Annotated in this window: 180 protein-coding genes and 9 pseudogenes (1 of these 189 only partly in view); 96 read left to right on the top strand and 93 right to left on the bottom strand. The window is 65.9% G+C overall.

Annotated elements, in window-relative coordinates:
• Positions 1 to 691: 691 nt before the first annotated feature.
• From QF040_RS08085 to QF040_RS08060, 6 genes are all read right to left on the bottom strand, one after another.
• Positions 692 to 1,951 (bottom strand): sensor histidine kinase, encoded by a 1,260-nt coding sequence (locus QF040_RS08085; protein WP_429610615.1) that lies wholly within the window; start codon positions 1,949 to 1,951, stop codon positions 692 to 694.
• Positions 1,948 to 3,513: an ATPase domain-containing protein gene (locus QF040_RS08080; RefSeq protein ID WP_429610614.1), complete on the bottom strand. Its 1,566-nt coding sequence runs from the start codon at positions 3,511 to 3,513 to the stop codon at positions 1,948 to 1,950. The genes QF040_RS08085 and QF040_RS08080 overlap by 4 nt, the downstream gene beginning before the upstream one ends.
• Positions 3,514 to 3,979: 466 nt before the next feature.
• Complete coding sequence (locus tag QF040_RS08075) at positions 3,980 to 4,357, bottom strand: response regulator (protein ID WP_429610613.1); 378 nt, start codon at positions 4,355 to 4,357, stop codon at positions 3,980 to 3,982.
• A 502-nt stretch (positions 4,358 to 4,859) separates the two neighbouring features.
• The gene (locus QF040_RS08070; RefSeq protein ID WP_429610612.1) at positions 4,860 to 5,132 is read right to left on the bottom strand and encodes a hypothetical protein; all 273 of its coding nucleotides are present in this window, start codon (positions 5,130 to 5,132) and stop codon (positions 4,860 to 4,862) included.
• Between the two features lie 263 nt (positions 5,133 to 5,395).
• A complete protein-coding gene (locus tag QF040_RS08065; protein ID WP_429610611.1) occupies positions 5,396 to 6,493 on the bottom strand; it encodes an extracellular catalytic domain type 1 short-chain-length polyhydroxyalkanoate depolymerase in 1,098 nt (365 codons plus the stop codon).
• Between the two features lie 24 nt (positions 6,494 to 6,517).
• On the bottom strand, positions 6,518 to 6,943 hold the full coding sequence (locus QF040_RS08060; protein WP_429610610.1) for a CopG family transcriptional regulator: 426 nt from the start codon (positions 6,941 to 6,943) through the stop codon (positions 6,518 to 6,520).
• Between the two features lie 975 nt (positions 6,944 to 7,918).
• Here QF040_RS08060 and QF040_RS08055 point away from each other — a divergent pair.
• The 8 genes from QF040_RS08055 to QF040_RS08020 all read left to right on the top strand — a co-directional run bounded on the left by QF040_RS08055 (position 7,919) and on the right by QF040_RS08020 (position 15,786).
• Positions 7,919 to 8,275: an H-NS family nucleoid-associated regulatory protein gene (locus QF040_RS08055; protein ID WP_429610609.1), complete on the top strand. Its 357-nt coding sequence runs from the start codon at positions 7,919 to 7,921 to the stop codon at positions 8,273 to 8,275.
• A 610-nt stretch (positions 8,276 to 8,885) separates the two neighbouring features.
• Positions 8,886 to 9,341, top strand: coding sequence for a hypothetical protein (locus tag QF040_RS08050; protein ID WP_429610608.1), 456 nt, complete (start codon positions 8,886 to 8,888; stop codon positions 9,339 to 9,341).
• Between the two features lie 694 nt (positions 9,342 to 10,035).
• The gene (locus tag QF040_RS08045; RefSeq protein WP_429610607.1) at positions 10,036 to 10,518 is read left to right on the top strand and encodes an Hcp family type VI secretion system effector; all 483 of its coding nucleotides are present in this window, start codon (positions 10,036 to 10,038) and stop codon (positions 10,516 to 10,518) included.
• A gap of 102 nt (positions 10,519 to 10,620) precedes the next feature.
• Positions 10,621 to 12,942: a type VI secretion system Vgr family protein gene (locus QF040_RS08040; protein WP_429610606.1), complete on the top strand. Its 2,322-nt coding sequence runs from the start codon at positions 10,621 to 10,623 to the stop codon at positions 12,940 to 12,942.
• The gene (locus tag QF040_RS08035; RefSeq protein ID WP_429610605.1) at positions 12,939 to 14,114 is read left to right on the top strand and encodes a DUF2169 family type VI secretion system accessory protein; all 1,176 of its coding nucleotides are present in this window, start codon (positions 12,939 to 12,941) and stop codon (positions 14,112 to 14,114) included. Before QF040_RS08040 ends, QF040_RS08035 begins: the two co-directional genes overlap by 4 nt.
• Positions 14,111 to 14,458 (top strand): PAAR-like domain-containing protein, encoded by a 348-nt coding sequence (locus tag QF040_RS08030; RefSeq protein ID WP_429610604.1) that lies wholly within the window; start codon positions 14,111 to 14,113, stop codon positions 14,456 to 14,458. Before QF040_RS08035 ends, QF040_RS08030 begins: the two co-directional genes overlap by 4 nt.
• Positions 14,458 to 15,477 (top strand): EndoU domain-containing protein, encoded by a 1,020-nt coding sequence (locus QF040_RS08025; RefSeq protein ID WP_429610603.1) that lies wholly within the window; start codon positions 14,458 to 14,460, stop codon positions 15,475 to 15,477. Before QF040_RS08030 ends, QF040_RS08025 begins: the two co-directional genes overlap by 1 nt.
• A 12-nt stretch (positions 15,478 to 15,489) precedes the next feature.
• Complete coding sequence (locus QF040_RS08020) at positions 15,490 to 15,786, top strand: hypothetical protein (RefSeq protein ID WP_429610602.1); 297 nt, start codon at positions 15,490 to 15,492, stop codon at positions 15,784 to 15,786.
• A 389-nt stretch (positions 15,787 to 16,175) separates the two neighbouring features.
• Here the strand turns inward: QF040_RS08020 and QF040_RS08015 are convergent, their stop codons facing one another.
• Entirely contained in the window at positions 16,176 to 16,439 is a 264-nt protein-coding gene (locus QF040_RS08015) for a hypothetical protein (protein ID WP_429610601.1), read from the bottom strand.
• Positions 16,440 to 16,736: 297 nt separating this feature from the next.
• Between QF040_RS08015 and QF040_RS08010 the strand changes: the two genes are divergently transcribed.
• Both QF040_RS08010 and QF040_RS08005 read left to right on the top strand, forming a co-directional pair.
• Complete coding sequence (locus tag QF040_RS08010; protein WP_429610600.1) at positions 16,737 to 17,108, top strand: DDE-type integrase/transposase/recombinase; 372 nt, start codon at positions 16,737 to 16,739, stop codon at positions 17,106 to 17,108.
• Complete coding sequence (locus tag QF040_RS08005; RefSeq protein ID WP_429610599.1) at positions 17,105 to 17,335, top strand: integrase core domain-containing protein; 231 nt, start codon at positions 17,105 to 17,107, stop codon at positions 17,333 to 17,335. The genes QF040_RS08010 and QF040_RS08005 overlap by 4 nt, the downstream gene beginning before the upstream one ends.
• Positions 17,336 to 17,423: 88 nt before the next feature.
• Here QF040_RS08005 and QF040_RS08000 read toward each other — a convergent pair whose 3' ends face one another.
• From QF040_RS08000 to QF040_RS07980, 5 genes are read right to left on the bottom strand one after another with little or no spacing between them, the layout of a single operon-like run.
• A complete protein-coding gene (locus QF040_RS08000; RefSeq protein ID WP_429610598.1) occupies positions 17,424 to 19,604 on the bottom strand; it encodes an SWIM zinc finger family protein in 2,181 nt (726 codons plus the stop codon).
• Complete coding sequence (locus tag QF040_RS07995) at positions 19,601 to 20,725, bottom strand: VWA domain-containing protein (RefSeq protein ID WP_429610597.1); 1,125 nt, start codon at positions 20,723 to 20,725, stop codon at positions 19,601 to 19,603. The genes QF040_RS08000 and QF040_RS07995 overlap by 4 nt, the downstream gene beginning before the upstream one ends.
• Positions 20,722 to 23,175, bottom strand: a complete 2,454-nt coding sequence (locus tag QF040_RS07990; RefSeq protein WP_429610596.1) for a DUF5682 family protein — start codon at positions 23,173 to 23,175, stop codon at positions 20,722 to 20,724. The genes QF040_RS07995 and QF040_RS07990 overlap by 4 nt, the downstream gene beginning before the upstream one ends.
• Positions 23,176 to 23,185: 10 nt before the next feature.
• On the bottom strand, positions 23,186 to 24,334 hold the full coding sequence (locus tag QF040_RS07985; protein ID WP_429610595.1) for an ATP-binding protein: 1,149 nt from the start codon (positions 24,332 to 24,334) through the stop codon (positions 23,186 to 23,188).
• An 8-nt stretch (positions 24,335 to 24,342) separates the two neighbouring features.
• Entirely contained in the window at positions 24,343 to 28,506 is a 4,164-nt protein-coding gene (locus tag QF040_RS07980; RefSeq protein ID WP_429610594.1) for a WGR and DUF4132 domain-containing protein, read from the bottom strand.
• Positions 28,507 to 29,185: 679 nt separating this feature from the next.
• Between QF040_RS07980 and QF040_RS07975 the strand changes: the two genes are divergently transcribed.
• The 5 genes from QF040_RS07975 to QF040_RS07955 all read left to right on the top strand — a co-directional run bounded on the left by QF040_RS07975 (position 29,186) and on the right by QF040_RS07955 (position 45,346).
• Positions 29,186 to 29,923 carry an STN domain-containing protein gene (locus QF040_RS07975; protein WP_429610593.1) on the top strand — a complete coding sequence of 246 codons (738 nt, stop codon included), beginning with the start codon at positions 29,186 to 29,188 and terminating at the stop codon, positions 29,921 to 29,923.
• Positions 29,924 to 29,925: 2 nt separating this feature from the next.
• The gene (locus QF040_RS07970) at positions 29,926 to 30,444 is read left to right on the top strand and encodes an RNA polymerase sigma factor (RefSeq protein WP_429610592.1); all 519 of its coding nucleotides are present in this window, start codon (positions 29,926 to 29,928) and stop codon (positions 30,442 to 30,444) included.
• A 133-nt stretch (positions 30,445 to 30,577) separates the two neighbouring features.
• Positions 30,578 to 31,570, top strand: coding sequence for a FecR family protein (locus QF040_RS07965; protein WP_429610591.1), 993 nt, complete (start codon positions 30,578 to 30,580; stop codon positions 31,568 to 31,570).
• A gap of 346 nt (positions 31,571 to 31,916) precedes the next feature.
• Entirely contained in the window at positions 31,917 to 44,438 is a 12,522-nt protein-coding gene (locus QF040_RS07960; protein ID WP_429614630.1) for a filamentous haemagglutinin family protein, read from the top strand.
• Positions 44,439 to 44,518: 80 nt separating this feature from the next.
• Positions 44,519 to 45,346 carry an RNA polymerase sigma factor gene (locus QF040_RS07955; RefSeq protein WP_429610590.1) on the top strand — a complete coding sequence of 276 codons (828 nt, stop codon included), beginning with the start codon at positions 44,519 to 44,521 and terminating at the stop codon, positions 45,344 to 45,346.
• Here QF040_RS07955 and QF040_RS07950 read toward each other — a convergent pair.
• Positions 45,267 to 45,556: pseudogene (locus QF040_RS07950) on the bottom strand (IS3 family transposase); the annotation flags it as partial. The gene QF040_RS07955 and the pseudogene QF040_RS07950 overlap by 80 nt on opposite strands.
• 377 nt (positions 45,557 to 45,933) lie before the next feature.
• Between QF040_RS07950 and QF040_RS07945 the strand changes: the two are divergent.
• The 9 genes from QF040_RS07945 to tnpC (QF040_RS07905) all read left to right on the top strand — a co-directional run bounded on the left by QF040_RS07945 (position 45,934) and on the right by tnpC (QF040_RS07905) (position 64,878).
• On the top strand, positions 45,934 to 46,560 hold the full coding sequence (locus QF040_RS07945; protein WP_429610589.1) for a TonB family protein: 627 nt from the start codon (positions 45,934 to 45,936) through the stop codon (positions 46,558 to 46,560).
• A gap of 2 nt (positions 46,561 to 46,562) precedes the next feature.
• The gene (locus QF040_RS07940) at positions 46,563 to 47,075 is read left to right on the top strand and encodes an RNA polymerase sigma factor (protein WP_429610588.1); all 513 of its coding nucleotides are present in this window, start codon (positions 46,563 to 46,565) and stop codon (positions 47,073 to 47,075) included.
• 99 nt (positions 47,076 to 47,174) lie between these two features.
• Positions 47,175 to 48,176, top strand: coding sequence for a FecR family protein (locus QF040_RS07935; RefSeq protein ID WP_429610587.1), 1,002 nt, complete (start codon positions 47,175 to 47,177; stop codon positions 48,174 to 48,176).
• 374 nt (positions 48,177 to 48,550) lie between these two features.
• Positions 48,551 to 60,427, top strand: a complete 11,877-nt coding sequence (locus QF040_RS07930; protein ID WP_429610586.1) for a filamentous haemagglutinin family protein — start codon at positions 48,551 to 48,553, stop codon at positions 60,425 to 60,427.
• Positions 60,428 to 60,512: 85 nt separating this feature from the next.
• The gene (locus QF040_RS07925) at positions 60,513 to 61,286 is read left to right on the top strand and encodes an RNA polymerase sigma factor (RefSeq protein ID WP_429610585.1); all 774 of its coding nucleotides are present in this window, start codon (positions 60,513 to 60,515) and stop codon (positions 61,284 to 61,286) included.
• A 201-nt stretch (positions 61,287 to 61,487) separates the two neighbouring features.
• Positions 61,488 to 62,165, top strand: coding sequence for a response regulator (locus QF040_RS07920; protein ID WP_429610584.1), 678 nt, complete (start codon positions 61,488 to 61,490; stop codon positions 62,163 to 62,165).
• Positions 62,166 to 62,572: 407 nt separating this feature from the next.
• A complete protein-coding gene (gene tnpA / locus QF040_RS07915; protein WP_429610583.1) occupies positions 62,573 to 62,920 on the top strand; it encodes an IS66-like element accessory protein TnpA in 348 nt (115 codons plus the stop codon).
• Positions 62,917 to 63,249: an IS66 family insertion sequence element accessory protein TnpB gene (gene tnpB / locus QF040_RS07910; RefSeq protein WP_429610582.1), complete on the top strand. Its 333-nt coding sequence runs from the start codon at positions 62,917 to 62,919 to the stop codon at positions 63,247 to 63,249. Before tnpA ends, tnpB (QF040_RS07910) begins: the two co-directional genes overlap by 4 nt.
• Before the next feature lie 108 nt (positions 63,250 to 63,357).
• Positions 63,358 to 64,878: an IS66 family transposase gene (gene tnpC, locus QF040_RS07905; RefSeq protein ID WP_429614629.1), complete on the top strand. Its 1,521-nt coding sequence runs from the start codon at positions 63,358 to 63,360 to the stop codon at positions 64,876 to 64,878.
• 73 nt (positions 64,879 to 64,951) lie between these two features.
• Here tnpC (QF040_RS07905) and QF040_RS07900 read toward each other — a convergent pair whose 3' ends face one another.
• From QF040_RS07900 to QF040_RS07890, 3 genes and pseudogenes are all read right to left on the bottom strand, one after another.
• Positions 64,952 to 65,845 carry a CsgG/HfaB family protein gene (locus tag QF040_RS07900; protein WP_429610581.1) on the bottom strand — a complete coding sequence of 298 codons (894 nt, stop codon included), beginning with the start codon at positions 65,843 to 65,845 and terminating at the stop codon, positions 64,952 to 64,954.
• A 151-nt stretch (positions 65,846 to 65,996) separates the two neighbouring features.
• A complete protein-coding gene (locus tag QF040_RS07895; RefSeq protein ID WP_429610580.1) occupies positions 65,997 to 67,238 on the bottom strand; it encodes a hypothetical protein in 1,242 nt (413 codons plus the stop codon).
• Between the two features lie 649 nt (positions 67,239 to 67,887).
• Positions 67,888 to 68,043, bottom strand: a pseudogene (locus tag QF040_RS07890) (IS5/IS1182 family transposase); the annotation flags it as partial.
• An 89-nt stretch (positions 68,044 to 68,132) separates the two neighbouring features.
• Here QF040_RS07890 and QF040_RS07885 point away from each other — a divergent pair.
• The 10 genes from QF040_RS07885 (at position 68,133) to QF040_RS07840 (ending at position 87,207) form a co-directional block, all read left to right on the top strand.
• Complete coding sequence (locus QF040_RS07885) at positions 68,133 to 69,044, top strand: class I SAM-dependent methyltransferase (protein ID WP_429610579.1); 912 nt, start codon at positions 68,133 to 68,135, stop codon at positions 69,042 to 69,044.
• Positions 69,045 to 69,206: 162 nt separating this feature from the next.
• On the top strand, positions 69,207 to 69,941 hold the full coding sequence (locus tag QF040_RS07880; RefSeq protein WP_429610578.1) for a hypothetical protein: 735 nt from the start codon (positions 69,207 to 69,209) through the stop codon (positions 69,939 to 69,941).
• A 2-nt stretch (positions 69,942 to 69,943) separates the two neighbouring features.
• Positions 69,944 to 70,459 carry an RNA polymerase sigma factor gene (locus QF040_RS07875; protein ID WP_429610577.1) on the top strand — a complete coding sequence of 172 codons (516 nt, stop codon included), beginning with the start codon at positions 69,944 to 69,946 and terminating at the stop codon, positions 70,457 to 70,459.
• A 99-nt stretch (positions 70,460 to 70,558) separates the two neighbouring features.
• Positions 70,559 to 71,545 (top strand): FecR family protein, encoded by a 987-nt coding sequence (locus QF040_RS07870; RefSeq protein ID WP_429610576.1) that lies wholly within the window; start codon positions 70,559 to 70,561, stop codon positions 71,543 to 71,545.
• Positions 71,546 to 71,659: 114 nt separating this feature from the next.
• Positions 71,660 to 83,095 carry a filamentous haemagglutinin family protein gene (locus QF040_RS07865; RefSeq protein WP_429610575.1) on the top strand — a complete coding sequence of 3,812 codons (11,436 nt, stop codon included), beginning with the start codon at positions 71,660 to 71,662 and terminating at the stop codon, positions 83,093 to 83,095.
• Between the two features lie 21 nt (positions 83,096 to 83,116).
• Positions 83,117 to 83,749: an RNA polymerase sigma factor gene (locus QF040_RS07860; protein ID WP_429610574.1), complete on the top strand. Its 633-nt coding sequence runs from the start codon at positions 83,117 to 83,119 to the stop codon at positions 83,747 to 83,749.
• 113 nt (positions 83,750 to 83,862) lie between these two features.
• Positions 83,863 to 84,588 carry a S1 family peptidase gene (locus QF040_RS07855; RefSeq protein WP_429610573.1) on the top strand — a complete coding sequence of 242 codons (726 nt, stop codon included), beginning with the start codon at positions 83,863 to 83,865 and terminating at the stop codon, positions 84,586 to 84,588.
• A 21-nt stretch (positions 84,589 to 84,609) separates the two neighbouring features.
• Positions 84,610 to 85,083 carry a YbaB/EbfC family DNA-binding protein gene (locus QF040_RS07850; protein WP_429610572.1) on the top strand — a complete coding sequence of 158 codons (474 nt, stop codon included), beginning with the start codon at positions 84,610 to 84,612 and terminating at the stop codon, positions 85,081 to 85,083.
• 4 nt (positions 85,084 to 85,087) lie between these two features.
• Positions 85,088 to 86,464 carry a trypsin-like peptidase domain-containing protein gene (locus QF040_RS07845; protein ID WP_429610571.1) on the top strand — a complete coding sequence of 459 codons (1,377 nt, stop codon included), beginning with the start codon at positions 85,088 to 85,090 and terminating at the stop codon, positions 86,462 to 86,464.
• Positions 86,465 to 86,682: 218 nt separating this feature from the next.
• Entirely contained in the window at positions 86,683 to 87,207 is a 525-nt protein-coding gene (locus QF040_RS07840; protein WP_429610569.1) for an SET domain-containing protein, read from the top strand.
• A 384-nt stretch (positions 87,208 to 87,591) separates the two neighbouring features.
• On the opposite strand, the gene QF040_RS07835 is transcribed toward QF040_RS07840, so the two are convergent.
• A complete protein-coding gene (locus QF040_RS07835) occupies positions 87,592 to 88,089 on the bottom strand; it encodes an arsenate reductase ArsC (RefSeq protein ID WP_429610568.1) in 498 nt (165 codons plus the stop codon).
• An 11-nt stretch (positions 88,090 to 88,100) separates the two neighbouring features.
• On the opposite strand from QF040_RS07835, the gene QF040_RS07830 reads away from it, so the two are divergent.
• Both QF040_RS07830 and QF040_RS07825 read left to right on the top strand, forming a co-directional pair.
• On the top strand, positions 88,101 to 88,664 hold the full coding sequence (locus QF040_RS07830; RefSeq protein ID WP_429610567.1) for a protein tyrosine phosphatase: 564 nt from the start codon (positions 88,101 to 88,103) through the stop codon (positions 88,662 to 88,664).
• A 625-nt stretch (positions 88,665 to 89,289) separates the two neighbouring features.
• The gene (locus QF040_RS07825) at positions 89,290 to 89,544 is read left to right on the top strand and encodes a hypothetical protein (RefSeq protein ID WP_429610566.1); all 255 of its coding nucleotides are present in this window, start codon (positions 89,290 to 89,292) and stop codon (positions 89,542 to 89,544) included.
• 334 nt (positions 89,545 to 89,878) lie between these two features.
• Here QF040_RS07825 and QF040_RS07820 read toward each other — a convergent pair whose 3' ends face one another.
• Positions 89,879 to 90,160: an HU family DNA-binding protein gene (locus QF040_RS07820; protein ID WP_429610565.1), complete on the bottom strand. Its 282-nt coding sequence runs from the start codon at positions 90,158 to 90,160 to the stop codon at positions 89,879 to 89,881.
• An 83-nt stretch (positions 90,161 to 90,243) separates the two neighbouring features.
• Here QF040_RS07820 and QF040_RS07815 point away from each other — a divergent pair, with 83 nt between their 5' ends.
• A complete protein-coding gene (locus QF040_RS07815; protein WP_429610564.1) occupies positions 90,244 to 90,891 on the top strand; it encodes a Crp/Fnr family transcriptional regulator in 648 nt (215 codons plus the stop codon).
• Positions 90,892 to 91,374: 483 nt separating this feature from the next.
• On the opposite strand, the pseudogene QF040_RS07810 reads toward QF040_RS07815, so the two are convergent.
• From QF040_RS07810 to QF040_RS07765, 10 genes and pseudogenes are all read right to left on the bottom strand, one after another.
• Positions 91,375 to 91,689: pseudogene (locus QF040_RS07810) on the bottom strand (LysR substrate-binding domain-containing protein); the annotation flags it as partial.
• A 170-nt stretch (positions 91,690 to 91,859) separates the two neighbouring features.
• Positions 91,860 to 92,828: a PDR/VanB family oxidoreductase gene (locus QF040_RS07805; protein WP_429610563.1), complete on the bottom strand. Its 969-nt coding sequence runs from the start codon at positions 92,826 to 92,828 to the stop codon at positions 91,860 to 91,862.
• A gap of 47 nt (positions 92,829 to 92,875) precedes the next feature.
• On the bottom strand, positions 92,876 to 93,901 hold the full coding sequence (locus tag QF040_RS07800; RefSeq protein WP_429610562.1) for a Bug family tripartite tricarboxylate transporter substrate binding protein: 1,026 nt from the start codon (positions 93,899 to 93,901) through the stop codon (positions 92,876 to 92,878).
• A gap of 66 nt (positions 93,902 to 93,967) precedes the next feature.
• Complete coding sequence (locus QF040_RS07795; RefSeq protein ID WP_429610561.1) at positions 93,968 to 95,245, bottom strand: Rieske 2Fe-2S domain-containing protein; 1,278 nt, start codon at positions 95,243 to 95,245, stop codon at positions 93,968 to 93,970.
• A 36-nt stretch (positions 95,246 to 95,281) separates the two neighbouring features.
• Positions 95,282 to 95,851 (bottom strand): MarR family transcriptional regulator, encoded by a 570-nt coding sequence (locus QF040_RS07790; RefSeq protein ID WP_429610560.1) that lies wholly within the window; start codon positions 95,849 to 95,851, stop codon positions 95,282 to 95,284.
• 186 nt (positions 95,852 to 96,037) lie between these two features.
• Positions 96,038 to 97,051, bottom strand: a complete 1,014-nt coding sequence (locus QF040_RS07785; RefSeq protein WP_429610559.1) for an FAD-binding oxidoreductase — start codon at positions 97,049 to 97,051, stop codon at positions 96,038 to 96,040.
• Positions 97,048 to 97,998 carry a PdxA family dehydrogenase gene (locus QF040_RS07780; RefSeq protein ID WP_429610558.1) on the bottom strand — a complete coding sequence of 317 codons (951 nt, stop codon included), beginning with the start codon at positions 97,996 to 97,998 and terminating at the stop codon, positions 97,048 to 97,050. The genes QF040_RS07785 and QF040_RS07780 overlap by 4 nt, the downstream gene beginning before the upstream one ends.
• A 2-nt stretch (positions 97,999 to 98,000) precedes the next feature.
• Positions 98,001 to 98,465 carry an aromatic-ring-hydroxylating dioxygenase subunit beta gene (locus tag QF040_RS07775; RefSeq protein WP_429610557.1) on the bottom strand — a complete coding sequence of 155 codons (465 nt, stop codon included), beginning with the start codon at positions 98,463 to 98,465 and terminating at the stop codon, positions 98,001 to 98,003.
• 32 nt (positions 98,466 to 98,497) lie between these two features.
• Positions 98,498 to 99,742 carry an aromatic ring-hydroxylating dioxygenase subunit alpha gene (locus QF040_RS07770; RefSeq protein ID WP_429610556.1) on the bottom strand — a complete coding sequence of 415 codons (1,245 nt, stop codon included), beginning with the start codon at positions 99,740 to 99,742 and terminating at the stop codon, positions 98,498 to 98,500.
• Between the two features lie 21 nt (positions 99,743 to 99,763).
• A complete protein-coding gene (locus QF040_RS07765; protein WP_429610555.1) occupies positions 99,764 to 100,744 on the bottom strand; it encodes a Bug family tripartite tricarboxylate transporter substrate binding protein in 981 nt (326 codons plus the stop codon).
• 82 nt (positions 100,745 to 100,826) lie between these two features.
• Between QF040_RS07765 and QF040_RS07760 the strand changes: the two genes are divergently transcribed.
• Positions 100,827 to 101,627, top strand: a complete 801-nt coding sequence (locus QF040_RS07760; protein ID WP_429610554.1) for an IclR family transcriptional regulator domain-containing protein — start codon at positions 100,827 to 100,829, stop codon at positions 101,625 to 101,627.
• Positions 101,628 to 101,669: 42 nt separating this feature from the next.
• Here QF040_RS07760 and QF040_RS07755 read toward each other — a convergent pair whose 3' ends face one another.
• The 3 genes from QF040_RS07755 to leuC are packed head-to-tail and all read right to left on the bottom strand — an operon-like array spanning position 101,670 to position 104,673.
• On the bottom strand, positions 101,670 to 102,662 hold the full coding sequence (locus tag QF040_RS07755) for a Bug family tripartite tricarboxylate transporter substrate binding protein (RefSeq protein ID WP_429610553.1): 993 nt from the start codon (positions 102,660 to 102,662) through the stop codon (positions 101,670 to 101,672).
• Positions 102,659 to 103,291 (bottom strand): 3-isopropylmalate dehydratase small subunit, encoded by a 633-nt coding sequence (gene leuD, locus QF040_RS07750; RefSeq protein WP_429610552.1) that lies wholly within the window; start codon positions 103,289 to 103,291, stop codon positions 102,659 to 102,661. The genes QF040_RS07755 and leuD overlap by 4 nt, the downstream gene beginning before the upstream one ends.
• A complete protein-coding gene (gene leuC / locus QF040_RS07745) occupies positions 103,288 to 104,673 on the bottom strand; it encodes a 3-isopropylmalate dehydratase large subunit (protein WP_429610551.1) in 1,386 nt (461 codons plus the stop codon). Before leuC ends, leuD begins: the two co-directional genes overlap by 4 nt.
• Positions 104,674 to 104,777: 104 nt before the next feature.
• On the opposite strand from leuC, the gene QF040_RS07740 reads away from it, so the two are divergent.
• Positions 104,778 to 105,506 (top strand): GntR family transcriptional regulator, encoded by a 729-nt coding sequence (locus QF040_RS07740; protein ID WP_429610550.1) that lies wholly within the window; start codon positions 104,778 to 104,780, stop codon positions 105,504 to 105,506.
• A 585-nt stretch (positions 105,507 to 106,091) separates the two neighbouring features.
• A complete protein-coding gene (locus tag QF040_RS07735; protein ID WP_429610549.1) occupies positions 106,092 to 106,952 on the top strand; it encodes a prephenate dehydratase in 861 nt (286 codons plus the stop codon).
• Positions 106,953 to 107,086: 134 nt separating this feature from the next.
• On the opposite strand, the gene QF040_RS07730 is transcribed toward QF040_RS07735, so the two are convergent.
• From QF040_RS07730 to QF040_RS07715, 4 genes are all read right to left on the bottom strand, one after another.
• Complete coding sequence (locus tag QF040_RS07730; RefSeq protein ID WP_429610548.1) at positions 107,087 to 107,380, bottom strand: type II toxin-antitoxin system RelE/ParE family toxin; 294 nt, start codon at positions 107,378 to 107,380, stop codon at positions 107,087 to 107,089.
• Positions 107,381 to 107,387: 7 nt separating this feature from the next.
• On the bottom strand, positions 107,388 to 107,672 hold the full coding sequence (locus QF040_RS07725) for a CopG family ribbon-helix-helix protein (protein ID WP_307506323.1): 285 nt from the start codon (positions 107,670 to 107,672) through the stop codon (positions 107,388 to 107,390).
• A 288-nt stretch (positions 107,673 to 107,960) separates the two neighbouring features.
• The gene (locus QF040_RS07720) at positions 107,961 to 108,587 is read right to left on the bottom strand and encodes a hypothetical protein (RefSeq protein WP_429610547.1); all 627 of its coding nucleotides are present in this window, start codon (positions 108,585 to 108,587) and stop codon (positions 107,961 to 107,963) included.
• A 38-nt stretch (positions 108,588 to 108,625) separates the two neighbouring features.
• On the bottom strand, positions 108,626 to 116,842 hold the full coding sequence (locus QF040_RS07715) for a GH36-type glycosyl hydrolase domain-containing protein (RefSeq protein WP_429610546.1): 8,217 nt from the start codon (positions 116,840 to 116,842) through the stop codon (positions 108,626 to 108,628).
• Between the two features lie 736 nt (positions 116,843 to 117,578).
• On the opposite strand from QF040_RS07715, the pseudogene QF040_RS07710 reads away from it, so the two are divergent.
• The 4 genes and pseudogenes from QF040_RS07710 to QF040_RS07695 all read left to right on the top strand — a co-directional run.
• A pseudogene (locus QF040_RS07710) lies at positions 117,579 to 118,107 on the top strand (IS3 family transposase); the annotation flags it as partial.
• Between the two features lie 278 nt (positions 118,108 to 118,385).
• Positions 118,386 to 120,614 carry a hypothetical protein gene (locus QF040_RS07705; RefSeq protein WP_429610545.1) on the top strand — a complete coding sequence of 743 codons (2,229 nt, stop codon included), beginning with the start codon at positions 118,386 to 118,388 and terminating at the stop codon, positions 120,612 to 120,614.
• A gap of 189 nt (positions 120,615 to 120,803) precedes the next feature.
• Positions 120,804 to 121,838, top strand: coding sequence for an IS110 family transposase (locus QF040_RS07700; protein WP_429614628.1), 1,035 nt, complete (start codon positions 120,804 to 120,806; stop codon positions 121,836 to 121,838).
• Between the two features lie 579 nt (positions 121,839 to 122,417).
• A complete protein-coding gene (locus tag QF040_RS07695; protein ID WP_429610544.1) occupies positions 122,418 to 122,579 on the top strand; it encodes a hypothetical protein in 162 nt (53 codons plus the stop codon).
• A gap of 49 nt (positions 122,580 to 122,628) precedes the next feature.
• On the opposite strand, the gene tnpC (QF040_RS07690) is transcribed toward QF040_RS07695, so the two are convergent.
• The 4 genes from tnpC (QF040_RS07690) to QF040_RS07675 all read right to left on the bottom strand — a co-directional run bounded on the left by tnpC (QF040_RS07690) (position 122,629) and on the right by QF040_RS07675 (position 125,651).
• Positions 122,629 to 124,185: an IS66 family transposase gene (gene tnpC / locus QF040_RS07690; protein WP_429610543.1), complete on the bottom strand. Its 1,557-nt coding sequence runs from the start codon at positions 124,183 to 124,185 to the stop codon at positions 122,629 to 122,631.
• Between the two features lie 75 nt (positions 124,186 to 124,260).
• A complete protein-coding gene (tnpB, locus tag QF040_RS07685; RefSeq protein WP_429610542.1) occupies positions 124,261 to 124,596 on the bottom strand; it encodes an IS66 family insertion sequence element accessory protein TnpB in 336 nt (111 codons plus the stop codon).
• A complete protein-coding gene (locus QF040_RS07680) occupies positions 124,593 to 124,958 on the bottom strand; it encodes a transposase (RefSeq protein ID WP_429610541.1) in 366 nt (121 codons plus the stop codon). The genes tnpB (QF040_RS07685) and QF040_RS07680 overlap by 4 nt, the downstream gene beginning before the upstream one ends.
• A 420-nt stretch (positions 124,959 to 125,378) precedes the next feature.
• On the bottom strand, positions 125,379 to 125,651 hold the full coding sequence (locus QF040_RS07675; protein WP_429610540.1) for a helix-turn-helix domain-containing protein: 273 nt from the start codon (positions 125,649 to 125,651) through the stop codon (positions 125,379 to 125,381).
• 228 nt (positions 125,652 to 125,879) lie between these two features.
• Between QF040_RS07675 and QF040_RS07670 the strand changes: the two genes are divergently transcribed.
• Entirely contained in the window at positions 125,880 to 126,452 is a 573-nt protein-coding gene (locus tag QF040_RS07670; protein WP_429610539.1) for a helix-turn-helix domain-containing protein, read from the top strand.
• A gap of 46 nt (positions 126,453 to 126,498) precedes the next feature.
• On the opposite strand, the gene QF040_RS07665 is transcribed toward QF040_RS07670, so the two are convergent.
• From QF040_RS07665 to QF040_RS07630, 8 genes are all read right to left on the bottom strand, one after another.
• Positions 126,499 to 127,296, bottom strand: a complete 798-nt coding sequence (locus tag QF040_RS07665; protein WP_307645586.1) for an HpcH/HpaI aldolase family protein — start codon at positions 127,294 to 127,296, stop codon at positions 126,499 to 126,501.
• A gap of 49 nt (positions 127,297 to 127,345) precedes the next feature.
• Positions 127,346 to 128,344, bottom strand: coding sequence for a Bug family tripartite tricarboxylate transporter substrate binding protein (locus QF040_RS07660; RefSeq protein WP_429610538.1), 999 nt, complete (start codon positions 128,342 to 128,344; stop codon positions 127,346 to 127,348).
• A 10-nt stretch (positions 128,345 to 128,354) separates the two neighbouring features.
• The gene (locus QF040_RS07655) at positions 128,355 to 129,371 is read right to left on the bottom strand and encodes a Bug family tripartite tricarboxylate transporter substrate binding protein (RefSeq protein WP_429610537.1); all 1,017 of its coding nucleotides are present in this window, start codon (positions 129,369 to 129,371) and stop codon (positions 128,355 to 128,357) included.
• Between the two features lie 46 nt (positions 129,372 to 129,417).
• Entirely contained in the window at positions 129,418 to 130,497 is a 1,080-nt protein-coding gene (locus QF040_RS07650) for a LacI family DNA-binding transcriptional regulator (RefSeq protein WP_429610536.1), read from the bottom strand.
• A complete protein-coding gene (locus tag QF040_RS07645) occupies positions 130,494 to 131,261 on the bottom strand; it encodes an SDR family NAD(P)-dependent oxidoreductase (protein WP_429610535.1) in 768 nt (255 codons plus the stop codon). Before QF040_RS07645 ends, QF040_RS07650 begins: the two co-directional genes overlap by 4 nt.
• A complete protein-coding gene (gene hisD, locus QF040_RS07640; RefSeq protein ID WP_429610534.1) occupies positions 131,261 to 132,580 on the bottom strand; it encodes a histidinol dehydrogenase in 1,320 nt (439 codons plus the stop codon). Before hisD ends, QF040_RS07645 begins: the two co-directional genes overlap by 1 nt.
• 284 nt (positions 132,581 to 132,864) lie before the next feature.
• Positions 132,865 to 133,824 (bottom strand): WG repeat-containing protein, encoded by a 960-nt coding sequence (locus tag QF040_RS07635; protein WP_429610533.1) that lies wholly within the window; start codon positions 133,822 to 133,824, stop codon positions 132,865 to 132,867.
• A gap of 430 nt (positions 133,825 to 134,254) precedes the next feature.
• Positions 134,255 to 134,638, bottom strand: coding sequence for a hypothetical protein (locus QF040_RS07630; RefSeq protein WP_429610532.1), 384 nt, complete (start codon positions 134,636 to 134,638; stop codon positions 134,255 to 134,257).
• Between the two features lie 17 nt (positions 134,639 to 134,655).
• Here QF040_RS07630 and QF040_RS07625 point away from each other — a divergent pair, with 17 nt between their 5' ends.
• Positions 134,656 to 137,178, top strand: a complete 2,523-nt coding sequence (locus QF040_RS07625; protein ID WP_429610531.1) for an RICIN domain-containing protein — start codon at positions 134,656 to 134,658, stop codon at positions 137,176 to 137,178.
• 42 nt (positions 137,179 to 137,220) lie between these two features.
• On the opposite strand, the gene QF040_RS07620 is transcribed toward QF040_RS07625, so the two are convergent.
• Positions 137,221 to 137,700: a DUF5071 domain-containing protein gene (locus tag QF040_RS07620; protein ID WP_429610530.1), complete on the bottom strand. Its 480-nt coding sequence runs from the start codon at positions 137,698 to 137,700 to the stop codon at positions 137,221 to 137,223.
• Positions 137,701 to 137,904: 204 nt separating this feature from the next.
• Between QF040_RS07620 and QF040_RS07615 the strand changes: the two genes are divergently transcribed.
• The 10 genes and pseudogenes from QF040_RS07615 to QF040_RS07570 all read left to right on the top strand — a co-directional run bounded on the left by QF040_RS07615 (position 137,905) and on the right by QF040_RS07570 (position 148,152).
• Positions 137,905 to 138,423, top strand: coding sequence for a hypothetical protein (locus QF040_RS07615; RefSeq protein ID WP_429610529.1), 519 nt, complete (start codon positions 137,905 to 137,907; stop codon positions 138,421 to 138,423).
• An 18-nt stretch (positions 138,424 to 138,441) separates the two neighbouring features.
• Positions 138,442 to 138,904: pseudogene (locus QF040_RS07610) on the top strand (transposase); the annotation flags it as partial.
• 327 nt (positions 138,905 to 139,231) lie between these two features.
• Positions 139,232 to 139,585, top strand: coding sequence for a hypothetical protein (locus QF040_RS07605; RefSeq protein WP_429610528.1), 354 nt, complete (start codon positions 139,232 to 139,234; stop codon positions 139,583 to 139,585).
• Between the two features lie 248 nt (positions 139,586 to 139,833).
• Positions 139,834 to 140,979 carry a TolC family protein gene (locus tag QF040_RS07600; RefSeq protein WP_429610527.1) on the top strand — a complete coding sequence of 382 codons (1,146 nt, stop codon included), beginning with the start codon at positions 139,834 to 139,836 and terminating at the stop codon, positions 140,977 to 140,979.
• Positions 140,976 to 141,602, top strand: a complete 627-nt coding sequence (locus QF040_RS07595) for a hypothetical protein (RefSeq protein ID WP_429610526.1) — start codon at positions 140,976 to 140,978, stop codon at positions 141,600 to 141,602. Before QF040_RS07600 ends, QF040_RS07595 begins: the two co-directional genes overlap by 4 nt.
• Positions 141,599 to 142,735, top strand: a complete 1,137-nt coding sequence (locus tag QF040_RS07590; protein WP_429610525.1) for an efflux RND transporter periplasmic adaptor subunit — start codon at positions 141,599 to 141,601, stop codon at positions 142,733 to 142,735. Before QF040_RS07595 ends, QF040_RS07590 begins: the two co-directional genes overlap by 4 nt.
• Before the next feature lie 15 nt (positions 142,736 to 142,750).
• On the top strand, positions 142,751 to 145,894 hold the full coding sequence (locus QF040_RS07585; RefSeq protein WP_429610524.1) for an efflux RND transporter permease subunit: 3,144 nt from the start codon (positions 142,751 to 142,753) through the stop codon (positions 145,892 to 145,894).
• A gap of 77 nt (positions 145,895 to 145,971) precedes the next feature.
• Positions 145,972 to 146,358 (top strand): hypothetical protein, encoded by a 387-nt coding sequence (locus tag QF040_RS07580; protein ID WP_429610523.1) that lies wholly within the window; start codon positions 145,972 to 145,974, stop codon positions 146,356 to 146,358.
• 150 nt (positions 146,359 to 146,508) lie between these two features.
• Complete coding sequence (locus tag QF040_RS07575) at positions 146,509 to 147,066, top strand: hypothetical protein (RefSeq protein ID WP_429610522.1); 558 nt, start codon at positions 146,509 to 146,511, stop codon at positions 147,064 to 147,066.
• A gap of 30 nt (positions 147,067 to 147,096) precedes the next feature.
• Complete coding sequence (locus tag QF040_RS07570; protein ID WP_429610521.1) at positions 147,097 to 148,152, top strand: DMT family transporter; 1,056 nt, start codon at positions 147,097 to 147,099, stop codon at positions 148,150 to 148,152.
• 8 nt (positions 148,153 to 148,160) lie between these two features.
• Here QF040_RS07570 and QF040_RS07565 read toward each other — a convergent pair whose 3' ends face one another.
• From QF040_RS07565 to QF040_RS07525, 9 genes are all read right to left on the bottom strand, one after another.
• Complete coding sequence (locus QF040_RS07565; protein ID WP_429610520.1) at positions 148,161 to 149,423, bottom strand: MFS transporter; 1,263 nt, start codon at positions 149,421 to 149,423, stop codon at positions 148,161 to 148,163.
• Entirely contained in the window at positions 149,420 to 150,373 is a 954-nt protein-coding gene (locus QF040_RS07560) for a Fe-Mn family superoxide dismutase (protein ID WP_429610519.1), read from the bottom strand. Before QF040_RS07560 ends, QF040_RS07565 begins: the two co-directional genes overlap by 4 nt.
• Positions 150,374 to 150,383: 10 nt before the next feature.
• Positions 150,384 to 151,769, bottom strand: coding sequence for a chromate efflux transporter (gene chrA, locus QF040_RS07555; protein ID WP_429610518.1), 1,386 nt, complete (start codon positions 151,767 to 151,769; stop codon positions 150,384 to 150,386).
• Between the two features lie 396 nt (positions 151,770 to 152,165).
• A complete protein-coding gene (locus QF040_RS07550; protein WP_429610517.1) occupies positions 152,166 to 153,578 on the bottom strand; it encodes a DUF3526 domain-containing protein in 1,413 nt (470 codons plus the stop codon).
• On the bottom strand, positions 153,575 to 154,993 hold the full coding sequence (locus QF040_RS07545; RefSeq protein ID WP_429610516.1) for a DUF3526 domain-containing protein: 1,419 nt from the start codon (positions 154,991 to 154,993) through the stop codon (positions 153,575 to 153,577). The genes QF040_RS07550 and QF040_RS07545 overlap by 4 nt, the downstream gene beginning before the upstream one ends.
• Complete coding sequence (locus QF040_RS07540; RefSeq protein WP_429610515.1) at positions 154,990 to 155,736, bottom strand: ABC transporter ATP-binding protein; 747 nt, start codon at positions 155,734 to 155,736, stop codon at positions 154,990 to 154,992. Before QF040_RS07540 ends, QF040_RS07545 begins: the two co-directional genes overlap by 4 nt.
• 8 nt (positions 155,737 to 155,744) lie before the next feature.
• Positions 155,745 to 157,874, bottom strand: coding sequence for a TonB-dependent receptor (locus tag QF040_RS07535; protein WP_429610514.1), 2,130 nt, complete (start codon positions 157,872 to 157,874; stop codon positions 155,745 to 155,747).
• 123 nt (positions 157,875 to 157,997) lie between these two features.
• On the bottom strand, positions 157,998 to 158,348 hold the full coding sequence (locus tag QF040_RS07530; protein WP_429610513.1) for a DUF2946 family protein: 351 nt from the start codon (positions 158,346 to 158,348) through the stop codon (positions 157,998 to 158,000).
• A 300-nt stretch (positions 158,349 to 158,648) separates the two neighbouring features.
• The gene (locus QF040_RS07525) at positions 158,649 to 159,206 is read right to left on the bottom strand and encodes a hypothetical protein (RefSeq protein WP_429610512.1); all 558 of its coding nucleotides are present in this window, start codon (positions 159,204 to 159,206) and stop codon (positions 158,649 to 158,651) included.
• A 279-nt stretch (positions 159,207 to 159,485) separates the two neighbouring features.
• Between QF040_RS07525 and QF040_RS07520 the strand changes: the two genes are divergently transcribed.
• Positions 159,486 to 159,782 (top strand): hypothetical protein, encoded by a 297-nt coding sequence (locus QF040_RS07520; RefSeq protein WP_429610511.1) that lies wholly within the window; start codon positions 159,486 to 159,488, stop codon positions 159,780 to 159,782.
• A gap of 164 nt (positions 159,783 to 159,946) precedes the next feature.
• Positions 159,947 to 160,480 (top strand): H-NS family nucleoid-associated regulatory protein, encoded by a 534-nt coding sequence (locus QF040_RS07515; protein ID WP_429610510.1) that lies wholly within the window; start codon positions 159,947 to 159,949, stop codon positions 160,478 to 160,480.
• A gap of 248 nt (positions 160,481 to 160,728) precedes the next feature.
• On the opposite strand, the gene QF040_RS07510 is transcribed toward QF040_RS07515, so the two are convergent.
• Complete coding sequence (locus QF040_RS07510; protein ID WP_429610509.1) at positions 160,729 to 160,896, bottom strand: hypothetical protein; 168 nt, start codon at positions 160,894 to 160,896, stop codon at positions 160,729 to 160,731.
• A gap of 115 nt (positions 160,897 to 161,011) precedes the next feature.
• The gene (locus QF040_RS07505; RefSeq protein WP_429610508.1) at positions 161,012 to 161,704 is read right to left on the bottom strand and encodes a type IV toxin-antitoxin system AbiEi family antitoxin domain-containing protein; all 693 of its coding nucleotides are present in this window, start codon (positions 161,702 to 161,704) and stop codon (positions 161,012 to 161,014) included.
• Positions 161,705 to 161,734: 30 nt separating this feature from the next.
• Between QF040_RS07505 and QF040_RS07500 the strand changes: the two genes are divergently transcribed.
• Positions 161,735 to 162,097 carry a DUF2958 domain-containing protein gene (locus tag QF040_RS07500; protein WP_429610507.1) on the top strand — a complete coding sequence of 121 codons (363 nt, stop codon included), beginning with the start codon at positions 161,735 to 161,737 and terminating at the stop codon, positions 162,095 to 162,097.
• Between the two features lie 752 nt (positions 162,098 to 162,849).
• A complete protein-coding gene (locus QF040_RS07495) occupies positions 162,850 to 163,794 on the top strand; it encodes an ArdC family protein (protein WP_429610506.1) in 945 nt (314 codons plus the stop codon).
• 205 nt (positions 163,795 to 163,999) lie between these two features.
• Here QF040_RS07495 and QF040_RS07490 read toward each other — a convergent pair whose 3' ends face one another.
• The gene (locus tag QF040_RS07490; protein ID WP_429610505.1) at positions 164,000 to 164,287 is read right to left on the bottom strand and encodes a hypothetical protein; all 288 of its coding nucleotides are present in this window, start codon (positions 164,285 to 164,287) and stop codon (positions 164,000 to 164,002) included.
• Positions 164,288 to 164,747: 460 nt separating this feature from the next.
• Here QF040_RS07490 and QF040_RS07485 point away from each other — a divergent pair, with 460 nt between their 5' ends.
• From QF040_RS07485 to QF040_RS07475, 3 genes and pseudogenes are all read left to right on the top strand, one after another.
• Positions 164,748 to 164,972: a hypothetical protein gene (locus tag QF040_RS07485; RefSeq protein WP_429610504.1), complete on the top strand. Its 225-nt coding sequence runs from the start codon at positions 164,748 to 164,750 to the stop codon at positions 164,970 to 164,972.
• A 102-nt stretch (positions 164,973 to 165,074) separates the two neighbouring features.
• A complete protein-coding gene (locus tag QF040_RS07480; RefSeq protein ID WP_307506465.1) occupies positions 165,075 to 165,425 on the top strand; it encodes an RNA recognition motif domain-containing protein in 351 nt (116 codons plus the stop codon).
• Between the two features lie 282 nt (positions 165,426 to 165,707).
• Positions 165,708 to 165,848: pseudogene (locus tag QF040_RS07475) on the top strand (short-chain dehydrogenase); the annotation flags it as partial.
• Positions 165,849 to 166,173: 325 nt separating this feature from the next.
• On the opposite strand, the gene QF040_RS07470 reads toward QF040_RS07475, so the two are convergent.
• Positions 166,174 to 166,590 (bottom strand): type II toxin-antitoxin system VapC family toxin, encoded by a 417-nt coding sequence (locus tag QF040_RS07470; RefSeq protein WP_429610503.1) that lies wholly within the window; start codon positions 166,588 to 166,590, stop codon positions 166,174 to 166,176.
• The gene (locus QF040_RS07465; RefSeq protein ID WP_429610502.1) at positions 166,587 to 166,853 is read right to left on the bottom strand and encodes an antitoxin; all 267 of its coding nucleotides are present in this window, start codon (positions 166,851 to 166,853) and stop codon (positions 166,587 to 166,589) included. The genes QF040_RS07470 and QF040_RS07465 overlap by 4 nt, the downstream gene beginning before the upstream one ends.
• A gap of 343 nt (positions 166,854 to 167,196) precedes the next feature.
• On the opposite strand from QF040_RS07465, the gene QF040_RS07460 reads away from it, so the two are divergent.
• From QF040_RS07460 to QF040_RS07450, 3 genes are all read left to right on the top strand, one after another.
• Positions 167,197 to 167,484 carry a hypothetical protein gene (locus QF040_RS07460; RefSeq protein ID WP_429610501.1) on the top strand — a complete coding sequence of 96 codons (288 nt, stop codon included), beginning with the start codon at positions 167,197 to 167,199 and terminating at the stop codon, positions 167,482 to 167,484.
• 296 nt (positions 167,485 to 167,780) lie between these two features.
• Complete coding sequence (locus QF040_RS07455; protein ID WP_429610500.1) at positions 167,781 to 168,083, top strand: YlcI/YnfO family protein; 303 nt, start codon at positions 167,781 to 167,783, stop codon at positions 168,081 to 168,083.
• Complete coding sequence (locus tag QF040_RS07450; protein ID WP_429610499.1) at positions 168,080 to 168,358, top strand: type II toxin-antitoxin system RelE/ParE family toxin; 279 nt, start codon at positions 168,080 to 168,082, stop codon at positions 168,356 to 168,358. Before QF040_RS07455 ends, QF040_RS07450 begins: the two co-directional genes overlap by 4 nt.
• On the opposite strand, the gene QF040_RS07445 is transcribed toward QF040_RS07450, so the two are convergent.
• Positions 168,328 to 169,571, bottom strand: a protein-coding gene (locus QF040_RS07445) for an IS3 family transposase (RefSeq protein WP_429614627.1) whose coding sequence is annotated in 2 segments (ribosomal slippage) — positions 168,328 to 169,274 and positions 169,274 to 169,571 — 1,245 coding nt in all. Because the reading frame shifts where the segments join, the coding sequence is not laid out codon by codon here. The genes QF040_RS07450 and QF040_RS07445 overlap by 31 nt on opposite strands.
• Before the next feature lie 820 nt (positions 169,572 to 170,391).
• Here QF040_RS07445 and radC point away from each other — a divergent pair.
• A complete protein-coding gene (radC, locus tag QF040_RS07440; protein WP_429610498.1) occupies positions 170,392 to 171,051 on the top strand; it encodes a RadC family protein in 660 nt (219 codons plus the stop codon).
• Between the two features lie 175 nt (positions 171,052 to 171,226).
• Here the strand turns inward: radC and QF040_RS07435 are convergent, their stop codons facing one another.
• Both QF040_RS07435 and QF040_RS07430 read right to left on the bottom strand, forming a co-directional pair.
• Positions 171,227 to 171,484, bottom strand: a complete 258-nt coding sequence (locus QF040_RS07435) for a type II toxin-antitoxin system RelE/ParE family toxin (RefSeq protein ID WP_429610497.1) — start codon at positions 171,482 to 171,484, stop codon at positions 171,227 to 171,229.
• 85 nt (positions 171,485 to 171,569) lie between these two features.
• Positions 171,570 to 171,887 (bottom strand): type II toxin-antitoxin system ParD family antitoxin, encoded by a 318-nt coding sequence (locus tag QF040_RS07430; protein WP_429610496.1) that lies wholly within the window; start codon positions 171,885 to 171,887, stop codon positions 171,570 to 171,572.
• A gap of 936 nt (positions 171,888 to 172,823) precedes the next feature.
• Here QF040_RS07430 and QF040_RS07425 point away from each other — a divergent pair.
• From QF040_RS07425 to QF040_RS07390, 8 genes and pseudogenes are all read left to right on the top strand, one after another.
• Positions 172,824 to 174,911, top strand: a complete 2,088-nt coding sequence (locus tag QF040_RS07425; protein WP_429610495.1) for a ParB/RepB/Spo0J family partition protein — start codon at positions 172,824 to 172,826, stop codon at positions 174,909 to 174,911.
• Between the two features lie 413 nt (positions 174,912 to 175,324).
• Positions 175,325 to 175,906, top strand: coding sequence for a hypothetical protein (locus tag QF040_RS07420; protein WP_429610494.1), 582 nt, complete (start codon positions 175,325 to 175,327; stop codon positions 175,904 to 175,906).
• A gap of 55 nt (positions 175,907 to 175,961) precedes the next feature.
• A complete protein-coding gene (locus tag QF040_RS07415) occupies positions 175,962 to 177,005 on the top strand; it encodes a relaxase/mobilization nuclease domain-containing protein (protein WP_429610493.1) in 1,044 nt (347 codons plus the stop codon).
• Between the two features lie 108 nt (positions 177,006 to 177,113).
• The gene (locus QF040_RS07410) at positions 177,114 to 178,202 is read left to right on the top strand and encodes a mandelate racemase/muconate lactonizing enzyme family protein (RefSeq protein WP_429610492.1); all 1,089 of its coding nucleotides are present in this window, start codon (positions 177,114 to 177,116) and stop codon (positions 178,200 to 178,202) included.
• Positions 178,203 to 178,227: 25 nt separating this feature from the next.
• Positions 178,228 to 178,372: pseudogene (locus QF040_RS07405) on the top strand (IS3 family transposase); the annotation flags it as partial.
• A gap of 179 nt (positions 178,373 to 178,551) precedes the next feature.
• Positions 178,552 to 179,361: a hypothetical protein gene (locus QF040_RS07400; RefSeq protein WP_429610491.1), complete on the top strand. Its 810-nt coding sequence runs from the start codon at positions 178,552 to 178,554 to the stop codon at positions 179,359 to 179,361.
• Positions 179,361 to 179,552 carry a hypothetical protein gene (locus QF040_RS07395; protein ID WP_429610490.1) on the top strand — a complete coding sequence of 64 codons (192 nt, stop codon included), beginning with the start codon at positions 179,361 to 179,363 and terminating at the stop codon, positions 179,550 to 179,552. Before QF040_RS07400 ends, QF040_RS07395 begins: the two co-directional genes overlap by 1 nt.
• Before the next feature lie 637 nt (positions 179,553 to 180,189).
• On the top strand, positions 180,190 to 186,045 hold the full coding sequence (locus QF040_RS07390; RefSeq protein WP_429610489.1) for an autotransporter outer membrane beta-barrel domain-containing protein: 5,856 nt from the start codon (positions 180,190 to 180,192) through the stop codon (positions 186,043 to 186,045).
• A gap of 131 nt (positions 186,046 to 186,176) precedes the next feature.
• Here QF040_RS07390 and QF040_RS07385 read toward each other — a convergent pair.
• Positions 186,177 to 186,379: pseudogene (locus QF040_RS07385) on the bottom strand (PHP domain-containing protein); the annotation flags it as partial.
• 70 nt (positions 186,380 to 186,449) lie between these two features.
• Here QF040_RS07385 and QF040_RS07380 point away from each other — a divergent pair.
• The 5 genes from QF040_RS07380 to QF040_RS07360 all read left to right on the top strand — a co-directional run bounded on the left by QF040_RS07380 (position 186,450) and on the right by QF040_RS07360 (position 190,741).
• Positions 186,450 to 186,851: a hypothetical protein gene (locus QF040_RS07380; RefSeq protein WP_429610488.1), complete on the top strand. Its 402-nt coding sequence runs from the start codon at positions 186,450 to 186,452 to the stop codon at positions 186,849 to 186,851.
• A gap of 308 nt (positions 186,852 to 187,159) precedes the next feature.
• Positions 187,160 to 187,819 (top strand): diguanylate cyclase, encoded by a 660-nt coding sequence (locus QF040_RS07375; RefSeq protein WP_429610487.1) that lies wholly within the window; start codon positions 187,160 to 187,162, stop codon positions 187,817 to 187,819.
• A gap of 172 nt (positions 187,820 to 187,991) precedes the next feature.
• Entirely contained in the window at positions 187,992 to 188,312 is a 321-nt protein-coding gene (locus tag QF040_RS07370; RefSeq protein ID WP_307613184.1) for a co-chaperone GroES, read from the top strand.
• Between the two features lie 65 nt (positions 188,313 to 188,377).
• The gene (gene groL, locus QF040_RS07365) at positions 188,378 to 190,003 is read left to right on the top strand and encodes a chaperonin GroEL (protein WP_429610486.1); all 1,626 of its coding nucleotides are present in this window, start codon (positions 188,378 to 188,380) and stop codon (positions 190,001 to 190,003) included.
• A 450-nt stretch (positions 190,004 to 190,453) separates the two neighbouring features.
• A complete protein-coding gene (locus QF040_RS07360) occupies positions 190,454 to 190,741 on the top strand; it encodes a hypothetical protein (RefSeq protein ID WP_429610485.1) in 288 nt (95 codons plus the stop codon).
• A gap of 46 nt (positions 190,742 to 190,787) precedes the next feature.
• Here the strand turns inward: QF040_RS07360 and QF040_RS07355 are convergent, their stop codons facing one another.
• Positions 190,788 to 191,381, bottom strand: coding sequence for a hypothetical protein (locus QF040_RS07355; protein WP_429610484.1), 594 nt, complete (start codon positions 191,379 to 191,381; stop codon positions 190,788 to 190,790).
• A gap of 155 nt (positions 191,382 to 191,536) precedes the next feature.
• Between QF040_RS07355 and QF040_RS07350 the strand changes: the two genes are divergently transcribed.
• From QF040_RS07350 to QF040_RS07325, 6 genes are all read left to right on the top strand, one after another.
• Positions 191,537 to 191,917 carry a hypothetical protein gene (locus tag QF040_RS07350; protein WP_429610483.1) on the top strand — a complete coding sequence of 127 codons (381 nt, stop codon included), beginning with the start codon at positions 191,537 to 191,539 and terminating at the stop codon, positions 191,915 to 191,917.
• 140 nt (positions 191,918 to 192,057) lie between these two features.
• Positions 192,058 to 192,990 (top strand): Ku protein, encoded by a 933-nt coding sequence (locus QF040_RS07345; RefSeq protein WP_429610482.1) that lies wholly within the window; start codon positions 192,058 to 192,060, stop codon positions 192,988 to 192,990.
• Positions 192,991 to 193,053: 63 nt separating this feature from the next.
• Positions 193,054 to 195,597: a DNA ligase D gene (ligD, locus tag QF040_RS07340; protein WP_429610481.1), complete on the top strand. Its 2,544-nt coding sequence runs from the start codon at positions 193,054 to 193,056 to the stop codon at positions 195,595 to 195,597.
• A gap of 20 nt (positions 195,598 to 195,617) precedes the next feature.
• Positions 195,618 to 195,854: a hypothetical protein gene (locus QF040_RS07335; RefSeq protein ID WP_013541218.1), complete on the top strand. Its 237-nt coding sequence runs from the start codon at positions 195,618 to 195,620 to the stop codon at positions 195,852 to 195,854.
• A 156-nt stretch (positions 195,855 to 196,010) separates the two neighbouring features.
• Entirely contained in the window at positions 196,011 to 196,943 is a 933-nt protein-coding gene (locus QF040_RS07330; RefSeq protein WP_429610480.1) for a Ku protein, read from the top strand.
• Positions 196,940 to 197,785 (top strand): tetratricopeptide repeat protein, encoded by an 846-nt coding sequence (locus QF040_RS07325; RefSeq protein ID WP_429610479.1) that lies wholly within the window; start codon positions 196,940 to 196,942, stop codon positions 197,783 to 197,785. The genes QF040_RS07330 and QF040_RS07325 overlap by 4 nt, the downstream gene beginning before the upstream one ends.
• Before the next feature lie 495 nt (positions 197,786 to 198,280).
• Here the strand turns inward: QF040_RS07325 and QF040_RS07320 are convergent, their stop codons facing one another.
• Both QF040_RS07320 and QF040_RS07315 read right to left on the bottom strand, forming a co-directional pair.
• On the bottom strand, positions 198,281 to 198,460 hold the full coding sequence (locus QF040_RS07320; protein ID WP_429610478.1) for a hypothetical protein: 180 nt from the start codon (positions 198,458 to 198,460) through the stop codon (positions 198,281 to 198,283).
• 73 nt (positions 198,461 to 198,533) lie between these two features.
• Positions 198,534 to 198,743 (bottom strand): hypothetical protein, encoded by a 210-nt coding sequence (locus QF040_RS07315; RefSeq protein WP_429610477.1) that lies wholly within the window; start codon positions 198,741 to 198,743, stop codon positions 198,534 to 198,536.
• A 295-nt stretch (positions 198,744 to 199,038) separates the two neighbouring features.
• Here QF040_RS07315 and QF040_RS07310 point away from each other — a divergent pair, with 295 nt between their 5' ends.
• Positions 199,039 to 199,590: an HU family DNA-binding protein gene (locus tag QF040_RS07310; RefSeq protein ID WP_429610476.1), complete on the top strand. Its 552-nt coding sequence runs from the start codon at positions 199,039 to 199,041 to the stop codon at positions 199,588 to 199,590.
• Between the two features lie 152 nt (positions 199,591 to 199,742).
• On the opposite strand, the gene QF040_RS07305 is transcribed toward QF040_RS07310, so the two are convergent.
• From QF040_RS07305 to QF040_RS07285, 5 genes are all read right to left on the bottom strand, one after another.
• Positions 199,743 to 200,120: a hypothetical protein gene (locus QF040_RS07305; protein ID WP_429610475.1), complete on the bottom strand. Its 378-nt coding sequence runs from the start codon at positions 200,118 to 200,120 to the stop codon at positions 199,743 to 199,745.
• Between the two features lie 690 nt (positions 200,121 to 200,810).
• Complete coding sequence (locus QF040_RS07300; RefSeq protein ID WP_429610474.1) at positions 200,811 to 201,011, bottom strand: hypothetical protein; 201 nt, start codon at positions 201,009 to 201,011, stop codon at positions 200,811 to 200,813.
• Between the two features lie 331 nt (positions 201,012 to 201,342).
• Positions 201,343 to 201,867 carry a hypothetical protein gene (locus QF040_RS07295; RefSeq protein ID WP_429610473.1) on the bottom strand — a complete coding sequence of 175 codons (525 nt, stop codon included), beginning with the start codon at positions 201,865 to 201,867 and terminating at the stop codon, positions 201,343 to 201,345.
• A 640-nt stretch (positions 201,868 to 202,507) separates the two neighbouring features.
• A complete protein-coding gene (locus QF040_RS07290; protein WP_429610472.1) occupies positions 202,508 to 202,756 on the bottom strand; it encodes a GlsB/YeaQ/YmgE family stress response membrane protein in 249 nt (82 codons plus the stop codon).
• Positions 202,757 to 202,784: 28 nt separating this feature from the next.
• Positions 202,785 to 203,192, bottom strand: a complete 408-nt coding sequence (locus QF040_RS07285; RefSeq protein ID WP_429610471.1) for a hemerythrin domain-containing protein — start codon at positions 203,190 to 203,192, stop codon at positions 202,785 to 202,787.
• A gap of 71 nt (positions 203,193 to 203,263) precedes the next feature.
• On the opposite strand from QF040_RS07285, the pseudogene QF040_RS07280 reads away from it, so the two are divergent.
• The 4 genes and pseudogenes from QF040_RS07280 to QF040_RS07265 all read left to right on the top strand — a co-directional run.
• Positions 203,264 to 203,799: pseudogene (locus QF040_RS07280) on the top strand (LysR substrate-binding domain-containing protein); the annotation flags it as partial.
• 216 nt (positions 203,800 to 204,015) lie between these two features.
• Positions 204,016 to 204,315: a helix-turn-helix domain-containing protein gene (locus QF040_RS07275; protein WP_429610470.1), complete on the top strand. Its 300-nt coding sequence runs from the start codon at positions 204,016 to 204,018 to the stop codon at positions 204,313 to 204,315.
• A complete protein-coding gene (locus QF040_RS07270) occupies positions 204,315 to 205,646 on the top strand; it encodes a HipA domain-containing protein (protein ID WP_429610469.1) in 1,332 nt (443 codons plus the stop codon). The genes QF040_RS07275 and QF040_RS07270 overlap by 1 nt, the downstream gene beginning before the upstream one ends.
• Positions 205,647 to 205,805: 159 nt before the next feature.
• A complete protein-coding gene (locus QF040_RS07265; protein ID WP_429610468.1) occupies positions 205,806 to 206,219 on the top strand; it encodes a PaaI family thioesterase in 414 nt (137 codons plus the stop codon).
• Between the two features lie 178 nt (positions 206,220 to 206,397).
• On the opposite strand, the gene QF040_RS07260 is transcribed toward QF040_RS07265, so the two are convergent.
• The 7 genes from QF040_RS07260 to QF040_RS07230 all read right to left on the bottom strand — a co-directional run bounded on the left by QF040_RS07260 (position 206,398) and on the right by QF040_RS07230 (position 214,391).
• Entirely contained in the window at positions 206,398 to 207,090 is a 693-nt protein-coding gene (locus QF040_RS07260; RefSeq protein WP_429610467.1) for a TraX family protein, read from the bottom strand.
• Positions 207,091 to 207,181: 91 nt separating this feature from the next.
• The gene (locus QF040_RS07255) at positions 207,182 to 208,396 is read right to left on the bottom strand and encodes an LPD7 domain-containing protein (protein ID WP_429610466.1); all 1,215 of its coding nucleotides are present in this window, start codon (positions 208,394 to 208,396) and stop codon (positions 207,182 to 207,184) included.
• Between the two features lie 64 nt (positions 208,397 to 208,460).
• The gene (locus QF040_RS07250; protein WP_429610465.1) at positions 208,461 to 210,416 is read right to left on the bottom strand and encodes a type IV secretory system conjugative DNA transfer family protein; all 1,956 of its coding nucleotides are present in this window, start codon (positions 210,414 to 210,416) and stop codon (positions 208,461 to 208,463) included.
• Positions 210,382 to 211,530: a P-type DNA transfer ATPase VirB11 gene (gene virB11, locus QF040_RS07245; RefSeq protein WP_429610464.1), complete on the bottom strand. Its 1,149-nt coding sequence runs from the start codon at positions 211,528 to 211,530 to the stop codon at positions 210,382 to 210,384. The genes QF040_RS07250 and virB11 overlap by 35 nt, the downstream gene beginning before the upstream one ends.
• Positions 211,499 to 212,830: a type IV secretion system protein VirB10 gene (gene virB10 / locus QF040_RS07240; protein WP_429610463.1), complete on the bottom strand. Its 1,332-nt coding sequence runs from the start codon at positions 212,828 to 212,830 to the stop codon at positions 211,499 to 211,501. The genes virB11 and virB10 overlap by 32 nt, the downstream gene beginning before the upstream one ends.
• Complete coding sequence (locus QF040_RS07235; protein WP_429610462.1) at positions 212,827 to 213,654, bottom strand: TrbG/VirB9 family P-type conjugative transfer protein; 828 nt, start codon at positions 213,652 to 213,654, stop codon at positions 212,827 to 212,829. The genes virB10 and QF040_RS07235 overlap by 4 nt, the downstream gene beginning before the upstream one ends.
• An 11-nt stretch (positions 213,655 to 213,665) precedes the next feature.
• Positions 213,666 to 214,391, bottom strand: a complete 726-nt coding sequence (locus tag QF040_RS07230) for a virB8 family protein (RefSeq protein WP_429610461.1) — start codon at positions 214,389 to 214,391, stop codon at positions 213,666 to 213,668.
• A gap of 489 nt (positions 214,392 to 214,880) precedes the next feature.
• Between QF040_RS07230 and QF040_RS07225 the strand changes: the two genes are divergently transcribed.
• Positions 214,881 to 215,858: an IS5 family transposase gene (locus QF040_RS07225; protein ID WP_007830058.1), complete on the top strand. Its 978-nt coding sequence runs from the start codon at positions 214,881 to 214,883 to the stop codon at positions 215,856 to 215,858.
• Positions 215,859 to 215,951: 93 nt separating this feature from the next.
• Here the strand turns inward: QF040_RS07225 and QF040_RS07220 are convergent, their stop codons facing one another.
• The 7 genes from QF040_RS07220 to QF040_RS07190 all read right to left on the bottom strand — a co-directional run bounded on the left by QF040_RS07220 (position 215,952) and on the right by QF040_RS07190 (position 221,542).
• On the bottom strand, positions 215,952 to 216,758 hold the full coding sequence (locus QF040_RS07220) for a type IV secretion system protein (RefSeq protein WP_429610460.1): 807 nt from the start codon (positions 216,756 to 216,758) through the stop codon (positions 215,952 to 215,954).
• 266 nt (positions 216,759 to 217,024) lie between these two features.
• Positions 217,025 to 217,756 (bottom strand): type IV secretion system protein, encoded by a 732-nt coding sequence (locus QF040_RS07215; RefSeq protein ID WP_429610459.1) that lies wholly within the window; start codon positions 217,754 to 217,756, stop codon positions 217,025 to 217,027.
• Positions 217,749 to 219,149 (bottom strand): hypothetical protein, encoded by a 1,401-nt coding sequence (locus tag QF040_RS07210; protein WP_429614626.1) that lies wholly within the window; start codon positions 219,147 to 219,149, stop codon positions 217,749 to 217,751. The genes QF040_RS07215 and QF040_RS07210 overlap by 8 nt, the downstream gene beginning before the upstream one ends.
• Positions 219,056 to 220,255 (bottom strand): hypothetical protein, encoded by a 1,200-nt coding sequence (locus QF040_RS07205; protein ID WP_429610458.1) that lies wholly within the window; start codon positions 220,253 to 220,255, stop codon positions 219,056 to 219,058. Before QF040_RS07205 ends, QF040_RS07210 begins: the two co-directional genes overlap by 94 nt.
• 12 nt (positions 220,256 to 220,267) lie before the next feature.
• Positions 220,268 to 220,633: a type IV secretion system protein VirB3 gene (locus QF040_RS07200; protein ID WP_429610457.1), complete on the bottom strand. Its 366-nt coding sequence runs from the start codon at positions 220,631 to 220,633 to the stop codon at positions 220,268 to 220,270.
• A 13-nt stretch (positions 220,634 to 220,646) separates the two neighbouring features.
• Positions 220,647 to 220,979 (bottom strand): TrbC/VirB2 family protein, encoded by a 333-nt coding sequence (locus QF040_RS07195; RefSeq protein ID WP_429610456.1) that lies wholly within the window; start codon positions 220,977 to 220,979, stop codon positions 220,647 to 220,649.
• Positions 220,976 to 221,542 carry a hypothetical protein gene (locus tag QF040_RS07190; protein ID WP_429610455.1) on the bottom strand — a complete coding sequence of 189 codons (567 nt, stop codon included), beginning with the start codon at positions 221,540 to 221,542 and terminating at the stop codon, positions 220,976 to 220,978. The genes QF040_RS07195 and QF040_RS07190 overlap by 4 nt, the downstream gene beginning before the upstream one ends.
• A gap of 235 nt (positions 221,543 to 221,777) precedes the next feature.
• On the opposite strand from QF040_RS07190, the gene QF040_RS07185 reads away from it, so the two are divergent.
• Both QF040_RS07185 and QF040_RS07180 read left to right on the top strand, forming a co-directional pair.
• Positions 221,778 to 222,566 carry a ParA family protein gene (locus QF040_RS07185; RefSeq protein ID WP_429610454.1) on the top strand — a complete coding sequence of 263 codons (789 nt, stop codon included), beginning with the start codon at positions 221,778 to 221,780 and terminating at the stop codon, positions 222,564 to 222,566.
• Positions 222,563 to 223,462, top strand: coding sequence for a ParB/RepB/Spo0J family partition protein (locus QF040_RS07180; protein WP_429610453.1), 900 nt, complete (start codon positions 222,563 to 222,565; stop codon positions 223,460 to 223,462). The genes QF040_RS07185 and QF040_RS07180 overlap by 4 nt, the downstream gene beginning before the upstream one ends.
• 108 nt (positions 223,463 to 223,570) lie before the next feature.
• Here QF040_RS07180 and QF040_RS07175 read toward each other — a convergent pair whose 3' ends face one another.
• Entirely contained in the window at positions 223,571 to 224,548 is a 978-nt protein-coding gene (locus tag QF040_RS07175; RefSeq protein ID WP_429610452.1) for a GlxA family transcriptional regulator, read from the bottom strand.
• Between the two features lie 250 nt (positions 224,549 to 224,798).
• Here QF040_RS07175 and QF040_RS07170 point away from each other — a divergent pair, with 250 nt between their 5' ends.
• Positions 224,799 to 225,509 (top strand): autoinducer binding domain-containing protein, encoded by a 711-nt coding sequence (locus tag QF040_RS07170; protein ID WP_429610451.1) that lies wholly within the window; start codon positions 224,799 to 224,801, stop codon positions 225,507 to 225,509.
• A gap of 41 nt (positions 225,510 to 225,550) precedes the next feature.
• Here the strand turns inward: QF040_RS07170 and QF040_RS07165 are convergent, their stop codons facing one another.
• The 3 genes from QF040_RS07165 to pabB form a co-directional block, all read right to left on the bottom strand.
• Positions 225,551 to 226,147: an acyl-homoserine-lactone synthase gene (locus tag QF040_RS07165; protein ID WP_429610450.1), complete on the bottom strand. Its 597-nt coding sequence runs from the start codon at positions 226,145 to 226,147 to the stop codon at positions 225,551 to 225,553.
• Positions 226,148 to 226,293: 146 nt separating this feature from the next.
• Positions 226,294 to 227,157 (bottom strand): DMT family transporter, encoded by an 864-nt coding sequence (locus tag QF040_RS07160; protein WP_429610449.1) that lies wholly within the window; start codon positions 227,155 to 227,157, stop codon positions 226,294 to 226,296.
• Positions 227,150 to 229,330: an aminodeoxychorismate synthase component I gene (pabB, locus tag QF040_RS07155; RefSeq protein ID WP_429610448.1), complete on the bottom strand. Its 2,181-nt coding sequence runs from the start codon at positions 229,328 to 229,330 to the stop codon at positions 227,150 to 227,152. The genes QF040_RS07160 and pabB overlap by 8 nt, the downstream gene beginning before the upstream one ends.
• A 584-nt stretch (positions 229,331 to 229,914) precedes the next feature.
• Between pabB and QF040_RS07150 the strand changes: the two genes are divergently transcribed.
• On the top strand, positions 229,915 to 230,172 hold the full coding sequence (locus QF040_RS07150) for a helix-turn-helix transcriptional regulator (protein WP_429610447.1): 258 nt from the start codon (positions 229,915 to 229,917) through the stop codon (positions 230,170 to 230,172).
• 143 nt (positions 230,173 to 230,315) lie between these two features.
• Here the strand turns inward: QF040_RS07150 and QF040_RS07145 are convergent, their stop codons facing one another.
• Positions 230,316 to 230,686, bottom strand: partial view of a pirin family protein gene (locus QF040_RS07145; protein ID WP_429610446.1) — the end only. Its footprint extends 532 nt past the window's final position; 371 of the gene's 903 nt are visible here — the last part of the coding sequence; its start codon lies beyond the right edge, outside the window; the stop codon is at positions 230,316 to 230,318.

Genomic DNA, 230,686 nt, shown 5'->3' with positions numbered 1-230,686 from the left:
CGCGTCCATCTGGATCGTAGGATGCAGCATCGAGCTGCATGGCGCGATAGGGCGTCGCGACGGTGCAGGGCGGTTCGTTCAATTGACGCGCAACGGGTGTGAATCTCTCCAAGCCGTTCCTTCCGCGTGTGTGGCGACGACGGGGCTGAGCTGATATTCCCACGGGGGATCACGACGCGAGACATTCGGGCTGACAAGTTCAGTTAGTCACTGGTATGTTTTTTTATTTGTCAGAGCGTCCGATAGTTCTTCCAGCCTTGCGACGTACTTGCGGCAGCCTGCCTCCTCAGCTAGGTGGGTCGTGTGCAAATGCGCGCGTTGCTCGGGCGTAGGCCCTGGGCCTCTTTCCGCCAGAAATAGCCCAGGTTGTGTGACGACGCCTTGAGCTGCTCGAGCGTCGGCTCCCGCGCTCTGAAACTCATCCCGGAGTTTGCCGAAGTTCGTTGGCGTCATACGTCATTGGTGCACTGCCTGGATTCAGGCAGTGAGCGGCTGCCCGCCGACCTCCCGCGATCACGTCGGATGATGGCTATCGTGAGGTCATGCAACTCTTTCATGCGTGGGTTGCGGTGGCGGCGTGTGGGCGCCATCGGGAGATGCGCTGTCATGAACCAGACGCAGCCTGCTTCGCGCGGAAGTTCATCTCATGGGTCACGAACATCATCCCCGTGCCGTCGCGTGCATCGTCCCGCTAGGCGGCTGCGTCGTACGCGGGCGGCAAGTTCACGGGCAGCGTGACATGGAACGTCGCCCCGGCATGACTTCCGGCGCTTTCCACCCGGATGGTCCCGCCGTGGCGCTCGACGATGTGGCGGGCGATGGACAGCCCCAGCCCCAGGCCTTGGGCGTTCGCCTTGAGTTGCTTCGTGAACGGCGTAAAAACATGCGGGAGCAGCGCTTCTTCGATGCCGCTGCCCGTGTCGGTCACCGACACGGTGTACGCCTGCGCATCGCAATGCAACTGCAGTTCGATGCGTCCGGACGCGGGAGTGAACTTGACTGCGTTGGACAGAAGATTCCAGAACACCTGCTGCAGACGATGGGGATCGGCGATGAGTTGCAACTGGCCAAGTTCGTCCAGCTCTGGAATCACGACGGCAATCTGCTTGGCCTCGGCATGCGGCACCACAGCGGAGATCGCTGCCTTGAGGATGTCGCGAAGCGACGCAGGCTGCATGTCGATGCGCAGCTGGCCAGTGCGAGTTCGTGACGCCTCGATGAGATCCTCGATCAGCCGCGCCTCGGTGTTCACGTGGTGCTTCATGTCGACAAGAGACGCCCTGATGGCCTGCGGATCGGCGAGCGCACTCCGCAGCAGGATCTCGATTCGCATGCCGAGCACGGACAACGGCGTGCGAAGCTCGTGCGACACGCTGGCAAGGAACACCTCGCGCAGTCGGCTGAGCTCCTGAAGGCGTTCGACCGCCTCGGCATGGCGGACCGTGGACTCGATCATGGTCTCGAGCAATTCGGTATACACCTTCATGCGCGACTCGGGAACGGGTGACTCCAGCCGCACCTCCGCCCAAAGTCGTGCGCCATCGACACCCAGCTGCCGCGCGATCCGCTCGCATCCCAGTGGCGTTCCGAAGGTGGCGAACGCCCATCCGTAGACGATCGCGCCCCGCACCTGTCCTCCGACCAGCAACGGGACGGACTGCAGGCGCAGCTCTTCGCCGACGCTGGCGTTCCCTGGTGCGCCCGTCCTGAGGATCTGTGCGGCGAGGTCCTGCTCGATCCTGTCGCCCAGGCGGCCTTCGTTCCACACACCTGAAGCCGCCAGCATGCGCGCGACCTTCGATGAGGCAAATGGCCCGGCCTGCCTTTCGCAGTCCAGGCCGTAGGCGCTGACGCAAAGCTCGGTTGCCGCGGCGAAACGCGCGAGGGCATGACGCCAGCCTTCCCAGTCCAACCCCGTCGGACCGTTCTTCGCGTCGGCGCCGTTGCTCACTGGTTCGTCTCGGGCGGCAGTTCCGGCGAATCCGGCAAAGCTTTGCCATGCGCGACGGCATCTTCGATCGCTGGACTCTTGCGCGACGGCGAGCGGGCCAGGAGACCGTAGTAGGAAGAGAAGGGCAACTGCGGCACGGGTGCGGCGTCCTCTCCCTCGGCCGCCGATTCGTCCAGCAGAGAGATGCCGCCTTCACCGATGACGTACTCACGCGTGGTCTGGATGTTCTTGCTCCCACGCACCTTCGGCACTGCGATCGCGCGGCGCAGGCGTGTGGAGATTTCTACGTAACTCAGCAGAATGATGTTGTCGACCAGGTGGGACCCCTTGAGTTCCTGGCTGATCTGCGAGACGCCCAGGAGCTCAGGACTCTCATAGTTGAAGAACGCCGTCGCGAGCCGCCCCTTGACGAAGTCGGCCAGCGCGTAGAGAAAGTCGGAGGCCTGATCGGGACTCGCCATCTCGTAGACGGCCGCCGAGTCGAACACGACGCAGTCGATGCCCTCCTTCTCCACCAGCTTGGTCACCCGGTCGAAGTGCACGTCCAGTTCCAGTTCCAGGGGCGATTCGTAGTGGATGAAGAGCGAGCCCTGCTGCACGAGGCCCTCCAGGTCGAAGCCCAAGCTCGCCGCGTTGCGGATCAGCTGGCGCGGATGCTCGTCCAGGGTCACCAGCAGCGCCCGCCGCCCGGCTTGTACGGCCGCGGTGAGAAACTGCACGCCAAGGACCGTTTTGCCGGTCCCGGAGATGCCAGTGACCATGGTGACCGAGCCCTCGTAGAGTCCGCCGGCCATCATCACGTCCAGCGCGGCGCATCCCACGGATACGCGTTCGCTCGAAGTGGGCTGGTCCTCGTCCACCTTGGGGCCTGACTGGGCACGCCGATATACGTGGATGCCCGCGCCGGCCTCGATGCGCATCGAATGGCTTCCGCTGATGAAATCCTGGCCGCGCGACTTGACAACCGCCAGCGTCCTGTGGACCCGGCGACGCACTTCAGTGCGGGTCAGCGAGATGATGGTGTCGAAGACGAATCGCTCATGGGCATGTGCCTCCAGCTTCGTTTCCGCGCGTTCCGCGGTGACGAGTGTCGTGACGCCGAGCCGGGCGAGACCCTCGACGAGCAGGTGAACATCCTCACGAAACGGCTTGTCGTTGGCCTCGGCATAGAGGCGCAGCGGCGTGAGGCCATCGATCATCAGCCTGCGCGCGCCGATGGAGGTCAGCTCTGCGGTGAACGCGCCGTCGGCGGAGCGGAATTCATTGAGCAGCACCGCCGGCGAGGTCTGGATGATCTTGACCTTGCGCTCGTCGATGAGCCGCTGCAAGTCCCAGTTGAACCCCTTGGCGTCCCGCAACAGTTTCTCGGGATCGAGTTCGAACGAGACGATCACGCCCGGTTCGTCGTAAAGGGCAGCCCCGGCATGGATGAAAGCCAGTCCGAGGGTGGTCTTTCCGGCGCCGGGCGCGCCTTCGACCAGGATGTTGTTGTTCCGCTGAACGCCTCCCAGAAGCACCTCGTCCAACCCTGGAATCCCGGTGCGCACGGGGTCTTGCTTCATCTAGGTCCTCTGAATCGTCGTCTGTGGGAAGTCGAACTTTACCCGTAGCAGCCTCTTGTCGGGAAAAGGCTGGCATCGACACGACGCCGAAACCTGGCGACGGGGATACGATCAAGAGGGAGATGGCTGAGATGGCTACTGCCTTGCGAGTGAGAGTCAACATGCCACCTTTTCCGCCACCGGAAAGGGGGCGAAATGCGCCAATCCGGCGTGGTCGGTACCAGCGAAAGGAAGACCTCAGAAGCCATCCCAATGGACTCTTTGCGCAAGATCGAGAAAGCTGGTTTCCCTTTCAGGGTGGATGCATTCGACGACATCAACAACGTCCTGGTGCTCAAGCGGCAGGCTTTGTCGAGGCTGAATATCCGGGAGGTCCCGGCGTCCCGGATGAGCGAGCCGAAGTCGTCTTGGTTCTTCGGATCACGCCAGCGGGGCGCGCGACCTTGGAGCGCCTGTGCCAGTCCGCCTACCGGGGACCATTGAGGGCTTGCAGGTAGCCCACCAGGCCTTCGATCTCTGTCGACTTGTCGAAGACCGCGTCGGCCCCGAGGCTCAGCGCCTGCCGGCGCATTTCTGCCGTCGCGTAGTTGGAGAGCATCACCACTCTCTGATGCGGTTGGCGTTCCCGGCACCGGTCGACCACGCGAAGCCCGGAACCTTCCCGCAGAAAGAGATCGACCACTGCAACGTCCCAGTCGCCGTTGTGCGAGATCAGCCAGGTGATTGCATCCTCTTCGGTTTCCGCAGTGCCGTCGACGCGTGCGCCGGACAAGCTTTCGATCGTGGGAATGAGGTTGTCTCTGATGACCTTGTTGTCTTCGACAAGAAAAGCGGTGACGGGCATGGCAGGCGATCGGAGGGACCCCAATGGTCTTCCCCTCCGAGGTTAGTCGCCATTCGTGTGCGATCTGTAGGAGCGCGCAGGCCCTGCGAGTGAGACGGGCGGCAACGTCCGGCAAGACAAGTGACAGCGGCACGGCTGGATGGCTGCGTGACAGCAGATGAATCAGCCCCGCTCGCGCCGGGCTCGCGTGCTGAAGCACTCGACGGCATCGTCGAGCCAGCGTGTCGCCGACCTCTCAAGACGCCTTCTTCTTCACAGCCCTCGCCGTCTTCGCGGGTGCAGTCTCGATTCACGGCCGGCGAGGATGGCGGCTCGGAATGCCCGCATGCCAAGCTCCGTCAGATATCGTCGCACATGTACGCGCTGGCACTTCCGCAGCGGCGATCTGCGACCTGTGCACCCACGAATGCCTTCCTCTCGTCATAAGCCGGATCACCGCTGCAGCCGTTGCCGATCCAAGCGCCTTGAGGCCTGCTTGAACCCGCGACTGCAGGCCCTGCACCTAAGATGCTGGCACTAGCTGTATGTCCTGCGCGGGGTCCCGATGGAGGATGAGCGCCCAAGTCAATTCGAAGCCCATCAGTGCTTTATCGGGGACGGGACTCGCTTCAAGGTGAGCCTGAGAAAACTGTCGCTGCTGCGCAAGCTCTTGTGCGAGCAGGTCGGGGTAGGGGTGAGTCTTGATGAGCGCTCTGAGCGCTGCTGTCAGCGCCATCTCTGTTCCAAGAAGGTTTGCAGCTGAAGCGGTTGCGGTTGCCTCTTCCGGTGTGGTCATTTTTGTCCTTCCCTTGCGGGTCCGTGTTGAGGACTTACGACTTTACTTCAAGCAAAGACAGGGAGCAGCAGAGCGCCGTAGATGTGGAGAAAGCCGCATGCCTCTTGGGTTTGGCATCGCTCTGCAGGGAACAGCGCGGTTATCGGCAGCCTGTGCGGGGTCCTGGACATGTCACGCATGAAACGCGGACCTGCTCTGGCTTGGGCATTGGATCTTCGTAGAGAAAAAGCCCGGCGGCAACGTCGTCAGCTTTCTGACGTCGGCTAGACAGACTGCTCGCCGCGGCGGTCGTCGTCCAATCGATGGGAAAGGAAGAACCGAAGCATCTCGCGGCTCGCGTCGGCACACTCGGGCTGTGTGTAGCTGCCTTGCGCGCTACCGCCCGACCATGCATGGCCCATTCCGTGAAGGCGCCAATGCTCGGAATCTCCGCGGGCTTGGGAGGCGGGATACAGCGTTCGGGTGAAGCGCCGCCCCGACGGTGATTGACCTTCCTTGACCTCGCCTGGCCTTGCGCCCGCGAGGATGGCCAGCCCATTGTTGACGTGGACGGTCGAGTCGGCGTCGCCATGAAAAACAATGGTCGGCGGCCGCGTGCCGGTCGTTCGGGCGGATACCGGTGCCGTGCCGGTTCGCATTGCGCTCAACGCCGACACCACGTCATGCGCGGCAGCGTGCGGAAGACCGGAATGCACGCCCACCGCAGCGTAGACGTCGGGATAGCAATGGCCCAGTACATCGGCCATCGCTCCCCCTGCGGACAAGCCGGCCACGTAGACCCTGCGGTGGTCTGCGCGCTGCTGTTGTGTGATCTGTTGGACCAAGGCGGTCAATAACGCTGGTTCCCCTCGGCCGCGTTGCTGATGCTGGGACTTGAACCAGTTCCAGCATTTCTGGGCATTGGCCCTTTGCGCCTGTTCGGGATAGAGAACCATCGCGCCGCAGGCCCGTGCGTGCTCGTTCATGCGCGTGCCGGCGGCAAAGTCGGCCGCGTTCTGGGTGCAGCCGTGAAGCATCACGATCAGCGGTCGCGGTACCTCGCGCTGCCCTGCGGCCGACACGGGGACGAAAAGCATGTAGTCGATGGTGCGGCCTTGGTGTGCGAACGTGCCCCTGAGCCATTGTTCGGTGTCTTCTGCCGCCTGGGGCGCGTGAGTCCGGCACGCCGCGTCGATCACTCGGGCCTCGACATCGATGACGGCTGAGTCGACCTTCGGCGAATCCGATCCCGCGGAGGGTGCGGGGTCTGGCATTGCCTTGCCCCGCAACGCATGCTGAATGGCCTCGGTGGCTTGGGCCAGTTGACCGTTGCGCGTGAGGAGGGCGGCCTTGTCTATGAGGCTGGCGAAAAGTGGATTCATTAGATGGATCAACCTGATATGAAATTAGCGGATGCGTCCTGCCAGCGCCGCCTTGACAGCGGGGGACGCGTGCAGCGCACCGAGCACCGTCACGGAGTCGATGGCCGCGATGGCGAGCGTGGGACTGACATTCGGATCGATGACGGCAAGGCCGAGCACCCGGATCTGGAGCTTCTCGCCAGCGGCGCGTACAGCCTCGAGGTCCGCGGCAGAGAAACTCTGCAAACCCAGCACCAGCATCTTGCGTGTCACGGCTTGGCGCAGCACATCGGCGTGCGTCGCGAGATGGGTACGAATGGCCGTGCGAATGAAATCCGTACGGTTCGAGTAGAAGCCTTCCGCCACGAGCAGGTCGATATGGCCCAGATCGACAAAGCCCATGTTGATGGTGATCTTCTCGGAGTCCGGCGCCTTGGCGGTTGAACGTGAAATTACGGCAGTGGATGGCATGGGCCATCCTATCACCATCTGTATGGATGGTTTTTTCATGCGGAGGCGGCCATGGCTGAGGGCGTTTACGTGAACGTTTGCTCGTGCCTGCTCGCGCCGAACTGGAGTTCGTCGTGCATGGGGAATCCTTTGTCGCCAGCGCCTCGCCCTCAATCTGCGCAGTCACTGTTCGGGCCGACGGCGGGGCGGCGCATGTTCTGCTCGAAGAACTTCAAGGTCGGGCAGCCGTTCTCCGAGGCGGCGCATTGCAAGATTCGGACGTCAATCGGCTGAATCCGGGGCCGGGTTAATCGAAGCTCGCCATCCACCGCAGTGGCGAGAGCCCTGGCAACGCCACGGTCGTCGTCTGAATTTGCTCCCGCTGCGTCCTCGACAGGCCATCCAGCGCTAAACCGCAAACGACAGCCAACGGAATCAACGCCGCGGAAGCGACGAGCAGCAAGCGGAGCCGACAGATTGGGAGCGCGCATGGATGCAGAGTCAGATCAAGAATTGGCTGTTCTTGCTCAAGTATTGGAGGGTGCCCGTCGGCCCGCCTGCTGTCGACGGAGGCAGTAAGCGCATGACGACATACCGGCACGCGTGAACCCAAGAGGCTTATGAGGACGGCCTGAGGATGCTGGTGTCAGTGGCGTGTGACACCCGGCTCGGCGGCGTCGCGGCCTTTTTGCCCTTGGCATTGCAAAGTCTAGGCATTGGATTCTGTTCGCCCGTTCTGCTCATAGAGCCTGTGCTGCCCGGTGCCGAGGCGAAAGACATCCGGTCCCAAAATGGAGGACGACGTGGGCGCAAATCTTGTTCAGGTTCGCCTCGAGTTGATCTTCTCGCGCGTGATCGGAAGACGTCGGATACGTTTGCCCATCTGTGGAAAACGGCGTTGCCGATGGCGGGGTCACACTCATTGACGATAAGCGCTGACGTTGAGGAATGTCATTCAAGCTTAAGCTCACACCATCTTTAATTAAGGATCGATTCATGGCAAAGACTTTCCTGCAGGTGCAAAAGCAGATTGAGCAACTTCAGAAAGAGGCCGAACAATTGCGCAAGAAGGAAGCGGAAGGCGTTCGCAGCCGAATCAAGGAAGCAATTGCGGTGTACGGCTTCACTGCGGCTGATTTAGGCCTTGGTAGAGGACTTGGCCGGGCGGCAACGACTCGGAAGAGCGCTGCGAAGAAAACGCGAAAGTCCAAGAAGGTGGCCCTTGCTGCGACGGGCGCCCCCAAGTTCAAGGACGACCAGGGCAACGTGTGGAGCGGCCGTGGTCCCCGGCCTGGCTGGTTCAAGGCTGCGCTCGAAGCGGGTAAGTCCGCTGAGGAACTGCTGGCCAAGTAGCAAGACTGCCACTCGGCGTTTCCGATTGGCATCCAACTTATGCGAGTCGACCGGTGAGCATGCGGCTGCCGTCCAAGCGTCGCATATGGGCAGTTGGTAGATGGCTGGGCTCGCTTTGCCGCCTTGGCCTTCCGAGTCTTCGCGGGGCTCGGCAGCTTCATCCCTTTGTCACTGTCTCGCGTACACCCCTGCGCCAAAATCGCTGTCGTGAAAGGTCTTCCATCTGCATCATGTCGAAGGTGGCTTCATCCAACGCGACAGGATCGCCAGCACCTTCGACACTGCACAACAACTCAAGAAGACGCTGAGGATTACTCGCGAACAAGGTTTGTTTTCATGCGCGCGATGGTTTCCAGGGCACATGAATAGGTTTTTCCAAGTGCTGGTGCAACCACAGTCGGCCGCGACCGGGGCATTTCAAGGCGACAAAAAGGACGATGAATTCAAGTGCGACGGCACACGGGCTCAAGAACAAATAGCTGCGGTTTGGCGAACATCTTTCGAACGGGCTTGGAGGGCTTCGGCGCACTTTGTAAGAGAGCGACCGAATTCGATTTGACATACTGGCAGAACTACTCGAGCTTGAATCACGAACATCAGAAAGGAAAGAATGCAGTACAACCGTCATTGGCGCCCCATCGCCATCGCCTTGGGCCTTGGCCTGATTGCTTTCAATAGTCATGCACAGAGCGATGCCCAGGTGTACGAAAACGCCATCGCCCGCGCCGCGCAGATCTGCCCTGGCCATGCGACCGAGCGCACGTCTCCGGGTGTGCGTGCCATCCAGGTGGGCGCATTGCGTGTTCTGGCCCAACGCCGCTTCACTCTGTGTCCCGATCGGCGCCTGAATGCCGACACTCCCGCCGTCTGGTACGGCGAGGTGGGTGTCTTCGCATGGAACCCCGAGGTCAAGGATGCGGTGGCGCTGTTGACCGGCAAGGTGGACGCGATGACTCGCAAGGAAGAGTTCCCGCCGAGTACCGTCGTCTGGAAAGCCGACGGCAGCGAGGCCAAGGGCACCACGGTACCGATGTTCGAGCCACGACCCCGCCCTGTAAGCAGGTAGGCAATCGTGCCTTGCCGACAGGATGACTCTGAGTTTGAAGGCCGCGTGCGACTTTCAGGCGCGGGAGCCCCGGGGGCAGGGCAGCACAGGGTCTTCGACAGACACAGATTCGACTTCGGTGCGCGAAGGTAGTGAGTTGACGCCGCTGACCGAGAGCACGATCCTCGCACGACCGCCTCGTTTCGCCGCCTGTTAACCCACTCGCCGAGTACGCAAGCCGGCAGCGCGGCGCCGGTGCTGAGTGGCCAGAGCCTCGCCTTCGCATATAGCGGGCGGTACCCAAGATCGTAAAACTGCGGCCCTGGCGCCTTAGTGAACTCAAGCACACGCATTTCGGCACAAGTCCAAATCTCGATCCCTAGTGGGAGGCGTGGCCGCAGTTGTCGCCGCATGATGCGCGTCGAAGACGCGACTTTTATTGATCGATGACCGAATAGCCTCTAGGTCACATCCACTCCGGGCAATAAATAAGTCAAAAGAAATAACCTCGAGAAATTGACCTTTATTGCGTATGAAAAATTCACAAACATGCGATAAAAAGCGTGTGGCCTTGTCTGGATCACACGCAAATAATTGCCCCGTGCCAGAGGCAAGGCTGACATCGTGAGTCTGATGAGGCTGTCTTGGCAACGGCTCGTCGAACCTGCATTGCCCGCTGGACGGGCTCTGCTCTCAATACAGAAGGGAATTCCTCATGGCAGTGGACATGTTCATGCGCGTCGAGGGCGCGAATGGCGAATCCAAGGACTCGAATCACAAGGACTGGAGCGATATCAAGTCGTTCGCGTGGGGTGCGACGCAGCCTGGAAACATGGTCAGCGGCGGTGGTGGCGGTGTGGGCAAAGCCAGCTTCAACGACTTGCAGGTGGTCGCGCGCATCGACAAGGCGGCCCCTTCCATCCTGAAGAACTGCGCGAGCGGCAAGCACCTGAGCAAGGTCGAGGTGTCGCTGTGCAAGGCCGGCGGCACGCAGATCGAATACACGCGCGTCACGCTTGAGGAAGTGCTGGTCACCTCGGTGCAGTACACGGCGGAGCAGGGCGGCGACGCGGTGCTTGTGCAGTTCGCATTCCAGGCGGCCAAGGTCAAGCAGCAGTACTGGGAGCAGACCGACAAGGGTGGCAAAGGCGCCGAGACGGTGCTGGCCTGGAACCTCAAGGAAAACAAGGAGGCCTGAGCCTCCCGTTACTCCCGACGCTCAGATGCGCCTCGTCGCGGATGAGTCGTGGGCATTCCGGGTTGCGGGTCTATCTCGCAGGCCTAACTTCAAGGAAGTGTCATGCCAGCTGGCTTCGCGCCGCTTGCGCGCGTTCTCAGTATGTCTTCGACGGCCATGCCAATGCTGGGCGGCGAGCCGGCCTTGGAGCCGATCGCCATCGAAGGCCACGAGGGGATCAGCAGACTGTTTAGCTACACGCTGACGCTCGCCACCCCCGAGCAACCAGGCTTCAACGAGCGCCAGGCTGCCAACGTTGCGATCAAGCAGTTGGTGGGGGAGGCGCTCACCGCCCACATCGTGCTCGACGGGCGCCCCGGGAAAGACCCGGGACAGCGCCACCTTTCCGGTCTTGTGACGCGCGTGCGCTTCCTGCGACTTGAAAATCGCCGAGCGCTGTACGAAGCTGTCGTCGAACCCTGGCTCACCTTGGCCACGCGCACCAGCGATTACCGCATCTTCCAGAACCAGAATGTGCTGGCCATCCTCAGGGAGGTCCTGGGCAAGTACAGCTTTCCCTTCGACCTGCGGACCACAGGGAGCTATCCTGCCCGTGAGTTCCAGGTGCAGTATGGCGAAACCGACTACGACTTCGTGGCTCGGCTGCTTCACGAGTGGGGCCTCTACTACTACTTTGAGCACGCGGAAAGCAGCCACAAGCTGGTCATCGTCGATGACATGGCCTCGCACCAGCCCTTTGCACATGCGGGCTACCAGACCATTCCTTTCTACGCCGCGGAGGCGACGGTGCGCGAGGAGCACTGCGACCGCTTCAACGCGTATGAGGAACTGCAAAGCGGCCGGTGGGTCACGGACGATTTCGATTTCAAGCGCCCCAGAGCCAACCTGCAGCAGGTCAGCGCCATGCCGCGCAAAACCTCCCAGAACACTTGGGAGCGCTACGGCTGGCCCGGCGACTACGCGGTGGAATCCGAAGGCGAGCAGCTCGTGCGCACCCGCATGGAAGAAGCTGGCAGCCACGGCGAGCGTGCCAGCGGTTCGGGCAACCTGCGCGCGGTGGTGCCGGGCTGCTTGATGGCCCTGGAGCGCCATCCCCAGAACGAATCCAATCGCCAGTACTTGGTCACCGATGCACACCTGCGGCTGCAGGACGTCGGCGATGCCAGTTCGCAGCAAGAGTTCGAGTGCCGGGTCGACTTCGAGGTGATTCCCGCAAGCAAGATCTACCGGGCGGCCGCGCCCGCCGTGCCGCGGCCGCGTACCACCGGCCCGCAGACCGCCATCGTCACCGGCCCCGCAGGCCGCGAAATCTGGACCGACGAGTACGGCCGCGTGAAGCTGAGCTTCCACTGGAACCGCTACTGCACCAAGGACGAGAACAGCTCGTGCTGGGTGCGCGTGTCCTCGCCATGGGCGGGCACCAATTTCGGCGGCATCCAGATCCCCCGCATCGGGCAGGAGGTGATCGTCGACTTCGAGCACGGCGACCCTGATCGTCCCATCGTCACGGGCCGCGTCTACAACGCCGACAATATGCCGCCCTGGTCGCTGCCGGCCAACGCCACACAAAGCGGACTGCTCACGCGCAGCTCCGAGGGCGGCAACGGCACCAATGCCAATGCCTTGCGCTTCGAAGACAAGAAGGGCCAGGAGCAGGTCTGGCTGCATGCCGAGCGCAACCAGGACATCGAGGTCGAGCACGACGAAACCCATTCGGTGGGACAGGACCGCAGCAAGAAGGTGGGCCGCAATCAGGTGGCCACCATCGGCATGGCCTACATGCACAACGTGGGCTTGGCCAAGATGGTGAACATTGGCCTGGCCTATTCCTTCAACGTCGGCATGCTGCGCAATTCGGTCATCGGCATGGTGGACACCACGCTGGTCGGCAAGACCCAGACTACCAAGGTCGGCGAGAAATACCTGCTGTCGGTGGGCGGCGAGAAGGGCAGCCACATCGAGATGGACGGCAAGACCATCTCGCTGCGGGTGGGTGCCTCGGTGGTCCAGCTCAAGGCCGACGGGTCCATCGCGGTGACCGGCAAGAAGATCAACATCACGGCGCAGGGCGACGACGTGACCCTGAACGGCGAGCACATCTGGCTCAATCCCAAGGGCGGCCAGGCCGCGCTGCAGCCGCAGGCAGTGCCGACCGCACCGCCGCCGGAGCCACCCGGCAGTCCGATGGCCAGTCTGGGCGCGGCGATGGCCAACCCTGGCGAGCTGCTGGGCAAGGCCTCGCAGCTCGCGTCGATCGCCAAACAGGCGGCAGGCGTCGGCGGCGAGGGCAGTGCAAATGGCCCGGTGGCGCAGGTGCTGAGCGTGGCTTCCGCCGCGGTGGCTTCGGACGTGCTGGGCCGCGCCCCGGCGTCGGTCGCCGCGACCACGCAGGTCGATGGCAGCAAGAAGGAAGCACGCCGATGACCAGCGGCGCGCCCGCCGTTCCGCCACCGCGGCTGCAGCAAGTGCACAACCGCACGCCCTTCGGCCACTTCCAGTACGACAAGATGGGACCGGGCATCCGCTTTCACGACGTGGTGATCGTGTGCGCGAGTTTCGTGCTCGCGGCGGGCCGGTTGGAGGCCGCGCCGAGGCATCGGGGGCCGGTGTTCGCCGATGCCGCGTGGGACGCGGCGCAGCCCGTGCTGTCGAGCCTTCGCTCGGCCACCGACCTCGTGCTGTTCAAGCCCGAGGCTGACATCTTCGTGACGGGCAGCGCGCGGGCGCGCGGCTGGACACCGCAGCGCGAATGGCTCGCCACGCTCCAGGTTGCGCGGCACGGCACACCGCTCCTGGACAAGTCGCTGCGTCTGACCGGACCGAGATCGTGGCCTTGGCACGACGATCCGGCGCAGCGCACGCCGGGCGATCCCAAACCGGCGCTCGAAGTGCCGCTGCGCTACGAGCTCGCCTACGGCGGCTGGTGGCGCGACGAAGGCGACGCGGTCGATGCGCCGCCACGCATGGATCCGGCCAATCCCTGCGGCAGCGGACGCTTCGGGTCGGCGTGCCGCGACACCCATGCCGGCGCGCGGCACGACCGCGGCGTCGCCGTGCCCGCGCCGCAAATCGAGCGCGCCGGTGTGCCGGTGCGCCACGGCAACCAGGACGATCTGGCCGCCGAGGGGTTCGCTCCGATTGCCCGCCACTGGCAGCCCCGCCTCGCGCTGGCCGGCACCTACGACGAGGCTTGGCAGCGCCGTCACGCGCAGGCTCCCTTCATGGACTATGCGGAGGATTTCGACTTGCGCTTCTTCCAGTACGCGCCGGCCGACCAGCGCGTCGCAGAGGGTCTGGCGGGCGACGAGTCGCTGCGCTTAGAGGGCTTCTTCGCCTCGACGGACGCGCTGGAGATGCAATTGCCGGGCCTGTGCATCGAGGCGTGGTGCGGGACGGGCGACGGCGCGCAGACGGCGCAATTCATGAAGCTGGACACCGTGCACGTCGATCTCGACGAGATGCTTGTGCACCTGACCTGGCGCCTGACGCTGGACCAGGCGCGCGACATCATCGACGTCGACCTGCGCCTGCGCGAGGCCGAGGTCCAGGCCGATGGGGGCCTGCGCCACAAGGCGACCGGGGGAGTGCCTGCATGAGCATGGAAAAACACATTGCCGACGCCGAAGCAAGGTTCATGGTCGTCAATGTCACGCCGGACTTCTGCATCGTCGGCGACCAGGTCGTGCCCTTCGACATCGTCTCCATCCTGCCGCCCGAGAAAGCCGCGTACGCCGATTCGGTGTCTGCGCGCAGCGAGAAGGTGCTGATGGTCGAAAGCATCGTCAAGGGTGTGGCCGGCAACGCCGGCAGCGGGGTGCGCTCAGGGGTCTCGCTGGGCGGCGGTCACGTGAAGGTCGTGACCGGCTCGAGCACGGTGTTCGTGGAGAGCCGCGCCGTCGCCCGTCACGGCGACCTCTGCGAGATGAACGGAGCCGCCTGATGGCCGAGCCCGACGAGCCGCCTTTCAACGGCAACGGCACCGTCGGGCGATTGCTGACCTGCGAGGTTCCCGCGCCGGCCGAAATGCTTCGGCGACGCCGGGGGATTTGCAGCGAGCGCTACGAGCGGGAGAAAGCGGAATTCGACAAATTGCCGTGGTACGAGCGAATGCTGGCCGGGCATGGCCGCGCAGTCGGCCTGGAGCCCACGGACGCGCTTCAGTCCGCCAAGAGATTTCGGGAGGAGTGCGAGAAAATGCCCGACGAAATCCCCAAATCCTGGATCGAGGACAAGCAGCAGCAATTGGCCGATCACGTCAACGGAAAAAATACTTTGCCGCCGGAGCAATCGCTTAAATTACGTCGCGATTCGAGTTTTTACCAGGATGTCTATCAGCCGGGCCAAAGATTCGAAGGAAATATCACCCCCACAGAGCAGGCTTGGCTCGACAACAGGAATCTGACTTGGGGAAATACCATGGCCTTCGCTTTCATGGGCCCGTTTGCCGGACCCGGCATGGCCACGCGGGCCTTGGGATTTCCTGAAGCCGCCGTGGCCAATGTGAATGAAATGACATGGGGTCTGGCGAGCGGGCTGAATACGCGGGTGCGCGAGGAGGCGGCGACGCAGCGTCGAAATCAATCCGGCAAATCCATTTCGGAAGCTGAGACCAATCGCGGCGCCGCGATGGCTGGGCGCGACGGCACGGTCATCCAGAAGCCGCCGCACGACTACGTCGGATTTCGCCGCGACCACATCCTGAACAGGCACCGGGCCGGGGCCGGAAAAACCGGCAAGGACGGCGTTGCCAAGACGGAATTTCCTGCCAATTGGAGCGACCAGAAGATCGTCGATTCCATCAACCGGGTGGCGGGTGATCAAAATATTCCCCAGCAATTGGGAAAATGGAATTCACCTTACAAGATAGGCGTTATCGACGGCGTGCGGATGCGGGTGGATTTTTATCCCTTGAATCACCCGCTATACTCCGGGCAAGTTTCCACCGGATTTCCGTTCTGATCGGTAAATATCATGAGCCAAGAAGAAATTTTCGAACGCGTCGAAATGTTCCTCGATGAAAAGATGAAATCGATCCAACTCGATGAAGATGCCAAGTTGCAAATTGCTCTTTACCTGGAAAATCGGGAATACGAAATGGCGTTCGAAGGGTTTTTTCTTGAATTGATGAATTCGGAGAGAGAAATCGAACTGGACCCGCAGGCCTGCACCGCAATGGCGCTCGGCCTGCGCCTAGACAGGGAGACCGTTTTCGATTCCGATTTCTGGGCGAGATTTCAGGAATTCATGGGCAAATCAATTCGCCCGTGAATCGGCGCAATTACCAGCGCACGCCCAGCTTCAGGAACAGTTAGGACAGCACGAACAGCGGCCCCACCCACAGGCACTGGATGTCCAGCGCGCAATAAACCTGGCTCCCGGCGACCAGCGGCTCGCGGGGATGTTCGACCCAGGCATTTTTTACTCATCAGACCAGTCAGGAGCGACCCGACCGCTTTGCGATTACGCGGATCGAGCTCTTCCAGACTTCGACCGGGACTGGCGGCCAAGCCAGACCGTCACGCGTGACCTGTTCCGATCAGGCGGAGTATCGATATCGACCGGAATCCGCACGCGGCCGTTGGCGCGGTTGGCGCAACAGGCCCCAGCAGTCTCTGTGATAGCCCCAGTCGTCAAGCCGTCTGAAGAACTTATCGCCTCTAGTATTCAATGCGCTGGTTCTTCTCCGCATAGGTGAAGCTCACGACGTCTTCCAAATCGAAGAATGTGCTGACGTGCGTGTTCGCGTCGCCCAAGGCTGTGGACGAGCCCGTAACGCAGGCCGTGCGCTGCTCCGCAGAGGGCTTGAATATTCCTTTGAGAACGATGCCGTTGTACAACGTGACTGCAACCGCTTCAACTCCCACGTCGCGGCCATCTGCCGTGAGTGTGGCGATCGCTTCCTGAACCGCAAGTAGGGACATGATGCTCTCTGTGCAAAGCAGAGCAGTGTGGCACAGCGCACCTGAACAGTGGCCGTTGGCGCCGATGCCGAACGGAGCCACCGCCGACTTTCGACTGCGCCTTTTCCACTGTTTGGGCGTTCAGCGAACATGCGGGATCAGCGCTCTCTGATTCTGACCGGGTCAATTTCGGTGGCATCAACATCGCAGCCGATGGGGCCGCGCGGCCCAGCTACGGCTATCGGCGTGTGACCCATGAGCTGCGCCGCCGTGGTCACCTCGTCAACCACAAGCGCATCGCGCGCCTCATGCAGATGCATGGCCTTGGGATCAAGCCGTGCCGGCGCTTTGTTCGCACCACCGACAGTAACCACAACCCCGATCTTCCCGAACCTTTATCGCAACGTGATCCCCAGCCGCCCGGATCTCGTATGGGTGGCGAACTTCACGTACATCCGCATCGAGACCGGGTTCTGCTATCTGGCCATCCTTGATGCCTGCAGCCGCAAGGTCGTGGGCTATGCGATCTCGCGGCGCATCGACACACCGCTGGCTTTGGCCGCGCTGGTTCGGCCGTCCGAAGCCGACAGCCGCGGCCGGGCTGCATCCATCACACGGATCGCTGTTGTCAGTATGCAAGCGAGACGTACCGACGCGCATTGCAGGAGGCCGGGCTCCGAGGCTCCATGAGCTCACCGGGCAATCCGTATCGCAATGCTGAAGCCGAGAGCTTTATGAAAGCGCTCAAGGTTGAAGAGGTGTATCTGGCGGGCTACGATACCTTCGCACGCGTGGCAACGCGGCTGCCCCGGTTCATCGAAGAGATCTATAACGCCAAGCGGCTGCACTCGGCCCTCGGTTACTGCTCACCCAGCGAATTTGAATCCCAACTCGCTCAGCAGGCGGCTTGGCTCTGACGACCCCAGTGGTCCAGTCGATGGGGTTCGCTCCATAACTGGATCAGTTTTCGGCGGCAATCAACACCCCATGGAAAGAACCCCCAAGTCAGCAATGGCTTGGGAGGCATGCCAATGCCTCCATCGATGCCGACTGCGCCACGCCCTGCATCAGCAGCCCCAGCATCGCCAGTTGCGCCACCAACGCCGGCCGCTGAGCCGAGTGCAGGTTCTCCAGCACCGCGCCCAGCAGCGCCGCACCTCGGTCCAGCCCGGCCTGCTTCAGATGAAGCACCTGCGCCTCGGCGCGCGACAGAGCATTGCCGCCTTGATGCCGCAGCCCCTGGCGCAGCCAAAGCGCCAGCAGCGCGAGCGTGTCGTTCGCCAGCGCATTCAGCGCGGGCCGCTCGTCGACGTCGCTGTGCAAACCCAGCGGCTGCGGCGAGACCGCCTCGACCTGCAGCACCACGGCGCGCTGCGCTGTGAGCAGGCTCAGCGGCTGCATCACCGCCACGCCGCCTTGCAGGTGCACCGTGCCCGCCACGGCGCGCAGCGCGCCATGGTCGCCGGCCAGCGTGCGGGCCAGCGCATCGACCGCCCCCGGCGCCACCGCGCGGTGCGGCAGCGCCAGCCGCAGTTGTTCGTCGGCGGGCGCTGCCGCGGGGTCGCCTGCCTCGCCGACCCCCGCCTGTGCCAGCGCCGCATGCAACACCTGCGCGGCCGCATCCCAGTGGCACGACATCACCTCCATGCGATCGAAGGCCACCACGTGCAGCTGCCCCGAGGCCCCGGCGGACGCGCTGCTCGCCGCCTGCCTTGGTCGGACGAAATCGGGCGGCGCCTCGCGCAGGTGCGCCACCAGCGCGGCTACGCTGCCTTGCCGCAACGGCGCGACGAGGTCGTTCCACGAGGTAGGCGACAGCGGCAGCACGCCTGTTTGCCGCGCGCCGGCCGTGATGTCGACCAGCCCGTTGGCGCGCCGCGTCGCGGTCTTGGTGATGATCTGGCCGCTCGCGAGTTGCCGCAGCGGGAAGCCCGCCACGCGTCGGTTCATCAGCGCCTGCGCGGTGCCGCCGGCCGCCGCGTCGGCCTCGCGCGTCCATTGGCGCTCTAGCACCGTCACGTTCTGCGTGTCCGGGTCGGCGAAGAGAATGCTCGCGCCTTCAGCCGTGTCGTCAGACCAAAGCTCGGCGCCAAGCGACACCAGCCGCAGGTGGTCTAGCGCCACCTCGCCCTTCACGCCGACGCCCAGCATCTGGCTCGCCAGCAGAGACGGTCGTCGGGTGCCCGGCTGCTCCGCATGCGCCGCCGCCTGCAGCCGCGCCCACAGCTCGGCCAGCACGCGCACCAGGCGCAGCGGCTCGAAGCGGCTGCTGCGTGCCTGTTGCGCCTGCAGCAGCTGCCACAGCTCGTCGAGCGCGTCGTCGACCCAGTTCCAGCCCAGCGCGAGCGCCTGTTCACGCACGGCCTCGAAGCGCGCGGCCAGCGCGATCAGCGGCTGGCTCGAGCCATCGAGCCACAGCGAGAGCAGCAGGGCGTCGATGTGGGCGCGCAGCACGCGCGCCGCATCGCCCTGCATCAGCGGCTGCGGTGCGCCACTCGCCGTGTCCGCGCCCGCCGAAGCGGGCGGGCGGACTTCGACCATCGCTTCCGCGGCGCCTGGCGGCAGCGCGCCGGCCTGACGGAATGCCCACACCGCGACCACCACATGCGCGCAGCCGCTGCCTTGCTTGCAGTCGCAGCGCGCATGCACGAGCGAGCTGCGCGAGAAAAAGCGCACGCTGCACATCGGCAGCCGCGCCGCCGGCGGCGCGCAGGCGCTGCGCCAAGCCTGCACGCCGACCACCGGCCGCGCGACGGCGAGCTTGTTCGCCTGTTCGAGCACCGACGGCGCAAAGCTCGCGGCCAGCGCGGCGTCGTCGAACTGAGCGGGGTTCCAGGCGCCGTCCGAATCGGCAGGCGTATCGTCCGCGGCCGCAGGTGCGTCAGCCTTCGAAGACGCCGCCAGCGCCTGGTACGCCAGCACCAGCATCACGCGGTGCCTGCACATGCCGCTGGCCGGGCAACTGCACTGCGCATCGCGCAGCGTGCGCCCCCGCGGCAGGCTGGTGCGCACGCCGTCGTCGAAATGCGCCTGCACCACGCCGTCCGCGCCAGCCTCCAGCCGCGGCAGCAGCCCGGCGGCCACGTCCTTCTGCGCGCGCTTCACGAAACCCGCGTTGGCCAGTGCCGTGAGCGCTTCGGGCGTCAGCTCCAGCAGGTCGGAGCGCCATGCGATGTCGCTGCTCATCCCTGCACCTTCTCTGCGAGCCAGCCGGCCAGTTGCCCGGGCGTCATCGCGCCGATCTGCGCGCCTTCGCGCACCAGCCGCGCGGCCATCTCGTGGTCGTAGTTGGGTTCGGCCGTCGCGTCGAGCGCGGCCAGGCCCAGCACCTTGGCGCCGGACTCCACCAGCGCCTTCACGCGCCGCACCAGTTCGTGCGGACTGCCGCCTTCGTAGAAGTCGCTCACCAGCACCACGATGCTGCGAGCCGGATTGGCGACGAGCGATTGCGCATAGCCCACCGCCTTCGCGATGTCGGTGCCGCCGCCCAGCTGCACCTTCATGAGCAGCTCGACTGGGTCGGACACGTCGGCTGTCAGGTCGACCACCGCCGTGTCGAAGGCCACGAGTCGCGTGCGCATGCCGGGCAGCTGCCACAGGCATGCTGCCATCACCGCGCTGTGGATCACCGAGTCGACCATCGAGCCGCTCTGGTCGATCAGCAGGATGATGTCCCACGGCTCGGCATGCCGCTTCGTGCGGCTGATGAACACCGGCCGCTCCACGTAGAGCTTGCGGCGCTCGGGATCGTAGCGGTGCAGGTTGGCCGCCAGTGTCTGCTTGAAGTCGAAGTTGCGCGCCACCTTCATGCGCGAGCGGCGGCGCCGGTCGCGGCTGCCGCTGAAGGCCTGGCGCACTTCGGTGGCGAGCTTTTCCATGATGCGGCGCACCACCTCGGCCACCAGCTTGCGCGCGGCCGCCAGCACCTCGGGGTTCATCAGGTGCTTGGTGTGCAGCACGGCGCGCAGCAGCGACTCCGACGGCTCGATCCGCTCCAGCACCTCGAGGTTGGTCACCACCTCATCGATGCCGAAGCGCTCCACCGCGTCCTGCTCCAGTCGCTCGATCACTTCCTTCGGAAAGAGCGTGTGGATGGTGTTGATCCAGTCCGGCGTGCTGAGCGCCGAGGGGCCCAGACCGGCGCTGCGTTCTCCGCGGCTCGCGCGGTCGCTGTCGCGGCCGTAGAGCCAGTCAAGCGCGGCGTCGGCCGCTTTCGCTTCGGCGCTCAGGCCGCCGCAGGCCGCCTCGGCGGGGTCGCCTAGCAGCAGGCGCCAGCGTTGCAGCGGATCGGGAATGTCCAGGCTCATGGGCGGGGGGCTTTCTCTGTCTCGTCCAGTGTCACGCCCCAGGCGGCGAGGCGTGCGAGCACCGCGTCTTCCACGCGGCGCGCCTCGGCCAGTTGCGCGGGCGCGGCCTCGCCGGCGCGGTGGGCCGTGAGCGTGCGGCGCGAGAGGTGCGCGGCGTCGTGCAGCGCCAGCACCTGGTCGGCCAGCAGTCCGCGTTCCTGCGGCGGCAGCCAGGCGAAGGCGGCGCGCAGGCTGGGCATGGCGCGCACGAAGTCGGCGTTGTCCAGTGCCTGCACGGTGCGGTCCATGCCGGCGATGAAGGCGGGCTCGGACGCCAGCGTCTCGCGCGCCAGCGCCAGCAGGCCGGTGAGCGCATCGCCGAGCACGGGGGCGGGCAGCGAGTGCAGCAGCAGCATCGCCTCGCCCACGCCGTCTTCATGCGCCTGTGGGTGCGGCAAGCGACCGGCCAGGCTCAGCGTGGCACCCAGCGCGGCGCCGCGGCTCACGGGCGCGGCGCTGGCGTCGGCGGCCTTGCGCTGCCACACGGCGAGCGCGCGGGCGGGCTCCACGTCGAGCAGCGAGGGCGCGTGCACGTCGTGGGCGCCGTGAGCGTGGTCCTGCGCATGGGCCAGCACGTCGGTCACGATCTGGCGAAGCGCCAGGTGGCCTTCCAGGTGCGGCTGCATGTCGGCCGGCGCCACGGCGGCGGGCGGCTCCAGCAGCCAGAGCGCGCGGTCGAAGCCCGCGCCGATCACTACGCGCAGCACCGGCGCGTCGGCCATGCCCAGCGTCTGGCCGTGGCGCAGCAGCGTGTGCAGCACCGACAGGGCGGGCCCCAGCGCCTCGAAGCGCGCTTCGTTGGCAATGGCGCCCTGCAGCTCGCGCAGCAACGCATCGCTGAGCGCAGACAGGCCCGCCCATGCGGCCTGGTTGAGGCCGTCGGCCAGCGGGACGATCTGGCCTTGTGCCTGCCGCAGGTCGTCTTCCAGCCGGGCGCGCGCGGCGTCGTGCAGGTTCGCGCCCCAGGCGCCGGCCTCGATCAGCGCGGCCTGCTGCTCCAGCGGTTCGCCGAGCGACCAGAGTTCGGTGCGCTCGCCCGACATCGCGAGCTTCGGCCCCTGCGTGCGCCGCACGCCAGGCAGCCGCAGGATCGACAGCCGGTGCAGCACGCGGCTCTTCGCACGGTCGGCATCGCCCAGCAAATCGAGCTTGAGTTGCCCGCGCAGCACGATGCCGTGCGCCGCCAGCTCGGCCTGCACCGCGGCCACCAGCGGCGGCTGCGGCGTGCCCGGCGCGAGGCGCCCGACGGTGTCGCCGGCCAGCACGTCCATCGCCTGCACCAGCACGGGGTCGGTGCCGGGGCGCATGGCGCCGCGGTAGGTCCAGGGCAACGGGGCGTCGAGCGCGTCTTTCACCAACGCGCCGGCCAGCGCGTCGAGCCAGTCGGAACGCAGCGGCTTCTCGTGCCCGCGCAGCCGCGCGAGCCCTTGCGCGCGCAGGTGCACGGCCATCAGGTCGGCGGTGGAGGCAGGGAGTTTTTTCTCGCGCAGGCGCTGCATCACGTGCTGCAGCGCGCGGTGCGCCGCGCCCTCGGGGCCGAGCTCCCACACCCACTGGTAGTAGGCCGGGGAGGGCATGCCAGAGGCATAGCCGGCGAAGGCGTCCAGGCGCTTGAAGGTGTAGGGCACGAGGTAGGAGCCGAAGCGCAGCGGGGCCTGCGCATCGCGCGTGCCGGCATCTTCTTCGTTCGCCTCGGTGGATTCGTGCGAAGGCTCCGGCGTGGCGGGCAGGTCGGCGGGCATGCCCGGCCACAGCCGCGCGAGCGCCGGCGCGTGGTAGCCGCCGCACACCACCAGCGCCTGCGCGCGGCCGGGCTCGGCCGGCTGCGCCATGGCCCAGGCGATCCAGCGCGCCATCATTTGTTCGCGCGCCTGGTTGCCCTGCGAGCCGGCGTCGTCGCCGCGCAAATGATCGAAGTAGGTGCCAAGGCGCCGCGCCAGTTCGGCCGCGTCGCAGCCGTCCTCGAACAGGTGGTCCCACAGCGCGTCGCGGCCCTGCACGGAAAGTTTCTCGGTCAGCGCGCGCTCGTAGGCTTCGGCGCGTTCCTCGTGCGCATGGTCGGCCACGTCGGCATAGCGGTTCTCCATGTGCGAGAAGGCGCCGTGCCACGCGGGCAGGTCGATGAAGCGCACGGCCGCGCCCACCTCGCGCGCCACCACCAGCGCCTGCCACTCGGGCGAATGCTCGGCAAAGGGCGACCACGAGCCGTGGTGCCGGTCGTCGCCCGACAGGTAGCTGTAGATCGCCACCGGCAAGCGGTGCGGCAGGTACAGCTCGTCGAGCCGCTCGTTGAAATCGGCCGGACCTTCGATCAGCACGAAAGCCGGGCGCAGCGTGCGGATGCGCTCGGCCACCAGCCGCGCGCAGGCCGGGCTGTGGTGGCGCACGCCGACGATGTGGGGCTGTGTCATCGCGGCGCGGTCAGGGGAGGCGATGCCGCGCCTCGTAGTACGCGCGCCAGTGCGCCCCGTTGCGCTTGGCCGCCTTCTGCTCGAAGTAGCGCCGCAGCTTGGCGCGGTCGTCCGCGTTGTCTTTCACCACCGTGCCGGCGATGCAGTCGACCAGGTCGGCCGGCGAGCCTTCGCGCTGTTCGAGGAACCAGGCGCGCACGCCCACCGCGTGGGCCACGTTCACCGCTTCGGCGGTCGACATCACGGCGGTGAGCTTGTCCATCGCGCCGTCGTTGCCCCCGTTGCCGTTGCCTTTTTCAGCCTTGCCCGGCGCGCCGCGCAGGTCGCGGAAGGTGGACACCAGCAGCTCGAGCACCGGCGCGGGCACGGTCTTCGGAATGCCGCTCTGCGCGAGCAGCCGTGCGGACGATTCCTGCACCAGCGCCAACTCGCGGTCGAAGTCGAGAATGGGAAACACCGTCTCGAAGTCGAAGCGCCGCTTCAGCGCCGCGCTCATCTCGTTCACGCCGCGGTCGCGCGTGTTGGCGGTGGCGATGATGTTGAAGCCCTCGCGCGCGTAAAGCATGCCGTGCTCACCCGCCAGTTCGGGCACCGCCATGACGCGGTCGGACAGCATGCCCAGCAGGCAGTCCTGCACCTCCAGCGGCGCACGCGTGATTTCCTCGAAGCGCACCACCTGGCCGCGCTGCATGCCCAGGTACAGCGGCGCCGGCACCATGGCGCGCGGGCTCGGGCCTTCGTTGATGAGCAGCGCGTAGTTCCAGCCGTACTTGATCTGGTCTTCGGTGATCGATGCGCCGCCCTGGATGGTGAGCGTCGAGATGCCCGAGATGGCGGTGGCCAGCAGCTCCGACAGCATCGACTTCGCCGTGCCCGGCTCGCCCACCAGCATCAGCCCGCGGCCGGTGGCCAGGGTGACGAGCATGCGTTCGATGCTGGCCACGGGCGCGACGATCTTGGGCGCGATGTCGAGCGCCGCGTCGCCCAGGATGAACGAGCGCGCGGCCTTCAGGCCCAACACCCAGCCGGGCGGGCGCGGGTCGGTGTCCTGCGCCTGCAGCCGCGCGAGCTGTGCGGCGTACTGGATCTCGGCAGGCGGGCGCTGCAGTTGCTGCGGCGCGGGGCCGGCGTCTTTGGGGGGCTTGTTCGATGTGGCCATTGTTCAACTCAGGCCCTCAGGCCTTCCATGTCGCGGATCAGTTCACTCGCGGAAATCGGGTCGAGCTGGTTCAGCGTTTCCGCATCCTGCATGTCGCCCCAGCCCGAAGGCTTGCCGACCTGCACTTGGCCCAGCGTCTGCTCGGGGTACTCGTCGACCATGCCGACGATGATGCCGGGGTCCAAGCTCAGCTCGATGACGCGGTTGGCGCCCAGCGGCTTGCTGAAGTACCAGATGCAGCCCGCGTCCTGTGCTTGCCCGCGGCGCCAGCCCTTGTTGGCCAACCCCAGCACGCGGCCCGTGGGCACCTTCACGTCCTTCCAGCGTTCGAGCTTCAGGCTCTTCTTCTCTTCCTCGGTCAGCGTGTAGACGTCGCGTCCGATCTGCGCGAAGGGCTGCAGCAGCTCGTAGTCGGCGAACACCTGGCCGAACGCCGCGGCATCGGCGGCCGGCAGGTCCAGCGCATGCGTCACGCCGATGCGGATGCTCGCCCCTTGGCCTGGTTCTGGCAGCTCGAATGGGTCGTCCTCCGCAGTGGTGTAGCTGCCGTCCTCCGCCACGCGGAAGCACGCCTGCAGCGTACCGCCGTAGCTGCTGCCCTCGGCTGCGCCTTCCACCGCATACACGCCCCAGATCAGCCGCTGCACGATGTGGCGCACCAGTGGATGCTCGACCAAGAACATGCGAAACACCTCAGGCGTCCAGCGCCGACGCGCGCACATTGCCACTTCCAGGCGCAGCAGCTGCTGGCTGGCGATGGTGCGCGCGTCTTTCTTCAGCAGCTTGAAGCGCTCGACGGCCTCCTTGCTCAGTTCGGCGTCGTCGGTCTTCTTGGGCTTGGGCAGGTCGGCCAGGCGGGCGCCGTCCACACCGTCCGTGGTCTCGCGCACATAGGGCTTGAGCGCTTCGTCGAAGCCCACCTTGAACGCGCGCGGGCCGAAGTCCAGCCGCATCGTGCCCTGCTCGTCCAGGCCGAGATCGGGCGCGAGCCGGTCTTCGAGCTCTTCGGTGCTCAGGCCGCGGGCTTCGGCAATGGCGTCGATTTTTTCGCGCGCCTTGTCCTGCAGGCCCTTGAACTTGACCTTTTGCGCAATGCCGTTGAGCAGCATCAGCGCGACGTCGCTGCCGATGGTGGCCAGCACGTCCAGTCCGGTCACCGCGCGCGCATGCGCCGCCTCGCCGGGCCACGCGCGAATGAAGGGCGTGAGCTTGCGCGCGGTGTCGTCGTTGCCGAACTGGCCCAGCATGGTGAGTGCCCAGCCTTCCTTGCTCGGGCCGCCGGCCTCGAGCCAGGCGGTGAAGGCGTCCCAGGCGAACTCGGCCAGCGAGCCGGCGTCGCAGGCTTCCCTGACGACGGCGATGCCGCCGTAGATTTCCTCGTTGGTCGGAAAGGTCAGCATCTGGCCGAAGTTGTCGAGCGCGTCGTCGGGCAGGGCCTTGCCGTTCTTCAGCGCGGGCCGGCGCCAGCCGCGCGGCTGCCAGAACTCGGGCAGCTTGGCGCGCTTGGTGGGGAAGCGGTCGAGTGGGCTTTCGTCGAGCACGGCGCGCAGCGCTTCGACCACTTCGGGCTTGCCGTAGCGGCCGGCCACCTCGAGCAGCAGCGCCTCGTGGCCGTTGGCCTGCAGCAGGCGCAGCGCGGAGCCGGCGCAGTCGCGCGCCTCGCCGGCCTTGCCGAGCGCGGGCGCAATCAGGCCGCAGGCGGTGTGCTCGGGGTACTTCAGCAGCCAGGCGCGGCCTTCGGCGCGCAGCGTCTTCAGCTTGGCGAAGGCGCGTGCCGCGGGCAGGGCCAGTTCGGCCGCGCCGTAGTTCAGCGCATACGAGAGGTTCTCGGTGGGCTTGGTGCGCACCATGGCCACCAGGCCCGGCAGCACTGCCAGGCCATGGGTCGCCAGGATGAGCCCGATGTCGTCGCTCTCGGCCTCACCGGCCACGGCGTTCCAGAACGGCACGCCGACGGCGGCCGGCAGCAGCGCGGCATAGGCCGAGTCGAAGCGAAACCAGTAGTAGCGCTCCTTCTTGCGCTCGGCCACCATCGCGCGCCAGTGGGTGATGAGCGCGTCGGCATCGCCGGCCTTCACGGCCTCGGCCGCCAGCTTGCCTAGCGGGCCGATCGTCTTCTGCTTCGACTTGTCGAAACCCAGTTCGTCCATCAGCACCGACAGATCCTGGCGCGCCGATGCATGGCGGTTCATTTGCCAGGAGTTGATGCGCAGCGCCTTCTCACGTTCGCCTTCCTGCCATTGCTCCACCGGCGTCGATGCCAAGGGTTCCAGCGCGAGCGGGCCGGCCGCCTTCTTCTGCACCTTGGCCAGCCACGGCGGCGCGACCAGCACGCCGGGCAGCTCGCTCGCCTCGGCCACCTCGGCGGGGCCGGCCAGCAGCGCCAGTTGCTGGTCGATCACGGCCTGCGCGCCCGCGTCGAGCCAGGGCCGCAGCGCGGGCAGGGCCGTGCCGTGCGCGCGCAGCAGCCGCGTGAGGCTGGGCTTGACGAGGTTCGCATCCTTGCCGCCTGCCGCGACCAGCCGCGACAGCGCGGGAATCGCCGCCATCGGCCAGCGGTCGACCGACAGCGCCAGGCGTGCCAGCGCGCCCTTCGACGCGCTCGCCACGCGGGCCAGCGCCAGCACCGCATCGGGCGTGCCGATGCAGGCGAGCGCGTCGCCCGCGTCGTCGGTGGCCGCGCCGCGCTCCAGCACGGGAACCGCATCGACGCCTCGCTCCTGCACCAGCGTGCTTGTCATGGCGCCGCTGCCCCAGAAGCCGCTCGAATAGCTCAGCCGCACCTTCGCGGCCAGTGCGACGGCGTCGGGGTCGGTGGCCGTCAGCTGCAGCCAGTGCAGGGTTTCGGGCGTGCTCTTCTCGGCCGCCAGCGCATGCGCGAGCGCGTTCGAGACTTCAGGCGCATCGGGCAGCAGCATCGCCAGCACGGGCCGGCGGCTCGCGTGCACGTGAGGCAGGCCGGCCTCGATGCGGTAGCGGCAGTCCTGCCAGACCTCGGGGGCGGCCAGCGCAAGGTGCGCGCGCAAGGCCTGCTCGCCTTCGCCCAGCGGGCCGTAGTAGGCGCTGCCCATCTGTTTGGACACGCTGGTGCTGAAACTGTAGCGGTGCTTGCTCGCAGCCCGGTCGTAGGTGGACTGCATCTCGATCTGTTGCGCAGCCAGCAGGATGTCGACGGTGCCCGGCAGGCCGTATTGCGCCACCAGGTAGTGCACCAGCGCGGCGCCCGCCTCGTTGCTGCCGTAGTGGCCGCCGGTGCTCAGCACGAGCGCCAGTAGCACGGTGTCGGCCCCGGCGTCTGCCGCGGGAATGGGCTGCGTGCCGCGATCGACCATGCGCTGCGTGGCATCGCGCAGCGCCGCGTCGGTCACGCTCAGGTCGACATTGAGGTCGAGCTTGCGGCGCACCGGCAGCCAGGCCGCGGCAACGCTCACCGGTGGCTCGAAGGGCTTGGGCGGAAAGCGGCGCGAGGGGAAGGCTTCGCGCAGCATGTCGGGCGACAGCCGCACGGGTGTGCCGGCGGCGAGCCAGGGCGGGATGTCGGCGTTGACGGGGAGTTGCGAGGTCGGTGCGGGCGCGGCTTGCGTGGCTGGTGCCATGGCGCCCAGTTCCTTCGCGATGGCTTGCGCGTCTTTCGGCGGCGAGCAACTGGTGCCCCAGCCCTCCAGCAGTCCGACGGATTGCAGCCGCTTGAAGGCGAGCGCGGCGCCTTGTTCGCTCACGCCGTGTTGGCGCTTGAGGCCGGAGGGCGACAGCGTGTCTTTGCGGGTGAGCGTGCCGTTTTCGATCTGGGCGCGCACCGCTTCGAACGCGCGGTCGGCCTGGCTGTCGATGCCCTCGGCGGGCGCGTCCGCCGCTGCGGTATGGCTTGCAGGCGAGGCCTTCGCTGCGGATGCGGCCGTTGCCATTTCCGGCGCTGCCTCGGTCTTCACTTTCGCCTCGGCCTTGCCGATGGCCGCATCCGTCGCCACGCCCACTTCGCTGTAACCCTTGCCCGTCTTCTCGGCCGCCAGCTTGGTCAGCGCGGTGGCGGCCTTGGCGGTGTCGGCGAACGACTTGGTCTGGCTCTGGCCCGCGGTGCCGATGCGGCCCCAGCGGATGTTGAGGTCGGTGTCCGATTGCTCCACTTCCCAGAATTTGCTGGCGGTTCCTTCAATCAGTTCAAAACGGCGCATGGAAAAACGTCCTCCTATGAATGCATGGCGCGCCCGCGCGGTGCGCGCAGCGCTCGATGTGGGGCGGATGAATGAGACGGCCCTGGCAGGCTGCGCCGTCAGCCACGCGAAGGCAGTGCCGTCGGTGGCGCTGAAAAAACAGGCAGTGCGAGAGCATGGAATCTCATGCTTGAATCATGCACTGTGGCTCGCGGGGCGAGAGGTAAGAAGAAGGTTTGAAGATCGGGCGCATCTCTCGAGTCGGCACGCGCAAGGTGCTGCGCGGTGCCCCGCCGCCATATGGCGAGCACAGGGGCTCATTTCAGTCTATGAGCGGCGTGCGCTTGTGCTCGTTGTTGAGCTGATCTGTCGTACGGAGCAGGCGCATACGCGCTGCGATCGCCCCTTACGAGACCAAGCACGCGATCCGTCAAAGTCGCTGCGGCTCGGACCGGTTGAACCTCCATCTCTTCGCTCCTGTAGAGCTGCACAGCATAGTGGGCCCGAGGCATGTTGAATTCCGCCGATCCCTGACCCAACACCGGCGTAACCATGGCGTCACATTGGGGTGCAACTATGGACGTTTTCAGGATGGTTCATATCCCTTGTCGACTCGATCTATCCCCCCGACATGGTCGCTGCAACGCAGCTGCGGGCGCGGCGGCGTTCGCGGCATTGCGGAGCGCCAGGACCGACTAGGGTGCGTTCGTACATCGCGAGACTGAGCCGTCGCGTGGTGGCGCTTGGCATGCTGTGCGGGCTTGCCGGAGCGGCTTGGGCGATGGATGCCGCCAAAGCGCCGACCGGAGGCGCTCCATCCCGTTCATCGTCGGTCACTACAGGCCGTCAGTTCGACTTTGATATCCCGGCGCAGCCGCTGGATGCGGCGCTTTTCAAATACGGCGACGTCTCCAGGCAGCCCGCATTGTTTGACACCAACATGATTGTCGGGCGCACCTCCTCAGCTGTGCGAGGCCGCTATGCGCCCGAGGTCGCATTGCATCAGCTGCTCGAAGGCACCGGACTGACCGCAGAGAAACTGCAATCCGAACATGGAGAGACCTTCGTGCTGAAGGATGCTGGCAAGGTGAGTCCCGTCGCACAGGCCACTTTGCCCAGGCTGTTCAACGAGGGCGGCTATCCCGGTCTGATCCAGGCGCGAATCTGGCAGGCGCTCTGCGCCGATCCCCGCATCGCGCCGGGCGCCTACAGTTCCCTGTTCCGCTTTCAGGTTGACCCAACTGGTCGTATCAGGTCCCCGCTCCTTCTTGGTACGACCGGCGATGCCCACCGCGACGCGTTGCTGCTAGCAACCTTGCGGCGCGTGCAAATCGACCGCTCCCCGCCGCCGGCCGTGGCGCAGCAGCCGCTGACCATGATGCTTCTGCCTTTCGATCGCAGCGAGCAACGCTGCGGCCAGGAACAGGGCGTGTCCTGACCATGGCCAACGACGGGCAACCGATCCTGCTGGACTATCTGAACAATCGCTACGCCAGCCTCAAACGGCGCCTGACACAGATGCTTGGGAACGCCGACTTGGCCAGCGATGCACTGCACGACACCTGGGTGCGGGTGAAAGACAAGGGCGACCAGCGGCCCATGGAGCAACCCGGCGCCTATCTGATGCGCGTGGCAACCAACATCGCGGTGGATATCCAGCGCAGGCAGCACCGCTTCCTTTCAGGCGACGACGTCGACGAATTGCTGAACGAGATGGCCGATCCGGCGCCAGGTCCGGCGCAAACTGCCCAGGCGCGCTCCGAGTTGGATGCCCTGACGGAAATCATGGACCGTATGCCGCAGCGGCGTCGCGTGATCGTGGTGCTGGTGCACTGGGAGGAGGTAACGCAAAAGGAGGTCGCCAAGCGCCTTGGCGTCTCGCTGCGGACGGTCGAGTACGAACTCAAACGCGCTCATGACGAACTGGATGCGCATATGGGCGGCAATGGAAAAAAATAAATGCGGGTTTGCGTGTCGCCGTTCGTTCTAGCCCTATGGAGCGAACAGTACGATCACGAATGCAGCGTCCAGCCGGCGACCGTTTTGCAGGCCTGCGTTGGTGCGTCCAAGTTTGGTTGCCTGGCATGACACGATGAAGACGCCTCTGCACGATCACACGGTCTCGCCTGACGAGCTTAAACAGCAGGCGTGGAATTGGCTTCGCCTGCTGAATTCGGGTCGTGCGACCACGGAGGATGCCCGTGGATTTCGTGAATGGGTGCGCACCAGCCCCACGCACCAGTCGATGTACGACGAGGCCAGGCGCCGGTGGGGTGCTTTGAAGAGACCGGCCGGCGAGCTGTTGCGAGCCAACCCGGATGTGGCCGCCCAGTATGAACGCACGCGGCGTGAGCCGCATCAAGGGCGCCGGGCATTCCTGAGTGCCGCCGTGAGTACCGCCGCGGTAGCAGGGATGGCGATTGCCTATCCGCCGTTGGGACTCTGGCCAGCGCCGTCTGAATGGGGAGCGGACTACCGGACCGCCGTTGGCGAGCAGCGCTCGCTGGCGCTCGGTGAGCGCGTCAATCTCACATTGAATACACGTAGCAGCGCCCGCCGGCAGATGGATGGGGGGCAGACAGTTGGCTTGGATCTGCTCAGTGGCGAAGCCGCTATCGACTTGACTGGATCAGGGCGCCCCTTTTCCGTGGCGGCCGGCGCCGGCCGCGCTGTCGCTGAATTCGGAAAATTCGAGGTCCGGGCTTTGGACGGCAAGGTGTGTGTGACGTGTGTTGCCGGCGCGGTACGCGTAGAACACCCCGCGGGCGACCGGGCGCTGCAAGCGCGCCAGCAGGCGATCTACGACGCCCGTTCGGTCAGTGGCGTGGCAGGCATTGATCCGGCTGACGTGTCGGCTTGGCGCCAAGGAATGCTGGTGTTCAAGCAGATCCGATTGGTGGACGCGCTGGAGGAGATCAACCGCTATCGGTCCGGCCGCGTGGTGCTGATGAACGATGCGGCGCGCGACAAGTCGGTGAGCGGGCACTTTGCCATTGCGTCTTTGGATCTTGCGCTGACGCAGCTCCAGCATGTTTTCGGTCTCACTGCCCGATCGCTTCCAGGCGGTTTGCTTGTTCTGAGCTAGTCCAAATGCCTCGCAGCGGCGGGTTTCTGGTGGATCGCGTGTCGTACCGATGCCGGATTGCTGCAGGTTCGAAGTTGCGTATGGAGCTTTGGGCGCAAGAAAAACCTGAAGAATCTTTTGCGGGTTTGAGTTGAACCGTTCGTTGTAGTCATGACAGGGAGGTTTTTGTCGCGTGCCCGTCGCACGCGATGAACTGAGCTCCAAGAACATGGTTGGCCGGCGCGAGACGGGCAGCCGAATGACAGTGACACAACTTTCGGCAGAAATTCAAATGACCACACGCGGGCTCAGCGGCAAAACACGACAAACGATACACAAGGGAGATCGGGTGTTCCGACTGGCGCCGATGGCCCGGGCCATTGCATTGACGCTGGCGGCCGGCGGTGTGGTGGGCCACGCGCAGGCCCAGCGCGCCTTCAGTCCTGCTTGGTTCGCGGACAAGGGGGCGATTCAGCACACGGCCTCGCAAACGGGCAGGCTGCCCAACGGCATGCCCGCATCAAGCCTGACGAGCCCGCTTGGGCAACAGCAAAAGGCCAACGAGCAGCTGCAGCGTTCCATCAGCAACCTGAATCTCGCAGCGCGCGGCATCGCGGCGCAGCAGTCGGCCCAGGCAGCCGCTCGCCTCGCAGCCGCCGATGGCGCATCCGTTCCCGACGGCATGACCGAAGGTGGCCTGAGGATCGATACCAACTCGCTGACTGCTGGCTGGCACAACGCCAATGCCCCGGAGCCTTCCCAGGTCGATGGCCGTACGAACATTGCCATCCAACAGACCGGCGACAAGGCCATCCTGAACTGGGAGACGTTCAACGTCGGGCGCAATACGACGGTGGACTTCAAACAGCAAAAGGACTGGGCGGTTCTCAACCGCGTCAACGACCCGAACGCACGTCCCTCGCAGATCCAAGGCCAGATCAAGGCCGATGGCACGGTGCTCATCGTCAACCGCAATGGCATCGTCTTCAATGGCACCAGCCAGGTCAACACGCGCAACCTGGTCGCCGCGGCTGCTGAGATCGGCGACAGCCAGTTCAAGGCCAGCGGCATCTATAGCGCCAGCGCCACTCAGCCCAGCTTCACCAACGCCCAAGGCAAGGTCGAGATTCAGGCCGGTGCGCAGATCGCCACGCTCCCCCCCCGGACCTCTACCGAAGGCGGCGGATACGTCCTGCTGCTCGGCAAGGAGGTTCACAACGCGGGGGACATTGCCACGAGGAAGGGCCAGACCGCACTCGCGGCCGGCGACAGCTTCGTCATCAAGAAGGGCGTCGGCACCGATGGCAACCAGGCCTCGACCACGCGTGGCAACGAGATCACCCCACAGTTCAGCACCGACAGTCTGTCGGGCAAGGTCACCAACACCGGCCTGATCGTGGCCCGCGAGGGCGACGTGACGATGGTCGGGCGTGACGTCCAGCAAAACGGCATCGCGCTCGCCACCACCACCGTCAACACCCGCGGCACCGTGCACCTCCATGCCATTGGCGCGGATGGCAAGGTGGCCCTCGGCCAGGGCGCCGCCACCGCGGTGGTGATCGAAGATGACGGCAAGACAGCGCTGGACAGCCAGCGCGATGGCCTGCGAAGCCCGGCAGTGAGCAGCGCCGAGAACATCGTCGCCCTTGCCGATCGCCGCGATCAGTCCCGCATCGAGATCACCAGCGGGGGGGGCGTCGACTTCCAGAGCGAATCGCTCACGCTCGCCACGGGCGGCCAGATCGCGGTCAACGCAGCGAGCCGCAGCCTGGTGCGTGAACGTGCCCTGCTCGACGTGTCCGGTGCCGTGGGCGTGAACGTGACGATGGAATCCAACAACGTCAAGGTCAACATCCAGGGCAACGAGCAGCGCGACGCCCCGATCAACCGGGACGGCAAGAGCCTCAACAGCAACGATGTGTGGATCGACCGGCGCAGCCTGGTGTTCGTACCCAAGGGTACCAACGGCTACGACGGCGACCGCTGGTACACCGGGGGAGGCCTGCTGGAGGTCGGTGGCTACCTGGGCACCCAGGGCCACACTGTGGGCGAATGGATGGCGCAGGGCGGCACGGTGAGCTTTGGCGGCAAGGATGTGGTGACACAGGCCGGCTCGAACATCAATCTGTCCGGCGGTACGGTCAATGTGCAGACCGGCTTCATCCACCAGACTTGGCTCAAAGGCGCGGATGGACGGCTGTACGAAGTCAACAAGGCGCCGGGTGATCTGCGATACATCGGGTTGTACAAGGGGTTCGAGGACGAGCACCTGCGCTGGGGGAAAAAAGCCACGGGATTTTTCTACAACCCGCTGATCGGGCCGCAGAAAAGTCTGGAAAGCGGCTACACAGTGGGCCGCGACGCCGGCTTGTTGGTGGTCGGGACGAAGAGCGCGGTGATCGAGGGTGACATCGTCGGCGAGGCCTTCCAGGGCGTGCGCCAGACCCAGGCGCCCGACATCAACCTTGACGGCTACAACCAATCGCAGAACGCGACAGCACGCGGCGGGCAGTTGGTGGTTGGCAGCTACGGCACCCTCTACGACAAGAGCACCGGCCTGATGCACCGTCGGCTCGACACCGCGGGCGTAAAGGATGTGGTGCTGACAGACACGGCCGAACGCATCGCCACCGGGCTCGACCTCGCGACGGCCCTGCCGGCGGCGCGCCAGGACACATTGATCCTGGACACCACACTGCTTAACGGCTTCGCACTTGGGGCGGTGCGCATCGCGGCCACGAACTCGATCACGGTAGACGCTGCGTTGGCCGTTGGCAACGGCGGTGACATCACGCTCTACGGCTCGAAGGTCGGCGTGAACGCGGACCTCACCGCGCGCGGCGGCAGCATCCGCCTGGGCGACATGCTCACGCAGGCCAGCACCAACTACCTGGCCGACACCACCGGCATCGTGACGCCCGAGGGCGTGCGCGCGGGCGTCGCGGTAGGCGAAAGCGTGACCTTGGACACGCGTGGCCTCTGGAGCAACCTTCTTCTCAATCCTGCCGGCACGCACGCCATGGCATGGCGCAACGGCGGCAGCGTGTCGATCCGTAGCGGCGGTGACGTGCTGCTGGCCAAGAGCAGCTTGGTCGATGTGTCCTCGGGCGCAGCCCTGTTGGCCAATGGCAAGTCGCAGCAGGGCGGCAAGGGCGGCGACATCCGGCTGCAGGCGAATGCCCAGGCCGCTGGCGCCGATGGCGTGCTGGCGATCGATGGCGCACTGCGCGGCTGGGGTGCCTCGGGCGGCGGCACGCTGAACCTGCAGGCCGGCCGTATGCTCGTCACGGACGGCACAGGGGGCGCAGGTACTTCGGCCGAGCCGGGCACGCTGGTTCTTTCAGGCAACTTCTTCGACAAGGGCTTCAGCCGCTACGAATTGATCGGTGACCGTAGCCTCACGGTGGCTGAGGGCACTCGGGTCGAGGTGACGATGCCGGTGCTGCGCGTGACCCCAGAGGCCAAGGACATCGCGACCGGCGCCGATGCCGGCAAGGCGCTTCAGGCCTGGACGCCGCCACTCTATGCCGAGGATGCCGTCAAGGGCGTGCTCACGCAGCGCGCGGGCGCGAGCCTGAGCCTGCAGGCGGGCACGGCGCAGACGCTGGCGGCCGACCTGCCGAAGGTGGCCGCCGTGATTGGCCAGGGTGCGCAGATCACGGCCGATGCGGGCCAGTCGATCCAGGTCGCCAGCGCCGGGCAGCTCACGCTGCAAGGACGGCTGCAGGCGCGCGGCGGCAGCGTCTCGCTCAAAAACATCGACCTCACGCGGATGGAGCAGGAGCGCGCGGCGGACGTGGCGCACAGCCGCTCGATCTGGATCGGCGAGCAGGCGGTCATCGACGCGTCCGCCACGCCCGCGACGGCGCTCGATGCGCAGGGCCGGCGCTACGGCATCGTGCGCGACGGCGGCAGCATCGTGATCGGCGGCGAGATCAAGGAAAGCGACGGTTCGGCCACGGCGGCCAACGGCTTCATCGTCGTGCGCGAGGGTGCCTTGCTCGATGCCTCGGGTACCTCGGCCGTACTCGACCTGAGCGGTGCCGGCCCGGTCGCGGTCGCGAGCCGCGGCGGGCGCATCACGCTGGCTTCGAACAACGGCCTTTACTTGAATGGCGAGCTGCGTGCACGCTCGGGCGGCGCGGGCGCGGCCGGCGGCACTTTGCAGGTCGCGCTGGAATCGCCCGAGCTGCGTACGAATTCCGGCCCGGGCGGAGGACAGCCCGCGTTGGCCGAGAACGCTGTGCGTGGTCACCGCGATCTGGTGATCGGCGGGCAGCAGGGCCCATCGGCGCTGCCGGCCGGACTGATCCCCGGCGCGGCCGATGCGACGCTGGCCTATGGCCACGGCCGACTGGGCGTCGACACCGTCATGCGGGGCGGCTTCGACAACGTCGCGCTGCTCAGCGCGGGCGGCATCAGCCTCGAAGACAACGCCAGTTTGCGGCTCGGCCAGAGTCTGTCGGCCTACGGCCCGCTCATGCTGGCCGACAGCGCGCGCAACGATGCGCACGTCACATTGGCCGCGCCCTACGTGCGACTGGCCGGTATCACGCAGAACTCGACGCTGGACCCGACCCGAGGCCGCTTCGGCGTCATCGGCACCGGCGACTGGCTGCCCTCCGAGGCGCAGCTGGAGGTGCATGCCGGGCTCATCGACGTGCGCTCGCTGGTGTCGATGGCCGGCATCAGCGGCAGCATCGCGCTGTCGCCGGAAGCCGGCGACCCGAACTCGCCGGCCGGTCTCAAGGTCGAGCGGCGCGGCTTCGGACAGGTCAGGCTGGCCAGTGAGGGCGACCTGCGCTTTCTTGCGGACAAGCCCCCCGCCGTGAACGGCGTGCCGACGACCATCCTCTCGACCGCGGGCGACCTCACACTGCGTGCTGCCCAGATCTACCCGGCCACGGGCGTCTCGGCCGCGATCCAGGCGGGCGTGCTGCCGCAGGGCCGCTATGCGCCCGACCGCGTGCTACGTGTCGAAGGCAACGGAGAAGCCGCACCGGTGCCCCACGCCGTCTTCGGCAGCCTGGCGCTCGGCGCCGCGGTGATCGAGCAGGGCGGCGTGCTGCGTGTGCCGTTGGGCAACCTGCACATCGGCGACGCGAACACCACGCGCATTAATTTCCTGCCCGACAGCCTGACCTCGGTCAGCGGCAACGGACTCTTGATGCCCTATGGCGGCACGGTCGACGGTCTCAACTACCTCTACGACGGTCAGAAGGTCCAGCTGAGCGGCGTCGGCGGCGCCGACTCGCGCGGCCAGACGCTGACGATCGGTCTCACGCTCGGTGGCGCGAGCGCCAATGTGCAGCCCGGTGCGGTACTGGACCTCTCGGGCGGCGGCGAACTCAGGGGCACCGGCTTCATCGGTGGCCGCGGTGGCTCGACCGATGCGCGCTACCACCCGCTGGTGCGCAATGCCGCGGACGGCAGCTTCAGTCTGCCCGGCCTCGCGAGCAATCCGGTCTACGCCATCGTGCCCGGCGTGCAGGCGCCGCAGGCACCGGTCGCCGGCGAGCGCGGCGCGGTCGATCCGATGGTCGGCCAGCAGATCACGCTGGGGCAGGGCGTGCCGGGCCTGCCGGCGGGCACCTACACGCTGATGCCCTCGACCTACGCACTGCTGCCCGGCGCGTTCCGGGTCGAGCTCAACGGCAGCGCTGCGGCGCAGGCCTCGGCCACCGCCAGCAGCCTCATGCGCAACGGCTCGTGGTCGGCGGCGGCGAAGCTGGGCGTGACGAACACGGCCATCGGCGACACCCTGTTCCGCCAGGCCATCCTCACGCCGGCCGACGTGCTGCGCAGCTACTCGCAATACGACGAGACCAGTTTCAACAAGTTCATCGTCAGCGATGCCGCACGCCAGGGCGTGCCACGCGCGATGGCGCCTGCGGACGCGCGCACGCTGTTGCTGAACCTCGCCCCGGGCGCTGGCGAGGAGGCGCTCCGCTTCGACGGCATCGGCCGCTTCGACGCGGCCCCGGGTGGCTATGGTGGCACGGTCGCGGCGATCGGAAAACAGTTGGAGGTGATCACCGGGGGGGCAACGGCCACGCCCGGCTTCCAAGGCGTGACGCTGAACGCCGATGCGCTCAATGCACTGGGCGCATCGCGCCTGATGATCGGCGGGCTGCAGTACGTGCTGTACGGCCAGGGGGGCAACATCGTGCAATTCAGCAGCGGCACGAACGAGCTCACGCTGCGCCAGGGCGCGATGCTGTCGGCGCCGGAAGTGTTCCTGCTGGCGAATGCCGCCAACGTGGAGTTCGCCAGCCACCTCGTGATCGAGCGCGGCGCGGGCATCAACACGATCGGCAAGGGTCGTGCCGCCTACGACTCGGCAGACGGCTTCGTCTACCAAGGCTCGACCGGCAGCCTGGTGGCGGTGTCCAACGGCGTGCTCAGCATGCTGCCGGTGCCAGCCAGCGTCGACAGACTGGGCAACCGCAGCCTGCAGGTCGGCGTGTGTACCGTCTCGCCGTGTGCGGGCCAGACCGAGTTGTACTCCGAAGGCACCATCGCGCTGGCCACGCCCGACCGCTTCGTGCTCGACGACACGGTGCGCTACGGCACGCGCCATCTCACGCTGGCCGTGCAGGGCATCAACGTCGGCGACAGCGCGGTGCTGGCCGAGGCGGCCGGGGGCAATGCGCTCCCGGCGGGCCTGACGCTGAACCAGAGCGTGCTCCAGCGCCTGCTGCGCGGCGACACGCAGTACGGCGCCCCGGCGCTCGAGACGCTGGAACTCAACGCCAGTGGCGGCCTGCGCTTCTTCGGCAGCGCTTCGCTCGACACCATCGACCCGAGCACCGGCAAATCCACGCTCGCACGCCTCGTGCTGGGCACGCCCGCCATCTACGGCGCAGGCAACGCAAACGACGTGGCGACCATCCGCACCGGCCACTTGGTCTGGAAGGGCTCGCCTCAGGATGCCACGGATGTGGTCACGGGCGGTGCTGGCACGGGCAGCGGCACGCTGGCCATCGAGGCTGCGACCATCGAATTCGGCTACGGCCCGGGCGCGCAACCCACGGGCACCAGTGACGACGCGCGTCTGGCGCTGGGCTTCGCCGACGTGCGGCTCACGGCCAGCGAGCGGATCACGGCCAACAACAAGGGCAGCCTCTCGGTCTACCAGTCGCAAGGTGCCTACGAGGCCGGCAAGGGCCACGCCTACAGCGGCGGCAATCTCACCATCGACGCGCCGCTGGTGACGGGCGCGGCGGGCTCCGTCAACCGCATCACCGCGGGCGGCGACCTGCGCGTGACCAGCGCTGCCCCGGCAATCATGCCGGTGGCCGACGCCACACTCGGTGCGGAGCTCCGCCTTGCTGGCCGCAACGTGATCGTCGACACCACGCTGGCACTGCCCAGCGGCAAGCTCGTGCTCACCGCCGACAGCGACCTCACGCTGACCGGGCGCGCGCAACTCGACCTGGCCGGCCGCAAGATCGACTTCAACGACGTTAGCAAGTACAGCTGGGGCGGCGACGTCACGCTCGAAAGCCTGGCCGGCAACGTGTACCAGGCCGCGGGTTCGGTCATCGACCTGTCAGCGCAGAACAACCGCGCCGGCACGCTCAAGGCGCTGGCGCTGGGCGAACAGGCGGGGGTGGCCGACCTGCAGGGCACGCTCCGCGGCGGCAGCACGGGCCATTACGACGCGGGCGGCACGCTCGTGCCCTACTTGGCGGGCGGCGTGGAGATCCGCGCACAGCGTCTGGGTGATGGCGCCGCGCTCGACAGCCAGTTCGCATCGCTCAACCAGCGCCTGAACGACGGCGGCGTGTTCGGCACGCGCACCTTCCAGCTCAAGCAGGGTGACCTCACGATCGGCGACGGCCTCAGGGCCGGCGAGATCAACGTGTCGGTCGACAACGGCAGCCTCACGGTCAACGGCACCGTCGACGCCAGCGGCGAGCGCGTAGGCCGCATCTACCTCGCGGCGAAGAACGCCCTGACGGTGGCGGGCACGGCCATGCTCGATGCGCACGGCACGCTGCTGCGCGTGGATAGCTACGGCAAGATCATCGATTCGCCCAACCGCGCGATCGTCGACCTGAGCACGCGTGACGGCATGCTGACGCTGACGGACGGCGCACGCATCGACCTGCGCCACGGCACGGCCGCGACCCTGGGCACGCAGCCGGGGCAGAACGACGACCACGCGCGCGGCACGCTCGAACTCTCGGCGCCGCGCCTTGGCGCGAACGGTCGATCGGCTCTGAACAATGAATCCGATGCGGCGGTCTACGGCGACATCGCCATCGACGCACGCGGCGCGCTCGACATCCGCGGCGCGCGCTCCATCGCGGTCAACGGCATGCAACGCTACGACGATGCCCCGCTGATCAGCACGCCGGCTGCCAGCGGACGGCCCTACCAAGAGATCACCCAGGCCTGGCTCAAGGACAAGCACGACGACAACACCGATTTCATCACCGCCGCGCTGGCCCCCGCCAGCGCCCTGGCCGGCAAACTCGCCGGCCTGCGTAGCGCGGCCTATGCCGACGCCTTCCATCTGCGGCCCGGCATCGAGATCGTGAGCAACGCCACGATCAACCCGGGCGGCGACATCGTGGTCTCGGGCGACCTGGATTTGTCGGGCTACCGCTACGCTAGCGTCAACCCGCACACCCAACGGATCGACGGCCGCTACGGCTCGGGCGAAGTCGGTACCTTGCGCATCCGCGCGGCCGGTAACCTCGACATTTTCGGCAGCATCAACGACGGCTTCGCGCCGCCACCCGCCACACCGGACGACAAGGGCTGGTTGCTGTTGTCGGGCGTTAACTTCACTGGTGGCGACACGGTGATCCCGCGTGCCGGCATCGTGCTGGCTGACGGCACCGCCTTCGAGGGCGGCACTGCCCTCAACTTTGACCTGCCGATCCAGCCGCACACCTTCAGCGCGGGCGCGGTGATCCCCGTGTCCAGCGAACTGGCTGCGGCAATGCTGTTGCCGGCCGGCACGGTACTGGCGGCGAATGTGCGCGATGCCTCGGGCCAGGTCATCCACGCGGCCGGCAGCATCGTCGGCGTCAACGTGACGCTGCCCCAGGGCACACGGCTCGACGCCGGCATGCGCCTGCCGGCCGATGCCATGCTGGCTGCGCTGACCTGGCCCAAGGGCATCGTCCTGACCGGCGGGCGCTACCTGATGAACGGCGATACCCCCTTGCCGGTGGGCGCGCTGCTGCCCTCGGCCACCGACATCAAGCTGCCCAGTGGTGCGAAGTCGGTCGAGCTGCGCCCTGCGGGCGAGGGCCGTTTGTGGGGCGCGGCCGCGATGCTGCCCGAGGGTTCGCAGTCGTGGTCGCTGCAACTGGCGGCCGGCGCCGATCTCGGTGCGGCCGACCCGCGCACCCTGCAACAGCAGCCGGCAGCGGGCAACCTGCGCATGGCCGACAGCCACTACGGCCTGTTCGGCAAGGCCTTGCCCGGTGGCTGGGTCTGGTCCGAAGCAGGCTCGCTCGATTTCTTCGGCGATCTCAGCATGGTCGGCCAGCCCATCGATTTCGCTGCCATCGATTACCCGACCCTGTGCGATGACTATCCCGGCCATTGCAGCGCCGACGGTGTGGCGTACGAGTACCTTCCCGGCAGCAGCCGCTTCAGCGTGCTGCGTACCGGCGCCGCCGATCTCGACCTGCGCGCCGCCGGCGATCTGGGCATGAATTCGCTGTTCGGCGTCTACACCGCGGGTGCGTCGTCGCAGGCCACGCAGCCTGGCGATCCGTACAACCTGCCGCGCTCCCTCGGTGGCACGGACACCGTCCTGGTCGACGGCAGCCAGGCCTACGAGAAATTCGTGAATGGCGGGGCCGACAGCCTCGCGCGCGCGTGGTACCCGGCCGGCGGCGGCAACCTCACGCTGCAAGCCGGCGGCAACCTGACCGGCGACCTGATGGAAGCCGTCATCTCCTCCGGCGTGGGTCGTCCCAATCCGAACGACAAGGGGGTGAGCAATGCCGACACCGCCAACTGGCTGTGGCGCCAGGGCAGTGGCAACACGCTCGGCGCGGGCAGCGACCAGTCCACGGCCTGGTGGATCAACTTCGGCAGCTACGCAACGCGCGGTGCCGTCGACACGCTGGCCGGCTTCACCGGCTACGGCACACTGGGCGGTGGCGACCTGCGGGTGAACGTGGGCGGCAACGCAGGCGTCGTGTCGCCGCGCGGTGCGGCCGTGCGTACCGGCGTGGACAACCTGCGCAGCAACGGCCTAGTGCTGGCCGTGGGCAGTACCGGCCGCGTGCTGGCCGATGGCAGCCTGGCGCTCACCGGCGGCGGCGACCTGAGCCTGCGCATCGCTGGCGCGCTCAACCCCTTCGCGCTCGATCCGCTGGGCGAAATCTCGGCCAATGCGGTGCGTAACGGCGCCATCGTCAACCTGCGCGGAGACGTGCAGTTGCAGGCGGGTGCGATGGGTACCCAGTCGCTGGGCTATGCGCAATTCACGGGCTTGCAGTCCGTGCGCGAAGCGCGGGCCGTCGATCCGTTCGCGGCCAACCGGGTTGCGGCGCAGGGCGGCATCGTCTTCGTGCCGGGCGATGCCAGCTACAACGTGAACACGCGTGGCGACTTGGTCGTGATGGGGGCCAACGACGCGGGCCGCGCCGTGCTGCAGAACACCACGCCCTTCATCATCGGCGCGGCCAAGGGCAGCGGCGAAAGCTGGTTCACGCTGTGGACGCCGAACACCGCCATCCGCCTGTTCTCGGCGGGCGGCGACCTCACGCCGCAGATGGCCAATATCGGCGTTCCCGCGACCGACATGGCGAACGTCTACCCGTCGATCCTGAGCGCGGTCGCGGCCAGCGGCAGTCTCTACTACGGGAGCGCGGCGACCGCGTACTCGACGGAGGCGGGCGCCGGCGCGCTGGTACTGACGCCGTCGGCCAACAGCCAACTGGAATTTCTCGCCAGCGATTCGATCTACGGCGGCGGTTTCGCCGTCAGCCTGTCGGGTGCAGCCGAGGGTGCAATGGCCACGCCGTTCCACCCAGCCTTCCAGGGCACTCTGGCGGACGGCACCCAGGTGAGCAACCTGTCCCGGGCCGGCAACCTGGTCGATACCGGACGGCCGTTGTTCGCACTGGGCGCGAACACCGTGTCGGCGGGCAACGCGCATGGCAGCGAACCCGTGCGCTTCTATGCGATGAACGGCGACCTGGTGGGCGTGGCCACGGGCCGCATTTACGAGTTCCAGTCCAACGACAAGACGCGTGCCGGTCAGACCTACTACGAGGCCGGGCAGCCGGTCTGGATGATGGCCGGGCGCGACATTGTCGGCAGCGGCACGCCCATCGGCCAGGCAGTGCGCACGGGCGGCTTTTACAGCACCTACGACATCTCAGGCAACCTGTTCGCGCATGACGATCCGACCGACGTGTCGGTGGTCTCGGCTGGGCGCGACATCATCTACAGCAATTTCAGCATCGTCGGCCCCGGCACGCTGGAGATCACCGCCGGCCGCAACATCCGGATGGAAGACCGCGCGGGAGTAAGCAGCCTCGGTCCGGTGGTGCCGGGCGACCTCCGGCCAGGCTCGAGCATCGCGATGCTGGCAGGCGTGGGCGCCAAGGGCGCCGACTACAGCGGCCTCTTGGCACGCTATCTTGACGCGGGCAGTCGCGCCCAGACCGGCACGCCGCTGGCCGACCAGCCGGGCAAGGTCGTCAAGACCTACGAAGCCGAATTGGTCGCGTGGTTGTCCGACAAGGACAACGGGCTGGGCTTCCAGGGCACAGCGGCTGAGGCTCGGGCCTTCTTCGATGCACTGCCGATCGAACAACAACGCATCTTCGCGCGCCAGGTGTATTTCGCCGAACTGAAGGCGGGTGGGCGCGAGTACAACGACGCGGACAGCAAGCGCTTCGGCAGCTACCTGCGCGGCCGCAGCGCCATCGCCACGCTGTTTCCCGAAGCCGGTGCTGACGGCCAACGCATCGACTACCGCGGCGACATCACGATGTTCCGCGGCGCGACGACACGGGTGATCGACAACATCGCCATCCCCGTCGTGCGTAGTGGCTATGCGCGCACGCTGTTCGGCGGTGGCGTCCAGTTGCTCACTCCAGGCGGGCGCCAGGTCTTCGGCATCGAGGGTGAGGCGCCGCCAGCCGATTCCGGCGTGCTGACCCAGGGCGCGGGCGACATCGCAATCTACTCGCTGGGCAGCATCCTGCTGGGGCAGAGCCGCATCATGACCACCTTCGGCGGCGGCATCCTGGGCTGGTCGGCCGAAGGCGACATCAACGCGGGCCGGGGCTCCAAGACCACTGTGGTCTACACGCCGCCCAAGCGTGTCTACGACCAGTGGGGCAATGTGACATTGTCTTCAGAAGTGCCGAGCACCGGCGCGGGCATCGCGACGCTGGCGCCGATCCCGGAAGTGCCGGCGGGCGACATCGACCTGATCGCGCCGTTGGGCACGATCGACGCCGGTGAAGCGGGCATCCGGGTGTCGGGCAACGTGAACCTGGCGGCGCTGCAGGTAGTCAACGCAGCCAACATCGCGGTCAAGGGCGAGTCGGTAGGCATTCCGACTATCGCAGCGGTGAATGTCGGTGCATTGACCAATGCGAGTGCGGCTGCTTCGCAGGCGACAGCAGCCGCGCAGGACGCCATGCAGCGCGAGCGGGCGACAGCGCGTCAGAACCTGCCTTCGGTCTTCACGGTGCGCGTGCTGGGGTTTGGAAGCGAGTCGATGGAGGGGGCTGAGAAAGGGCCGCAGTCGCTGCCCCCTGAATATCAGTCGTCGAGCATGCCTTCCTACAACGCCGCGAGTCCCTTGCAGTTTGTTGGCATGGGGCGGGATATCGATCCCAAGCAGATGGCACGTCTGACCGCTGAGCAACGGCGGCATCTGCAGCAGGAGCGCTAGGCCAACGTCGGTGCTGTTTCCTGGCCTGTTCCTGCGCTCAGCGGGATCAGGCCAGGAACTGTTTCGCTCGCCGTGCGTGCATGGCCATGTTCATCGTACGTTTTCCCAAGTCAATGCACTCCTGCCTATGCAGCAGTGTTGGCGTTTGGCCCGGCAATGCGGTTGGGGCCGTCACTCACGAACACAGAGGTAGATCCCCTATGGCATTGAGCACCTTGTTCGACCTGGACGAACGCGGCGAGGATGAGGCGGCAAACGAGCCCTCAAACGAAGTGCAACGTCGGCATGCGCTGCGGGAATACCTCGTGACGAACTATGAACGGCTGCAGCAGCGCCTCGTTCGCCATCTGCGTTGCACGGATCTCGCCAGCGAATGCCTTCATGATGCATGGCTGCGTCTGGGACATGTCGAAGTACACGCGCCTGTTCAAAGCCCCGATGCCTATGTGTACCGCATGGCTTGCAATGTCGCCATGGATCGCATGCGCAGCAGCCGTTCCTGGCAATACACAGGGGACGGCGACGCCGGGATCGAACATTTGGCCGACGAATCGCCGGGGCCTGATCACGTTGCTGCCGCCCGTTCCGATCTGGCTGCGGTTGAACGCGCTTTGCAGCGCCTGCCTCGGCGCCACCGCACGGTGCTGGTGGCGCTGCGCATTGACGAGATGACGCGCCAGGAGGTCGCCCAGCGCTATGCCCTGTCACTACGCAGCGTCGATACGGCGTTGCGCCAAGCCTTGGATTACTGTGCCGAGTACGCTGGCCAGGAGGCGCTCACGGGCGTGAGCAGTCCGCGGCGTGCCTTGCGCTCTGGAATTGCGAACTACGAGCGGGCCCGGTCAACGTCCCCCGACCGGGACAGCCCAATGCACGCATCGTTGCGGCAATGCAGCGGTCGTGAGTGATGTAGTGCTCGACAGCCGCCTCCTTCTGGGCCTGCGAGTACTTGGGGCCCCGCATAGCCCACAGGCAAATCGAGCCGCTGCTCGCATTCGTGGTGCCGGCCCTTCAGGGCATTCTTGATTGGGCAACCCAGCTGACGAGGTCGCCCTGACGCGTTTGCCGAGCTTGAGATACAGCTCGACCGCTCGAATCCTGTCTTCGTTTGAATACATGAACTACCTACTGATGTCCAAGTTTTGTCCGCATCCCCCAACAATCACCGACTTTTCGCAACGGCTTGGCCCCCGCTCTCCGTCCCCAAGATTCTGCGCTGCAAACTGCATCCGTAACAAAAATGTCACGCGCCCCTGAGACCATGAAGGATTCCTGAATGTGCCAGTTCGTTGCCTAATCAATCGTTTCCTTTTTCACTTGTCCTGCGCCGCAGGCACCGGAGTGGCGATGCTCGCGGCAATGCGGAGCAGAAGGAACAGCCGGGATGCGATCGCGCGCGGTCCCATTGAACCGTTCCTCGGTTGCGCTTTGGCTACTCTGCGGACTGGCGGGAGCGCCGTGGGCCGCCGAGGACCGTAGGGCGCTAGCGCAGCCATTGGAAGACGGCTACGCCGCACAAGCCAACAGCAGCGCGCCGCTCGACTTCGACATTCCCACCCAGCCGCTGGCCGCCGCGCTGGACCAATTTGCCGCGACATCCGGACGCTCGGCACTGTTCAGCAGTACCTTGGTTGTCGGGCGCACAGCTTCGCCGGTGCATGGGCGCTACACGCCATCGGATGCCCTTCGTCGGCTGCTTGAAGGCACCGGCTTGGTGGTGGAGGAAGTGACCACAGGCTCGCTTTCGGCGCTGGTGGTGAAACAAGCCAGTCCGGAGTTGGTTGCGAGCGCGGCGACACAACGCGCTGCCGCTCAAGACCGAGTCCGGGCCTACGACAGTTTGCTGCAGGCCCGGGTGTGGGCAGCGCTCTGCGCAGATCCCGAAGCAGCACGGCAGGACTACCAATCGCTGCTTCGCTTCCAAGTAGCTCCAAGTGGCCGAGTCACGGACGCTGAGTTGCTCGACAGCACTGGCGATCGGCGGCGCGATGCGGCCTTGGTGTCAACCCTGCGGCGCGTGCAGATCGGCCGTTCGCCGCCACCCGACTTGGTTCAACCCGTCACTCTGTTGATTCTGCCCCCGCAGGATGGCGGTCCGGTCTGCGCAGAGAAGGCAGAGTAGCCGTGTCCGACGATGTACGGCTTCAACTGCTGGATTTCCTCACCAGAAATTACGGCGATCTACGGCGTCGCCTGACCCGGTACATGCGCAGCCCGGATCTTGCGGACGACGCGCTCCACGATACCTGGCTGCGCGTACATCGCCTGGAAAACCAGACTCCGGTGCTGAATCCTCGCGGTTTCCTGCTGCGGATGTCGGTCAACATCGCAATCAACAACCTGCGCAGCCAGAGCAGCGCCGTGCCACGCAGCGAGGTCGACGCCTTGTTGGAAGTGGTCGACCCCATGCCTGGACCAGAACAAACCGTCGCCGCACGCTCGGAGATGAAGGCGCTGTTGGAGATCATCCAACGCATGCCGCAACGTCGCCGTGACGTGCTGCTGTTGGTGCGCTGGGAGGGTATGACCCAAAAGGACGTCGCCAAGCGCCTGGGCGTGTCGCTGCGTACGGTCGAACTGGAACTGAAGTTGGCCAACGACTATTGCGCGGCTCGCATGGCCCGCAGCAATAAATAGCGGGTTTGGACGATGCGATGTGTCTTCATAGGAAGGCTCCCAATATGCCCATTCAGGGCAAGCTCGGCGCACCTCAGTATCACCCAATGAAATGACAGGATGAAGATTCCCATGCCCGCTTTGGATGATGATCAGATGCCAACCGATGCACTTCGTGAGGAAGCCCGCATCTGGTTGAGCCGCCTGGCCATCGGCGAGATCAAGCAAGTGGAACTGCAGGCATTCAAGCGGTGGCAGCGCACGAGTGCCGCACATGCTGCAGCCTTCGAGGATGCCAAGCGCCAATGGCAGATGCTGAAGCCAGCAGTTGGCGAACTGCTGCGCGCTGACTCGAAGATCGCCGCCCGCCACGAACGCCTGCTGCGCGCAGAGAGTGTCATGGGGCGTCGTGTATTCCTTGGCGCGGCAGTCAGCGCTGCCGCTGTCGCTGGCGTGGCGGTGATGCATCCACCGCTCGGCCTGTGGCCTTCGCCCGACGAATGGAGCGCCGACTACCGCACGGCTACCGGCAAACAACAGGCTGTGACCTTGGCCGATCGGATCCATCTCACCCTGAACACCAGTACGAGCATTCGCAAACGAGCAACCGGCGATGCCAGCGGGATCGATCTGTTGACCGGCGAAGCAGCCATTGATCTGACCGGCACGGGAGGGGCCTTCACCGTTGTCGCGGGCGCGGGCCGTGCGACGGCGGAGTCTGGTCGCTTTGAGGTGCGCAACCTGGCAGGCCACGTGCGCATTAGCTGTATCGACGGCGCGTTGCGTGTGGAGCATCCGGCGGGTATTCGCCAGCTGCAGGCGAGGCAACAGACGATTTACGACACCAGAGCGGTCGGCAACGTGGTGAACATCGAACCGAGCGATGTGTCGGCCTGGCGCCGGGGTGAGTTGGTGTTCAGGCAAACGCCGCTGGCGCAGGCGGTGGACGAGATCAATCGCTATCGCCCTGGCCGCGTGGTGTTGATGTCGCTATCAAAGCGCGAACTGCCCGTGAGTGGGCGCTTTCGCATCGCCGGTCTGGATGAGGCGATATTGCAACTCCAGCACACGTTCGATCTGAATGCGCGATCGTTTCCCGCCAATGTGCTGATGCTCAGCTGACATTCTTTTCTCCTCTCCATTCCTCTCTTCGCCGTTCGTGACGAAATGATGACGATCACATGGAGGTCATTCGTGTGGGTATCGCTTCCAGAGTGCTGCGCGTGTGCTCGCCGGACTTGCCGTCTTTTGCCGATCCTTGATCAGGGGAAAAATATTTAGCGGGTTTCGAAGTTGCCGCGTGTCTTGAAGGTAGACGGACTGACTTGCGTCATGGCGCCCAACGCTGACGGTGTAGCGGTCCACGTGAACTTGGTTGACCGACCCGTGCGGACAGCCGCCCCGGCATCGCCTCTACTTCGGCAGAAACTCACATGATCAGACGCACACGCAACGGCAGGGATCGATCCAAACGCAGAGAGCAACGTGTATTCCGCATGGCGCCCATCGCCAGGGCCATCGCCATCGCGCTGGCAGCCGGCGGGATGATCAGCCATGCCCAGGCCCAGCGGGCCTTCAGTCCCGCGTGGTTCGCGAACAAGGGATCGATTCAGAACACCGTCTCGCAAACGGGCAGGCTGCCCAACGGCCTACCCGCAGCAAGCCTGACGAGCCCGCTTGGGCAGCAGCAACAGGCCAAAGAGCAGCTGCAGCGGTCCATCAGCAACCTGAACATGGCCGCGCGAGGCATCGCCGCTCAGCAGGCGATACAAGAAGCGGCTCGCCATGCTGCGGGCCTCGCCCCCTCGGACGTTTCCGACGGCTTGGCCGAAGGCGGCCTGAAGATAGACACCAATTCGCTCACCGCCGGCTGGCTCAATGCCAAGAACCCGACCCAGACTGTCGCAGGCGGCCGCACCACGGTCGAAATCCAGCAAACCGCCGACAAGGCCATCCTGAACTGGGAGACCTTCAACGTAGGCAAGAACACCACGGTGGACTTCAAGCAGCATGCTGACTGGGCGGTGCTCAACCGAGTCAACGATCCCAATCACCGTCCGAGCCAGATCCTGGGCCAGATCAAGGGCGACGGCACAGTGCTGGTCGTCAACCGCAACGGTGTGGTGTTCGATGGCACCAGTCAGGTCAATACACGCAACCTGGTGGCCGCTGCTGCCAACATCACCAACGCACAGTTTCAGACCAATGGCATTTATGGTGCCGACGCGACCACGCCAACCTTCACCGAGGCCCTGGGCAAGGTCGAGGTGAAAGCGGGTGCCAGGATCACGACCCATGAACCTAAATCGGTCACGCAAGGCGGTGGCTATGTGCTGCTGGCCGGCAGTGAAGTCCACAACGCAGGCGAGATCACCACGCCCAAGGGCCAGGCGCAACTGGCCGCCGGCGACAGCTTTCTCATCCGCAAGGGTGTGGGCACGGACGCCAACACGGCATCGACCACGCGCGGCAACGAAATCTCGCCGCAGTTCGTCGCGAACAGCACAGCGGGCAAGGTCAGCAACAGCGGGTTGATCCTCTCCCGAGAAGGGGACATCACGCTGGCTGGTCGCGACGTGCGCCAGGACGGCACAGCGATCAGCACGACGACCGTCAACACCCGTGGCACCGTGCATCTGCTGAACTCAGCCAGCGACAGCTCCGGCAAGGTAACCCTGGGCAAAGATGCGGTCACCGCCGTGGTGTTAGAGGACGACGGCAAGATCACCGCGCTGGACAGCCAACGCGATGCCTTGGTTGCTGAGTCGGCCAAGCAAGATTTGCTGCGCAGCCAAAGCGCCTCGGGCGCCTTCGACAATCTTTCCATCCTGGCGGATCGACGTGATCAGTCGCGCATCGAGATCGTCTCGGGCGGCGACGTGGTGTTCGAAGGCGACAGTCTGACCCTGGCCACCGGCGGGCAGATCGTGAGCAATGCACGGGGGCGCAGCTTTGTGGCGGACAAAGCGCAGCTGGACGTTGCAGGCGCCGTCGGTGTGACCGTGGCGATGGAAAGCAACAACGTCAAGGTCAACGTGCAGGGCAATGAGCAGCGTGACTCGCCGCAGAACCGCGACAGTGGCAAGCTGTTCAACAACGACGTCTGGGTCGACCGGCGCCAGTTGGTGCGCGTAGCTAAGGGCACCGCAGGCTACGAAAGCGACCGCTGGTACACCGCCAACGGTTTGCTTGAAGTGGGCGGATACCTGAGTAACCAAGGTCATGGCATTGGTGAGTGGGCGGCGCAGGGCGGCACGGTACTGCTGGGGGGCAAGGAGGTCACCACACAGGCCGGCTCCAGCGTGAACGTCTCGGGCGGCACACTGGACGTGCAGACCGGTTATGTCTACCAGACTTGGCTCAAAGGCAGCGATGGGCGCCTCTACAGCCTGGACAAGGCGCCGTCGGGCCTGACGTTCAACGGTGTCTACAAGGGCTATGAGCTTGACCATGCGCGCTGGAAAGTCACCGAGACCTTCTACAACCCGTTGATCGCGCCGCAGAAGAAACTGGAGAACGGCTACACGGTAGGCAGGGATGCGGGCACTCTGATCGTCAGTGCCCCGACTGCGATCCTGGAAGGAGGGATCGTCGCCAAGGTGTTCAACGGCACTCGACAGGCACGTAGCCGCGATGCCCTCGCGGATGGCTATCAGCAGTCGCAGTCCGCGGTGGCGCTGCCCGGAGTTCTGGCGCTTAAGGCCTATGGTGTCGTCAACGCCGTTACGACGGCTGTGGCCTCGGACACGCAAGTCACCTTCAGCAACGACGAGGCGCCCGCTGATCGCACCGGCACGAGCTGGTTCAACGCCGATGCGATCAGCGGCTTCGGCCTCGGCGGCATCACCGTCTGGTCGACGAAGGGCATCGTCGTCAAGGATGACTTGACGCTGGCACCCGGCGGCAAGTTCGATTTCGCCGCGCCGAGCATCGACGTCTATGCCGATCTCACGGCGCGGGGCGGCAGCGTGTCGCTCGGGAGTCTGGCCGGCGCAGTCGGGCTGATCGATGCCAATGGCGCGGTGCATATCGGACTGCACAGAGGGGCCATGATCGACACGCGCGGCCTATGGACGAACCTGCTCACTGATCTCAATGCCGACCGGTCACGTCTGGCCTTCATTGATGGCGGCACGGTGTCGCTGAAGCTGACGGGTGGAGACAACACGCAGACGACCAACTCTGGCGACATCACCCTAGCCAAGGACTCGCGGATCGACGCCTCGGCCGGCGGCGCCATCCTCGCCGATGGCAAATTCTCCGGCGGCAAGGGCGGCGACATCACGCTGGCGACCTATGACTGGACCGATGGCTCGCATCAAACGTCAAGACTCGCTGCGTCCCTGACGCTGGACGGCACGCTGGCCTCCTACGGATTCAGCAAGGGCGGTGCACTGACGATTCGGACCGGCGCGCCGGTGGTGATCGGTCAACCGACGTTGGATCTCTCCTCGGGGCAGCTGCCGGCGGGCGTGGCAGCACCCTACAGTCTCACCCTGACGCAGGACTACGACGTTCTGGCCGGCACGCCGCTGCCGATGGACGTGGTGAAAACCTTCACCATCGGCACGTCGCTGATCGGTGTGCCGATCCCGGCTAAGCTGGCAAACACGGTGGTGCAGAACAACGGTCCCACCGACGCGGACTGGACCAACGTACCGTTCGAGATGAGCTATTTTGTTGCTGGCCAAGGGACGGTGATCGTGCCGAAGGGCGGCACATTGCCGGCCGGCCGGGTCGTGTACTTCACCCCCTCGGAGCTACCGGACGGCGCGACTGTCACCGTTCCGCAAGGCGTGTTTGCTTCATTCCGGGTGCAACATGAAGATTTGAACGTAGGCTACGTCGCTGGAAGCGTGCTGCCGTTCAATTTGGCGATGCAGGCGGGTGCCAACATTCCGCGCGGTACGGTGTTGTCGCAGGCGGCGCAGGTGCAGGCCCCCCTGCAAGTCCAACCTGGCCTGTTCGGCTCAGGTTTTTCCGGCTACGCCGTCCATGGCGGCAATGGAGTACACGTCAGCGCCGAAACGAAGGTCGATGCGACCATGCCGATCTACCGGCTGTCGGCGTCTGCCCATGGCGTGCCGACCGGCGACGACATCGGGCGCGCGGCCGATCTGGTCCTGCCCACGTTGTATTTTGAAGATCGGGCCAAGGGTACGCTGACCCAGCGGGCAGGCGCCAGTGTCGCGCTGACCGGCAGCGAAGTCATTGTCGGCCGCGACGCGAGCCTGACGGTCGATCCGACCCAGGCGATCCGCTTGACCTCGTCGAACCGGATCATCGTCGAAGGCGACCTGGTGGCGCGTGGCGGCACCATTGCCTTGCTGCCGGACCACACTGCAGCAATCTCGAATGTCAACGATGGCGTGCTGTGGATCGGCGAGGACGCATTGCTTGACGTGTCCGGTGATGCGGCGACCGCCATCGACAGCCTGGGGCGTCGCCACGGTTTCGCGCAGGCCGGCGGCTCGCTGCTAATCGGGCTGGAGAGCAACGTTTCCACGGCCGACGCCGCCGGCAACCGGTCGGTGTTGAAGGCGGTGACGACGCCGGTGGTCATCCGGCCGGGCGCGCGCCTGTTGGCCAACGGCGCCGCCGCGATGATCGATGTCGCGCAGGGCGATGGCTCGATGCCTGTGGCGCTCGCGGGCGAGGGCGGCCTGATCCGTATCGGCTCGACCAAGAGCATCTTCAACGACGGCGCCCTGGAGGCGAGATCCGGTGGAGCCGGTGCGGCTGGCGGCACGCTCAATCTCGTACTTGAATTCGGGACCGTCCTGAATCAGTTGGGGCAATATGTTGCCGATCCGGTGGGACGCACGGTCACGTTGACGCAAAACCATGTCGCATCCGGCCTTGCCACCGCTCTGACACCAGCCAATGCCGCTGGCATGCCATCCGGCCAAGCGCGGATCAGCGCCGATCAGGTCGCCTCCGGCGGGTTCGGTACGCTCGACCTGTGGTCGCGGGACAAGTTCATGTTCGACGGCGACGTCTCGTTGCGACTGCCGCAGGCATTGTTGCTTCACCGCGGCGACTTGACCCAACCGGACGCTGTGGCGTCCTCGACCGTCGCGCTGTCTGCACCCTATGTATTGCTGGACGGTGCTGCGGCGATCAAGGACTACACCTCCAATTTGATTCCTCAGCTGTCGAACGGCAAGCCAGGCAGCTTGACGATTTCCGCCGCGCTGATCGACGTCCAGCACGCGGTCACCTTCGACTTTGACCATGTGGCATTGAACAGCAGCGGCGATGTCCGCTTTGCAGGCGAAAGGGTTTTGCGCGATACAACGATGGATCCGAGCGACCCCGCCAGCTACCTGAATCTCCCGGCGGCGTTGGTGTCGGGCGGAGCAGACTTCGGCATCACGGCCTCGCAGCTCTACCCGGTCACTGGCGGCGTCGGGCTGGTGCAGGTCGGACCGGACCGCAACCCGAACCCTGGCGACCCCAATTGGACGCTGACGATCAACGGCCGCGGCGACAGTCCCGCTGTGCCGCTGTCGGCATTCGGATCGCTGACCTTGAATGCCCCGACGATCCATCAGAACGGCATCGTCCGCGCGCCACTTGGGACGATCGAATTCGGCAAGAGAAATTATTCGTACTTCGACACCGTCGACAAGGTCAACAAGCAGTATGTCTCGCATGTCACGCTCGGCGCAGGCAGCATCACCTCGGTCAGCGCCAAGGCACTCACGATGCCCTATGGCGGCACCGCGGACGGGCTGTCGTGGCGCTACGACGGACAGGGCGTTTCGTTCGCCGATCTGGCGACCTTCAACGGCGGCGTGAACTTCAACAGTGCGACGCTGACGGCGGAGTCGGGCGCGCTGATCGATGTCTCCGGCGGCGGTTCGCTGACCGGCGCCGGATTTACCTCCGGCCGCGGCGGCTCGGTCGATGTGCTGCGGACCGCGCTCGTCAATGCAAACCCAGCCAATACCTACAGCACGGCGGAGGCGCAGGTCTATGCGCTTGTACCCGGCACCGCATCCCCCTATGCACCGGTGACTTCCGACGCCGCGATGCCGGCCGTCGGCAGGCAGATCACGCTGGACCGCGCGGTGGGCGAGCTGCCGGCCGGCACCTACACTTTGATGCCGGCGACCTATGCGCTGCTGCCCGGCGCTTACCGCATTGAACTCGGCGCCAGGACGGCCCTGGCACAGGACGCGGTCCGGCTGGGCAATGGCTCGTATCTCGCCACCGGCACGCTCGGCACGGCCCATACGGAATCGCGCGATGCTTTGGCGACCCGGGTGACCATCACCCCCGCGGACTCGGTCCGGAGCTATTCGCAATACAACGAGACCAGCTACAGCCAGTTCGGCATCGCCAATGCCGCCACCTTCGGTGCCGTGGCCCCGCGTCTGGAACGTGACGCTTCGTCGATCTCGATCGACTTTGGTCCCAATACCGGCAACGTACTCGACTTCAGAGGACGCGCCGACCTTGGCGCCGACGAAGAGGGCCGGGCGGGCACCTTGTTCGTTTCCACCAGCAGCAGACTGGGCCTGAAGACGGGCATCGAAGTGCGCGCGCCGGAGTCCGCCGCGACGGCGGGCATGGCCTCCGTCGCGGCCGAGGACCTGTCACGCTTCAACGCCGGCACGCTGGCCCTTGGTGGCAGCTACAGCCTCCGCTACATGACCAACGACCAGGCGACGGGCCCGACGCAGTTCGGCCCGCAGGTCGTTCTCAGCGCTGCTTCCGACGCCACGGTTCTGCGCGCGGGCGCGGTGCTTCAGGCCGGGCAGGTGTTCACGCTGGCCAAGGACACGGTCACCGTCGAGAGTGGCGCGAGGATCGACACACGAAACGGCGCGACCAACCTGCTCGACTCCTCATTGGGCTACGTGTTCAATGTGTCGACGCCAGCGAATGACCGCGGCAGCAGCGCCGCGCTCGCGGTCGGCAATGGCCGGCTGAACTTTCTTGGCGCGACGGCCGGCTCCTCGCCCAGCAGCATCGCCATCGCAGACGATGCTGCGCTGCTGACCCGCGGCACCATCGCTCTGTCGAGCAGCGGCGCGCAGGCGGTCGGCGACGTTTCGCTCGCCGCGCGCTATCTGGCGTTGGCGACGACGGCCTTCAATATCGGCACCGCGCAAAGCATCACCGCTGGCGGCAGCACGGGTGGGATCAACCTGACGCAGCAGATGATCGACCGCTTGCGCAGATCGGATACCCCGGTGGAACAGATCACACTGGCTGCCAGCCAGTCGATCAACTTCTATGGCAACGCCGGCATCGATCTGATCGGCCAGGCTGGCGTTGCGCCGACATTGGTGCTGAATACGCCCGCGCTCTACGGCTGGGGCGCAGCCTCCGACCAGGCCTCGATCACTGCCGACACCGTGATCTGGAGCGGTGTTGGCAGCGGCGTCGGCGTGCCGGGCAGCCCCTACGTCAGCCTTACGCCCGGCGCGGTCGCCGCGGGCGGCGCCGGGACCGGTTCCGGCAGCCTGAGCATCCATGCTCGCAACATCGTGTTCGGCTACGAGCCCGGCGCCCGCTACCAGGACCAGACGGCGCTCGATCGGCTGGCGCTCGGCTTTTCGGCAGTTGATCTCATCGCGACAGACCGCATCACCGCCAACAATCGCAACACGCTCTCGGTGTATGCCTCAGGCCCAAATCCCGGTTCGGGCTTCGACCCTGAAAGCTATTCCGGTACGGGTGGCAGGCTGAGCCTCGTCACGCCGCTCCTGACCGGCGAGGCCGGCTCGTCGATGGCCTATCGGACCGGGGGCGGCCTGAGCGTCAGCGCGCCGCCGACGGGGGCGGCCGCGACCGTCCCCGTCACTGCGCTTGGCGCCGAGATCCAGTTGTTCGGCAACCAGGTCAGCGTCGACACCGCGGTGGCGCTGCCCAGCGGCCGGCTGTCCATCACCGCTGATAACGGCATCGTGCTCGACCGGAACGCCGCCATCGACCTTGGCGGCCGTACGCTGCAACTCTTGGATGTCGCCAAATCCAGCTGGGGCGGCGATCTGTTGCTGGAGACCACCGACGGTGCGATCAGCCAAGCGGCCACGGCCCGCATCGACGTTTCGGCGCCCGGGGCCGAGGCCGGCTCGATCAAGGCTACTGCGACTGGCGTCGGTGGCACAGTCGATTTCGCTGGCGGTCTGGCCGGCGCTGGTGGGCCGGACTTCGCTGCCGGCAGCATCGATCTGCGCACCACCAGCCTCGCCGACTTCGCCGGCTTCAATCAAAAGCTGAACGCCGCCGGGTTCTTAGAGGCCCGCAGCTTCGTGGTCAAGACCGGCGATCTCGTGATCGGCAACGAGGTGCGCGCCAAAACGGTCGCGATATCGGCCGATGGAGGTAGCCTGACCGTCAATGGCCGCATCGATGCGTCGGGCACAAGGGTCGGCAGCATCTCGCTGGCCGCGCGCGACGACCTGACGCTCGCCGCCAATGCCGTGCTCGACGTGCATGGAACGACGCTCGTCGTTGATGGTCGCGGCATGCCGATCGAGGCTCCGAACCGTGGTCATATCGAACTGAGCGCCCGCAGTGGCACGCTGCGGCTGAATCCCGGCGCGACGCTGGACCTGTCGACACCAAGCGGCAGCTATGGACAGGTCGTTCTCAATGCGCCGCGTACCGGCGAGACGTCGGGCGACATCAAGATCGATTCCGCCGGCCCGATTGCCATCAAAGGCGCTGCCAGCATCGCGCTCAACGCCTTCTGGACCTACACGCTGCCAGGCGGCAGCGTCATCGACCAGGCGATGCTCGATGGCTACGACACGGCGAATGTCGGTTTCATGACGGCGGCCCAGGGCAACGGGGCGCTGCAAGCTCGTACTGCGGGTCTGAGCGCCTATGGCGATTCGTTCCACTTGCGCCCGGGCGTCGAGATTGCCTCGACCGGGGACCTCTCCACCTCAGACGATCTCGATCTGTCGGGCTACCGCTACGGCACCAAGGCGGACCGCAATGCGGGCTCGGCCTTTTATGGCGCCGGCGAGCCGATGGCGCTGGTGATCCGCGCCGGCGGCACGCTCAACGTCAAGGGCAGCATTTCTGACGGGTTTGCCGGCACGCCAGGCATACCCGGGACACCCAACAGCTATGACGGTGTGGTCGATATTCCGGCGACGTTCTCGTTGGACGACTGGGGTTACAGCAATCCGGTCTACAACAGCCTTGACTACAGCACGGAATATTATTTGGCTGCCGATTGGGTGGTTCCCAACAGCGCCGTCTACGAATTCGGAATCGTTCTCGGAAGCGGATCCTACAATTCTGGCGATACGGTCAAGGCCGGCACCAAGTTCGTTCTAGGCGAACTCTATCTGGACAGCGGCATCCCGCTTCCGGTCATCGCCGCGAGCTTCACCGCTGGCATCCCGGACATTCCGGGACAATCCGGCGCATCGTCAGGTGCCGTGATGCAGGCGGCGGGCACGCAAAGCGCCTCGTTGCGGCTGGTCGCCGGGGCCGATCTGGCATCGGCCGATCAGCGCACGCTCGCAGCCGCCTCGACCCTGCGCGCCGTGGGCCCCGGCCATGGCAGCCTTGTGCTCGATGCGCCGATCACCAAAGATCCGGACACCCAGAACGAGATCGCCTCGGTGATCCGCACCGGCACCGGTTCGCTCGAGCTGCTGGCCGGGGGCGATTTCCGGCAGAACTCGCTGTACGGCGTCTACACCGCCGGCACCCAGGTTGCCGACACCGATGCCTACAACAAGACCGCGTCGGACCTCCGGCGCATGTACTTCACCGACCACGGTGGCAATTTCAGCCTGACCGCTCAGGGCGAACTGCGCAGCTATACGGCGTACGATCCCGCAGGCGGTGGATTCAACAGCAGCGAGCCCTCGAACTGGTTGTGGCGACAGGGCAATCCGGAGCAAGGTGAAGCGATCGCGTGGGGTGTCCACTTCGGCGGCTTCGCCGGCCTGGGTACCCTCGGCGGTGGCAACGTCCGCATCAGCGCAGGTGGCGATGCCGGCTCCACCAGCAACTTCAACGTCAGAGACAACAATGGCAACCTGCCATCGTCCGACGATTCCTTCAATCTTGTGGTCGCCAGCACCGGGTACGTCACGGGCGGGGCGTTGAGCCAATATGGCGGCGGTGCGTTGCAACTGGAGGTCGGCGGGCGCATCAACACCGGTGTCTATACGAGCGGGGGCCTCGCGGATAACTTGGGTGTCGGCACAGGAGCCGTAACCAACCTGCGCGGCGATACTGCAATCGATGCTGGATCGATCGGCCAGCTTCTGTCCAGCGGCTACGGTCTGCGTAATGCCGGCACTCCGTTGGAGCCCTACGACCCTCGTGCCGCCGATACCACCCGGCCGCGCGACCATACGTTCTATACGCCGCTTCGGCTGGTGACCGGCGATAGCACCGTCACGCTTCATTCCCGCGGCACCGCGGGCGTCCTCACCGGGACCGACCCGTCGCCAACTGGCGAAGCGCTTTGGACCGACCGCAGCGGCTATACGCTGTTTTCGGCCGGCGGAAGTCTGAGCCAGCTACCTGTCGCGGACGCCGGTTCCAGCAATATCGACCAGCTGAAATTCGATCCGGCCAACTTCACGGCCATCGCACCGTCCGGCTCGATCACCGTGGCGCTCATGCAGTCGCCGAGCAGCACCGGAAGCTTGGAATTGCTCGCCGGCGACAGCCTGTTCGGCAAAGCCATCATGCCCAGCGGCACGACTGCCACCGATCTTCATGCCGGCGACCCCGATCCGATCCGTCTCTACGCGGTGGCCGGCGACGTCATGCTGACGACCGGCGACTATTTCGAGGACGCCACCGGTACGCGCCCCGCCGAACTGCTTGCGGCCAAGCCCGTCGTGATGCGGGCCGGCCGCGACATTCTCACCAATGCTTATATCCTCAACAACAAGTCGACCGATGTGTCCGTCATCTCGGCCGGCCGCGACATCCTGAACTCCGTCGTTGGGATCTGGGGCCCCGGCCTGCTCGACATCTCGGCCGGCCGCAACATCTACCAGAGCGACAAGGGCGACCGGTGGCTGAACGACAAAGGATCGATCACCTCCTATGGCGCCATCGTCGCCGGCGACACCCGTGACGGCGCGTCGGTCGTGTTGACCGCGGGTGTCGGCGCGGCCGGGCCAGACTATGCGTCGTTGGCGAGGCTCTACCTCGATCCAGCCAACCAGGCGGCGGCCGGTACCCCGCTGGCGGACCAGCCGGGCAAGGTCGCCCAGAGTCACGAGGACGAACTCATCGTCTGGCTCAAGGACCGCTTTGCCTATGCGGCCAAAGATGGGGCCGATGCCCGCACCTATTTCGCAGCCCTTGCACCGGAGCAGCAAGCCATCCTGCTGCGCCAAGTGTATTTCGCCGAGCTGAAGGTGGGCGGTCGCGAATACAACGATCCCACGAGTTCACGCTACGGCTCCTATCTGCGCGGGCGCGAAGCCATCGCCGCGCTGTTCCCTGCCGACCGGATGTACGAGGGCGATATCACAATACTTACCTCCTCGGCTCTGCTCAGCCCCAACGTCCGGCGCGGTGGCGGCATCCGCACACTGTTCGGTGGCGACATCGAGATGCTGACGCCGGGCGGAAAACAGATCATCGGCGTCGAAGGGCAGGTGCCGCCCTCGACCGCGGGCGTGGTGACGCAAGGCGCCGGCGACATCTCGCTGTATTCTCAGGAATCGATCCTGCTGGGCCTGTCCCGCATCATGACGACCTTCGGCGGCGACATCCTCGGCTGGTCGGCCAGGGGCGACATCAACGCGGGCCGAGGTTCCAAGACCACCGTCATCTACACGCCGCCCAAGCGGGTGTATGACGCATACGGCAACGTAAAGCTATCGCCGGATGTGCCCAGCGCGGGCGCGGGTATCGCAACGCTCAATCCGTTGCCAGAGGTGCCACCGGGCGACGTAGATTTGATTGCGCCGCTAGGCACCATCGATGCCGGGGAAGCGGGCATCCGAGTTTCGGGCAACGTCAACCTCGCAGCGTTGCACGTGGCGAACGCCGCCAACCTGCAGGTCCAGGGTGAATCTACCGGTCTTCCAACCGTCGCTGCGGTGAATGTCGCGGCGCTGACCAATGCCAGCGCCGCGGCATCGCAAGCTGAAGGTGCGGCGCAGGAAATCCTGCAGCGCGAACGGGCATCGGCTCGCCAGAGCCTGCCGTCGATCTTTACGGTTCGAGTGCTGGGCTTTGGCAGCGAACCGCCGGACGGCGGCGAGCAGGCGCCACCGCTGAAGTCGGAGTTGCAGTCTGGTGTTCTTCCCTATGACCTGAAAAACCGCGTCCAGGTCCTAGGCCATGGGCAAGATTTCAAACCCGAGTTGCTCTCGCGCCTTACGCCAGAACAGCGGCGCCTGTTGCAACAGAGTCGCTAGGCCAAACACTCAAAAGTCGAGTTTTCTCACCTGCTCCCCGCTTTGGCGGGAAGCAGGTCGGGACACCCTTTGCCCAAGATCCGCCATGACTGCACTTCAAACTGTTTTTGCGCGTGCTGGCATCGCGCCGCACTTGCCGCCGCATCGAGCGCGTGCGCCGACGGCGACCGGACGTCCTGCACACGATTTCCAAGGCCACACCCTCACAGACATGAGCGCTTGGCATCGCCCCGCATCGTTCGAGGAGACCGATGTTGGTGCCATTGTCGAAGACAAATCCACCGCGTGGAACCACGGTGTCGCACTGCGCGAGTTCCTGGCGTCGAACTATCAGCGAATGCACCGGCGCCTGCTGCGCCAGCTTGGCTGCCCCGACTTGGCCAGCGACTGCCTGCACGATGCCTGGCTGCGGCTGGGCGAGATGAACGTGACCGAGCCCGTGCACAGCCCCGAGGCCTACGTCTACCGCGTGGCCTGCAACGTTGCCATGGACCGCCTGCGCAGCAATCGGCCGTTGCAGTACGCGAGCGGCGTGGAATCCGAGTTGGACGCACTGGCCGACCATTCGGCCGGCCCGTATGCCATTGCCGAAGCCCGCTCCGAACTTGAAGCAGTCGAGCGCGCCCTGCAGCACCTGCCGCGCCGCCATCGCTCGGTGCTGATTGCGCTGCGTGTCGAGGAGAGAACGCGTCAGGAAGTGGCCGACTGGCTGCGCATCTCCCTGCGCCGCGTGGACACCGTGCTGCGTCAAGCGCTGGACCACTGCGCCGAAGCATCCGGGCAGACGGTGATGGTGGGCGTTGGCTCGCCTCGACGCGGCTTGTCTAAACGCCGGCGACCTCAATCCACCGAATCGTAAGAGCCTCCCTTTCGTATGAGCAATGTTTCCTGAGGTACTCCGTTCAATGTTGAATTTTGAATTGCCGACTAGGTCGCGAAACGAAGGGCCGTCCTTCCCGGTGCGCGCTCAGCTGTCTTCGGTCCCGCAGATTCGAACACGCGCTCCTTCCAGAGTGGCCTTTGTGCCAATAGCAAACTTCATTCGCACCGAACTGTCAGCATGAAGTCCACTCTTTCCGCTGCGTCGTTCACGATCCTGATAGTGGATGACCACGAACTGGTGCGCCTTGGTGTGCGTGCGTTGCTGCAGTCACTTAGCTCTCTTTCAGATCCTGTAGTGAACGTTCTCGAGGCTGGAAGCTTGGCCGAGGCGCTTGCGCTGTACGAGGATCACAAACATAAAATTGATCTCGTAATGCTCGATCTGGCACTGCCTGATACGCACGGCTTGAGCGGCCTGACAACCTTCTACGGCAACTACCCCGATGCTCGAGTCGTGGTGCTTTCAGGCGTCGGCGACACACCATCGGCTCGAAAGGAGCTTGCTCAAAGAGCGCTCGCTGCCGGTGCGCGCGCCTTCCTGCCCAAGACTGCCAACCTCCAAGAGGTGGCGAGCTTTATCCGCGCTTGCGGATTGGTCGGTGGTGACGCTCTCGATTCCCTGCCACGCCGCCTCAAAGATTCCTTTCAACCCGGAAAGAGCCTTCTCGAACAGGCGTCTAAAACGCTGGCGGCCAGGCATTTGCCGGTCTTCCGGTTGATATTGGAGGGTATGAATAACAAAGAGATCGCAGAGATGCTTCACCTGAGTGAGGGCACTGTGAAGAACTACGTTTCCACCATTCTCTTGCGGCTCGGAATCCGCTCCCGCGCGCAACTGATCAGCCGCCTGCGTTGAGCGGCATCATTCTGGGATTCGACCCATCCAGTCTCATTCAACGTGTGCTTCGCGAAAGAGGATCGCGAACTGTGCCGCAACCGGACGCTTTTCCGAGCTTTAATCATCGGCAAGAGCACACCGAGCGATTGCTGACAGCGCTAGCGCCTCGGCGTGTCTTCTAACTGACCGATTCGCGCCCCGGCCGCCGCTTCAAATTAGTGCCGAATTGCTGTCAGGCGGCACGTCGCCCCGCGCTTTCCTGAAAGGGCGTGCCGTCTGAGCAATGCGACCACCTCCACGCTAAAAGCTCCAATCTCTTCGCGCCCAACTTCGCGTGGGGCTTCGTAAGCGCGCGGTGATCCCGTCTTGAGCTTGGCCGCGGTGTCTATGACGATGGTGTCCACCAAGGATTTAGGTGGACACCTATGGAAGACTCCAAGCGCGTGAGCCGGCGGCGCCACGCGGCCGATTTGAAGCGGCAAGTGTTGGCGGCGTGCGCAGAGCCCGGGGCGTCTGTGGCTCAAGTGGCGCTGGCCCATGGCCTCAACGCCAACCTCGTTCACAAGTGGCGCCGCATGGTTGACGCGAGAGGCACCGCCTCGAAGGCCGGCGACCCGCAAGCCGAGTTCGTCTCGCTCACGCTGGCGCCAGGCCCTGCAGTCGTAGGTGACATCCACCTTGAGCTTCGCCGGGGCGCAATCGCGGTGAACGTGACATGGCCGTTGAGCGCATCAAGCCAATGCGCCGCCTGGCTGCGTGAGATCCTCAGGTGATCCGGGTCGACGCGCTGTGGCTGGCCATCGAGCCGTTGGACATGCGTGCAGGCACCGAAGCGGCACTGGCGCGCGTGGTGCGTGTCTTCGGCGCCGCGCGCCCGCACCACGCCTACCTGTTCGCCAACCGGCGTGCGAATCGCATGAAGGTCCTGGTGCACGACGGAATCGGCATCTGGCTGTCGGCACGACGCCTGCACCAGGGCAAGTTCGTCTGGCCCAAGGACAGCGGCACCACCCTCAGCCTGACCGCTCCCCAGTTCGACGCGCTGGTGCTCGGACTGCCGTGGCAGCGGATCGGCGAAGCTGGAGTGATCTGCGTGCTGTAGTGCAATTGCCGAATGTGCTGATGCGTGGACGCGCACGCTGGGGCACCATCACCTTCCGTGATCGACACGGCCGACCTTGACCACCTGGACGCGCAGCAACTGCGCGAGATGGTCCTCTCCCTGAGGAGAGGGGCTGCAGCCGACAAGCTTGAGATCGCACGTCGCGACCACGAGATCGCGTTCAAGCAAGCGGCCATCGACAAGCTCACGCACGAGATGGCCGTGCTCAAGCGGTTGAAGTTCGCCGCCAAGTCCGAGGCCTTCAATGTCGAGCAGAAGAGCCTGCTGGAAGAAACCATCGATGCTGACTTGGCAGCGATGGAGCGTGAGCTGGAACAACTCGCGACCGGGCCGTCTGCGCAGCGTGAGAAGCAACAGCCCAAGCGCCAGGCACTGCCCGCGCACTTGCCGCGCCGGGAGATCCGCCACGAGCCCGAGAGCACCACCTGTGCATGCGGCTGCACCCTCCAGCGCATCGGCGAGGATGTGGCCGAGAAGCTCGACTACCGCCCTGGGGTGTTCAGCATTGAGCGTCACGTGCGCGGCAAATGGGTCTGCGCGAAGTGCGAGACGCTGGTGCAGGCGCCCGTTGCCCCGCACATCATCGACAAGGGCATCCCGACGGCGGGGCTGCTCTCGCAGGTGTTGGTGCGCAAGTACCTGGACCACTTGCCGCTGTACAGGCAGGAAGCCATCTTCGGTCGCGCGGGCCTCGCCATCCCGCGCTCGACGCTGGCCAGTTGGGTTGGGCAGTGCGGCGTGCAGCTACAGCCTCTGGTCGACGCGCTCAAGCGCGAGATGCTTCAAAGCCGCGTGCTGCATGCCGACGAGACGCCGGTGGCGATGCTCAAGCCCGGCCACGGCAAGACACACCGGGCTTACCTCTGGAGCTACTGCACGACCAGCTACAGCGCGTTGCGCGCGGTGGTGTTCGACTTCGCCGACAGCCGCGGCGGCCAGCATGCGCGCGCCTTCCTCGGGGTGCCGGGCGAGCATGGCTGGCGCGGCACACTGGTGTGCGACGACTTCAGTGGCTACAAGGCGTGCTTCGAGCTCGGCGTCACTGAGGCGGGCTGCTTGGCGCACGCAAGGCGCAAGTTCCACGAACTCTGGGCCAATCACGGCAGCCCGATCGGCGAGCAGGCACTGAAGTTCTTCGGCGAGCTCTACGCCGTCGAACGCGAGGTCGCCAAGCTTGAGCCTGAGGATCGAAGGCGAATACGACAAGAGAGGTCGCGCAAGGTGGCTGATGCCCTGCAGCAATGGCTCGCCGGGCAACGGCAGAGGGTGCCGGATGGTTCGGCCACGGCCAGAGCGATCGACTACAGCCTCAAGCGCTGGCAGGCGCTCACGCGCTACCTTGATGACGGCGATCTGCCGGCGGACAACAATTGGGTGGAGAACCAGATCCGCCCGATCGCCATCGGACGATCGAATTGGCTGTTCGCGGGATCGCTACGGGCAGGCCAGCGCGCGGCGGCCGTCATGAGCTTGATCCAGTCAGCGAAGCTCAATGGACATGAGCCGCACGCGTACCTCAGCGATGTCCTCGAGCGGCTGCCCACGCAGCCGGCCAGTCGCGTCGGAGAGTTGCTGCCGCATCGCTGGCAGCCAACCGCAGTGCGCTGATCGAAGGACCGTCGTCAAGACGGGATCACCGCGCGCTTACGGGGCTTCGGACGGAGCTCTATGTTCATTGGTGCTATTTGCGCCGCCCCTTCGCGCCGGGTGCGTTAGTCTGCGATGGGGCCACCCCACCGTCCACGCCGAGGCGGCCGCCACCGCCCAAGCCCTGGCCTTGAACGACCTGGGCTTTGTAGCTGCGCAATGAGCGCACCATCTGGTTGAACGAATCCATGAACGCCGCTGCGATCACCTTGCCTTGTGGTGTGCGGGTATAGCCCCCGATATTGCCGGAACCTCTGGAGCCGGCGAGTTCGAGCAGTCCCGAGAAGTCAGTCTTCGACGCGCTACCTTCGGCGGCGGCGACTTGCACGCCCGATCGATTGTCGATCAGCGTTAGCAGGGCGGAAGCTTCCTTAGTTTGGAGGTTGGCGCCGAGATTGGCGACAACGCGTCCGCGGCTCCCACCAATGAGCCCGCCCAGCGTGCCGCCAAGGCCGCCCGCATCGTTGTTGCTGAACACGATCTCCGGCGATAAGCCATAGTCGGAAGCCACCATTTGGCCGCGACCGAAATTACTGCCGCCACGCATTTCGCCCGACTGCATGAGTGCTCGCTCGCGCGTCATGGCGTTCATGCCGGCCGCGCCGCGCTCGACGACCACGAAGCAGTTCGACTGCTGTACCAGCAGGCGCAGCAGATTGGCGGTCGGCGGCAACCGGTACTCACCCGTGAGCACGGTGTACCAGCCTGCATTGACGTTTTCGATCAATGAGACTGTACCCAGTGGGGAGTCGCAGCGTTCGAGAGCACTGCTCTCACCAGATGACGCCGAGCCTGCGGCGCCGCCGGTTGCCACTGTCTTGGCGGAAGGAGAGCCCAACTGCATATCTAGGCCGGGCATGCTCTGGCAGCCTGCAAGCACCAGAAAAGCTGCCACTGCGACAGCCTTGGGAATCACGAGAGATTTCATGCAAGTCAACTTGAAGCACGATCGATCCGATTCGCACGAAGGTATCGGCGTCGGCATCGATCGGGAAAAAAAGCGCGCTGCACCATGCGCACACGTGTCACAGACGCGCACCGGCCGCGCTGAGCCTTGGCTTAAGCGAGCCGGTCGCAGCCTACTTGAACGACGAGCTCCACAGACTTTGTGGCGGGCTCACACCGGGCTGGTTGTCCTGACGCCAGACAGTGAGCGCCTTCAAGCTGTCATCCAGCCCCACCAGCGGACTACGCAAGGTGAGCCCAGGGCTCGCGGGTAGCGACACGATCTGCGTGGGTGTGCCCCATCCGCTGGCCGCTGCATAGGGCCGAGCCCAGATGTCGTAACTGTTGTCCGCATCGAGCGCCGCTCGCCAAGACACCATTGCGTCACCCTTGGTGTTGCAGGCGACCGACGCCTCGGGGACGATGAAACTCTGCGTCTCCGGAGGGATGCGCTCTGGGGCTGCCCAACCAGTACCCACCGTGAAGCGCGTCGCTGCGATCTGCCCGAGGTCGAACGGCTTCGTCACCAGCATGGCATTGCCGGCAGCATCGCTGCAGAGATCCGCGATAAAGCCATCCGCGCGGCCGATGGAGATGCTCGTCACGACCGTCGGCTGACTCCAGACGCCACCGGCAAAGCGGCTGGCGTAGGCATCAGTGCGCGTTCCGCCTGTCGTGCTGGCCTCCCAGACTGCAATAGCGTCACCGTTGGCGGCGATAGCGACGCGCGGGTTTTCGTAGGATCCCAGCGCTAGGTCCGCGTCGATTTCATGGCCCGTGCTCCAGCCCGAACCTTCGGTATATTCGCTGGCCAGCACGCGGTACTTGTTCGTGGAGTTGTTGTACTGCCTCCATACGGCGGTCGCCTTGGTGCCATCGGGCGCCGCGGCTAGACGGATATCGCGTGCTTCTGAACTGGCGCCCGGAAGAAAGCGTGCTGCCGGCTCCCAGACCCCGTTACGGTAGCGCTTGGCCCACGCGCCATCTGGAGCGTCAAAGATCGTTGCGACGGTAAAAGCATAAAGTGCGTTCCCGGCGTCGTCCAACGTGATCTGGTGCGCGGTCAGGTCCATCGAGAACCCGGCGTCCGGTATGTCGGTGGCGCCCAGCAGGTCCGTCGGCGCACTGTCCCAGACACCTGCCTTGTATCGAACCGACGCGATGTTGAAACCGCGCGATGTGCCGGAGACTGGTGCGCCTAACTGCACCCAGACCACGATCGCTTCGCCGTTGGCATTGATTGCCACTTCGGGGCTGCCTGCGCTGTTGGTTCCCGAGAGATTGAACGCGACTGGGGCTCCCCAGCCCGTTGTAGGAGAGTAGGCCCGGGCGTGCACGCTCGACAATTCGCCGGCGTCGGTGGAGCGATCTTCCATCCACACTGCGACCGCAGTTCCATTTGGCGACACGGCGATGCGGTGCTTGGTGACATCTTGAGCGTCGGCCTCTACCAGTTCGGGCGCACTCCAATTTCCCGAGATCGGCGCTGGAGCGGGAGCAGGTGCCGGTGGAGCGGGGGGTGGAACTGGGGCCGGCGCCGGCGGTGCTGACCCGCTACCACCATCGACCGGCGGGGTGAGTGGGAAGCCTCCGTATGTCCCACCTCCTCCGCCTCCGCATGCAGCCAACACCGCGGCCGCAACAACGGTAATCCCGCCCATGGTCCAAGAATTCTTTCTCATTAAAACCTTCCTGTTGAAAATCGATCAGCAGACTCCGTATGGTCCGCGGGGACTATAGGAAGGAAGGGAGGGTTGATCTAAGTGCCGAAAGTAACCATCGCAACGCGTGTCACCGAAGTGATCTGTTTGGCCGACGCCCGGGTTGTCAACGAGCATGGTGTTCGTGACTGATCGATTTGCAAGAAGCGTCCCGGACTTCATCATTCCGGCTTTCGCCGGGCGACATCTAGGAAACGTCTGATCAAGTCGTAGATTGGCTTGTCGGCGAAGGTGCGTTTGGCCCATTGCGTTCGCAGGCTCATCTCACCGGAATCCCATGCCTTTGAGAGCCCCTGTGGCCCATTCACGCTGCCTGCGGGCGCACCTGCCGCATCATCGCAATCAGTTTCCTTCTGGCCATCCACCGGTTCGACAGCGGAAACAGCGTGATCACATGCGCCGTGTTCTTGGCCAGCCCCTTGAGCCTCACCTTCGCGAGGCCGAACTGCCGCTTGATCACGCCAAGCGATTTGATGAAGGTTGTGTGACAAACGGCATTCGAGGCGCCCGCCGTCCGTCTACACAAGACCCCTGAAACGACCAACCATCATGACACTCATAGGCATTGAGCCCAACATGGCGATGTTCATTCGCCCCAAGCGCCTTGTCGACAGTGCCTGGATCGGACATGCGCCATTCGCCGCCTGGCTGACTGCCATGGCTCGGCCGAGACGGTTCGTCGAATTAGGAACGCACCGAGGGATGTCTTATTCCACCTTCTGCCAGACGGTCCTCGCCGAGCAACTCCTCACGAAGTGCCATGCGGTAGACACCTGGCAGGGCGACGAGCACTCGGGTGCCTATGGCGAGGACGTGTACGAGGACCTCTCGAGCTTCAACGCCCGCCACTTCGCGGGCTTCTCGCATTTGATGCGCACCGGTTTCGACGAGGCGGTCTTGTCATTTGCGGACGGCTCGATCGACCTGCTGCACATTGACGGCCTGCACACCTATGAGGCCGTCCGGCATGATTTCGAGACTTGGCTGCCCAAGCTCTCCGACCGCGCCATCGTGTTGTTCCACGACACGGCGGTCCGCGAGCGGGGCTTCGGCGTTTGGCGCTATTGGAACGAGATCTCCTTGCGCTATCCGCACTTCGAATTCGAGCACGCGTCGGGCCTGGGAGTGCTGCAGGTCGGCACGGAGGTCGCGACAAGCATTCGGCAACTGCTGGATTTGGGGCAGGACGTCGAGGGTGCGCGCCGTGTCAAGGCGATCTTCAGCGGACTGGGCGACGCCATCGTGCAGCGTCACGAACTTGAAAATGCGTCTCGTCCGCCTGTTCATGGCGCAGCTGTGTCCGTTGAGCTTCAGGCCCGGGCGCTGGCCGTGGTGAATGGGGCGCTCGCGTACAGGCTCGCGCAGTCCGAATCGATGGTGCGGCGGCTGGCCGGATCGTTTTCGTGGCGCGTAACGCGGCCGCTTAGGGCGGTGCGCGGGCTATTCAAATGGCGGTACTGAACACTATCGTTGCAACAAGGCCGTCACACCCCGGTGACAGCATGCAAGTTTCCCGAATGGCGTGCACTCCTTGCCGACTCGATTTTTCCCCTTGCCATGGCCGCTGCAGCGAGACAGCCATGCCCATGCGCGCGGCGCTGCGGCGCGCCGGGATTGAGCCGCGTGCGGTTGCGTACCGTCGGCGTTACATGCCGCAAGGCGGCGCTCTGCGGCACGGTGCTGTTCCAGCTCGCCGGTCCGGCTTGGTCGGCTGACGCCCCCGCGCAGCCGCTGCAGGACGGTGAGCCTACGGCGGACCGCACTCCTCAGGCGGCCGATCAGCCGCTGGAGTTCGATATCCCCGCGCTCGCGTTGGGCGATGCACTCAAGCGCTATGCCGCGTTGACACGACAGCCCGCGCTCTTTCGCAGCGAAATGCTGCTCGAACTGACGTCGTCCGCCGTGCACGGCCTGTATGCGCCCGACGCCGCCCTCGAGCTGCTGCTGGAAGGCACAGGCCTGGTGGCCGAGAAGGTCCACACGGGTTCCGGCGTCACGCTGGCGCTGAAGCCGGTCGGCCTTGCGGCGGCGACCCCGCGCGCCGCCAGCCTCGGCAACCTGTCGGGCTACCCGAGCTTGGTGCAGGCACAGGTCTGGGAGGCACTATGCGACGACGCCCGCACGCGGCCGGGAACGTACCGTTCTCTTCTGCGTCTGGAGGTGGACCGTACGGGCCAGGTCCGACGGCCGCGCCTGCTCGGACCGAGCGGCGATGCCTCTAGGGACGCTGCGCTACTGAAGGTCCTTCAAGGCGTGCACCTTGCGCACGTTCCACCGCCGGACCTGCCGCAGCCCCTGACCCTGCTCATCCTGCCTACGGATTCCCGCGGTGGACCGCGATGCCGCGGAGCATCCTGACCGTGACCGAAGACACACGCCCCGTCTTGATGGACTACCTGTCCAGGCACTACGACCTTCTCAAGCGCCAGTTGGGGCGCGCGTTGCGCAATACGGACTTGGCTGAGGACGCGCTGCACGACACATGGCTGCGTGTGCACGAACAGGGCAAGAGCGAGCAGGATCCGATCCGCAGGCCCGGCGGCTACCTTGTGCGCATGGCCTTCAACATCGCGCTGGACATCCAGCGCCGCCAGAGCCGCAATATTCCGCTCGACGAGATCGATGCGCTGATGGAGCTCGCCGACACGGCGCCCGGCCCGGCCCGGAGCGCCGAGGCGCGTTCTCAGCTCGATGCAGTGGTCAGGCTGCTGGACCGTATGCCCGCGCGGCGGCGCGAGGTGGTCGTGCTGGTGCACATGGAGGGGCTCACCCAGCCGGAGGCGGCCAGGCGGCTAGGCGTTTCGCTGCGTACGGTCGAGTACGAACTCAAGCATGCGCACGATTACTTGAGCGCCAGGATGGGCGATGACAAATAAATTTTGCGGGATACCGGGGGGGCTGTTCGTCGTAGGGGGTGAAGAACCGATTCGCCCTCGTCGTCCCTACCACGCACTGTGCAACGGGCGCATGACACCATGATCCCATCCCCCGACAAGGTCGCTGACGAACCGAGCCAGCAGGCCTGGGGTTGGCTGCGCCTGTTCCATTCGGGCGCGGTCAAGCCGCAGGATGCCGAGCGTTTCAAGCGCTGGCTGGCCGGTAACCCGGCGCATGCCGCGGCCTTCAGCGAGGCGAAGGCGCAATGGGCCGAGATGGGCCCGGCGTCCGCCAGGCTGCTTCGTTCCAACCCCGAGGCGGCGGCGTTCCATGCGCGCCACCTGCGCAAGCCGGCTCTGCCGCGCCGGGCTTTCCTTGGTGCTGCAATGAGCGCGGCCGCGGTGGCCGGCGTGGCCGTGTTCCATCCGCCCGCGGGCCTGTGGCCGGCGCCGGCCGAGTGGGGCGCCGACTACCGCACTGCCACGGGCGAGCAGCTCGTGGTGGGATTGACGGACGGCGTCCAGATCACACTCAACACCCAGACCCGCATCCGTCGCCAGACGTCGGGCGACGAGACCACGGGGATCGACCTGCTCGCGGGCGAAGCGGCCATCGACCTGCCGGGCGGTGGCGGCCGGCCCTTTGGCGTCGCCGCCGGCGTCGGCCGCAGCGTGGCCGACGCAGGGCGCTTCGAGGTTCGCCACTTAGAAGCAAAGGTCTGCGTGACCTGTATCGAGGGCGCAGTGCGCGTGGAGCATCCCGCGGGGACGCGCGAGCTGCGGGCCCATCAGCAGGCTGTCTACGACGGCAATGCGTTGAGCAGCGTGGCCCTGGTCGCAACGGCGCATCTTTCCGCCTGGCGCAAGGGCGAGCTGGTGTTCACGCAGACCCGGCTCACCGACGTGCTCGACGAGATCAACCGCTACCGGCCCGGCCGCGTGATGCTGATGAACGCCGCAGCGCGCAACCGACCGGTAACCGGCAGCTTCTACATCGCGTCGCTGGACCTGGCGTTGGCACAGCTGCAGCACGCCTTCGATCTCGACGCCCGTTCGCTGCCGGGCGGGGTGATCGTCCTGAGTTGATGGGCTGGCCCGCGCCCAGGTGCCGGCGCGCAAGAGCGCGGAAAAATAAGTTGCGGGGTGGTGGGGCGCCCGTTCGTCGTAGTGCATCGACTCAACATTCGGGCGGAACCACAGATGAGCACACGCGGACCCCAGCGCGCAGCAACCACGGCGAAGAACGGGATGCAGGAGCAGAAGACGTTGCGGGGGCGGCCGTTGCGCATGGCGCCGATCGCGCGTGCCATCGCCATGACCCTGGCTGCCAACGGTGTGCTCATGAATGCGCAGGCGCAGCAGGCCTTCAGCGGCGCCTGGTTCGCGGCCAAAAATGTGACGCAGAGCACCGCAACGGCCACCGGCCGGCTGCCCAACGGCATGCCGGCTTCGATGCTCACCAACCCGCTGGAGCAACGCAAGGCGGGCGAGCAGTTGCAGCGCTCGATCGGCAACCTCAACATGGCCGCGCGCGGCATCGCCGCGCAGCAGGCGGCGCAGGAGGCCGCGCGACAGGCGGCGCTGAATGGCGGTTCGGACATTCCCGACGGCTTGGCCGACGGCGGCCTGAAGGTGGACACGAACAGCCTCACCGCGGGCTGGCTCAACGCCAAGGGGCCGGTGCAGAGCGCCGCGGCCGGCCGCACGGTGGTGGGCATCGAGCAGACCGGCGAGAAGGCGATCCTGAACTGGGAGAGCTTCAACGTGGGCAAGAACACCACGGTGCAGTTCGACCAGAAGGGCGGGGCGAAGCCGGACGGCACCAACGCATGGATTGCGCTGAACCGCATCAACGACCCCAGCGGCAGACCCAGCCAGATCGCGGGGCAGATCAAGGCGGACGGCTCGGTCTATCTCGTCAACCGCAATGGCATCGTCTTCACCGGCTCCAGCCAGGTGAACACGCGCTCACTGGTGGCCTCGAGCCTTTCGCTCTCGGACAAGCAGTTCAAGCTGGGCATCAACAACGCGCAGGTGCTGTCCAACCAGGGCAACGATTTCCCCATTCCGCAGTTCGGCGAGTTCACATCCGCGCGGCCCGAGATCTATGGCGACAACGGCTTCAAGGCCGGCGTCGGCGGCGCGCCCGACCGCATGGGCAACGTGGACCGCTTCGATCCCGGCGCGGCGCCCGGCGAGGTCAAGGTTGACGCTGGCGCGCAGCTTGCTGCAGACAGCGGCGGCAAGGTCATGCTGTTCGCGCCCAAGGTTCGTAACGCCGGGCGTATATCGGCACCCGACGGCCAGGTCATCCTCGCGGCCGGCGAGAACATCTACCTGAAGACGCCCTCGGCGCAGGACCCGAACGCGCCCCGCGGCCTGGACGTAGCCGCCTCGGCCGTGCCCGGCTGGGCCTTCACCGGCGGGCAGGTGCAGGGTGCGCTCGAGCTGTCTCCGGTCTATGCCGACGCCAGCTTCGTCAGCGGTCTGCGCGACGTGGTCATGCCCGAGATGGCCGCGCGCGCCAAGTCGGTGGGCTACGAGGTGGTCAACACCGGCACCGTGCAGGCCGACCGCGGCAACATCACGCTGCAGGCGCAGGACGTTCGCCAGTCGGGCGTGCTGAGCTCGACCACCGCGTTGAACAACCGCAACGGCTCGATCCTGCTGCGCGCCTGGGGCCTGGGCACCCACATGTACGCGGACGGCGTGAACGACCTGATCAACTGGTCGGCCGGCACGCTGACGCTGGGCGAAGGCAGCATCGCGCAGGTGTTGCCCGACACCTCGGACACCAGCGAGATCGAGGCGTCCGCTCTCGCCACGCGCTACCAGCCCGGCCGCGTGAGCCTCTACGGGCAGTTGATCGACATCCGGTCGAAGGCCGGCGTACTGGTGCCGGCGGGAACCATCAAGATCGAATCGGCGGTGAACCCGCTGTTCACGGTGTTCCCGTATTTCAAGCCCGGCAGCCTGGGCGACGCGAGCCGCATCTATCTGGACAGCGAGGCCTTCCTGAGCGTGGCCGGCCTGCAGGGCATGCAGGTGAACATGTCGCGCAACTTCATCGAGGCCGAGCTGCGCATCAACGAGCTGCGCGACTCGCCGCTCCTGCTCGATTCGTGGGTGCGCGGCAAGAAGGTGATCGTCGACCGGCGCGTCGGCGGCGTGTTCAGGGACGGGCCGATGGCGGGCGTACAGTGGGTGCTCGGCCCCGACGGCGTCACCTACATTCCCGGCGCCTGGGTGGGTACGCCGCTTGCCGACGTGAGCGGCTGGGTGGGCGTGGGCAAGACCGACCTGCGCGAGCTCTCGGCCGATGCGGGCAGCATCGATCTGCGCGCGGGCGGCTCGGTGATCACGCGCGCGGGATCGACGCTCGACGTGTCCGGCGGCTCGGTGCGCTACACCGACGGCATGAACACGGCGACCAAGCTCATGGGCGCCGACGGCCGCGTGCACACGATGGATCGGGCCATGTCCGACGCCGACTACACCGGCATCGCGGGCGAGTTCAACAACGTGCACGCACGCTGGGGCGTGAAGAACGCCTGGCGCACCCCGCTCATCGGCGCCGACTACAAGGAAGCCGGCTACACCGAAGGGCGCAAGGCAGGCGGCGTGCAGATCCACGCGGGCGATGCCATGGTGCTCGAGGGCGACATCCTGGGCGGCGTGGTGGTGGGCGAGCGCCAGTCGCAGAACCCGGGCGGCAACAAGGGCGGGCGGCTGGAGTTGGGCGAGAACACGCCGGATGGCCGCCCGTGGTCGCCAGGCACCATCGTCGTGAGCCATGACCCGAAGCGGCTCGCGCAGGACTTCGATGCGAAAGCCAAGCTGGGCGAAGACTTCTACGTACAGCTCAAGCCGGACGAGCAGAAATCGCGCAAGCTCACCTTCCTGTCGGACGACATGCTCAGCGATTCGGGCATGGGCACCATCGTGCTGAACACCATCAACGGCGACTTCGAACTCGCCAGCGGCGCCGTGCTGAACCTGTCGCCGGGCGCATCGCTCGCGGTGGCCGGCACCGAGGGCTCGACGAACGACATCCGCATCAACGGGCAGATCCGTGCGCCGGGCGGGCAGATCGGGCTTGCGTCGGCCAACGGAAAGCTCGAAGTCGGCGAGCAAGGTCGGTTGGACGCCAGCGGCCAGTGGATCAACACCTGGCGCGACGGCGCCTTGCGCGGTGCCTGGGCGATGGATGGGGGCGCGATCACGGTCAATGTCGGAAAAATTTCGGCCCACAAAGATGCCGTGTTCGATGTGTCGGGCGGCGGCCGCGTCGATCCCGGCAAGAAGGGCCTGCCGACGCTGCGTGTGGGCGATGCGGGTTCCATCTCGCTGACCGGCGTGACGCCCGACCTGGACCTTGGCGCGCTGAACCTGCGCGCCCATGCGGCCGGCTCGGCGGGCAGCCTGTCGATCCAGACCGCCTCGGCGGTGCAGGTCGGCGGCGCGCCGACCGGTTCGCCGGTGGACGAGACCACCGCTGCGCTGCTGCTGCCGGCCACGCTCTTCGGCGAGCGCGGGTTCGGAAAAGTCTCCGTCTCGGTGAGCGGCGAAGGCAATGGCATCGTGGTGCCTGAAGGCGTGACGGTTTCGCAACTGGCCACGAGCCTCGATCTGACCGGCTTCGCCTGGCGTGACCTCCCGAGTGGCCGCAACCTGGCCGATGCGGCGCCCGCTGGCGTGCTGCGGCCCGAGGAGCGCGCGGCGCGCGACTCCGCATCGCTGATGCTCGGCGCCGAAAACGGCCCGATCCGCGTCGCGCGGGGCGCCACGGTGCGCACCGACACCGGCGCCAGTCTGTCGCTGAACGCCGGCGGCGAACTGGGCACGCTGACGGTCGCCGGGCGGCTGGACGCACCCGCGGGGCGCATCGCGCTGAGCAGCCGCGAGGTCACCCTCGAAGCCGGCGGTGAACTGCTGGCGCGCGGCGTGCCGCTGATCCACCTCGACAACACCGGCCGCCGCGTGGGGGAGGTGCGCGACGGCGGCACGGTGTCGATCCAGGCGGGCGAGCTGCGGCTGGAGAAAGATGCGCTCATCGACGTGTCCGGCGCCACCGGCACGATCGACGGCGTCGCCGATGCCGGCCCCTCGGGCACCCGGGTGCCCAGGCCCGCGCAGCCGATCGTGTTGGACAGCAACGGCGGCCTGATCGAGATCACCGGCAAGGGCCTGGTGGAAAGCACGATGCTGGGCAAGGCGGGCGGCCCCGGCGGCGTCGGCGGCCGCATCCGCCTGAACATGAATGCGCCGTCCGGTCCGAACGGCTCGCCGCTGGAGCAGCTCCAGCGCACGCTGCAGGACCCGGACTGCTTCGGGCTCTTCGTGGACGGCGCGTGCAGCGACTGGAAGCAGGGCCTGGACTACGACTGGGCGCCGGGCCTGCGCAGCTATGGCTACGAGGTCGACGGCCCGATGATCCTGCCGTCCTCGCTGCTCGCGCATCTGGCGGACGTCAAGGAACTGGTGGTGTCCGACCAACTGGGCTCGCCCGGTGTGGCCGGCCCGCTCGATCCGGCGCAGTTCGGCCTGTCCCCGCAAGCGCTGGACCTGTTCCGCGACGCGCTCCTGTCGAGCGACCTGCTGCGCGACGTGCTGCAAAAGCCCGGCCAGCAGTTCGCACTGACGGTGCGCCCGCAGGCGTTCAAGGACGGCGGCTTTGCCGATCTGGCGCTGGTCAATGCCTCGCAAGGCGCGATTCGCCTGGATAACGCAGACCTCGCGTTGGGCCGCTCGATCTCGCTGCAGGGGACGATCGTCGGGCACGCGGCCTCGTCGTCATCGCTGCGCGCGCCGCGCATCGTGCTCGCGGCCGCGCCCGGCGCCTCGCCGGCGCCGGCATCGGCCGCAGCGCAGGGCCCCGCGGCGGCAGTGGGGCAACTCACGCTGGCCGGCTCGCTGATCGACATCTCTGCATCGGAGGATCCGAACCAGTTCCAGGCCGGTGCCGTTCGCATCACCGGATTCGGCCGCACGGTGCTCGAAGCCGGCGAAATCCGCATGGGCGGTGCGCTGCCTTCGCAGATCAGCGAAGAAACCCGGTTGCAGGTCAACCTGGACGTCGACGGCCATCTGCTGCTGAAGGCCGGCCAGGTGTATCCGACGACCGCGATGACCGGCGTGATCCGCGCGGGTGACTCGATCACCATCGAGCGCCTGGGCGATGCCGGCGGCGCGCCCCTGTCGGCCGGCGGCAGTCTGCGCCTGGAAGCGCCGGTGATCGCGCAGAACGGCGTGCTGCGCGCGCCCTTCGGCCAGATCGAACTGGACGCGGGCGAGCGCCTGTCGCTGGGCGCGGGGAGCCTCACGTCGGTGTCGGGGGCTGGTCTGGCCGTGCCCTACGGCACGCTGTCCAACAACGAGCATTGGCACGACCCGTCCAAGGGGAGCGACGTCACCAACCCATCGAGCGGCTCGCTGACGGCGCCGCCCGAAAAACGCATCACCATGAAGTCGCCCGACGTGGCGCTGGCGCAGGGCGCGGTGGTGGACATCGCGGGCGGCGGCGACCTGCATGCCTCCGAATTCGTGCCGGGGCCGGGTGGCTCGCACGACGTGCTGAACATGCCGGGCATGTACGCGATCCTGCCCGGGCAGGCCGGCGCGGCGCCCGCGGGTGGTGCCCAGGCGGGGCAGCGCGTCTGGCTCGCCGGTGGCCCCGGTCTTGCGGCCGGCTGGTACACCCTGCTGCCCGCGCGCTATGCGCTGCTGCCGGGTGCCTTCGCGGTGCAGGCGACGGGCAAGACATGGGACGGCGCGCCCGCGCCCGCCATCCGCGCACCGGACGGCAGTCTGGTCATGCAGGGCAAGGGCGGCAACACCTACGGCGGCAACCACGATGCGCAGGCCACGGCCTGGCGCGTGATGTCCGGCGGCACGCTGCGCCGCTACACCGAATACAACGAGGCCACGGCCAACGACTTCTTCTCGTCCGAGGCCTTCAAGCTCACGCAGTACCGTCTCACAGGCCAGAACGTGGTCACGCCGCGCCTGCCGCGCGACGGCGGCGCGGTCGTGTTCGACGCGGGCCGCCGGCTCGTGCTGGACGGCACGCTGCGCTCGGCGCCCGATGCGGGCGGGCGCGGCGGGCTGGTCGATATCGCTGGCAAGAAGATCGCCATCGTCGGCAGCGGGCAGGACGGTGCCAGCCTGCAGGCCGACGGCTACCTGGTCATCGATTCGGCGAGCCTGTCGAACTTCGGCGCAAGCAGCTTGCTGGTGGGCGGCAAGCGCCAGGGTAATGCGCTCGGCCTGGAACTGGACGTGACCGCGACCGACATCGTCGTGCGCAACAACGAGGGCTCCGAGCTGTTCGGCCCCGAAATCATTCTCGCCGCCAGCGAGCAAGTGGCTATCGAAGGGGGAAGCCGCGTCAGCGCGAAGGGCGCAGGCGGGCGCGGGTCCGGCAGCCTGGTCATGAAGCCCAGAGTGGCGGCGGTCTACGCCGACCCGGACGGCAATCCGGACGACAACAACGACGGCGTGATCGACGCCAAGGACGCGGTGGACGACGTGCTCGTCACGGCCGCCAGGGACTGGGGCGCGCTGGTTCGCGTGAGCACCGGTGATGCGGTCAAGGTCATTCGCCAGGGCGTGGACACCTCGCGCGGGGGGCTGGTCTCCATCGGCGCGGGCGCCGTCGTCAACGGCGACGCGGCCCTGCTGATCGATGCGACGCGCACGACGGAACTGGCGGCCTCGGCGCAGATCGCCGGCACCGACCTGTCGGTGGCGGCCGGCCGCATCGGTTTTGGCGGCGGCACCGAAGGCATGGTGCTGGACAGCGGCGCGCTGGCGCAACTGGCCCACTCGACGCGGCTGACGCTGCGCAGCTATACCGACTTCGACTTCTACGGCTCGCTCGACCTGGGCGCGGCCGGCCTGAAATCGCTGACCTTCGACGGCGCCGCATTCGTCGGCCGCGGCGCGGGCGACGTGACGATCAAGGGCGACAGCATCGCACTCGTCAACAGCGGCGGCGGTACGGGCGCGTCGGCCGGCACGGGGGCGGGCGGCCTCACGCTGGACGCGGCCACGCTAGTGCTGGGCGCGGGCCAGAAGACTTTCTCGGGCTTCGGCGCGGTGACGCTGGCGGGCCGCAACGCGATCGTCGGCGAGGGCGCGGGCGGCATCGACACCGGCGCCGCGGCGCTGACCCTGAACACGCCGCTGCTCACTGGCCGCGGCGGCGCGGTGCAGCGCATTGCCACGGGCGGCGCATTGCAGGTCGTCGCGTCGCCGGAGGCTGCGACCGCACCGTTCGACCTGCAGGACAGCCTGGGTCTGCGCCTGGGCCTCAGTGGTCGCAGCATCGCCTTTGGCGGCCGGGCGGTGGCCCGGGGCGGCAGCATCGACATGACGGCCACTGGCGGCAGCCTGGTCGTGAGCGAGGGCGCGATGATCGATGTGGGCGGCTCGGCCAAGCAGTTCTTCGACGTGGCCGAATACGCGGACGCGGGCCGCATCGGCCTGTCGGCGGTCGGCGGCGACGTGCGGCTGGAGGCCGGCAGTCGCCTCAACCTGGCCGCGCACCCGGACGGCGGCGATGCCGGCACGCTGAGCCTGGCCGCATCGCAGGGCGGCACGGTGGTGCTCGACGGGGTGATCGCGGCGCAGGCCGGCACGAACGGCAATGGCGGCGGCAAGGCCGGCAGCTTCGCCCTCGACATCGAGGCGCTGCCCGACTTCGCGGGCTTCAGCCAGCGGCTGAACGACGCCGGCTTCAACCGCTCGCGCCAGTTCCGCATCCGACAGGGCAACGTGGTACTGGGCGGCCTCACGACGGTCGAGGACTTCGGCCTGACGGCCGACCGCGGCAGCATCGACATTTCCGGCACGGTGGATGCCCGCTCGGCCTACGGCGGCGTCATCCGCATCACCGCCGGCGGCGGCGTGGCGATGCAGGCCGGCGCGCAGCTGCTCGCCGGTGCGACCGGCGAACTTGGCACCGGCCGCGTGACGCTGGAGGCGGCCGGCGGGCAACTGAACCTGCAAGGCGGCCTGATCGACGTGGCCGGCAACGAAGGTGGCAAGGTGCGCCTGCGCGCGCAACAGAATGCCGCGCACGACGACCTCGCGGTCACCGCGCTGAACATCTCCGTCACCGGCGCGCGCTCCGCGGTGCTGGAGGGCGTGAGCGTCTACGACGTGAAGGACTACGACGGCGCCACGGTCGATTCCGTCAAGGCCGACGCCATCGCGGACGCTGCGCGTTTCCGTGCCGCGTCGACCGCGGTGGCTGGCCGGCTGGGGACCGGGCTGGCCGTGATGCCGGGCATCGAGATCCGCAGCGCGGGCGACCTCGCGCTGAACAGCGACTGGAATCTGTTCAGCGACTTCTCCGGCGCGCGCGAAGGCACGCTGGCCTTGCGGGCCGGCGGCAACCTCGCGATCAACGGCCATCTGAGCGACGGCTTCGATGCGGCCGACCGCAGCGGCCTGCTGCAGGCGGGCCCGTCGTGGAATCTGCGGCTGGTGGCCGGCGGTGAGCTGGCCTCGGCCGACGCGATGGCGCTCAAGCCGCTCGCGGCGCAGGCCGCGGGCAAGGGATCGATCACCGTGGGCACGGCCAACACCGCCGTTCCCACCGACAGCGACCCCACGCCGGACAACGGCGCGGGCAAGCTCGTGCGCACCGGCACCGGCGACCTCGAGGTGCGCGCGGGCCGCGACCTCACGCTGGCGCACAAGGAATCGGTGGTCTATACCGCCGGGCGCAAGGACACCACAGCCTGGAGCGACTTCTCCACCGCCAATCCGAATGCGAGCTACGGTGTGGAAGGCGGCAATCTCGCCATCGGCGCGCAGGGCAGCATCGAGGCCGTGCCGTCGGGCCAGCACTTCACCGAATGGCTCAACCGGCAGGGCAACCTCAACGCCGAATTCTTCTTCGGCGAGTACACCAACGGCGAGCACGGCGTGCGCCCGGACGGCACCTACGGCCCCATCCTTCACGCGCCCGAGCAATCGAGCTGGTGGATCGACTACGCGCGCTTCCAGCAGGGCGTGGGCGCGCTGGGCGGCGGCAACGTCAGCGTGGATGCGGGCGGCGACCTGCGCAACCTGCTGGTCGCCCTGCCCACGAACATGCGCATGCGCGGCGGCCGCTCCGCGAGCGAAGCGATGACCATGGAAATGCGCAACGGCGGCGCCATGACGGTGCAGGCCGGCGATGCAATCCGCGGCGGCCAGTACTACGTGGCGCGCGGCGCGGGCGATATCCGCGCCGGCGAGACGGCGGTCGGTCACACGTTCGTGCTGACCCGCGACGACAACAACGGCGGCCTCACCAAGTCGAGCTACACGGTGGCGCCGGTGCTCGCGCTGGGCGACGCCACGCTGAGCCTGCGCACGGCGGGCGACCTGCGTCTGCAGACGGTGATCGACCCGCTGCTCGTGACCTACGGCGAAGGCTTGCGCAGCGACGGCCAGTTGCTGAACTACGGTGCCTACATGAGCGGCTACACCGACCGCAGCGCGCTCAGGCTGGTGTCAACCGGCGGCAACATCACCTTCGTGAACCGCGCGGAGTTCATCTTCCGCGACCTGGTGCTCAACAGCTTCGACACCGACACGCTGGTGGGCTTCGGCGGCAACCGGTATCCGGCGCGGTTCTCGACGGCCGCGCTGAATGGCGGCATCGCCATCGACGGGCCGCTGTACGTGCTGCCGGGCACCACCAACGACGTGCGGATGGTGGCGAAGAACGACATCCGCTTCGATGCGCAGCTCGTCATGGCCTACGCGACCCCGGCGATGATGTCCTCGGCCTTCATGCCGGGCGGTTCGAACTCGCCGTTCAACCAGATGAACATGGAGGACCTGCTGGACAACCTGATCAATCCGCTTGTTTCTTCACCCGTCAACAACGCTTACCTGCGCAGCGTGCACAACCCCGAGGTGCTGCCGCTGGCCAACGACTTCGAGCCCAGCCGCATCTATGCATCGCAGGGCTCCATCGTCGGGCTCGACGTGAAGGCCAATGAGCAGACCTGGGTGCGCGCGGGCACCGACATCCGCGGGCTTCGCATGGCGGGCCGCAACCTGCGCGGCTCCGACGTCACGCTGCTGGAAGCGGGCAACGACATCCTGGCGATGGAAAGCGTGAGGCCACTCAACCGCGACAACGAACTCGGCCTGGGCCTGACCGGCAACATCGAGATGCAGGGGCCCGGCACGCTGGTGCTGGCTGCCGGCCGCGACCTGTACGCCGACAACCTGCAGGTGCAGACGCTGGGCAACCAGCGCTACGACGCGAACAACCGCGCGCGGCCCGAGACGCAGATCAAGGGCCTGCCGGAGCACGGCGCCACCATCACCGCCATGGCCGGGCTGAACCACGCGGTGGGCTACGAGGCATTCACGGCCGCCTACCTCGATCCGTCGAAGGTCGCATCCATGCCCGACTATCTGAAGGCCAGAGGCGCGGACGGCAGCGTGCTGCCCATCTACCTGGTGGACCAGCTCGAAACGCGCGCGGGCGGACAGGAAAAGACCGTGCGCCGCGGCCTCGTGTCGTACATGTCGGACATGACCGGCGAAAAGCTCGAGCCGCTCGATGCCTGGGCGCGGTTCCAGCAGTTGCCCCAGCTCGCGCAGCAGCAGTTCCTGCGGCAGATCTACCTGCTCGAACTGCGCGAAGCGGGGCGAGACCAGAACGAGCCGGGCACCGGCGGCCTGCCGCGCAACGGCGGCTACAACCGCGGTTACGCGGCCATCGAGACGCTGTTTCCGGGCGACGCATGGAAGGGCGACGTGGCGGCCAACAAGCTGATGCTGCGCACCATGGCCGGCGGTGACATCGACGTGCTCACGCCCGGTGGCGGCGTGCAGGTGGCGGCGCTGGGCGCCACGGTGCCGGCCGGCTATGGCCTGGTGACGCTGGCCTCGGGGCACATCGGCATCGCCGCCAGGCACGACGTCACGGTGAACCAGTCGCGCATCCTGTCCTTCGTGCCCGAAGTGACGAAGCAGGGCAGTGACCAGATCATCTGGGCCACCGTCGGCGACATCGATGCCGGGCGCGGCGCCAAGACCCTGCGCGTGCCCTCGGCGCCCGAGGTGTCCACCGATCTGGACGGCGTGACGGTGGTGCGCGAGAAGTCGGACATGAGCGGCAGCGGCATCGGCACCGTGGGCGACGGCGACGTTGACCTCGTGGCGCCGGGGGGCACGGTGAACGCGGGCGATGCCGGCCTGCGCGTGGCGGGCAACCTGAACATCGCGGCGCTGCAGGTGCTCAACGCGGACAACATCCAGGTCAAGGGCGAGACCAAGGGCCTGCCGGTGATCGCGGCCGTGAACATCGGCGCGCTGACCAACGCCAGTGCGGCGGCGGCGCAGGCGACCGCGGCCGCGCAGGACATGTTGCAGCGCGAGCGCGCGGCCGCACGGCAGGCGCTGCCTTCGGTCTTCACGGTGCGCGTGCTCGGCTTCGGCAACGAGCCCGCGCAAGGCGGGGGCGACGCGCCGCAGAGTCGCACGGGGCCGGCATCCGGTCCGCAGGCGGTCTACGACCCGATGAACCCGGTGCAGGTGGTCGGCATGGGCCGCAAGATCGACCCGAAGCAATGGGTGAATCTGCGCAGCGACGAGCTTCGTCGCCTGCAGCAGGACCGGTAGGCCGGCAGGGGGAGATGCGTCATGGCATTGATGAGCGTCCTTTGCGAACCGGCGTCGCCTGGCGACGGCGCGGCCAACGAACCGCTGGACGAGGCGCAGCGCCGCCTCGCGCTGCAGGGTTTTCTCTGTGCGAACTACGACGGACTGCGGCGCAGGCTGACCCGCCATCTCGGCTGCGCCGACATGGCCAGCGAATGCCTGCACGATGCCTGGCTGCGGCTGGGCCAACTGGAGGCGCAGGCGCCGGTGCAGAACCCAAGTGCCTACGTTTACCGTGTGGCTTGCAACGTCGCCATGGATCGCATGCGCGGCAACCGGTCGTGGCAGTACCCGTGCAACGCCGACAGCGAGATCGAGCAGCTTGCCGACGACACCCCCGGCCCCGACCGCATCGCGCAGGCCCGCTCCGAGGTGGCAGCCGTGCAGCGTGCCATGGACCGCCTGCCGCGCCGCCATCGCTCGGTGCTGGTCGCGCTGCGCATCGACGAGATGACCCGCGAGGAGGTCGCGAGCCGCTACGCGCTGTCGCTGCGCGGCGTGGACACCGCCTTGCGCCAAGCGTTGGACTATTGCGCCGGGCATAGCGGCCGGCAGGTGCTGGCGGGTGTGAGCGCCCCGCGGCGCGCGCTGCGCCCCGCGGACGGCCCTGCGTGAAATTTTTGTGACAAACGGCAGTCCGGCGTGTTGCGAATCGTCTCCTCGCAAGGGCCGCGCAACCGCCGACGCCATCCGCAGCCTGTTCAAACACACCCATGTCCTTTGCCGCCTTGCTTTCCCGCCACCGACTGCCGGTGTTGGCGGGGCCGTGCCTTGTTCTCGCGCTTGCTGCGGCTCATGCCCAGACTGCGGGCCCGCCCGACACCAACGCCAGCGGCGTCTTCCTGAACGCCGCGGGCGACGTGCTGACCGCGCGGCACGCGGTGTCGGATTGCCGCTCCCTGTTCGCCGTCAAGGGCGCGCAGGTGGCTGAGGCCACGGTGGTGGCCGCGAGCCCGGAGCTCGACCTCGCGGTGCTGCGCACGACGCTCAAGCCGTACCTGCACGCGACGCTCGCGTTTGGCGATGCCGCGCCCGGCCACAGCGTCGGCGTGTTCGCCGAAGCGTATGCCGTGCTGCAGCGCTCGAGCGGGCGCGCGACGCTGCTGAGTAACGCGCTGACCGTGCCGGGCGCCGAAGGGCTGCAGTTGCTCTCGGGCATGAAGCCCGGCGCCAGCGGCAGCGCGGTGCTGGGCACCGACGGCTTGTTGCTCGGCGTGGTGGTGGAACGCGTGGCGGCCGCGCCGCATGCCGGGGGCATGGTGCTCAGCCGCACTGTGTCATCGGCGTCGGCAGCCGGCGCCACGCAGGTTCGCGCGGTGCCGACGTCACAGGTGCGTCAGTTTCTCCGTGCTCACGACATCGCTTTCTCGGAGAGCGGTAGCCCGCAACTGAGCTCCATGCAATCGCCGGCTGCGCGCGCTTCGACCCTTTCGGTCGGCGTGCTCTGCGGCTGAGCTTTCTTTCAAAAGACCGCCATGAACGCTTCTTCCAAAACATCGCCCGGCCGAGGCCGCCTGCGCCATGCCCTGAGCTGGGTGGGCTTGGCCTTGGGCCTCGCCAGCGCCGCAGTGCCCGTAGCCGCAACGGCGCAGACACAGCAACTGCAGGTGCCGCAGCACTGGATCAGCTACGCCACCCTTGCCGGCAACCAGTTGCAGGCGTCGCTCAGCAATCCTGCCGACGACACGGTGATCCGCCTGCACGCCTCCATGCAGTCGCGCATGCTCAAGGAAGGCCAGCCCGTGCCGCCCGCTCCGGTGGTGGTCCGCGTGTGGGTGACGCCCACCGGCAGGATCGAGCGCGTGGCCTTCGACTCGCTCGGCGATGCGCAGGCAGACACCGACCTGCGCACGCTGCTCACCGCCGAGACACTGGCCGAGCCGCCGCCGCGTGACATGCGCCAGCCAATGGTGCTGCAGCTGGCACTGAGCTTCGTCACGTCCGGTTGAGGCGATGAACATCTCGCGCGTTAGCGCCTTGGCGGTGGTTCTCGCTTGCCTGGCGCCCGGCCCACCGCTTCATGCGGCGATGCCGTGGCCAGGCTCCGGCCTCTCGCAGCTTGTGAAGGCCTACGGGCCGGCCGTGGTCCACATCGGCGTCGAGCGGCCTTCGGCGCCAGCGCGGCGCTTCAGCGACCGCTGGTTCTTTCCGCTGCCCAGCGCCCAGCCGCAGCCCGCCGAGGCCGATGAGAGCAGCCTGGGCACTGGCTTCCTCGTGAGCGCGGACGGGCTCATCCTGACCAATGCGCACGTGGTAGCGCGCGGCACGCAGATCACAGTCAAGCTGCCCGACCGGCGCGAGTTCAACGCGCGCCTGGTAGGCCTCGACGCGGTGGCCGACGTGGCGCTACTCAAGATCGACGCCGTCGGCCTGCCCACGGTGCGCATCGGTGAGCCGTCGAGCGTGGAGGCCGGTGACGGCGTGGTCGCTATCGGCTCGCCCTACGGCTTCGGCAACTCCGTCACGGCCGGCATCGTGAGCGCCAAGGGGCGCCTGCTGCCGGGTGCGGAGTACATGCAGTTCTTGCAGACCGACGTACCCATCAACCCCGGCAACTCGGGCGGGCCGCTGTTCAATCTGCGCGGCGAGGTCATCGGCATCAACTCGCGCATCTACAGCCGCAGCGGCGGCTACCAGGGCCTGTCGTTCGCCATTCCGATCGACACGGCCATGCGCATCAAGGACCAACTGCTGTCCACTGGCACCGTCACACGCGGGCGCATCGGCGTTTCGGTGCAGGAGGTAGGGCAGGCGCTGGCCGACACTTTTCGCCTGTCGCGGCCGGCTGGCGCGCTGGTGAACTACGTAGAGCCGCGCGGCGCGGCCAGCGCCGGCGGGCTGAGGCCGGGCGACGTGATTCTGTCCGTGCAGGGGCGCGACGTGGTGCAGGCGGCCGACGCGCTGGGTTTCATCGCCGAGCAGGTGCCCGGCGAGACGATTCGTCTCAAGGTGTGGCGCGAGCGCAGCGAGCAGGTGCTCGAAATGCGCGTGGACGGATTCGATACACCGCGTCTCCCCGCAACCGTCCCCGGCGTGGCGTCGGCACCGTCGCGTCTAGGCTTCGCTGTGCGACCGTTGTCCCCGGCCGAGCGGCAGTTCTTGCACGTGGAAGGCGGGCTGCTGGTGCAGCGCGTGAACGCGGCGGCCTCGCGCGCGGGCGTGCAGCCGGGCGACCTGATCCTGGCCCTCAACGGCCAGCACATCGACAGCGCGCAGGCGCTGGTGCAGGAGCTGGACGGAACCGACGGCGCGGCGGCATTGCTAGTGCAGCGCGGCGGCACGCGCATCTTCGTTCCGATCTGCGCTCGCGCGGGCATGCCGCGGTGCTAAGTACGCTGCTGCGCGCAGCCAGCACTTCTGCGCCCAGGCCAAAGCCGCAGTGGACACCTTTTCTCGCTGGAACCTCGTGCAGGCGATGGTCGGTTTTTCGCCACCGGCATACTGCCGGCCCTGTCCTGATCGTCTCAACCACTGACGTTTACGTCACTCTTGGCTCGCTTCTTGCGGGCCGCTGCTTTGGGCCGCCCCTTGGAGTGGTCAACGTTGCGATGAAGCGCGGCGAGCATTCATCGACGATTCGGCCCATGCAAAGGACGGAATCCAAGACCGAACACGACATTTCAAACCATCCGCACATTGAAGTGCGCCACAGTGACGTGCACGGCGCAGGCGCCTTCGCACTTTGCAATTTGTCGCCGGGCTCGCTCATCGGGATCTACACGGGCCGACGCTACAGTGCTGACGAGGCCCACGGCGAGGATTGGGACAACCGGCTGACCTATCTCTTTGGCCTTTCCGACGGCACGACCATCGATGGCGCCGAAGGAGGCAATGCGACACGTCACCTGAATCATGCCTGTGAGCCCAACTGCGAAGCTCAAGAGGAGCACGGGGAAGGCGGACAGCTCGTTCTACGCATTGAAGCGATTCGCCACATACGCGCCGGCGAAGAGCTTTTCATCGACTACGCGCTGAACGTCGATGCGGACCCCGATCCACAAGACTATTTGTGCCGCTGCGGTTCGATCAGGTGCCGCGGCACCCTGCTGGCGCCACTGGCCGCACCGGCCTGACGTGCACCGACGCAATCACCGCGCGGGATCAAACGGGGTCGGCGGCGTGCCACGGCATCCGATGCCAAGAAGGGTCCATCCCGCCCTCTCTAAAATTCTTGATTTTCTTGTGGAAAGCGGCCCGTCGTGGTCGCCGTTCCGCTCTTCTATTGCTCACCTATGGCACTCTCGTACCGCGCTCGCACCCAGCACTAAGACGTTCGCGGAGCAAGGTGAACTGTGATTTGTCACGAAAACTTCACCGAAAATATTCAGCGCGTGTCCACGGACTGCCGATTGCCCAGCGAGTTCGGAATGGCCTCGGCCTTTGGGCTCCCATAGGAGCATCCGCGCCCTCGAGGGCTTGCAACCGACTGCGGCGCGGCAAGGAAACAAAAATCTGCGCTAGCTCGTCCCTATGCGGGCAGCCTCGGATTCGAGGACGAGGTGCTCAATTCGTTCGTCCGGCAGCGCGATCAGGAGATCGATGTGCCGGCGGATCGCATACATCGTCTGAACGAAGGCATCGGAATTCGTTTGCGAATCTGCGGCGCGTGGATCGGGATGCGACCAATGGGCGGTCGCAGGGCGGCCAGGCCAGACGGGGCATGTTTCGCCTGCGGCTTCGTCGCAAAGTGTGACGATCAGGTCCATCGACGGCGCTGATGCCGAGGCGAATTCGCTCCAGCTTTTGCTGCGCAGCCCCTCTGTGGAAATACCTCCATCCTGAAGCGCCTTCAAGGTACGTGGGTCAGGCTTCCCGTCGGGTGCCGGAGTGCTGCCGGCAGAGTAGGCGTGGAACCGCTCGCCAGCCAGTTGGTTGAGAAGTGCCTCAGCCATGAGGCTCCGGGCAGCGTTGCTGTTGCAGATGAACAGCACATTGGTGGTGTGTGTTGAGGTCATGGCGAGACGAAGTGACGGACCAGCCGATTGACCTCTTCTTGGATTACCTGCGCGTGACACCGCGCTATATTTGGTTCATGCAACGACGAATTGGGGTTGTTTTCGTTTCGCGGCGAAATTCCTTGCGCAGCGTGCTGGCGGAAGCATGCCTTGCACACTTGGATCAGAAGCATCGGTTCACGATCTTTTCATGCGGGCAACCGGGACACATCGAACGAGTGACCCACCCGGCGGCGGTGGGCGCGCTTCACAGTGCGAGCATCCCTGTGATCAAGACGTCCGGTCGTGGTTGGAACGAGCTTGCGCGGACCGGTTCGCTCGCCGTGGATATGGTGATCACGCTCGATGCCGGCGTGCAGGCTCTCCAGCCGAACTGGCCAGGGCAGCCGGATGCGGCGCTGTGGGCTTACCCGGACGTCGCCGCCGACAAGAAGGCAGAGCAGGCCGGGCACGATGCGCTGCATATCCTGTATTCCCTGAAGCGACGACTGGAACTGTTGATTAACCTGCCGCTGCATGGCGCCGATCGGACCGCGTTGCGCGACGATCTGCGAGACATGGCCCACATGCGTTAGATGCTTCCGAGCGTGTGATGAACGCCACCGCACAGCGACGTGAGGCGACCATGCGCGGACGGTCTAGGCCGATGAGGTGGCAGTAAGCCGCAGCAGGGATTCGCCAGCTGCGAGTGCTTCAGAGGCCCGACGGTAGCTCCATAGCGATGCCGCAATCTCGACTGGGTCGTCTTGCGACTCATGGTCCAGGATGACCCAGGCAAAGCCACCGCTATCGGGCACGAATTCGACGCGCAGGCTCAGGACCGGAGTCTTCACGGTATGGCACTCATCGCATCGAGACTGGCACGTGCGGCATCTGCAGCAAGGCGCAGGGCATCTCCTCCCGAAAGTGCCGCGCTGCCCGAAAGCGCCAAAGCCCGGTCGCCGAGTCTGCAAATCCACCAGCATGCGCCGTTGCGCATGCCGACTTGCACATCCACCCGGACGTGACGGTAAACGAAGGAATGACGCATCGATCTGAAACTGGAGCCAGAGGTCGGAAGGTGGCGGTGCTAGACTGAATCCGCTCGCGGCACCGCAGCAAAGCGCGGATCGGACATGCGATTCGCGAGGCGGATGGGCATTAGGCCCGCCTGACGTTACGCGGCCATGACATGCGTCGTTTACCCTCTACAAGGACACCATGAACGCCATCAAAAAAGCTCGTCAGATCATCACCGCCGCTCCGGAGAGCGACGACGCCAAGACGCTTGCACGCTTGGTACTTGCACTGGAGGCAGAAGCAGACTTCCCTCTTGCAAGCCTCTATGGGCTCGAACTGAGCACCTTCGACCTCGCCCTCGACATGCTTAAGGAATGGCGCTTGGATCGGTACTACGCGCGCAAAGGAAAGCTGCTCGACGTGTCCTATCAGGTGAATGTCCAAGCATCGCATTAGGAGCTAGGAGCGAGTTGTGTTCGTAGCATCGGCGTCGCGACACTGCAGATCTTCATGCGCGCCTGACAGGCAGCACACGCGCGGGATCGCGAAGCCGCCGAAAAGACAATGAAGCGCCTGGCCCTCGATACCCAGCAGTTGAGTCGTTTCGCAATCAGCCAAGGCATGCAAGGGGCGGTCGAGAACCCTGCATCAGGTCTAGATCGATACATCACCTGAATTCGGCTGTCCCACTAGGGTGACGCGCTCCGGCTTTTGTACGGGCGATTAGTCCGATGCAAGCAGCAGTCGAGGGGTGTATGTTGCTTCCGGGCGATCGGGAGCGAAGAGCAAATCAGCTCGTGCCGTTGATCAGATCCTTGAGCACCTTCCCGGCCGCGAATTTCGGCGCCTTGCTCGCTTTGATCGTCAGCGCTTCCCCGGTCGCAGGATTCCGGCCAAGGCGTTCAGCACGGCTCGTCACGCTAAAGGAGCCAAAGCCGATCAGTTGCACAGACTCGTTCCGTGCCAATGCATCCGAGAGATTCTTGAGTGTTGATTCGAGCGCACGAGTGGCATCGGCCTTGCTGAGATTCGTGTCCGCAGCGATGGCGGCGATCAGTTCGGTTTTGTTCAAAAGAACTTCCTTTCGGTCGACGGTAGAACTCTAGTAGCAAATGGCCGAGCGATCCAGAAATCGGGTCGTGTGCCCCTTCAGTCATGTATCTGCATTCGCTTTTTAGCAGTTTAAGCACGGCAGACCGAACGGCATTGATCCACTGCAGTCAGTTTAGGTCTTACCGGCGTAACGATCTGGTGTTCGAGTCTGACGAATGGACGGATCACATGTATTGCATAACCGGTGGGTTGCTGCGGGTCGTGGCACGCGGCAATGTCGGTAGCGCTGACATCACGACCGATTTCATCCGACGGGGAGACATTTTTCACGGACCTTTGCTCAGTGAAGACAACTACCAAGCTGCGCCTACGCTTATCGCCGCTTTGCCTTCGTCGGTGTACCTTGTCCCCGTAGCAGCGGTGCGTGAGCTTTGTGCGAAGCACCCCGAAATGGCGCTTGGCCTGGTCGATCTCACGTTAAGGCGCAGGGGCCTGCTACGCAGGCACCTGCGACGCATCTCTTCGCTGTCCGCGGAGGTGTTGGTTGGTCGTGTGCTTTATGAGCTAACGCAGCTTGCACCCGTCGATTCAGGCGGGTACGACAAGCGCATCACGCAAGCGGTGATCGCCTCCTATTCCGGACTCTCACGTGAAGTGGTCAACAAAACCATGCGCGATATGGAAAGTCGCGGCCTCATCCGGCGGGACGGGGAGGGCATTCATGTGCCGCTAGATTTCGAGGGCGACTGAGATTGCCCGAACCGGCAGAGGAATACGAACGAATATCTCGCTCGACCGGAAATCAAGGGCCTCGCTTTGCTTCTTCGCAGGCATTGGGCTGCGTGACTGGCGCATTGCGGTCAGTGGGGTGCTTCCGCGATGACGTGAATTGGCTCGTGCGTGGAAAAATGGGCGGGGCGGGCGTGTTCGGACACTAGCGACGATCCGAGTCTGCGCCGATCTACGCCTCGCTGGTATTGCGGACGAAGCTCTTCCACGACCACGACCACGACGACTGATCCCGAATCGGCAAGAAGGACCAGCGCCGAAGCCGCTGTCCAGAATCCGCATGGCTTGGGCGCGCAACGACCATGCCGAAAACTCACCTGCGAGAACCTGATGGAAATCTTCTTCAGCGCGGACGTTCGGCCGTGCATCGGCTCTGTCGCGCAAATGCCGGTTTTCTCGATTCGCTGCGGTTGAAGCGCGCAGCCTGGAGAGGCCTCAAGAGCGCTAAAGCGATCCCTGATTTACAGCTCTCGAATATTCCACCGCATAGTCGAGAAATCTCCGGGCTGCCGGAGAATGCGTGCGATGCGCTTGGAAAACGACACTGATGTCTCGCCGTATTACCTGCGTGCGGATACGGCACACCGGCAGGCCCGAGAAAAACGGCAGTCGGGCGATCTGACGGAGAGCGATCGTGTTGGTGATCCCCTGCGACGTCAAGCCCAGAGCGGTCGTCAGCAGTCCGACTTCGTGGGACACCTGCAGCGAGATACCGCGGGCAAGCGTTGTCCTATCAATGATCTCCCGGATACCGTAGCCGGGGGCGCGTGAGAGCGACCGGGATACGTTGCAGGCCCGTCCAACTCACATGATCGCGCTCGACTGGGGCGGCTGGGGGCTGAGCTGGTTGCCCCAAGACCCAATCAACCGCTGAAGTCGTGGTCCGGGATGAGCAGGCCGTGCGGCGGTTGCTTTGCGGCGGGGCGCGCCTAGAGATCAAGCACCAGCGTCCCATTGCAAGCGCGCGAGCAGCAAACCATCATCGTCCTGTTGCTCGCCCGCTCGGCCGCGGTAAGGATTTCGTCGCGATGTTCGGGGACGCCCTCGAGCACACGCACCTCGCATGAACCGCAGATGCCCTGGCGACAGGAATAGTCGACATTCACTCCTGCCTGCAGAAGCGCGTCGAGCGTGCTCATGTCGGATCTCACCATGACGCTGCGTCCGCTCCGGGCCAGGCGCAGTTCGAAGCTGCCCGCATCCGGCGGTGGCGCTGCGGCGCCGAAGCACTCCATGTGAACGCGCGCAGGATCGATGTCTCGCGTCGCTTCGGCAAATGCATCGAGCATGCCCTCCGGCCCACAGCAGTAGAAGTGCGTGCCTGCTGGAGCGTCGGCCACGAGCGCGCCCAAGTCGATGCGGCCCGTACTGGCACTGCTGTGCAGGTGCACTTTCTCTCCCATTTGCCGAAGCTCTCGCGCAAAGGGCGCGGCCGCCGCGTTGCTGGCCGTGTAGTGAAGGCGCCATAGCCGGCCTTCGCGCTCCAAGGCCCTCGCCATCGGCAGCAGCGGGGTGATCCCGATGCCTCCGGCAACGAGCAGTGACAGGTCATCATGATCTGCCAGTGCAAACTGGTTGCGTGGCGCGGATATCTGAATCACGTCGCCGACACGCAACCGGCCGTGCACATAAGCCGATCCGCCTCGACTGCCCGCCTCGCGCTTCACGGCCAGCAGGTAGATGCCTTCCTCGCCGCTGACCACAGAATAGGGGCGCGTCACGCCGTCGGCCAGATGTACGTCCACATGGGAGCCAGGTGATGGAGGCGGGAGTCCGCGATCCTCTGTGTGGCGAAGTTCGATGCTCAGCACGTCCTGCGATTCCAGGCGCATGGCAGTCACCTGGACTGCGAAGACGCTCTCAGCCTGTGCCGCGCTTTTCTCTGCTTGTTCCTGCATTTCTTCCCGAGACCGCGGCCGCAAGGGCCGGCGGTCTTCAGCCTTCCTTACTGTTGCACTGCGAGCCCAGAGGCCTTGATGACCTTGCTGAACTTGGCCACGTCCTTCTCGAGCCATTTCCTGGCATCGGAAGAGCCAACAAAGGTGGGTTGGACATCGAGATCGTTCAGCTTCCGGACGATGTCCGCATCTTTCATCGCGGTCTGTAGCGCCGCCTCGAGCTTCGCGACCACGTTGGTTGGCGTGCCCGCGGGGGCCGACAGCGTCACGAGCTGTTCGTTGTCATCCATCTCAGGGTAGCCCTGCTCGCCGGTGGTTCCGACCTGCGACATGGCCTTCAGGCGCTCGTGCCGCTGAACCGCGATGTTGTGGATGCCGTTGCCCTCGAAGTTGCGAACGATCGAGCTGTAGGGCAGGGCGCAGGCCTGCACCTCGCCGCCCTTCAAGGCAGTCAGAGCCGGGGCAACGCCGTTGTAGGGCACATGGATGACGTTCAGGACGGTGCCCGTCTTGGACTTCACCAGGCCCTTGAACATCTCGAGTTGCAGATGGTTGAGTCCGCTCACGCCCGTCGTGCAGAAGCTCAGGCCGCCCGGCCTGTCATGCGCCAGCTTCACCAGCTCGGGCAAGGTCTTGACCTGCGCCGACGCGTTGACCGCGAACAGCGAGGTATAGACGGCCACGCCACCGAGCGGCGCGTAGTCCTTCAGCTGGTACTCGAAGTTCGGCACGATGAGGTTCAGGAAGCCGAACGCGGACCCGGAGGCGATGAATAGGGTGTAGCCATCGGGCTTGGCCTGCGCGACGTAACGTGCTCCCACCGCGCTGCCCGCGCCTGGGCGGTTCACGACCAGCACCGGCTGGCCCAGCAGGTCGCGCAGCTTTTCCGCGAGCACGCGGGCCGTTGCGTCGAGGCTGCCGCCGGGCGCGAACGGCACGATGATGGTCACCGGCTGCTTGGGGAAGTCCGTCTCGGCGGCCTGCCCATGGCCTGCGCCAAGGGCGACGACGCCGGCAAGCAAAAGGTTGCGGATCAGCGTCCGCGCGCCGAAGGGACGGTGAGGAAGTTTCATCGTTGTCTCCTGGTCTTGTGTGTGGAAGCGCCGGGTGTCGCAGGGTCGCGAAACGCCGAGGTGATCTCAGGTGGCTGCCGGGTCCTTCGGTCGTGCCGTGCCCATGAGGTCGTCCGACTCGGTCGGGTCGAGGCTTTCGGGCAGCACGGTCTGCGTGGCACGCACGCTGTACAGGTGCGGCATGTCCGGGCCCACGGGGCGTTGGCCTTCTGCGCAGGCGAGCGCCGTGTCCATGAGCAACCGGCGCATCGCGACCACGGCGCGATCGCTGGTGCCGAGATGTTCACGCGTCCTGTCCACGATGGGGCCGGCCGACTCGGCGACCATGGCGTCCTGCGCGCGAATGCCCGCAATGCCGGTGAAGGAAACGGTCTTCTGCTGCTGACGATCGATGAGGTAATCGTTGTCCAGCCGTTCCGTTGGACGGGTGGTCCCCGGAATCACGCGGCGGTGTGCGTAGTCGCCGTTGCGCCATGCCGTGAGCTCCTTGTCCTCCAGGGGGCGGTCCGGCCGGAAGGTGGCGCACAGCACCCAGCAGCGCTCATCGTTCATCGGCACCCACATGCGCACCAGCCGGGCTTCGGCCGGATGCGGCGGAATCATGGTGTAGAAGGGCAGCAGGAACTGGTTCAGGCGCCAGTAGCGCTGACCCTCGTCGACGCGCCGCCCATTGCAGGCCATGAAACCCGATGGGCTCGGCACGATCTTCCAGAGCGGCGCCTTGTCGTTCTTGAAGAACCGCCCGGTCAGCGCGCGATCGTCGTCGTTCGTCTTGTCCACCAGGCTGTGCAGGAAGCCGACATGCGCGCTGTCCAGTTCTCCCTCCATGGCCTGGGCGTAGTTGCAGTCCTGTTCCCAGCGCGAGACGTACACGTGCGAGGAGGGCAGCCCGAGCCATTCGAAGTCGGGCAGCGGCGGCATCTTGTCGGGCTCGCCCATGTAGACCCAGAGCACGCCGCCGGCCAGGCGCGCCGGATAGGCGCGAGCGCGCACCTTGCAGCGCATGGGGCTGTCGGGCGCCTCGGTCGGCATGTCCAGGCACTGGCCATCCACGCCGAACTTCCAGCCGTGATAGACGCAACGCACGCCGCCTTCCTCGTTGCGGCCGAAGAAGAGGCTGGCGCCGCGGTGCGGGCATTGCTGGTCGAGCACGCCGACGCGTCCTTCCGTGTCGCGAAACACCACCAGCGCTTCTCCCAGGAGTTGCAGGCGCACCGGCGGCTCGTCGGCGGCGGGCACTTCGGCCTCGGTCATGGCTGGTGTCCAGAAGCACCGCATCAGCTTGCCCATCGGGGTGTCAGGGTTGGTGCGCGTGAGGAGGTCGTTGTTTTCTCTGCTGAGCATGATTTTTTCGTGAGGTACTTTGGGAGGAGTGGACTATCAGTCCGGGCGCTCGGCGTCGAAGGACCCGTCGCTCAATCTCGGAAGGTTCTCGATCAACGTGTGCAAGTCCATGCGCAGGCGCTTGATCTGGGCCGCGCTCATGCCGTGCGTCAACCGGACCTCGCGCTGTTGTGACGTGCTGTAGAGCTCCTGCGAAAGCGAGCGGCCCGCCTCTGTCAGGGTGATCGTCATCTCGCGTCCGTGGCGCGCCAGTGTGACCAAGCCTTGCTGGCTCAGGACCTGCAGACTGCGGCTGGCCGCGGCCTTGTCGACGTCAGCGGCAGCGGCCACGAAGGCCGCGCTGCATTCGTGCTCCACACCCAGCGCGAGCAGAAGCCGGTACTCCGTTGTCCCGATGTCCCAGCGCTCCATGTAGAAGCTCGAGGCGCTGCGACTCAATCGGACGGACAGGCTCGTGACCAGCCAGCCGATGAAGTCCGTCGCGAGCGCCGGCAGCGGTCGATCGACGACCAGGTCGGATGGCTCGGGTCGTCGCTGAGCGGCTCCGGACGTACCGCGGCGACGGGAAGGGCGCGCGGGCGCGGCAATGGTTTTCTTGGCTGGCATCGCGGGATAAAAAATGAGGGAGACTGATTGTTGATCACTCAACGTTGATATGTCAACAATTCGGGGGCGTGTGCCCGTCCCTCGGAGTGAGTTCGACCCCGACGCGACACCGACACGTCGGGGTGGTTATCATCCCCAAGGTGATGGATCCTCTCCTGCCGCGGGGCCTTCGATGAGCGGATGCGATCACGGGTGCGCGGCGGGCCCCTCGACGAACACGTCCGAATGAAAGTCCCTCGCGTCGAGCCCGCGATGCCGTACCGCCGCATCGCGCACCGCGTTCACCATGGCCGGTGAGCCGCAGCAATAGAGCTCGTGTCCCTTCAGGTCCGTGCACGTCGCCAGCAGTGCCTCGTCGGCGCGGCCCGCGAAATCGGCATCGCCCGCTGCGCCGTCGTCACTCAACGCGCTGACGAAGCGCATCTGCGGCCACTGCTTCTGCCAGCGCGCGACCGCCGGTTGCAGGTAGATGCCATCGGCCTGCCGCGCCGCCCAGATCAGCGTGATCGGCCGGTCGATGCGCCGCTTGAGCATGTCGTCCAGGATGGATTTGACCGGCGCGAAGCCGGTACCGCCCGCGACGAACACCACGGGGCGCGCCTCGTCCTCCCGCAGCGAAAACGCGCCGAAGGGCAGCTCGATGTCGACCAGTTCGCCAGCCGCCAGCTGCGGCACGCGCGCACTGAACGCGCCCCCCGGCACGTGGCGCACATGCAGCGTGACGGCATCGCTCTCGTGCGGCGCGTTGGCCATGGAATAGCTGCGCGTGCTGCCGTCGGGCAGCGAGAGCTGCAGGTACTGCCCGGCCCTGAACTTGACGCGCTGCCCCGCGGGCAGGCGCAATTGCAGCACCGACACGTCGGGCGCGGCCAGTTCGTTGCGGAACACCTTCGCCGTGAAGCGCTTGCGCGCGGCCGGATCGATGCGGCGCATCGCGGTCGGCGCGATCTCCAGGTCGCCGCGCGGCGCGCACATGCAGAACAGCACCTGGCCCGGCAGGCAGGTTTCGTTGGCGAGGGCGCCCGTGCCGACGGCCGCCACTTCGCCGCGCACCACCGCGCCGGCGCAGTTGCCGCAGACGCCCTTGCGGCACGAGTAGGGCAGCTCGATGCCGGCGCGCGCGGCGGCGTCGAGCACGCTTTCATTGCCGGCGCATCCGAAGGCGACGTTGCTGCCTGCGATGGCGATGCGATGGCTCATGCCTTGTCTCCCGACAGCAACGCAATGGTGCGCAGCACGGCTTGCGGATCGGCGATGCCGCGGCCCGCGATGTCCATGGCGCTGCCGTGCCCGACGCTCGACAGTAGCGCATCGGCACCGATGCTGAGCGCACTCGCGGCCTGTGGCGCCAGGAGCTTGATGGGAATGTGGCCCTGGTCATGCAGCATCGCCACGTAGAGATCGTGGCTGCGTTGCGCGAGCAGCATGTCGGCACCGGCCGGGCCGTGCACGCGAAAGCCTTCGGCGCGCAGCGTGTCGACGGCAGGCGCCACGATGGCCGCGTCCTCGGGCCCGAACAGCCCGCCTTCGGACGCATGCGGGTTGATGCCGAACACGCCGATCGACGGATCGGCCACGCCCAGCAGCGCGCAGGCCTGCGCCCCCGCGCGAACGGCGTGCGCGACCAGCTCGGGTGTCAGCCGGTCGAGCGCAGTGCGCACGCTCTCGTGCAGCGTGACATGCACGATGCGCAGCCCGCCGCCCACCAGCATCAGGAACACGCGGTCTTCGGGCACGCCGCACACGCGCGCGACCAGCGACGGGTAGCCGCTGAACGCGATGCCGGCCTGGTGGATGGCGGTCTCGTGGTGCGGGCAGGCCACCACCGCATCGGCCTCGCCGCGCCGGCAGGCCTGCAGTGCGGCGGTGGCGGAGGCGACGGCCGAGGCACCTGCCGCCGCATCGATGCGGCCGGGCACCGCTGCGCTCGCGGGCAGTTCGCCTGCGTTCACGAGCCGCACGTCGCGCAGCAGCGCGGCCATGCCGAGCGCTGCCGCCGTGCGCTCGAACACGCTGGCAGGGCCATAGAGCGTGATGCGCGCGCGGTCGGCTTCCGGCAGCGCGATGAGCGCCTTCAGCGCGATCTCCGGGCCGATGCCGTTCGGGTCACCTGCGGCCAGCGCGAGTTGTAGTGAAGGGGCTTGCATGGTCACAGCGGCAGCGCGAGCAGCGTGTCGGTCACGGTGCTATCGCACACCGCCACGCGCGATTGCAGGCGCAGCTGGCCGTCCTGCCGCACGAAGCGGTCCTGGTAGACGCCGGTGGCGAACACCTCGGTCTGCCCCGTGGCCATGATGCGTGCCACGAGGAAGGGCGTGCGCGCCTCCGCGGATTCGGCATCGGCCTTCTGCACCAGCGGCATGCCCAGCAGGTGCCGGTAGCGCTGGCGTTCGTAGATGTTGGCTTCGCGCAGCGCGGCGATGCGGTCCTCGAGCATTGCGCGCGAATCGGCGTAGACGATGCCGGCCGCGAGGCCCTCGCGCTCGTTCTCGATGTGGGTGATGCGGTAGTGGCAGTCTTCTGTGAAGAAGCCGGGCCATTGCTCCAGCGCATCGCTGTCGATGGCATCGGCGTAGGCCGCGTTGAAGGCGCACAGCGCCAGCAGGTCGATCATTGGGGGAGTCCTCGTTCTTCTTCGGATGCGGCTCAGGCGCCCATATGCTGGCGATAGGCCTTCCAGAAGCCGCGCACCGAGGCCTCCGTGGCACGGCCTTCGCCGGAGACGGCCGCATCGCCGCCCATCTCGACCACGGCCTCATGGTCCGCCGCGCCCGCGATGCCGCGCTGCACGAAGCCGCCGACCGCGCCGTCCTCCATCGAGATGAAGCCCGCGGGCCCCACGAGGTTCGACTGCTTCAGGCGCACCTTGCGCTGCGCGGGGGTGTCGTCGGCGTAGCCGATGTAGGTCCAGTTCAGTTCGGTGCGCGCCGTGCCCTTGGGCAGCACCTGGCGCACGGCCAGGCAGTTCTGGATCTGCTGCAGCACGAAGCCGGGGAACACCGAGAGGATCTGCAGCGTCACGCCGTCGTCGTACTCCTTGAAGCCGGCCAGCACGCTCGGGTCCTTCAGTCGGTAGCGGTCGTTGTCGGAGCGAAGCGCCTGTTCCTTGTACGAGGCGTCCTTCTCGGCGGCCGCATCGATCATCGAGAAGCTCACATGGTGGCCGCCCGTCTCGTCCACGATCACGCCGCCTTTTTGAGACAGGCGGTTGAGCTCGAAGGTGGTGAAGAACATGTGCAAGAGGCTCGCGTGGTAGCTGTCCTTGACGTTCTCCACGTACAGCTTCCAGTTGTTGGGCAGCGCCTGCGTGAAGCGGCCGATGACCTCCACGGGCTTGTGCAGCACGCGCTCGATGCGCCGGCAGATCTCCTCGCCCAGGTACTCCTCGATGGAGGGCACGTCGTCGCTGAAGCTGCCGAACACGAGGCCCGAGAAGGTCGCGATGCGCAGCTTGCGCGGGCCGTGCGCCTCCTTGCAGAAGCTCGCGGGCATGCCGCCCTGGCCCTTCACGCCTTTCTCGAAGGCCACGCCCGTGAGGTCGCCCTGGCGGCTGTAGCTCCACGCGTGATACACGCACTGGAAGTTGTCGCTGCGGCCCGATTTCTCGAGCGCGATCAGCGCGCCGCGGTGCGCGCAGCGGTTCTCGAAGGCGTAGATCTCGCCGTCGTCGTCGCGCACCACCACCACCGGCGTCTCGCCCGCGAAGGTGGTGCGGTAGCTGCCGGCGTCGGGCAGTTCGGCTTCCAGGCAGAGGTAGTTCCACACCGGGCCGCGGAAGATGCGCACCTGCTCGTCGGCGGCGAGCTGCGCATCGCTGTACACCGCGAACGGGATGCGCGTGAGGCCGGGGCCGGCCCAATGGACCGGTTGGGGTTGGATGTCGTTGTGCATGAGGGTTCTTCGCTGGGTCGCTTATTCCATGGTGACCTTGGCGGCCTGGATGACCTTGTGCCACTTGGCCGATTCGGCCTGGATGAACTGGCCGGTGCGGGCGCTATCCCAGCCGCGCGGCTCGGCGCCTTGCTCGGCGAATTTCTGCTTCACGTCGGGCAGCGCGAGCGCCGCGGCCATCGCCTTCTGCGTGGCATCGACCGTGACCGCGGGCGTGCCGGGCGGCGCGACCACCGCGAACCACGTCACCGCATTCATCGCGGGCAGCTTCTGCTCGGCGAAGGTGGGCACGTTGGGCAGGGCCTTGGAGCGCTGCTCGTCCGCTACGGCCAGGATGCGGACCTTGCCCGTGCGCTCGAACTGCAGCGAGGAAGAGATGTTGTCGAAGAACACATCGACCTGCCCGCCGATGAGATCGACCAGCGCGGGCGCGGTGCCCTTGTACGGCACGTGCGTCATCTCGGTGCCCGTGAGCTGCATGAACAGGCTGGCCGTCAGGTGCGAGGTGGTGCCGTTTCCCTGCGAGGCGAAGCTCACCTTGCCGGGGTTGGCCTTCAGGTAGGCGATGAACTCGGCCACGTTGTGCACCGGCAGCTTGGGGTTGACCACCAGCACGTTGGGCACGGTGGCCAGCACCGTCACCGGCACCCAGCGCGTGGGGTCGAACCCGAGCTTCTTGTACAGGTGCTGGTTGATGGCGATGGGCGCGGGCGGCGAGGCCAGCAGCGTCTTGCCGTCGGGCTCGGCGCGGTAGACCACGTCGGCGCCGATGTTGCCGCCCGCGCCGGTGCGGTTCTCGACCACCACGCCCGCGGGGTACAGGTCGCGCAGCTTGTCGGCCACCACGCGGGGCAGGATGTCGGCGGTGCCGCCGGCGGGAAAGGGCACCACGAGGCGTGCGATCTTGTTGTCGTTCTGTGCGTGGGCCTGCGCCTGGAGCAAGCCTGTCAGGCAAGCGCAGGCCAGCAGCGCAAGCGTGCGCCGGGTGAGTCTCTGGAACATTGGTTGTCTCCGTGTTCTTCGTGCATCGAGGGGATTCCAGTGTCTCTTTGCCAGGGCGTGCGCAACAAGCTAGATTTGCGCAATGCGCAAAAACCAGTCAAGTTCTCCCAGCGAAGAAGCCGCACCCGACAAGAACTTCGTGGCCTCGCTGCAAAAGGGCCTCGACGTGCTGACCTGCTTCGGCCGCCAGCACAGCCGCCTCACGGTGTCGGAAGTGGGGCGGCTCACGCAGAGCTCGCCGGCATCGGCGCGCCGCTCGCTGCTCACGCTGCAGACGCTGGGCTATCTCGACAGCGACGGCAAGCGCTTCTGGATGCTTCCGAAGGCACTGCTGGTGGCGCACGCGTACCTCGCGTCGCGGCCCGCGCCGTCGCTCGCGCAGCCGCTGCTCGATGCGCTTTCCGAGCGCACGCGCGAGTCGGCGTCGCTGGCCATGCTGCAGGGCGACGACGCGATCATCATCGCGCGCTCGACCGCGCGGCGCAGCCTGAGCACGGGGCTGGGCATCGGCTCGCGGCTGCCGGCGTACTGCGCGGCGCTGGGGCGCGTGCTGCTCGCGGGCTTGCCGCCCGACGAAGCGGCGCGGCGCGTGCATGCCATGCCGCGACCGCGCCTGAGCCCGTGCACCGTCACCGATGCCGATGAAGTGCTGGCGCTCATCGCGCGTTGCCGCGCGGAGGGCTATGCCAGCAACGACGGCGAACTCGAACTGGACGTGCGCTCGATGGCCGTGCCCGTGTTCGATCGCTCGGGCCAGGTCATGGCGGCGATGAGCATCGCCGTGCGCGCCGAGCGCATGACGCTGGCAGAGGTGCGCGAAACCTTCCTGCCCGCGCTGCGCAAGGCCGCCGACAGCCTGGTGACGCGGCTGCACGCGGCGTGAGCTTCGTCTCGGGACGCAGACCGCCCCCGCGCCGTGGACCGCCTATTCGGCCTTGATGCCGGCAGCCTTGACGACCGGTGCCCACTTGGTGATCTCACTGCGGATCGTTGCAGCGAAATCGGCCGCGCTGGATCCGACCGGCTCCACGCTCAACTCAGCCAGCCGCTGGCGCACATCCGGCATCTGCATCACCTTGATGAGGTCGCCCGACAGCTTGGCCCCCACCGGCGCCGGCAAACCAGCTGGTGCGACGAAGCCGAACAGGCTCTCCAGCGAATAGCCGGGAATGGTCTCACCGATGGTCGGGTAGTCCGGATAGATGCGGCTGCGGCGCGCGTTGGTGATGCCCAGTATCTTGAGCTTGCCGGCCTTCACGTGCGGCAGCGCCGAGTCGAGCAGCACGAAGCCGACCGGCACGCGCCCGCTCAAGAGGTCGTTGTAGGCCGGCGCGCTGCCGTTGTACGGGATGTGCACCATGCCCGCGTTGGTGCGCACGTTCATGAGTTCGCCTGCTAGCTGCGTTGCGGTCCCGATGCCCAACGAGGCGAAGCTGACCGAACCGGGCTTTGCGCGCGCCTTCTCGATCAGCCCCTTCACGTCGTCGGCAGGGAACGAGGGGATGGCCACGAGCGCGATCACCGGGAAACCCAGCAGGCTCAGCGGCGTGAAATCCTTGATCGTGTCGTAGGGCAGGTCGGTGCGTAGCGACGGATTGATCGTGAAAGCGCTGATCACGATGCCGAAGGTGTAGCCATCGGCCGGTGCGCGAGCGATGGCCTGCGTGCCGACGATGGTGCCGGCGCCAGGCTTGTTGTCGACGATCACGCTTTGCTTCCAGAGCTCGCCGAGCTTTTGTGCCATCAGTCGGCCGACCACGTCGGTGGCGCCGCCCGGCGGCAGTGGGACGACCATGCGCACGGGGCGGGCCGGAAAGTCGGCCGCGAGCGCATGGCGCGGCAGCAGTGTGCAAGCGCCCAGCAACGCGGCGGTGCGTAGCGCAATGCGGCGCGATGGCCGGGAAGGGGAGCGGGTCACGGTGTCTCCTTTGTTTTCAGATAGATCCATGGCCGCGACTGCGCGTCGCGGGCCTGGAACGCGTCGATCTCAGCGCTGCGCGCCAGCGTCAGTTCGAGGTCGTCCAGTCCGCGCAGCAGTCCTTCGCGACGCCGCGCGGGCAGGTCGAAGGGCAACGCGGCCATGCCTGGCGCCTGCACGGTGCACGTGCCAAGGTCGATGGTCATGAGCGCAGTGGGGGAGTGCGCCACCGCATGTGCAAGTGCCTCCACCTGTGCGCGCGGCAACTTGACCGGCAGCAGGCCGTTCTGGAAGCAATTGCCATGGAAGATGTCGCCGAAGCTCGGCGCCACGATGCAGCGCAGGCCCAGCGCCATGAGCGCCCACACGGCGCCCTCGCGCGAACTGCCGCAGCCGAAGTTGTCGCCTGCAAGCAGGATGCGTGCTTCGCGGTATGGTGGGCGATTGAGCACGAATCCGGGGTCTTCGGTGCCGTCAGCGCGAAAGCGCAGGGCTGCGAGCGCGTGCGGTCCCAACTCGTCGCGCGGCACGCCCCCGAAAAGCGGCTCGACGCGGATGATTGTGTCGGTGTCGATGTTGTCGAGCAGCAGCGGCGCGGCCACGGCATGTAACACGGTGAAGGGTGTCATGCGTGCTGCTCCAGGGTCCGGTGGTCGACGATGCAGCCTGCAACGGCGGCGGCCGCGGCCATCTGGGGGCTTGCCAAGTGTGTGCGCGCGCCCGGGCCCTGGCGTCCGACGAAGTTGCGGTTCGAGGTCGACACCGCGCGTTGCCCGGGCGGCACCGCCTCGCCGTTGCCGGCCACGCACAGCGAGCAGCCCGACTCGCGCCATTCGAAGCCCGCATCGCGGAACACCTGATCGAGCCCTTCGTCCTCCGCCGCACGCTTGACGAGTTCGGATCCGGGAACGACCCAGGCCTTCACGCCTGCGGCCACGCGGCGGCCCCGCACCACGGCCGCGGCGAGGCGCAGATCCGAGATCCGCGCGTTGGTGCACGAGCCGATGAAAACCCAATCGATGGGCGTGCCCGCGATCGGATCGCCGGCGCGAAGGCCCATGTACTCGAGCGCGGCTTGCTGGGTCGGGCCAACGGGCGCGGGTACGGCGTCGCCGACATCGAGCACATCCTGCGGACTCACGCCCCAAGTGATCTGCGGGCCGACGCCAGAGGCGTCGATGCGCACCTCGCGGTCGAACACCGCGTCGTCGTCACCGCGCAGCACACTCCATTGCGCCACCGCCCGTTCCCAAAGCGCGCCGGTCGGTGCATAGGGGCGTTCGCGCAGGTAGTCGAAGGTGCGCGCGTCGGGCGCGATGATGCCGAAGCGCCCGCCCATTTCCACCGAGAGGTTGCACACCGTCATGCGCGCTTCCATGTCGAGTGCATCGATGGCGGGGCCCGCGTATTCGACCGCGCAGCCCGAGGCGCCCGTCGCGCCGAGGCGACCGATGGTATGCAGGATCAGGTCCTTCGCGCTCGCGCCCTGCGGCAGGGTGCCATCGAACCAGATGCGCATCTGGCGCGGGCGCTGCAGGACGATTGTCTGCGTGGCCGCGACGTGCTGGAACTCGGTGGCGCCGATGCCGAACGCCAGCGCTCCGAGGGCGCCGTGGGTGCAGGTGTGGCTGTCGCTGCAGACGATGGAAGCGCCCGGCAAGGTCAGCCCCAACTCGGGGCCGACCACGTGCACGATGCCCTGGCCAGGTTGCCCGAGATCGAACAGCCGGATGCCCTGCGCCTGGGTCTCGTGGCGCAGGTCCTTGAGGTAGCGCAATGCGTTGGCCGTGTGGCCGGTGCGCCCCGGGGCGGTGGAGACCGTGTGGTCGGGCGTCGCGAAGGTGAGTTCCGGGTTGCGTACCGCGTGCCCGCGCTGGCGCAGCGCAGCCAGCGCCTTGCTGCCGGGGTCGCTGACCAGGTGGCGGTCCACGTGCAGCAAGGAGAAGCCGTCTCCCAGGTCCGCCACCACATGGGTGTCCCATATCTTGTCGAAGAGTGTGCGGCCTGCCATGCGGTGTTCCATGATTTGCGGCCGTCCAACGGCGGCTTGGTATTATTGTATTGACATCAATACAATACGCAAGGTGCGGCATCGTCAGCCGTTAAGATTTCCGAATGGACCTCAATCGGCAACCGGGCGTCGCGCTGCATCACCAGATCACCACCATGATTGAAGACATGGTGGCCAGCGGCAGGCTGCGTGACGGCGACCAGTTGCCCACCGAAGAAGACCTGCGTGCGCAATACGGCGTCTCGCGCGTAACGGTGCGGCGTGCCCTGCAGTCGCTCGAGGCGCGGGGCCTGCTCAAGCGGCAACGCGGCCGTGGCACTTACCTGTCGGTGCCGTTCGCATCGGCGCCGTTGCCGATGCCGATGAACGCGTTTCTCGAGGCCATGGCCGAGCGCCGCTCGCGCAGCACGCCCAGCGTCAAGGAATTCGGCTTCGTGCCCGCGCCGCTCGACGTGGCGACGGCGTTGCAGCTGGAGGAGGGCACAGTAGTGCTGAAGGTGGTGCGCGTGCGGGTGACCGGGCGCACGCCGATCCTGCACAGCGTGGTCTACCTGACGGAGGACGTCGGGCGGCGTTTCGCCAAGGCCGACTTCGGCCGCGCCGCGCTGACCGAACTGCTGCAGACTGAGGGCATCCGCTACGACCGCATAGAGATGGTCACCCGCGCCACGCTGGCCGACGTCTCGCTGGCGAAGCTGCTCGACGTGGCCATCGGCTCTGCGCTGGTCGACGTCATGCGCATTGGCTACGACAAGAAGGGGAGGCCCTTCGAATTCCAGATCCTGCGCGGACCTTCGGACCGCTTCCACACGCACGTCACGATCAGGGGGTGATTGCCCGGCCGCCACCGGCGCAGCTGGCGGCGCTGGTTTTTTCTCGCTCTCGTTGTCGCCTCGATCGATCCCTCTGTTTCGCCGCATCACTGTCTCCACGCAAGGCGAGGTGCAGGAAAGCCGCCAGGCGCAACAGCCGCCCGAGTTCGCGTGCGTCCCATCGCTCTTGGACGGCCATGCGCAGATAGAACTCGCGTTCTTCAAGATGCTCGGAATGGGCCAGGATGATCAGGTTCTGTGTCCGCGGCAGTTGCGGACGCCGCTGGCCGCGCGGTCGGGCTCCCGTGCCAGGGAAGCCTCCAGGGGCGCTTTTTGCAGATCCTGCCTGGGTGCACTCGGAGGCAGCAGGTTGCGCGTCACGCAATGCCGCGGCGGTGGGCGCTCGGAATTCTCATCGAAAAAGCTGTGCGGAAAAGTGCATGTCGCGCAAGCGTTGCCGGGTGGGCCCGCCGTCCGGATCATCGCGCTTCCCGTCGTGAAGACGTGCGGGCTTCCAGCGCCGGGATCGCGATGCGATGGAGTGCGCGGTGGAGGTCGGCGCGCTTCGTTTCATCGGTATTTCCGTTGTCCTTGCCGCTCCAATTCATGAAAACCCTTTCCCTGTGCGCCGTCACGATGGCCACGCTCGCCATGGGCGTCTCTTCGATCACCAGCGCCCAGATCGCCTACCTGGGTCCGGCGGGCAGTTGGACCCATCAGGCCTGCATGGACCTGTTCGGCGACACGCACCTGGTCGCGCTCGACAGGCAGGCGCTCTTCGAGGCCCTGCGCGCGAAAACCGTCGCCAAGGCCTGCGTGCCCGCCACGACGTCGGTGGTCGGGGCCACGCCCTATCTGGACGACGTGCTGGCGCTCGAGACCGTGCAGGTGGTGGGCGAGTACCCGAAGGCATTGGGTTACAGCCTGCTGGCCAAGCCCGGCACCCGCAGGGAGGACATCCGCACGGTGCTGGCGCACCCCGTGGCGCTGGAGGAGGTCAAGCCCTGGCTCGATCTGGAGATGCCGGACGTCGTACGCCAGCCCGCGGCCAGCGGCGGCGCCGCGGCGAAGTCCGTGGCAGAAGGGACCGGGCCGGGCATGGCGGCCATGGGACCGCCCGGCGCGGCCCGCCTCTACGGCCTCACGCCGATCGTCAGCGGCATCGAGGAGGGGCCGCACAACACGACACGCTGGTGGGTGCTGGGGCATGCGATTCCGGCACCCAGCGGGCATGACAAGACGACGCTGCTGCTGACCGTCGACGAAGAAGGCTTTCAGCGGTCGCTGCAGGCGCTCGCGCGATCGGCCCGGGTCCTGGCCGTCTACGAACGTCCGGGCAAGCGATCACTGGATGGACACCGCTATGTCATCGATATCGTGGGTCATGCCTCACAGCCCGAGATCGCGAGGTTGCTCACCGAGCATGCGGAGTTCCGGCTTCTCGGTTCCTACCCTCGAAGATATTGACTATTCCGTGGAAGGCGCGCGCTGGGTGCGGGATCGATCGACTCGGTCCTGTGGTCCGTCGGTCGAAGCGAGCGCGGGAGGAGAGAGTGAGCGGCGTTCGAAGCGCGAGATCGAAGGCGCGGGCGGGCGGCCCTTCAGTGCTTGAACCCGGACTCCCGCTGGGCTCGCAGTGCCAGGATGAAGACGGTTTCGATCCCGGCCAGATAACGGTACAGCGCTATATAGCCGCGGTTGCCCTTGCCGATGATCAGCTCGCGCTTTCCACCTGCGACGGGGCGGCCGATCAGCGGGCTGCGCGAAAGGATCTGGATGGCCTCGAGAATCTCCGCGATCCGATTCGCCACGTCGGCGGCCTCATGTTCTTCCAGATGGTCGATGAAGCGGTCGATGTCATCCAGAACCTCCGGCGCCAGCTCGATGCGGACCATGGGTCGGTCAGGGCCCGGGCCTGCGCGCCGAAGGCCGGCGAACCTTTTTGCCGGCCGCGCGTGCCTTCAAGTAGGCGGCAGCATCCTCCCAAGCGACCGACTCGCCGGTGCGCTGCAACGCAGCCCATCGCTTGTCTGCGATTCGATGCAGTTCCTCGTCCAATTCGCTGCGCTCGACCATGTCGGACAGCGCGTCCAGGATGAACGCATGCGAAGATTTGTCCGACCTCGCAGCCGCAGCCGCGATGCGGGCCTTGAGCTCATCGTCAAGGCGGATGGTCGTGGTCGACATGTGGATGGACCTCATGAGTTGGCAGTGCTGTAACTGTAGCACACATGTAGCACATCGAGCCTCCAGCTGCCGTGCCGGTCTGGCCGTGACAGGCAGGATCGTCCAGGGCGCTGCGACCAGCTGGGTGCTGGCCGTGCATGCGGAGTTCGTATTTCTCTGCTTCTGTCCGAGGCGGTATTGACGCGGGCGCGGCGCTTCGAGGGGGAGTTGTCCGCCAAGCGCCTTTGAGCGCGAAGCTCGGTCGCCTCGCAATCGTTCTTCCGTTCATGCACATCGTGCGTTTCGAAGTCATCTGGCGCGAGGCCGGTCAGCCCGATCGCCCGCCGCCGGTTCAGCGTCCGGTCGGCGCGCGAAGCCAGCTATCCAGCACCAGGCCAGGCACGTGCGCAAAATGCTTCGTGTGTCCGTCACTATGGCGGCGCCGACCGCGACCGTCTCGTCGAAATCGCCGATGGGTGTGCCGCGCGCTTTGAACTGGGCACGCAGATCGCCATGTCGCAGCGCTGCCTGCACATCCCAGGGCCGGACCCGCGCAATGCGCAGGAGCTCCCGCACGATCCGATGCAGGCACACAGCTTCGGGACGTCGGGCGATGCCGAATCTCAGTTCGCCACGAAATTGCTCAAGTGCTTCCTCCACTTCTCGCCAAGCCGACTCCCTGGCCTTTGCATCCAGCGGCGCGAGGACTTCCATGATCGGCGAACACGAACCCGAACTTCGAACGAAGGCGACGTAGGCAGCGGCATCGGGGAGTTCGAATGGCACTGCAAGCGATTGCACAGCGACCTCGGCATACCCAGCCGCCGTCAGAAGGCCTACAAGCCTGCCCGGTGCCGCAAGGCTGAACAGCCCGCCATCGGCATAGGGCGAGACGCTACCGCTCAACCCCCGGTGCTTGCGGGCCACCTTCATCATGGTCGTGATGCAAGGGTTGCACTGCCGTGAGGATTCGTTCAGTGGCCGACCACGACCCGCACGACCGCATCGGGCGGCAGCGAGCGCCAATCCAGCCATTCACCCGCCAACAGGCGGTGCGTCGGCGCGGCGTCCTCTTCGCCGGGCCTCCACTGCAAAACTAGCCGCTGCTCGCCAAGTCGCAGCGCGATCTCGAAGCCCGGCCAGTGTGCGGGAACGCGCGGCGTGAGCGAGAGCATGCGGCCTTTCACGCACAGGCCCAGCAGTGTTTCAACCGAGGCGCGGTGCAGCCATGCGGCGGAGCCGGTGTACCAGCTCCAGCCGCCGCGCCCCACATAGGGCGCCGCGCTGTAGATGTCGCCGGCCATCACGTAGGGCTCCAGTTCGTAGGCGGGCCCGCGGTCAGGATGCGCAGTGCGGTGCGCCGGGCTCAAGCCTTCGAAGCTCTGCCAGGCCGCTTCGTTGTCGCCCTGTAGTGCCTGAGCCATGAGCGCCCACACGGCCCCATGCGAATACTGCCCGCCGTTCTCGCGCACGCCCGGCGGGTAAGCCTGGATGTAGCCCGGGTTGTTGGGCGAGCGGGCGAAGGGTGGTGTCAGCAGGCGCAGCAGGCCGGCCGGCTTGTCGTGCAGGCGCTCCCTGACGGCGGCCATTGCCGGTTCGGTGTGCGCGTCGTCCGAGGCGCCCGACAGCACCGACCAGGCCTGCGCGATCAGGTCGATGCGGCACTCGTCGTTGGCCGACGAACCGAGCGATGCGCCGTTGTCGAAGAAGGCGCGGCGGAACCAGGCGCCGTCCCATCCCGCGTCGTGCAGCGCGGCGATCCAGCCGCGCCGGGCCTCGTTCCACCGGGCGGTGCGTTCGTGTTCGCCGCGTGCCTCTGCAAGCGGCGCGAACTGCTCGACCACCCTGCACAGGAACCATGCAAGCCACACCGATTCGCCGCGGCCTTCATGTCCGACGCGGTTCATGCCGTCGTTCCAGTCGCCGGTGCCCATCAGCGGCAGGCCGTGCACGCCCGTCGCCAGGCTGCGGTCGATGGCAAGTGCGCCGTGCTCGAACACAGTGGCCATTCGGCCGTTCTGCTGCGGTGCGTAGTAGGCGTCTTCGGCACCGTCGGGGATGGCGGGGCCTTCGATGAAACCGGCCATGCGATCGAGCAACGCTGTATCGCCGCTCACCTCGACATAGTGCGCAATCGCAAAGGGAAGCCACAGCAGGTCATCCGAAAAATGCGTGCGCACGCCGGCGCCGCCGGGCATGTGCCACCAGTGCTGCACGTCGCCTTCAGGAAACTGGCGCGCTGCATTGACCAGGATCTGCTCACGCAGCCGCGACGGATCGGTGAGTGCAAAGGCCATTGCGTCTTGCAGCTGGTCGCGAAAACCGAAGGCGCCACCGGCCTGGTAGAAGCCGGCTTTGGACCAGAGCCGGCAGACCAGCGTCTGATAGACGAGCCAGCGGTTGACCATGGCGTTGAACAGCGGATCGGGCGTGCGCACTTGCAGGCGGCCCAGCAACTCGTTCCAGAAGCCGCGCGCCTGTGCCAGGGCGTCGGGTACGTCGCGCTCGCACCAGCGGCGTGCGAGCTCCATCGCCGCATCGGCGCTGGCGGCATGGCCGAGCACGAAGCTGAACTCCGCCGTCTCGCCTGCACCGATGACGAAGTCGCCCGCGATGGCAGCGCAGGCATCGAGCCCGCCGCCTGCGCGCTGCGCCAGGGTGTCGGGCACTTCGACGATGCCGCGGCCAGCGAAGAACTCGTTCCGGTCGCAGGTCCACTGAGTGGCGCTGGACGCCCCAGCCAACAGCAGGAAAGCCGTGCTGCCGCCGAAGCCTGCGCTCGATTCACGCTGCTGGCCGAACACCGCGGGCTCGTCGTCGGGCTTCCAGCAGTGAACCGTCCGCCGTTCGCCGCGCGCGGCGCCAAGCTGCCATTCGACCATGCCAAGTGCGCGCAGGCGGCGCTGGCCAGGGCCTTCGTTGCGCACCCGAACGTGCACCAGCTTGACGGCGTCGTCGCGGGCTGCGAAGAAGGTGGTCTCGAGGGCCAGGTTGTCTTGGCGGCATTCGAAGACGGTATAGCCCTGGCCATGGCGCACCCTGTGGCTCACTTGGCCTTCATGCGTGGCGCCCTGGCCGGACGGCGTAAGCGGCAGCAGGTTGCGGGTGGCGAGGTCTTGCAGCAGGTAGTGCTCGAAGGCAGGGTCTTGTACGGGGTCGTTCGACCACGGCGTGACCTGGTGCATGCGGCTGTTGCCGGCCCAGGTAAAGCCGGCGCCCCATTCGGACACCTGGAAGCCGAAGCTGGCATTGGCAATCACGTTGATCCATGGGCGTGGCGTCCGGTGGCCGGCGTCGACCTCGAAGCGGAACTCACCGCTTTCTGCATCGAAGCTTCCAACCGGCGTTTGAGCGGAAAGGGCCGGCCCGGGTTGCGCCAGCAGCGCGACGGCGGGCAACGCCGCCGGCATCTCCGATCCGTCGGCTGCCGCGACAACGCGCGCTTCGTGTAATGCCGCCACCTGCATCTCGAGCGAGCGGCCGTCGGCAGTAAACACCACGCGTGCCAGCTTGGAGAGCGCGGCCTTCTCCGAAGCTGCCAACTCGTGATCGCGCAGCAGGTAGAAGCCCGCCGAGTCGTTGCGCGGAAAACTGTTCTGAGTCTGGTGCGCAACGCGCAGGCGCAGGGCTTCTATTTCGCGCTGCAGCGGCATGAGATAAGAGTTCGGCTCGCTGTTGAGCACCACCAGGTCGCAGGCCACGCCGCCGAAGCCCCACCACGGCTGCGCGCGCAGCAGTGCGTTGATGAGCCCCATGCCGATCATCGAGTGAATGGCGACCAGCATGATGGGTTTGTCGCCCGAAATGCCGAAGCGCCACAGCTGCCGCAGGTCGACGAGTCCGCGGTCTTTCATCACGCGCGACGTGGTGTAGGTGAGGATCGTCGTCAGGTCTTGCAGCGCGAAGGTCTGCGAGGGTGCAATGCTCAGGTCGCGCAGCCGCACCTGCGCCAGCGTGGCGGCCATGCGTGTGGCGCGCTCGACATGCATCGGCTCCAGATATCGGTCGATCCTGGGCATCAGCGCCTCGATGCTTTCATCGGCGGCGGTCGCGAAGCACAGGCGCGCAGTAGCGCCCGGCGCAATTGAAAGGCGTACGCGCAGGCACGCGATGGGATCGAGCCCGTTCACCGGCGTACCGTCGGCCGCGAGCGGCTGCGCATCGAGCGCGGGGCTCGCGAGAGAGCGGTTGCGGCCGATGAAGGCGCGACGGTCGGTCATGCAATCGACAGAAAGTACATGCGCATCGACCGAGGCAAGAAAGTGCACGGCGGCCACGACGGGGTCGCCATGCAGCCGCGGCTTGCGCGCCATGAGCAGCGCGCGCCATGCGGGTTCCCAGCGCGATTCGACGAACAGGTTGGCAAACGCCGGATGCGCCTCGTCGGCCTTGGGGTTCGACAGCACCGGCTCGAAATACGAGACAAGCTCGAGCGTGCGGCTTTCTTCGCCAGTGTTGTGCAGCGTGATGTTGCGCAGCTCTGTGTCGTCTTCTGGGCTGATGAGCACCGTGGTGCGCACCTGCAAACCGTCGCCGGCCGCATCGAACTGCACCTGCTCGGCAAGAAAGCGGGTGCGGTAGCTCCAGCCTGCGCCTGGCGCGGGCAATGCGGTGAGCGAAGTAAGCGGCGCGCGTTCGTGCCGGCCGCCATCTTTTTCGATACTGCGCAGGTAAAAAAAGGTGCCGTGGCTGTCACGCAGCGGATCGTCGCGCCAGCGAGTCACGTTGAACGCGTGCCAGCGGCTCACGCCCGCGCCGTTGGCGCGCAGGGCCACCGTGTAGCGCCCGTTCGACAGCAGGTGCGTGGGCTGGAAGCCGGGCCCAGTCGGGTCGACCGCACGGGGCTGGAACAGCGGCGCCAGTTCTGTCTGGCTGGGTTCGGGCGGCGTGCGCGGGTCGGCGCTGCCGATGATCTGCCGCGGCGTGCGTTCGTGCAGCAGAGACTCGTGCGCCTGCACCAGCGCGGCGCTGCCGAACCAGCGGCGCGGGGCCGCCCCGCGGAGCACGTGGCACAGCGCCACGAGCGACATGCCCTGGTGGTGCGCCATGAAGTTGCGCACCACGGTGAAGTCCTGGCCCGCGGCTTGGCGCGAGGTGGTGAAATCGACCGCGTCGTGAAAGCCGAACTCGCCGCGCGCGCCCAGCGATTCGAGCAGTTCCAGGTTGACCACCGCGGCGGCCGGTGCAAGCACGGCGGCCATGGCGCTTGCATAGGGCGCCACCACGCGGTCTGTGGCGGGCGTGCGGCGCAGCGCGAGGCGCGGCACGCCGAAGGGCGAGTACTGGTAGGCCAGCGAATGGTCCTGCCCAAAGTAGGCTGACTCCGACACGCCCCAGGGCAGGTTCAGCAAACGGCCGAAGGCCTGCTGCTCGGCGATGGCCGCGGTGTTGGCCACCTGCAGCAGGCCGTCCACGGGCTCCGACATCACGAGTGCGGGCATGAGGTACTCGAACATCGAGCCGGACCATGACTTGAGGCCGGGCTGGAAGCCCACCAGCAGGAATGGCCGGCCCAGCGCCATCCAGTGGCGGCGGGGTACGTCGCCCTTGGCAATCGCCAGGAAGCTCAGCAACCGAGACTCGGAGGCCAGCAGGTCGTAGTAGCTTGCATCGAGCATGTTCTCCTCGACGCGCAGGCCGATGTGGAACAGGTGTCGCTTCGCGTCGTAGAGGCCGCTGAAATCCATGCCGGTATGCAACGCGTCGCAGCGCTGCGCCAGTGCTTCCAGCGCAGGTTTCTCGTGGTTCTGGCAGCCTTCCGCGGCGAAGGCCCGGCACGCCTGGGCCACGGCCACCAGGTGGCCCGCGAAGTTGCCGCTGTCCACGCTGGAGACGTAGGCCGGCGGCAGCAGCTGCAGCGTTTGCGTGTCGTACCAGTTGAAGAGGTGGCCGCTGTGCTTTGGCATGCGGTCGATGGTGTCGAGCGTGGCGGTAATGCGTGCGAGCAGCGCCGCGGTGTCGATCCAGCCGAACTCGCGTGCGCAGCAGGCGGCCAGCAGGTACATGCCCACGTTGGTCGGCGAGGTGCGGTGGGCGATGGTCGGCTGCGGCTCGAGTTGCAGGTTGTCGGGCGGCAGGTGGTTGTCGTCCGGGCCGACCACGTGCTCGAAGAAGCGCCAGGTGTCGTGCGCCAGTTTCTCAAGGTAGCTGCGCTGCGCGGTGCTCAGCGGATCGAGCACCCGCGCATCGACACGGCTGCTCCACCAGGCTGCAAACGGCGCCAGCGCCCAGACGAGGAACAGCAGCGGTCCGCCCAGGGGATAGGCGCTCCAGCGCGCAGCCGCCGCGGCCAGGGCCAGGCAAAGGACGCTGCTGACTGCTGCATTGCGAAGGAAGGGCGGCAACTGCTGGCTCGACTGCGCCTCGGCCTGCGCGGTCGTGGTCCATTGGAGCAAATGCCTGCGGCTCACGGTCAGCCGCCACGTTGCGAGGAAGATCGCCTCGAGCATCAGGCGGGTCTGCGCCGCCAGTTGCACGAACTGCCAGGCCGCACCGGCCGTGGCTCGCAGCAACTCGACAGCGCCTACGTCGAAGAAGTGGCGCAACTCGATGGCGCGGCGTGTCGGCACCAGCCCGGCCAGAGCACCGAGCAGCGGCCCGAGCGTGAGCGCGGACGCAACCGCGCCCAGCGCCCATCCAAGCGGCATGGCCTGCGTGAAGATGACGAGCACCAGCAGCGCGGCAGATGCGGGCACCACCAGCGCGCGGCGCAGGTTGTCGGCCATCTTCCACAGGCCGAGCGCATCGATGCCGAAGTGCCTGGCGCGCCACAACAGCGGCAGCAGCTGCCAGTCGCCGCGCACCCAGCGGTGCACGCGCGATGCGGCCACGCCGCAGTGGTGCGGGTGGTCTTCGATCAGCACCACGTCGCTCACCATGGCACAGCGCGCCACAGTGCCTTCGAGCAGGTCGTGGCTCAGCACGGTGTCTTCTGGCAGGCGGTTGTCGAGCGCAGCATGCACGGCGCGCACATTCAGCAGGCCCTTGCCGGTGAAGGAGCCGCTGCCGAACACGTCCTGGTAGATGTCGGAGGCGCCGCTGCCGTAGGGGTCGAGCCCGCACTGGCCGGCGAACATCCAATGAAAGAACGAGCGCTCGCTGCGCATTGGAAACGGCGTCACGATGCGTGGCTGGAGAATGCCGAAGCCCGCTACCACGCGCCGGGTTTCGGCATCGATCTCGGGCGCATTGAGCGGATGGGCGGCAATCGAAACCAGATCGCGCAGCGCGCCCGGCGGCAGGCCGGTGTCGCTGTCGAGCGTCAGCACGTAGGGCGTCCGGCCTGAAGCCAGTTGCTGCCCCGGTGCGAGCGGCAGAAAGCCGCTGGCGTCGCCCGTTGCCAACAGGCGCATCAGCATTTCGAGCTTGCCGCGCTTGCGCTCCCAGCCCATCCAGCGCTCTTCGGTGCCACTCCACGTGCGGGGACGGTGCAGCAGCAGAAAGCGCGGGGCCGTGCCGTCTGGTGCGGAGTATTTTGCGTTGAGCGCCGCGATGCGCGCGACGGCATCGTCGAGCAGCAGCGTGTCTTCGGGCAGAGAGGCTTGGGTCGCGTCGGCCCAGTCGGTCAGCAGCGCAAACTGGGCGTGCTCCTCCCGGTTTGCGAGCCAGTGCAGCTCGAGCCTGTGAGCCAGCTGCGCGTTGTTGGCTGTCGAGCTCAGCAGCGTGGGAATGACGACCAGGGCTCGATGCCGTTCGGGAATGCCGGCCGCAAAATCGAGACGAGGCAGCGCCTGCACGCGCACCGACTCCGCCATGATGCGCTGCGCCAATGCGATCAATGCCTCCGAGAGCGGCCATGCGAGTAGCGCCAAGGCGGCGAATGTGGTCCAGCCGCGAGGGCGTGGCAGCCCGTGCGCGACGGCCGCGAGCAGCCACACGGTACCCAGCACGATGGAAAGCATATAAACAGGCAAGCGCCAGCCGTGGCTGCGCAAGCGGCGCACCCGTGCCGGGCGGACGGCGTGGCCTACCGCCGCGTCGGATTGGAGCGCCGCAACCAGCGCGGCATGCCCCCGGCCGAAGAGGTAGTAGCCGGCGGTGCCGTCGGCTCGGTCCTCGTAGGCGGCATAGGGGCCGGCACCGCCGGCTGACGCGGCAGCCGCCAGTCGCACCACGGCCTCTGCCACCTCGCGTTCCGATCGGCCGCTGTCGCGCGCGATGCGCTCCATTGCGTGCGTGATCTGCTGGCGCGTCAGTTCGCTTTCGTCCGCGAAGCTCGGCAGCCCGCGCAGCACGAGCAGCGAACGGCTGACGGGTTCGATAAGGTCGCTCCACTCGACCTGACCGATCATGCGCAGCGTGGTGATGATGTTGCCGACGGTGAGGTTGGCAGCGGCCTGCGCGTTTTGCGCCTCGCCGATCAGCGCCGGCCCGTTGGGGCAGTGCTGCTCGGTCCAGCGCACCAGCGCGGGCATGCTTTCATCGTGCTCCACCGGCAGGCGCTGCCAAAGCTGCGTGAGGTAGGCGTCTTGCAGGTTGTGGCTTTGCAATGCGCGATACACCGCGTCCAGGTCTTGCGTCGAGAGATGCGGGGCAGCGTCCCAGACGGCATGTGCTATCTCGCGTGCGACCTTGTTCTCCGCAATGCTTTCCGCCACGCGGCGCAGGTTTTCGAGCAGCACCACGCGCAGCGTGGTGGGCAGCGCCCAGAGCTCGCCCAGAGTGAGCTCGTCGATGTCCTGATACGCGTTGAGGAAAGCAGTGAACAGCGATTTGTTGAGCACGCTGTCGGTATGCGCCACATAGGCCCACGCGATGCCGTAGACCCGCGGCAGGCCGGCAAGGGGCGGCGTGGCGAGCTTGGGCAGGCGCGCGTAGTAGCTGCGCGGCACGCCTTCATTGATCTGCTGCAGTTGTGCTTCCACGAGGTGGAAGTTGTCGAGCAGCCATTCGGCCGCGGGAGATACGTAGCGCCCGCTCCGCGAGATCAACGCGATGTAGTCGAACGCATTGCGCAGCGATTCGAGGTTTTCGTCCACCCGCGGAAAAAAAGGCGCTCCCTCGCGCGCGCGGCGAGGATCGACTTCGAGCACCTGGGCGCGTGCCAGGCTGTGGCCGTGCTGCTCGAAGCGTTGGGCCCCGAAGAGCTCGGCACGGATCGGCAGTGCGACCGGATCGTACGGAGCAAGCAGCAGTGCGCGCGCATAGGCGCTGAGATCCGCGAGCCGATCAACGACAAAAGCGGCGCTCATCGCGCCGCCTTTGCCTGGAGTTCATGGGGGGTGCTGCCTGCTTGTTCCGTGTCGGGGGGAGCTACAGCCGAGTTCGTTCCGGGGTCGGTCACTCTCAAGCGAGGGCGGACAGACCGATCCCGAAAGCCGCCGCAACGCAAGCCAGCGTGACAATCCGCCCCGCGGCGAGTGCTCGCATCCGCTGCATGTGGCTTTGCAGCGAGGACCATCGTCCATGGGCCCGTGCGCAATGGCGCATGTGGGAAGCCAACGCTTCGATGTCGCGGCCTATGAAATCGACCTGGGAGTGAGTGAGAGACTGAGGTAGGGACATGCAACGGGCTCCGGTGTTACGACTTCGAGCTGCCGCGCGATTGCGAGAACTGTGAACGTATCCCGACCGTACGCTCTTTAATGACCTTACAGGGTTCTGTTTTGACGATGGGCCGTAGGAATAGACCGACAGATTCGATTCAACGCTCTCGTTGCGGAGACCTCCGCTTGACACTGGCAGCCCACCTGAAGAAGACGGCGGGTGGCCAGCAATCCTGCAAAGGTAGCTCCTTCGAGCCATGCCTCGCCCAGACGGCCATCGATCGCCGCCTCCGCAGGGCTTGCCTGCCCTGACCTGTAGGTAACCCAGACTGTTGATTTGGGGATGCGGACAAAAACTTGGACTACCAGGAGGTAGTTCATGTATTCGTACGAAGACAGGATTCGAGCGGTCGAGCTGTACATCAAGCTCGGCAAACGCGTCAACCTTCTCAACCGGGACTTCCGGGCTGCCGCGCCCAACGAGAAGTGGCTCACTGACATCACGGAGTTCCAGATCCCAGCTGGCAAGGTGTATCTGTCTCCCATGATCGACTGCTTCGACGGCATGGTCGTCAGCTGGTCGCTCGGTACACGCCCTGACGCTGAACTCGTCAACACGATGCTGGATGCGGCCATCGAGACGGTGGTCAATACCGAAGACCGGCCCCTCGTTCACTCCGATCGTGGTGCCCACTATCGCTGGCCAGGCTGGCTCTCGCGCATGGCTGATGCGAAGCTCATTCGCTCGATGTCGCGCAAGGGATACTCGCCTGATAACGCGGCGTGCGAAGGCTTCTTCGGTCGGTTGAAAACCGAGCTGTTCTATCCTCGCTTGGCAGTTCACAACCATCGAGCAGTTCATACAGGCCCTGGACTCCTACATCCGTTGGTATAACGAACAGCGGATCAAGATCTCCCTGGGCTCTCTCAGTCCCATCGAATACCGAGAGAGTCTTGGACCTACGGCATAAAACCAGTCCAAGTTTTTGTCCGCATCCCCCTAGGGTCAGAGATCGGCGGAATCAAACAGCTTCTCGCCTGGATAGTGAAGGTGCGCCGATTTTCGGTGCCAATGCCGTCGATGGGAAGCAAGTCGGCATCTGAATGGCCCGCCGACGATGCTCAGGCAAACGAGCCGAAATGCGCGTAGTGATCAGACGTTTCGCGGGCTGATGCCAGCAGAGGAGTCAATGTACAGTGGCGGCCGCAAGCGCAGCAATCCACAGATTTTTCGAGGAGGGCGTCCGAGATGTCAGACAGCAACACCAGTACGCCTGCGCTGTGCCATGCCCGAGTGCTGCCGAGTTTTGCGGTGGCGTTCGTGGCACGACCGTTGGAATCCGTGCTTGGTCTGATTGAAGGGCCCGAGTTGCTTGCTTGGACAGGGCAGGCGTTGCCAAGCGAGCGGACTGCAGAAGAGCTGCGCGAACAGTTCGTAAGGCGTCGCCGCGTCTCTTTCGATCTCCTCTGGACATCGGTGATCAACGTGAAGATCGTCGAACATTGGCGGCGTGCGCTGACCGACGAGGAGCGCCTGCGACTTCTGCCCCTGGTCTCGTCCGAAGAGGCGTTGGAAGCCTTCCCTCGGCTGACGTTGCGTGCCTTCAAGGAGTGCGTGCGTATGCCGGTGGGACAAGCGCTGGGCATCCTCGCCAAACTCGAGGCGCTCTACTGGATTCAGAAGCCCTGGCGCCGGCGCACGAGATGGAGCACCAAACCCCAATCCTTGGCCGACGTCCCCGTCGATATCGAGCTCACCGAGCGAATGAAGGTTTGTCTGGCTTCATCTTGGATCGATGAGTTGGACCAACAGGATCTGCGATTCCCCAGCGCCGGCAAGCAGAAGCACTCCGAGTGGCTTCTCGCCGAGCTCGCCAAGCCGGTCCTTTCAGGACCTACTCATGACCTTTGCCAGCGACTTCTGGCAGCCGATAAGGCCAGCTGGGCCGAGGAGCTTGCCGATCTGGTCAATCACGCAATCGAGACAGCACAACCCCGCCCAGGCTCCGAGGAGTCTCGCCAGCGTTGGATAGACATCTTTCTGGCGCGGCATGGCGGTGTACGCGGACTGGAGCTGCAGGCCGTAGGGGATCGTTTCAGCATCACGCGTGAGCGAGTGCGCCAGATCTGCGACGCCATCCTGACTTCACTTAAGGCTCAGCCGGTGAAGATGCTCGCGCTGGAGAAGCTGTTACGTGCGGCGGCGCGCGTGATGCCCTTACCGATGCAGGAGGCCGATGTCCAGCTCGCGCGTTTCCTTGGCGACGGAGCGGGGCTGGCGGCGGCCATGGGATTGGCCGAGGAGATGGGGCTCGAAAGCCCTGTGCGCCGCATCGCACACGGCGCCCGCACGCTCGCCGGCCGTAAGCCCATCCATATCGTCGAAGCAGCAGCAGCGCCTGCGACATGGGTGAATGCTGCACTGGTTCATGCGCGGCGCGATTGCACCTTCGTGGGCTGCACGAACTACGTCCGAATTGCGGGCTTGGTCGCGATGGAGGAGGGCGTCGCGCTGGACGCCGAAACACTCGAGGCCGTCTTCTCCAAGGCACCAGGGTTTCGTATCCTAGACAAGGACTCTGGCTGGTTTACCTTGGCAGACAGCGAGCAGAGTGCCACGGCAAGCCGCATGCGCAAGCTGATGTGCGTGGCCAGGGGCAGTGTGGGTATCGATACCGTGGCATCTGCCCTCATGACCGACGACCGATGGCTGTACCGAGAAGACGGCCGCACTCTTGCGCTACCGCCGTTGCATGTTCTCGCTGAGCTCTTTCAAGGGTGGAGTTGGCTGGAGGCCAATAGCCACAACAAGTACACCGCGAAGGTGCCCTTGGATCCGCAAGTACTCCTATCAAAAAGTGAGCTGGGCGCGATCGCGGCGCTGGACGCCCAAGGTGGCGCCGCAACCCGAGCAGAGGTGGCCGCCCATCTGGTGGGCAACCTCGGCGTGAGCAATGTGGCAGTCAGCCATGTCCTCGCCACTTCTTCGGCGTTGTGCAAGCTCGACCACGCGATATACGGTGTTGGTGGTCGGCCATTGGCAGCGCAAGCACTGCTCGATGCTCGCGCTCGCCGGACCGTTGAACAGCTGGCGCGCACGCCTGCGGCTGAGCATGTGGGCAAGGAGATCGATCTTTCCATGCCGGTGCGAACCACCGTGACGCAGTCCGGATCGAGCGTGGCTGTCAAACGCCGCGTTGTGTACCTGCCGAGCTATCTTGCTGGAAAGATTACAGGCAGGTTCGAGCATGCCACGCAGGCCGATGCAGCGATCAGCGTCAAGAGCGGCAACCAGATTCGCATGCTGGCAGAAGTTGCAGACAACTGGGGCGTAGGGCCGGGAGTGCGCTTCGAGATTGTCTTCGACGTCCAGAAGCGTACGTATGAAATCTCTTCCCCAGCGACCATTGCTTCAAGGTCGGCGCTTTCCAGCGGCACAGGGCAAGCGACATACGCTCCTGGCGAACTCGACGCATAGGCTGCAGGCAAGTTCGCTATCGCCACCATTTCGAGATTGCACCGAGCCGCCGGCTATTTCGCACCACGCATGGCATTTCGGACAGGAGGATCAAGCGTAAGCAATGGGATGGACGCCCCCACCCGTACCGGCATTCGCGTGCCACAGTGGAAGTGTCACCAACCACTTGAACCGAAAGGGGCGACCACCATGAAGATTACGACTGTTGGCATCGACCTTGCCAAGAACGTGTTCCAGATCCACGGCATCGACGAGCATGGCAAGGCGGTGTTGAAGAAGCAGTTGCGGCGCGACCAGATGGCTGCGTTCTTCGTCAACCTGTCGCCTTGCCTGATCGGCATGGAGGCTTGCGGCAGCGCGCACCACTGGGGGCGCAAGCTGCAGAGCATGGGCCACACGGTGCGGCTGATGGCTCCGCAGTTCGTCAAGCCCTACGTGAAGACCAACAAGAACGATGCGGCCGACGCAGAAGCCATCTGCGAAGCGGTCGGGCGGCCGAACATGCGCTTCGTCCCGGTGAAGAACGTCGAGCAACAAGCAGTCCTGGCGCTGCACCGGGTCCGGCAGGGATTCGTACGGGCGCGCACAGCGCAGGCGAACCAGATCCGCGGGCTACTGGGCGAGTTCGGCCTCATCGTGCCGCAGGGCATCGGCCACATCGCCAAGCGTGTCCCCGAGCTGATCGAAGACGGTGCCAACGAACTGCCGGGTGCGTTCCGACTGCTCATCCAGCGGCTGCTTGATCACCTCAAGGAGCTGGATCGCCAGGTCGAGGAGCTCGAAGACAAGATTCATGCATGGCATCGCAGCAGCGACCTCAGCCGCAAGCTGGCCATGATCCCTGGCATTGGACCGATCACCGCCAGCGCGCTGGTCGCATCGATCGGTGATGCGAAGAACTTCGACGGCGGTCGGCAGGTCGCTGCCTGGCTCGGCTTGGTTCCACGGCAGCATTCCTCGGGTGGAAAGTCAAACCTGCTTGGCATGAGCAAACGTGGCGACACCTACCTGCGTACATTGTTGATCCACGGCGCGCGCTCGGTGATCTACCGCGTGAGCCAGCGGGCCGACGCATGCAGTTGGATCAGCTCAGTCGTCAACCGACGAAACAAGAACGTGGCCGCAGTGGCGCTCGCGAACAAGAACGCGCGAATCGCGTGGGCGCTGCTTGCGCATGACCGGCAGTTCGACGCCGGCTACGTGCACAGCACAGCAGTGGCTTGAGTCAGAGTAACCAGCAACAACAACGTCAGGGAACAAACCACCGATTGCTCAGGCGATCATGAAGTGATGGCAAGACAGGTCAGACCGTGGTTGGCAAAGCCCGCGCCGGACGAGGCACCCAGAGTGCGTGTAAGCGATCGAGGCGTCAACCAGCAAATCCCATCAGGGACAGCGGCTCAAAAGGCTGCCTCAAAGTCCGGATGTACGGGTGCAATCTTTACCTTCGAGTCGTTGCAGATGGAGAGCTTGGCATAGGGGGCGTCCATGTACGTCCGGCCAACACATGCAGGATGCGGTGGGGCGAGCAATTAGGTCGTGGTGCTTCGAGCTCTCTATGATCTCAAGATGCTCTCCCCAACGACCCTGGAGTTTCTTGATGTGCTCTGTCGCGCCTCGCATGAGGCATACCCCGAGGGTGGCACGCTCTGGACCTATGTCGAGGCAGCGAACCAGGGTCACTCCAGGTTCCGGGATTCACGGCGAACTCCCGCCGCTGATGCACTCAGCATCGCTGAGCTCGCAAGATGGCTTCAGTGGGCTCAAGGGGACAGAGCGCCAACTAGCAGCGCTTCTATCGACATGGCGAACAAGCTGGTCGCGCTTCTTCGCGAGGATCTTGGTTTGGTCGACTTGCTCTGGTCGTTCGAGGACGGCGGGTCCGACATGAGCGCCAATATCTACATGGCACGTTCGATCGACAATCGTTTCTTCGCGCTGGAGCTTTGGTGGTCGGAGGACTGAGTACCGCCAGTCGCGACGCTGATAGCAGTTTTTCCCGGACGGTGCGCTGTCAGACCGGCTGCCAGCGATGCGGCAGCAACTCCCCCACGAGACGCGCTTTGTGCGTGGGCAGGCGCTGCAGGACGTCCTTTAAGTACGCGTACGGATCGAGCCCGTTGAGCTTGGCCGACTGAATCAAGCTCATCACCGCGGCCGCGCGTTGCCCCGCTCGCAGCGAGCCCGCGAACAACCAGTTCGAGCGCCCGAGAGCAATCGGACGGATCTGGTTCTCCACCCAGTTGTTGTCGATGGGCAATTGCCCATCGTCGATATAGCGTATGAGCGCAGTCCATCGCTTCAGGCTGTAGTCCAGCGCCCTTGCCAGCGCAGTGCCGTCGGTTGCTCGCAGTCGATGCGCAATCATCCAGGCATGCAACGCATCAGCGACCGGTCGTGCCTTCTGCCGGCGAATCTCAAGCCGCTGTTGCGCGCCCAGATCGCGCACCTCGCGCTCGATCTCGTAGAGCTGCCCAAAGAACTTCAGCGCCTGCTCGGCCACCGCGCTCTTGTTGCTCGTGTGCAGCTCGAAGAACTTGCGCCGCGCATGGGCCGCGCAGCCGACCTCGGTGATGCCTTGGGTGAAGCTGGCCTTGTACCCCGCATAGTCATCGCAGACCAGCTTGCCCTTCCATGGCTCATTGCCCCGTTGCAGGAACGCTCGAGCATGCTCGCCGGCACGGCTGTCCGCGAAGTCGTAGACCACGGCCTTCAGCCCCTCGAAGACGCCAGGGCAGTACGCCCACAGGTAGGCCTTGTGCGTCTTCTTCTTGCCTGGCGCGAGCATTGCCACCGGCGTCTCATCGGCATGCAGCACGCCGTGGCTCAGGACCTCGTCCTTGAGAGCATCCACCAGCGGCTGCAGCTGTACGCCGCACACACCCACCCATTCGGCCAGCGTAGAGCGAGCCAGCGGCATGCCAGCGCGCGCGAAGATGCTTTCCTGGCGGTATAACGGCATGTGGTCGGCGTACTTGGCCACCAGCACCTGGGCCAGCAGGCCGGCCGTCGGGATGCCCTTGTCGATGACCTGCGCAGGCACGGGTGCCTGGATCAGGGTCTCGCACTTGGCGCAGGCCCACTTGCCCCGGACGTGGCGCTCCACCGTGAACACACCTGGCGTGTAGTCGAGCTTCTCGCTCACGTCCTCGCCGATGCGCTGGAGCACGCAGCCGCATTTGCAGGTCGTGGATTCAGGTTCGTGGTGGAACGATGTGCGCGGCAGGTGCGCAGGCAGCGGGTGACGCCGGGGCTGCTGCGGATCCGAGGGCCGCGGCCTGGAGCGCAGCAAGTCGAGCTCCAGTTCGACGGCGGCGATGTCGGCGTCAACGCTCTCGTCGAGCAGGCTCTTCTGTGCGGCGTCGAGTTGTTCGCTGCGAGCGCTGAACTTCCAGCGCTTGAGGACCGCAATCTCATGGGTGAGCTGGTCGATACGCGCCTCGCTCCAGACGAGCTTGCGATCCTTCATCAGGATCTCGCTGTCGGAGTGCGACAGCCGCACCAACAAGTCCTGCGCCAGCGCGCGCAACTCGGCCTCGCCGAGGCCCTGGAGTTGTTCGCTGGTGAGCATGGGCGCCAGTGTCGCGAACTCTGCGGCACGGGCCTATTCGCAAACGCCCCAATTGCTGCGGGGGCCGCCTCCCACTCACGCCATGGTGATGGCGCCTGCATCGCCCAGGCGCTGCCAGGGCAGCCCGAGCACGAGCGCATCGAGCTGTTCACGAGACAGGGCCATCTGCGCTCCCAGGGCGGTGTTGGCCCAGAGGAATCGGCCTTGATGCAGCCGGCGCGCACACAGCCAGATCCCGATGCCGTCGTGCACCAGCACCTTCATGCGGTTGGCGCGTCGATTGGCAAAGAGGTAGGCGTGGTGCGGCTTGGCCGACCCGAAGACCTGGACGACGCGCGACAGCGCGGTGTCGGTGCCCGCGCGCATGTCCAACGGCTCGGCCGCCAGCCACACCGCATCGATACGGATCACCGCAGCAGCTCGCGCATCCAGGCCGCGCACTCGGACGCGGCCGTCATGGGCCACGAGACCTTGACCGTGAGCGCGCCGCGGCGCAGTTCGATGACGAGTTCTTGCGCCGGCGTGGGTTGCGAGGCCGCGAGCGGCAGCGCGATAAAGGAGTGTGCGGGCATCGGGCTCTCAACCGCCTTGCGCGCCGGCGGCGCCGCAGCCATCCGGCGCCACTTGTGCACCAGGTTCGCGTTCAGGCCATAGGCCAGCGCGATGCCGGCCACTGAAGCTTCGGGCTTGGCGCATTCGGCCAGCACCTGGCTCTTGAGGGCTGCGTCATGCCGCCGCCGGGGGAGTCGTTTGGAGTCTTGAATGGTGTCCACCTGTGAGTCTGGTGGACACCATGCTGGTCGGGCCTCCCGGCGGATTCAAGATGGGTTGGCCGGACGCATACGATCAAGCTCGCCAAGGCTGAAGTCAAGAGGGCCGAGCTGCTCCAGTTCAAGCGCATTTCACACGCTAAGAACAGTTCGCGATCCGGGGCGACGTCCGCAGGCGACCAAATTGATGATGCCGTGGTGCAAGTTAGGAAGGACTTTGCTCACCAGATCGCGGCGGCCAGCGTGATGAATATCGCTTGGTCAAGTCCATGGATGCTTACAGCAGGTTATCGAGTACTGACGTAAGGCCTACGGGACAGCGCTGCACACCTGTCTTTTTGCCAAGAAGGCGATTTTGAGAAGGCGAAGCGCCCCTTTCGCGTCCGGTGAGCGATCACCTTCAACTCAAGGGCGTCACGAGCCTTACCCGATCGTCGACTTGACCCGGAGTTCCTTCCTGTAGCGCTTCATCAAGGAGTCCATAAGCTCCGACGGGTCCACCGCGAGTCCATTGCATAAGAAGATGAGACTGGTCAATGAAGGGCTGGTAGCGGCCGTCTCCAATTTGGCGATGAACGTGCGATTGAGGCCTGACGCAAATCCAAGCTCCTCTTGATTGAACCCGCGCACTGCCCGCCGAGCCTTCAGCTCGGCCGCAAAGGCTCTCAGTAGTGCGGGATCCTGCGTCGATCGCATGCAACGAATCTCGCTGCATGGACTTCTTTATGCACCCGCTTGTATGGTACATAATGAATTTGCTGGTCGGGCTAGAACTGTAGACCGGCTACCGAGATTCATAGCCTTTGCCATCCATTACGAATCCAGATGATGCGTCAACAAGTCGCCTCGCCTTTGCCAACAGCTCGACCTTTGCGGTTGCCGGCCGCTGTGACGCGTGCCCGACCGCGGCAACCCGCTCCGGTCGTGCGCAGCCTGTCCGCTGCACGCATCGGTGCGCAGGTGAGGGCGCTCCGCATGACGGCTGATGTCTCAGGTGGGGAGCTGGCGAAGCTGTCGGGGATTTCTTCCTCGATGCTCTCACGCATCGAGCGCGGTCTGGTCTCGCCTTCGGTGGAGACACTGGAGCGGCTCGCGAATGGTTTGGGTGTGCCGGCATCGCGCTTCTTCGGCGATCAGGCGCGCCGCACGGACTTTTGCCATGTGCGCGCAGGGCAGGGCGTTGTGGTTGATCGCGTCGGTGCGGTTTCAGACTACCGCTACGAGTTGTTGGGGCATCTGCTGTCGGGCAACCTGTTCGTCGAGCCCTACCTGGTCACACTGCTGCCCGGTGCCGACCCCTACGTGACCTTCCAGCATCCGGGCCTCAAGTTCCTGTACTTCCTGTCCGGGGAGGTCAGCTACCGCTACGGCAGCAGGGTGGTCGAGGTGGGGGCAGGGGACTCGCTGCAGTTCGAGGCGACCGCACTGCACGGGATCGAGGCCATTCAGCAGGGGCCAGTCTCTTACCTGTCGGTGGTGTTCACACTGCGGGAATGAGGACACGCGGGCTCCGCGTGCTTTCCTTCGGCGCTTCCAGCACCCGTCAGTAGCCGAGCTTGCCCGCCGCGGGGCGCCGTCCACCCGCGCTCGCGGTCTGCTGGAAAGCCTGCGTGATCAGGCCGGTCGTGGTGCCCGCGAAATAGCGGGCGCCCCACTGGCCGTACTTGTCCTCGTCCTCGGGCGTGAGCGCGATCACGCCGCCGCAGTTGCCGGCATCGCGGATCGCGCAGAGTGCGCGCTGGATCGCGGCTTCGACTTCGGGCGCTTTCCAGTTGTTGTCGAAACCCATGGCGTGGGAGAGATCGTTGGGGCCGACGAAGACGGCATCGACACCGGGCACGGCCGCGATGGCCGCGGCCTGCTCCACGGCTTCGGGCGTCTCGATCATGACGATCAGCGCCACGCCCGCATTGCTGCGTTCGGTGTGCGCCACGCCAGGAAAGGCGCCGTAGCCGGCCGCACGCGGACTGAACGCGCTGCCGCGCCGACCGGTGCGCGGATAACGCACCTGCTGCACCAGGTCGCGCGCCTCCTCGGCGCTGCCGACCATGGGGATCTGCACACCGCTCGCGCCCATGTCGAGCACGCGGGAGATGTCGTGGCGAAGGCACCGCACCACCGGCACGATGCCGCTTGCGCGCGCCGCGCGCAGCATGTGTTCGGTGGTCTCGAGGTTGGCGCTGCCGTGCTCGTTGTCGAGGATGACGAAGTCGAAACCGGCGTAGCCGCACATCTCGACGATGGCGGGACTCGGCAGCGAATTGAACAGGCCGCGCAGCCGCTGGCCACTGCGGAGCAGGGCAGGCAGGCGTGTGTCCAACGGATGGTGAGTGGTGTCCATGGTGTGTGGTCCGTCCTTCAGTGGCAGGGATGGCGGCGGGTCGTAGCGCTCATTCGATGCTGACGTGGTTCGCCTTGATGATCTCGGCGAACTTGCGCGTCTCGTCCTGGATGAACCGCCGAAAGGCCTCGGGTGTCATCGGCCGGGGCGTGAAGCCCTGCGCGGCAAGGCGCTCGACCACCGCGGGTGATCGCAGCACGGCGACCACTTCGGCGTTGAGCCAGTTCACGACCGGCGCGGGCGTCGCGGCAGGCGCGAGCAGTCCGAGCCACGTGGCGGCCTCGAAGCCCGTGACGCCCGATTCGGCCACCGTCGGCAGGTCGGGGGCGAGCGGCGAGCGCGCGGTGCTGGTCACGGCCAGGGCCTTGGCCTGGTTGTTTTTGGCGAACGCCAGTGCGGTCGTCATGTTGTCGAACTGCATGTCGATCTGCCCGCCGGCCAGGTCGACGAGCGACTGGCTGCTGCCCTTGTAGGGCACATGCACCGCGGTGGCTCCGATGCGATTGAGGAACATCAGGGCGGTCAGGTGCTGCGAGGTGCCGTTGCCGCTCGAGCCGTAGGACACGGCATCGGGCTTGGCCTTGATCACCGCGACCAGCGACTTCACGTCGGTCGCGCCCGACTTGTTGCCGGCCAGGAGCACCAGGGGCGTGCTCGCGAGTTGGGTCACGGGTGCGAAGTCCTTGTCGATGCTGTAGCCGATCTTCTTGAGCAACGTGGGATTGACGGACAGCGCCGTCTGGGTGCCCAGCAGCAGGGTATAGCCGTCGGGCTTGGCGCGCGCGACGAACTCGGTGCCGATGCCGCCGCCCGCGCCTGCCTTGTTGTCGACCACCACTGCGGTGCCCCAGCGCTTGCCGAGCTCGTCGGCCACCAGGCGCGCGACGATGTCGGTGGCGCCGCCGGGCGCGAAGGGCACGACGATGGTGACGCGGCCGGTGGCCGGGTAGCCGCCGGGACCGGCCGCGGACTGCGCCGACGCAAGGACGGCCACGCTGCAGCAGGCTGCGAGCAGGAGGATGCGGCGCAGGAAGGAGGTGTGCTTCATCGGTTCGTCCTCATTCGGCCTGGATGCCGGCGTCCTTGATGACCTTGCCCCACTTGGCGATCTCGGCGCGTTGGAAAGCGCTGAACGCCTCCGCAGTGCGCCCGTCGGGCTCCACCCCGAGGCCGCGCAGCTTCTCCTGCACATCGGGCATCGCGACGATGGCGGCGACCTCGCGCGCGAGACGGTCGACCACCACCTTGGGCGTACCCGCCGGCGCGAACACGCCTTGCCACGACTGCATCTCGAAGTTCGGCGCACCCGCTTCGGCCAGCGTCGGCACGCCGGGCAGGCTGGCCAGTCGCCTGGCCGCGGTGACGCCCAGCACCTTCACGCGCCTGCCGTCGATCATCGGCCGCGCCGCCGCGACAGTCTCGAACACCATGTCGATCTGCCCGCCGACCAGGTCGACGATCGCCTGCGAGCCGCCCTTGTAGGCGATCTGGCGCATGCGCGTCTGCGTGATGCTCTCGAACAGCTGTCCCGACAGATGCTGCGAGGTGCCCGGGCCTGCCGTGCCGTAGGTCAGGCTGTCGGGCTTGGCCTTGAGTTCCGCGATGAGCTGCGCCACGGAATTGAAGCGGCTGCCTTCGGGCACCACGAGCACGTTGCTCACCATGCCCACGAGATTGACGGGCGCGAAGTCCTTCACGGGGTCGTAGCCGAGGTTCTTGTTGAAGAACGGATTGACCGCGTGGGTGGTGATGGTGCCGCCCATCAGGGTGTAGCCATCGGCCGGCGCGCGCGCGACGGCCTGCGTGCCGACGATGCCCGAGACGCCGGGCCGGTTGTCGATGATGACCGGCTGGCCGAGCCGCTCGGCCAGGTGCTGGGCCACGAGGCGCGCGACGCCGTCGGACACGCCGCCCGGGGAGAAGGGCACCACGTACTTGATCGGCTTGGCAGGCCAGGCGGGAGAGGTGGGAGAACTGGAAGCGGCGGGCGCCTGCGCGCGAGCGGCGCCGGCAAGCACGCCGAGCGTGGAGAGGGCCAGCGCAGCGAGCAGCGCGGGGCGGATTCGGGGGCTCATGGGATCTGTCTCCTGGAATGACTGACGGATGAATCGTTTGTCCCGCTCAGGCGGGCTTCGGGGTCTTGGTGCGCGCCGAGGTCTTCGGGCTGCGGCGGGCCGGCGGGCGCGCGGCGCGCACCGAGTCGCGCTCGACCACCCGGCACGGAATGACCACGTTGCGCGGCTGCGCGTCGTCCTGCATCTGCTCGTGAAGCAGCTCGACGGTGGCCTCGACCATCGGCTCGACGCCCTGCACGACGGTCGTGAGGCGGTAGGCGCCCCAGGCGGCCTGCGGCACGTCGTCGAAGCCGACCACGCTCACGTCCTCGGGCACGCGCAGACCCAGCTCCTGGCGCAGCACGTCCATGACGGCGATGGCCATGTGGTCGTTGGCGACGAACACGGCGTCCGGGCGCTGGGCGGCCGGGACGCCGGCGAACATGGCGCGCGCGGCCTCGCCGGCGCGCTCGAAGCTGTAGTGGCCGACCTCGCGCCGGAAGAGCGAGGCGCCCGCCTGCACGAGCGCATCGCTGAAGCCCCGTTCACGTTCGAGGTTGGTCGACGACTTCTCCAGGCCCGCGAGGAAGGCGATGCGCTTGTGGCCGCGCGAGAGCAGCAGCTCGGCCACCATCCGTCCGCCCTCGCGGTTGTCGGAGGTGACCGAACTGGTGGTGTGGCGCGCGAAGGCGCTGGTGTCGGGCACGCGGTTGAAGAGCACGACCGGCACGCCGGAATCGGCGCACTGGCGCGCGAGGTCGGGCGACAGCATGGCCGAGGCCATGACGATGCCGTCGATCTGGTACTGCAGGATCTCGTCGAGCACGCCGTCGGTCTCGTCGCCGTCGCTGATGAACATCAGCACGTGGTAGCCCTGTTTCTGCAGCTTCTGCGAAAGTTTCTCGATCACCAGGGGATAGAACTGGTTTTCCAGGTACCCCATGACCAGCGCGATGATGCGGCTGCGCCGCGTGATGAGGCTGCGGGCCATGGCGTTGGGCCGGTAGCCCAGCGACTTGGCCGCGATCATCACGCGGGCGCGGGTGTCTTCGGAGACGCTCGCGCCCGGCGTGAAGGTGCGGCTGACGGCCGACTGCGACACGTTGGCGAGGCGGGCCACGTCCTGCGCGGTGGCGTTGGATCTCATGCTGCGCTCCAGCCGCCGTCGAGCATCAGGGCGCTGCCGGTCATGAGGCTGGATGCCTCGCTGGCCAGGAACACCACCGCGCCCATGATCTCCTCGGTCCTGCCCAGGCGCCCGAGCGCGATGCGTTCGGTGACCCAGCCGCGGAAGGCGGGGTCGGCGAACATGTCCGCCGTCATCGCGGTCTCGATGAAGGTCGGGCAGATCGTGTTGACGCGGATGCCGGCCCCGCCCAGTTCCCAGGCCAGCGCTTTGGTCATGCCTTCGACCGCATGCTTGCTCGCGCAGTAGAGCGTGCGGCGGGGGCTGCCGACCACGCCCATCTGGGAGGAAATCGTGATGATGGAGCCCGGCAGCTTCGCCGCGAGCAGCCCGCGCGCCACCGTCCGCGTGACGAAGAGCGTGGCCTTGACGTTGAGGTCGAGCACCGCGTCGATGTCCTCGTCCTGCACGTCGACCAGGGGCTTGGGCCGGTTGAGGCCGGCGTTGTTCACCAGAATCTGGAACGGCGCGGCCGCTTCCAGCGCGGCGGTTACGGCGGCCGAGTCGGTCACGTCGAGCACCAGGTGGTCGCATGCGCCGCCTTCGGACCGGATCAGCGCGCACGCCTGGCGCAGCTCGTCGCCCGAGCGTGCGGCGAGCGTCACGTGCGCGCCGGCGCGTGCCAGTGCGGCCGCCGCGGCCAGGCCGATGCCGCGCCCGGCGCCGGTGACCAGCGCGCGCTGGCCGTCGACCCGAAAGCCCGGCGAACGGGGCAACGCGTCCATCACGACAGCGCCGGCACCGGCTGATACCACGGCACCTCGGCGCGCGTGCCGTAGCGGCGCACGCGCAGGTTGGCCTGTTCGCCGTGGCCGGCGAAGTTCTCCATGTGGCACAGCCGCGAGCAGTACTCGCCCATGAGCGCGCTGGCCTCGTCCGTCAGGACCTTCTGGTAAGTGCAGGTCTTGAGGAACTTGCCGACCCACAGCCCGCCGGTGTAGCGCGCGTTGCGGTTGGTGGGCAGCGTGTGGTTCGTGCCAATGACCTTGTCGCCGAAGCTCACGTTGGTGCGCGGGCCGAGAAAGAGGGCCCCGTAGTTGGTCATGTGCGCCAGGAAGTAGTCGGGGTCGCGCGTGAGCACCTGCACGTGCTCGAAGGCCAGTTCGTTGGCCTTGGCGAGCATCTCCTCCTGCGTGTCGCAGACGATCACCTCGCCGTATTCGGCCCAGCTCACCGCCGCGATGGCGGCCGTGGGCAGGATCTGCAGCTGGCGCTCGATCTGCGCCATGGTGTCGCGGGCCAGCTGCTCGCTCGTGGTCAGCAGGATGGCGGGCGAGGTGGGGCCATGCTCGGCCTGTCCCAGCAGATCGACGGCGCACATTTCGCCGTCGGCCGTCTCGTCCGCGATCACGAGCGTTTCCGTCGGACCGGCGAACAGGTCGATGCCCACCCGGCCGTAGAGCTGGCGCTTGGCCTCGGCCACGTACATGTTGCCCGGGCCGACCAGCATGTCGACCGGCGCGACGGTCTCGGTGCCCACGGCCATGGCGACCACGGCCTGCACGCCGCCGAGCACCAGGATCTCGTCGGCGCCGGCCATCGCCATGGCCGTGACGATCGCCGGGTGCGGCGCGCCCTGGTAGGGCGGCGCGGTCGCCACGACGCGCTTGACGCCCGCCACCTTGGCGGTCAGTACGCTCATGTGGGCCGAGGCCAGCAGCGGGTACTTGCCGCCCGGGATGTAGCAGCCCACTGCGTCCATCGGGATGTTGCGGTGGCCGAGGATCACGCCCGGGTAGGTCTCGACCTCGACGTCCTTCATCGAATCGCGCTGGATCTGCGCGAAGTTGCGCACCTGCTTCTGCGCGAAGGCGATGTCTTCGATCTCGCGGGCCGAGAGGCTCCTGCGCGCCTTCTCGACGGCGTCGGCGCTGAGCCGGAAGTCGGCCGGGTCCCAGTTGTCGAACTGCTTGCTGTAGCCGCGCACCGCGGCATCGCCGCGCGCTTCGACGTCCTTGATGATGCCTTCGACGGTGGCGCGCACCTTGGCATCGTCGTCGGCACGGACTTGCACGTCCTTGCCCTGCTTGAGGTATCTGATCATGGGTTTTTCCAATGGGTCTGGCGTTGCATACGAATGCAATGTCGAAACCTTGCATTCGTATGCAAACAGGGAAAACCCTTAGACGATCCGCCTCGGACCGGGCTGGCCGACCGCGCCAAGACGCAGGCGTTGGTGTCGCCTGCAGCGGGACCGCCGTGAGCCAGAAGGCGAAGCGATCTGCGCATCGCCAGGGCCGGAATGCACAGCGGGGCAGGGGCCGAGCGTGGGTGCCTTGGCAACTCACCACGGATCGAATGGCGAAGTCCGCTCCATGCCCGCTCCAGCTAACGAAGCTGGTTGCCGATCCAGGCGCCGGCGCGGGTGATGTAGCCGCGCACGCCATCGCGCACGACCTCGAGCACCGTGGGGTCGAGCGACGCATCGATCTCGTCATAGACCGGCTCGATGGCCGTATCGCCCGAGGCATCGATGGCGCCCCACCTGCCGTTGGTATGCAGAAAGATGGCAAGCCCCGCGTAGCCAAAGCCCGAGACGTCGTCGAAGACCGGGGCGATCCTCAGCTCTCCAGCCGTGTCGATGAAGCCCCATCGTGTCCCGATGCGAACCTTGGCGAGGCCGTTCGCGGCGAAGCCGGCTGCTTCCGCGTAGCGCGCAGGAATGCGCGTCTCGCCCCCGCTGCCCATGTAGCCATACCGATGGTTGCCGGCCTTGAAGGTCGCGAGTCCGCACGCATCGAATTCGCCGAACTCCTTGAACGTCGGGCGAAGCACTTCCTTGCCGGCGACATCGACAAACCCGCGATAGCCGGCGCGCCTGACCTTGGCGAGGCCGTTGGCGGCGAATGCACCGATGCCGTCATAGATCGCCGGGATCACCAGTTCTCCGCGCACGTCGATGCAACCGCAGGTGCCTTCTTCCGTGCGGATCACCGCGAGACCGCCATCGTCGAACGAGCGGGCGTGTTCGAAGTCCGCAGGGAAAGCCTTTTTCCCCTCGGCGTCCACGAAGCCGTGTCGGAAGGACTGGGCGCGATCGAGGTTGATCACCATGGCGATGCCCTGTCTCGAGAAGTCCTCGGCCTGGTGGAACGACGGACCGACCACGACGCGGCCCGTGCGATCGATGAATCCATAGCCGCTCTCGCTGTTCGGATCCAGGTGGGCGACGGCCAGACCGTTTGCGGCAAAAGGCCCGACGCTGTGGAACTGCGGCGGCACAACGATTTCGCCTGCGATATCGATGAAACCAAAAAGGCCGCTCTCGGCGGATCTGACAGGAAGCATGGATCGTTTCTAGGTTGCCGGGAGTCGGTGATGGTGCAGCGGCTTTGCGCACAGTATGGCTGTCGTTGCGACATGGTCCAGCCCATTTCACGGCAGTCTCGTCGTCCGCTGCGAGCCTGGCCAGCCCATTGCTCGGTTGCGCTACGCAGAGGCGCCATGGACGTGCAACGGGTCGGCGATTTGCTGTTCTGGCGCTTCGCAGACAGAGCATGCAGCGTATGGCATTGCACTCCGCCTTAGCGTGGAGATGCTGACGGACCGATATCGGCCCGAGACCAGTCATCGCTACCGCTTCCCAACGAAGATGAGCCGCGTGACCATTTCTACAGCGCCATGCGACCCGTCCGCCTCGAGCCACATGCGGCCTTCATAGAGCGGCGACACGAAATACATTGGTTCGAGAGCGAATTTACAGAGTACGCCCAGCGCGTCATGGCGTTCGCCGAAGAGCTCGATGGGTGAAACCAAGCAGGCATTCGCTGAATCTCGAAGTCCTGTCTTTGTGATGCATGACACGTGTCGCCAGCCCGCTGATCGGTTCCATTTCTACTACCGGATTGCCGAATAACGAAGCCGAGTAATGGAATCGCCTGCTTCCAACTACCGCGGAACTTTGAAGTATTTTCAAAGCAGCGCGCGCATGGATTAGATTTTCCGGCTTGAAGGAATAAGTCCGAAATTCTCTGGCCATGGGTTCGAGCGAAGAGACTCGGTCGTCGCTGCCTTGGTATTTGCAGGTGCCGCTTGTACGGGTGCAGATCGTCGTGCCGTTTTTACAAGCACCTGCAATCGGCGACACATGAAGATCGTTCAACTCATTGGAGTGGTTGTATGACGCAGTGGTTTTGTGTTCTTACCGGCGGCGGAGTGGGCAGCGAACAGCTTCTGTGGGCCGACGCTCCCGCGGATCTCGGCACCAATGATTCGGGACTGAACGGCACCATCGTCTACATGAAATACGCCAGTGCGGACTACACGCCGTATCTGGTCCCGCCCCAGAGCCAGATGTGGCAGCTGACCTTCGACGGCACCATCGTCAGCGCCCTCAGTCCCAATTACGTCCTCGGCCTCAGCGGCTCCAACGCCGTCCTGGTCGAGCGCGTGTCCGGCAGCGCCAGCCAGCAATGGGAATTCCAGTGGGTCCGCAACAGCGATGACGTGATGCTGGGCACGTTGCGGAACAAGGGCAACCAGCAATACCTGATCGGAAGCGGCGACTGGAGCTGGGCGGCCATCTCCACGACGGCGATGCCTGCCAGCGGGCCGACGGACCTGATGCTGTGGTACGTGCGGCCGAGCTCGCCGCCGACGAACCAGGCGCTGACCATCCGCAGCGTCGCCGCCACGACCGATGCCTCGGCGCCGATGGTCGTCAACATCGACGGGTCTTCGTTGGATCCAGGCGCGACCACGATCCTCTATCCGATGCAGCCCCACTCGCCGAATTCCATCTGGACCTACACGCCGGAGGGATTTCTGCTCAGCGCGATCAACCCCGGCCTGGCCCTGAGCTTGAACTGCAATGCCAATGTCGGGGGCGGCAGCGCGAATGGCGTCGCGACCTACCCGATCCTGCCGGCCGGCACCGGCCCGAACATGCAGCAATGGTCGTTCAACCTGGTCGATCGGGAGCTGGGGACCTACCTGATCGTCAATCAGGACGGCATGCAGGCGCTCGCCATCTCCGGCACCAGCGCCTCGGACCCGCTGCAGCTTGTGACACCGCCGGACGTCACCGACCAGAACCAGTTGTGGACCGTCAGCCCGACCTATCCGCTGGAGGTGCTGCTGGCGCAGCCGGCGGCGCCCTACCCGGCCTTCACCGACGAGGAGGCCACGGCCTACGCCTACATCAACACCCAGTTGGGCCTTGCCAAGCTCAAGACCGAGTTGAGGTCGCAATACCCCAATCTCGCCGCGCCCCTGGCCGGCTACCAGTCACGCATCGCCATGCTGGCGACCTGGATTGCCGCGAAGAATTCTCCGCAGGCCAAGGATCCGCCTTCGGGCCTGCCCGACACCGAGGCCATGCTGGCGGTGGCGAACCTGCTGAGCGAGGAACTGACCGCGGCCCAGGCCGTGCAGCAGTTGTTTCAGCAGCTGAGCACCTTCCACTCCGAGCTGGCCATCGTGACGACGAACGCGACCGCGGCGATCATCGCCGACGCCGCGATCGACACCCAATCCACGCAGACGGTCCAGATCAGCTCGGCCTCGATCATCGAAGGGCTGATGTACACGCTGGTGTCCATGGGATCGATGCTGACCGAGTTCGGCACCGCCGCGAAGGGCGTCGGCCTGCTGATGCCGGTCATCGCCAACATGTACCAGACCGGCGCGAGCACGGTGAACTCGTACCGTCAGTCGAAGGCGCAGAGCTCCCAGCGGCAGACGGACGAAAAGATCTTCTATGACTTCGAGGGGGAAGTGGCCGACGTCCAGCAGTTCCTGGCCGACAGCTTCACCGCCATCGGCAATGCCTTGGCCGCGACGGAGTCGGTCATCCTCGGCGACAGCTTCAAGACCCGGGCCGTCGCGGCGATGACGGCGTTGCCCAGCGGCGGCAACTCGCTGTTCTGGCCGCCGAGCCAGGGGCTGTCGTTGATCCCCGCGATCGTGCCGGGCTATGAGGTCGGGGTGCTGCAGGCGCTGCTGCCGACCAAGTACCAGATCTACACCGGAACATGGATCCAGGGATCGTGGCAGAGCAACCAGACCGGCATCGGCATTCCTCCCATCGGAGCACCCAGCTACTGCATCTGGGATGACGTGACCGATTCGTCCGTGGGCGCCTCCACGGTCTACTGGATTGCCTCGGTCGCCAGCCACGATTCCGGCTATCCTGGCCAGGCGACGATGGATTTTCTGAACAACAGAACCGGCGTTCGCTGGTTCAATTTCTATCGCAGGCTGGCCGGGTGGAACGGATTCGCGTCGGGCGAAAAATATCTCACCGACAACCAGACCATCCTGCTGTTCCGGAACTACACCAGCGAGACGCTGAGCATCGCGCTCGACGCGAACGATGCCCAGATCGGCTTGAACGGTCTCGGCAGCACGAGCCTGACGCTGCAGCCCTTCGGCTACCTGAGCGCAGTGCTTTTTTCGGGCAAGGACGTGGGTGGCGATCACAAGCCCGGCGCCTCGGTGAAGGTGACGACCTCCGACGGCACGTTGGTCTGGAGCGCCGGCACGGTCGGCTGGGACACCTGCTCTGCCGTCAGCTGTCCAAACAGCAACTTCGTGACCTATCCCTACAGTTCGAGCAACGCGCCCGTGACGTTCAGCAGCAGCGTCACCACGGGAACGGGCGGGTGCGAGATCGGCATCGCCCGGCCAGCCTCGGGGGCCTGAGAGATCGATCGGGCACCGGACCGGCAGGGGCCCCTGGCCTGTTCAGGCTGCAGTCTTCGCAAGGATTCTTCGAGCGATCTCATCGACCTCTTCGCCGCTTTCACCTAGGCTCGGCTCCAAGGCCATACGCAAAAGGTACGGCTCGACGGCTACTGCGAGCCTGGGCGACGGAGCAACAAGTTTGTCGAGCACCCGGTACTTCCAGACGTGATCTTCAGACTCGAAGATCATCCGCAGATGAGGCGCCAGTGGTTCGCCGATGCCAGCCAGAAAGGGTGTCAAGATCTTTGCAACGGGCCAGTTGATGTCCTGCATCCAAGTGATCAACTCAGGAAGAAGCGCCTCGACGGCCGGATAGCCGAGAGCAACGACCGCTTCTGCTTTTGGCAGATCGTGCTTGTCAACTGGCAAAAGGTGCGCTATCTCAAGGACCGCATGTTCTCGACGCCGCCGTTGCCGACGGATATCGTTGGCGATCAGAGCGATCCGAGGGCGGGAATGGGGAAGGGCGGGAAAAAGCACACAAGCGGGCCGTTGACCCGGCCAATGGAGGGACAGGGGACTTCGGCAAAGATCTGGATGCATTGACCGGGGGTACCCGACCTTGGCAACCCGGTGACAGCGCTCCGCCAGGAAGTCTCGTCGGTCCCAATGGCATCTTCGGGCGTCCCAGCAATAGCTCCGGCGGCTCGAGCATCGATATCCCGGCCAATGGCACCAAACCACATGAAACCCTACATTACTGACGCGCTCCACGACGGAAGATTCGTCCTGCCGTTCCAGGTGGAGGGACTCTCGGCGGATCAAATCAGCAAACCTTTCGAGGCTGCCCGGGTGCTGGCCTACGGGGTGCCCAACTCACAGACGCTCGAAGCCGCGTGGCTCTTCCGGCTCATATTGGACAGCGGCTGGATTCTCGACCTTTCTTCTGCTTGCACCGCCGTAGGTGGGTGGCAGGAGATCGGCAGTCTCAACCTTGGCTTCGCGCGGGAAGGAGCCGATGCGACCGCCATTGAATGGGTCATCCATCCCATGGATTTCCGGATCGCGTCGGCGGAGCGCCTGATCTTCGAAGACGCGGAGGTCTATGCCGAGAGCGGCATCGTCTTGAAGGACACGACACACGGAGAGATCGTCGTGACCGCAGGTGTTGCTCCCGGATCCGTCTCGGTGTTGATGCCGTCGTCGGCCGGGCCGCTTCAGTCGGAATTTGACATCGAGCGCTTGATACGTCGACCGCTGTGAGTTGTCGAACGCCAAGGCCGCGGGCCCTTCGACAAGACCGACTTCGTCTACATCGCCAAGGACGACGAATACCGATGCCCTGCGGGTGAACGAGCGATCTACAGGTTCAGCACGCTGGAGAGGAACGACAACAATCTGCACGTCTACTGGCCCAGCGCCTGCCCTGGTTGTGCCATGAGAGAGCAGTGCACGACCAGCAGCTACCGCCGCACTCCGACGCTGGGAACATGAAGCGGTGCTTGATCGGGTGCAGCAGCGCCTTGATCGCAAGCCTGACGCCATGACCTTACGACGACGCACCGTGGAGCACGTGTTCGGTACGTTGAAGCACTGGATGGGATCAACCCACTTCCTGACCAGGACTCTGGCGCATGTGAGCACCGAGATGAGCTTGCATGTCCTGGCCTACAACCTCAAACGGGTAATGAAGGTGCTGGGATTCGTCAGAACAATGAAGGCGATGCGACTGGCTGGGGCATGAGCCCTTGCAATCGCGCCCTCGCCGCGTAGATCGGTCTGACCGTTGCGGCGCTGGCCTGATGGCCGCGTTCTGTCTCTACTGTGCGCTGTCGAGCGGCTGGGTTCGGCATACTCATGTGCCGAGTGCGTTTCCACACAGCCTCGGCCAAAAGCGGTCGGACGTCTTTCTGCCTGTAGCGCCCGCGTCACTTCCAAGAGCAGTCCTTGACGGACAGCTGATTTTCTAAGCGCTGCGGTCACCGCCGCTCAGCAATATTTCGACCCTCAGGAAGCTTATTCGGAGCACGGGCATTCGAAGCGGCCCGGGAGCTTCCGCTAGACTTCTTGCATGCGTCGGCGCTTTGCGATCTTTCTTCTGCTGCTTTCCGCGTTCTGGCAAGCATTTGCCATCGCGGGGCAAGCGACTGCCTTCGCAGACGCGCAGGAGATTGCGCACGCAGTGCTCCATTGGCAAGAGGAAGCCCATCATCACCACGACGATGGATCAGTCGCCCTGGACGACTCCGACGAATCCCTGCAGCATGTCGTCGCTGATGGTTGCCTAGGTAACTCAGTCATCTGGTTGACCACGTCATTCACGTTCGCGCCAGCCATTGGTGCGCGCCCCCTGGTCGCCGACGAATCCCTGGCACCCGCGCCATATCTCGACGGTCTTCGACGACCTCCTCGACTGACCGCCTGAAAACGCCGTCACTCACCTCGCGCATGCGCGGGTGGGTCGTTTTCATGCGGGCGACCCCTGCCGACTGATTTCGCACGCCTTGCGGCGCGCGCGGTCCATAGGCGTTGTCGCCGCCATCCGTCAGGAATTTTGTGAAATCCGTTCCATGGTTCGTGTCCTGCGCCGTCGCAGGAAGCGTGCTCTTGGGGGCCGGGCCGGCCATCGCGCAGCCTGCCGCCTCCACGTCTTCTACCGTTGCGCCAGGTGGCGTGACGATCTCCCAGGCCTTCGAGGCCGCGTGGCTGCGCGCCGTGCAGGCGCGCGAGTCCGATGCCCAGGGTCGGCGCGCCCGTGCCGAGCAGGCGGCGGCCGCAAGCCTATGGGCCGCACCGCCCGCGGTCGAGCTGAATCACCTGAACGACCGCCTGCATTCGAACGCAGGGCGCCGCGAAACCGAGGTCGGCCTGGTGTGGCCCCTGTGGCTGCCCGGCCAGCGCGACGCCCGTGCCGCAGCCGCGGATGCCGAGTCGAAGCTGGCGGACGCCGGCACGCAGGCGGCGCGGCTGCGCGTGGCCGGGCAGGTTCGCGAGGCGGCCTGGAAGCTGTCGGCCGCAGAGGCCGAAGCGGTCGCGGTGGCGGCGCAGGCGCGTTATCTGAAAGGCATCGCGGACGACGTGCAGCGGCGTGTCCAGGCTGGCGATCTCGCAAGAGCCGATGCGCTGGCGGCACGTGCCGAGTTGCTGGAGGCCGGATCCGTTCAAAGCGATGCGGAGCAACGGCTGCAGGCTGCCCGCGCCCAATGGCGCACGCTGATCGGCTTCGAGGCTGTGCCAAAGGTTCAGGTGCTACCGACGGCGAGCGTTTCCACTGCGGCGTTGCCTGCGGAGGAACACCCGGAGTTGCGCCTGGCGGCCCAGTCTGTCGAGCGTGCCCGCAAGCGGCTCGATGCCGTCAACCTGTCGCGCCGCGACCCACCCGAACTCTCCGTGAAGTACCGGGAGGAATCGCCGGGCTACCGCGAAGCGGCGCAGCGCGGCATCGGCATCGGCCTTCGCATCCCGTTCGGCACTGACAGCCGCAACGCCCCGTTGCAGGCGGCTGCCATCGGAGAGCTCGACGTGGCCGAAGCCACCGAGCAGCGCTTGCGCGAGCGGCACGACGCCGACCTGGCGCTGACCCGAAGCGCACTGCAGAGCGCGGCGCAGCAGCTCGACGCCACGCGTGACCGCGCAGGCCTTCTGCGCGAGCGGGCCCGGCTCGTCGATGCCTCGTTCAAAGCCGGCGAGACCTCGCTTCCCGATCTCCTGCGCGCCGCCAATGCGGCAGCACAAGCCGACGCGGCACTCGCGCGCCAGCAGGCGGCACTGGGCCTGGCCCACGCCCAACTCCAACAAGCACTCGGACTTCTTCCATGATCGATTTTTCCAACACCTTGCGGCACGGGCGACATCGCCTGCTGATGTCTCTTGCCGCGCTCCTGGTGGGCGGCACTGCCCTCGCATCGCCAGGCGCCCACGGCCCCAACGGCGAGCACCTCGACGGCCCTGCGCAAACGACAGCGGGGGCCAGCAGTGCCCCGCGCATGGAGGCCAAGTCGGAAAGCTTCGAGCTGGTGGGCTATCTGCGCGGCGACGAGTTCTCGATGCTGGTCAACCGCTTCGAGACCAACGAGCCCGTGCTGAACGCCAAGGTCGAAGTCGAGACTGGCGCGCTGAAAGCGCCCGCCAAGTTCCACGCGGACATGGGCGACTACGCGGTGGACGACGCGGCCTTCCTCAAGGCCTTGAAGGCACCGGGCACGCATGCGATCGTGGTCACGATCATTGCCGGCGCCGAATCCGACCTGCTGGACGGCACGCTCAAGAGCGAAGGCGCCGATGCCGACGCAGGCACGCATTCCCATGACGACGGAGACGGCCATGGGCTTCCGCTGACCGCCTGGCTCGCCATCGCGCTGGCGGCAATCGGCGCACTGATTTACGCACTGAGCCGCCGGTCGGCCCGCAGCGCCGCAGCACGCAACGGAGGTGCCCGATGATTCGCCAACGCACCCACGGTATCGCCGTCGCGATCGCCATCGCTCTGCATCTGGGCTCCGCCTTCGCAGCGCCCGGTGCCCACGGCCCCAACGGCGAGCACCTCGATGCGCCGGGCAGCGGCACCACCACGTCTGGCCTGGCCCGGTTGCCGGACGGCAGCGTGCAGGTGCCGATGCTGGCTCAGCGGCGGATGGCCATCCGCACCCTGATCGCCAGCGAGAGCGATGCCAACGCGACGATCGAACTGTCCGGCCGCGTCGTGATGGACCCCAATGCCGGGGGACGCGTGCAGGCGGTGCACGGTGGCCGCATCGATCCCGGCCCAGCGGGCCTTCCGGTAGCCGGCCAGACCGTGCGCCGGGGCGAAGTCCTGGCGTATGTGCAGCACCACGCCGAGCCTTACGCGCTCGCGAATCAGCAATCGCAACTGGCCGAACTGCGCAGCAGCCGCGCGTTGGCCGCGCGGCGGGTCCAGCGTCTGGAGTCGCTCGAAGGCACCGTGCCGCGCAAGGACATCGACGCCGCCAGGTCCGAGCTTCAAAGCCTCACGGCGCGGGAAAAGAGCATCGGCGCCAGCATCGGCTCGCGCGAAACGCTGACCTCGCCTGTCTCCGGCGTCATCGCCCGGGCCGACGCGGTCGCCGGGCAGATCGTCGAAGCACGGGACGTGCTGTTCGAAGTGATCGACCCCGCCCGCGTGCTTGTGGAAGCAACGACCGCCGACCCCGCGTTGCCGGCGCGCGTGGGCGATGCGTCCTTGCAGGGCGTGCCCGGCGTCAGGCTGAAGCTGCTCGGCGCTGCGCGCTCCCTGCGCGATGGCGTGCTGCCGCTCACCTTCCGGGCGCAGCCCGACAAAGCCGGTACGCCCATGCCGCTGGCAATCGGACAGCCGGTCACGGTCGTTGCCTCGATCAACGAACGCATCAAGGGCTTCGTGCTTCCTGCACAAGCCGTGGTGCGCAACAGCTCGAACGAGCCGATCGTCTGGATCAAGTCCAGCGCCGAGCGCTACATCCCGCAGCCGGTGCAGTACCGTGCGCTCGATGCCGCCACGGTGGTCGTGACCCAGGGCCTGGGCGCCGACAACCGCGTGGTGGTGCAAGGCGCACCGCTGATCGCGCAGATCCGCTGAACGGAGCCGCTCCCCATGTTCAACTGGATCGTTCGAAACAGCCTGCACAACCGCCTGTTCGTGCTCGCGATTGCGCTGCTGCTGCTGGTCTATGGCGCCATCACCGCGTGGCGCACGCCGGTCGATGTGTTCCCCGACCTCAACAAGCCGCTGGTGACGGTGCTGACCGAGGCCGGCGGCATGGCGCCCGAGGAGGTCGAGCAGCTCGTCACCTTCCCGCTGGAAACGGCGCTCAATGGCATGCCGGGCGTGACCCGCGTGCGCTCGACCTCGGGCGTGGGCCTGTCCATCGTCTACGCCGAGTTCGACTGGGGCACCGACGTGTACCGCAACCGCCAGCTCGTGGCCGAGCGCCTGGCGCAGGTGCGCGAGCAATTGCCGACGGGCATTGCGCCGGTCATGGGCCCGGTCTCCTCGATCATGGGCGAGGTGATGCTGATCGCGCTGCCGTTGTCGACGGGCGACGGCAAGACCGCCGCCGACCCGATGCGGGCACGCGAGTACGCGGACTTCGTGCTGCGGCCGCGCCTGCTGTCGATCGCCGGCGTGTCGCAGGTGATCCCGATCGGCGGCGATGTGCGGCAGTTGCGCGTGGAGCCCGACACGGCGCGCATGGCTCAGTTCGGCATCTCGCTCACGCAGGTCGAGCAGGCGCTGCGCGGCTTCGCAGGCAACGCGGCTGGGGGCTTCATTGACCTCAACAGCCGCGAGTACCTGATCCGGCACGTCGCGCGCACGAACCGCGTTGAAGACCTTCAAGGTATCGCCGTGGCCTGGAAGGACGGCCGCGCCATCCTGCTGAGCCAGGTGGCCGAGGTGCGCTATGCAGCCGCAATGAAGCGCGGGGACGCCGGCTACAACGGCGCGCCCGCGGTGATCGTGAGCGTGCAGAAGCAGCCCGCGGCCGACACGGTGCAGCTCACCGGCGCCATCGAAGCCGCCCTGGGCGAATTGAAGCAGGGCCTGCCACCCGGCCTCGCGCCGCCCAAGGTGCTGTTCCGTCAGGCCGACTTCATCGAGTCGTCCATCGGCAACGTGAGCGAGGCGCTGCGCGACGGCGCGATCATGGTGGCCATCGTGCTGTTCGCGTTTTTGCTCTCGGCGCGCACCACGGTCATTTCGCTGGTGGCGATTCCGCTCTCGCTGGCGGTCACCGCGCTTGCGTTCAAGCTGCTCGGACAATCGATCAACGTAATGACGCTCGGCGGCCTCGCCATCGCCATTGGCGAACTGGTCGACGACGCGGTGGTCGACGTCGAGAACATCGTGCGCAGGCTCAAGCAGAACCGTGCGGCGGGCAACCCTCTGTCGACGATGGAAGTGGTGCGTCAGGCCAGCGTCGAGGTGCGCTCGGGCATCGTGTACGCCACGGTGATCGTCGTGCTGGTGTTCGTGCCGCTCTTCGCGCTGCCGGGCATCGAAGGCCGCTTGTTCTCGCCCTTGGGCATTGCCTACATCGTGTCCATCCTGGCCTCGATGCTCGTGTCGATAACCGTGACGCCGGTGCTGTGCCATTACCTGCTGCCGAAGATGAAGCGGCTGGACCATGGCGACAGCGCTCTGGTCGCGCGGCTGAAGCGCTGGGACGAAAAGGTGCTCGGCTGGTCGTTCGGACGCGCGAAGCTGCTGATCGTCATCGCGGCGCTGGCGGTCGCGGTGGCCGCTGCGAGCGTGCCGTTCTTTCCTCGCGCCTTCCTGCCGGCCTTCAACGAAGGCTCGCTGGTGCTGGGCATGGTGTTCAACCCCGGCACGGCGCTGGCCGAGGCCAACCGCATGGGCGCGTTGGCCGAGACGCTGATCGCCGAGGTGCCCGAGGTGACGCAGGTCGGCCGGCGCACCGGCCGCGCCGAACTCGACGAGCATGCCGAAGGCGTGCACTCGGCCGAGATCGACGTGGACCTGAAACGCTCTGCGCGCAGCCGCGAGGCGGTGATGGCGGACATCCGGGCGCGGCTTGCCGTGCTGCCCGCGCAGGTCGCGGTCGGCCAGCCAATCTCGCACCGGCTGGACCATCTGCTGTCAGGCGTTCGCGCCCAGATCGCGCTGAAGATCTTCGGCGACGACACCGACACGCTGCGCGGCCTGGGCGAACAGATGCGCCTGGGGCTCTCGGGCGTGCCGGGCCTGGTCGACCTGACGGTGGAAAAGCAGGTGCTGATCCCGCAGATCACCGTGCGCCTGGACCAGCGCAAGCTCGCCCAGACGGGCCTCTCGCCCGGCGAGGCGATCCGCATCCTGCAGGCGCTGACGGACGGCGCCCACGGTGCGGAGATCGTCGACGGCCCGCGGCGCTACGACCTCGTGCTGCGCCTGCCCGACGGCAAGCGCAGCCCGCAGGACCTGGCGGCGACGCTGATCGACACGCCCGCGGGGCGGCTCCCAGTGTCGGCCATCGCGACGGTCGAGGAAACCGATGGACCCAATCAGATCGGGCGCGAGAACGGCCGGCGGCGCATCGTGGTGTACGCGAACACCGACGGATCGGACATGGGCCGGGTGATCGCAGACATCCGCGCGGTGATCGCGAAGACCAACCTGCCACCGGGCACCTTCGTGAGCCTCGAAGGCCAGTTCCAGGCGCAGGAGCAGGCGGTGAAGCTCATCGTGGGCCTGTCGCTGATCTCGCTGGCGATGATCTTCCTGGTGCTGTACGCGCGCTACAAGTCCGCCGTGCTGGCCGGCATCATCATGGCCAACATCCCGCTCGCGCTCATCGGGAGCGTGGTGGCGATGTGGCTCACAGGGGTGAGTCTTTCCGTGGCGTCGATGGTGGGCTTCATCACGCTGGCGGGCATCGCCACGCGCAACGGCATCCTGAAGGTCAGCCACTACATCAACCTGTGCAGGTTCGAAGGGGAAACCTTTGGGCAGGCCATGGTCGTGCGCGGCTCGCTCGAGCGGCTGACGCCCGTGCTGATGACCGCGCTGGTCGCCGCCTTCGCACTCACGCCGCTGTTGCTGGCGGCCGATGCGCCGGGCAAGGAAATCCTGCATCCGGTCGCGGTCGTGATCTTCGGCGGCCTGGTCAGCTCGACGCTGCTCGACACGCTGCTGACGCCGGTTCTCTTCTGGCTTTTCGGGCGGCGCGCGACCGAACGCCTGCTCGAAGCACAGCCTGCCGAAGCCGGCATTCCGGCCGCGCCCCAGGAGGCGTACTGACGCAGTCCCCGTTCCCAAGGCCCCCTCGGCGCCGCCTCTCGAAGTGCGCCGAAAATGAACACAGGAACCCGATCATCATGAAACTCCAGGCATTCAAGAATCTTTGCGCTGCACTCGTGCTGTCCTTATCGGCCGTGGCCACCATGCCCGCGCTGGCCCATGGCGCCGCGCCGGCCCGCCACGGCGGTGTGGTGCAGACCGCGAGCGACATGTCTTTCGAACTCGTGCCTGCCGCCGACGGCGCGGCCCTCTACGTGGTCGATCACGACGACGACTACGACGTCAAGCAGATGAGCGGCAAGCTGACCGTTCTCAACGGCGCCGAGAAGTCGGAAGCCGAACTGAAGCCGGTAGGCGGCAACAAGCTGGAAGCCAAGGGCGTCAAGCTCGGCAAGGGCGCCAAGGTGGTTGCTGCGGTGACGGAGGGGCGCAAGACGACGACGGTCCGCTTCACGATCAAGTAGCACACAGCATCGTTGAGGGAATCCGCTCGCGCCCCACCTCGATACTGGTTTCGACTCTTCGCACTGCTGCGCCTGGCTACCTCTCCTAACCCTGTTGGTCATCAAGAGGGCAGACTGTTGCGTTGAGTTCTTGGCAACAAGGAGGCTTTTATGCAAATTCAAACAACGTTGATTGGGCTGGTCAGCGCGGCTGTGCTCGTTCTCGCATCGGGCGTGGCTTATGCCGACCCGGACAAAGACGAGTCGAGGGGGAAGGAAAGACGTGAGGGGCGTGGCGAGCACAAGTACGAATACAAAGACGGCGAACGCAAGTTCGAGCACAAGGACGGCAAGTACGAATACAAGGATCACAGGGGCAAGTACGAGCACAAGGATGGCGAGAAACGCTCACGTCGTGAAGGCGGCCGCACCTGGTTTCACGATCACGGCTATTCCAACCTGCGCATTCCCGACGGCCACTTGCCTCCACCCGGCGAGTGCCGGATCTGGTATCCCGGTAGACCTGCCGGCCACCAGCCGCCTCCTGGTCGATGTGGGGCGCTGAGCCGGCAGGTGCCTGCCGGCGCCTGGCTGATGCGCCGCCCTGATGCGGAGCCTCAATACGTCGACGTGAGCGTCTACGACCAGCGACGCCCGGGCATTGTGCTTGATGTGGGCATCTTCGATGCCCGAACTGGGGCACTCGTACGCATTGAAGGGGCGCGATAAGCGAGTGGCTTCACAACCCACCTTCCGGCTATGACTACGCGGCATCTCTCTCTGCCTGCGGTGAGGGGCGGATTGCTCGCGTTGCTCGCAGCGCTTCTCTTCGGGGTCAGCACGCCGCTCGTGCAGCATTTCGGCAAGGGCTTGGGCGCCTTCACGACCGCCGCCTTGCTCTATGCGGGCGCGGCGGCCGTCGGCCTGGGATCCCGTCAGCGGATAGAGCGGGAAGCGCGCGTGATGCGGAGCGACTTCCCGCGGCTCTTGTCGATGGCTGCCTTTGGTGCGGTGCTCGGACCCGTGGCGCTGGCCTGGGGTTTGCAACACACGAGCGGCACGAGCGCTTCGCTGATGCTGACGCTCGAAGCGCTGTTCACGGCAGTGCTCGCGCGGCTGCTGTACCAGGAGACGATGGACCGGCGCGTGTGGGGCGCCATGCTGCTCCTGCTGGCCGGCGGGGTGGCGCTGGTGCTGGACCAGGGACGCAGCGGCGGCACGCAGCTGTGGGGCATGCTCGCCGTGCTGGTTGCCACCGCCGCATGGGGGGCGGACAACACGCTCTCTCGCGCGCTGGCAGAGCGCGATCCAGGGCAGGTCGTGCTCGGAAAGGCTGCGATCGGGACCATGGCAACGACGCTGCTGGCATGGCTGTTCGGCGAGCCTTGGCCGACGCCAGGCGCCGCGCTGGTGCTGTTCGCCATCGGCGCGAGCGGCTATGGGGTGAGCCTGCGCTTCTACCTGCTCGCCCAGCGGGCCTTCGGTGCGGCGCGGACCGGGTCGGTCTTCGCTTTCGCGCCGTTCATCGGCGCTGCCTTTGCAATCGCACTGGGTGACCGCAGCGGCACGTGGGCAATGGCAGCCGGCGGCATCCTGATGATGCTGGGCGTGGCGCTGCACCTGGCGGAGTCGCACGGCCATGAGCACGCACATGAACCGTTGGAGCACGAGCACGCGCATCGCCACGATGATGGCCACCACGATCACACGCACGATGTGCTTCCCGTGGGATCGCACAGCCATCCTCATGTGCATGCGCCGGTTCGCCACGCGCATGGCCACGTTCCGGATGCCCATCACCAGCACATTCACTGACCTTGCGATCACTCCCCGTCGAGCCGATCGCGCCGCATGGCACGCCAGAGTGCGAGGTCGTAAGTGATCTTGAGAAGCCCGCAGGCGATGAGCGGCAATGAGATCCACCCAGCTGCGAACAGTGCGCCGCTGAGCGTCGGGCTGATCGCCGCGGCCAGGCTTCGCGGCACGGCGGTGAAGCTCGCCGCAGCGCTGCGCTCCGCAGGCGTCACGACCGCCATCACATAGGCCGTTCGCGTGGGCACATCCATCGACGACAGTGCGCTGCGGACCATCAGCAGGCCCAGCGCGAGCGGCAAGCTCGGCGCCAGCGCGGCCAGCACCAGGCAGACATTGGCCGGCAGGTGCGTGAAGACCATGGTGTTGAGCAACCCGATGCGCCGCGCGACCAACGGGGCGGCAAGCTGCGACGCCGCACCGAGAAGGCCGGTCCAGAAGAAGAACACGCCAGCCTGAGCCAGCGACAGGCCGAATCGCTCCAGCAGCCACAGCGACATCAGCGCGTTGACCGTCAGCCCGCCGGCAAACGCGTCGACGCTGAAGAGGGCCGCCAGCCGTACCACGACGCGGCGTGAAGGTCCGAGGGCTGCGGGCGCGACGGGCACGCTGTCGACGTTGCCGGTGCCCACATGGGCCGGCAGATTCCGGTAGAGCCAGAAGACGACCAGGCCGATCGCCGCGTAGATCACGAACATGCCGCGCAGGGCGTCCAGGCGCGCGAAGTCGCTGTGGCGAACCAGCCAGTCCGGCACCGCCGCAGCCAGTGCACCCAAGGCAGCGCACAGGGCGCCCAGAAGGCTGTAGCGGGCGAACAAGGCGGTCCGTGCATGGCCTTGTGCCGCCGCCGCCAGCCGCGCATGCTCAAGCGGAAGAAACACGCTCACATCGCCGGAACTGGGGTTGAGCGTGCCGACGAGCGCGACGACCAGCAAAGGCCAGAATGAGGACAAGCCTGCAAAGCCCAGACCGGTGGCCGCCATCAGCAGTGCGGCGCCGCGCAACAGTCGTCCCCCGGCGAAGCGATAGCCCCAGGCGCCGACCGCGAGCGTCGCAAGCGCGGAGCCCAGCATCGTCGCCGTGCTGACGATGCCCACCTCCAGCGTGCCGAGCCCGATCGACAGCAGGTAGGCCGGCAGCAGCACCGCCATGTATCCGTCGCCGAAGGCACGAACGCCTCGCGCGGCGAGCAGCGGCAGCGCGCCGGGATCGACACCGACGGGCAGCAGGCGCGCGAGACCCACGCGGGCAGGAGGCACGGCGGTGGCGCTCATCGGGCGTGCCCGGGTCGGCACGCCGCGCCAACGCTTTCCTGGCTCGCCGGCTTGGCCTGGAGCGGCCGGCCAGCGGCCTGCCAACCGTCGATGCCGCCGCGCAGGTAGCGCGCGTTCAGGCCTGCGGCGCGCAGCCGCATCGCGGTGCTGCGACCCACCTCGTGGCCGTAGACGCAATACACGATCCACTCGCGGTCGGGCGCCAATTCGCGGGCCCAACCGTCGACGAGAGACGGGTCGCGCCAGTGGGCGCCCGGGATCATCGTCTCTGCCCGGTCGAACACGCCGGCGCGGCGCACGTCGAGCAGCATCGATCCGGCCACTTCATCCTGCGTCGCGCCGAAGGATTCACTGGCGGCATGAACGGCATGCTGGTAGCGCTCGTACACCCGGGCCCAGTGGATGTTGTCCATGAATGCATCGACGTACGCGCCGGCCGCGGCGCCATGGTCCAGGTGGTAGGCATGCTCGTACATGTCCAGTGCGAGGATGGGCGTGCCGCCGGCGATTGCGTGGGTGTGGTCTGCAGCCCACTGGTTCACCAGAGTGCCTTCACGCGGCTGAAAGGTGAGCAGCACCCAGCCAGAGCCTCCGCCCAGGGCCTTGCCCATGGCGGTGAACTCGTCGCGCCACCGCTCCACGCTGCCGAAGCTGGCGGCCAGCGCGAGCGCCATGGCGGGTTCCATCGCCTGGGCATCGCCACCAAGGGACGCAAAGTACAGCTCGTGCAGCAGCATCGAGTTGGTGGCGATGAGCTCTTCCCGTTTCAGGCCGTTGAGCTGGAAGCCCGGCGTCGAAGTGAGCGGCATCGCGGCGAGTTGAGCGCGGATGGCGTTGAGGCGCTTCACCGCGCCGCCATAGTTGTTCTCGTGATGACTGCTCAGGAGCTTCGACGAGAGGCCGCGCAGTGCGGTCGAGTCGAAGGGCAGCGGTCGGGTTTGCAGGTCCATGGCAGCTCCTTCAACGCGACAGCAAGGGAAGAATGAATGTGACTGCCAAACCGATGGCCGCGCAGGCACCGAGCAGCGGCATCACGCCGATCTTGAGGCGGAACAAGGCGATGGCCGCCGCGACGGCGATCAGCGCCGACACGGCGTCGAAGCGGCCGCCGAAGCCCTGCGGCCAGAGCACGTGGTACGCGAAGAAAAGCGCCAGATTCAGGATCACGCCTACCACCGCCGCGGTGATCGCCGACAGCGGCGCGGTGAAGCCCAGCTTGCCGTGGGTGGCCTCGATGGCGGGCCCGCCGGCGAGGATGAAGATGAACGAGGGCAGGAAGGTGAAGAAGGTCACGACGGTTGCGGCCAGCGCCCCCGCCAGGAACAACGAATCCGGCCCCAGCACCTGTTTCAGCCATCCGCCGACAAAGCCGACGAAGGCCACGACCATGATGAGCGGACCCGGCGTCGTCTCGCCCAGGGCCAGGCCATCGATCATCTGCGCGCCCGACAGCCACTGGTGGTTCTCGACGGCACCCTGGTAGACGTAGGGCAGCACGGCATAGGCGCCGCCGAAGGTCAGCAATGCCGCCTTGGTGAAGAACCAGCCCATCTGCGTGAGCGTGCCCTGCAGTCCCTGCGTGGCGACGAGCACGCCCATGGCGAGCAGCCAGAGGCCCAGGCCGATCGCGAGGATCTTGACGAGGTGCGAGCGCGAGAAGCGCGCGTGCGGCGGCGCCGGCGTGTCGTCGTCGATCAGCGCCGGACCGTAGCTTTGACTGGCACTGCCATGTCCGCCGCCGAGTGCGAAAACCCCGGGCGCCCAGCGCGCCCCGAAGTGACCGATCAGGCCGGCTGCCAGCACGATCGCCGGAAACGGCGTGTCGAACGCGAAGATCGCAACGAACGCGGCGGCGGCAATGCCCCACATCCACCGGTTCTTCAGCGCGCGGCTGCCGATGCGGTGCGCCGCGTGCAGCACCAGTGCGGTGACGGCCGGCTTGATGCCGTAGAAGATGCCGGCCACCACCGGCACATGGCCGAAGCGCAGGTAGATCCACGACAGCGCGATCAGGATGAACAGCGAAGGCAGCACGAACAGCGCACCGGCCACGATGCCACCCCGCGTGCGGTGCATGAGCCAGCCGATGTAGGTGGCGAGCTGCTGGGCCTCGGGACCGGGCAGCAGCATGCAGAAGTTCAGCGCATGAAGAAAGCGCTTCTCGCTGATCCAGCGCCGCCGCTCGACCAGCTCGGCATGCATGATCGCGATCTGCCCGGCGGGTCCGCCGAAGCTGATGAAGCCGAGCTTGAGCCAGAAGCGCAGGGCTTCTGTGAAGGAAACGGGCTGGGGGGGCGCAGAAAGCGCGGGGGATGCGGAAGGTGCGTCAGGCAAGGCGGTGTCCACGGATAGCTCCGTTATGAGTCACCAGCGCTTGGACGGGACACCGTCTAACTTTGCAGACCGGGAGGCTGTTTTCCCGATGCCTTTATCGTAGCACTGCTTGAATCTGTCGCCCTTCGGGGGGAAAAGATCGGCTCTGACCTGTAAGGACGGAAAATGCATGCGCTTGAATGAGCGAACGCTTTCGGCCGCGTAGCAGTCGTTCCTACGGGAAACCCCCCACGGCAAGAATGGGCCCCTGAACTGCCGGTCATGGTTTCCCAAAGCGGTCATCGCGTTCAACTGAAAATCGCCGCATCGGTCAGCAATCGACATTGCTGTTCTCAATCATCATCGGGCCGCTGATGACGCCGGATCTGGACATCACCGGCAATCTCTATCCAGTGGCGGCTGTGATCTTCATGTACGCAGCCGCCGCGTGAGGCGTCGCGATCGCGGGCACACCAGCAGCAGCGCCAGGCCCGCGACTGCCAGCGCAGCCAGCGCCGCGGCATGGCGCCAGGTCTTGGACGACGCGGGCGTCTGCACGGTGAACACCGGCACGTTCGCGTAGTCCAGCGCGGTCATGCCGCGGTAGCTCATGATCCGCGGCACGAAGAAGTCGCGCCAGGCATCTTCGTGCAGATTCACCGCCTGCACATGGCGTGCGTAGCGCCCGGCATCGATGCCCACCAGCCGGTCCGCGGTCATCTCGAGCGCGAGGCCGGGGCTGAGCCAGGACCAGCGCTCGACGAAGGCATAGCGCCGCGCACGTGCCTCGTCGAAAGCCGCCATCAGCGGACGGATCTCGCGATCCTGCGCGAGGTAGCGTGGCATGTAGGTGACCGGCCAGGTGTGGCTGGTGCGCGTGGCGGGGCGGTCCGACGGATGCGCGGCATACCAGCCTTGCACCAACGCGTCCATCTGCGTCTCCGCACGCTGCTGCGCATGGCGCACATGGACGATCGCTTCGAGCCTCGAAGGCATGCGCGCCTGCCGGTCGGCCGCCCAGGCCAGCCCCACGGGCACCGCAAAACTGCTCAGCAGCCAGACCGAGAGCGCGCCCAGCACCGCAGCCGAAGAGGACACGCGCAGCAGGCAGAAGAAGCCCGCGAGCACCGTCCATGCCGCGACGAAGGCCGCCAACGTCGCGAGCCAAGCGGCGAGCGCCAAGGCAGTGGCTCCGGGGTCGAGCGCGAAGGCGATGGCCGAAGCCAGCGCGGCAACGCTCCATGCGGCGAGCGCGCGCCAGCCCAGCGCCGCGGCGAGCACGCGTCCGGGCCGCGGGCACTGCGCGACCACGAGCCGCCAGGTGCCGTCCTCGCGCGCCTGCTGGAGGAGGCCGCCGCACAGGCCGAGCAATGCAAGGGGCAGCAACAGCGCGATGCAAGTTGACAGGTCGGGCGTGCCCGATTCGCTGAACAGCGGGTTGTCGAAGCGCTCGCTCTTGCGGCTGTCGGTATGGCGGCTCTCCACCGTGGCGCGCAGGGTCGGTGCCAGCAACTCGAAGCCGCCGGTTCCCAGCGCAAGACCGCCCAGTGCGGGCAGCGCCGCCGGCGGCGCTTCGCCGCGCGCGAACTGAAAGGCGGCCATCACCGCGCGATCCTCGTTGCGCGGCGTGCGCGCGTCTTCCGCACGGGCCGCCTCGGCGGCACGCGCCCGCGCCGCGGACCACTCGCTGGCCAACTGATCGGTCTGAGCGCGCCATCCGCGCGCGTCCAACCCCGAAGACCAGGCCGCGGCGCCGAGCACGAACGACAGCAGGGCCAGCACCCACAGGCTTGTGCGCTCGCGGACCAGTCGACGCCATTCAGCAAGAAGAATCAGCCTCATGGCGCCAACCTCCGGGCGGAACCGAGGAGCAGCGCGATCGCCGCCGCCGCCCATGTGGTCAGCACAACGAGGTCCACCCAGGCATGGCGCAGCGCGAAGCCGATGCCCGGCGGCACATAGACAAAGGGCGGCACCGAGCGCCACAGCGCATCGCCGCCGTAGCGTGACTCGAAGGACGTCAGGCCGCGCGTGTTGTCGACGTCCCACTGGTCGATCGCGGCGTTGACGCGGCGCCGGTAGTTTTCTGCGGCCTCCTCGAAATGCCGCTGGTGCGCCAGGTCGGTCCCGGCCATCTTCATGGACAGCCCGCGCATCGCGACGGCAGGACTCAGGACGGCCGCCAGCCGCAGCACGTCTTCCTGCCGCTGGTAGCGCGTCCACAGGTCGCCGAAGTGCAGCGCATGCACCCGGTCGGCGTAGGCGTCGCGCGCCAGCCGGCGCAGCGGTGCGGCGCCAACGGGCAGGTCCTCGATCCGTGCCACGCCGTAGGTCTGCAGCAGCTGCGCATCGACGCGCCGGCCCCGCGCGGCAAGGTCGCCGTCGCCATCGAGGCCCTGCGCGTAGTCGTGCTGGATGGCGCGCCAGAAGGCTTCGGGCGAGGGCAGCGGCACCGCCTGCTGCGCCGCGGCCGCGCCCATGCGCGGCACCACGAAGACGAAGGCCACCCACAGCCCCAGCAGCACGAGGAGCGCCTGGCGGCTGCGCGAGGCGCGCGCCGACACCCACAGCACGAGGGCCGCCAGGCAGGCGCAATACGCCACCCCAGCGAGCGCCATCACCGCGGCGCGCGCCAGCGTGGCCATGTCGGCACCACTGCCGGCCGGCGCAAGCGCCAGCCCCGCCGCCATGGCCAGCGGCACGGCGGCACCGAAGACGGTCAGCAGTGCCGCGAACTTGGCCCACAGCAGCTTGCGCGCATCGACGCCTGCGCCATGCAGCATGCGCAAGGTGCCGCTCTCGCGCTCCTGGCTCACGGCGTTGAAGCCGAACGCGATGATCAGCAAGGGGAGTAGCGCAATCAGCACGAAGGCCGGCGTGAACCCGCCCCAGCGCACCGACGGCAGCTCGTCGGCGGCCGGGCGAAAGCGCGTCATGTTGCGCCGGTGCGGCTCCAGCCACAGCGCCTGCCCGACGTACGCGTCCAGACCGGGGTCGACCCCGGCCAGCGCCGATTCAGGCCGGAACACGTAGTGCCCGAAATGGGCGCCGCGGTGCGGGTGCTTGTCGCCCTGCGTGTCCCATTGCTGGCGCGCGGCCGCCGCGACCTGCGCCTTCTCGTCGGCCAGCAACCGGTGCTGGCGGGCGGTGACGGCCAGCACGCCAGCGAGCAGCAGGGCGAGCGCCAGCGCGAGCACGGCAAAGCGCCGGTCCCGCACGATCGCGCGCCATTCCTTTCGCAGGGCGACGCCGATCATGCGGCCTCTCCCACCGCGGACTCTCGCGCATGGGCCAGATAGACCCGCTCGAGCGCTTCGTGCGTCACGGCATGCGCATCGAACTCGGCCACCAGGCGCCCGGCGCGCAGGATGCCGATGCGGTCGGCCACCTGCCTGGCATTGAAGAGGTCATGCGTGGCCATCAGCACCGCCATGCCCGCCTGCGCCGCGGCGCGGATGCGTTGCGCGAAGTCGTTGGCCGCGGCCGGGTCCAGGCCCGAAGTCGGCTCATCGAGCAGCATCGCCTTGGCGTGCTTGGCATGGGCAATGGCCAGCCCGACCTTCTGCCGCATGCCCTTGGAGTAGGTGCCGGTTCGTGCGTTGTGCGACGCGGCCTGCAGGCCGGCGCGCAGCAGCAGGTCGCGGGCGGCCGACTCGGCCATGCGAATGCCCGCCAGGGCGCAGAAGTACTGCAGATTCTCGATGCCGTTCAGGTAGGGATAGAGCGCGACGTTCTCCGGCAGGTAGGCCAGGCGGGCACGCGCGGCGGCGCCGTCCCTCGCCGGCGAGAGGCCGTCGACCCGCACATCGCCCGCGGCCGGCGCGACGAAGCCCAGCAGCACGTCGAGCGTGGTGGTCTTGCCGGCGCCATTGCCGCCGAGCAGTGCATAGACTTCGCCGGCCGCCACCGACAGGTCGAGGCCGTCGATGGTGGTGCGCGCGCCGCGCCGCACCACGAGGCCGCGGATCGCAAGGGTCGGGTGATCCTGATGGTCCTGCATGGCGGTGCTCAGAAGAAATAGCGCATCGAGGCGCCGACCTGGGTCCTGGGCTGCGGCGAGACCAGCAGCCCCGCGGGCGAGCCGTAGGCGATGTCGGCCGCGAACGCGTGCGGCTGGAAGACGGCGAAGACCGAGAACTGGTAGCTGCGCCAGTCGTAGCTCGCCTTGAGGTCGTAGCGCGTGTAGGTGGGCATGGTGCGCAGCTGCACTTGGGGCGAGCCCATGTAGTACGGATTGCCCGCGGTGAGGTAGGCATCGGCGTTGAGCGTGAGGCGGCCGGGTCCCAGGTTGCGGCGGTACTCGGCACCCAGCTTGACCTGGTCGCGCGGCACCGACAGGTGCGCGCCGGTATTGGGCAGCGGGTTGTTGGCCCGCGCCTCGAGGATGCGCCCGTAGCTCGCGTAGAGCGACCACGCCGCCGAGCCCTGCCAACGGGCTTCGAGTTCGTAGCCTCGGCGGGTGGTGTTGCCCACCGACCGGAAGGAGCCGTCGGCCTGGGCCACGATCTCGTCCTGGTTGAGCGTGCGGTAGAGCACGCCGGAAGTCGTCAGGCCCGGCATCGGCGTCGCCGTGTAGCCGATGTCGTAGGAGCGCACCTTTGTCGGTGCCACTTCGTAGACCGTGCCGCCGCGCGCGCCCAGCGGTCCGGTGCCGCCGCTGCTGCTGATCTGCTCGGCGGCCGGCGAGCGGAAGCCTTCGGCCGCGTTCGCGAACAGGTCGAGCGTGGGCAGGGCGCTCCACACCACGCCCAGCTTGGGCGTGGTCACCGCATCCTTGTAGTTCGTGCTCGCGGCCGGCAGCTTGCGGTTGCCGATGTCGTAGTCGAACCAGTCGCGGCGGATGCCGCCCATCAGCTTGAGGTTGGACAAGGGCTTGTACTGGGCCTGCGCGAACAGGCCGTAGGTGAGGAGGTCGAGCCGTTGGCTGTTGATGTAGTTGGCCGTCGACACGCCGTCGCGCCAGATGCGGCGCTGCGCATCGCCCTCGTCGCGGCGCAGCTCGCCGCCCACGATGAGCGACGCGCGGTCGCCGAAGACGAAGTTCTGCGCCAGGCGGCCGCCGTAGAAGTTGCGGTCGTCGCTGCCGACGGTGTGCTGCACAGCGCTGGTGGCAATGCCGCGCACGCGCTCGAAGCGCTCGGCATAGGCCGTGGCATGCCAGCCGGCCTCGCCCTGCGCGGGCGCCCGGTTGAACACCAGCCCCGTGCGCTCGCCGCTGCCGAAGCCCGGAAGATCGAACTGCGTGGCGCGCGGATCGGCGCGGCCGGCGCGCAGATCGGACAGCAGCAGGTAGCCCGGCGCGACCGACTCCGAACGGTAGTGGTTCACCCGCAGGCTGTAGATGCCGTCGCCGAGGCGCGTCGACAGCTTCCAGAACAGGTTGTCGCGCGCGATGCGGCCGTCGCGCCGATAGCTGTCGGTGCGGTAGCTGTCGGCCACCAGCAGCGAGCGGACGCCCGGGGCCGCGTCGGCGTCGGCCCTGCCGAACTCGTTGGACAACACCAGCGAGGCCTGGCGGCCGCCGTAGCGCTCGAGCGAGATTCCGACGCTCGAGGGGACCGGCCCGCTCGGCGTCTCGATGCTCACCGCACCGGCACGGTTCTGGTCACCGTAGAGCGCCGAGACCGGTCCCTTGATGACATCGATGCGACCGATCATCCCGGGCGTGAGCCATTCAAGGAACGCTGGGCCGTGGCCCGCGCCGCCCTGGCTCGACGGCATGTTCTGCGGCACGCCGTCGACGTACACCGCGGTGTCGGCGCCATGCGTGCCCTGGGTGGCGAAGCCGCGCATCCGGAAGCCGTTCGCGGTGTCGCCCTGGTCGATGTTGTTGGCCACGAGTCCCGGCACGCGGCGGAACACGTTCGAGATGTCGCGCCCGATGTTGAGGGTGCCGATCTCCTCGGCCGTGATGACGGTCACGCCCGAAGGCAGGCCCGTCGAGTCCGCGGTGACGGCGCTTCGTTTGCCCTGAAGGTCGACAGGGCCGCCCTCGGCCGTCACGTGGACTTCGGCGAGCGTGCCGGCGGCAGGTGCCGGCTGCGCGTGGCTCGACGTCGCGGCAAGATGGGCAAGGCTGGCGATCGCCAGGACGAGGGGCGTCGGGGCGCACCGCCCGACACGAAAAGATGGGGTCATGGGTTCGCGCCGGCACCGCGATGCGGCACCGGAGTTCCGGAGAAAAGACGAGGAAGCGCCGCCTCGAAAGGGACGCGACGGCTGTGAAGGCAGGAGGTGGGGAGGGCGCGCAGGCGCGCACGCCTATGCGTGCAGCGGCGGCCCGCGTGGCGGGGGAACGCTGCCCCGGGGCAATGCCGGGACCGGGCTCGCGACAGACCAGCGCGGCGGGCTTGCCGCGGTCTCCAGCAACGCGATACGCACGATCTGGTCGCATGCCGCAGCGGCCGCATGCAGCTGCGGCGCGCACCAGAGGCAGTGGCATTCGCCGTCAACGTCGGGAGCGCCGTCGTCCTCGGCCAAGCCCCCATCGACCAAGGCCGTTGCCGCCCACTGCTGCGGCGTGCCCTCTTCGTGCGCGTGCAGCACCCCGGTCCACGCGCTGAACAGCGTGGCGACGAGCAGGAACCAGACGAGGGGTTTCTTTAATGACATCGAGTTGCGGTAGGTGCCGGCGCCATTATCTCCTCGAACCGCGCCATGCCTGGCACTGGCTGGCCTGCATCATTGGCAACGCCGAGATTTTTCGGCACTGTCGCAAAGCCACATGCGTCAGATTGCCGGACGCACAGGTCTGTCTCGCAACACTGCGGCGCGAATCGCCCAAACAAATCGAGTTCGGCGTCCCTAATCGGCGGTTCGTATGACGAACAATCGCTCGTGGGCCGATCGGCGTGTCTTGAACTCAGCTGGTGAAAGCAGCGTGCCTCTTCGCAGGCTGCGCCGATGGCCCGACTACGAAAAAGAACAGGGCGCTGTTTTGCCATTCATGGCGTCAATGGGGCGCGCGCCATGAACAGCGCCTTCATACCGAAGCGGATACCATCGATTCATCTCTGCCAGTGCAGCAAGCAGGCCGCGATGCGCCTCTGCATAGGCGCGCTTCACAGCCGCTAATTCGTCTGGCTCGGGGGCAGGGCCCACTCCATCCAGGTACGCGAAAAGCTTCTGGTTCAGAGCCCTGAGTTCCAGCAGGGCCCGCCGTTCCAGTTGCCGCCAGACCCTGATGTAGTCGATCGGGCCGGCAACGCTGACCGGGTTCACCGGCCGTGTGGAAGCAGCCTCTTTGGCACTCGGTCCAAACCAGCGAAAAACCTGTACTCGCTTCTGTGTGCGGCCCGCGGTCCGCATGAACAAGTCTCCAGAGATTGCCTCCCCAAACCGGTCCATCGGGATCCCGGCTTTTCGGAGTGCGCTGATTTGTGACTCGGTAGACAGTGAGGGCGGCAGCGTGACAGTGATATCTGCCTGGCGCGCCTTCTGAATGGCGTGGCTGGATGCGGTTCTACTCATGGCGTGGAACGTGAAACGTACCGGTGACGGGAATCAAAATATCAAACTTGTCCGACATCTTCAAGCCAAGCGGACATCGTACATTTCGACGCCTACGGGGCTCCCGTAGTCCTGCTGTAAATCTTTGCCCGGCCGCTGCGGCCGGGCTCTTTGTTCCCTGCGCCAACGGGGACTGCCGCAATCTCACAAGCGGCAGGCCGTCGGCATGGTCGAGTCGCAGAGGCGTAGGACGAAGCCGATCGTGTGCGGAGCCGGGTCTTGCCTTCGTGACAATCGCTCATGCACGAACCCATCTCTTACCTCGCTGGCTTGCGCGAACATGCCTCACGCGCGATGTCTGCGGCCTTCGACGTCCAGCGCCTGATCACGAAAAAGGTCGAGGTGCCGGGGCTCAGCGGCGCGGCGACGGAGATAGAGAAGTTTGCTTCCAAGTCGCTGATGACGATCGCTCAATCCGCTCAACACCTGTATGCGAGTGAACTGAAACGGTCGATCGAGCTCACGCTCGCCAGAGTGCCGACAGCGCCAAGCCTGGTTGAGAAGGTTGGCGGCAGGGGCAACGAGCCTCGTCCTTGACCTCTATCTCGGCAGATCAGGCGATTCCTTCGCCTACCGCATCCCGCTTTTCGCCTGCATAGGCGGACGTTCGAAAGCCGTGCAGTTCTGATGGCGCCGTTGTTCGACGGCAGATGTCGACCGCGCCATGATCAAAAGGAACAGGGGTACTGGCGGCCTGGCAAATGCGATGGGCCAAAGGGATTGAGGGTGTGCAAACTGCCTTTTTTGGCCCCGCCCATATGGCAGGCGCTATCGAGGAAGATCTTCCCGCATCCAGCACTCAGTGCCCCGTTGCGAGTCATGGGGCGCAAGGGGTAACTCCCGTCTGCGGCGTCGGGGTTCGCCTTTATAGTTTCTCGTTCACCAAACCAAGATCAGCAATGGCAACTCACTCAATCGCGGACATCGAAGCGCAGATCAAGGCGCATGCAGCGCAGATCGAACAACTCAAGGCCGCCGCCGCAAAGCAGCGCGCCGACGAGCTCGGCGCCGTCGTTCAGGATGTGCGCGCAAAGATCGCCGAATACGGCATCTCCGCAAAGGAGCTTGGCCTGAGCGGCAAGGCGGCGACGCGGCGCGCTGCTGTCGTCGCGACGGGGCCGCGCTATCGCGGGCCTGGTGGAGAAATCTGGGTCGGTGGCACGCGCGGGCGAAAACCACGCTGGCTGAGTGAAGGTCTTGCCCGTGGCAAGACCTTGGCCGACTTCGCGGCCTAGGCTGGCTGCGGCTGACCGGCCAGCGATGGGGCAGTGGAGCGGGTAGGCCCTCGACTTCTTCTTCAGCGATTCCTACACAAGATCGTCCCCCGCCGGCGTTCGCGAAACCCGCGCAGTCCTCTATGAATTCCTGCCTTGACCCATCCGATGGCGCCAATGCTGCACCACGCTCGTACTCCAGGTAGAGCCCTTCCTGCATGTGGTCGTCAAGAACCTGCTGAAGCTGCGCTGCGGTAAAGGTCGTTTGTTCAGTGCGGATTGGAGAGGCTCGATCCGTCAGAGGCCGCGAGTTTCTGGAACACGCCGCGCAACCGCGCGACGACCTCGGCGAGGTCCAGGGCCTCGAGTCGATTCTTTTTCAGGAAGGCAGCCCATTGCCTTTGCTTCGCAGCATCCTGCACGAATGCGTCGCTCAAGCCCGAGGAGAGGGTAGTGGGTATCGCCAGCCCCCGCCGCTCGAACGTGGCCTCGGCTGCGCGGTATCGGCGTGCTGCTTCAAGCGGGCTCGGATGGAGGCCGCGAGGCTGCGGCTCATGCGGTGACACTTTCCAGATAGGGCCGCATGACGTTGACCACGCGATCCACTCTGGCGTAGTGCCAGAGCGCATCCATCGTCAGCTTGCGCCGCGACCAGCCATCGTGCAGCGCTTCCAGCGCCACGTCGAGGCCGATCTTGTTGCGGTACTTGAAACAGTCGACGACCGTCTTGGCCGCGTTGAACACCGGGACCTTCACGCCATCGACCTCGAACGGCTCAACGCCTTCGGTCAGAGCCGTCCCCGACATGCGCACCACGCGCAGAGCAGGCTGGTCCAGCCGGGGTGTGGGCGAGTGATGGGGGATTGCCAACCAGGCCTCGAACGGGGCCTGCGTGCCGATGCCATGGATCCGCAGCGTCGACAGCAGGCATACCGCGCCACGCGGCACGCGCAGGGCTGCCTCGGCCAGAGACCGGTGCTCGCTGAGCGCGCGTCCCGGCAGGCTGTAGATGCCGCGGGCGATGCGGTCGAGCTTGCCGGCTGAAACCAGTCGGCTGAGCTTGAAGACTGGACGGAAGAAGGACAGGCGGCGGAGCGGGGATGAGCTGGCCTTGCTGCGACCTTGAGGGTGGCACACCGTTCTCGCCGTCAAGGTCTGCGCGCGTCCCATGGCGCGCTGGCGGCCTGCGGCCGTCTTCGAACCTTGACTGCTGCGCTGCGGCGTGCCGGCGACGGTCCCGGGCAATTCCGCCCGCAACCGTTCAAGGAGAACGTCATGGCTTCCATTTCCAACTTTGCTTTCATCACCGATGTGCAGTTCGAACTGATGCTGGTCAACGGCGCGCAGTCCCGGGCAGAGGCGGGCCTCGATCCGCTGCCCGTGGTCAAGCTGTTCACGCCGGACGCCGGCGCCACCTGGCTGCTGAGCGAGATCGACCCCGGGGACCACGACATCGCGTTCGGGCTGTGCGATCTCGGGCTCGGATTCCCCGAGCTGGGTCGCGTGAGCTTGAGCGAACTGGCGGATGTGCGCGGCATGCTGGGCCTGCCGATCGCGCAGGACCTGCACTTTCGGGCCGTCAAGCGCCTGAGTGCCTATGCGAAGGAGGCGCGCATGGCGGGCCGCATCCAGGCCTGAGGGCCCGGCCGCCGGCTCGGCCGGCGGCCTTTCTTGTTCTTCTCTTCTCTCTTCGTTGTCTGCTGTTCCGGCGACACGCCGGCCGTGCTACGCGCAGGCGGTGGTCAAGGGCGCGGCTGTCGACTCTGATATCGAATAGTTGGCGTGGTCGCCGCATTGCGCCAATGTTCGTCGGTTCTCGACCGTTGCCGCTCAAGTGGCCGTGCATGCACGGCAGCAGCCGGCCAGGCCGCCCACCTTGCGTTCGGCGGTTCCGACGCTCAGGTGGCATCGCCTGCTTCGCAGCGTGTGGGTGGCGCGCCCTCTGCGGGTCGCGGCGTTCGCGATGGCTGCGTGGGGCCGTCTGCCGCCAGTTCGCGTTGGATCTGCATTCGAAACCACCTCTTGACCGACGCATAGCGCGCTCGGGCCGCTGTCCAGGGCTGCGGGCTTTGCCTCCGTCCTCACCCGGTCCTCGCTGCGCTCGGCTGCGGCTTGCGGGCGGTCCCTGGACATCGGCCCTTGTCGCGCGCTTTCCATGCGTCGAGGCGGCTCCGAAAGCAGATGTTCAACCACCGCGGCAGATGCCGCAGAAAGGCCCGGCCATGCACGCCAATTCGACTTCCAGTTCCCTCCCGCGCGGGGCGCGCGGCCCGAAGCGGCCTGGCAACAGGACAGCCACGGGCGTTCTCCCCGCACCCCCCGAGGGCTCACCCCAAGCAGGTGAAGGTGTCGCCGAATCCGCAGGCATCACTGCACGGGATCGTGACCGCATGGACGTGCGGCAGGTCGTGACGGACCGCATCATCGCGATGCTGGAGAAGGGCGGCCCTGTGTTCCGCGAACGCTGGACGCGGGCGGCGGCGCGCGGCGTGCCCCGCAACGGCAAGACCGGCGCACCGTACCGCGGCGCGAACGTGCTGCTGCTGTGGGAGGCAGCGATCGAGGCGGGCTACGCGTCCAACGTGTGGCTGACCTACAGGCAGGCGCAAAGTCTCGGTGGCCAGGTGCGCAAGGGCGAGCGCGGCGTGCTGTGCGCGCACTTCGAGCGCAGGGCGCGCGAACGCCGCAGCGAGGCCGACGACGCGCTGTCCGAAGGCGGTGTGGACGAAGAGGTCGTGGCCCCGGATGCCGGTGCCCGCGCGGGCGTGCTGCTGTGCCTGCCGTTCTGGGCGTTCAACGTGGCGCAGATCGACGGGTTGCCGCTCGAGGTGGTGGACCTGGGGATCGCTTCGCCGATGGGCCCGCGGGAACCCGTGGAGCGGGCGATGCGGCTGCTGGGAGGCTGCAACGCGACGATTCGTCACGGCTTCGACCAGGCGGCGTACCTGCCCGCGCTCGACGAAATCCGGCTGCCGTGGCCGCGGCAGTTCACGAATGCCGAGGCGCAGTGCGCAACGGCGTTGCATGAGTTGGTGCATTGGACCGGCCATCCCGAGCGGCTGAACCGCAGCTTCGGGCGCCGCTTCGGTGACGCGGCCTATGCCTTCGAGGAACTGGTGGCCGAGCTCGGCAGTGCGTTCGTGATGGGGCACTGCGGCCTGGTCGAGGCCACGGTCGAGGGCCACGCGGCCTACATCGACGCCTGGCTGCAGGTGCTGCGCGGCGACCGCACGGCGATCTTCACGGCGGCGCGGCTCGCCGAGGAAGCCTTCGCGTTCATCGTGGCGAGGGAGATGCCTGCGGTAGACGGGCTCGCGGCAGCGGCACCGGACTGACGATCATTGCCCTTGAGGTCGGCCAGGGAAGGGCGGAGCATCGAGTCGGCCGTTCGTGCGAGCCGACCCTAGGCGCGAATCGACAGCCGGCGTTGCGCCGTTCCAATACAAGACTGCAGATGTCTTGGCTCGCTACATGCCTTCAACTTGTCTCGGCGCGACCATGTCGACCGGGTCCATGACGGCCGCAGGCGGCCCCAAGGGTTCAAGACTTGACGCGCCCCAGGTGCAGCGCACCTTTGCGCTCGAGCCGCCGCAGGATCGAGCCAAGCGTCGAGTAGGGAATGTCGATCCTCCTGCGAACGAGTTCGCTCGCCGCCGCTTTGGGCGTGAGAATTTCCACAGGCAGGTCGGCGACCGCCTTCAATACATCCGCCTCGCGTCCGTGCAGTGTCGGGCGCAACTGGATGAACTGGTTCTCGGGACCCGGGCCCTTCGGCCTCACTTCAAGGATGCCGGTAACGCCGGCGCGCTTGCCGCTCTTCAAAGTCATAGCGCCGAAATGTGCAGCGCAGGCCTGAACCGCGTCTGAATGCGCGACTCGATCCGGCAGGCGACAACGTGGATCGAAACCTGAGCGATTCGTTTCTGGTCGCGGGAGCTCGGGCTACGCGCATCGCCCGATGACCGGTCTGATCCGGGCTGCGTCGCACCTGTGCCATGCGTCGCAGCCGGAGATTGCCCGACTCCTTAACATCAAACGGACTAATGATCGGCATCTATTCGTCGGCCGAAGTTATAATGGAGCCGGTTGAAGCGGCAGTGGTTTTTTCGTGCCGTATCGCAACTCCTGTTCATGAGTGAAACTCATCCCTCATGCAGGCTCCGTATTGCGACCTTCGTCGCCTTGTTGGTCTGTAGAGCTGCAGCCAACCGATTTCCTCGTTAGCTCACGCAGGTTGATTCAAGCCTGCGAATTCCGGATGAATTAGATTCCAAATATCGGCATTTCCATGGGCAAGTTCGTCGTTTCGCCCTCGACACATCCGACCGACTGTGGCCGTTTTCGCGCCTCTTTCTCGGTCCATCGACCTCAAAGTGACGGCAGCTCAGGCCGAGTATTCCAACTCGACAAAGCCTTTGCTTCACGCGAAGCCGCCCGGCTTCTTGCCGTCACGCAGGCCTGGCTGCAAACGTGCATGCCGCACCCGCTGAGTGCCGGCTATCTGCCGGCATAAATCTCACGCACCTCGGCCATTTGCTGCGGATTTCCGATCCGAAGATCCGAGTTCCACCGTCGCGGCAGCCGTCGCGCACCTTCATTCAGAAAGGCTCTTTCCATGAGCGTCAAAATTTACGTGGGCAACCTTCCCTTTTCCGTGACCGATTCCATCCTCGAAAGCAACTTTGCCGAGTTCGGCCGAGTTTCTACGGCGAAGGTCATGATGGACCGCGAAAGCGGCCGCTCTAAGGGCTTCGCATTTGTAGAAATGGCCTCTGCCGAGGTTGCTCAAGCCGCGATCACCGCCCTGAACGGGATGTCCGTGGATGGACGCTCGATCGTGGTGAACCTGGCCCGTCCCCGCGAAGAGGGGAGCGGCTCGGGTGGCTATAGCGCAACCGGTTACAGCGCAGCAAAACGTTCGGACGTCGGCTACGGCAACGGCGGCTTTGGTGGTGGTCGTTACTGACCTGGGTCCCGTCTTCTGAAAGACCGGCCTGCCTGAGCCGGTTTTCTTTGTCCGTTCGCCAAGCGCAGACTCAATACTTCCCGGCTCACCACGCAGCCTTCGCCATGAGTGCTGTGCAGGCGCGCACGTTGCGGGCCGCTACGTGCAGCAGATCAGCGATTTTGAAGGCGCGAAGGCCTTGTCAGAGCAGTGCGCTTGTGACGTATTTACAGCGTTGGCGCAAGCCGCACCTCCTGTGCTGGATCGTGATGAAGGATCGGCCCCAGTCGGCTCGAAATTCATCAACGCTTTGGCCGAGCAGCCGGCACGGACGACGAGGGCGGCAAGCGAATCGTCATGCAATCGCTCGGCGGGATTCCGCAGGGCCGACCTGCCAGGCCGCAAGAGGTTGCCGACCTGTTCACGTTCCTTGTGTCGCCACGGCCCCGATGGCGGGGAGGGCTTGCCTGTGAGCCTCAAGGCTACCCCCTCGTTCTCGCTTTCAAGGCCCTGCGCGCGCTGCGCGTGCTCAGCACGTGCCGCACGCCTGCGACGGCCTTGAGCGCTGCGCTGCGACGGGGCTGCGGGGGCACGCCCAGGCGATATTGAATGCGGGTGCGGCACCCCGGTGCCTTGGGGGGAGTGCTCTGCCGGCGCCGGTCGAGCGGGGAGCTCGGTCACCTCGCATCGCTCTTCCGTTCATGCACCTCGTGCGTTTCGAAGTAATCTGGCGCAAGGCCGGCCAAGGCCCCAATCGCCGGGCGCGAGTTCAGCGCTCGGTCGGCGCGCGAAGCCAGTTATCCAGCACCAGGCCAGGCACGCGCGCGAAATGCTTCGTGTTGTCCGTGACGATGACGGCGCCGACCCCCAGCGCGTGGGCCGCGATCATCTCGTCGAAATCGCCGATGGGCGTGCCGCCCGCTTTCAACTGGGCACGCAGATCGCCATGTCGCAGCGCTGCCTGCAAATCCCAAGGCAGGACCGGCGCAATGCGCAGGAACTCCTGCACGATCCGATGCAGCCGCACAGCCTCGGGACGCCGGGCGATGCCGAATCTCAGTTCGGAGCAGGTCACGGCGGAGATGCACCATTGCCCTGGGGTCAGGGCTTGCAGGCGCGCATCGAAGACCGGGTTGCCTCGGATGGCTTCGCTCGCGGCGTTGGTGTCTAGCATGTACAGCGTCATTCCTTCCAGCCTTCGAAAGGGTCGCGCAACTGCTCGCTCTGATCGTGCGCGTCTGGAAAGTCTGGAGGCACGATACCTAGTTGCTCCCGCATCTGCATGAACGCGCGCCACTGCGCGGGTGCGCGTGTGGACAGGATGACGTCGCCGGTCGTGTCGTCGCGTCGAATATAGACCTCGGTGGTGCCATCGAAGCGGAATTCCGCGGGCAGTCGCACGGCTTGACTGCCCCCGGTGGCAAAGAGTTTGGCGGTGGATTGCTGCACGACGGACTCCAGACAGGTAATGTATCTACTAATGTAGCTACGTCGCCTTGCCAAGTCAAGGTCCCGCAGGGCACGCAATACGGTGACAGTCCATCTCCTATCTGAAAACCCACGCCGCACAAATTTCCGAGGACCTGGATAGATGAACGGTGCACCCTTCTTCATCACCCAGAATGGCGAGGCCAGGATGGTGATCGAAAGCGTCAAGCAATTTCAGGAAAAGAAGCGCTGATCGCCGCCTTGAAATCATCGTGTTGGGCGAGAAAGAGCGCACGCAGGGCCAAGGCATTTCCGTTGCCGAGTCCCGTGCGCAACTGGCAGCAGCTCGCCAACGCCGCAAGTGATGGGCATCTTCATTCTTCCCGACGCCCAGGAGGACTTGCTCTCGCTTCAGGAGTGCACGCTCGACACGTGGAGCGAATCCGACTGGCTCAAGGCCGAAGACGAAATCTTCGAAAAACTGACGCTGGTTGACACGGGTTTCCTGACAGGAGCGCATGTCCAGGAACTTGCATCCGTTGGCATTTTGAACGTCTTCACCTCACACCACAAGCTGGGTATCGGCGTATCGGCGATGACACGTACGTCTATGCCGCAGCAGGCCATCGGCAAGACCATCCAACGCTCTTGATGAAACGCCTTCCGAGGATTTGACGGGATTGAATCCGACCCTGACGCCCGCTCCGGCGACATCTCCGATCCATTTTTTTGTACTCGCTCAGCCCACTTTGCCGCAGAGAGAATTGCGCCGCGCACGGATTTCATGGCCGGCGGCGCGGCGCATCCAATGACTGGAGCTTTCGGCGGCCGATATCTGGCGTGGTCCAGCAGCCGTGCCGGTCTGCCTCGCTTCGCCTCGTGCCGGTTCGCAGAAAGGCATGGGGCAGAGAAGGGCCGAGGTGCATAGCATTGCTATACGATTTATCCATGAAGACGACCCAACTCCCTCCGGTCCGGGTGACGGCCGCAGTTCGAGAACAGATCGAAGGCGTGCTGCTCGACGGCGAAACGCTGTCGCATTTCATCGAGCAGGCTTCGATCGATGCAGCGCGTCGTCGCAAGGCGCAGCAAGAATTCGTGGCGCGTGGACGCGCATCGCATGCGCGCGCGCTCGAGACGGGCGAGTCCTATGCGGTAGACGAGGTCCTCGATGCGATGAAGTCCCGGCTCGACATCGCGCGCAAAGCGGTCGAAACGGGGCAGGGCGTCGTCTCCACACGGCGCCCGTGACATACGTCGTGCGCTTGACGCGCGAGGCGGTGGAAGATCTGCAGCGTCTTGAAGCCTTTCCCCTCGATGTCGCGCTCAAGCATGGAGACCGGGAGTTGCCGGATCGCGCGCTCCTGGCCGTCCGAGGGGAGTTCCGAATCCTGGAAGCCAATCCGTTCACGTGTCGAATTGCCTTCGACGACCGACTGGAGCGGGAACTCGTCATTCCATTCGGTGATCTTGCCCCCGTATTTCAGGACACGGGCTATTCGCAATGTAGCGTCTGCTCGATCTGAGCAAGGCGCTGGTGGGCAGCGCGATGCTGCCTGAACTCCCTGGGTGATTTCATCTTCAATGCCGAGTGTGGATGCACCTCATTGAAGTGCTCGAAGGCTGCGGCCATCTGCGCCATCACCGTTCTCGCATCGGCAAGGTCCATGCGGCTGACGTAGTCGCGCTTGAACGTGTTCACGAAGCTCTCGGCCATGCCGTTGCTCTGGGGGCTACACACGGGCGTGTTGACCGGGCTCAGGCCCAGCTGTCGAGCGATCTGCCGGGTCTCGGCCGCGATGTAGGCGCCCCCGTTGTCCGAGAGGAACTCCAAGGCGTGGGTACTGGGAACACCCTCGACGCCGCCGAAGCGCTTCTCCACGGCCTCGATGAGCATTTCGCGCACCGGCTCGCCCGGCAGCCCTTTGCCCTCCCATGCCCGATAGGCCAGGATCTCACGGTCGCAGCAGTCCTTGGTGAAGGTCGCGGTCACGGTCTGCCCAGAATCACACTTGATCTCGAAGCCGTCCGAGCACCAGCGCATGTCGCTGTGCGCGACGGCCACCTTGCCCTCATGGGGCCGGCTGGACTGGCGCCGTCTCGGCGCCTTCGGTAGCAGCAATGCATGAGCCGCCATCACGCGGTAGATGCGCTTGGCGTTCACTCGCGGCGCACCGGTGGTGGCTCGATGCCGGTTCACCAATGCGCAGGCACGCCGGTAGCCATAGGTCGGCAACTCGGTGATCTGGGCCTTGATCTCGTCGAGCAAGGCCACGTCGCTTGCAGGCGCCGTGCGTCGTGTCCGGGCGTCGATCCAGGACTCGGGGCGAGCTTGCAAGCGATGAATGTTCGAGCGCGCCAACCCAATGGCCTGGCAGACGGCCTTCACTGGCCGTCCCCGTCCAGCAAGGGCGAGCGCGCAATCCACTTTTTTTCTGCGGCGTACTCCACAGCTTCCTTGAGGATCTCGTTCTCCAGCGTCTTCTTGCCAAGCACGCGCTGTAGCTTGGCGATCTCGGCACGAGCGGCTGCCAGTTCCGAAGCCGGCACCACAGCCTCGCCCGCCGATACAGCCGTCAGCGCCCCTTGCCGCTCCAGCTTGCGCCACTGGAACAGCAGGCTGGCGGCAACGCCTTCCTGACGTGCGACGAGCGACACGCTCATGCCAGGTTCGTAGCTTCGACGAACCAGCGCGGCCTTCTCTGCAAGGGACCAGCGCCTGCGGCGCTGGTCCCTCATGATCACTTCGACGGTATCCGTATTCCTAGTCGTACTCACAGTCCTACTCCTATCTTTAAAGATAAGCGATAGACCGTGTCCTGTCATTCAAGGGGCCAGCTCATCGGCGCATCAGGCGACGTTGCGTTGTTTCATGTCGTCAGCGAAAGGGAGATCGTGGTGTCTGCCATTCGGTATCAGCGAGAGGACGACTACCACTGAAAGTGAGTTCGATGCGGCAATCATGGTGGGGGCACAGGCCTCGAACGCCACTGCGATCGCAAGCGGCCATGCCGAATCCGCGGCCAGCCCGAAGCAAGGGCATTTGCGCTGTCGCTGTGGGTGCATCCGTGAACGCCTGGGGAGCAACTGCTCTTAGATGGCGTGGGCCTGACTTCCGCGGGCAACGCTGAGCCATGGCCCACCGCCGAGGGTCACATAGGCGCGCAAGCGGCCGCGCAAGGCGACCCCTTTGCGCTGCGGCCAACGTCGAAGCGGCGCCTCGTTGCATGGCAAGTCTCCCGAGCCGACCGCCCGGTCAGGCGTTGACCTCGAGGGACACATCGCGCGGCGGATAGCCGCGTCCGAGGTGGAGAAGCGGTGCGGGCTATTCCTCGGACACGAATCGCAGGAGCGGGGCCCTTCGGGGCGTTGGTGAAGGGCAGGGGAGGGCTGCCTGTGAACCCCGAGGCTACCCCCTCGTTCTCGCGTTCAAGGCCCTGCGCGCGCTGCGCGTGCTCGGCGCGTGCCGCGCGCCTGCGGCGGCCTTGAGCGCTGCGCTGCGACGGGGTTGTGGGGGCACGCAGGCAATCCCGCCTGTGTCTTCCACAGGAGTCTCGTCATGAACGCTTCGTCTTCTCCTTCCTCTTCTTTTTGCTCTTCTTCCTTCATGTCCTCGTCGTCGGCCGGCGTGGCTGCCGGCGCGCTCTCGTCGCGCGATCTGCGGGTGCTCGAGGCGCTGCGTCCCTTCCTTGGCGTGGAAGCCGAGGCGCTGTTCGAGGTGCACGGGCGCTCGCTGCACAGGCTGATCGGCTTCGCGCGGGACACGTCGGGCATCGGCTGGCTGCAGATGCTCGCGGGCCTGCGCTTGGCGCGGGAGCTGCTCATGGAGGATCTGCGTCCGTCTCAGGCCTTCCGTTCCGCCTACGCGGTGTCCGACTACCTGAAGTTGCACTTCGCCGGGCAGGCGCACGAGAGTTTCGCGGTGCTGTTCCTGAACGCGCAGCACACGATGCTGGCCTTCGAGGACATGTTTCGCGGCACGCTGATGCAGGCGGACGTCTATCCGCGCGAGGTGGTCAAGCGCGCGCTGCAGCTCAACGCCTCGGCGGTAATCCTGGCGCACAACCATCCCTCGGGCCATGTCGAGCCGTCCGAGGCGGACGTGGCGGTCACGCGGGTGCTGAAGGAAGCACTGGCGCTTGTCGACGTGCAGGTGCTCGATCACATCGTGGTGGGTCACAACCGCGCCGCGTCGATGGCCGAGTGCGGCCTGCTCTGAGCGCCGCATGCGGGCGCCTCGGCGCCCGCTTTCCTTTTTTCCTCTTTCCTTTCCTCTTTCCTTTCCTCTTTCCTTTCATCGCCCGCCGGGCGCTGCGCCGTGCACGCACATGCCCGGGATTGCCGATGGCCGGCCTGGGCGCCGGTGCAGGCGGTGTTCGCCCCCCGCGGGATGGTCAGAGCGAACCGAGATGATCGGACAGCGCGGCAACGTAATTGGTGCGCGTGTGCGGCACATCCACCACATCGACGACATCGGGGTGCCGGAAATAGACGATCAGGTAGGGATACCGGGGCAGTTTCCATGAGCGCAGACCGGGCATCCCCAGTTCGGCCTCGAGACGCGGCGAGCCTGCGTCGGGATTTCGCTTGATGAGCTCGTAAGCCCTCTGCAGTTCATCCACTAAGCCGCTGGCGGCAGTCGGTGCCTGCATGGTGACCGCGCGTCGTACTGGATCGCGGCCGTGATCTGCCTGCCGGCACGAGGGCGGACAAGGAATCGCTTGACGCCCTCCACGCTCAAGTCGCTTTCTTCCTCACGGCCTTCACGGGGGCAGGCCTGGCTTTGCGCCCGGCGGAGACCTTCGACGTGGGCGTGCCCGCTGCCTCGACCTGGGCGATCTCGGCCCGCAATTCATCGAAATGTGCCGGCGTCCACTCGACGCCAGGCCCCGATTCGAGGCCTGCAAGGATGGCAGCTAGCAACTGCTCGCGTGCCAGATCCCGCCGGATGAGGTCGCGCATGTATTCACTGGCATTGCCATATCGACGATCCGCGACCTGTGCATCCACAAATGCCTTCATCTCGTCCGGAAGAGAAATGTTCATCGGCGTCATGGATGACACTTTGACGCGCGATGGCAAACTTTGCCATAGACGGGATTGGCCTGCCGCCATGGCCGGTTCGACCGTATGCCTGGTCACCAGTGCACAGCTCAAGCGCTGTTGCCGAGGACCATGGGTCCCAGGCGGCCGCCGGCATCCGCGAGCGATCAATTTGGCGCAGAGCGCGAGCCTTTGCAATCAGCGTCCGGCGCATCGCCGTGAGGGCCGTCATCCGGCGCGCCGGCCCCTTGTGCAGCGTGGCGCGCTTTTCTCGCGTTCATCCAGTCCTCTTCGGTGGCCGCCGACACCTCTGTCCTTCGTGTCTGCCTGACCTTCTTCTTCGTTGCTGTCCTGTTCGCAGGCATGGCTGCATGGGTGATGGACGGCGCTGGCGGTGGCTGTCCGGGCGGGTGAAGTGGCTTGTCGGCGTGGGCGCCCCACCGGCCTGGCCGGTGTCGGCTGCTCCAGGTTCGCGCCTTCGCGCTCATCCCCTGCGGGGAGGGCCTGCGGCCCCCTTGCGCATCCCTGGCGCAGGGGCTTCGCCCCTATCCCGGACTTCCCCTGATCAGACCTGCCTCGCGGCAGGTGAGGGCGCTCGCCGCGCGGCGGTTCCGGTGCGCCTTCGGGGACGCGCGCGCGGGTGCCGTCTTCCTGAGTTCTTCACCTTTGTCGGTGACGGTGCGCCCGCGGCGCCGGGGGACCGGCTGCGCCTGCAAGGGGGTGTTCATAACGCATGCGCGTTACGAAGGCTTCCCCCTTGCTCCCCCGTCCCCGCGCGCGCCTTGGGTCACCGGGCGAAGAACTCAGGAAGACGGCGGCCGGCGGCTGATGCGCGGCCGATGCGATCCGGAACCCTTTCCCAAGGGGCTCCGAATCTAGGAATCCGGCAGGGCTCTTTGTCCTTCTCTCTTCTTTTTCTTTCTTCAACTTCATGACAAAGGAAATGCAATGACTGCGACAACGACGACTCATGCGAATGACGTGGCCCGTGCGGCGGGAAACGGCGGGGCTTCCCGGCGCAAGGCCGCTTCGACGAAGGGGCGGCGCGGCGAACGCGCTACGGCGGCCGCGGGTGCAGCAGGGGAGGCGGACACGGCGCCGCACGACCTGCTGGTGCCGCTGGACCGGCTGGTGCCGGGCGATGCCAACGTGCGCCGGGTGCGGCGCGACGACGGCATCGCCGAGCTGGCGGCGCTGATCGAATCGCAGGGGCTGCTGCAGCGGCTCGCGGTGGTGGCGCTGCCGGACGGACGGTATGCGGTGGTCGCGGGCGGGCGTCGCCTGCGCGCGATGCAGCTGCTCGTGGCCGAGGGGCGGATGGATGCGGCGCAGGCGGTGGAATGCCGGTGCTTTGCGTCGGCGCGCGCGGTGGAAATCTCCCTCGCGGAAAACTCGGGGCGCGAGGCGATGCATCCGGCCGACGAGATGGAAGCGTTCCGCGCGCTGATCGACGGCGGACTCACGGTGGCGCAGGTGGCGGGCCGTTTCGGGGTGGCGCCGCTGACAGTGGAGCGCAGGCTCCGGCTGGCGCGTCTTGCGCCCCGTTTTCTGGCGATGTACCGCGCCGATGAGATCGGGCCGGACGAGTTGCAGGCGCTCGCGCTGACGGACGACCCCGCCGCACAGGAGGCGGTGTGGGATGGCCTCCCGGTGTACGAACGCAGCGCATGGGCACTGCGCCGCAAGCTCACCGAGGAGGCCTGCGCGGGCGGCAGCCGGCTTGCGCGCTTCGTGGGTCTGGCGGCCTACGAGGCGCGCGGCGGCACGGTGCGGCGCGACCTCTTCGCCGAGGACGACGATGACGACGGCGTGTACCTGGACGACCCGGTGCTGCTGCAGATCCTGGCCATGGAAAAACTGCGCGCGCTGGCCGAGGAGGTGCGCGCGGAAGGCTGGGCATGGGTGGATTGCGTGACGGAGGGCGACGGCCTCGCGCTGCGCCGCTATGGGCAGGCATCGCAGCAACGACGGGCGATGACGCCCGAGGAAGAGGCGGAGTTGGCGGCCATGGAGGCCGAGCGCGACCGGCTCGCCGAAGCCCTCGAGACGCTGGAAGCGCGGGGCGACGATCCCGACGCAGGGGACGCCAAGGAGGAGGTCGATGTCGAGGCGGAGATGCAGCGCCTTTCAGGCGCCCTCGATGCGCTGGACGACCGGATCGACGCGGCACATGCCGCGCGGCTGACATGGACGCCCGAGCAGATGGCGCGCACCGGGGCGTTGCTGCGCATCGACCATCGCGGGGAGGTGGTGGCGAGCCGGGGGCTGACGCGGCCGGAGGACTGTCCCTCCGGTTCCGGGACCGGCGATCCGGAGGGTGACGGCGACGGCGACGAGGCGGGTGCGGGCACCGCGAGAATGCGCGCCGCGTTCAGCGAGAAGCTGATGCGCGATCTGACCGCGCATCGCACTGCCGCGCTGCAGGCCGCGCTGATGCAGGACCCGCAGGTGGCGCTGGCGACGCTGGTCCACCGGATGGCGGAAACCGTGTTCGGCCACTATGGCCGCGGCAACGATGTGGTGAAGGTCCATGTGCATGTGACCAGCGACTACAGCCTCGCGCAGTCGGCCACCGGCTACGAGGAATCACCGGCCGGTGCGCTGCTCGTGCGGGCTGCGGCCGAATGGGGAGAGCGTCTGCCCGGCGATCCCGAGGCCCTGTTCCGCTGGCTGCTCGCGCAGCCGCACGAGGTGCTGCTCGACCTGCTGGCGTATTGCACCGCCCGCAGCATCGATGCGGTCGCCGCGCGCGAACGCTCGGCCGACCAGAGCGACGCCATCGCCGAGGCGCTGGGCCTCGACATGGCGGACTGGTGGACGCCGACCGCCGAGAACTACCTTGGCCATGTCAGCAAGGTAAAGGCGCTCGAAGCGGTGCAGGAGGCGACCGGCGAGCAGGCGACGCCGGCCATGGCCGCGATGAAGAAGGCCGAGGCCGCGGCGCATTGCGCCCGCAGGCTGGAGGGCACGCGCTGGCTGCCGTCCCCGCTGCGCCGGCTCGCGGCGGCACCGTGCCCGGGAGAAATCGAGGCGTAGTCAATCGGGAGCCGTGCGCCCCTGACGTTCGGCATGCCGAACATCGGGGCGCATGCGCATGCGCCTTCGCCAGCGATCTGTGCGCCGTTTCTTGTCTCAGGAATGCGGTGCGATCGTCCCGCGGGGTTTCAAGGGCGTGGCGGCAGATCGCTGGCGAGCCTGGGCGTCGCGGTACGGATGCCCCCATGACGCACCACTGCAGAGCCGTACCGTGGGCCGGCTGTCTTTCAATCTCTCTTCCTGAGCGTTCGGCATGCCGAACAATGAAGGTGTGTGGGGACGCACGCACTGCGCGGCATCTAGCATGAGAGAGGGGCGGGAAGAGATGCGTGGATACCGGGAGCAAAGTCCTTGAACGGCGATGAGGGCAGGATAGACTGACGTCAGACATTGTTTACTGCAACGGCGTTGCAATGACCAAGACCTCTCTATCAGGCCGCGTGACAGCCACCCGGGTGCCGCCCGAAACGAGGGCACGCTTCGCCGCACTGGCGGCGCGGCATCATCTCAGTGTGTCGACTCTGCTCGCGAAGATGGTCGACGAGGTACTCAAGACCAACGGACAAAACTCGCTGGACTCGGGTGGACAGCGGTTGCCACACGAATCGCAAAGCGACGCCAGCATGGCGGGGCGCATCACGCTGCGGCTTCGCAAGGGCGATAGAGCGCTGGCGGCGCATCGAGCCCATTCCCGTGGAATGAAGACAGGCAGCTACCTGGCCCTGCTGATCCACAACCATGTGCGTGACGCCGCAGTGCTGCCCCCGAACGAACTGGATCAAATCAAAGTGACCAACGCCCAGCTGGCTGCGCTGGCACGGCAGCTTCGAACGTTCGGCATGCCGAACACCCAGTCTGAGCCGGTGGCACCGGACCTGGACGAAACCATCGCGTCGGTCCGGCGGGAAGTCGAGGAGGCGCGCAAAGCCACGGCAGCCGTCGTGCGCCGCAACCTCATCAGCTGGGAGACCGGCGAAGGGAACCGCCATGCCTAAGCAGATGGTGCGCGTAGACAGAAGCGGCCACGGCTCGGCCGGAGGGTCGCGCGACATGACCCTGGACATCGTGAGCTACGGTCGGCGAGGGCCGGGTGGCACGCTGCGCCTCGGCGCCGACCAGATCGCGCAGATCCAGCGCACGGTAGGGCGCACGCCCGAGGTGATGGTGAAGGTCTCGGGCGGCGGACGGGACGTTGGCGGCGTCGAGGCCCATCTGCGCTACATCGGCCGGCATGGCAAGCTGGAGTTGGAAACCGACGAGGGGCTGACGCAGCAGGGGCGAGGCGCAGCCAAGGAGATCACGGCCGACTGGCGGCTTGAGCTTTGCAGAAGCCAGTACAAGCCGAGACCCGCTCCGGGGCAGAAAGACACGCGTGCGAAGTTGGTCCACAACATCGTCCTGTCCATGCCCGCTGGCACGCCACCGGAAAAGGTACTGGCTGCGGCGCGTGTCTTCGCACGCGAGAACTTCGCGCTGCAATATCGCTACGCCATGGTGCTGCACACCGATCAGCCGCACCCGCATGTGCATCTGGTGGTCAAGTGCGAGCACGAGTTCGAGCCCGGCAAGCGCCTCTACATCCGCAAGGACACACTGCGCCAGTGGCGCGAGCAGTTCGCCGCGCTGATGCGCGAGCAGGGCGTGGCGGCCAATGCCACGCCGCGCCAAGTGCGAGGGCAGACCCGCAAGCCGTACAGGGATGCGATCCATCATCGGCTCCGCGCGCTTCGGACATTCGGGCAACTGCCGCCCAGCGACCGGGCCGGGCATCGACCGCCGAAGACCTCGACCTTCATGCGCGCCAAGCTGGAGAGCGTGCTCAAGGCCTTACAGACGAAGCGAGCCACCCTGGATGCCGGCAAAGAGACCATGCAGCGCACGCGAAATGAGGTGGTGGCGGGCTGGCACGCAGTTACGGATGCGCTTCGAAGTCAGGGCCAGGCTGAGTTGGCCGACCGGGTGGCACGCTTCGTCGCACGCATGCCGGCGGTGCAGACTGATGCGCAACGAATGGCGGAGCGATGGAGGGAGACAGAGAAAAGTCGAGCGCCGGAGCGCGCGGATGCCAAGTCGTCTGGGCCACGTGTCCGATGATGGTGGAGTGATCGAGGCATAGCGGGCAGCGACCCAAAGCTCGAAATAGAAGAAGAGAGGAAGGGCGACCATCGCTGCTCCCTATCAACCGGATTCAAGGAGAGTTCCATGCGTTCCATTGCGAAAATCACGAGCCAGCTTTTCAAGGTTCCCCTCGCTGAAGTCTTGACGGACGCCAAACACGGCGCGCACACCCACTTCGAACTGGTCACCGCAACGGTGACGCTTGCCGATGGCAGCGAAGGCACGGGCTACACCTACACCGGCGGGAAGGGTGGCCATGCCATCAAGGCCATGATCGACCATGACCTGGCGCCCGCCCTGATTGGCATGGACGGCACGAATGTCGAAGCCATCCACGATTTCAGCGAATGGCATGTGCACTATGTCGGGCGCGGCGGTATTGCCGCGTTCGCGATCTCGGCGATCGACATCGCGCTTTGGGACCTCCGCGGCAAGGCGGCCGGAGCACCGCTCTGGAAACTTGCCGGCGGCGCCGCGAACACCTGCAACGCGTACTGCGGCGGCATCGACCTGGCGTTCCCGCTGGACAAGCTGCTGGACAACGTGCGCGGCTATCTCGCCCGTGGCTTTGGCGGCGTCAAGATCAAGATCGGGCGCGAGAACCTCGAGGAGGACATCGAGCGTATCCGCGCAGTGCGGCAACTGATCGGTGAGGGAATCACCTTGATGGTGGATGCCAACTATGCAATGAGCGTGGACCAAGCCATTGCCGCGGCCAAGCGCTTCAAGCCTTTCGATGTCTTCTGGTTCGAGGAGCCGACCATCCCGGACGATTACCAGGGCTATGCGCGCATTGCCGAGGCCACGGGCGTGCCGCTAGCGATGGGCGAAAACCTCCACACCATTCATGAGTTCGACCATGCGTTCGAGCAGGCGCGGCTGTCCTTCATCCAGCCGGACGCCTCCAACTGCGGCGGCGTCACTGGCTGGCTGAAGGTGGCAGAGCGCTCGCGCCGCCACGGCATCCCGGTGTGCTCGCATGGCATGCAGGAGCTGCACGTGAGCCTGATGGCGGCGCAGCCGAACGCAGGCTGGATGGAGGTCCACAGCTTCCCCATCGACGAATACACGGCGCGCCCCTTGGTCGTGGAAAATCGGCGCGCAGTGGCACCCGAGGAGCCTGGGACCGGAGTGAGTTTCGACTGGGCGAAACTCGCGCCATATCGGGTCTAGGCGCGAAGCTTCGATAGGTTAGCGATACTCTCGGGACTGGAGGGCCGCCACGGTCGAGCGGTTCATCAAGAAGTTGATTCCTACATCCGCTGGACTACGAGAAGCGGATCAGGATCTCCCTTGGTCTCAGCCCTATCGAATACCGACAAAGTCTCGGACTTGCGACATAAAACAGTTAAGTTTTTATCTGCACCGCCCCACGGCCCTGGGCGCAGGTCGCCCGAGAATCCCCTGTGCTGCCTTTCGCCAAGGCGGCAGGCCCATAGGCGATTTCAGCGCGCCTCGGCGGGGGCGCGCGAGATCGGTTTCGGTTCGCACTTTCAACAGTTACTTCGGGAGGAAACACATCGTGCCATTCGTCTATTCGTCGTTCAGCGACCACCTGGCGGCGCTGCCGGCTGACCACGCGCGCCATGGCGACGCGTTGCGCGCCATCCTCGAACTGCAGGTGCGCAGGCCGTCCAACGCCGACCTCTCGGCATTCCTCTTTCTGCCCGACCAGGCGGACCATCCCGACCATGAGGACGCGGCCCAGGTGTTCGCGCAGGCCGTCGAGCAGATCTACGGCCCCAAGCCCTGGGTCGGCGACGAGATCCCGTTGCTGTTCGTCGGCTACCACGCCATGAATCGGCTCAGCGGTCGACGCACGGCCCAAGGCCTGCTGCTGACCGATCAGACGCTCTACATGCAGGACGACTTCACCGTGTTGTTTGCCTCGCCGCCGCCGGCCCAGGGCCACGCCCTGCCCATGCGCGCCGACGACGCCGGCGCCTTCGTGTCAATGCTGCTGGGCCGATACAAGGCGTGGAAGGATTGGGCGGCTGTGGCAGGCCGTCCAGAGTCCGCCCTGTCGAATCGACTCAACGTGTTGCTCGATGCCGTGGTGACGACCGTCCTGGATTACCACGCGCAACACGCCAGCCAGCGTCAGGCGCCGCAACGCACGTGGACCTTGACCGGCCTGATCGCCGACCATGCCGCAAGCGACAACCTGCTCGATCCGGCGAATCCCAAACTCGCCAAGAAGCTTGGCAAGGTGATCGGAAAATTCCAGATCACTCCCGACGAGCCAATGCAGTTCGCACTGGTCGACTTCCCGTTGTTGGCGGGCCATACGGGTTCGCACTCACGGCGAAGGCGCTCTACAGCAAGGACCTGATGGAAGAGCCGGTTCGCGTCGGCCTGGACAGGCTCGATGCGCTCTCGCTGCGGCTGGCGGAGAAGGGCGACGAGGTGCTGAACGACCAAGGCATTCCCCTGCAGTTGCCGAAGTACGCGAGCGCCGAGCTCAAGGTGTCCTTTGTCGAACTCCTCAAACAGGAAGTGCTGCGCCTGCAGGCCTCAGTCTGAGCGACGCGGGCTCGATCACGGGTCAGAAGCTGACGCAAGGAGAAAAGCGTGAGGTGCCTGGTCACATGAGTCCTTGGCAACGGCTCGGCCTGTGACTGGTCCGGCCTGCTGGCCGACGCCGGCGACCTGTCTTACGTCGATGAGACGCTGCAACGTATGCTCGATGCGGCGACGCCGAAGACTTCAACATGGTGATGCGCGCACTCTGCATGCGTGGCACAGCCAGTCGGACGTCAGCCGATCGGAAAAGCGTGACCGAGCCGCAACATTGCAAGAAGAAGTAAGGTGCAATCGCTGGCGAGACGACGCAAAATCCGCCGCGACCCGGCAATGCATCTGGCCGGATAAGCCGTGAGATCACCGGGACGAGGCGCCCATGAAAACAAGTAAACCCAAAGTGGCAACCTGGGCAGCTTCGCCCACAAAGGCAAGGCTTTTCGTACCGCACGACGCGCAACGCGACGCGCCATCACAAACCTGATGCGTCTCCTGCAGTTGTCCTGCGCGCCGTGCGCGAGTTGGCCGGATCCCCGCCGGGGTACGCCTGACGCTGCAGCCTGGCCCGAGTTGATCTCTCCATTCTTCGTCGCCCCGATACCAGGCGCTCGTACTTCACTTCGCACAGAGGACCCTGCCCATGAATCGCACCTACAAGTCACTTTGGAACGCCGCCACGGGCGCATGGGTGGCGGTTTCGGAGAATGCCAGTGCCCGCGGAAAACGCAGCCGCTCCCGCGTGCATGCAGGCCATGCGGTCGCCGCGTTGCTAGCCGTGGGCGTCTTCGGCATGAGCGGCTCTGCGCAGGCGAACTGCGTCACGACGGGCGCTGTCATCGACTGCAGTGGCGTCTCGCCGACCCCGGTGTACATGGAAAAAAGTTCGGTGCTCAACAACACCGGCACGCTCGGACAGTCGACGTTGGGAACGACCGGTGTTACCACGAATGCCACCATCCCCAGCACGATCAACAACGGCGGCACTATCCTCGGTGAAGACGGGATCCTCCTGAACGGCGCCAGCGTCCTCAACAACGCGGGCGGCCACATCACGGCGTTGCGCACGGGCATCAACGGAGTCGGGGGCGCTGCGACACTGAGGAATACCGCGGGTGCAAGCGTCGAGGGTACAAGCGGCTATGGCGTCGTGTTCTATGACGGCGGCTCGGTGCTGAACGCGGGCAACAGTTCCATCGTCTCGAAAGCCGGCGCCGCAGTCGGATTCGATGCCACCGGCAAGGTTGTCAACGAAGCGGGCTCGACCATCACAGGCGTCGGCTTCGCGGTCTACTTCAGCGCGGGCGACGCGACGCTGAGCAACGCCGGCCAGATGAACGGCTCCGTCGACATGCAGGGCGCGGTGAACGATGTGACGTTGTCCACGGGCGGCCAGATCGACGGCTATCTGCAGATCGGTAAAGCAGGCAACGTCGCCTCCACGCTGACACTGACGGGTGCCGGCGCTCAGCTCCACTCGCAGGCGGTGACCGGCGGCACGTTCTTCGGCGGCAAGCTCGTCAAGGATGGCATCGGGACTTGGACGCTCGACCGCGCGATCGGTGCCAACAGTGTGGCCATCCAGGCAGGCACGCTGGCCATGGGGTTGACCAATGTCTTCAACGCCAGCACGCCGGTGGGCGTTGGCGCGGGCGCCACCCTTGACCTGAGGGGCTTCGACCAGACCTTCGGTTCGCTGGCGGGCTCCGGCAACGTCGCGCTTGGCAGTGCCGCGCTCTCGGTCGGCGGCCCCGGCGTGAACACGGTGTTCTCCGGTACCGTTTCGGGCAAGGGCAGTCTGGCCGTCACGGGCGGCACGCTCGCCTTGACGGGCAACAACACCTTCGAAGGCGGACTGACGGTGAGCAGAAGCACACTGCTCGCCGGCAGCGACGTCAATCTTGGCGCGGCAGGCAGCAAGGTCAGCCTGAACGATGGCACGCTGCGTGCCACCGGTGCGTTCACGGTGGCCCGCGATGTGTTCATAGGCGGCATCGCGACGATCGACACCAACGGCTCCGATCTCACGCTGGCCGGTGCGCTGCGCTATCAGGGTATCTACGGTCAGTTCGAGAAGGACGGCCTGGGCACGCTGACGCTAGAGAGCGCGGGCAGCGACTACGTGGACCCCACGATCGTCAACGCCGGCACGCTCGCGCTCAAGGGTGCGGGCATCGTCGGCCGTCAAGATGTTTCCGTGGCGGCCGGCGCGACGGTCGATATCTCCCAGACCACCAACGGGGCGTCGTTGAATTTCCTTCGTGGCGCCGGCACGGTGGCCATCGGCAGCAAGATCCTCACGACTAACAACATCTCGAGCACAACCCAGTTCGACGGCGTGATCCAGGACGGCGGCATCGGCGGCGGCAAGGGCGGGGCGCTGCATATCCGGAACGCGGGAAGCTGGACACTCACCCAGGCGCAGACTTACACCGGTGGTACGACCCTCGATACAGGCAATCTGTACCTCACCGGCAACGGCGCGCTCGCGGTGGGCACCGCCCTCACGCTGGGAAACGGCGCGTTGTTCGATGTGAGCGGTTCGAACGCGGCGGCCCTCACGCTGGGCGACCTCAACGGTGGGACAAGCTCGATCGTCCTGGGCGACAAGGCCCTGACCCTGGGCACCGCCAACGACACGGTCTTTGCGGGCGGCATCGAGGGCGCAGGCGCCACCCTCATCAAGCAGGGCACCGGCACGCTGGTGCTGGACGGGTTCAATACCTACACCGGCCTCACGTCGGTGCAGGCCGGCAAGCTGGTGGTCGGCAGCGACAGTTCCACAGGCGCGCGCCTCAACGGCGCGGTCGACGTTGCCGCGGGTGCGACATTGGGCGGCCACGGGCGCATAGGCGGCGACGTGGCCATTGCCTCGGGTGCGCACCTGGCGCCGGGCAACTCGATCGGCACCCTCACCATCGACGGTAGCCTGGACCTGGCCAAGGGCAGCGTGCTCGACTTCGAATTCGGCGCGCCGGGCGGCAGCTTCTCGGTGCCGGGGGCGGGCGACAGCGTTGCGGTCGGCGGCAATCTGACGCTCAGCGGTGCCACGCTTAATGTGACAGACACCGGCGGCATGGGGGCCGGTCTGTACCGGCTCTTTAGCTACGGCGGAACGCTCACGCAGAGCAACGGCGGCATTGCACTGGGCAGCGTGCCGGCCGGCGGCATCCTGTCGCTTCAGTACCTTGCGGCGAGCAAGCAGGTCAACCTGATCAACACGGCCGGCTTGACGCTGAACTACTGGAACGGCAACGGCCTGGCCAGTGCGTCCCAGATGGGCGGCGGCGACGGCACCTGGAGCACCACGCAGCCGAGCTGGACCGATGCGACGGGTTCCGTCACCTCCGTGATGCAACCCCAGCCTGCCTTCGCGATCTTCGGTGGCGCGGCCGGCAAGGTGGTGGTCGACAAGAGCGGCGGCGCCGTGTCGGCCACGGGCATGCAGTTCGCGAGCGACGGCTATCGGCTGTCCGGCGACACGATCACGCTGGTCGCCGACAAGGCCGCGCCGGGCCCAGTCGAGGTCCGCGTCGGCGACGGCAGCGCGGGGAGCGCCGCGTGGAATGCGGCCATCGAGAACGTCATCGCGGGCACCGACGGGGTCCTGAAAACCGGCGCCGGCACGCTGGCGCTCTCGGGCTCCAACACCTACACCGGCGGTACCACCGTGCGCGGGGGCGCGTTGCAGATCGGCGCCGACAACAACCTGGGCGCGGCCAGCGGCGGCCTCACGCTGGACGGCGGCACGCTGCGCGTCGCGGGTGCGGCGGGCCCGGTGGCCATCGACTCCAAACGCGGGATCACGCTCGGCGCGGCCGGCGGCACGCTGGATCTCGTGGGCAGCTCGTTCGGGGCGGCCGGCGGCATCGCCGGCGGCGGCGGACTCACGGTCCAGGGCAATGGCGGCATCCTGAGCCTGACGACCGCAAACAGCTACGCCGGCAGCACCACGCTGCAGGACGGCGCGAGCATCTTCGTCTATGGCGGCGCCACCCTCGGTCAGGGCCCGGTACAGCAGCAAGGCAACGGCACCCAGCTTGCGTTCGGCGATGGCGCCGACGCCGGCACCAACAGCTACCGGGTCGGCCGCACCGGCAGCGCCGACAGCGCCAATGTGCTGTCGTTCGACGGGACTGCCACGGCCTCCACCGCCAAGCTCTCGCTCAACGGCGCCGGCTGGCAGACGCCGGGCGCGAACACGCTGGTCTTCGCCGGTGCCAGCACCGCGGCCAGCGCCACCATCACCAACCTGGGCGGCGCGGTCGACTTCACGCAGACTGGCAACGCAGGCAGAGCCACCATCTTCAACGGCGACAAGAGCTTGGTGCGCTTTGTGAACGCCGCATCGGCAGGAAGCGCGAACATCGGCAACCTCGACGGCGGTACCGTGTACTTCGCGGACACCGCCTCGGCCACGAACGCGCAAATCACCAACGCCAAGGGCGGAACCGTTGACGTGTCGGGCGTCACGTCCAAGACCGGCATCGCTGTCGGCGCTCTCGCGGGCGCGGGCGGCGTGGTGCTGGGGGCCGCCCAACTTACGGTCGGCGGCCTCAACACCAGCGACGTCATCGCTGGCGTGATCAGCGACAAGGGCAGCCAGTTCGCGCAGCCGGGCACAGGCACGGGTGGCTCTGTCGTCAAGGTCGGCAGCGGCACGCTCACGCTCTCGGGCGCCAACACCTATACGGGCGGCACGGCGCTGCGCCAAGGCCGGTTGAATGTCGGCCACAGCCAGGCGCTGGGCACCGGCGCGCTGACAATGGACGACGACACCACGCTGGGCTTTGGTGCGAACAACCTGACGATCACCAACGCGATCCAGCTCACGGGGCAGAACGATCCCATCATCGACACCGGCGCCTTCGACGGCACCCTGGGCGGTGCGATCAGCGGCGGCGGCTTCATCACCAAGCAAGGCACGGGCACACTGACGCTGTCGGGGGCCAACAGCTACACCGGCGTGACGAACATGGCGCAGGGCTCACTGAAGGCGGGGGCGGCGAACACCTTCAGCGCGGCCTCGGCGCACAGCGTGGCGACAGGTGCGACCCTGGACCTCGCCGGCCTCCGCCAGACGGTGGCCTCGCTGGCCAACAGCGGCACAGTCTCGCTCGCCGGTGCGGTCGCGGGCACCACGCTCACGGTCAACGGCAACTACGTGGGCACCAACGGCGTGCTCAAGATCGGCACCGCGCTGAACGGCACTGGCCCGTCGGACCGGCTGGTGATCAACGGCGGCACCGCCACCGGCAAGACCACCGTGCAGGTCACCAACCTCGGCGGCCTAGGCGCGTTCACCACGGGCAGCGGCATCGAGGTGATCACCGCGCAGAACGGAGCGACCACCACCGCGCAGACGACCAAGGACGCTTTCGTGCTTGCGGGCGGCCATGTGGATGCCGGCGCCTACGAGTACCGCCTGAACGCGGGCGATGCCGCCGGTGCGGGCGAAAACTGGTACCTGCGTTCGGACCGGCCTGCGGTTACGCCGCCGACGATGCCTGGCGCACCCGTGCTTCCCGTGGTCACATACCGCGCCGAAGCCTCTCTTTACGCGGCCCTGCCCAGTCAACTGCGCCAGGGCAACCTCGCGATGCTGGGCGATCTGCGTAAGCGCGTGGGTGACGACGACGTGAAGGGCACCGCCACCACGCCCGGCGGCGAAGACCGCCGCGCCTGGGCGCGGGTGCTCTCGACCGATATCGACATACGGCAAGGCGGCACGGTTTCGCCGACGAGCAAGGGCCGTCTCACGGGCTTCCAGGCTGGCACCGACTTGCTGGCGACGCCGAACTGGCGAGCCGGTCTCTATGTCGGCCAGCTCGACGGCGATGCGCACGTGAACGGCTTTGCCAGCGGCATCCAGAACCTGGGCGTGGGCCGCAACGACCTGCGCAACCAGTACGTGGGCATCTACGGCACCTACACCGATGGCGGCTTCTATGCCGATGCGGTGGTGCAGTCGGGCCGCCACCGCTACACGGTGCAGCCGAACGCCATGCTCGGCACCGAAGGCAAGGGCAACAGTCTGGTGGGTTCGATCGAGCTGGGCCAGGCCTTCGCGCTGGGCGGCAGCGGCTGGAGCATCGAGCCGCAGATGCAGCTGATCCATCAGCACATGGACCTGAACAACTCGGCCATCGCCGGCGCCGTCGCCACGGCGCAGGCCGACAGCGGCTGGATCGCGCGCGCCGGGGTGCGGGTCAAGGGCGAGATCGACACGGGTGCAGGCACGCTGCAGCCGTACGGCCGCTTCAATGTCTACAAGACGTCGAGCGGCGCGGACGTGGCGAGCTTCCTGAACGGCGCGACCCTGACCGACATCTCCGCGCCGACGGGCGGCAGGAGCACGGAGCTGGCCGGCGGCTTCACGCTGGCCTTGGGGCAGACAACCAGCCTGTATGGCGAGATCGGCAAGCTCTGGGCCAGCGGCGGCAATACCAAAGTGAAGAGTTCGGTGAATGGATCGCTGGGAGTGCGGGTGAAGTGGTAAACGACGGCTGAGTTTTTGTGCAAGCCGCGGCGTGAGGCGGAGGGCGTCACGCGCCGCCGACCGCAGCTTGCGCGGGAAGACGCGCAGCTTCGGCGAGGCGCTGCGCCACTGCGTTCAATACTGCGCCGGGAACCGCGTTCCCGCGCTTCCAGGTGCGCCCGGACCCACGCCCGCGACCGAGCATTCGTCCGTGAGCGCGAGGGCGGTGTAGAGCTTGGCCGCGGCCCTGCGCACCAGTTCCTCCGGCTGACGCTCCCACGAGGAACGTGAAGTTGGAGCGGTAGCGCAGTTGTGCGAACGGTGACGGGTCGCAAACGTCATACTGTATATTCATACAGTCTTCCACGTACAACTCCAGTACTCGTTTTCTTGTCCCACAGGCAGATCGATAGAGGAAATAACCCGTGAACCAATCCGAACTGTTCTATCCGCGGCCGGCGCTTCAGGCTCCGACTCAAGCCGTCACCCCGGAGCCCTCCGAGGACGACGCGCCCTTCGTTTTTGAGGAGGCCGTGCCAGAAGCCCGGGTCGCCTACATGGCGCGGCTCGTCGACTACCCGGCAGTGGAAGCGGTCAAGGTCGCGGAGCAGCGCTTCAGGCGCGAGCTCGATCGTCAGCTCGGCACCAATGTACTCCCGGCGCTGCGCGCGTTCCGGAACGCGAGTGAGTCAGGCGAGAGTGACCTGGCGAACGACGAGATCGCGCTGGCCAAGCGATGGGCGAAGGCCTACGACGCCGCGCGTACTGCAGGCTTCCGCGATTTGGGCGACGCCGACGAGGCGCACTTCGAAGTACGGCCGATTTGAAGTGTCGTGGCGCGGAGGACGAGCTTTGAAAGTCTGCTTTCTGAGGAGCTCGATCCCGCGGCGCAACATGTTCACATTGATGATTGCTTAATGCCACAGAGGCGATCGACACACTGGTCGGGATCTTGGCGAAGCGACTGGGACTGAGATCACGAAGGACGAAGCGACCCAAAAATGCGGCTAACGCCGGGGGATGTAGCGGCGGGCGCGAATTCTTCAACAGGACCTGCCGTGGAAACTGCGGCGCTGCCGGACGCTCAAATCCTTTCTGTCCGTTCTTGTTCTCCTTTCGTTGTGTGGAGGTGCGAATGAACCTTTTCGAAACCATCGCAGGCCATGCGGCCGCCATGCGCCTGCCGCTCTATGCGGTCACAGTGACCCGCGTTGCGCGCCGCCGCGATGCAGCGCTCCTGTCCCTTCATTGGCACGGCTTCCTGCGGCGCACGCCGTTGAAGATTCCCGGCGTGGACCTGCCGCCCCGGCCTGTGGCCCAGTCGATGGCGCGCCTGGACATGTCGGGGGAGCGGCTCGATGCGCTGGAGAACGCACTGCTCGAAGCGGCATGGCAGCTCGGCGCGTGGGACCTGGAGCGCGTGGTGCGCCCCGGGTGGTGGCGGCTGGGCGTGCCGGCGACCGAGGTGAGCGAGGCGCTGCGGGCCTTCGGCTACGTCAATGGCGACTTGGACGGCGACGAGCCGGAGCAAGGCGACCACACGATGGCGGAAGCGCCCGACCGTCAAGAGATGCTGCGCGAGGCCGGCCGCCGCGGCTATGTGCGCTGGCTCTTCAGGCCGCGCAAGTGCGGCATATGGTCTGCAGTGCACGACGGCTCCGACGAAACCCTCGACAGCACGGGCGGCCGGACGTTGCCTTGTCCTGTGGTTGCCGGGCCGCCGCGGGAAACTGAGCCCCAGCGTACCGTCTACCGGCTCGGCCGCGCAAGCGGATTGCAGCTTCGTCGCAGCTGAAAAAAACAGTCACAAAAAAAATCGTGTTCGCAGCCTCTTGAAGGCGCGCGCCGAAGCCCATAGCTCTCGCCCGCTGGCGCTTGCAAGCCGGCAAAAGGAAACGAACCGATCGCGCCGCCGGCGGGTGGCGCGGGTTCTCTTTTTGATGACCTTATCGCACAGGAGATCGAACATGAAACTTCATCCTCTCTACGACCGGGTGATCGTCAAGCGAATCGAACAGCAGCGCAAGACGGCGTCCGGCATCGTGATTCCGGATTCGGCCGCCGAGAAGCCCGAGCAGGGCGAGGTGGTCTCCACCGGCCAAGGCAAGCTGCTCGCGGACGGCACGCTGCGCCCCCTGCATCTGAAGGCGGGCGACCAGGTGCTCTTCGGCAAGTACGCGGGCCAGACGGTCAAGGTGGACGACGAGGAGCTGCTGGTGCTGCGCGAGGACGACGTCCTTGCCGTGATCGACAGCGGCGAGCGCGGCAACCTCAAGCGCGTCGCCTGACACGCCCGCGCATCGTCCGCTACAGACAGACAACCGATGAGTGAAGAAGAAGGAGCAATCTCGAAATGACTGCCAAAGACGTCCAGTTTCATGACAACGCCCGCCAGCGCATCGTCGCGGGCGTGAACATCCTTGCCGATGCGGTGAAAGTGACCCTGGGTCCGAAGGGCCGCAACGTGCTGCTCGAGCGCAGCTACGGCGCGCCGGTCATCACGAAAGACGGCGTGTCGGTCGCCAAGGAAATCGAGCTCGCCGACAAGTTCGAGAACATGGGTGCGCAGATCGTCAAGCAGGTCGCCTCCAAGACGGCCGACGTCGCGGGCGACGGCACCACCACCGCCACGGTGCTTGCGCAAGCCATCGTTCAGGAGGGCATGAAGCACGTGGCCTCGGGCATGAACCCGATGGACCTCAAGCGCGGCATCGACAAGGCCACGGCCGCCGTCCTGGACGAGCTGCACAAGCTCTCCAAGCCCATCTCTACCGGCAAGGAAATCGCGCAGGTGGCCGCGCTGTCCGCCAATTCGGACGAAGCCATCGGCAAGATCATTGCTGACGCGATGGAGAAGGTCGGCAAGGAAGGCGTGATCACCGTGGAAGACGGCAAGTCGCTCGACAACGAACTCGACGTGGTCGAGGGCATGCAGTTCGACCGCGGCTACCTGAGCCCGTACTTCATCAACGACCCCGAGAAGCAGGTGGCGCACCTGGAAGATCCGCTCGTGCTGCTGCACGACAAGAAGATCTCCAACATCCGCGAGCTGCTGCCGGTGCTCGAGGCCGCCGCCAAGGCCGGCAAGCCGCTCTTGATCGTGGCCGAGGAGGTCGAGGGCGAGGCGCTCGCGACGCTGGTGGTGAACTCGATGCGCGGTGTGCTCAAGGTCGCGGCCGTGAAGGCGCCGGGCTTCGGCGACCGCCGCAAGGCCATGCTTGAGGACATCGCGGTGCTCACCGGCGCCACGGTGATCTCCGAGGAAACCGGCAAGCAGTTGGACAAGGCCACGCTCGACGATCTTGGCAGCGCCAAGCGCATCGAGGTGCAGAAGGAGAACACCATCATCATCGACGGCGGCGGCGACCAGAAGCGCATCGATGCGCGCGTGAAGTCGATCCAGGCCCAGATCGAGCAGGCCACCAGCGACTACGACCGCGAGAAGCTGCAGGAGCGCGTTGCCAAGCTCGCGGGCGGCGTGGCGGTGATCCGCGTGGGCGCGGCCACCGAGGTCGAGATGAAGGAGAAGAAGGACCGCGTCGACGACGCGCTGCATGCCACGCGTGCGGCGGTGGCCGAAGGCATCGTGCCCGGCGGCGGCGTGGCGCTGCTGCGCGCGCGTGCCGCGATCTCCGGGCTCAAGGGCGCCAATACCGACCAGGAGGCCGGCATCCGCATCGCGCTGCGTGCGCTCGAAGCGCCGCTGCGCGCCATCGTCGCGAACGCGGGCGTGGAGCCTTCGGTGGTGGTGGCCAAGGTGCTCGAAGGCAAGGGCAACCACGGGTACGACGCAGCCACCGGCGAATACGGCGACCTGGTCGAGCTCGGCGTGGTCGATCCGACCAAGGTGACGCGTACCGCGCTGCAGAACGCCGCGTCGATCGCGGGGTTGATCCTCACGACGGACGCGACGGTCGCGGAACTGCCGAAGCCGCAGAAGGCTCCTGCGGTTCCGGCGGGCGGCGGCATGGACTTCTGAGTCCGCACGACCGGCCGCGGCGCACCTGCATCGCCGGTGCGCCGTGCGCCGTGCTGTGCTTGGGCGAGCGGTCGCGCGACGTCGCGCCCGACCATGTCGCGGCGTTCTTCCGGGCGCTCGCCCGCACTTCCCGCGGGGTGTCGCTCTGGCGGCGGAGGTCCCTCCGCCAGCGCCGCGGCGCCATGCGGCGCTGAAAACAAGCCCTGCCCAACGGAGACAGCCGTCGACAGCTCACGCGGGCTTTGCCGCGCATTCCTTTGAGTCGGACACGGCTTGGCTACACTGGAATGCTCACAACAGGGCTGCAGGATGTCAACTTTTAAAGTCGCTACTACCTCTGTATTTGTTGCTGCAATTCTCGGCGGCTGCGCAACCGTCCACCAGCAAGATCTGGACACGTGGGTAGGCGCGCCTGTGGAGGCACTTGACACCCACCCTCTGTTTCTCACGATGCCGATGTATCGAGCGCAGACTGACAGCGGGATCGAAACGCGCAACTATGTCAACGGCGAGAAGGTGGAGCAGTGCTTCACTAGCGCGGGCGCTCGCAGAGGGGACAAAAAATACGTGAGCCACACGGTGTTCACCACCTGCTCGCAGAGCAGCATCGTGTGCAACAACATCTTCTACATCCAGGCCGGAAAGGTCATTCGCTACGCGCCTACTGGCGCCTGCTACACCGACGACACGGTGCGTCCAAAGGCGGGCTATCTGCCGACGGAGCCCTCGGCAAGGTAGCGAGCACGCGTGGCGGGCTCCGCCCCTGAGATGACCGGGAAATTGGCTAGTCGAGCCTGTAGGAGAGACGAAGAACCCACGACATTTGATAGGCGAGCATGGCGGCAACGAAGAACTTGTGAAAGTACCTGTTGGCCGTCACAGTTCCCGCGATACAAAGAGCCAACAGGATTGGCGTGCGAATGAGGTACTCGAAGGCAAATTTCGCAAAGTGCGCTTCCCCCTTGATCAAGGTATCGACAACATCTAGCAGGAATGTTGCGCCCAGAAGGCCGAAGAACCAGGCGCGGCGTGCGTAGAAATAGTCTTCATAGCTTTCGTAGTCCCTCAAGCTATCGGGAAACAGCAGGGCGCATAGAAGGAACAGCACCACGGCGTAGCTGACGATGAAGGCGTAGGTTCCGAAGGTCCAGGCGTGGATCTGAAAAAGCCCGAACTCCCACCACCAAAAGTGCACCAGCGCCAGCAAGACGGACGCCACCCAGCCTAAGTGGACCGCGTAGAGCCGGTATTGCGTGGGATGCTGCACGATGCGTGCGAGGCCCAAGAGCAGTCGTGTGAGGCCGAGGCCGATCACCATGCCCATGACGACGCGGATGTGCGGGAAGATGTCGTGTGCGGAGATAACTTGTTGCTGCATTCGCTGAATGGCGATCGAGGACCGCGTCGAGAATTCGATTCTGAGCAGCAGTATCTCTCGTGGATGTTGCGATGCGGAGAGATCATCAACTGAATCCCTCCAGCGTCTTCACCACCCCGTGATGAATCAACCAGACGCCCTGAGGAGAACCGAACATGGCGACGAAGACGCAAGGTGATCTGCGACAGATCTCCGTACACATCGAAGAGCCCAAAGCCGGTGCATTCGAATGGGTGCTCAGCGAGGCGGATGCCGAGGACGCTGGCAACTGGCAACCCTTCCAGCGCTCCCGCAGGGCCGCGAGCACCTACAAGGCGGCGATGGCCGACGGTCTGGTCGCGCTCGAATCCCTGATCGACAACCTCGACAAAGGTCCCCGATCGAGCACGGCCCATGACCACGAGCCCGAGCCTGAGACCGCCCCGGAAAGGGAACGCGCCGGCAAGCGTGCTGCCCGCGCGGCGCCGAGGCAGGACCCGCCCGAGAAGCCGGTCGGACGCACCCGCACGGCATTCGGGTTCGGCGTGATGCCATAGCGCCTCGCCGGCCGCCAGTCGCCATCGCCGTGTGCGGCCTGTCCTCCGGGCAGCGCCGGTCGCGTCCCACATCGCCGTGGGCCAGCCAGCGCAATGCTGCCGGGCATCTTCGTACCCCAAGTACTCCCCAAGGAAAGTCCATGGCTACTGGCAGCAGAACCCTCTGGAAAGGCGCGATCACCTTCGGCCTGGTCCACATTCCCGTCGGCTTGCACACGGCGAGCATCGAGCAGGGCGTGGACTTCGACTGGCTGGACAAACGCACCATGGACCCGGTGGGCTACAAGCGCATCAACAAGAAGACGGGCAAGGAAATCGACAAGGACAACATCGTCAAGGGCGTCGAATACGAGGACGGCAAGTACGTCGTGATCTCGCCCGACGAGATCGAAGCCGTGTATCCGCGCACCACCCAGACGATCGAGATCCAGCGCTTCATCGATGCCAACGAAATCCCCTTCGTGTATCTGGAGCGCCCGTACTACGTGGCGCCGATCAACAAGGGGCAGAAGGTCTACGCGCTGCTGCGCGAGGTGCTGATCAAATCCGGCAAGGTCGGCCTGGCCAAGGTGGTCATCGCGACCAAGCAGCACCTGGCGGTGCTGGTGCCGTCGGGCAAGGCGCTGGTGCTCAACCTGCTGCGCTGGGGTGACGAGGTCAAGACGCTCGAAGGTCTCGACCTGCCCGCCGCCGGCGTCAAGGGTGCCAACGTATCGGCCGCGGAAATGAAGATGGCGGAGCAACTCGTGAATGACATGTCGGGCAAGTGGGAACCCGAGGATTTCAAGGACGAGTTCAAGCATGCGGTGATGAAAATCGTCGAGAAGAAGGTGAAGGCGGGCGACACGGAAACCGTGATCCAGCCGGAAGAGGAGGCGCCGGAAGAAGCCTCCAACGTGATCGACCTGACCGAGTTGCTCCAGCGCAGCCTCAAGGGAGGCGGATCGACCAAGACCAAGGCCCCCGCGGCCAGGAAGCGCAGCGCCAAGACCACGGCCAAGTCCACCACCAAGGCCAAGGCGCGAAAGACCACTGCGAAGAAGACGGCCGCTGCGTCCAAGAAGGCCGCATAGCGAACGGCAAGCCAAGCCGTCCGTTTGGGGAGCGGGGCGCGGCAATTGGAGCAACGACAAACGATGGCCAAGGGCGACGCGCTTTCCACGTACAAGTCCAAGCGGAATTTCGCGGTGACGGCGGAGCCCGCCGAGGGTGGCCGGCCGAGTCCTCACGCACTGTCGTTCGTCGTGCAAAAGCATGCGGCGTCGCGGCTGCACTACGACTTCCGGCTCGAGCTCGATGGGGTGATGGTTTCCTGGGCGGTGCCCAAGGGGCCCAGTTTCGACCCCAAGGAAAAGCGCATGGCCATCCACGTGGAGGACCATCCGATCTCCTACTCATCCTTCGAAGGAACGATTCCGCCGAAGCAGTACGGCGCCGGGACGGTGATCGTCTGGGACAACGGCACCTGGGAGCCGGTGGGCGATCCACGCAAAGGCCTGGCCGCCGGCAAGCTGGTGTTCCGGCTGCACGGCCAGAAGCTCGAGGGCCTGTGGGAACTGGTCAATATCGCCAAGGGCGGCGAGCGGCAGAAGCCCTGGATTCTGTTCAAGAAGAAGGACGAATACGCGCGCGCGCATGCCGACTACGACGTCGTGACTGCGCTGCCCGACAGCGTGATCGCCAAGCCGATAAAGAAGGTGCGCGCCCGTGGCACCGCGTCGGCGCGCCCGCCGCCTTCCAAGGCGCCCAAGCCGCTCGCCCGCGCGCGCGCGACGGCGCTGCCGGCGCAGATCAAGCCGCAGCTGGCGACCCTGGTCGCAGGCGTTCCGTCGGCCGGCGAGTGGCTCTACGAAATCAAGTTCGATGGCTACCGCCTCATGGCCCGGCTCGACAAGGGCGAGGTCGCGCTGATAACGCGCGGCGGACACGACTGGGCGGCCAGGATGCCGACGCTGGTGGCCGAACTCGGCGCCCTGGGCCTCGGCTCGTCGTTCCTGGACGGCGAAATCGTGGTGCTGGGACCTCGTGGTGCACCGGATTTCAACGCCTTGCAGAACGCCTTCGATCGCGGGCGAGACACCCAGGACATCGTGTTCTTCGTGTTCGACGCTCCTTTCTTCGAAGGCCAGGACCTCAGGCAGGTGCCGCTGCGCGATCGCCGGCAACTGCTCCACGACTTCCTTGCGGAGAAGGCCAGCGGACACGTCAGGTTCAGCGCCAATTTCGAAGCCGATCCGACGTCGCTGCTTCGCTCGGCCTGCCAGATGGAGATGGAAGGCGTGATCGCCAAGCGCGCCGACGCGCCTTACGTTTCCCGTCGCAGCGAAACCTGGCTGAAGCTCAAGTGCAAGCTGCGCCAGGAGTTCGTGATCTGCGGCTACACCGACCGCACCGACGAGGCCGGCCAGATCGGCAGCTTGCTGCTCGGTGTTCACGACGACGGCGGCAAGCTGGCGTCGGTCGGCAGCGTCGGCACAGGCTGGAGCGGCGAGGAAGCCCGTGAGATCAAGCAGAAGCTGCTGCCGCTGGCGGCCGCGAATTCGCCTTTCGAAAAAGGCGACACCAAGCCGGGTCGCTGGTCCAGGCGCAAGGCCGGCAGCGAGCGCTGGGTGAAGCCGCAATTGCTGGCGGAGGTCAGCTTTGCCGAATGGACGCCCGACGGGCAAATCCGCCACGCCTCGTTCATCGGCCTGCGCGACGACAAGCCCGCCAAGGTCATCGTGCGGGAGCGCCCCAAGGCCGTCGGCGCGCCTGCCGCTGCGGCGTCCAACCGCACGGCCGCCGGCTCGTCGAGCGCTTCGATCACGGTGACGCACGGCGACAGGGTCATCGATGCCACCACGGGCATCACCAAGCTGGATCTGGTGCGCTACTACGACTCTGTGGCCGAATTCATCCTGCCGCATCTCAAGGGTCGTCCCTGCTCTTTGGTGCGCGGCCCGACAGGCGTGACCGGACAGCTGTTCTTCCAGAAGCACGGCGAAAAGATCGGCATTCCGGGCATCACCGAACTGCCCGAGAGCCTGTGGCCGGGCCACGCCGCACTGCTGGAGATCGGCAACGCCAAGGCGCTCGCCGGCGCCGCCCAGATGAACGTGATCGAGTTTCATACGTGGAACTCGACAGCCAAGGCGATCGACAAGCCCGACCGCATGGTGTTCGACCTCGACCCCGGCGAAGGGACCGCCTGGGGCCACATCCAGGAAGCGGCGACGCTGGTGCGCGCGATGCTCGAAGCCCTTGGCCTGAAGGCATGGCTGAAAACGAGCGGGGGCAAGGGGCTGCATGTGGTCGTCCCGCTGGCGCCGCGATACGACTACGACACCGTCAAGGGGTTCTCCCAGGCGATCGTGCAGCACATGGCCAGGACGATCCCGGCGCGCTTCGTGGCCAAGAGTGGCCCGAGCAACCGCGTGGGAAAGCTGTTCGTCGACTACCTGCGCAACGGGCACGGTGCGACGACGGCGGCTGCGTTCTCGGCGCGCGCGCGGCCCGGCCTGGGCGTTTCGATCCCGGTTTCATGGGACGACCTGGGCAGCCTCAAGAGCGGCTCGCAATGGAACGTTCGAACGGCGCGCGAACACCTGTCTTTCCAGACAGAGGATCCATGGGCCGGCTACTGGAAAACGCGCCAGCCGCTGACGCAGGCCATGAAGCGACTCGGCTATGAAAAACGCTGACTGAACGAGGACAGGAAATCATGAAGCTTTCACATCTCGCCCTGACCGTGATCGAAGACCCGCTGCACGATGGTCGCTATCACTGGCTGCTCCTGACGGCCAGCGGCGATGCCGACCAGGTCAAGGAGTTCGACGCGTCGGACAAGTCCTTTGCATCCGCGCACGAAGCCTTCGAGGCGGGCGCCGTGCGGTGGCGACAGGAAATGTCGCGCGAGAACGAAGACGCCGACCCCGTCGGGGATGCCCGCATCGACTGACAGAAAGCCCCGGCATGAAGCAGGGCGGGGCGAACCTGGGTTCTGCAAGTCAGCCTGGGCAGGTTGATACAGATAGATGCGCCGCATTGACGCCTTTGGCCTCTTTCCCACGGCCGAAAAAAATGGCATGTTGATTTGCGTCGCAAAGGAGCCGCCATGCCCACCCCTCGCTCGATCGCCTCCCTGTCGCTCGGCTTCGGCCTGGTGTCGATACCCGTGCGGCTCTACACCGCCACCGAGAGTTCGGCGGCCATTCACTTCAACCTCCTGTCGAAGGAGGGGACGCGCGTGAAGCAGCAGTACGTTTCTGCGCTCAACCCGAAGAAGGTCATTCCCCGCGCGGAAATGGTCAAGGGCTACGAGTTCGATACGGACCGCTTCGTCATCTTCCAGCCCGACGAGCTGAAAGCGCTGGAGGATGGCGCGAGCCACCTGATCGACATCGTCGCGTTCATTCCCGCCGACGCGGTCGATCCGATCTACTACGACAAGCCGTATTTCCTCGCGCCGGACAAACGCGGCGGCAAACCGTACAACCTGCTGAAGAAGGCGATGCTGACGAGCGGGCGCTGCGCCTTGGCGAAGTGGGCCTGGAAGTCCAAGCAGTACGTGGTTCAGGTGCGCGCGCAGGAAGACGGACTCGTCCTGCAGCAGTTGCTGTATGCGCAGGAGGTGCGCTCCATCCAGGACCTCGGCATCGAGAAGCTCGAACCCTCGGCCGCGGAACTGAAGCTGGCACTGCAGCTGATCGATCAGATTTCGCAGGACAGCTATGACCCGACGATGTTCGAGGACGAGGAGCAAAAACGCATCCTGGCGGCCATCGACGCGAAGATCGCGGGCCAGGAGATCGTGGCGACCGAACATCCCGAGGACGGCGAATCTTCCGGCCAGGTGATCGACCTGACGCAGATGCTCATGGCGAGTCTCGACCGCAAGGGCGGGGGCGCGCACAAGCCGCGGACGATGCCGGCCAAAGGCACCCAGGTGGTGACGCCCATCCGCAAGCCGATCGCCAAGGCCAAGCGCGCGCCCAAGGCTGCTGCAAAGGCAGCCGCACCTGTGCCACGCACGAGAATGAAAAAGTGACGGCGCCCGAGGAATTCCCGCTGTCGCTGCGCTACGTGCTGAAGTCGTTCGGCCTGTCGCGCCACACGGTGCTCAAGCTGATCGAGCTCGGCTTCGTTGCGCCGGTGAAGGCGGATGACAAGGTCTGGAAATTTTCCTTCCAGGACCTCGTGCTCCTTCGGTCCGCAAATGAATTGCGAGCGGCACGTATTCCCACGCGGCAGATTCTCAAGGCGCTGCGCCAGCTTCGTGCGTCGCTGCCCGAAGATCAGCCGCTGCAGGGCATGCGGATCACGTCCGAAGGGGATCGCGTGACGGTCCGCTTCGGAGATGCGCACTGGGAACCCCGGACGGGGCAGTTCGTGCTGGACCTTCAGATCAGGTCTGGCGAAAGCCCTCTGCGCTTTTTTCCCTCGAAACCTGGGCCGAGTGTGGGCGCCGCCGTGCTCGATGCGCGTTTTGCCGAGGCTGAAGCGTTGGAAGAAACGGCCCCCAGGATCGCCGAGGCGCTCTACCGAAGCATCCTGGCGGACGACCCCACGTATGCCCACGCGTACCTGAATCTCGGCTTCATGCTCTGCGAATCCGGCGAGTTCGATGCGGCTGCGTCGCTCTACGAAAAGGGGTTGCGGTTCTGTCCCGACGATCCGCTGATGCATTTCAATCTCGCCGTGGCGCTCGAGGGTGTCGCCGACGTGGACGGTGCGTTGGCGAGCTACGAAGAGGCGCTGCGGCTGCAACCGGACCTGCTCGACGCACATCGGAACGCGGCCCTGCTGTATGCCGACAGCGGACGGCAGCAGATGGCCATCCGGCACTTCAGCGCATTCCGGCGATTGCAAGCCGGCAAGCAGCCGACCTGAAGCGACAAACCTGCGCGTCGCCGCTGCTCGAAGGCTCAACCCCGGCTTGTGCAGTCCGCTGAGGGCGCCAATTTCCCGAGAACGACTTTGCCTTTCATCCACAGCGACAGGGAAAGTCTTTACGCCAGTCACGACGTAGAGCCGCGCTCGCCGAGTGCGGCATCACAAGCTTGTGAGGACAGACGGGGAGCCAGCCATCAGGCAAGAGTTGGCGCGAATGCGCGCGGTAGCGACAAACGTCACCGAAGTGCGACGCCAGCACGAGATTGAGCGGCGTGCATGTCGTGGATCCATGAAAAAAGCCCTCACGGGGGAGGGCTTCGGAAAATGGTCGTGAACTCTTACGCGGTCCACGCTACGGCAAATTCGTTTGCAGAAGTCAATGTTGTTTTTCTCGTCGTGGTGACTTCGACGCGCTGCTTTGGGATTCAGCTTGCTCGGCCGAGCAACACCCGGTGACCAGGTGACACGCAATTCTAACCGATCTGCTTCTCCTCACGGATCGGCGCTCGGGCGTCTTGGCGACACGGGTTTGTTCTCCTGGTGTCTCTCCCAAAGATAAAGGCCGGGCAGGGCCAGAAGATGCGCCACGGCCGCGATGAGCCCGGCCGCGAACAGCGCGACGGCGAAGAGCGGCATCGCCGCAATCTCCAGAATCGTCCGGATCAACTTCATGTTCGTGCCTTCCGGCCTCGAGTGTTTGAGACGTAGGTGCAGCGCGTGCGGGCGCAGCCGCCGATGGAGGTCATCATCGCTTCGCCAGCGCTCGTCGGCCGAGTTCAGTGATCTGGTGCACTCGCGCCTCGGCGAGCTCGGGGTCCGAAGAGATCACGACCGCGTTGACGAAACCCACCGTGTGGAGCATCTCGACGCAAGCGACGGCCGGCTGCCCGGTGACCACGAGCGGAAACTCGCGTCCTTGCAGTTCGCGCAGAAAGTCCATTGGCTCAAGCTTCATCGTCGCGCGGCCTCCTGACAGTGGGCTGCTGCCGCGAAGCTCCCGCGGCCCAGCCGTGACCTCCTGCCCGCCGAAGGCGATCGCCCCCGGTCCTCCATGGCAAACCCGGCCGCAGTCCTTACGCTCCCACCTGCAGTCCTGCCGCCGATCAAACGATCCGTCATACGTGCTCCCCAATGCCGTTCCAGTGCACCAGCACTTTCCGCAGCGGTGAAGGCCATCGCTATCCGCCAAAAGCGACGCCAACTGCCCGTACCTGTCCTACGCTGCGCGAGCGGCAGATCGCAAGGCGGTAATGCGACGCGCGTGGTGCCGCTCGTGCCTTCATGTCGGGGGACCGCTTCTCTTGGTCATGAGACGCGGGGCGTCGTTTGGTTCGCCGCGCGCCTTAGGCTGCCTCGGCGCTGCGGCTACACTGCCGCCGCTCGCCGTGGGCATCCGCCTGCGGTGTGCAGAGGCTCTTCGCCTGATCTCTCGTCATAGGAAAAAATCAACAGTGAACCGCATCGAACTCGTCGAAAAAATCGCCACCACCCACACCGTCAGCAAGGCCGAAGCCGCGCGCATCCTCGAGACAGTCACCAGCGCGATCGTCGCCGCCGTCAAAAAGGGCGATCCCGTGCAGATCGTCGGCTTCGGCACTTTCAAGCAAGTCGCGCGTGCGGCCCGCACTGGCTTCAATCCGCAGGCCGGCACCGCGATCAAGATCGCGGCGCAGAAGGTGCCGAAGTTCGTGCCCGGCGCTGCGTTCAAGGCCGCGGTGGACCCGAAGGCGGCCAAGCGCAAGGCGGACAAGGCCGCAGCGGCCAAGCCTGCTCCCAAGAAGGCCGCTGCAAAGAAGAAGTAAGCATCGCGCAGCACTGCGCAAAACGAGCCAGTGGCCCTTCGGGGCCGCGTTGCTTTGCGGGTTCTTTCGCGGGTACGTTGAAGCTCGGCAAACGGCCGCCCGACGAGCGGTACGCCTCGGTAGGTGGCCGTTGTTTTGTGTGCTGTTGTGCCTCACGCGGATCGGAGTTTGCGCCGCTGCTTGATGCCCAATGCGAATTCGTGCGGCGCGTTCTGCAAGCTGATGCCGAGCGCGCTCTCCATCGACCGGATCTGAGACGTCATTTCATGGATCTCGCGCGCCAGCGTCGACGTGCTGGATCGTTCATGCGCGTTGCAAGGGACCGGGTAGGATCGCGCAGAAGGTGGCGATGAATCGACATGCTGCAGCATCTCGGCAACGCGATGGTGGATGTCGCGCACCGAGGCACGAAGTGCACGCATCGCGCTATCGATGTCCGCGTCATGTCGCAACATGGCGTCCCGCACGGTCGTTCCATCTACCCGTTGGTCATCGCTTGAAAGTGGGGCCTTCGGCGGGATGCGGCTCATCGCACGAAGACGCGAGCATTTGCATGATGGTGCACGCGGGAACGCCATGCCGGACAATGCCGACATCTGTGGCGATAGTGTTCGTCGGTCACGCAGTCGCGCCTTGCGCAAATCGGATCTGGCAGGCGTTCCGCGTGACTGGCGTGACCGTGCGAATTTGCACGATTCCGCGTCCCGACCACGGGGTGGAACGTTGAATCGCTGCGTGCTGCCTCGTAGGATCGGCACCGGTTAGGAGAGCATCCGATGGAATCACCAAATTGCCCATCCCGCGGTGTCGCCACGCAAGGCAAGCAGATCCGTGTGTGCTGGCGCTCAGACATCGCGCATCACGAGGACGACGAACATTGCGACGGCGGACTCTGGGTGGAGATGACCTGCGCAGCGCTGAGAGAAGCGGCAGCGATCTGCGAGGTCCAGGACGCACGCCATGGCGCAGGATCGCATTGGATCGCGGAGCGCACGCGTTCGGATTCGGAATTTGCGGGGCGATTTTCGAACGTCGCTGCAGCCGAAACTGTGCGCGGCCGAACTGAGTCGAGGTCCCTGTCCCAGTCCAAGGCTTGAAGCAGCTCTTGCGCTGATGAATCTGCCGCGCGAGCATTGAGGTGCACGGCGATTGAAGTACGGCAGCTCGATCGCTCCGCGCCTCGGGACGCTGTCTATCCACGCCGAGTGCTGTCGTGCCGGTCAATGCAGGCCAGCCTTGCGCAGGCGCTCTAGCGCCATCGCCTGGTCTTCCTGACTACCGCCGCAGACCATGTCCCGGTAGCCGCCGTCACTGCTGAAGACGCGGACGGCTGTGCAGTCTCCTGCCTGAGCCAGCCGCACCAGGTCGCGCAGCTTCTGCATCATCTCTTCGCCTTCACCGTGGTTGCTCTTCTTCGGCATCGATCAAATGTATGCCATGGCAATGCGCAATATCCGGTGGCGCGAAAGTTAAAAAATAGCAGTTGTTTCCTTGTGAAAATCTACGCAGTTTTTCAGGCAGACCGGACGAGATGCACGTTCGGACAGCCTGTCAGGGATTTCTCGCCACCGCGACGCCGGATGCCACCTCGTTAGTGGCGGCTCATCGCGATAAGGCACGTGCTCGACGCAAGCCACGCGGCGCAGTCTTGAGGCATGTGCGCCTCCGACAGCTTGAAGGCAGCACGGCCCTGCAAGGAAGGGGCACGGTTGGCGCCGGACAACGGTCGCCGTCTCCTTCTTTGGCCGCCGCCTATCCGCCGTGCTTTTCTTCTTCATGGCCTGGCACATCGGGTGGATCCTTGAGGGCTCGCCTCATGAAGGCCGCGATGCGTTCGAGTTGTTCGGCCGAAAAGAGGCCCACCATTTCGACGCGCCCGGCTCCAGCCTTCCATTGCACATAGTTGCCGATGACTGATCCGCTCGGCTGCTCCGCCGACACGACTTGATCCAGCGCATGCTGCAGATCCCCGGGTCGCCACGACTTCTTCTTTGAGCCAGAAGTGCCGAGGATCGAAGCGAAGTCTGATGCACGAAGTTCGAGCGGAGCTTCAGCCGTGTAGCGCGAGCCGGACTTCAACTTGGCGTGCGCCGCATGATCAATCGATTGCTTGTTGTTCACGTAAAGAAAGATCGGTGTGTGCTGTCCGTCGAGTGCGCCGAAGTGTTCCTCAAGCGCTCGCCGGCTGATCCTTACGGGGACGCTGGTCTTGCGATACCGCACGCGGACATGCAGCCACTCTCCTTCATCGTCGCTGTTCTCCCGTGGCGTTTCCATGCGCGGCGTTGTCCGACATTGCCTGCTGGGGTCGTGAGCAAGCAGTACACGGCGGATGCGCCACCGGCGAGGGTTCGGCGTTCACGCAAAGGGTGCCTTGCGGACCGTGGCGCCGATTGACTCGGCCGGTGCAGGCGCACGCACCTTAGGCAAAAGGGCCCGCTGTGTGTGCAGATGTGACGCTGCAGGTGCTTGCAATGGCATACGGCGTGATGAAGTTCACGTTTTCGGAAGCGTGAGAAGCCTAACTGAGGGTTATCTGGTGGCGGCGCCGCGGCTCCCGAGCGCTGAGGAGTCCCCGGAACGGCCGGCTTGCACATGACCCATCGGATGCACCGCCGGTTGCGTGATCGCACAAGTACGATCGACCGTCTCGTCACGAACGAGAGCTGCGCCCGTCTGGTGTGAGCTGGTGCCTGGCTGGGCCCCGCGCCAAATGCGCACAGGCTCGGACGTCGATACACAACAGGCGCGAGCTTTGCTCGGTGCGTACGCACATGCAGCGAGCGGCACCGCGCGGCCTCAAGCCTGCGATCCGGTCTCGGCAGGCAGGCCAAGCTGAGATTGGAACGCCGTAGGGCGGTTGGCGAACCGCAGCGGTGCCATGCGACGCTGGGTTTTCATGAACGCGCGCGTGCCCTTAACGACGGCGGGCGATAAACCCGTAGATGGCCAGCACGACGACGGCGCCGACTACTGAAGCTACGAAGTCGGCTCCTGCCCCAGCGGTATACCAACCCATGGCTTGTCCAAGGTAAGTGGCCAGAAGGGAACCCGCGATGCCGAGTACTGTCGTCAATATGAAGCCCATGGCTTGTTTGCCAGGCAGCAAGGCTCGTGCAGCAAGCCCGGCGATGAACCCGATGAGGATGGTCCAGATGATTCCCATGCTTGTTCTTTCGATGAGGTGAGTGGGTTCAGGCTGTGGCCGGCTCGTCCAACAGTTCTTCCTTGCGTGCAGTGAGCTTGTCGCGCATTCCGATCAGGTCCAGCTTCTGCGCCGCGCGCGCCTTTACGAAGATCTCATTGCGCTCTTCCTTCACGTGGTGGTAGATGTACTCGCCCAGCACCGTGACCTTGGCATCGAACATGTCGTCCACCTCGGCGGCACCCTGGATCTGAGCGATCAAGTCTTTCGCACTTGCGTGTTCGACCTCGGCTTTGTCGAGCAGGTCCGTGTCCTTGATGGCCTCTCGCAGCGCCGCACGCCTTGCCAAGTCCTCAGCGAGTTCCTCGTTCGCTTCCGGAGACGGCGAACCAGCGACACGCGCATGGGCCAACACGTCCGGTGAGCGCTTGAGCGGCGGCCACCAAGCGCCGCTCATGGCTCTGCTACTTCGTAGTGAAGTTCACCACGCCGTCGTCCGCAATCACGGTGGGCCAATCAGTCACGGTTTATCCGGAGATCTCGCTAGAGGTGATCGCGGAGGACGGCTTCGTCGATGTGTTGGCCGCTGGTTGCGATGCCGGCATTCGCTACGACGAGCGGCTCGAACAGGACCTGGTCGCGGTGCCGATCGGCCCGCGCGCGTGCAGCGTTTCGCGTTGGCCGCAGCGCCTTCGTACCTCGACCGCTGCGGCAGGCCCGAGCATCCGCGCGACCTGCTCGGCCACGCCTGCCTGCGCGGGCGCTTCGCCAGCGGGTCGATGCCCCCGTGGGACTTCGAACGCGATGGAGAAGACCTGCGCATCGATGTCTCTGGCCAACTGATCGTCCGGATCGGCTCGGCCGCCGATCTCTCGGTCGATGCGGCCATCGCCGGTGCCGGTGTGATCTACCTGTTCGAGGACTGGCTGCGGCCCCATTTCGACAGCGGTCCCCTCGAGCCGATCCTGGAGCCTTGGTGGCCGCGTTTCTCCGGCCCCTTTCTCTGCTACCCGGGCCGCCGGCTGCTGCCTGCGCTGTTGAGGGCGTTTGTGGATTTCGTACAGCGTGAGGGGCTGAGTCGCGGGTCGCCGTCTAGGCACCCGGGGCTGAACCATGGGACCCAGCCAAGTAAGCTGACGCGCAGCCACTTTGTGCTCACGTTGTTCCGGTATGCCGGAACAAATGCACCCGGCGGCATGGTTAGGCGAATTGTTTCGCCATCACGAAACTAATGGCGAGTTTTCGGCATTTGGCCTATAGTTCCGGAAACACGGAATAATATGGCCCGCACACTTCCTGAATTCCAGCAGAACCTGAGTCCAGCCGCGGCATCCCTCGAGCAGCTCGGCAAGCTCGTGCGAAATCGACGCGCTCAGTCGCGCATGCGCATCGACGACGCTGCGTCCCTCAGCGGAGTCTCCAGCGACTTGCTTTCGCGTTTGGAGAACGGCAAGCCGGTGACTGCGGACAAGCTCATGCTGGTGTTGGACAGCCTGGGCCTTCGGATGCTCATCGTGCCCAAGACCGCCATTCCTGTCCTCGAGGCAGCGCTTGACCCCTCCGCGGGCGAGGGGCGGTGATGGACCGGTACATCCTGGACGTCTACGCGGGAGCCGTGCGGGTCGGCACGCTCGGCTATGACCAGGCTCAGGATGCCTTCCACTTCGACTACGGCGCTGCTTGGCGGACGTTGCCAGGCCGGTACCCGCTCTCGCCCCATCTGCCCTTGGAGGGGAGCGCGTCGCCGCAGGCTATCCGCCGTTTCCTGGAGAACCTGCTCCCCGAAGGCGAGGCGCTTGCTGTGGCGGCCACCGATGCGCGCGTGGCGCGCAACAACGTCTTCGGGCTTTTGCGCCACCTCGGACATGAGACCGCTGGCGCGCTGAGCTTTGTCGCTGCCGGCCAAGAGCCGGCCGAGCAAGAGCCACTGCGCCGGCACCTGCCGCTCGAGGAGCTGCAGGCACGGATCGACAACCGCGCGAACGAGCCCTTCAACCGGTGGGACGGCAAAGTGCGCATGTCCATCGCGGGGCATCAAGACAAGCTTCTGGTGGCCGTCGAGGAAGACAGGCTGTTCCTGGTCGACGGGGTGCTGTCGTCCACGCACATCCTCAAACCAGAGCCTGTGCGTGAGGACGCAAGGTGCATGGTGGCCAACGAGCATTTCTGCATGCAATTGACCCATCGCATCAGCATGCGGCGCTGGAAGGCGCCTGGTGCCGCGCACGTGAGCATCCTGCGAGTGCCGTCGCCGGTCTTGAGCATCGAGCGATTCGACCGCCGCAAAACGCCGGACGGCGTCGAGCGGTTGCACGTCATCGACGGGTGCCAAGCGCTCGATCTGTCGGTGAATGCAAAGTACGAGCGCAACGTCGGGGACCAGCCGGAGGTGCGGCACATTCGCGATGGCGCCAGTTTCGAAAAGCTCGGCGCACTCCGGCCCGGGTTCGTCGAACCGGCGCTGGGCATGCAGCGCCTGGTCCTTTGGGCGGTCACGACCCTGCTGTTCGGCAACAGCGATTCGCATGGCAAGAACATCTCGTTCTTCGTCGACCGCACAGGGCTCACGCCCACGCCGCTGTATGACCTGGTGAGCGTCGTGCAATACGCGGCGTTCCATCACGACCTGGCGATGGCGTTCGGGGACGAGTTCGAGCTGAACGCAGTGCGCTCGTTCGCGCTTGCGGACTTCTGCATGCGCTTAGGCATCGACCGCAGGTACTTCGCACGCGAGCTGACGCGACTCTGTGAGTTCGCACTTCAAGAGGCGCCCGCGCAGGCGGCGGACGCTGCTTACACGGGAGAGGAAGTCGCCTTCGTGCGAGACCTCGCTCAGTTCGTGGCCCGACGGGCGCAGGCCTTGTTGGCCATGGCGCGCGATATCCCGAAATTCACCGCGGATCACTTCTAGTCGTCGGCGTCGCAAGACCAGAGCCGGAGCAGCCGCGCTTTGCAGCAATGCCATGGGCAGCGGCAGCCCCCGGAGCGAGGATGAACTGCAAGAACGGCAGACGACAGACCGCCGGCTTCGGATGAGAATGACCGCTGATTTCATCAGCGCACGATTTCAATGAACGACTATCTAGAAGCACGAATTCGCTCCGGCCAGGCATTGTCCGAATCGATGGGCAACTTCCACGTGACCGAGTGGTCGCCCGAGCGCAAGACGGTCCAGGCCGCCTTCACGGTAAGACGCGAGTACTGCCATACGAACGGCACCATCGCCCAGGGCGGATTCATCACCGCCTGGCTCGATGCCGCCATGGCCCATGCCGTGATGCACGACTCGGAGCAACAGCAGACCGTCTTCAGCCTCGAAATCAAGGTGAGCTTCTATGAAAAGGTCGGCCCGGGTGAGGGGCGGGTCGAAGGGCGGGTGGTCAAGCGTGGCAAGCGCATTGCGTTCCTAGAAGCTGCGCTCTACAACCCGGAGGGCAAGTTGGCCGCCGAGGCATCCTCGACCGGAATATTGGCAAGCCTCTAGTGCGTTGACGCCGGCCGCATGTTGCGTGAGATGGATCGGGCCTGCATGGGCGTCGCTCGCTCAGGTTGCACAGTTCGATCATGGCGGCGGAAGCACGCTTGACTTGCGGGGATGACATGCAAAATCGCTTGAAAGCTTTGCAGTCGCTTGCGAAGGGTTCGCCACTGGTTCTTTCCAATCATGGGGGGCTTAGCACCACAGCAATCACTGACAGATGCGCAGGGTAGTAGGCGTAGAAGACCCATCGACAGCGTCGCAACTGAATGTCCACGTACCGCGCGCCCAGGATCAAGGGCAGGGCGGCCAGCGCGAAAAAATTGCCGTTGACGATCGCGAGCGAGGCTGTCGCCAGGGCCCACAAGAGCATCCTGACGCCATCGGGACGGCGCGCGAACCCCCAGGCGCCGAGGCAGCAGAGCAGTGCGGGCCACCAGAACTCCACCAGCGCACCTCCGATGAGGAAGGCCATCAATGCCGCCGCGCGTGCCACCCCGCCGCCGCATTCGAAGAGCAACACGATCAAGGTCGCCAACCAAAGTGTCACGAGTATGTTCAACGGACACCAGCCGACGAGGCGAACGAAAGCGGGCGTCGCCAACAACGCGAAGACCGCCAGGCGCCTCAGGACGCGAAGATGCATGCCAGCTTCAAATGCGCCCGGCCGCGCCAGATTGGCCATGAGGACGAAGCCAAAGATCGGCATCACCATGCGTCCCAGTGCGTAGAGCGTAGGGCTCGCATCCTGCAGCAGGTACTTGTTGACGTGGTCGCCGGTCATCAGCACCAGTCCGACCCATTTGAGCGCCTCCAGGGAGCCGTCGGAGATCGACCAGGCCGGCGCGGGCGCTGTGGCCTTCGCCAGGGAGGACATTGACCCGCCCGCGCGCACGTGGGTGGTTTTTTCGGAACTGCTTCGCACCTTTGTTGGCCGGCTGTCGTCCGATGGTGCGGTCCCGCGGCGCCTAAACCCGCTCATGGCTGGGCGCTCCTCGGTCTCTGGCCGTGCGCTGGCGCACATGCACGGTTGCGGGATGCGGCCGGCGATCCGGCAGATGGAGCGAATGGCCTTGCGTCAACGCGTCAGCGATGCGTTCGCGGATCAGTTGCATCAGGCGCTGCTGTGCGTCCCGATCGCTGGTCACGCGCGCCGCGTACTGCTCGGCCAACGCCAGGCCGGCCGCCGCGGCGGCCAGTTGCGGATTCTGACGTTGGATCTCGGGTGACACCGTCTCGCCGCTTCGTATGCGGGTCGCGCGCTCCTCCATGGCGCGAAGGTAGTCCGGTGTGTCGATGCGCCAGACGGCACGTTGCGTGACGATTCTTTTCCCTCCGTCCAGCTCGCCCTGTGCATTGCGTTGCGCCACCAGGACTTTCACCGGGCGCGCGCCGCGCCTTGTGAGGACCACCTGGTCGCCGATGCGCGGGCGCGACGCGGATTGCGCGAGCGCGCGTTCGAGGTCCGAACCCCACACCGTGCGATCGCCGGTCTCGGTGCGGACCCTCACGTAGAAGGACATGCGCTGCGCCGGATCGAATTGGTAGGGTGCGGCGGCCGCCGCAACCAGCATCCCTTGAATGGTCGACCCGCGAGTAGTCCGCGGCGATCGATGGTCTCGCGGCAGTTCCGTCGAATCCGACGCGGCATCGTAAGCCGCGCCGGGGCCGCGTGCATCATCGCGCGCCGTCGCCGCCCGGCGTTCCTCCGGTGCTGTCCGGGTTGCAGGCGCCTGGGCGGCTCTCTTTTCACGCGGTGGTGGAGATTGGTTCGAGGCGCGCTGCATCTGAAGGATTTCCACCTCCGTCGGTTCGTAGCCTTGGACCTCGATGCCACGCAACGCGGCTTCGCGCCACATGCTTTGCCGGAAGCTCTCGGTACCCCTGACGGTGAGGGCCCGCCAGCCGCGCGCCTCGGCAATCGCCACCACGCTGTGCAGCACCTCGCGGTTTTCGGTCTGCACGCGGATGCGCGCGCCGTCGTCGATAAAGGCGAGGGTACGGTCCGGAAAGAAGTACCGGTTGTCGACGCGCAGGTAACGTCGTTCGATGGCATCGGGCACCCGGGGATGCCCGCGTCCCGCCTCCGGCGCGTCGCTCTGGACGGAGCCGGCCTCGTCGTGAGAGGCAGCGCGCGCGGTGCCGAACGGCGGCGGGCTTCCGGACGGTGGGTCTGTGGACATCGTGGCTCCTTTTGCATGCGTGCAGTCGTTCGGGGCGTCCTGATTCAGGCTTGAGTCGAGGACATCAATCCAGGATGCGCGCCATGAACTCGTCGGCAAGGCGCTTGAGGTCCTCCTCGCTGAGCTTCTCGGTGGGAATCTCCACGTCATCGAAGTCGAACGAGAAATCGTCCAGCTTCAGCTCATCGTCGAGTGCGTCGCCCGCCATGCTCGCCGCCGTTGTGTTCGCTGGTGACGGGCCACCGTCTTTCGGTGCGGCGCCGGTGATGAATTCGGAACGCATGCCGGCGGTGTCTTGCTCGTCATCGGTCACGGTCGGACAAACAGGCGCGAGGATGGCACCGCGCCTGGTCACGTCGAGCTTGGGCACCGGCGGCGGCGGGCGCTCCCGCGGGGCGAAGAACCGGTCGCGAAAGTACAGGACGCGATGCGCCAGCACAGGCCGCAGGCCTTCGTAGAAGAGAAGCATCCGGTCCGTCCCGAGCTCCTTGACCTCCTGCGGCAACAGCAGGCGGCGCGGCTGCTCGCTGATGCTCACCGTCGCCCCCTTGGCCGCACCGCCCCACATCGGGCGGCTCATGTTCTTCTGCCGGACGGTGCAGGTCCCCAACTCCCGGGAGATGGCCTCGGCGTCCTCGTACTCCTTGGGCGGAAACACGATGCGCGCGGCCAGCATCTTGCGGATCGACTTGGCGCCCTCGATGCCGTATTTCTCGACCAGCTGCGAGTGGGATTGCACGATGACCACGGTGCGCACGTTGTAGCCCGGCAGGAAGGCGGTGGAATCGGCGATGACCGGAATGCGCCCGAGCGCCGCGAACTCGTCGAGCATCAGCAGCAACTGGTGGCGAAGCTGCGCGTTGCTTTCGGGAAGCTCGCGCGTCTGCAGGCCGATCGCCTGCTGGAAGAAGAGATTGAGCAGCGGCTGCAGCCGGGCGATGTTGTCGGGATTGATCTGCACGTAGATCGAGATCGGGCGCTTGCGCAGGTCCCGCAGATCGAAGTCGTTGGCCGAGGTGGCCGCATCGATCATCGGGTTGAGCCACAGGTCCAGGCGGCTGGTAAAGGTCTTGCGGATGCTCGACGCCGTGGTCGGCGCCAGGTCGATCACGTCGTAGAGGCTCTGCACCGCCTCCTGCGAGAGGGGATAGCCGGCACGCTCGCAGGCATCGATCACGCGCTTCCAGTGCTTCTGGAAGCCCTCCGCATCGCTGGCCATGCCCTGGTGCAGCACCTCGCCGAGGGTGCGCGTGGCGCCCGGGGTCTCGAACAGGTACAGGGCGATGCCCAGGAACAGCGACCGAGCCGACGAACTCCAGAAGGGGTCGCCCGCCTGCGGATCGGGAAAGAGCATCGTGCCGATGCGCTGCAGGTCGTCGATGCAGCGGTAGGGCTGCTCGGACACGTAGCCCAGTGGATTCCAGCGTGCCGAGCACTCGCGCTCCGACAACGGATCGAACAGGTGCACCTCCTGCCCATGCGCCGCCCGAAAACCCGCCGTGCGCGTGAAGTTCTCGCCCTTGATGTCGCTGACGATGGCCGAGCCGGGCCAGTTCAGCAGATTGGGAATGACCACGCCGACGCCTTTGCCGCTGCGCGGCGGCGCCTCGAGCTCGACACCCTGCTGGCCGGGCAGCACCAGGTAGCGGTTGCCCAGGCGCCCGAGGATGATGCCGTGCTCCTGCAGCAGCCCGGCCCGTGCGATCTCGCGGCGGCTCGCGAACCGGGCCTCGCCGTGCAGCGGCCGGCGACGCGGCAGTATGGCGACGCCGACCAGGCCCAGCGCCAAACCCTGGGAACCCGCGAGCGATGCCAAGAGGGCGCGGCGCACGTCCGGCCGCTCGCCGTAGGCCTGCCAATAGGCGTGGAGCGTGAGCAGCGTGACTTGCTGCGGCGGCAGTTTCATCGCCATCAGGAACGCGTGGCCTGCGACGTAGACGCCGATGATCGCGGCCACCAGCATTGCGACGGCAATCCTGAAGGGGCTAGGCAAGCCTTCGGGTCTTGGTGCCAGGGTCATACCAGATCTCCCGCACGATGCGCCGCGGCCGGTCGTCCCTCCGCTCGCGCGCGCACTGCACGACGATGTCCACGCTCATCTGCGCCAGTTCCACCCCGTCGCGCGTGCTCATGCCTTGCCCCGCCTGGCTGCGCTTCATCAACTGCGCCAGTGCCACGAAGGCCATCGCCGCGCTGTCCGCATGCACGCTCGTGATCGAGCCGGGGTGGCCGGTGTTCACGGACACCAGGTAGTCGTAGACCTCTTCGCCAGTCCGCAACTCGGACACGAACACCCGGTCGGGGCGCTGGCGCTTGGCACCTGCGAGCAACTGGCCGGGCGTGACCTCCGCCTGTCCCTGGGAGCCCTGCGAGTAGAAGAGCCTCACATGGTTGGGCTGGTTGCGCAACGACAGTTCCTTCACGTCCTCGATCGTGATGAGGCGGTCCTCGGGCGGCACTTCGAGGATCAGCGCCTTGCCGACGGTCGTCTTGCCCGAGCCTGTGGCCCCGGACAACAGGATGTTCTTGCGCGACTGCACCGCGCGGCGCAGGAACGGCACGAACTCTCGGCGTGCGAGAAGCTCCGCCAGTTCCCGGTCCTCCGGCGCCAGGTTGTCCGGATCGGATGGCAGCACCGGGCAGCCGGGAGCGCTGCGCGTCGGCTCGAAGACGCACAGATCCGCCAGCTCTTCGAGGCTCCAGAGCGTGTGGGACGGACGCCGGATCGTGATCGAGACGGTCCGCTCCAGCGTCGCAGGCGGCAGCACGATCTGGATTCTTTCGCCGCCCGGGAGGGTGGCGGACAGGAGCGGCTCGTTGGCCGAGATCCGCTGGTGCGTGAAGTTGGCCACAAGCTTGGCGATGGCCATGCACCAGTCGAAGCTTGCGAACGGCAACTCCTCACGCAGCCAGCCCGACTGCCGCTCCACGAAAGCCACGCCAGGCTCGTTGATGCAGATCTCGGTGACCTCGGGATCCTCCAGCAGACGGCCGAGCGGACCGAGGAAGAGGACAAGCGAAGAGGGCGGTTCCGCGGCTGCCGCGGCAGACACAGGACTGGTCGCCGATCGCAGGTCGACGGTGGCGGCGCAGAGCGTGCGTTCAGGGAGTGGCTGGGTCGTTTCGAAGCGCATAGACGCTCCTGAAATCCACATCGCGAGCGACCAGGATCTGGATTCGCTCGCCCTGGTTCTTGATGACGGTCGGCGGAATCGACACCGTGCTGCGCAGCACCTCCGTCATCACGTCCCGGCTGCCCTGCGGGCCGAGCACCAAGCCGCCGCCGCTGCCGACCCGGTTGCCGCTTTGCGGCTGGGCGGCGATCGCCTGCATCGTGCCGTCGATCACCGAGATCAGGACCGCGGCACCGAAGCGATCCCAGAAGTGGGTATCGACAAAGCCGGGCAACCCGTTGCGTCCCAGTTCGTCGGTTCCCGGCGAGGCGAGCTGGACCACCACGCCGGTGGGCGTGCGGGCTTCGTTCCACAGGATGAAGACCCGGCCCTGTCCCTGCCGCGGCGTTCCGCGCTGCTCGCCCACGTACTTGGTGCCGCGCTCCAGCAGCACGACCTTGCCATCCGCCCCGTAGATGTCGCTCGCGCCGATGCAGGTGGTCATGCCCTCGTAGGTGGAGTCGATGGCGGTCTCCAGCGTGCAGTCGATGAACGCGCCCTTGGGCAGCAGCATGCGCCGTGTGGGCAGGGTCTGGGCGAGGACCGCCGGGGTCGGCGTCGGCCGGAGGCTGGCGCCAAGTTGACCGCCGCCGGTTCCGGCCGAGCCGGCGCCAGGCGGCTGCAGCGCGCCGAACAGCTGGGACATGCCTGGCACGCCGCCGGCGGGCAGCACCGCCGGATCGGTGAACGCGTGCGGTGTCGAATTGCCCGAGGGCTGGGCGGACTGCGCGCGCCGAAGCACCGGGGTGCCCAACTGCCGTTCCAGCGCGATCTGCTCGGGCGTCTTTTGCGGGGTGCCGGCATTGACGGCCGCGGCCTCTGGGGCAGGGGGCGTGCCGGCGATCGGCGGCGGCTCCGGCGGCGTTTTCGGGGGATCGATGCGGCCGAGCGGCGGTACCTTCATCTCGCCGCCGGCACGCGCCGAGGCCGCCTTTCTCGCGGCCTCTTCGGCTTCGCGGGTCTTGGCGTACTGGGTGTTGTAGTACCAGAACAGAAAGCCGCCGCCGAGCAGAACAATCACGGCCAGTGCCAGGAATCCGCTGATGCGCGACTGTACAGAGCGCTCGCGATTGACCGATGGAATGGCGCGTTCGCCTCGCACCGTGGTGCGCTCGTCGGCGTCGCGAGCCGCGGCCCCTCCGGTGGCTGCTTCAGTCCGTGCAGACAGAATCTCCCCGGTGCCGGGGTCGATCTCGGATGCATCGGAAGGCGTTGGCGGATCCATTCGGGCGCTGCGGCGCGTCTGGTCGATCCAGGTCACGGCCGCTCTCCTGTCGTGGTGCGGCGCACATCTTCGGCGCTCGTGTGGGTCGGGGTGCGCGTGCCGCCGCCGACGAACGACCGGTTGACCACGCAGCCGACCAGTCCACCGCGCCGCAGTACGAAGCTGCGCGCCACGCGGTGGATCACGACCTCATCCGCTTCGACGTTGAAGTTCAACAGCGACTCGGACCCATCGTCGTTGCGCACGAACATGGCGGGAAAGTCCGATTGCGCCTGGAAGCGCAGTCGCGTTTGCACGCCGTCGTCGTGGGCGCTCTCAGGCTTGAGCGATTCGCTGCCGCAGAACCAGTAGTCGGCATTGCGTGGGCGCTTGGAGGCCTCTTCGTTCATGCGCGCTTCGGTCCTGCGTCGTTCCTGATCCGCTGCCGCGGCGCGGGCCTCGTCCTCCGGGTAGGTGAAACGAATCGAATACACCATGCGCTTGGTCGCTGCGCCCGCGGGCGCGACGGACGACACGATGAAGTCGAAGTGGTAGGCCCGCCGGTTCGTGAGGAGGGTGAAGTTGGTCAAGGCGCGCGCTTCCTTGGGCTTGATGAAGAAGTGGTTGCGCTCGGCGCCGACATCGAAGGCGCCGTTGTCGCCCGCGCCAAGGTTCACGAACTCCTCGCCTTCGGCGAACTGCAGATGGATCTGGTAGCCCACATAGCCCTGCAGCGTGACGACGTCCTCGGGGTCGTAGGCAACCACACGCACTCGGGCATCGACCTTGCCCGCCGGCGGCACGGTCGCGCATCGGCCGAACGGCGCAGCCAGCGCCAGACTTGCCGCCAGCCCGATGGCAAGGCCAAACCTGTGGGGCACGCGCCACGGCGTCATCGCGCATCCTGCCTGCTCGGTGCAGTTCCACCGACCGGGGCGACCTCGGGCTCGCGGCGGTACTCCACGACGCGAAAGCCCAGTGGGTTGAGCGATCGCATCTTGTTGTCCGTCGATGGCGGGACATAAGCGAACTCGATCGTGGCGACCCAGTGGCTGGTCTGTTCGTCACCGGTGCCGCCTGTGCGCGTCGAGCGGGTGAAGCGCACCTGTGCCAGCTTGTCCTTCCCGCTGCCCAGCTTGAGAAAGGTGACTGATCGCACCTGAGCGCGGATGGACGTACCGTCCTTGTAGATGTTCAGAGGCGATACGGGATTTTCGATCGCCCACAGTGCGGTCCATTCCTGGTTGAGCCGAGGTGAGTTCTGTGAGGCGACCAGTTCGTAGTCCGCCTCCGCGGTGCCGTAGAAGTAGCGCTCGCGCGCGATCACGTAGTTCTGCAGCAGGTTGCGAGTCACGAGCGGCTCGATGTCGGTGGAGCCCTCGTAGGTGGGAACGATGTCGACGATCCCGCTGCTGCTGTCGACGCGGATGAGAACGGGAACGGGCTGCTTCAGCGGCGTGAGCCCGCCGACAGCGGCGACCGAAAGCACCGCGATCAATGTTGCCGCGGCGGCCACGGTCCAGGCGATCTTGCTGGATCGCTCCGCGCGTCGCGCGCGGTCGAGTTCCCAGCTCTGGGCCTCGTTCATGTAGTTTTCAAGGGCGGCGTTCCGGTGCATGAACCGCTCCTGATTCGGAAACGCCATTCGGGATGTTGATCGGTGTGAGCGGACCTTCGCAATCCGGCGGCGTGGGCGGGCGAGTGCCGCATGCCGCCAGCAGAAGAACAAGCGAATAAAGGATCGTCGAAAGCTTCATCTGTACGCCCTCCGCTAGCGATGACGCGACAGGCCCGGCATGACCTGTTCTCTTGGAAGCACGGTGCCGCCGCGACGCGTGGCGCCGACACTAGCCATCGAAGCCAGGCCGGCACCAATGCGATTGCCTGCCAAGCGGCGAAACGAATCCCAGCGACTGCGAGGCTCCCGCCGTAGGCCGTCAAGCACGCCGCGACCGAATTCGTAGCTGGTGCGCTTGGCCCCGCCGAGTCCCCAGCGAAGCGCACCGCTGACGACTCCATAGGTGCTCAGCGCTACTCCACTAGGGAAGGTCTGATCAAGAGCACGTTTCTTGCATGAAGGACTGAACCCTGCAAAGGAGCACGAGCGATGAGTCAGATCAGTTTTTCGGATGCCGAGCAAGCAGGCAAGAGGAAGAAGACAAGGCGCGAAGTCTTCCTTGCCGAGATGGAACTGGTGGTGCCTTGGAAGGCGCTGCTCAAAGTCATCGAACCCCACTATCCAGTGGCAGGCCGAGGCCGTCGCCCCTACCCGCTGCAAGCCATGCTGCGTGTGCACCTGATGCAGAACTGGTTCGCCCTGAGCGACCCGGCGATGGAAGAAGCCTTGTACGAGATCGCCTCGCTGCGCACGTTCGCCGGACTTGGTCTGGAGGCGATCCCCGACGAGACGACCATCCTGAACTTCCGCCACTTGCTGGAAGCCAGCGATCTGGCTGAAGACATCTTCAAGCAGGTCAACGCCCATCTGGCCAGGAAGGGACTGCTCTTGAAGCGCGGCTCTATCGTGGACGCCACGATCATCGCGGCGCCCAGTTCCACCAAGAACGAGAGCGGCGAGCGAGACCCTGAGATGCACCAGACGAAGAAGGGCAACCAGTGGCACTTCGGGATGAAGGCGCACATCGGTGTGGATGCGGACTCGGGGCTGGTGCACACGGTGACGACCACCGCGGCCAACGAAGCGGACGTGGAGCAGGTGGATGATCTGCTGCACGGCAAAGAGGACACGGTGTGGGCAGACTCTGGCTATCGCGGAGCACAGAGCCGAGTCAAGCGGGATGTGCAGTGGCACATTGCGGGCAGGCCCAGCGACATGGCGAAGATGCCCGAGGGCCGAGCCAAGGCCAGAGCACGCAAGCAGGAATACCAGAAGGCCAGCATCCGGGCGAAGGTGGAGCACCCGTTTCGGGTGATCAAGCGGCAGTTCGGCCTGGCGAAGGTGAGGTTCAAGGGACTGGCCAAGAACACGGCGCATGTGATCACGCTGTTTGCGCTGTCGAACCTGTGGATGGCCAGGAAGAAACTGATTGCGATGATGGGACAGGTGCGCCCGCAGGCAGCGTGAAGGGAGCAAAGAGGCCTTCAAACACGTGGGATGCCCGGCGCGATGAGCCCGCAAGCGCGGCGGCACAACACGCACACTCGTCATCAAGCCAATTTACGACTTGATCAGACATTCCCTAGCAAGCCCTGCCGCAATTGACATGACTTGGCGCATGACAAGAAAAACAAGGGCTGACGCAACGCAGACCCGCACACTAGCAGCGATCGTTATTTCAGCGCCCGATGCCGCCGCGCCGGCAGCGTACGCCTTGACGATGTTGAGAAGAAGCGCCGCAGCTAGCAGCGTGAGAACCTCGACGAGCGCGTAGTTCGCTAGTTGAGCAGTCCAGGATTCAAAAAATCGCTTGGTTGCATCGAAGAAAAGCAGGACGATGAAAATCGGTCCGAGGGCCAACAGGATCGCAATAGCAATCTTCGAAAGTCCAAGCAAGAAAGCAGTAACAACAACGGTCAGACCAACTAGCAGATAGACCAAGAACCCTGCGACATAGAAGGCAAAGTCACTATCAAGCACGCTCCCTTTTCTTAGCAGTTGTTCGGCCACTGCCGTGCCATCGAACCAAACTTGGTCAATGACATTAACAATAGTGGGTGCACCTATGATCGATGCGGCTAGCTGCTCAGGCCCTCGATAGAAACTATCCGTAAGGACTTGGTTATAAGTCCATAGCCGAAGTCCTATCCCGAGAATGATTGCGAGAGTGAAAATTCGTTTGACTCCCTCCCAGATCGGTTCCTGGATACGCCCGGAAAGGCTGAGGTAACCCCAAATCATCACGTAGATGGTTGCGAGCGTCACTGCGGCAGGCTCAATCGCGGAAGCAACCCTCGCCGAGTGCGTGCCGATATAGCCGGCAAGCTGCCCGTCAAGCCAAGAAAAGAATTGAGCAAAGAACCCCATGATCACTTGCCTATTGAGCGGTCCCTTGCGGAATCGGAAGTGCTGGCAAATCGCGCGTGCTGCCGATGCCTTCGAGTTTTCGCCGGTTCAAACTGCGTTTCGATTCCTCAGGGGGTGAGTTATCAGGGATGGGTGTTCGTGCTACCTCACACTGCACGTCTTTCACGAGCCCATGTCGTATTAACAGGTAGGACCCGCCTCCTGCCGCGGCGACAGTCATGATCACAGGCAGTACCCAGTTTCTCGGTTGCATGGAGGCTTCGCACCTAGTAGGTCACAGTCGGAAGCGATCTAGTCGAGCCAACTCCCGACGCGGCTTGTTCTCGTGAACGTTGTTGACGCATGAGTTCCTCAGAATGAGCGACTTGATAAAGGCTCTGCAGCTTCGTCTGCTCATTGGTGAGCATGTTCTGCTCGGCCTGGATCCTCGCCTGCAGGTCCTGGATCGCCTTGGGGTCCTGTGCGGAAGCGATACGACTGATCAGCAGTTGCAGCGCCGAGAAACGCTGGCTGGTGTTCTGGTACGCGCTCTGGGTCATGCCGTTGAGCAGTGCCGCCGATTGCCGTCCTTGCTCCACGATCTGACGCAACTCCGGACTGAGCGCCTCCATCTGCGTTCCTGAGAGGATGCTGTTGGCTTTCATGATTGACTGCACTTGGTTGGCCAGCCCCGCATAGCCGGCCGAACTGCCGTTGAGCGTGTTCATCAGCTCGCCATGACTGGGCGGCAGGTAGTTGCGCGCGAGTTCCGAGGTGGGCAGCACCTGCTCCATGCCCCGACTCCCTGTCATCGCGTTGTGGGTCTGGGTCAACTGGTCCTTGGATTCCTTCAGTTGGTCGTATTGCTTCTGCATCCCGGAGATCTGCTGCTGCCAGTACATGACCTGCTGAATCAGGTTGGCGACGGCGGTGACGTCGATCACCGGAATACCGGCTTTCGCGTGCAGCGGTGCGAGCGAAGCCACCGCGAAGAGGAGGGCAGCAAGGAACCTACGCATGGGATTTCTCCTGGTGTGAGCGCGAACGGGAAGGGTGGTCAGCCAGCGCCTTGCGGAAAGGCGGCAGCCATTGGCCGGGATCGGGTCCGAAGGTCGCGATGCACTCGCGCATGAGGCGGACGTTGCTGGTGCGCCCGGAAATCACGTCCAAGGCGTCATCGAAGCCGTGGAGATCGAGCTGCGCGACCACGCTGACATGGTTCTGCTTGATGAGGAATTGCCGGGAGCCGGGCTCGAGTTCCTGCTTGATGAGTGCGAACTCCCGGTCCGTCAGGTTGAAGCCCTGGGTGTATTCGTCGTAGTCCGCCTCCGGATTGGGGAACAGGATCTTCGTGGGCGTCTGCTCGACGATCGCGCGGGCGATGCCGGAATCGAGCACATGGCTGGTGCTCTGGGTGAAGGTGGCGATGTTCGCGTTTTTCTTGCGCCAAGTCTCCAGGCCGTTCTTGGCGAACTTCGCGAAGGCGGGGTCGTTCAGGAGCTTGGCGAATTCGTCCATCCAGCACACGAGCGGGCGTCCATCCACCATCCGGTTGACCAGATGAAAGAGGTACATGGTCAGCGGCGCGCGCACGACCTCGTTGTCGAGGAAGTCGGTCACATCGAACCCGACAAGGGCGTGCCGGGCCAGCAGCGGAGCCACGTCGTCGCGATCGTTGTCGAAGACCCAGGCATAGTCGCCGCGCTCCGAGGCACACCATCTGCGAAGGCGTGCGTGCATGCCTTCAGGATCGGTGATGTCGAGGAAGGCGGACAGGCGGGACAGGCGCCTGAAGGGTGGATCGAGCTTCAGGGTGCCATGCAGCGCCTGATCGAGATCGTCTTCCTGACGGACGCTCAAGATGTCGTTTGGCGAGCGCATGACGACGCGCCTGAGCCACTGCCGCATGAACTCGACGTTGTCGGCGACCGCATCGTCGAGCTGCAGCGGATTGCAGCCGGTCGGCACACCGTTCTTGAGCGGGAGGTACCGTCCGCCCAGTGCCCGCACCAGAATGTGCAGTCCTTCGTCCTTGTCGAAGATGACCTGCGTGGCGTCGAGGCGATTGCAGATCGCCACCATGCAGAAGCCCAGCAGCGTGGTCTTGCCGGTGCCGACCGGCCCGACTCCGGTGATGTGTCCGACGTCGCGGCGGCTGCCGCCGTCCGGACTGTGCGGGTCGCTCGCATGCAGCGAGAAGTGGTAGGGCGAGCCGGCACGCGTCATGAACATGGCCAGCGCATCGCCCCAGTAGTTGCCCGTGGCGCGGCCGGTCGGGAAATTGTGGAAGGGCGACATCGCGGCGAAGTTGCGGCTGGTCACGGGCGCTTTGCGGCTGCGGTAGCCGAAGTTTCCCGGCAACTGCGCCCAGAACGCGGCCTCCAGCGCGAGGTCCTCGCGCGCCACCACCATTCCCGCGTCGCCCAGCAGGTAGCGGGCGCGGGCCACGTTGTCGTTGAGCTGCTTGAGGCGGGCTGGCCTTCGGCCTCGCCGAGGCCGTCGTAGGTGTCGGCCAGCACGTGCAGGCTGAAGTGGTGGTCGCCCATCACGAAGCGATTGCTCATCAGGTCGTCCAGCGCGTCCCTGAGCTCCTCGGCCTGGGAGACCGCCAGGTCGCCCGCGGACGCCATCCGGTGATGCTGGCGGCTCATCATGTCGGTGGCCGTGCTCTTGGTCAGGAATGTGAAGCTTTGCGTGAGAACGAAGGGGAAGGGCGCGGTGAGCAAGGCGCTGAACATGCCCGGCGCCGTGGGCGTGGGGTACTCCTTGATGCCGAGGAAGGCCCCGATCCGCGTCTGGGTGCCCGTGCGGTATTCCATGGCCTCGTTGCCGAAGAAGGGCCGGGTGGTGGCCAAGACCTCGTTCAGGGGCGCGCGCGGCAGCGGCATGCGCTGCCATTCCCCGTTGACCAGCAGGCCGTGGAATTCCATCAGGGAGGAGAACAGCACCTCCTCTTCGTGCAGCCGATAGACGCCCAGGGCTTCGGGGTCGTAGCGCTCCAGGGCCACGATCAGCTCCTGGCGCAGCTTGCCGCAGGCATCGAGGGCATCGCGCAGTTCTGCCTGCGCACCTTCCGGGTCCGCGCGATTGAAGAGCCGCAGCGCGGCGTTGCCGATGCGGGTCGGCTGCGGTCGGTAGACGACCGACAGGTAGAGCTCGTTGACCATCAGCCGCTCGCCGGCCATTTTCCGGCGGTATCGCTGTTCGATTTCATCGGCGAAGCCGGGGACCGTCCGCCCGGCCGGATAGCCTGTCTCGCGACGCCGGATCACGTGGGTCCACAGGGCCAGGTTGGGCGAGGCGATGTTGCGCAGCAGGACGTTGAGGCGCTCGTGCCAGCTGTTGATGTCATCGTCGTCCGCGCTTTCGAAGCTCGTGCCGGCCAAGCGCAGCGTCTGCACATAGTCGCCTGCGCGCGTCCGCGCCACATGCTCGTCCACATGCGACGACAGCGGGATCATGGTTGCCGCGCCTGCCTCGCGGCGCAGCGTGTGCTCGGAGCGTGACAGCAACTTCATGGCGATCCCGGGTCAGACCACCGCTACGGGCGGCATCCGCATGCGGCGACGTCCCCGCCAATCAGGCATGTCCAGCGCCAGTGGGCTGTAAGAGTTCGCACGCCAGAGCCGCAGGTTGCCGCCGAGCATGGCGGGCAGGCGCGTGCGGCCCCACAGCTGCAGCAGGTCGAAGAAGCGCGGCTCGTACAGGCAGACCAGGTAGAGCACTCCGTGGATCGGCACGAAGGCCAGCAGCCATGCAAGGCTCTTGGTCACGATGAACGACTCGGTTGTGACGACGATGTTGAACATCATGGCCGAGTAGGTGACGCCCCAGACCATCGACGGTCGTGTCATGCCGAACAGAGGATCTGCGGCGATGCCTTGGTTGCGACTCACGGTTCGCTCTCCCTCACACCCCGAACAGGCCCCGGATCCAGGAGACGATCTGGGGGCCGCCGAAGACCAGCACAGTGCCGATCACGACGGCGACCATCCACCACCAGCTCAGGCGGCCGAACCAGGCCATGGCGCCGGAGACCATCACGGCGACGGCCGCCAGCGGCGTCAGGATGGCGACGAGTTGTTGCTGGGTCGCGTTGGCGCCGGTGGCAAACGGGCTGCCGGCCCAGGCGACGCCCGCAGGGGCGACGGCGAGCAGGGCGATGAGCAGGCATCCGCTCCATCGGAGTTGGATGCTGAGGCGCGCTGCGGGCCGGTTGTGGTGGATCGAGCATGCGGTCATGGCGAGACTCCAGTGGCCGAGGAAGATCCCGCGGGCACTTGCCCGGACGGGGGCGCGAGAGAAACCGAAGCCGACGGGTCCATGCGCCGGCTGCCGCCGTAGACGTCCCACCATGGCGTCGACGCCGCGTGCTTGCCGGCGGGTGAAGGGGCTTTCGTGGACTGCGCGGCCATGGCTTCGACCACCGCGGTCTGGGTGGAGGTACGCGAGGCGGCCGCGATCTCTCGCCGGAGGGCCGCGATGTCGCCGAGCGTGCGAACGCGCTGCGTCTCGGCTTCGGTCGCTGCCTGCGTATCGGATGCGGCGAGCCGCTCGGTCTTGCGGCGCACGAGATCTTCCAATTGCGCTTGCGACTTCCTGAGCTCTTCGCGAAGGATTGCGATGCGATCGTGGTCGCGCGCCGCCTGCTGCTGGGGACCGACGAGTTGGGATGCGGCGGGCTGGGCCTGCGCCCACGAGACGCAGGCGTGCGTCATCAAGCCAGCGACAACAAGCACGGGAAGCCTGGCCGCGTGTCGGCCTTTGTCGCTCGCCTGCCTGCGTTGAACATCGGGTGCTTGCATGGGGCGCAATGTCCGCCTCCGCGCATGCGTGTGTCGACTATCGTTTTTGACAGTGGCATCGCAAAGCGCGAGGGGGCGATATTCGTGAGCGACGCGGCGTGGCGATCCACCGGACCAACGAGGCAGGGTCCCCGTGCGTTGGGACAGCCCTGCCGCATGTCTCAGTGGCGTTCGCAGCGCGCCGCATGGACGTAGAGGTCCCGCGCATCTTTCGCCGAGACCTGAGGAGCAAGTCATGGGCAACGTGGTCATCTTCGGCAACCAGAAAGGCGGCGTCGGCAAGTCGACCCTGGCGGTGCTGTACGCCTGCTGGCTGGCCGATGTGCGACGCCACTCGGTGTGCCTGATCGATCTCGACGCGCAGGCGAACAGCTCGAAATCGCTGCGCAGCGCCTCGGCAATCGCCGAGGCGGTGGAACTTTTCGGGGGGGACATGGGCCCAATCATCCCGGCCTGCCCGCAGACCATTTCCCTCGCGCCGGGCGGCAAGAAGCTGGCCGACGTCGAACTCGCGAGGGCGGAAGTCGTGATCCCCACATTTCGCAGGAACGTGATTCGCCTGGCGCAGGAATTCGACGCGGTCGTGATCGACACGCCGCCGGCACTGGGCTTGCGCATGAGCGCGGCGCTGATCGCTGGCCATGCCGTGGCCTGCCCGATCGAGCTGGAGGAGTACAGCATCGATGGCGTCGCCGACATGCTCAAAACCATCTTCGGCGTCAGACGGCAATACAACCCGCAACTGCGGCTGGCGGCCATCCTCTTGAACCGGTTCAATCCGCATTCGCTGCGGCAGAAGGCCGCGATGCAAGATCTGGCGTTGAACTTCCGTGAGTTTGTGATACCGGCACGGATCTCCACCCGCTCGGCTATTCCCGAGGCGCTGGCCGCGGGCGTGCCGGTGTGGCGATTGCCCAAGAGTGCGGCACGCGAGGCGAGCCTCGAGGTGATGCGGGTGTTCGAGTTGCTGCAGCAACGCATCGACGCCTCGAAGGAGCCCGTGCCTGCGCAAGAGCAGCCATGAATGCGACCGACGGGCTGGACCTGAGTGTGCTGTCGCAGTTCAGGGCGGCCGATCTGCTCACGGGCGAAGCGGCCGCCCCGGGCGCGGGCACACCGATGCAGGTGGCGCTCCACCGCATCGACTTCGACCCTCGCCAGCCGCGCCGTCGCATCCGGAGTGAACGCATCGAGGAACTTGCCGCATCGATCCGAGAGCACGGCGTGCTGGAGCCGGTATCGTTGCGACGTCATCCCGAACATGAGGACCGGTACATCGTCAACCGCGGTGAACGCAGGGTGCGCGCCGCGCGCCAGGCAGGGCTCGCCACAGTCCCGGCATTCGTGGACGAGCGGGTCGACCCGTTCGCCCAAGCCGCGGAGAACCTGCACCGCGAGGACATGTCGCCATTCGACCTGGCTTCCTTCATCACCGATCGGGAAAAGGAAGGCCACTCCCGCGCCGAGATCGCGCGACGCTTGGGCAAGCCGCGTTCATTCATCACCGAGGCCGCTCGGCTCAGCGACGCACCGCTGCAATTGCGGCAGGCGGTGGAGGCGGGGAGGGTCGGCGAGGACGTGCGATTGCTCTACGAGCTGGTGGCCATGGCCAGCGATCGCCCGCACGAGCTTGAGGAGCTGCTCGCGCGGGGCGGGCCGATCGGGCGTGCGCAGACAAGACATCGCCCGCCATCGCCCCAGTCGGTCCGTGACTCAGCGCCAGCGGCGCCCGGGAACGGGCTCTCCCGGGTCATCAGCGCCGGTCGCACGGTGCTTGTGGTGGAGCATGGTGGAAGGCGCGGGTCGCTGCGCATCAAGGCGAAGGACGGCAACGTCGGGGAGGTCCGCTTCGGCGACGGCACGCGTGCTTTACTGCCGCTGGCGGACTTGCGGCTGGTGTGCTGGGCCACGGAAGACTAGCGATGCGGCTGTCGGTCGACGAGTCATCGGCACCCGACGTGCGGACGCGTCGCGGCGGGCGGTCTGGCAACGGGCAGTGACTGTGGCGCGTGCGAGACCTTCTCCCTGCTAGGCCGCGCCCGCATTTTTCATGGTGGCGTGGCGCCGCCGGTAGTCGCGCGGCGTCATCTGCAGGTCGCGAACGAAGGCTCTGCGCATCACCTCCTGGGATCCGTAGCCGCACTGCCCAGCGATGGTCTTGAGGGGGAGTGGGCTCGTCTCGAGCAGACGGCAGGCGGCATCGAGGCGGATCTGCTGTAGGCCCCGTCCGGGCGAGAGCCCCGTCGCGCGCTCGTAGAAGCGTGCGAAGGAGCGCGTGGACATGTGGACCTTCTGCGCCAACCGGGCCACGCTGAGGTTCTCCTGCAGATGTGCCCCGATCCACAGATGCAATGTGCCGATCCGAACGTCGCTCGCTGGCGGCTCGATCGGCACCCGGTGGCGACGTGGCATGCCGTGGCGACGGCTGCGTGGCACGGCAAAGCGCGCGGCGAGCATGTCCGCAAACGCGGCACCTCGGTCCTGCGCGATCCACGACAACACCAGGTCTTTCGCCTGGTCCGGTTCGATGACCCGCCAGTCATGCGCTGTGGTGCAGGCAGCGCGGTCTGCGCGCTGCCCAATGCGCGGTGCCGGCGCCGCCGCACGGCCTTGTCGCCGCACGGCGTGGACGCCCGGCGCACGCGGCAGCAAAGCTCGGGCGCCCAGGACGGCGCAGCGGCACAGCTGCCTCCGGTTGCGGGAGAGCCATTCGCGCAGGCGCCGCACGCCTGCCGGCTCCGCCGAGCCCGGATCGGGCTCGCCACTGATGAAGAGCGTGCTCGCCCGACCGACGAGCCGATGCGGCAATGCACGCGTCGAGAGTGCCACGCCACTTGAACTCAGGGCGTGGCCGCCCGTTGCCGAGGCCAGTCGAACGTCGTAGCCGCCGAGCTTGCCGGGTGTCCTGCGCAAGGCGGCGTTGGCGGCCTTGAAGACCGCGAGCATGCGGATGATGTCGAGAAGAAGGAATCCGGGAAGCAGCAGGAACCAGACCTTGTGCATCATGAGGAGCCACCGTAGCGAGGATCAATCCGGAATCTCACAACGCTGCGCCGCACCGCGCCAGTGCGCGAAGCGGAGCTCGCGAGATTGGCAGAAATGGTGGTGAATTTTGCCTCCGGGCTCGGCAGGGCGCTTCTAGACTGTCGCACCCTTGCCTCCATCACATGCTGAGTGGCCGCCGGGTGCAAGCAGCAGGCCCGCCGACTCGCTCGCGAAAAAGGCGGGGGGTGCCGACGATGCAGGAAACGCACCTATGAACGATTGGACCCAGGATGTTCTCGGTCGGTTGAACCAGGCAAGCGAGCCGTCGGAGGTGCTCGCGCAGATCAGCCTGGCAAGCAGGCACCTCGGCTTCGAGCACTGCGCCTACGGGCTGCGCACGCTCGTGCCCTTCACCCGACAGAAGACCTTGATGTTCAGCACGTACGACGAGCAGTGGAACCGCCGTTACATCGATGCCGGATACCTCCAGGTCGATCCCACGGTCGCTCACGGCGTGCACAGCGGCACGCCCGTGGTCTGGGACAACGACGTCTTCCGGAACGCCCCGCAGATGTGGGACGAAGCGCGCTCGTTCGGCCTGCGCGTTGGCTGGGCGCAATCGGTCTTCGAGCCCGATGCGCGGGTCGGCATGCTGACGCTTGCGAGGTCGGGCGAACCGCTGACGGCCGCGGAGATGCTTGCCAAGGACCTCTTGCTGCAGTGGCTGGTCCATACCGCCCACCGCGCGTTCTGCCGCCTCCTGGGCGGCAGCCCGCTCGAGGGGATCGAGCCGCTGAGCGGACGACAGGTCGAGGTGCTGCGCTGGACGGGCGATGGCAAGACGAGCGACGCGATCGCATCGATCCTCAGCATCTCGAAACCCACGGTCGAGTTTCATTTGCAGAACGCCATGGCCAGATTGGGCGCGCCCACCAAGAGTGCGGCCGTGGCGTTCGCATCACGGCTCGGGCTCCTGAACTGAGTGCCGGCTTGCGGGGGGCGCACTAGCCCGGCAGCGGGGACTCAACCGACCGCGTCGACGTGCCGGTCGTGACGCGGACACCAGCTCGCGTCCACATCGATGAAACAGGCAAAGAGTTGCTGGCCCTCGATCAGCACCGGTGGCGCCGCGCGGTGCACGGACAGGCCCGTGCGACGCAGGATGCGCTCGATGCCCAGTGGCGAGGCGCTGATGAGTCGCCGTCCGCCATGCTTGGCCACGGTCCGCATCGCAACGCTCAGCATGTCCAGCGAGAGCGACCAGCCATGTGGACTGTCAAGCGCGCCGAGCCGCATCCAATCGGCAGCGGCAAATCGCGACAGTTCCCAGACGTCGGGCGAGCACGGCGCGGGCGTGTCGCCGAGCAGTTGAGGAAAGACACTCGCGAGCAGATAGGGTCGGTGTGTCGGCAAGAGGCGGCTCGTGCCGACAATCTCGCCGTCCGGATTTCGCGCGATCAGATAGATGGTGTCCTTCCGGTCGAATTCGTCCAGTTCCAGCCGGCCGCGCGTAGCGAGCTTCCAGCCCAGCTTCTCGACGAAAATCTCGTGCCGGTAGCGCGCCATGTCGAACAGCACATCTGCCGTGAAAGAGTCGATCGTTCCCGCAATGATCTCCATGAGGTCACCTCGTTGAATGAGGCCCGCATTACAGCGTGATGACAGGCGCGGGGACACTGTCAGAGTTGATAGGGCGGTAGGCGTCGCGACGAGCGCTCCATCGACTGCCTGCGACACCGTGGCACGGGACAGTTCGGACTTTTTACCTACGGCCGCCGCGCGGTCCAGACGGTGAAGGCGCCGGCCGCGACGATCAGCAGCACGCCGACGGCAGCCTGGGGACGAGGCATGTCGCCCCAGATCGCGTATCCCAGCAGCAGGGCCCAGACGATCAGGCTGTAGCGAAAAGGTGTGACGATCGAGAGATCGACGCCGCGGCAGGCGACGATGAGCGCGTAGTTGCCCAGCGCCGCGCAAGCTGCAGCCGCTGCGAGCATGCCGAGCTCGTACCGCGTGAGTGCCGTCCAGCGTTCCGCAAGGCTCAGCAGCAGGCCCGCCAAGCACACGGCCAGCGTGGTCGCGACCGCGATGGTCGACGAAGGGATCGTGGCGGGAATACGCCGCGTCACAAGGTCGCGCGCTGCCAACGAGGCGGCGCACAACAGCGCACAGGCCAGACCGGCCGTGGGGACATCCGGCCGCGCGGTCGGATGGATGACCAGCAGTACGCCACCAAACCCCCCGGCAGCAGCCAACAGACGCCCGCCGCGCCAGGGCTCCCAGCGCAAGGCCATCGCAGTGGCAGCAATCATCAGCGGCGCGGTCATCATCAGCGTGCTCACCGTGGAAAGCGGCACCATCGACAGAGCGACCACGGAGGCGAGGGCGGTCGTGATCTCGAGCCCGCAGCGCACTCCGACGAGCGGACGCACAGCCGATCGCCAGCCGCCCCGCGCCCCGCGGGCGATGGCCACGACGAAGAGGGTCGCGAATGCACCACGCACGGCAAGAACCTGCCCGGGCGGCAGGCTTTGCGCGACCAGCTTCACGAAGACATCGTTGAGGACGTAGCAACCCATGGCCACCAGCATGAGCAGGATGCCCCGGCGATTGGCCTGTGCGCTAGCCATGAGCGGGCGGCGGCGGCGGGTTGGTGTGCGGAGCCATAGGGTCGGATGCCGGCTCCTGGAGCACCGATGCGCCTGCGACATTTGCATCCGCGCCCGTCCCTGGCCGCGTGCCCAGCGGCGCACCGCAGCGCCTGAGAACATCCCACAGCGCCTGTGCCTTCAGAACGATCTCGTCGACTTCGGCATCGGGATCGGACATCGCGACGATGGCGCCACCGGCACCGATGGAGATCCGGCCGTTGGCCGACACCAGCGTACGGATCACGATGTTGAGCTGGGCCGCGCCGTCGAGCGACAGGTAGCCGATGCTGCCGGAGTAGATGCCGCGGGCAGCCTCCTCGAATTCGTCCAGGATCTTCATCGTGCGCACCTTGGGCGCACCGGTCATGGAGCCGCCCGGGAACGCGGCGCGCACACAGTCGACCGTTCCGAGGTCAGCACGCAATCTGCCGCGGATGGTGCTGACCAGCTGGTGCACGGTGGCATAGGTTTCGACCGCGAACAGGCTCGGCACGTGAACGCTGTCGACTTCGCAGACACGATTGAGGTCGTTGCGCAGCAGGTCGACGATCATCAGGTTTTCCGCGCGGGTCTTCTCGTCGGCGACCATGGCGTCCGCGATCGCTTCGTCCTCGGCCGGCGTCGCGCCGCGCGCTGCGGTCCCCTTGATGGGCTTCGATTCCACCTCCCGATCGCCGGAGATGCGCAGGAAGAGCTCGGGCGAGGCGCACAGCACGGCATAGCCGCCGATGCGCAGGTAGGCCGCATAGGGCGCCGGATTGTGCTTGCGCAGGACCCGATAGACCTCCAGCGGTCGGATGCGTCCTTCGCCAACCAACTGGTTCGTGAGGCAGACTTCGTAGGTCTCGCCCTGCAGGATCTCGTGCTGGCAGCGCAGGATGAGATCCCGGTAGGTGGCCAGGTCTACCCGCCAGGCCAATGAACGCAGTTCGTGCGCCGCATCTGCGCCGTCCTCCGGCGCCGCCACCTGTGGGGCTTCCAGCCGCTCGCGCATGTCCTGCATCCAGCGGCGATTTTCATTGCATGGCGCATCCTCATCGAGGCAGACGATCCACACCTGCTGCTCGAGATGGTCGAAGGCAAGAAAGCGGTCGGCGAGGATCCACATCGCGTCCGGGGTGTCCGCGTCGTGGGCGCGTGCACCGTCGAGCTCGCGTTTGAGTTCGTAGCCGAAGTAGCCCACGAAGCCACAGGCGAAGTCGAAGGGAAGCTTCGGGCCTGCTGGCGACCGGCCCGGGAGGTGGTCGCGCAGATAGTCGAAGATGCTTTCGTCGCGCACCTGGACGACGTCGCCCCGGCGCACCATCAGTTCGCGCGGCGCGGTGCGATAGTTCAGTACCTGGGTGCGCGGACCGCTGGCGTCGCCCATGAAGGAGAAGCGCGCCCGCCCGGCTTCGGCGAGACTGCTGTCCAGCCAGAAAGCGCAATCGCTGTATGCGAAGGTGCTCATGAACACGGCCTCGGCGTCCGCCGCGGTGTCGATGCACTCCGCGTGCAGCGACAACGCCTGCGGACCATCAAGGTGCAGTGCGGGTCCGAAGCGATCCCGTGCCTCGCGTCGCGGTGCCTGCGCGAGCCATTCCAGCGTCAAGTCCCTGAAGTTGCGCAGCAGCCGCGCGCCGAATTCGGTGCAGATCGACTCCGGATGGAACTGCACCCCCCACCAAGGCAGCGAGACGTGGCGCAATCCCATCAATGTGCCGTCGGACGTCCATGCGAGCGGTTCCAGGGAGGAGGGCAGTTGCGTGACCGCGAGGGAGTGGTAGCGCACCGCCTCGAAACGGTCTGGAATGCCGGCGAAGAGATCGCGTTGCGCGTGCGACACACGATCGAGGCGCCCGTGCATCGGCCGCACCGCCAAGTCGACGCGGGCGCCGCAGTGATGGGCGATGGCCTGGTGCCCGAGGCAGACGCCGAGCACGGGTTTGCGGGAACGCTGCAGCGCGTCGGCCGAGATGCCGAGGTCGGCGCGTCGCTGCGGACGCCCGGGCCCCGGCGAAATCACGATGTTGTCGAAGTGCATGCGCTCGACCTCGTCCCAGTGCATCTCGTTGTTGCGCAGCACGATCGGCGGTTCACCGTTGCAGGCCGCCAGATACTGGTAGAGGTTGTAGGTGAAAGAGTCGTAGTTGTCGATCAGCAGCGTGCGCATGGAATGCTCCTTGGCGGTAGGCAGGGCTGTGCATCGTTGAAGATCCGGACCGGCCTCACAACTGCGCAATGTGCTAGTTGCTCGGCGTGGGATGCCTTGCCGAAGGGGGCGACAGGTCCCTGGTAGATCAGTGCACCCATCCTCTTCCCTGAACCTCGATCGCGATATGCAGGAACGTCGCCCACGCGGTTTCGCTGTAAAGAGGAGCAGAGGCGGTCCTTCAATGCCCGCTTAGGATGCACAGCCAACGCTGGGTCACGGGCCGGCACAGGTCTGATGCAGCGCTGAGGCGCTTTCGGAAGTGAGACGCCGCGCGCCATCCGGCCATCCCGTCAGCTTTCAGAAGCCTCTCAAAAGTCACAGTTGTCCAAGGTGGCACCTCGTCGCACGCTAGAAGCAAATCCATGCGGAAGACGATCTGAAAAGAGGCTGCCGCTGGGTTGAACAGCGATTTTCGAGCCCTACGCAGTGCACTTTTTGCTCTTGCCTGGGCCCTGGTTCTGCTTCCATTCGGCGCTTCAAGCGAGGCACTTCTTCTCAAACAATGCGCGGCTTGAAAGCACGGCAACCATGAAGGATCTGTCATGCAACTCGAACACCATGTCAACCCTCGCGAACTTGGCCCACAGCCTGTCGGCGCTCCTGCGTTCTTCCGCATGGCTGACGTGATTCGCATCACTGCATTGAGTCGCGCCACCGTGTATCGAAGAATTGCCGAAGGCAAGTTCCCGCCACCTGTACATCTGGGAGTGCGCGCCTGTCGTTGGCCGCGCGCCGCGCTTCAGCAGTGGATTGAGGATCCGGAGAGATATTCGAACCCACCCGAATCGCCGATGGCTTGAGTCAGGTGCATGCGCCGATGCGGTCGATCCAATAAGCGCTGCGCAACATTGATGCGGATCGCCTCGGACGGCCCTTGTCTCGGATAGGGCAGGACATTCACGCGGTCTGCGGCCACGTTTCGGACTGGGCCGCAGACTGATGCTCAGTCCTTGAAGACTGGGACCGTGCCGCTGGCGCTTCGTCGATTGCCCGCGGCGATCAGGAGCCGCCGCAGGCGTTCGATGTTGGCCTCACCCTTCGCCAGTGAGTCCGCGGAGGTGTGGACGGAATAGCTCCCGATATGCAAATCATGGGGATGCGGTGTTGCGGAGCCGATCACGAAGATTGCGTCGCCACTTGAGCTGGCCTTCAGGTCGATGCGCTGATCTGTCTGCTCAAAAATGACCATCTCGCCAGCATCGGCTGGCGTGTCCCCGATCAAATGACCGCTTGAGACTGCCAGCCAGGCGAGCGGCTCTGTCGGAGGTGGCATGAACGTCCATTCGGTGCCAGCGGCCAGCCTCACCAGGAGGT

This window comes from Variovorax sp. W2I14, assembly GCF_050435205.1.
Taxonomy (GTDB): Bacteria; Pseudomonadota; Gammaproteobacteria; order Burkholderiales; family Burkholderiaceae_C; genus Variovorax; species Variovorax paradoxus_C.
This window is presented reverse-complemented; position numbering and strand designations above follow the sequence as displayed.

Bases quoted from the DNA above. Each gene is read 5' to 3' on its own strand.
- QF040_RS08080 (WP_429610614.1), bottom strand. From the start codon at position 3,513: ATGAAGCAAGACCCCGTGCGCACCGGGATTCCAGGGTTGGACGAGGTG.
- QF040_RS08075 (WP_429610613.1), bottom strand. From the start codon at position 4,357: ATGCCCGTCACCGCTTTTCTTGTCGAAGACAACAAGGTCATCAGAGAC.
- QF040_RS08070 (WP_429610612.1), bottom strand. From the start codon at position 5,132: ATGACCACACCGGAAGAGGCAACCGCAACCGCTTCAGCTGCAAACCTT.
- QF040_RS08065 (WP_429610611.1), bottom strand. From the start codon at position 6,493: ATGAATCCACTTTTCGCCAGCCTCATAGACAAGGCCGCCCTCCTCACG.
- QF040_RS08060 (WP_429610610.1), bottom strand. From the start codon at position 6,943: ATGCCATCCACTGCCGTAATTTCACGTTCAACCGCCAAGGCGCCGGAC.
- QF040_RS08055 (WP_429610609.1), top strand. From the start codon at position 7,919: ATGGCAAAGACTTTCCTGCAGGTGCAAAAGCAGATTGAGCAACTTCAG.
- QF040_RS08050 (WP_429610608.1), top strand. From the start codon at position 8,886: ATGCAGTACAACCGTCATTGGCGCCCCATCGCCATCGCCTTGGGCCTT.
- QF040_RS08045 (WP_429610607.1), top strand. From the start codon at position 10,036: ATGGCAGTGGACATGTTCATGCGCGTCGAGGGCGCGAATGGCGAATCC.
- QF040_RS08040 (WP_429610606.1), top strand. From the start codon at position 10,621: ATGCCAGCTGGCTTCGCGCCGCTTGCGCGCGTTCTCAGTATGTCTTCG.
- QF040_RS08035 (WP_429610605.1), top strand. From the start codon at position 12,939: ATGACCAGCGGCGCGCCCGCCGTTCCGCCACCGCGGCTGCAGCAAGTG.
- QF040_RS08030 (WP_429610604.1), top strand. From the start codon at position 14,111: ATGAGCATGGAAAAACACATTGCCGACGCCGAAGCAAGGTTCATGGTC.
- QF040_RS08025 (WP_429610603.1), top strand. From the start codon at position 14,458: ATGGCCGAGCCCGACGAGCCGCCTTTCAACGGCAACGGCACCGTCGGG.
- QF040_RS08020 (WP_429610602.1), top strand. From the start codon at position 15,490: ATGAGCCAAGAAGAAATTTTCGAACGCGTCGAAATGTTCCTCGATGAA.
- QF040_RS08015 (WP_429610601.1), bottom strand. From the start codon at position 16,439: ATGTCCCTACTTGCGGTTCAGGAAGCGATCGCCACACTCACGGCAGAT.
- QF040_RS08010 (WP_429610600.1), top strand. From the start codon at position 16,737: ATGGCCTTGGGATCAAGCCGTGCCGGCGCTTTGTTCGCACCACCGACA.
- QF040_RS08005 (WP_429610599.1), top strand. From the start codon at position 17,105: ATGAGCTCACCGGGCAATCCGTATCGCAATGCTGAAGCCGAGAGCTTT.
- QF040_RS08000 (WP_429610598.1), bottom strand. From the start codon at position 19,604: ATGAGCAGCGACATCGCATGGCGCTCCGACCTGCTGGAGCTGACGCCC.
- QF040_RS07995 (WP_429610597.1), bottom strand. From the start codon at position 20,725: ATGAGCCTGGACATTCCCGATCCGCTGCAACGCTGGCGCCTGCTGCTA.
- QF040_RS07990 (WP_429610596.1), bottom strand. From the start codon at position 23,175: ATGACACAGCCCCACATCGTCGGCGTGCGCCACCACAGCCCGGCCTGC.
- QF040_RS07985 (WP_429610595.1), bottom strand. From the start codon at position 24,334: ATGGCCACATCGAACAAGCCCCCCAAAGACGCCGGCCCCGCGCCGCAG.
- QF040_RS07980 (WP_429610594.1), bottom strand. From the start codon at position 28,506: ATGCGCCGTTTTGAACTGATTGAAGGAACCGCCAGCAAATTCTGGGAA.
- QF040_RS07970 (WP_429610592.1), top strand. From the start codon at position 29,926: ATGGCCAACGACGGGCAACCGATCCTGCTGGACTATCTGAACAATCGC.
- QF040_RS07965 (WP_429610591.1), top strand. From the start codon at position 30,578: ATGAAGACGCCTCTGCACGATCACACGGTCTCGCCTGACGAGCTTAAA.
- QF040_RS07960 (WP_429614630.1), top strand. From the start codon at position 31,917: ATGGCCCGGGCCATTGCATTGACGCTGGCGGCCGGCGGTGTGGTGGGC.
- QF040_RS07955 (WP_429610590.1), top strand. From the start codon at position 44,519: ATGGCCATGTTCATCGTACGTTTTCCCAAGTCAATGCACTCCTGCCTA.
- QF040_RS07935 (WP_429610587.1), top strand. From the start codon at position 47,175: ATGAAGATTCCCATGCCCGCTTTGGATGATGATCAGATGCCAACCGAT.
- QF040_RS07930 (WP_429610586.1), top strand. From the start codon at position 48,551: ATGGCGCCCATCGCCAGGGCCATCGCCATCGCGCTGGCAGCCGGCGGG.
- QF040_RS07925 (WP_429610585.1), top strand. From the start codon at position 60,513: ATGACTGCACTTCAAACTGTTTTTGCGCGTGCTGGCATCGCGCCGCAC.
- QF040_RS07920 (WP_429610584.1), top strand. From the start codon at position 61,488: ATGAAGTCCACTCTTTCCGCTGCGTCGTTCACGATCCTGATAGTGGAT.
- tnpA (WP_429610583.1), top strand. From the start codon at position 62,573: ATGGAAGACTCCAAGCGCGTGAGCCGGCGGCGCCACGCGGCCGATTTG.
- tnpC (WP_429614629.1), top strand. From the start codon at position 63,358: ATGGTCCTCTCCCTGAGGAGAGGGGCTGCAGCCGACAAGCTTGAGATC.
- QF040_RS07900 (WP_429610581.1), bottom strand. From the start codon at position 65,845: ATGAAATCTCTCGTGATTCCCAAGGCTGTCGCAGTGGCAGCTTTTCTG.
- QF040_RS07895 (WP_429610580.1), bottom strand. From the start codon at position 67,238: ATGGAAGATCGCTCCACCGACGCCGGCGAATTGTCGAGCGTGCACGCC.
- QF040_RS07885 (WP_429610579.1), top strand. From the start codon at position 68,133: ATGACACTCATAGGCATTGAGCCCAACATGGCGATGTTCATTCGCCCC.
- QF040_RS07870 (WP_429610576.1), top strand. From the start codon at position 70,559: ATGATCCCATCCCCCGACAAGGTCGCTGACGAACCGAGCCAGCAGGCC.
- QF040_RS07865 (WP_429610575.1), top strand. From the start codon at position 71,660: ATGAGCACACGCGGACCCCAGCGCGCAGCAACCACGGCGAAGAACGGG.
- QF040_RS07860 (WP_429610574.1), top strand. From the start codon at position 83,117: ATGGCATTGATGAGCGTCCTTTGCGAACCGGCGTCGCCTGGCGACGGC.
- QF040_RS07850 (WP_429610572.1), top strand. From the start codon at position 84,610: ATGAACGCTTCTTCCAAAACATCGCCCGGCCGAGGCCGCCTGCGCCAT.
- QF040_RS07845 (WP_429610571.1), top strand. From the start codon at position 85,088: ATGAACATCTCGCGCGTTAGCGCCTTGGCGGTGGTTCTCGCTTGCCTG.
- QF040_RS07840 (WP_429610569.1), top strand. From the start codon at position 86,683: ATGAAGCGCGGCGAGCATTCATCGACGATTCGGCCCATGCAAAGGACG.
- QF040_RS07835 (WP_429610568.1), bottom strand. From the start codon at position 88,089: ATGACCTCAACACACACCACCAATGTGCTGTTCATCTGCAACAGCAAC.
- QF040_RS07825 (WP_429610566.1), top strand. From the start codon at position 89,290: ATGAACGCCATCAAAAAAGCTCGTCAGATCATCACCGCCGCTCCGGAG.
- QF040_RS07815 (WP_429610564.1), top strand. From the start codon at position 90,244: ATGTATCTGCATTCGCTTTTTAGCAGTTTAAGCACGGCAGACCGAACG.
- QF040_RS07805 (WP_429610563.1), bottom strand. From the start codon at position 92,828: ATGCAGGAACAAGCAGAGAAAAGCGCGGCACAGGCTGAGAGCGTCTTC.
- QF040_RS07800 (WP_429610562.1), bottom strand. From the start codon at position 93,901: ATGAAACTTCCTCACCGTCCCTTCGGCGCGCGGACGCTGATCCGCAAC.
- QF040_RS07795 (WP_429610561.1), bottom strand. From the start codon at position 95,245: ATGCTCAGCAGAGAAAACAACGACCTCCTCACGCGCACCAACCCTGAC.
- QF040_RS07790 (WP_429610560.1), bottom strand. From the start codon at position 95,851: ATGCCAGCCAAGAAAACCATTGCCGCGCCCGCGCGCCCTTCCCGTCGC.
- QF040_RS07785 (WP_429610559.1), bottom strand. From the start codon at position 97,051: ATGAGCCATCGCATCGCCATCGCAGGCAGCAACGTCGCCTTCGGATGC.
- QF040_RS07780 (WP_429610558.1), bottom strand. From the start codon at position 97,998: ATGCAAGCCCCTTCACTACAACTCGCGCTGGCCGCAGGTGACCCGAAC.
- QF040_RS07775 (WP_429610557.1), bottom strand. From the start codon at position 98,465: ATGATCGACCTGCTGGCGCTGTGCGCCTTCAACGCGGCCTACGCCGAT.
- QF040_RS07770 (WP_429610556.1), bottom strand. From the start codon at position 99,742: ATGCACAACGACATCCAACCCCAACCGGTCCATTGGGCCGGCCCCGGC.
- QF040_RS07765 (WP_429610555.1), bottom strand. From the start codon at position 100,744: ATGTTCCAGAGACTCACCCGGCGCACGCTTGCGCTGCTGGCCTGCGCT.
- QF040_RS07760 (WP_429610554.1), top strand. From the start codon at position 100,827: ATGCGCAAAAACCAGTCAAGTTCTCCCAGCGAAGAAGCCGCACCCGAC.
- leuD (WP_429610552.1), bottom strand. From the start codon at position 103,291: ATGACACCCTTCACCGTGTTACATGCCGTGGCCGCGCCGCTGCTGCTC.
- leuC (WP_429610551.1), bottom strand. From the start codon at position 104,673: ATGGCAGGCCGCACACTCTTCGACAAGATATGGGACACCCATGTGGTG.
- QF040_RS07740 (WP_429610550.1), top strand. From the start codon at position 104,778: ATGGACCTCAATCGGCAACCGGGCGTCGCGCTGCATCACCAGATCACC.
- QF040_RS07735 (WP_429610549.1), top strand. From the start codon at position 106,092: ATGAAAACCCTTTCCCTGTGCGCCGTCACGATGGCCACGCTCGCCATG.
- QF040_RS07730 (WP_429610548.1), bottom strand. From the start codon at position 107,380: ATGGTCCGCATCGAGCTGGCGCCGGAGGTTCTGGATGACATCGACCGC.
- QF040_RS07725 (WP_307506323.1), bottom strand. From the start codon at position 107,672: ATGTCGACCACGACCATCCGCCTTGACGATGAGCTCAAGGCCCGCATC.
- QF040_RS07720 (WP_429610547.1), bottom strand. From the start codon at position 108,587: ATGATGAAGGTGGCCCGCAAGCACCGGGGGTTGAGCGGTAGCGTCTCG.
- QF040_RS07715 (WP_429610546.1), bottom strand. From the start codon at position 116,842: ATGAGCGCCGCTTTTGTCGTTGATCGGCTCGCGGATCTCAGCGCCTAT.
- QF040_RS07705 (WP_429610545.1), top strand. From the start codon at position 118,386: ATGTCAGACAGCAACACCAGTACGCCTGCGCTGTGCCATGCCCGAGTG.
- QF040_RS07700 (WP_429614628.1), top strand. From the start codon at position 120,804: ATGAAGATTACGACTGTTGGCATCGACCTTGCCAAGAACGTGTTCCAG.
- QF040_RS07695 (WP_429610544.1), top strand. From the start codon at position 122,418: ATGGCGAACAAGCTGGTCGCGCTTCTTCGCGAGGATCTTGGTTTGGTC.
- tnpC (WP_429610543.1), bottom strand. From the start codon at position 124,185: ATGCTCACCAGCGAACAACTCCAGGGCCTCGGCGAGGCCGAGTTGCGC.
- QF040_RS07675 (WP_429610540.1), bottom strand. From the start codon at position 125,651: ATGCGATCGACGCAGGATCCCGCACTACTGAGAGCCTTTGCGGCCGAG.
- QF040_RS07665 (WP_307645586.1), bottom strand. From the start codon at position 127,296: ATGGACACCACTCACCATCCGTTGGACACACGCCTGCCTGCCCTGCTC.
- QF040_RS07660 (WP_429610538.1), bottom strand. From the start codon at position 128,344: ATGAAGCACACCTCCTTCCTGCGCCGCATCCTCCTGCTCGCAGCCTGC.
- QF040_RS07655 (WP_429610537.1), bottom strand. From the start codon at position 129,371: ATGAGCCCCCGAATCCGCCCCGCGCTGCTCGCTGCGCTGGCCCTCTCC.
- QF040_RS07650 (WP_429610536.1), bottom strand. From the start codon at position 130,497: ATGAGATCCAACGCCACCGCGCAGGACGTGGCCCGCCTCGCCAACGTG.
- QF040_RS07645 (WP_429610535.1), bottom strand. From the start codon at position 131,261: ATGGACGCGTTGCCCCGTTCGCCGGGCTTTCGGGTCGACGGCCAGCGC.
- hisD (WP_429610534.1), bottom strand. From the start codon at position 132,580: ATGATCAGATACCTCAAGCAGGGCAAGGACGTGCAAGTCCGTGCCGAC.
- QF040_RS07635 (WP_429610533.1), bottom strand. From the start codon at position 133,824: ATGCTTCCTGTCAGATCCGCCGAGAGCGGCCTTTTTGGTTTCATCGAT.
- QF040_RS07625 (WP_429610531.1), top strand. From the start codon at position 134,656: ATGACGCAGTGGTTTTGTGTTCTTACCGGCGGCGGAGTGGGCAGCGAA.
- QF040_RS07615 (WP_429610529.1), top strand. From the start codon at position 137,905: ATGAAACCCTACATTACTGACGCGCTCCACGACGGAAGATTCGTCCTG.
- QF040_RS07605 (WP_429610528.1), top strand. From the start codon at position 139,232: ATGCGTCGGCGCTTTGCGATCTTTCTTCTGCTGCTTTCCGCGTTCTGG.
- QF040_RS07595 (WP_429610526.1), top strand. From the start codon at position 140,976: ATGATCGATTTTTCCAACACCTTGCGGCACGGGCGACATCGCCTGCTG.
- QF040_RS07590 (WP_429610525.1), top strand. From the start codon at position 141,599: ATGATTCGCCAACGCACCCACGGTATCGCCGTCGCGATCGCCATCGCT.
- QF040_RS07585 (WP_429610524.1), top strand. From the start codon at position 142,751: ATGTTCAACTGGATCGTTCGAAACAGCCTGCACAACCGCCTGTTCGTG.
- QF040_RS07580 (WP_429610523.1), top strand. From the start codon at position 145,972: ATGAAACTCCAGGCATTCAAGAATCTTTGCGCTGCACTCGTGCTGTCC.
- QF040_RS07575 (WP_429610522.1), top strand. From the start codon at position 146,509: ATGCAAATTCAAACAACGTTGATTGGGCTGGTCAGCGCGGCTGTGCTC.
- QF040_RS07570 (WP_429610521.1), top strand. From the start codon at position 147,097: ATGACTACGCGGCATCTCTCTCTGCCTGCGGTGAGGGGCGGATTGCTC.
- QF040_RS07565 (WP_429610520.1), bottom strand. From the start codon at position 149,423: ATGAGCGCCACCGCCGTGCCTCCTGCCCGCGTGGGTCTCGCGCGCCTG.
- QF040_RS07560 (WP_429610519.1), bottom strand. From the start codon at position 150,373: ATGGACCTGCAAACCCGACCGCTGCCCTTCGACTCGACCGCACTGCGC.
- QF040_RS07550 (WP_429610517.1), bottom strand. From the start codon at position 153,578: ATGAGGCTGATTCTTCTTGCTGAATGGCGTCGACTGGTCCGCGAGCGC.
- QF040_RS07545 (WP_429610516.1), bottom strand. From the start codon at position 154,993: ATGATCGGCGTCGCCCTGCGAAAGGAATGGCGCGCGATCGTGCGGGAC.
- QF040_RS07540 (WP_429610515.1), bottom strand. From the start codon at position 155,736: ATGCAGGACCATCAGGATCACCCGACCCTTGCGATCCGCGGCCTCGTG.
- QF040_RS07535 (WP_429610514.1), bottom strand. From the start codon at position 157,874: ATGACCCCATCTTTTCGTGTCGGGCGGTGCGCCCCGACGCCCCTCGTC.
- QF040_RS07530 (WP_429610513.1), bottom strand. From the start codon at position 158,348: ATGTCATTAAAGAAACCCCTCGTCTGGTTCCTGCTCGTCGCCACGCTG.
- QF040_RS07525 (WP_429610512.1), bottom strand. From the start codon at position 159,206: ATGAGTAGAACCGCATCCAGCCACGCCATTCAGAAGGCGCGCCAGGCA.
- QF040_RS07520 (WP_429610511.1), top strand. From the start codon at position 159,486: ATGCACGAACCCATCTCTTACCTCGCTGGCTTGCGCGAACATGCCTCA.
- QF040_RS07515 (WP_429610510.1), top strand. From the start codon at position 159,947: ATGCGATGGGCCAAAGGGATTGAGGGTGTGCAAACTGCCTTTTTTGGC.
- QF040_RS07500 (WP_429610507.1), top strand. From the start codon at position 161,735: ATGGCTTCCATTTCCAACTTTGCTTTCATCACCGATGTGCAGTTCGAA.
- QF040_RS07495 (WP_429610506.1), top strand. From the start codon at position 162,850: ATGGACGTGCGGCAGGTCGTGACGGACCGCATCATCGCGATGCTGGAG.
- QF040_RS07490 (WP_429610505.1), bottom strand. From the start codon at position 164,287: ATGACTTTGAAGAGCGGCAAGCGCGCCGGCGTTACCGGCATCCTTGAA.
- QF040_RS07485 (WP_429610504.1), top strand. From the start codon at position 164,748: ATGGGCAAGTTCGTCGTTTCGCCCTCGACACATCCGACCGACTGTGGC.
- QF040_RS07480 (WP_307506465.1), top strand. From the start codon at position 165,075: ATGAGCGTCAAAATTTACGTGGGCAACCTTCCCTTTTCCGTGACCGAT.
- QF040_RS07470 (WP_429610503.1), bottom strand. From the start codon at position 166,590: ATGACGCTGTACATGCTAGACACCAACGCCGCGAGCGAAGCCATCCGA.
- QF040_RS07460 (WP_429610501.1), top strand. From the start codon at position 167,197: ATGGGCATCTTCATTCTTCCCGACGCCCAGGAGGACTTGCTCTCGCTT.
- QF040_RS07455 (WP_429610500.1), top strand. From the start codon at position 167,781: ATGAAGACGACCCAACTCCCTCCGGTCCGGGTGACGGCCGCAGTTCGA.
- radC (WP_429610498.1), top strand. From the start codon at position 170,392: ATGAACGCTTCGTCTTCTCCTTCCTCTTCTTTTTGCTCTTCTTCCTTC.
- QF040_RS07435 (WP_429610497.1), bottom strand. From the start codon at position 171,484: ATGCAGGCACCGACTGCCGCCAGCGGCTTAGTGGATGAACTGCAGAGG.
- QF040_RS07430 (WP_429610496.1), bottom strand. From the start codon at position 171,887: ATGACGCCGATGAACATTTCTCTTCCGGACGAGATGAAGGCATTTGTG.
- QF040_RS07425 (WP_429610495.1), top strand. From the start codon at position 172,824: ATGACTGCGACAACGACGACTCATGCGAATGACGTGGCCCGTGCGGCG.
- QF040_RS07420 (WP_429610494.1), top strand. From the start codon at position 175,325: ATGACCAAGACCTCTCTATCAGGCCGCGTGACAGCCACCCGGGTGCCG.
- QF040_RS07415 (WP_429610493.1), top strand. From the start codon at position 175,962: ATGACCCTGGACATCGTGAGCTACGGTCGGCGAGGGCCGGGTGGCACG.
- QF040_RS07410 (WP_429610492.1), top strand. From the start codon at position 177,114: ATGCGTTCCATTGCGAAAATCACGAGCCAGCTTTTCAAGGTTCCCCTC.
- QF040_RS07395 (WP_429610490.1), top strand. From the start codon at position 179,361: ATGGAAGAGCCGGTTCGCGTCGGCCTGGACAGGCTCGATGCGCTCTCG.
- QF040_RS07390 (WP_429610489.1), top strand. From the start codon at position 180,190: ATGAATCGCACCTACAAGTCACTTTGGAACGCCGCCACGGGCGCATGG.
- QF040_RS07375 (WP_429610487.1), top strand. From the start codon at position 187,160: ATGAACCTTTTCGAAACCATCGCAGGCCATGCGGCCGCCATGCGCCTG.
- QF040_RS07370 (WP_307613184.1), top strand. From the start codon at position 187,992: ATGAAACTTCATCCTCTCTACGACCGGGTGATCGTCAAGCGAATCGAA.
- groL (WP_429610486.1), top strand. From the start codon at position 188,378: ATGACTGCCAAAGACGTCCAGTTTCATGACAACGCCCGCCAGCGCATC.
- QF040_RS07360 (WP_429610485.1), top strand. From the start codon at position 190,454: ATGCCGATGTATCGAGCGCAGACTGACAGCGGGATCGAAACGCGCAAC.
- QF040_RS07355 (WP_429610484.1), bottom strand. From the start codon at position 191,381: ATGCAGCAACAAGTTATCTCCGCACACGACATCTTCCCGCACATCCGC.
- QF040_RS07350 (WP_429610483.1), top strand. From the start codon at position 191,537: ATGGCGACGAAGACGCAAGGTGATCTGCGACAGATCTCCGTACACATC.
- QF040_RS07345 (WP_429610482.1), top strand. From the start codon at position 192,058: ATGGCTACTGGCAGCAGAACCCTCTGGAAAGGCGCGATCACCTTCGGC.
- ligD (WP_429610481.1), top strand. From the start codon at position 193,054: ATGGCCAAGGGCGACGCGCTTTCCACGTACAAGTCCAAGCGGAATTTC.
- QF040_RS07335 (WP_013541218.1), top strand. From the start codon at position 195,618: ATGAAGCTTTCACATCTCGCCCTGACCGTGATCGAAGACCCGCTGCAC.
- QF040_RS07330 (WP_429610480.1), top strand. From the start codon at position 196,011: ATGCCCACCCCTCGCTCGATCGCCTCCCTGTCGCTCGGCTTCGGCCTG.
- QF040_RS07320 (WP_429610478.1), bottom strand. From the start codon at position 198,460: ATGAAGTTGATCCGGACGATTCTGGAGATTGCGGCGATGCCGCTCTTC.
- QF040_RS07315 (WP_429610477.1), bottom strand. From the start codon at position 198,743: ATGAAGCTTGAGCCAATGGACTTTCTGCGCGAACTGCAAGGACGCGAG.
- QF040_RS07310 (WP_429610476.1), top strand. From the start codon at position 199,039: ATGCGACGCGCGTGGTGCCGCTCGTGCCTTCATGTCGGGGGACCGCTT.
- QF040_RS07305 (WP_429610475.1), bottom strand. From the start codon at position 200,120: ATGAGCCGCATCCCGCCGAAGGCCCCACTTTCAAGCGATGACCAACGG.
- QF040_RS07300 (WP_429610474.1), bottom strand. From the start codon at position 201,011: ATGCCGAAGAAGAGCAACCACGGTGAAGGCGAAGAGATGATGCAGAAG.
- QF040_RS07295 (WP_429610473.1), bottom strand. From the start codon at position 201,867: ATGGAAACGCCACGGGAGAACAGCGACGATGAAGGAGAGTGGCTGCAT.
- QF040_RS07290 (WP_429610472.1), bottom strand. From the start codon at position 202,756: ATGGGAATCATCTGGACCATCCTCATCGGGTTCATCGCCGGGCTTGCT.
- QF040_RS07285 (WP_429610471.1), bottom strand. From the start codon at position 203,192: ATGAGCGGCGCTTGGTGGCCGCCGCTCAAGCGCTCACCGGACGTGTTG.
- QF040_RS07275 (WP_429610470.1), top strand. From the start codon at position 204,016: ATGGCCCGCACACTTCCTGAATTCCAGCAGAACCTGAGTCCAGCCGCG.
- QF040_RS07270 (WP_429610469.1), top strand. From the start codon at position 204,315: ATGGACCGGTACATCCTGGACGTCTACGCGGGAGCCGTGCGGGTCGGC.
- QF040_RS07265 (WP_429610468.1), top strand. From the start codon at position 205,806: ATGAACGACTATCTAGAAGCACGAATTCGCTCCGGCCAGGCATTGTCC.
- QF040_RS07260 (WP_429610467.1), bottom strand. From the start codon at position 207,090: ATGTCCTCCCTGGCGAAGGCCACAGCGCCCGCGCCGGCCTGGTCGATC.
- QF040_RS07255 (WP_429610466.1), bottom strand. From the start codon at position 208,396: ATGTCCACAGACCCACCGTCCGGAAGCCCGCCGCCGTTCGGCACCGCG.
- QF040_RS07250 (WP_429610465.1), bottom strand. From the start codon at position 210,416: ATGACCCTGGCACCAAGACCCGAAGGCTTGCCTAGCCCCTTCAGGATT.
- virB11 (WP_429610464.1), bottom strand. From the start codon at position 211,530: ATGCGCTTCGAAACGACCCAGCCACTCCCTGAACGCACGCTCTGCGCC.
- QF040_RS07230 (WP_429610461.1), bottom strand. From the start codon at position 214,391: ATGCACCGGAACGCCGCCCTTGAAAACTACATGAACGAGGCCCAGAGC.
- QF040_RS07225 (WP_007830058.1), top strand. From the start codon at position 214,881: ATGAGTCAGATCAGTTTTTCGGATGCCGAGCAAGCAGGCAAGAGGAAG.
- QF040_RS07220 (WP_429610460.1), bottom strand. From the start codon at position 216,758: ATGGGGTTCTTTGCTCAATTCTTTTCTTGGCTTGACGGGCAGCTTGCC.
- QF040_RS07215 (WP_429610459.1), bottom strand. From the start codon at position 217,756: ATGCGTAGGTTCCTTGCTGCCCTCCTCTTCGCGGTGGCTTCGCTCGCA.
- QF040_RS07210 (WP_429614626.1), bottom strand. From the start codon at position 219,149: ATGGTGGTGGCGCGCGAGGACCTCGCGCTGGAGGCCGCGTTCTGGGCG.
- QF040_RS07205 (WP_429610458.1), bottom strand. From the start codon at position 220,255: ATGAAGTTGCTGTCACGCTCCGAGCACACGCTGCGCCGCGAGGCAGGC.
- QF040_RS07195 (WP_429610456.1), bottom strand. From the start codon at position 220,979: ATGACCGCATGCTCGATCCACCACAACCGGCCCGCAGCGCGCCTCAGC.
- QF040_RS07190 (WP_429610455.1), bottom strand. From the start codon at position 221,542: ATGCAAGCACCCGATGTTCAACGCAGGCAGGCGAGCGACAAAGGCCGA.
- QF040_RS07185 (WP_429610454.1), top strand. From the start codon at position 221,778: ATGGGCAACGTGGTCATCTTCGGCAACCAGAAAGGCGGCGTCGGCAAG.
- QF040_RS07180 (WP_429610453.1), top strand. From the start codon at position 222,563: ATGAATGCGACCGACGGGCTGGACCTGAGTGTGCTGTCGCAGTTCAGG.
- QF040_RS07175 (WP_429610452.1), bottom strand. From the start codon at position 224,548: ATGATGCACAAGGTCTGGTTCCTGCTGCTTCCCGGATTCCTTCTTCTC.
- QF040_RS07170 (WP_429610451.1), top strand. From the start codon at position 224,799: ATGAACGATTGGACCCAGGATGTTCTCGGTCGGTTGAACCAGGCAAGC.
- QF040_RS07165 (WP_429610450.1), bottom strand. From the start codon at position 226,147: ATGGAGATCATTGCGGGAACGATCGACTCTTTCACGGCAGATGTGCTG.
- QF040_RS07160 (WP_429610449.1), bottom strand. From the start codon at position 227,157: ATGGCTAGCGCACAGGCCAATCGCCGGGGCATCCTGCTCATGCTGGTG.
- pabB (WP_429610448.1), bottom strand. From the start codon at position 229,330: ATGCGCACGCTGCTGATCGACAACTACGACTCTTTCACCTACAACCTC.
- QF040_RS07150 (WP_429610447.1), top strand. From the start codon at position 229,915: ATGCAACTCGAACACCATGTCAACCCTCGCGAACTTGGCCCACAGCCT.